We start from the raw sequence: 185,288 nt of genomic DNA on the forward strand, positions 1-185,288 counted from the left end.
GGCATTGCCAAGGCCTTAATATTCTTTGAAAGCTCTTGTTGTAATTCGCCAGATTTAAAAATATGTGAAAACTGCATTTCAAAATCGATCTCTAAACTTTTTTCAGTAATCATTACAGCAGCATTTTCCTTTACCAAAGCCGCTGCATTTTTTGTCTGATGATCTTCCGCAACCACTGGCGATGGAATAAAAATCGTAGGTTTACCAACAATACAAAGTTCTGAAACTGCTCCAGCACCGGAGCGCGATACAATAAAATCTGCTGCTGCATATGCCTTTTCCATATCATTTAAAAAAGCAAATACTTTTACAGTGTCTGAATTATACTGTTTATAGTTATCTATATACCCCTTTCCACATTGCCATATTATCTGTACATCCAAATCTTTAAAGAAAGTCAACTTGTTATGCACCAATACATTGATTCTTTGAGCCCCAAGACTACCACCCAAAACCAGCAAGGTCCTTTTATTCCTATCTAAACCAAAAAAATCCAATGCCTCTTCTCTTGGCACTTCTAATTTTATTAAATCTGCCCGTACCGGGTTCCCAGTTTTCACAATTTTATCCTTTGGAAAAAACTTCTCCATACCATCATAGGCAACACATATTTTGGCCACTTTATGCTTTAATAATTTATTGGTGATGCCTGCAAAGGAATTTTGCTCTTGAAGCAGACAAGGGATTCCCCTGCCAGAGGCAACTTTTAATAAAGGACCACTGGCAAACCCACCTGTACCTATAACAGCATTAGGTTTAAAACGTGTTACTATTTTGCTTGCCTTTATCAAACTACTAATCAATTTTAGGGGAAACATTACATTTTTTAGGGTTAGTTTCCTTTGTATCCCTGTTATCCACAAACCTTCAATCTCATATCCTGCTTGTGGCACCTTTTCCATTTCCATACGGTCCTTTGCCCCTACAAACAAAAACTTAGCACCCGGAAATCTTCGTTTCAACTCATTTGCTATTGCAATAGCCGGATATATATGTCCGCCTGTTCCACCTCCAGAAATAATAAACCTATAACTGCCCACTTAACACTTCTAAAGGATTATTTTCATCTATACCAGACAAACTCTTTTTATCTACAACAATATGTTTATTGCTCGCGCTCAATATAATTCCAATTGCCAAACAAGTCATCCAGCTAGAGGTTCCCCCACTACTTATAAGTGGTAAGTTTTGACCAGTTACCGGAAACAATTCTACAGCTACCGCCATATTTATCATCGCTTGAAAAACTATTGGCAAGCCAACACCCAAAACCAATAATTTAGAAAATATGGTAGAGCATCCGTTTGCTACTACCACTATCCTAAATAACAAAAACAGATAGAAAAACATAAGTGCAAAACCACCTACCAAGCCATACTCCTCAACGATAATGGCATAAATAAAATCTGAGGAACTCTGCGGCAAAAAGTTCTTCTGAACACTCTTACCAGCCCCTTTGCCAACAATACCACCAGTGGCAATCGCAATTTTAGCCTTTTCAATTTGGTATGAACCTTCGGTATCCTCCGGATTGGAAAAGCTATCAATACGGCTCATCCAAGTATCTACCCTATTGGGAAAAAGGTCAGGGGCGGCCTTTGCGGTTAGAATGAATAAAGTGAGACATAAAATTCCTGTCCCAACAATTCCCAACAAATATTTTATTGGATAACCACCCAGAAAACAGAGGACCAATACCATAGTGAATATAATACCGGCAGTTGAAAAGTTTGCGGGAAGAATTAAGACAAGTACTAAAAAAACAGGTAGCCATAGCGGCAGAACGCTCTCCTTAAAACTTACTTGTACATCTTTTACTTTAGACAGATATCTAGCCACATAAATCATTAAAACAACAGCCGCTAGATTAGAGGGTTGAAAACCAAACCCTACGAACGGAATATGAATCCATCTACTGGCATTTGTACCTCCAACAGAGGAGCCTTGTGCCAATACAAATATCAATAGGACCAATACAATGGGCATCGCAATCAAGGATAATCCCTTAAAGAAATGTGTTGGTATTTTATGTACTCCATATATAATTCCAAAACCCATGAACAACAACAAGGCATGTTTTACCAAATGTCCGACTGTTGTACCATTACCCACCACATACACTAGATTACTACTGGCACTATAGACAGGTAAAAATGAAAATAAGGCTAAAAGTGCAGCAATTGCCCAGATAGCTTTATCCCCATTGATATTTTGAAAAAATTTAAGCACCTATAAATGTTTTACACAGTTTTTAAATTGATCACCGCGATCTTCATAATTTTTGAACAAATCAAAACTTGCACAGGCAGGGGAAAGCAAAACGGTGTCGCCCCTCTCGGCAATTTTATAGGCTACCTTTACAGCTTCCTCCATAGCATAGGTCTCCACAATTAGGTCTACTACATTGCCAAAAGTTTCCTTGATTTTTTCATTGTCTAAGCCAAGACAAATTATTGCCTTAACCTTTTCCCGTACCAATGGCATTAACTCCTTGTACTCATTTCCTTTATCAACCCCTCCTACAATCCATACCGTTGGTGTCTTCATGCTATCCAAAGCATAGTATGCTGCATTTACATTGGTTGCTTTGGAATCATTTATGTATTGCACATGGTGAATTTTTAACACATTTTCTAAACGATGTGGTGCTCCTTGGAAATTAGACACACATTGCCTAATGGTCTCCTTTCGAATACCTACCAACTTTGCCACTGTAGATGCAGCCATTGTATTCTTTAAATTGTGCTTCCCTTCCAACGCTAATGAGTCTGTCATAATCTTTATCCTATCTTCTTGTGTTCTAATAATAATTTCATTGTTCTCTACAAATGCACCCTCTTCCAGTTCCTTTTGTAATGAAAAGGGAAATAATTTGGATTTGACTGGGTGTTCCTTAAGCCAATTCACCAATACCTCATCATCTGCATCATAAATGAGATAATCTTCCGCTGTTTGGTTCATTGCAATCCGAAACTTTGATGCTATATAATTCTCAAACTTATATTCATATCTATCTAAATGATCTGGTGTGATGTTCGTTATAACAGCAATGTGAGGCTTAAAATCCTTTATTCCATCTAACTGAAATGAACTAATCTCCAAAACATAATATTCTAAATCTTGTTCTGCCACCATCTTCGCATAACTATCACCAATATTCCCGGCCATACCAACCTTTAATCCCGCAGAAGCAAGGATATGGTTGGTGAGCATGGTTGTGGTAGTCTTTCCGTTACTTCCAGTGATTCCTATAATCTTTGCATCGGTATATTTTGATGCAAACTCAATCTCAGAAATTACCGGTATGTTAATGTCCCGTAGCTTTTTCACCAAGGGTGCTTTATCCGGTATTCCTGGGCTTTTCATCACCACATCTGCTTGCAAGATTTTAGCCTCTGTATGCTTTTCTTCCTCCCAATCAATTCCAAAATGCTCAAGAACGTCTTTATACTCTTTTTTTATTTTACCCTTGTCGGACACAAAAACCTTATATCCTTTTTTAAGGCCCAAAATGGCAGTGCCAACTCCGCTTTCCCCTCCTCCGAGAACTACCAAAAAACTCATTTACCTCACTTTTAATGTAACAATGGTAGCAACTGCCAACATTATTCCTACAATCCAAAACCGGGTTACTATTTTACTCTCGTGATACCCTTTTTTCTGATAATGGTGGTGCAATGGAGACATTAAAAAAATACGTTTGCCTTCGCCCAATTTATTCTTGGTGTATTTGAAATAGCCTACCTGTAGCATTACCGATAAAGATTCTGCGAAAAAAATTCCGCACAACACAGGTATCAATAATTCCTTCCTCACAATAATGGCTATTACCGCTATTACCCCACCAATAGTTAAACTTCCCGTATCCCCCATAAAAACTTGTGCCGGAAAAGCATTGTACCATAAAAACCCGACAAGTGCACCAACAAAGGCGGTAATAAAAACCAATAGCTCTCCTACCCTTGGGATATACATAATATCCAAATAATCTGAAAAAATAATATTGCCCGAAACTAAGGCAAACACCCCTAGGGTAAATACAATTATTGCCGAAGTACCTGCTGCCAGACCGTCTATACCATCTGTTAAATTAGCCCCATTGGATACAGCGGTTACAATTAAGATTATCATTGGAATAAAAATCAACCAAACATAATCCTTGGCATTTTCTCCTGCCCAATCTATTAAATACCCGTAATCAAACTCGTTGTTCTTAAAAAAGGGTACTGTGGTCATGGTAGATTTAATTTCTGCCCCTTTAACCTCTTCGACCGTATATTGTTCTGTAATTACGCTCCTGTTTTGGTCGCGCATTGTTACCTCTGGATGAAAATATAAAACGGCACCTACGATAAGTCCCAATACCACTTGACCCAATACCTTGAACCTGCCTTTAAGTCCCTCCTTGTTTTTTTTAAAAACCTTAATATAATCATCAGCGAAACCTATAATACCCATCCAAACGGTAGTAAAAATCAAAAGAATGATGTAGATATTATCCAATCGCGCGAACAACAATACTGGTATTAGCGTAGCCAAAATGATAATGACACCACCCATGGTTGGCGTACCTGCTTTTTGCTTTTGGCCCTCTAAACCTAAATCCCTTATAGTCTCACCTACCTGCTGTTTTTGAAGAAAAAGTATAATGCGCTTACCATAAGCCGTAGCTATAATTAGTGAAACTAAAATTGCCATACCCGCACGAAACGTACTAAACTGGAACAGACTTGCTCCAGGCAATTGATATTGTTTTTCCAAATATTCAAATAGGTATGTTAACATAATTTATTTAAGGGCTTAATGAGCCATTACTACTTTTCTAAATCTTGTAATACTTTCTTAATAATTTTAAAATCATCAAAATCTACACGCTCTCCATTTGTCTCCTGATAGGTTTCATGACCTTTACCAGCGACCAAAATAATATCATTGGAGGCCGCCATTTTACATGCTGTTTTTATGGCCTGCTCCCTGTTTTCTATAGACAATATCTTTTTTACGTGTTGAGGTTCTACCCCTGCTTCCATTTCCAAAATAATACTAGAAGGGGATTCCGTTCTGGGGTTGTCAGAAGTGAAAATGGCAATGTTGCTCATTTTCGCTGCGATATTACCCATTACCGGACGCTTTGATCTGTCTCTGTCGCCACCACACCCCACAACGGTGATGACGTTTTCATTTCCAGTTCTCAATGTGTTGATTGTCTCAAGCACATTTTTTAAGGCATCCGGCGTATGGGCATAATCAACTATTGCCGTAATTCTATTTTTTGATATAAAATATTGAAACCTACCATCTACATTTTCCAGTTCGCTCAATAGGCGTAATGTTTCTAATTTTTCCAGTCCCAATAAATCAGCGGTAGCATAAATTGCCAATATATTATAAGCATTGAAATGTCCTATCAATTTAGTCCAAAGTTCATTATCATCAACCTTTAACAACTGGCCATCAAACTGATTTTCTAGAATTTGCGCTCTGTAATCCGCATAGTTTTTTAGCGCATAAGTAAATTTTCTTGCCTTGGTATTCTGCAACATAAAAAGACCATTCTTATCATCTACATTAGTGAGTGCAAATGCTTTTTTAGAAAGGTTATCAAACAATATTTTTTTGGTATCCCTGTACTCCGAAAAGGTGTTGTGATAATCTAGGTGGTCATGGGTAAGATTGGTAAAAATAGCACCTTCAAACACCAAACCCTCTGTACGTTTTTGGTGTATCCCATGGGAACTCACCTCCATAAAACAAAACTCAACTCCGGCTTCGTTCATTAAGCTTAAGAACTTATTTATGGTCAGGGCATCAGGTGTGGTATGACTAGTTTTATACGCCACTTCATCAACCATTATTTTAATAGTTGAAATAAGTCCAACTTTAAATCCCGCCTTTTTAAATAATTGATACAATAGACTGGTTACCGTAGTTTTACCATTAGTTCCTGTAACACCAACCAGTTTTAGGTTTTTTGATGGATTATCATAAAAATTAGACGCTGTGATTGCTAATGCCCTATTTCCATTATCTACCTCAACGTAGGTTATGTTAGTCCTCAAATCTTTAGGCAACTCTTCACATACAATCGCTATAGCACCTAGCTCAATTGCCTTTTCAATATACTTATGGCCATCTGTTAAAGTTCCCTTTATAGCAAAGAAAACATCACCATTCTGCACTTTACGGGAATCAAAACAAATAGCATTGATGCTACAGTTGGTAGTACCACTTACCGCCGTTAGACCAACCCCATATAATATGTCCTTTAATACCTTCATGAAAGTTCTAGAACAATTTTTTTAACGTTCTTAATATCTGTGCCTTTTGTAATAGATTGACGGCGTACCTTACCATTACCTATAACCTCTACCTCTATTCCGAGATTTTCTAATATTGCCACAGCATCCATACCACTTAAACCTTTTAAATTGGGCACTGTGTTATGATCCTTCTGTATGTTGGCATAATATCCTTGGTAAGACTTTTCCAACTCTTCGCCATTCAATTCCTTCATATCCACCTCGTCTATCAAAGGAGAATTCGCATACACCTTTTGTGCTACGGATTTAAAAACTGGTCCAGAAACATCAGCTCCATAATACCCTACACTCTTATCTGGTTCATGAATCACAACTATACAAGAGTATTTAGGGTTGTCTGCAGGGAAGTACCCAGCGAATGTTGATATGTATTTTAATTTATCGGGATCTTTAGCTACATAGTTTTTTTGACAAGTACCCGTTTTACCTGCCATTGAAAAATTTGAGGAGTATAATCCATGCCCAGTGCCATGTTTTTTTTCTACCACATTCTTCAATAACTGCTGTACTTTATTGGCTGTTTCCTTAGAGCATATAGAGGGATTAAGAACCGTTTTATCAAACTTTTTTATAGTCTTGTTCCATTCCTTAACCTCTTTGATGAGTCTTGGCTTAATCAGTTCCCCATCGTTGGCGATAGCATTATAGAATGCCAAGGTTTGTAAAGGAGTCAATGACACTTCATAGCCATAAGCCATTTGGGCCAACGAAAGACCAGACCAGCCCTTATCTCCTGGGTAACGTATCACCGGTGTTCCCTCCCCTTTTACAGGAAGACCCAATTCCTTGTGAATTCCCATACTCATTAGGCGATTCACATATTTCTCTGGATTTTCCTTATAGTTATTATGGATGATTTTGGCAAATGCCGTATTGGATGATACTTCAAATGCTTTTGAAACCGTTATTTCACCGTAGCCTCCGGCTTTAGAATCTTTTACATAATGATTATAAATTTTCCACCTACCCTTTTCTGTATCTACAACGGTACTGGTATCAATTACCTTATCTTCCAAAGCAGCAACCAGGTTCATCAATTTAAATGTTGAACCCGGTTCGTGAGATTCTCCAATAGCATAATTCAAACGCTCATAATATTTACCTTCCGCGGTCTGTCCCAAATTAGATATGGCTTTTACCTCACCCGTTTTAGTCTCCATTACAATTACGGTACCGTGATCAGCCTTATAATATTCCAATTGCTTTAAAAGGGCGTGATGTGCAATATCCTGAATATTGATATCAATGGTTGAATACACATCATAGCCATCTTTAGGTTCAATAATATTATCGGTCCCAATGGGTTTCCATTGATTTTTAGCTATTTTCTGCTTCAAACGCTTCCCCTCTACACCTCTTAAATACTCACTAAAAGCACCTTCCATACCCACCTTTGTCCTATAGCCATTTTCATCCACCCGCTCGTAACCCACACTTCGCTCGGCTATTTTTCCTAGAGGGTGTTCCCTTTTTGTTATTTGCTCAACTATAAGTCCACCTTTGAATGCCCCTTTTTCAAAAAGTGGAAATTGCTTGACAGCCATATAGTCCGAATAATCAAGGTTTCTTGCAATAAGTGCATACCTGTTTTTATTCTGTCTTGCTTTCCTTAAAATTTGTTGGTAATAGGAAGATTCTTTATTAAAAAGTTTAGCTAAGGCATCTGACAAAGGCTTTACACTTTCCTTAAAATCCTTCTCATTTACCGTAACAGCATCAAATCGAATAGTATACTTTGAAACCGAAGTCGCCAATAGACTGCCATCATCTGAATATAGATTGCCACGATTTGGAGCTATTGTAAACATCTTGGTAGTTCTAGTTTCAGCTAAATCCCTATACTTATCACCATCAACTATTTGAATGGACACCAATTTAAATAACACCACACCTGCAAACAGCACAAGACCACCTGCTATGAAATACAACCTAGATAATATTTTTTTATCGGTAACTGGCATTAACTATTTTGATCCTTTTGTTGATTTAACTTTAATTTTTTGAGGGGGATTCTCCGATGGGAAAAGTCCTTTTTCGGCCACCGTACTTGTTATTGTCGACTCCAATTTAAGTTGCTGCAAATCTGAACGACCATCTACGAATTCATTTTTAAGCTCCTTTACCCGCTCGTTCAAAGCAGCTATTTTATGAACCTTTCTATCGGCACTATGTGAGCTGCTTATCATGATTGCCGCCAAAAAAGATGCAAATATGATAAACAGCCAATTTTTGGGAGAATCACCATCTACCAAAAACTTACCTTTTAAAATATCCAACAAGCCTTTTTTAACTTTCACAACGCTTCGTTATAAACATTCTGCTATTCGCAATTTTGCACTACGGGCCCTATTATTAATCCTTATTTCTTCTTTTGACGGGACTATTAATCCGCCTACTTTTCTCAAGGGAACATCCACATTGCCATAAAAATCTTTTTCAGGCTCCCCCTTAAACTGTCCAGCTCTTATAAATCGTTTCACCAATCTGTCTTCCAATGAATGATAACTAATAACACTTAACCTACCGCCTTTTTTCAATAATTCAGGAACCTGTTCCAAAAACTCCTTGATCACTTCTAGCTCCTGATTCACCTCTATACGTATTGCCTGATAAACCTGGGCCAAAATCTTGTGCTTTTTATACTCTGGCAAAAACTGACCAAGAACCTGCTTAAGCTCCTCTGTAGTTTTTATCTCTTTCTCTTCCCTTGATGCTATAATTACACTTGCCATTGCATTGGCGTTACGTAAATCACCATATGCAAAAAGTACATTTCTTAAATCATCGTAGGAATACCTATTTACTACTTCATGGGCAGACAATAGGTTGTTCTTACTCATCCTCATATCCAAATCCGCCTCAAAACGCGTAGAAAATCCACGTTCCGCTTTATCAAACTGATGGGAAGAAACACCAAAATCGGCCAAAATACCGTCTACTTTCCGAATGCCATAGAACTTTAAAAATTGGGTTATGTACCTGAAATTTTCCCCAATCAGTATAAATCTTTCATCATCGATACGGTTAGCTTGCGCATCCTCATCTTGATCAAAGGCAAACAATTTTCCTTTCTCGCCTAGTCTCTTTAATATTTCCCTGGAATGGCCTCCCCCGCCAAAAGTCACGTCTACATAAACCCCATCTTCTTTAATGGCCAAACCATCAACCGATTCCTTCAGCAATACCGGATTGTGATAGACTTCACTCATCGGCATCAAAAATACTTTCTGCCATTTCCTCGTATTCCATATCGGTCATAGAATCAAGTACACTCTCATACTTGTCCTTATCCCAAATTTCAATTTTGTCATGCTGTGCATTCAAGACCACTTCTTTGGAAATCCCCGCATAATCAAAAAGATTTTTAGGTATTTGCAATCTACCGGTATCAGCATCAATGGGAACTTCTTTCAAACCAGCGGTATACTTCATTAGGAATAAATCAAACTTTTTACCCCTACCACCTTTATTCATTATTTTTTGCATCACCTCATCAAACTTAACTTTTGGATGCAGCTCCAAGCAATCTTTAAACACGGCACGTTTTATCACAAACTCGTCGTTCATGAACGGCAAGAGCTTGTTTTTTAAAGCAGTAGGAATGTTAATCCTTCCCTTTGCGTCTGCCTTACATTCGTGTTGTCCTACTATTGTGGTCACTGAAATTGGTGTTATTTGCAAATAATAACTCAAATATATAGATTTTATTTGCAGATAATTCCACTATTTTCCACTTTGTTAATAAATTTTCCACCTCAATTCACCGAAAAATCCACTTTACACCAAAATTCCACACAAGAAACTTCAGCATTTCACAAATAATAAATACCCTTACATAGTGTTAAAAATGAAATTTTATAATAATTTGAATTGCCTATATTTGCGCAAAGAGCAGTACCATTCTACATGGAAGACGAAATAATACAAGACGGAAAATTCAAGTATATTGAAAGCGGGGAAGGAACTCCGATTATTATACTTCACGGTTTAATGGGCGGTCTTAGTAATTTTCACGGCGTAGTGGAACACTTCCCTAAAAAAGGTTACAAGGTTTTAATACCTGAGCTACCCATATATGATATGCCAATGCTCAAGACCAACGTGAAAAACTTTGCCAAATACCTTGAGAAATTCATTGAATACAAAGGTCTAAAAGATGTAATTCTTTTAGGAAACTCGTTAGGAGGCCATATTGGCCTTTTGCACACCAAACTCTATCCGGAAATGGTAAAGGCTTTGGTAATTACGGGTAGCTCTGGGTTATATGAAAGTGCCATGGGCGACGGGTACCCTAAGCGCGGGGACTATGAGTTCATAAAAAAGAAAGCCGAGGATGTCTTTTATGACCCTGCCGTAGCCACGAAAGAGATTGTAGATGAAGTTTTTGCCACGGTGAACGATCGTGTTAAGTTGGTAAAGACATTAGCCATTGCAAAAAGTGCCATACGTCATAATATGAGTACGGACCTTCCAAGCATGAAAACACCTACCTGTATAATTTGGGGTAAAAACGATACGGTTACACCACCAGATGTTGCCGAATTATTTCATGAATTATTACCAGATTCTGAACTTTTTTGGATTCAAGAATGTGGGCATGCACCAATGATGGAACATCCTGAAGAGTTCAACTCTATTTTAGATAACTGGTTGGAAAAACGAAATTTCTAATTCTATTTTTAGATGAAAATAAAGTCGGCCGACTTTGTCATGAGCAACTCAGATGTTGCCAAATGCCCTAATGAACCGCTACCTGAGTATGCCTTTATTGGTAGGTCTAACGTAGGGAAATCTTCCCTGATCAATATGTTGACCAATAGGAAAAGTTTGGCAAAAACATCTGGTAGGCCTGGAAAAACGCAACTCATAAATCACTTTAAGATCAATGAAAATTGGTTTTTGGTAGACTTACCTGGATATGGATACGCCAAAGTATCCAAAAAAGATAAAAACACGTTTCAAAAATATATTACCAACTATTTTCTACAGCGTGAACAGCTGGTTTGTTCCTTTGTTTTGGTTGATATTAGGCATGAACCACAAAAAATAGATTTAGATTTTATGCAGTGGATGGGTGAAAATGGCATTCCTTTCGCCATAATTTTCACCAAGGCAGATAAATTAAAACCACAAGTAATAAACAAACACATACAGCACTACTCAGAAAAGTTATTGGCAAGCGTTTGGGAGGAAGTTCCTCAATATTTTATTACTTCATCGAGCAAAAAAATAGGTCAGGAAGAAGTACTCGGATACATTGATAGTATTAACCAAAACTTTTTTGAAGCCACTAAAAACAGCCCTATTTAAGTAGTGCTATTTTTTCTTTGGTCATATCAATTAAATCTGCCGCTCTGTTTAACTGATTTAATTCTTCAGTACTAATTAAAATTTCCAAACCCTTTTTCACTTCAAATAAAATAATTGGAAAGCTAAATATATTATCAAACTTACTTTCAAATTCATCTTTGTGTAAGAAATCCAATGTAAACCCATCATTTACCAAATTTAACCTAAACTGTTTCCAGATATTCTTCTCTGTAAATGAACCAAAAGTCAACGAACACAAACTACAAGTATAAGTAGATGGACTTATAATCTTATGGGCACCATCAAAGATTCGATTGCGCAGACTAGAACCAGCATTATAAACAAATAACAGTTTTATAACCTTTGTATTTGTCAATTATAACCTTATTTATTCCAGACTTTTTAATTCCATTTTTTCAGCAAAATAATCACAGAAATCTTTCATGGTTGCTGTCATTTTCTCGTCTTGAGTAGCTTTCATAAACGTTTCTGATAGTGACACCAAAGTTTGATGAAAAAAGGTTTTCATCTCATCTACAGGCATATCCTTGGTCCATAGATCTATTTTTAAAGATTCTTGATTTTTACTATCCCAAACAGATAATAACATGGCCTTTGCCTCTTCATTATTAATACCACCGTCCTGTGCGGACCAAGAAAGTTTTTCAGGAACGCGGTTTTCATCCAAACCAACTCTCAGGGTTATTTCCGAAACATGTAAATCTGCCATTTAATTTCTAGGTTTATAATTTGATTTTTTAAATATCTCCTCCTCGGGCATCGTCAACATCTGTTTTAAGGAAATATCAGTATTATCCATAAACGACCTTACAATTTGCCAACCAATAAATCTACCCAATCTTCCAGGGGATTCATTATCCAATTCCAATCCAAATTTTGAAAAAGGCGCAGGATCCAAAAATCGTTGATTTAACTTTATATCGGTATTATAAAGATACTCTTGTTCTATAAAGTTTCGCCACATAGGCTCCTCATTAGATAGGGCCCAATTCATATCCTCTTCAGTATAGCCAATTTTGATGGTATCTTCTGCGTTAGGCATAAGCTTATCCTTTAAATAAAGTTCTTTCCCAAAATAAACCATACGTGATAAAAAGGTACGATCCCTTGGTCTTGGAACCACTTTTTTAGCAAATGCACTCGCTATATCACTCACAAGGTATTTTCTACTTAAGCTTTCCGCAATGTAGCGCTGAAATCCACCATAATACTTATGCTCAGGACCCAAATAATTATCCAATCCTATAAGAAGTAAACTATCTGCAAATATAATTCGGTTGTTATAGTCCACATCATTGGTAACGGTTATTATATTAGGCACAGTTTGTTCTGGGAAGAAATATTTTATATGCTTGAAGAGTGATACCAATCCTTCCTCTTCATCATTAAAAGAGCTAAATGTATTGCCTACCTCCTGGAATAATTCTATTTGAAGAGAATCTTGCATTTTGGCAACCCAAACACTATCTGGCGCTGGGAAAAGATATGGATACTTTTTACGCAACTCAGGTAAACTTTCTGGCTTTGCCGATGCAAATTCTTGATCAAACCTTGAAATCTTTAAGTCCAATGGTATTTTTTCCACTTCAGCCTCAACTTTGTCACTATCATTACATCCAATAAAAATGAGTAAAATTGATAATACTATAAAAATGGGATTTTTCATACCAAGTATTTCCGAATACATTTTATTTTTAAACAAGGACAACTTATTTTTATGGCAAAGTTAATCCATTTAAACAAATATCAATGGCGCTATGCAAACGGAAAAAGTAATTGACCATATTGTTGACTGGCTAAAGGACTATGCAACCAAGGCAAATCAAAAAGGTTTTGTAATCGGTGTTTCCGGAGGTATAGATTCTGCCGTAACATCTACCCTTTGCGCCAAGACAGGACTGGACTTACTTTGTTTAGAAATGCCCATTCACCAAGCATTAAACCAGTCTGACCGTGCATCTAGCCACATAGATTGGCTTCAAGGGAATTTCCCCAATGTTTATAGACAGCAAGTTAACCTAACCCCTGTATTTGATAGTTTGGTAGCCTCATTCCCTATCGTAAAGAATGAGGAAGAACGTTTTATGTCCTTGGCCAATACCAGAGCAAGGTTGCGCATGACCAGCCTTTATTATTTTGCAGCGTTAAAAAGATATCTCGTTGCGGGAACAGGCAATAAAGTTGAAGATTTTGGAATTGGCTTTTACACGAAATATGGAGATGGCGGGGTTGATATAAGCCCTATTGCGGATTTGTATAAGACCGAGGTTTATGAAATCGCCAAAAAGATGGGCATTAACGAGGAAATTATTAAAGCCGCACCAACTGATGGACTTTGGGGTGATGACAGAACGGATGAGGATCAAATAGGAGCATCATATCCTGAACTGGAATGGGCCATGAAAATGAAAGATCAGGGTAAAAATTTGGATGATTTTACAGGCCGTGACCAAGAGGTTTTCTCTATTTACATCAGATACAATTCAATGAACCAACATAAAATGAATCCCATACCAATTTGTTACATTCCTGAAACGCTGAAATAACCACTCAACTAATAATCAAGTGAATAAAACGAATATTTACCGTCTTTTTTAGTACTTTATGAAAATTAATACATCTTTGTCTTCTAATTTAGATTAATTAGTCCTACATTGCGTGTACGTGATTTTCGACGATTTAGGGTACGAATAATCTATAAAAATTCAACATAATGATAAAAGTTTTAATCGCAGACAATCATCCTATTATAAGAATGGGTGTAAAAAACGTTCTTGAGTCTGCAGCTGGTTTTGAAGTGGTAGACGATGCTTCTACTACTGAAGAACTATTTGAAAAACTGAAAAAAGTTACCCCCGATGTTGTAATGTTAGAAATGGATATACCAGAAATTAACGGTATAGCTGCTCTACGAAAAATTAAAAAAGAATACCCTGATGTTAAGGTACTTATGTACAGCGGACAATCTGAAGATGTTTACGCTTTAAGTGCTATAAGGGCAGGTGCATTTGGTTATTTATCCAAATCCTCAGGTGTAGATTACATTGTCTCGGCGGTTACCAAAGTAAGTGAAGGTAGTATGTTTATTACCAATGAGTTAGCTCAAAGACTTGCCTTTGATGAAGGCACAAAAAAACCAAGAAGATTCTTTAGAAAACTATCCACGCGAGAGATTGAGGTTTTAAAACTTCTTGCTAGTGGCAAAAGAAACAAAGAAGTTGCACAAGGTTTAAACCTGAATGAAAAAACGGTTAGTACTTATAAAGCCCGTTTGATGAAAAAGTTAAACGTAGATAACATGGTAGACCTTTTACAACAAGCAAAGGCATTAGAATTATATTAACTACTTTCTTATAATTAAAAACAAAAACCCGCTAGTAGCGGGTTTTTGTTTTTAGCTTATTTTAAACCCTAAGACAATACCCTATTTAATTTTTGATTAAGTAATTTATTCAATTGAAGATAATTCATAATCTCTTCTAGAATTTCTCTATTATCGTTTGTTTCATTCTCAGTTTCATTTTGCAACGATTGCATTCTCTTCTTTATCAAAAAACACCTTAAGGTTAAAATAGTCTCACTCACCAACTGTGCTATTGTGGTTTCTTTAGATTTAGGAAATATGTCCTTACTTTCCCAATTATCAAGGCTATATCGCTCCTCTTCCATTAAAATAGAAGAAATATCATTTGCCATTTCTTGATCCAAATCTGCAATAAACGTACTTACCTCAAAGTTGTCATTTTGGTTGAGCACCTCCATAATCTTGTAATATACATTTCTAAAATTCTCATTGGCGAGTTCTATTTCATCCTCTTGAAGATCAAGGTAAATTTTCTCATAAACTTTTATTTCCATTGATTCTGGTTCCAATACCAAATCTCCAGAATCATTTTCCTTTAGCACCAAATCCTCAAACTGCTCCTCCTTACTGCCATACAACAAAAGACTTTCTATAATCTTACGTTCCAACAAATATTGTACGTCAACCTTTTCTTCTATTGGCTCATTTCTAACTACATCAAAAGCCTTGCTTTCCTGTTTTTCAATCTTTTGGGCATCTACTGTATTTTTCTTTCCAATTTGCGCCAAAGTACTAAACAGGACATTCTCGGAAATATTCATAATACTAGCGCATTCCTGAATATATATCTCTCTTTTTATACGGTCTGGAATCTTAGAGATACTATTTACGATATCCCTTACCGTATCTGCCCGTTTTATAGGATCATTGGAAGCTTCTATCATTAACAAAGAAGCCTTAAACTGTATAAAATCCTTGGCATTTTCCTGTAGATACAGCACTACATTTTCCAGCTCATTGTTTTTGGCAAAACTATCTGGGTCTTCACCTTCTGGAAACGTACAGATCTTAACATTCATCCCTTGCTCTAGAATCAAATCGATACCACGAATAGAAGCCCTTAAACCGGCCGCATCACCATCAAAAAGAACCGTAATATTTTTAGTAAGCCTGTTTATGAGACGTATTTGTTCTGGAGTTAAGGCGGTACCGCTTGATGACACCACATTATGTATACCCCTTTGATAAAGTTGGATAACATCTGTATAGCCCTCTACCAAATAACAATTATCCTCTTTTGCAATAGCTTGTTTTGCATAATAAATACCATATAACACTTTACTTTTATGATATATATCACTCTCTGGGGAGTTTAGGTATTTAGCAGCTTTTTTATCATTGGTAAGTATGCGCCCCCCAAACCCTAAAACCCTACCACTTAAAGAATGGATTGGAAACATCACCCTTGCCTTAAACCGGTCAAATTTTCGGGGGTTATTTGGGTTATTGACATCCTCTTTTACAATACTAAGACCTGTTTTTTCCAAATACTCCAGCTTATACCCTTTATCTAGGGCGGCATTGGTGAAACCGTCCCACTGGTCCAAGCAGTAGCCTAGTTCAAACTTTTTTATTATTTCGTCGGTAAAACCACGCTCTTTAAAATAACTAAGGCCTATGGCCTTTCCTAACTCAGTTTCCCAAAGCATTTCCTTAAAATGTTTCTGGGCAAAATCAGAAACTAAATACATGCTCTCCTTTTCATTGGCCTGTTCAATCTGTTCATCAGATTGTTCAGTTTCCTCTATCTCTATATTGTATTTTTTTGCCAAATATTTAATAGCTTCCGGATACGTGAAGTGTTCGTGCTCCATTAAGAAGGCAACCACATTACCGCCTTTACCACTACTAAAGTCCTTCCATATTTGTTTTACAGGAGAAACCATAAAACTTGGTGTACGTTCATCACTAAACGGACTTAAGCCCTTAAAATTGGAACCAGATTTTTTTAATTGCACAAAATCACCGATAACCTCCTCCAAACGAGCAGATTCATATACTTGGTCTATAGTGGTTTTAGAAATCATCTGTAGAAATGCTCAATTCTATTAAAAGCAATTAGCCTCTAAAATTATTACTTTTGAAGTAATAATAAGTCAATATAAATGATTCTTTTCTTTGGGACCAGGCCTGGAAAAAAACACAGTAAACAAATACAAGACGTTAATTGCCCATTTTGCAAACAGGCTAGCACTTTAACTTTGGTTACCCAAAGCACCTACTTTCATTTATTTTGGATTAAGTTATTTAAAATATCAACTGTATCTTATGTTGAATGCCACCACTGTAAAAAAGTTTATATAGAAGAAGAGTTCAATAACGAAATGCGTAATGCCCTGGAAAACATAAAACTGGATAAATAGTATCCTATTCATCCAGTTCAATTATTTTTGACCCATACAATTCTATAAGTCAAACCTTAGGCCCAATGAAATATTTCTTTGTTCTATTTCAGCATCTTTAAAAATAGGATTTAAATCGTATTTCAAGTACAACAATACGCCATCAAAACCTGCGTATGTACTTAAGCCATAAACAAAATTAGAAGTATTATACCCCCTTTTAAGTTTATCCTTAACATTTTCACCATTTCTGTCATACTTAAGTTTTTGACGTGTTCCCAGATTAAATCCTCCATAACCACCAAGCCCAACACGAAATTGATTTCTTAGTGAGTAACGGACCTTATTTTCTGATTCCTTAAATTTAGATGGTCCAAACTCAAAATGCACTGGAAATACCAGATTGTCCATTCGTAATTTTGATTTTTTAAGGTCAAATTCAAACTCTTCTAGAGTTACACCTCCATTTTCGTCACTTACAAAGTATAGGTTATCTGTTGGCTTTAGGCCATTAAATTGAAAGGAAAAACCATAGTTAAATCGTACCAAATTGGAATTCTGAAAAATTCGAGTACGCCATTGCCACCCCATTTCAAAAAATCTACTACCCCCAATTTTATACGGTGAATCCTCTAATGATTGTCCTTCTATTAGAGCGTTGTTCAACCCAACTGCCAACACAAAATCTGAATAGGTACGCCGATCATATTTTAAATCACGTTTCCAACTTTTAGAATTAAAAATAATGCTCTCCGCAGGCATACCACCAATATCTATTCCAATTCGTATCTGCCCATCAGGAATTGAATCAACTTCAATACCTGTTAATAAAACTCCCTCATTACGCTCTAAAAGCGCAATTTGGTTATCAATAATCATTAACCTATTCTCAATGTTCAAGGCTCTTTTTTGAGCTGCAGCCTCTTTTAAGGTTTTTGCTTCCTCCGCAGAAATCATCCCATCATCAAAACGCTTATTAATGTCAGTGACTTCATACGTTAAGGCCTCCTTTTCTTGTTTAGTAATTTTTTCTTTTTGCTCCTTTAATATTTCTATCTTCTTTTGATAATCTTCTTGCGCCGCCATGGTTTGCACCATAAAAAGTATTGCAACACTTAAAATGTAAATTGTAATTGTTCTCATTTTGACTGATTTTTTGATGAATAAACTCCGTGTCCATCTTAAATGACGGGTTAAGATTTGTTTAATAAAGTATGATTAATTATTACGGTCCGCGACAGCGGTCCTTACTTTAAGAAAACCTGTTTTTAGCTTATTAAAAATTTGTTCACGGAAGGATTGATCAAGTTCTTCCTCAACTTCAGTCAATAAAGCCATGGCGTTGACCGTTTGGTATGATGCAAACAATGGTTCCCTTAAAATATCTTGTTGTGCTTTTAACAATAATGAATCTACCTCAGCATCTGTTATTTCTGCACTTTGTTCCATTCTATTGACTTCAACCAATACCTCGGCTATTTTTACATCTAGCAAAGAATCAGTCAATACCTTATTTTCTTTTTCACTATTAAGAACTATTCTGGTTTTATGCACATCAATAATTTCCTTTTCGAACTTAGGCTCCTCTACTTCTTGAGTCGCTAAACTGATATTAGATTTCTTTTTAAGAGGTGCATTTTCCTTAACCGGCTTATCCAATATTTCTTCAGTTGCCACAACAAAATTATTTTTCTTCACACTAATTTTGTCCTGTTCATTTTTAATAACTTCCTTATTGTCTGAGGTTTTTACAACTTGAATAGGTTCAATATCCTTATCTGAAGTAGCCTCGTAGTTCATAAAAAACATGCCTAATACTACAACCACTGATGCCGCTACACCAATCCATACATAAAATGGTGTTCTTTTCTTCTCCTCAACTTGCAATTGACGTTGAATTTTATCCCATGCCATTGTGGAAGGAGCTATCTCCCTATCCTTTAGTTTATCTTTTATATGTTTTTCAAATTTATTTAATTCCATAACCAATAATGTTTTGTTGCTTTAAATGTTCTTGTAATATTTTACGGGCTTTAAACAATTGACTTTTAGAAGTACCTTCTGAAATAGATAACATCTCTGCAATTTCAACATGTTTATAGCCTTCGACAGTGTATAGTACAAATACCATTTTGTATCCTTGGGGCAAGGCATCTATTAAATATTGGATATGTTCGGCGTCCAAATCTGTAGATTGGTTTATTTCATCATTTTGGTTTTTCTCAAATACCTCATTATCATAAACTACAAATTGTTGTTTTCTTATAAATGAAATACTTTCCCTAATCATGATTTTTCGTAACCAACCTTCAAAACTACCTTGAAAATGAAACGTGTGCAGATTTTCAAACATCTTTAAAAACCCTTTTACCATAACATCTTCAGCAAAATGAACGTCTTTTACATACTGCCTGCATACACTAAGCATTTTTGGTGCATGCCCTGAATAGAGCCTCTGTTGCGCCTCTTTGCTCCCATTAATCGCTTTCTTAATGAGTTGTTTTTCGTTCTTGTAAATGGGTATAATTTTCAAACCTTTAAACTTACTTCTATACTTATAGACGCATCTTTTTTGAAAAGGGTTGCCTTGACTCAAAAAAATATTCTGATTTATTTTTGTAATCGACCTTTGTTTTGACAATTACAGCCTAATGAAAAGTATATTATTTATTTTTTACGTTCAACAACGTAATTTACCATAAGCTCTAAAGCATCACGATATTCTGAAGCAGGATATGTTTTTAGTAGGTTGAGCGCTTCATCCTTGAAAGATAACATTTTGGTCACAGCATAATCCAAACCGCCCAATTCCTTTACCATGGCAATAACTTCCTTTACTCGCTTTTTGTCCTTATTATGGTTTTTAACAGAATTGATAATCCAGTTTTTTTCTTTTTTAGAACAATGGTTTAAAGCATATATCAAAGGAAGTGTCATTTTTTGTTCTTTGATATCTATACCTGTTGGTTTTCCAATTTTTTCAGCACCATAATCAAAAAGATCATCCTTAATTTGAAATGCCATGCCACACAGTTCCCCAAACTTCCTGAATTTTTCTACATCATCACTATCAGGTTTTACAGAACAAGCCCCAAGACCACAACAAGCGGCGATTAAAGTTGCTGTTTTTTGACGGATAATATCGTAATATACATCCTCAGTAATATCAAGTCTTCTTGCTTTTTCTATTTGAAGCAATTCGCCCTCGCTCATTTCCCTTACGGCAACGGAAATAATTCTAAGTAGATCAAAATCACCATTATCAATAGACAATAACAGCCCTTTGGACAATAAGTAATCGCCCACTAAAACGGCAATTTTGTTTTTCCACAGGGCATTAATTGAAAAGAACCCTCTACGCTTATTACTTTCATCAACTACATCATCATGTACCAGTGTAGCCGTGTGTATTAATTCTATAACAGAAGCCCCTCTATAAGTACGCTCGTTAACCTCCCCATTATTCAATAGTTTAGCCGTTAGAAATACGAACATTGGTCGCATTTGCTTGCCTTTTCTATTAACAATGTAATGTGTAATCCTATTAAGTAACGCAACTTTAGATGACATTGAGTCCCTAAATTTCGTCTCAAAGAGTTCCATTTCCTGGCTAACTGGTTCCTTTATTTGCGATACTATTTTCAATAGGCCTTATTTGTACCTTGTTTTTATTTTTATTGATAACTAAAATTAAGGAAAAGGTGTCATTTAGATGTTATAAACTCTTGGTAATACCGTTGAAACCGATAATTATGATTTATTTGCCAATTGACCACAGGCTGCATCAATATCCTTTCCTCGTGAGCGTCTTAGAGTAACTACTATTCCATTTCTTTCTAAGGTTTCTACATAGGTATCAACAGCCTTGTTAGATGCCTGTTGAAACATACCATCGTCTATTGGATTGTATTCTATCAAATTCACCTTAGAAGGTGCGAACCTGCAAAAATCTACCAAGGCATCAATATCTTTCTTAGTATCATTAATACCCTCCCAAACCACATATTCATACGTAATTCTACTCTTTGTTTTTTGATACCAGTATTCCAAGGCTTCCCTTAAATCAGCCAAAGTAAATTTAGCGTTAAAAGGCATAATGGAGGTTCTGGTCTGATCTATTGCAGAATGTAATGAAACAGCCAGTTTAAACTTTACCTCCTCATCTGCCATTCTCTTAATTAACTTAGGCACACCAGATGTTGATACCGTAATTCGTTTTGGGGACATACCCAAACCTTCAGGTGATGTAATTTTATCTATTGCCTTTAAAACGTTATTATAGTTCATGAGAGGCTCACCCATACCCATAAAAACAATATTACTCAATGGCCTATTAAAATATAACCTACTTTCATTATCAATAGCTACCACCTGATCATAAATTTCATCAGGGTTCAAATTTCGCATCCTTTTTAAACGGGCCGTTGCGCAAAATTTACAATCCAAACTACAACCAACTTGACTGGAAACACAGGCTGTTGTTCTGGATTTAGTGGGGATAAGGACAGACTCAACAACCAAATCATCATGTAATCTTACAGCATTTTTAATGGTCCCATCTGAACTCCGCTGCATTTGATCTACCTTTATGTGGTTGATTACAAAATTGGCTTCTAGCATGTCCCTGGTCTCCTTAGAAATATTGGTCATGACGTCAAAAGAATGGGCAGATTTTTGCCATAACCACTCATACACTTGATTACCACGGAAAGCCTTATCTCCCTGGCTTTCAAAAAAGTCACGGAGCTGTTCCCTGGTAAGTGCACGTATGTCTTTCTTTTTAACCTCTTCCATTTTTCTAAAGCTAATTATTATAAAAATCCCGCAAACCATATCATGGACAAGCGGGATTTTTATGACACCCTAATTTTAGGGTTATTTATTTAATCAAATAATAAGCATGGCGTCACCATAAGAATAGAACTTATAGCTTTCCAAAATTGCCTCTTTATATGATTTTTTCATTAAATCGTGTCCCATGAAAGCTGAAACCATCATCAACAAAGTTGATTTTGGCAAATGAAAATTAGTAATCATGGCATTCGCAATGCTAAAATCGTATGGAGGAAAAATAAACTTATTTGTCCATCCTTCATAGGTATTCAACATATGGTTAGAAGACACAGCACTTTCCAATCCCCTCATAACCGTAGTTCCAACCGCACAAACCCTTCTCTTTTTATTTTTAGCGTTGTTAACTATTTCGGTCGCCTTTTCATCTATATAAAGCTCCTCACTATCCATTTTATGCTTAGAAAGATCCTCTACCTCCACTGGGTTAAAAGTACCTAGCCCAACATGTAATGTTAATTCCGCAAAATCTACTCCTTTAATCTCTAAACGTTTTAAAAGATGTTTAGAAAAGTGGAGTCCAGCTGTTGGTGCTGCTACTGCACCCTCGTGTTTCGCATAAATTGTCTGGTAACGACTTTCATCTTCTGGTTCAACTTCCCTTTTAATATATTTAGGAAGCGGCGTTTCTCCTAGCTCCCTTAATTTTCTTCTAAAATCAATATATGCCCCATCATATAAAAAGCGAAGTGTTCTTCCTCTTGATGTTGTATTATCAATAACCTCGGCAACTAAAGTTTCGTCATCCCCGAAATACAATTTGTTACCAATTCTTATTTTTCGGGCAGGATCTACCAATACATCCCAAAGACGTTGTTCCTCATTTAACTCACGTAAAAGAAAAACCTCAATACGTGCCCCTGTTTTTTCCTTATTACCATATAATCTAGCAGGGAATACCTTGGTATTGTTCAGTACCATCACATCACCTTCATCAAAATAATCAATCATATCCTTGAACATTTTATGTTCAATTTTACCGGTTTCCCTGTGGATGACCATTAATTTGGCCTCATCTCTGTTCTCAGATGGGTATTCTGCCAATAATTCTTTTGGAAGCTCAAAATTAAAATGGGATAATTTCATATGTCTTGTATATCTTTTAAGCGCTGCTAAGCAAACTTAATGCATAGCAAATTGCGGCTGCAAATATACAATCCTCAATAGGGGGTTGTCAAGTAATTATGGAATTATAATTCCTTGACCTGAAATTCAAGGGATTTTATATCGTTCCAAAAATCTGGATAGGATTTTGAAACTACTTCGGCATCATTTATATACAACTGGGTTTTCATGGCTAGAGGAGCAAAAGCCATTGCCATTCTATGATCATTATAAGTATCTATGGCTACATCCCTATTTATGTTCGAAGTAGGTTTTATGGTTAAGGTTTTATCGGTAACACTGATAGCACATCCTAACTTGGACAATTCTGTATACAGTGCCTCTAACCTATCGGTTTCCTTAATTTTAAGGGTATGTAAGCCTATTAAATTACAGCCAACACCTAATCCAAAACAGGTAACCGCAATAGTTTGTGCAATATCTGGAGCATTAGCCAAATCACATTCTATGACCGTCTTTTTTACGTCGGACACTTTATTTAGGATAATTTCATTTTTACCAAAAATTGTTTCAACACCAAAATCCCGATAAATTTCAGAAAGCACACTATCCCCTTGCAGACTGTCTTTTTTATAGGCCGATAAGCAAATACTGCTTCCAAGATCTGCAAGTGCTACCAAACTATAAAAATAAGAGGCGGAACTCCAATCTGATTCTACTACCAATATCTTAGGCTCAACCGTTTTTTTGGCCGCTACTTTTATGATATTACCTTCAAAAGAAGTTTCAATTCCTATCTCATTCAATAAACCTAAGGTCATATTTATATACGGCACTGAGGTTATCTTACCTACAAGCTCCAACACTAAACCGTTTTCCAAACTAGGTGCAATTAAAAGTAAGGATGAAATATACTGACTACTGATATTAGCGGGTAAGCTTACCTTGTTCTTGGAAATTCGTTTTCCTTTAATTTTTAATGGTGGATACCCTTCATCCTTTACATAAGAAATATCCGCCCCCATGGTATTGAGTGCATCGACCAAGATTTTAATTGGTCTTTCCGTCATCCTTTTAGATCCTGTTAAAATCACATCACCACCTTCAATTGTAGCAAAATAACCCGTTAGAAAACGCATTGCTGTACCCGCATGATGTATATCCACGGTACCAGTGGTTTTTTGCAATCCCTGTTCCATTACCTGGGCATCATCGGAATTGGAAAGATTCTCTATCTGTATTCCATTATATAATGCCGACAATAACAAAGAACGGTTAGATTCGCTCTTTGAGCCAGTTATTTTAATAGATTTCTTTAATAAATTATTTGATGGTCCTGCTAAGTAAAGTCTCAAGATATGATGAATTAAAAACGAGCGGCTAAGATACTATTATTTCAACTTTTTATTATTGTGATGTCGATCATGATCACGTTTGGTTTTTAAATCCAACTTCTTATCAAAAGAATGTTGTAAATCTACACCAGTCTGGTTGGCCAAGCACAAAACTACAAACAGGACGTCTGCCAATTCCTCTCCCAAATCTTTAGATTTATCAGATTCCTTTTCACTTTGCTCTCCATATCTTCTTGCTATAATACGCGCCACTTCCCCTACCTCTTCGGTTAGCTGTGCCATGTTGGTAAGCTCGTTAAAATATCGAACCCCGTGCTCCTTTATCCAATTATCTACCTTTTTCTGAGCTTTCTGTAGTTCCATCACTTTCAATTTTTGATAAAACTACTTTTTCTGTTTGTTTTTCAATAGCAATTTTAAAAAATTCTTTAAGTTCAGAATAATATGATGCAGCTAAAAGTGAATTATTAATATTAATTGAGAACACTATTTGAAGCCCTTTATCTATTTGAACAATCTGGTATTTAAAACTACCAAGATCATCTCTTAAGGCCATTGCTAAGTTTTTAGGCAATGATTCAACTTTATAACCTTCTGGCAGAACCACACTTATCACATATTTTTCTTGCCATGGGTAGGTAAAGTCAATAGGATATTTCCTTTCTTCCAATTTAAATGGGTTTTCTTCCATTGCCATAAAAAACAATGGCGAAAAATATATTTTATCCCCAACAACACTTGCTTGATTCTCTAAGTCAAATGAAAAGCTTTCAATTACTGGTTTTCCTAATGTCTTCTTATTTTTGACTTCATAAGAGGAGATTTCCATACCGCCATATGTATTTTCAAGCTGCTCTAAATATGTTTCTTTAGCAATTGAAGAATTCTCATTTCTAAATAAATAAGCTTTATAATCAAAATGGTATTTTCTGTATTTACCAGAAATATTACCACTCTCTGTTAGATTTACAGTTAGATTAATGTTTTCCAAATTCACTTTTTGTGATGTTAAATCCAAAATCACAGAAGTCCCGTCCTTTTTAATTAACCTACCATACCAGTTTAATGCTCTTGTAGGAACTAAATTTGGTTCTGCAAACTTATTTGAGGCATCAAGTAAAATTGTTTCACCATTCAATTCAACTGCTGCAATAATGTAGTTAAAACCCTCCATTGTAGGAAACAAGGGTACACCGTGATCCCTAGTACTCACCAATACGGGATTTGCATCTAAACCAGCTTTCTGAAGCATTGAGGTCAATAATAAGTTAATATCGGCAATATTACCTGACTTTTCTTGATAAGCTTCTTTAACTCCTTTATAAACTGTATATCCATTAAAATTATTCCAAGACATACGTTCCTGGACAAAAGAATATATCGCAAACATTAATTCAGCTTCAGTACCATTGGCTGCCACTAGGGCTTCTAAATCCTCTTCATAATATCTTGAAGGCTTTAACTGGTCTCCAAATCCATCACTTTCATATATCTTCGTTATCACCTGCTCCCAAGTTGTTGTATAGCTCTCTCTACTTGATTGTGGTAATTGCACATACTGAAGCTCATAGTTCACTGCACTTCTGTAATTATCCATATGGTTAACAAAAGGTTCTTCTTTTAATGCTGGCACATCACTCATTACATAATCAGTTGTATTGATCGTATAACTCAGGGTATTTGTACTATAACTGGTTGGGCCACTAAATCCTTCGCTACGCCTTTTGTTGGTAAAGTTTATATTGCCCAATTTAGTACCATACTTAGGCTTAATAGCAAGATATCCCTTCATAATAGGTTTAAAAACAAAATATTCCGGTGCTGCTATTGCTATTTCTTGTTTTTTAATAGGAATGTTATATTGCAAATCAATTTCATCAATTGAATAATAAAACGGAGAAGTGATTTGATACTCATATTCAATTACACTTCCTTCCTTAACGTTGGGAAGGGTGAATTTCTCTTCATCACGATATTTGTTCAATGAATTAGAGAATATGCCCGATTTGTCCATTTTTTGTTTTACCACTTTTCCACCCTCTAAATTAAAAGTAAAAGCTTTAACCCCAGAAATTGATTCTTTACTGCTACCATTTTTATATAAGGTTTCTGAAACCATTGCGTATTTAAATCCGTCCTTATTGTAGATTTTTATACGTTCATGAATATTTGTAATTACATGAAAACCAATATCTTGAGTATACTTGAAATACAAGCTCTGATTCCTATATAGAACTACTGCAGAGGCAGAGGAATCTTTAGCATATTGCGTTTCGTTTATTTCTTCTTTTGAAACTTGTCCAAATTTATAATCCTGTGCAGAAACATTACAATAGGCTATAAAAAAGCAGACTAGCCCAACAAACTTAAAATTATTCATTAGATATGATTTAATGGATATTTATACTATTTCTTGACAAGCACTATTTGTGCATTATCGGTTTTTGCAATTTCTTTTCTGAAATCGCGATAATCAGCATATTTCTCCTTAGGATATTGCCCTTTTTTCAGTAAAAAGCTTCTTTTGTACAACACTGTATTATCCACACCTTTTGCCATAAAAGATACTTTATAGGTACCGAAAACAGAATCAACAATTTTCTCATTTGGCATTGCTTCAATATCATAACCCGCGGGTAAGTTTATTATAATCTCATCTTCATCAAAATAGCCGCGTTGAATCTCAAAAGGAAGCTTTCTATTGCGGTATCTATCGGGAATGTATCCACTATTATTGAATGCATTTACAGTAAAAAGAATTCTATCCCCACTTAAAGAGGCAAAGTTTGAGGCCTCCAAATCAACTTTTTCCGTAAACACTACCTCATCCTTATCATTTTGAAAGGAATACTGGTTTATTTTCAGATTATTAACGTTGCTCCAATAGCTTTTAAAATATTTAAACACCTCATCCTCAGTGTCCAATTCTAATTTAAAGTGATTATCATATTGAGTGCCCTTGGTGAGTATAGATAGGTTTGCTGAAATACTGCCCGAAGGATCCAAAGTGTATTGCCCCTTTGTTAGCTGATAATTATCCTCGTTATTATATGCTACTGTTCTAACAATTTCACCTCCTTCCGGTTTAATAATTAATGCGTTTCTATCATCGGTAAAATCTCCAATGAAACCGAATGGGTGGACTTGTGAGGTGCAATCGATCCAATAATATTTATCGTTATAGGGTATGGCCAATATGGCATGATTACCCTCTAAAGCGGCAAAATCCGAATCAAAATCTACTTTGTTGTTGCCTGCATGGATAACTGTATAATATGATTGAACCCCAACTGCCTGCAATAATGCGTAGGTATAATTTGATAAACCCTTGCAATCACCATATTTTACGCGATCTACATCTATAGCACTTATTGGCTTCCAACCTCCTATACCTATTTGAACACTTATATAACGTGTGTTGTCCTGCACGTATCGATATATAATTTTGGCTTTCTCCAAATCATCAGTTATACCTGCCACCAAGTTGTTTACAACCGCAACTGTAGATTCGTTCAAAACCGCCCTATCTTTAAGCAAAGCTTTGTTCATCCAGAGACCCATATCTTTCCAAGTATCAACATGGGCTTCTTCACCTTTTAAATTGAAATTTTTAAGTCTAACTTTTAAACGGGGAACAACCGCCCTAAATGATGGGCCAAGACTCTCCGATTTTATTGCTGGAATATTTGATGCCTCATAAACTATTTCACCTTGGGCATTCCTTTTAGAGACTTCAATAGAACCTAGGTTAATCTCCTTTACCTCTGGTTTAAGTTGTTCACCGGTATAGGTAATGCTGTAATAGCTTTTTTCTACACTTACCTTATAGTTTGAAAGAAAATACCAAGGTGGAAAAAATGCAGTATCTGAAGTTTCAACAGAATAGTTAAAAGCAATAGTGTATGGGTAACTTGTTGGCGTATAGGTGTTGATTAATAGCCGATCATCGGTGTATAAAGAAAATCCGTCTGCTGCACTGACGTCTTTAAAATCTTTTTTCTTGATATGTTCTATTTCTTGCCCTAGCTCGTCATAAACATAAACATCAATGTCTTTAATTTTACGTTCATTATCATAACCTACCCTATTGGTTGCAAAGCTATCCCCATCCTTATTTAGCACTGTTATTACTTGGTTAACAACATAAGACATTTTATTGGTCGCAGTTAAATCAATTTTCATCTCATCTAAGCGCACAACGGCATTGGCATTCTTTATAAGGTCGGCATCCAATACTATAGCTTGATACGAATTTTGGGCGTTGGAAGTAAAAAATACAACTAGAAGACTAACAAAAAATAATATGCGCATTGGTTAGGTTTGGTGGTTTAAACTAAACGACCAATAAAGGCATTTCTTACATAATTTACAAAATAAAAAGACAAAACACAGCTATTCGCGATTTTTTGTATCTATCCATATGGTTACAGGACCGTCATTTAACAATGCTACTTTCATATCAGCCCCAAATATTCCTGTACCCACTTTTTTTCCGAGCTCCTCTTCTAATGTTGTAATAAAGTTTTCATATATACGAATCGCAATGTCCGGTTTGGCAGCTTTAATATAAGAGGGTCTATTTCCTTTTTTTGTAGACGCCTGCAATGTAAATTGACTCACCACAATGATATCACCGTTTGTGTCTAAGAGCGAATTATTCATTACCCCCTCTTCGTCATTGAAAATACGAAGGTTCAAAACTTTCCGAACCAACCACTGAATATCATCAATACCATCATCATTTATGATTCCCAGTAAAATGAGCAAACCGCTTTCAATAGCTGAAATTTGTTCACCGTTTACTGTAACACTTGCCTCGGAAACTCTCTGAATTACTGCCCTCATTTTTTTTCCCCGTAAAGATCCGTTCGGTAATTTTCATCTTCCCCTGTAATCAATTGCAAATAACTTCTGTACCTACTCCACGCGACTTTACCTTCATCCAAAGCTGTTTTAACGGCACATTTAGGTTCATCCAAATGTATGCAGTTATTGAACTTACATTTTTGCTTCAACTTAAAAAATTCAGGAAAATAATCCCCTATTTCCTCTTTTTCCATATCCACAATACCAAAACCCTTAATACCTGGGGTGTCTATAATTCTTGCATTAAAACTAAGATCAAACATTTCTGCAAAAGTAGTTGTGTGCTGGCCTTGAAGATGTTGCTCCGAAATCACTGCAGTCTTAATTTCCAAACCAGGCTCTAAAGCATTGATCAAGGTAGATTTACCAACCCCTGAATGACCCGAAAACATGGAGGTTTTACCTAACATCAAATTCTTTATTTTATCTACATTTTTTCCAGTAATGGCAGATATACCAATACAGGTATAACCAATATCCCTGTACACAGCAGCTAGATATTTAATTTCTGTTAGCTCTTCCTCGTTATAGGTATCTATTTTATTAAACACAATAACCACAGGAATGTCATAGGCCTCCGCTGTAACTAAAAACCGGTCTATAAAAATGGTGTAGGTGGTTGGGTTGTTCAATGTAACCAACAGGAAAACCTGATCCAGGTTCGCAGCTATTATGTGCGTTTGCTTGGATAGATTTACGGATTTACGGATAATGTAATTCTTACGTTCACGTATTTCGTCTATTATCCCAATAGTATCATCCCCTTTGGTCTCCACTTTAAAGTGGACACTATCCCCTACGGCAACAGGGTTTGTACTTTTTATGCCCTTAATCCTAAACTTTCCTTTGATCCTACAGTCGTAAAACCTATTATCTTCCGCTTTTACCGTATACCAGCTTCCTGTAGATTTATAAACTGTTCCTAACATTTCCTAAGCCTCCTTACCTCCATATACACAAAATAACAACTTTTTGATTGATTCTTGCTTTGTTTAAGCACAAGCAATTTCATAAACCGATTAATAATAAATCTAGAATTACTGAAATTGACCAGAAATTATTGTATTACTTATATTTAATACTAAAAAACTAAATAATCCATACTACTATTATTTTAAACACAAACAACCTTTTAAATTAGAGGTTGTCTTTTTAATAACATCAAAAATCAATATTATGAAAAAAATCATTTTCGCAGTTTTTGTCTTAGCCGTCATTACAGATATTAGCGCACAACAATACAAAGTAATTACAAGTGTAGAATCTATTGTTCCAAGTGGTTTGGGTCGATCAAGAATTATTGACAGTCAAGAAGAAAAAGATTTTGAGGAGTATACTTCTGAACAAACTGAAGAGGACAATACTAGAAACAAATCTAAACGTGGCGATATTAGGGTAAAAAACTTTGAAGAAACAAAGTTGTTGAACTTTTATAATATTGCTGGTATCCGTTTTCAAAATATAGCAGCAAATGATGCTGTGATAAGTTCAAAACTTAATGCCATGGCTGCCGAAGGTTGGGAGCTCATACATGTTGTGAGTGGTGTAGAAAGTGATGCCGGCGAAAAAGATGGTCAAGGTATTTTTATAACCCGGTATGTCTTTAAAAAGTAATAAATTTTATCTATAAAATAAAGAACCCTGGCTTAGCCAGGGTTCTTTATTCATTATCCGTTAACTATTTTCTCTTGGTGATTTATAGATTCTTGGTGAATTGCCTTGAACATACGAAGTACAAACTCTTCGCTTAGCCCTTTGCTCTCACCTTCTAAAATCATAGCCCCTAAAATCTGGTTCCACCTATTGGATTGTAAAACAGCTACGTTTTTTTGTTTTTTGAGCTCACCAATACTGTCTGAAATTTTCATTCGCTTGCCTAATGTATCAATCAATTGATTATCAATAACATCTATCTGCGCTCTTAGGTTACTTAATTTAGAATTGTATTCTGCCTCTGGATCTGACTCCTTTCTAATTTTCAAATCCTTCATGATCTGAATTAATTTTTGTGGTGTCACCTGTTGTGCAGCATCACTCCATGCATTATCGGGATCATGATGTGTTTCTATCATCAATCCATCAAAATTTAAGTCAAGAGCAGTTTGGGACACATCAAAAATCATATCCCGTCTACCGGTTATATGCGATGGGTCATTGATTAATGGCAAGTCTGGGAATTTGTTCTGAAATTCAATAGCCATTTGCCATTCTGGAATGTTTCTATATTTGGATTTTTCATAGGTTGAAAACCCTCTGTGAATAGCACCCAATTTCTTGATCCCTGCAGTATGCAATCTTTCAATACCACCCAACCACAATGCCAAATCTGGGTTTACTGGGTTTTTAACCAATACTATTTTGTCTGTTCCTTCCAAAGCATCTGCCAATTCCTGCATGATAAATGGACTTACCGTAGATCTTGCACCTATCCATAACAAATCTACATCGTACTCCAAAGCCAACTCTACATGGGCCCTATTAGCCACTTCAGTCGCTGTTTTAAGTCCAGTTTCCTGTTTAACTTTTTGCAACCATTTTAGACCAAGCGCACCAACACCTTCAAAATTTCCAGGACGCGTTCTTGGCTTCCAAATACCGGCCCTGTAATAATTTACATCGGTATCTTTTAATTCGTGGGCAATTCGCAAAACTTGCTCTTCTGTTTCAGCACTACATGGCCCTGCTATTACTAGTGGATGGTCTAAACCCATATCATCCAACCATGTCCTCATTTCTTTACTATTTTCCATTACTTTTTGTTTAGTGGTATTCCCTTTAATATTGATTTTATTTTATTGGTGTTATTCATTTCATTATAAATACCTTCAAAGTCGTCCTTTAAAAGCAACTCTTTAAAATCGGTCAGATTTTGAATGTACTCATCCAAAGTTTCCACGACATTCTCTTTGTTCTGTTCAAAAATTGGTGTCCACATAGCGGGCGAGCTTTTAGCCAACCTTACCGTGCTTTCAAATCCACTGCCTGCCATGTCAAAAATATCACGTTCATTTTTTTCTTTTTCTATAACGGTCTTTCCTAACATAAAAGAACTGATGTGTGACAAATGAGATACATACGCTATATGTTTGTCATGAGCCTTTGGATTCATGTATCTGATCCTCATTCCCAGTAATTGAAAAATGGCCAAGGCCTTTTCCTGCAATTTAAAAGCTGTCTGTTCCACCTCACAAATGATATTGGTCTTACCATCAAACAAACCATTGATTGCGGCAGACGGACCAGAAAATTCTGTCCCTGCAATTGGGTGGCATGCCAAAAAGTTTCGCCTTTTGGGATGGTTCTCCAATGCGCTACAAATTATTTCCTTAGTTGAACCGGCATCACAAACAACACAATTTTCATTTACGCTATCCAATATTTTTGGAAGTTCAATGAGCATTGCATTCACAGGTATACTTACCATTACAAAATCTGCCAAATGTAAATCTGTGTAACTAGATTTTGCATCAATAAGATTTAAGGCAAGCGCTTCATCTAAATGTGATGCATTGGCATCTATTCCATAAATGGTGGTTTCTGGCATTTTTGCCTTCACATCCTTTACAAAGGAACCCCCAATTAAACCTATACCAACTACGAAAATGTTCATTTTAATCTATATTCTATCAATTGCCTCCCTAATCTTATCTTCGGTCACACAAAGTGAAAAACGTATGTAACCTTCACCATTACTTCCAAAAATGGTACCTGGTGTTATAAAAATATCCTTCTCATAAAGGATGTTATCTATAAAATTTTCCGCCGATTCAATTCCCGTCGGCAGTTTTGCCCAAACAAACATTCCAACTGAATTTATGTCAATGGTGCAACCTAATTTATTCGCTAGTTTAAACATCAAATCCCTTCTCTTGCTATACAGGATATTTAACTTTTCAAACCATTCATCAGCACTTTCCAAAGCCGCTATGGCACCCTTTTGAATACCATAAAACATGCCAGAGTCCATATTGCTCTTTACTTTTAATACCGCATTTATATTTTCGGAATTTCCAAGAACATAACCTACGCGCCAACCGGCCATATTAAATGTTTTACTTAAAGAATTTAACTCTAAACATACTTCTTTTGCCCCATCAATTTCCAATATACTTGTTGGTGCATCGTTCAACACAAAGCTATATGGGTTATCATTAACCAAAAGAATACTATTGCGTTTGGCAAAAGCCACTAGTTTAGCAAATTGTTCCCTAGTTGCAGTTGCTCCTGTTGGCATATGCGGATAACAAACCCACATTATTTTCACCTTACTTAAATCTTCCTTTTCTAATGTATCTATATCAGGAAACCACCCATTATCCAAGGTTAAATCATAATATTTTGGAGTCGCTTCAACCAATTTAGTTACCGATGTATATGTTGGATAACCAGGATTAGGGATTAAAACCTCATCACCCGAATTTAAAAAAGCCATACTTATGTGCATGATCCCTTCTTTAGAACCCATAAGAGGTAAGGTTTCGGTATTGTAGTCTACAGTTACATTAAATCTATTTTCATAGAACGATGCAATTGCCTTACGCAATTCTGGTAAACCTTGGTAACTTTGATATTGATGGGCTCCTTCTTCCAGAACCGCATCTTGCATAGCTTTGATAACCAAAGGTGATGGAGCCAAGTCCGGACTGCCAATGCCCATATTTATAATTGGCTTGCCTTGGGCCATTAACCCATGTACTTCTCTCAATTTTTTGGAGAAATAGTATTCCTGTACACTATTTAGCCTATCTGCAGTCTGTATCATTTCATGGCATTTTTATATTCCCCTAAAACTTTTATATCCTCCAACATGATATTCAACAGTGATTTTGCTTTTTCAAAATTCTCATATACCCCAAAAGTAACATCAACAAAAAAGGCATATTTCCATGGCGTCTCTATTACAGGTAATGATTGAATTTTAGTTAAATTCAAGTTGCAATCACTCATTACATTAAGTACTGTGGCCAAGCTACCTCGCTTATGGTCTGTTATAAATCTTAGCGAAGCTTTGTTTATTTCCTCTTTTGGAAGCTCTTTATTTTTTGTTTTTACAATAATAAAGCGAGTGGCGTTATTGGCTATCGTTTGAATATTATCAGCTACGATGTCCAAACCATATAATTGTGCAGCAACTTTAGGGGCAATGGCCGCAACATCCTTTAAATTTTGCTCTTGAATACGCTTCGCCGTTTCGGCAGTATCCACATCTTCTACCAATCTAATATGTGGATATGCCTTAAAAAACTCCTTACATTGCAGTAAGGCCATAGGGTGAGAACTCACTTCCTTTATATCCTCAAACTTTTGCCCTTTTAGAACCATTAAGTTGTGATGAATATTAAGATAATGCTCTCCAATGATATGTAAATTATTATTGTTTACTAGAGCATAATTAGGAATGATAGAGCCCGCGATTGAGTTCTCAATTGCCATTATTCCCTTATCTGCTTCCCCATTTAGCAGTTGGTCTACCAATGCATCAAAAGAGAGACACTCCACTAATTTTACGTCATCACCAAAGTAATCCATAGCTACTTGATGATGGTTGGACCCCTTAATTCCCTGTATGGCTATTTTTAATGTCACCTTTGTTTATTTTCAAAAAAAAAGTCCCGTTTTACACGGGACTTTACTTGTTTATATTTTTAATATATACTACAACAGTCCCATACCTCTCTTAAAAAAGAAGTAAAAATAAAAACCGTTCCAGAAATATTGCTTTGTCATAATTTTTAAAAACTTTGGCTAAAGTAATAATTAAATTTAAAAACCACAGTTCTTTACTAATTTTTTTGATTATTTATTAAAATCAAGAAAAGCTATGAGAATAGTATTTCAAATAAAGTGATAAGCTAATAATACCCTAAAAACTAAGAGCGAGTCCCAGACCACTATTGGAAGGGACCAACCTATATGAGGTTTTCCCAAGACTGTCATTAAACTCTAAAATAGCATTTTTCTTATTTTTGTTGGCCAAACAGTAAAATATTGACCCAACCACGGCTGTACTTGCAAAACCAACAATAGATGCAGTAGTATTATCATCATTATTTTCACTTATCAAATACCAAATTCCAAATCCTAAATTGGCCGTGGCAGCAGCAAAAGTAACGCTATACTGCTTTTTAGATTTAGCCCAGTACTCTTCAGATAACGTATTGGAGTCCATTGCCAATCCAAACTCTTTCCAAGTCATCTTTTGTTTGTCTTGATAAAATTCGTCGCCCCACATACCTTGAAATACTGTGATCTCCTGTGCACTAAGGGTTGATGTGCTAAAAGTCAATATAATAAGTACCGTAAACGTTGTTTTGAGTTTCATGTTTTTTGTTTAAAAATAATTAATATTTATTGAACAAAAATTATCTTAACCAAAATCTAACATTTTAAGTTTACCCTAACCTCTTTTAATATGACTTCTAAGATTTTTTATCAATTTGATGTATTAAACTTTTGGGGAGAGATTACCAAGTGATTCCTCAATAAACAAATTGACCACTTCGTCCAATTCAGGCTGAATTTTAGGATCTGTACAGTTTATCAAAATAGTAAAAACCATTTTCTCATCTGGATAAATAAAAAAATTAGAATAGCCCCCTACAGCATTACCTATATGGCCATAAAAATTCCTTCCCTTACTATCCAAACTTACCTGCCATCCTAAACCATAATAGGTTGGTTTGCCAGCTACAGTTTCCATTTTTAAAAACTGATTTTTATAAATCTCCTGGCTTAATAACTTATTTAAATAAGTAGTGCCGAGTTTTGTAATATCTTCTGCCGTAGAAAGAAATCCTCCACCGGCTAGTTTGTAATAATTATTGACTGGGATTGCTTTTCTAAATCCCAATTTACCCTTAGAATAAAATGCAGTTACTTTTTCGTTATGTAACACCCCACTGACTGGAGGCGCAATGGTGCTCTTCATTGACAATGGTATAAGTACCTTCTCCTGTACATAATCTTTAAAGGAAATACCACTTACTTCTTGCATTGCCAAGGATATTAAAACCCAATCAAAACTAGTGTACATATATCCTGTGCCAGGTTTAAACAATAAGTCATCATCTTTAAAAAGCGCTATACTTTCTTTTATAGTGTATGTTTTGTTTAGGCCGTACTCTATGCCCCTATACCCTCTAATACCGGCCGTATGTCCAGCCAATTGCCTTATGGTAAAATCCCATTTTTTTTTAGGATAATACGGAACATAATCATAAAACGAAGCATCTAAATCAATTAAACCATCAATAACCATATGCGCTAATGCTGTGGCTGCAATAGGTTTAGATATACTTGCAATTCTAAATATTGTTTTTTTTGGAAGTACTGGCTCTTCTGTTTCTAAATTCGCGTACCCATATCCTTTTTGAAATATGGTATCCCCATCTTTCCAAACAGAAATAGCTAATCCAGGCACCTTTTTCTCCTCTATTAAATTTTTAAGAAGAAGATTTATATTATTCGGAACTGTATGCAATTTACTCTCTTTTTAATACTTTATTGGATTTGAAAAATCCATATAACTACTTAATAAAAGATCCCATTACTGAAATATTAGTCTACCTGTAAAGAGTTCTTCCACATTTATTGTCCCTGGCCTATTCAGGGAGATTACATCTCCTGTACCCCTAATAACACCAGTAATAGAAGTTTGTGGGTTGACCAAAATATCATTTGTCCCCCTATGGTTTAGATTGATGTTTTCAGCTATTAGATTTTGGGCCTCAATCCTTGAATCCCCTGCTGCAATATTTATATTTAGATTTTCTACCGCTCCTTTTAATTTAAAATAAGCAATTCCATTTACAGTTATACTAATATTGGAAGCATTAACCTCCAGATCGAACTCCCCATCCGTTGTTTCTGACTCTGGCACCGTGAAACTCTCTGAATATAAACTGAGTTGCGGATACGATAATACGCTTTCACTTTTAATTGGAAAACCAGTACTACTGCGTATTTCATTAATATTTGGCGAAGTAATATACACCGTGGTTACACCATAATCCCTAAATAAATTACATCCGTTTTCATTTCGTAGTATTAACCTATCACCTTCAACTTCTGCACTTACCTCATTAATTAAAAATTCACCAGTTTCTATTTCTACTTTCTGACTGTCCCCTTGCTTCAATACCAAAACAACCTTTTCAAAAACCGTTATTTTGGTGAACGTTGGAAGGGATATCTCTTCTCTGACCAATACCCCAGAATTCTGAAAACAATCAGAGGCATTTTCTGAATTACATCCTAAAAGAAAAAAAGCACAAAATGCAAACCATTGTATACCCATTCGACCACTTGACCCCTTTTTTAGTATTCCTTTTATCATAATCTAATACCTATTCCAAATTCAACGGCCTCTGCTGCGGCACCATGGGACTTTAGGGTAATTGCCCCAAATACCTTATTTCCAAAATAGCGTTTTAACCCAATACGATTATAGACCTTACCCTCAAAATCAAACGGATAATAAACATAATAGCCCAATTGGGTAATTATACTCATTTGGTTAATAAACAGTTCATGACCTAAAAAAACGCCAACCCGTTTATAGTCATCATTAACATCTACATCCATTTCAGGAAAAGAAGTTGCCTGAAACCTTATAAGCTCTTTTAAAAAGTTAGAGAAAAAAACATCGGTTCCTAATTGTAGTGCACTTTTTCTACCCAAACGTTTATCAACATAACCAGATAAAATATAAAACCCATATTGCCCAGTACCAATAACATCACTTTCATTTATCCCACCTCTAAACACCAAATTATATCTCATGGGTTCCAATATCTTTTCAGTAGCTCCTTTTGGGATGTAGTTCATCTCCTTGCCGCCATCCAAATCATATATCAACCCTGCATTTAGCGCAAATGTATTTGTGGAGGTATTGGGCGCCTTAAAATTGGCATTGGAATAATGAACAAGGGATATACCTGTTTTAAAGCCCAAGCCCTTAAAAATATTTTCTTTGTGATAATTAAGCATTAAATAGGTAGAGCTTAAAAAATCTGAGCCATAGGCATTGTTCCGGAAATTATCTTCTTTATCATATGCATTGGTAGTATAGGCTATACCCTGACCAACCCTAAACTGTATATTTCGCTTTACGAAATAGAAATTGTAATGGGCATACAGTCCTATGTTTTTTCCCAATGTAGCATTGTTCATATCCTGATAGATAAAAGATGCCCCATAATCCGGATAATTAAACAAGGCTTCCCATTCCTTAGAGCCATATGTTTTTCTATTATAACTTAAAATTACACCCGCAGGGTGATTGGTTATCAAATGGGAAATATCTGGATTATGCAGTAGTACGGAACCATAAAATTGATTGGCATCCAGCGTATATTTCTTTAACTCTTCCCCATTTTGTGAAAAGCAAAAAGTGAAGGGGAAAATAAAATAAAAGAGTATTCTCAATTTCATGCGCGGCAAAAATAAGCATTAAAAATCTTGGATATTAATCAAGGTAATACCCTACAATATTCCAATAACAAAAAGACTAGTTACAGCTGTAATATTAAAACAACTCTTTTGCAATAGCCTTAATATTATCAGATTTGCCCATGGAATAATAATGTAAAACAGGAACACCAGCCGCTTTCAGTTCTTTTGATTGTTGAATGGCCCACTCTACACCTATATCCCTCACTTCTTTATTGTTTTTACATGCATCTACCGCTTCAATCAAAGCTTGCGGTAAATCTATCCTAAAAACCTGTGGCAATAATTGTAAATGCCTCTTAACTGCGATAGGCTTGATTCCGGGAATAATGGGAACTTCTATGCCAATAGCCCGGGCAGCATCAACAAATTCAAAATACTTTTGATTATCAAAAAACATTTGGGTAACTACATAATCGGCTCCTGCGTCTACTTTTTCTTTTAATCTTTTTAAATCGGATTGCAAGGAGGGCGCTTCCAGATGTTTTTCTGGATAACCGGCCACGCCTATACAGAAATCAGCACAATCATCTGTTTCTATAGTTTCATGTAGGTATTTACCTGTACTTAAATTTCTGATCTGACGAACAAGTCCGGTTGCAAATTCATGACCACCTTTGGTCGGATTAAAATACTTCTCCTCTTTCATGGCATCACCACGTAGTGCCATTACATTATCAATCCCCAAATAATGGCAATCCACCAAAACATATTCTGTTTCTTCTTTGGTAAACCCACCACATAGTAAATGTGGCACGGTATCTACTTGGTACTTGTGTTGTATAGAAGAACAAATACCAACGGTACCGGGACGCATTCGTGTAATCTTTTTATCTAAAAGACCCTCCCTGTCAATATAAACATACTCCTCGCGCGAGGTAGTCACATCAATGAATGGAGGTTTAAACTCCATCAATGGATCAATATTATTATAAAGTTCCTGTATGCTTTTTCCCTTTACCGGTGGGATAATTTCAAAGGAGAACAATGTTTCCCCTTTCGCTTGTTTAATATGCTCTGTTACTTTCATTTATTTTTCCAACAATTGTTCTTCAATCTACTTGCATGATTCTTCATAATCCCAATATATCTATCTATCATCTAGCTAATACAGTAAAGTATATTTCTCTTGTAATGCTTTGACTCGATGTACCGATACTAGGTTTCTTGAGAAGCTATTAACTATAATTTTCTTTTCTATTTTCTGGTTTTGGATATTAGAGTCATTACTTTCTATATGACCACCCAAAAAATCCCTACTTATTTTTTATATTAGTCATCAGCTATATTGGGCGCAAGCCATTTTTTAGCCTCATCCAATGAAATTCCTTTCCTAATGGCATAGTCTTGCACCTGATCTTCTTTTATTTTACCCAATCCAAAATATCGTGCTTCTGGATTTCCAAAATAATAACCTGATACCGAAGCTGCAGGCCACATGGCCAAACTTTCGGTCAATTTTACCCCTATTTTTTCCTCTACCCCCAAAAGTTCCCAAATGGTCAATTTTTCTAAATGGTCGGGGCAGGCTGGATATCCTGGTGCAGGCCTGATACCTTTGTATGATTCCTTAATCAAATCTTCATTACTTAAAGCTTCATCTTTGGCATAGCCCCAATGTTTTGTCCTTACAGCTCTATGCAGATATTCTGCAAAGGCCTCAGCAAAACGATCTGCCAATGCTTTTATCATAATTGAACTATAGTCATCAAGATTCTTTTCATAGGCAGCTGCCAATTCTGCCGTTCCAAACCCTGTGGACACACAGAACGTACCAATATAATCTTGTTTACCACTTTCTTTTGGGGCAATGAAATCTGCCAAGGCATAATCTGGCACACCTTCTTTTCTTTGTAATTGCTGTCGTAAGGTCCTAAATATAAAATGCCTACCATCTACATTTACCTCAATATCATCTTGATTGATACTATTGGCTGGGAACAAACCAAAAATTCCTTTTGCCTTTAGTTGTTTTTCCTCAATAACCTTTCGCAAAATAGACTGTGCATCTGCAAACAATTCCGATGCTTGTTCACCCACAACATCATCAGATAAAATATCCGGATACTTACCATGTAATTCCCAACTTCTAAAGAAAGGCGTCCAATCTATATACGTAACCAATTCCTCCAAATCTATATCCTCTATAACTTGGATCCCTAATTGATTTGGTTGTATGATTTCACTTTTGTCCCAAGCTATCTTGAACCTGTTTTCACGTGCTTTTTCAATCGTCTTATATTCCTTAACTACAGATCTTTTCAAGAATTTTTCACGAAACACGTCATAATCCTCCTTAATTGATTTTTTATAGCTATCAGAAGTATCCTTTTGTAATAAATCCCCAACAACGGTCACCGCCCGTGAAGCATCGTTAACATGAACTACAGCTTGGCTGTATTGTGGGTCTATTTTAACTGCGGTATGTGCCTTACTTGTAGTTGCGCCACCAATCAACAATGGAACCTTAAAATTTTTACGCTCCATTTCCTTTGCCAAATGCACCATTTCATCCAAAGATGGCGTTATAAGTCCGCTAAGGCCAATTATATCTACATTATGTGCTATGGCCTCAGCAAGAATTTTTTCTGGTGGTACCATTACCCCCAAATCCACTATCTCATAGTTGTTGCATGCCAATACTACACTTACGATATTCTTTCCAATATCGTGCACATCTCCCTTCACCGTTGCCATTAATATTTTACCGGCACCCTCAGTATCAGATTCCTGTGGATTTAATAATTTTTCCTCTTCTATATAAGGCAATAGATAGGCAACGGCCTTTTTCATTACACGAGCAGATTTAACTACTTGTGGAAGGAACATTTTACCACTGCCAAACAAATCTCCAACTACGTTCATTCCGGTCATTAAATGACCTTCTATAACTTCAATAGGTTTTTTGGATGCCTCACGTGCCTCTTCTACATCTTCCACTATATATTGATCAATACCCTTTACCAATGCCCTAGTGATCCTGTCCTGTAAAGGTTCTTCACGCCAAGAAAGGTCTACCTTACTCTCTTTGGCCGTACCTACGACCGATTCTGCAAACTCCAACAATCTTTCTGTAGCATCATCCCTGCGGTTTAACATGACATCCTCTACATGCTCGAGCAAATCTTTAGGAATATCATCATATACCTCTAACATAGTGGGGTTAACTATCCCCATATTCATTCCCGCTTTTATGGCATGATATAAAAATACGGAGTGCATGGCCTCACGAACAGGATTATTTCCACGAAAAGAAAAGGAAACATTACTTACACCTCCACTAACACTACAATACGGTAAATTCTCCTTTACCCATTTTGTGGCATTGATAAAATCGAGCGCATTTAATTTGTGTTCGTCCATCCCTGTGGCAACAGGAAATATATTTAGGTCAAAAATGATATCCTCAGGAGGAAAGTGGACCATGTCCACTAATATTTTATAGGAACGTTGGGCAATTTCTATTCGTCGCTCATAATTATCTGCTTGTCCAACCTCATCAAAAGCCATAACAATAACAGCCGCCCCATAACGCTTTATTAATTTTGCATGATGGATAAACTGTTCTTCACCTTCTTTTAAACTGATGGAGTTTACCACACATTTTCCTTGTACTACCTGTAGACCAGCTTCTATAATTTCCCATTTGGAGCTGTCTATCATAATGGGGACACGTGCAATATCTGGTTCGGCAATAACCAAATTCAAATATTTGACCATTGCTTCCTTCCCATCAATAAGTCCGTCGTCCATATTGATATCAATAATCTGGGCACCACCTTCCACTTGGTCACGGGCAACATCTAAGGCTTCTTCAAACTTATCCTCTTTTATAAGCCTTAAAAATTTTCTGGAGCCGGCTACATTGGTACGCTCACCAACATTAACGAAATTGCTTTCGGGAGTAACAATGAGTGGCTCTAGACCGCATATTCTTAAGTATCTGGTTGGCGGTTGATGGTTGTAAGTTGATGGTTCTTTTGTAATTATTCCAGACATTATTTTGTCTTTTTATAATAGTTAATAAACCCATTGATGAGCTTTTTACACTTCAAAATTTGACCAAAAATATGATCAAAATTTCCCTTAACTAAGTAGTTTTGGTCTAATGCTATGAACATTTGGGTTTCCAATTCATATAAAGAACCTCTAGCGATGTGTAAAAAGTGAATTGTATCAGCAGATGTTCTTCTTCCACATCCCTCCGCAATATTGGAAGGAATAGAAACTGAACAACGGCGAATTTGGCTCGTTAATCCATATATCTCCTCTTTAGGAAACAGTTTAGAAACTTGGTAAATTAAATTTACCAAAACTCTAGACTCTTTCCATAATTCTAATTCTGTATATTCCATCAAAAAAAAAATTACTGACAACCATCAACCGAAAACTCTCAACTTTCTTGGTTCGTATTGTTCAACCAGCTTAGCAATCGCTGTAATATGTTCTGGAGTTGTACCGCAACAACCACCAACAATATTAACTAAACCTTTTTCAACATATTCCTTGATCTGTGCCGCCATCTGCTTTGGCGATTCATCGTACTCACCAAAAGCATTGGGCAACCCCGCATTTGGGTGGGCAGATATAGCGTAAACGGTCTTATTTGCAATTGCTTCTAAGTGGGGAACTAACTGACTTGCACCTAAGGCACAATTAAAACCTACCGATAAAATTGGGATATGTGATACAGAAATAAGGAATGCCTCTGCGGTTTGCCCGGATAAGGTTCTCCCAGAAGCATCTGTTATCGTACCGCTTACCATAATTGGAACGGCTAAATTACGTTCTTCCTTAACTTCTTCTATAGCGAAAAGAGCCGCCTTTGCATTTAACGTATCAAAAATAGTCTCAACTAGCAACAAATCCGCCCCGCCATCCAATAAGGCCTCTACCTGTTGCTTATATGCTATGCGAAGTTCATCAAAGGAAATGGCCCTATAACCAGGGTCGTTTACATCTGGTGACATGCTCGCCGTTTTATTGGTTGGCCCTATACTTCCTGCCACAAATCTTGGCTTATTTGGTTCTTTGGCGGTAAATTCATCTGCCACCTGTTTTGCAATACGGGCAGATTCATAATTAAGCTCATAGACCAGTTCCTCCATATGGTAATCCGCCATGGCAATGGTAGTGCCAGAAAAAGTGTTGGTCTCCACAATATCAGCTCCTGCAGCAAAATATTTACGATGAACTGCTGCTATGGCCTCTGGTTGGGTTAAGGACAATAAATCGTTATTTCCTTGCAAAGGCGACGGCCAGTCTTTAAAACGGTGTCCCCTGAAATCCTCCTCCGTAAATTTATAACGCTGTAGCATGGTGCCCATGGCGCCATCCAGTACTAGAATTCGTTCTTGTAATATGTCTTTAATATTCGTCATTTTTTCTTTCTTACTTGCGTTAGGTACTTCGACTTCGCTATGGGTAAAATAACGGTGTTACCTTTTTAGCCATTTGGATAAAAAGTACAATGTAAAGCCCAACCATTTTTTTAAAACGGTAACGCGCAAAAATTTATATCAAGAAAAGGGTAAATTGTTCCTATGCATTTTGGTTATCTGCCAAGATACTTAATCCTAAATGGGACAGCACAGGTAGAATGTAGCACCTTCTTAGGTCCCGAACAATGTTAGGAAATCCAAGGGTTGCTAAGGCTTCACCGGGTCTAGTCCCTCTGCCTTTCTTGATAACGATTTCAATGTTTGTATGAACTAGGGGCAAAGAAACAGCACTGCCCGATGAAAACCAAATTCTAGCTTCCTTTTTTAATTGTGATGCTAGAATAAAAAACCCCACAATCTAAATGACTGAAGGGTTTTTTTTGACTAATTCAAATGTAAAATTTTATGAGATACTCTGCACCACTTCTTTTTTAGCTTCTTTTTTGGTGCCATCAAAACCTTCTACACCACCAACAGTAGTATATTTCATTACGTACCGTTTCCCGGGATTAATGATTTGATAGGCATACTGACACATAACTGCAGCTTCATGAAAACCGGAAAGTATCAACTTTAATTTACCTTCATAGGTATTAACATCCCCAATAGCAAAAACACCGGGAATATTGGTTTGGTAATCTTTAGCATTGTTCACCTTGATGGCATTCTTTTCTATCTCAAGTCCCCAATTACCTATTGGTCCTAATTTTGGGGAAAGTCCAAATAAGGGTATAAAATTATCGACCTCTAAATAGGTTTCCCCCTTGTCTGCATCATTATGTTTTATAACAACTGCCTCTAATTTATCATCGCCGTACAATTTTTTTACCTCAGCTTCCGTATACAATTTTATCTTGCCCAATTTAGCAAGCTCTGAGGCTTTTTCCACAGAATCCAAAGCACCCCTAAACTCATTTCTTCTATGCACCAAACTAACCTCTGAGGCAACACCTGCCAGAAATATGGCCCAGTCCAATGCAGAATCACCACCACCTGATATCACCACTTTCTTATTGCGATAAACTTCAGGGTCCTTTACCATGTAGGCAACACCTTTATCCTCAAAATCTACAATATTCTCAATAGGTGGTTTTCTGGGTTCAAAAGAACCCAATCCACCAGCGATAACGACTACAGGGGCCTGATGCTGTGTGCCTTTATTAGTGGTTACTATATAAGAACCATCTTCTTGCTTGTCCAATGTTTCAGCACGTTCACCCATAGTAAAACCTGCTTCAAACGGCTTTATTTGCTCCATAAGGTTATCTACCAAGGTGCCAGCTAAAATTTCTGGAAATGCCGGAATATCATAAATAGGTTTTTTAGGATATATCTCTGAACACTGCCCACCAGGTTGTGCCAAAGCATCTATTAAATGACATTTTAACTTTAAAAGCCCAGCTTCAAAAACCGTAAATAAACCTGTAGGTCCCGCTCCAATTATAATTATATCTGTTTTAATCATACGTCTTGACTTAATTCCAGTTGATTTTCTACTATTTCTAACATATTTGCCCTATGATTTACTACTTCTCCAATGATAATAATAGCGGGATTGGACAACCCCTTTTCCTTAACCTCTTTTTCTATGGATGAAATGGTGCCCAAACCAATCTTTTCATCTGCCCGTGTTCCATTTTGAATTATGGCAATTGGTGTTTTTGACTTACCGGCATTTGTAAAATGAGAAACTATTTGTGGTAACTTGGACATACCCATTAAAATAACAACGGTTGCATTGCTCTGTGCGGCCAAACGAACATCATTTGAAAGCTTATGTTCTTTAGTTGTGCCAGTAATTACCCAAAAGCTTTCTGCCGACCCTCTTTTGGTTACAGGAATATTCTGGGATGCAGGCACGGACAAACATGAAGAAACCCCTGGCACCATTGCCACTTCCAATCCATGTTGGGCGGCATATTCCATTTCTTCGGTTCCACGACCAAAAACAAATGGATCTCCTCCTTTTAACCTTACTACATGGCCATGCAATTTTGCCCTACTTACAATAAGTTCATTAATTTGTTCTTGCTGATACGAATAGCACCCTTTGCGCTTACCAACAAAAATATGTTCTGCCTGTGGCGCATACGCCAATAATTCTGAATCTACCAAAGCATCATACAATACCACATTGGCTTCTTGTAAAGCCCTTATGGCCTTTAGTGTAATCAATTCTAAATCACCAGGGCCAGCACCTACCACGGTTAGTCGTCCGTGTCTTCCAATACGCCCTGCTATTGGTGAAAAAGGCACATTATTTTGTTTTATTGTGCTCATTTATCTTATGCTTCTACCAGTTCTTGATTTCTAAAATCCCCAATGGTATTCAAAAATCCCTTTGCATCCTCTAGGTATGTTTTGGCAAATGCCTCAGTAGGCTCGTTCTTATTTAATTGCAATACCAATTCCTCAAAACTTCTACCCAATTCCAATTTATTGGATGCTACAAAAAATGTATCAAAATCCTTGATGATACTATTATGTGTATTGACCTTTGTCTTTTCAGCCGTTAGAAGTGCTTTGGCAGAATTTACCATGGATGAATAGGAATGATAAATACTCGCCGCCCATTTCCCTGCATTTAAATTTTCCTCTGCATTTTGTATTTTCTCTTCACTTTCAAAAAGTAAGGTTGCAATTAAATCGATAACAACACCTGCACATTCGCCAACACCAATCGCTTTTTCATATCGCTCTGTATTTCCCCAATCTACAAAATCTTCTGCAGTAAGGTTGGTGATATCTGAAAGCGGCGTCAAGAAATCATAAAAATACATTTGACCTTTCTCTGCATAATAATCCGCATAAGACAACCCGTTGCCATTGGCGTCATAATCATCCAAAATTAAACGCAATGCCTCTGGCCCCCTTTTACTGGGCACTTTTACCACTTTATCCGCAAACCTACCGTTACCATTACCATCATTACCACCACCCAACAGTACCTGTAATGCGGGTGCCACCAATTTATCCTTAGTACGGACGCTCATTCCTTGAAACCCTATATTGGCCATATTGTGCTGACCACAAGCGTTCATACAGCCACTAATTTTAATCACCACATCTGAGTTGGATATATATTGTGGATATTCACTTTTTATTACTCTTTCTAGTTCCTCCGCAATACCCGTACTACTGGAAATACCTAAATTACAAGTATCCGTACCTGGACATGCTGTAATATCCAATGCCTTATTGTATCCTGCTTCTACAAATCCTAGTTTCTCCAATTCTGCATAGAAAAATGGAACTGCTTCTTCTTTTACATAAGGGATCAATATATTTTGGCGAAGGGACAAACGCAGTTCAGAAGCTGCATATTTATCCACTAAATCTGCCAATAATCTCGCTTTATCGGTATAAAAATCACCCAATAAGACCTTTATTCCAATAGCTACAAAGCCATCTTGTTTTTGAGGAATTATGTTGGTCGACTTCCATTTTTCAAATGCTTCTAAATTCGCAATCGCTGTAGCAGGAGCCTTGATTTCCGAGATCTTTATTTTAGGGTATGCCAAGGCATCAATTGGATATGAAGTATATGGTACTGCCTTTTGCTCTTCGGCCAATAACTTCTTAAACCCTTCTAAACCAACATCCTTTAATAAGAATTTTAATCTGGCCTTTGCCCTACTCTTACGTTCGCCATAACGGTCAAAAACACGAACTACACCATCCATTAAGGGAATAATCTTATCCGATTCAAGGAAGTCAAAAAGCACATCGGCGTGCCTAGGCTGTGACCCCAAACCTCCTCCTAGCATTACTTTAAATCCCTTTTCCCCATTTTCAATTTTGGCGATGAAACCAAGATCATGCATATATGACAATCCTGTATCTGAGTCACTGGAAGAAAAGGAAACCTTAAATTTCCTTCCCATTTCCTGACTAATGGGATTACGTAAAAAATATTCAAAAAGTGCTTGCGCGTACGGTGAAACATCAAAAGGCTCATTTTTATCAATACCTGCAGTTTCACTGGCAGTGACGTTACGTACGGTATTACCACAGGCTTCACGCAGGGTAACCTCATCCTTTTCCAATTCTGCCCAAAGTTCTGGAGTACGGTCTAGATCTACATAATGTATCTGGATATCTTGACGCGTAGTAATATGCAATCTTCCTCTAGAATATTCATCGGAAACATCACAAATTCTATGTAACTGTTTAGATGAAATTTTACCATAAGGAAGTTTAATACGAATCATCTGAACACCCTGTTGACGTTGGCCATAAACACCACGTGCCAAACGAAGACTTCTGAACTTTTCCTCATCTACCTTGCCTTCCTTAAATTCATGGATCTTACGTTCCAATTCAAGAATATCTTTTTCAACAATCGGATTTTCTATTTCTGTTCTAAAACTTTGCATATCTATACTTTACTATGGACAACGGTATTACTTACCGATATTAATTTTAACTCTATATTTTCTATAGTTTAAATAGGTTTATTTTGTGGGTGACCTATACTATTATACAATAGAATTTTAAACCTAACTTATAAAACCCGCCCCTACCGTATTATTAGATTGTGTATCTATTAATATGAAAGAACCATTGGTTCTATGTTCTTTAAACTTATCGTAAAAAATAGGCTTGTTTAGTTTAAAGGTCACTTGGGCAATATCATTCATACCCAAACTTTGTACGTTAGCCTCAATACCAGAATAATCTGGATTGATTTTGTGATGAATCCTATCTACTTTCGCCAATACTTTATTTACGCCATGTTGAACCACGTACTTTTTACCCGCAACCAAATTATCTGCATCCATCCATGAAACAGTTGCAGTGAACTCCTTCTCAATGGTAGGCAAATCACCTGCTTTCACCAACATATCACCCCTACTGATATTTATTTCATCTTCTAAGGTTATGGTGACCGATGAACGCCTTGAGGCCGTTTGGTATTTTTTATCGTAAAAATAAATTTCCTTGATTTTAGACCGGGTCTGTGATGGCAAGGCTACTACCTCATCACCAACACTTAACTCACCTCCATATACCTTGCCGGCAAACCCACGAAAATCATGGTGCTCGTCAGTTTTTGGACGAATTACGTATTGTACTGGAAACCGTGGTGTACCCACGTTGGAAACAGCCGCTAAATCCAAACCTTCCAAATGTTCCAACAAGGTTTCCCCGTTGTACCACGGCGTATTCTCGGATGCATTTACAACGTTGTCCCCTTTTAAGGCACTAACCGGTATAAAGGTAATCTTCTGATCCTCATAGTCACGCTTACCCATTAATTCAGTAAAATCTGCCTTGATCTCGTTATAGCGCTCTTCAGAAAAATCAACCAAATCCATCTTATTAACTGCAACAATAACTTCCTTGACACGCAATAAATTATTGATAAAAAAATGCCTGTTGGTTTGCTCTATAACTCCCTTTCTTGCATCTATTAAAATAATTGCGGCCTGGGAGGTAGATGCTCCGGTAACCATATTTCTTGTATATTCCACATGACCGGGAGTATCTGCAATAATGTAACTTTTCTTGTTTGTAGAAAAATAGATATGGGCCACATCTATAGTAATTCCCTGCTCACGTTCTGCCACTAGACCATCGGTTGCCAAGGAGAAATCCAAATAGTCATACCCATTTTTTTTGCTGGTTTTTTCTATGGCCTCCAATTTATCTGTTGTCAAGGATTTGGTATCATATAAAAGCCTACCTATCAAGGTGCTTTTACCATCGTCTACACTTCCTGCTGTTGCTATTTTTAGTACTTCCATTTTTATGCTATTAGCCGTTAGCTTTTCGCAATTGGCTTTTATTATTAGATTTGCTAAAGGCTGACTGCCGATAGCTAAGAGCAAAATTTTCTAAAGAAAATTTTAAAAATATCCTTGTTGTTTTCTTTTTTCCATTGCCGCTTCAGAACGTTTATCGTCTATCCTCGCCCCTCTTTCAGAAATTGTGGAATCCCTAATTTCCCGTACAACCGATTCAATATCAGTAGCCTCAGAGAAAACAGCCGCGGTACAGCTCATATCGCCAACCGTTCTAAAGCGAACCATTCTTTCCAACACCTCTTCATCATCCTCTTGAAAAACATAATCGGAATGTGACCAAATTAGACCATCCCTTAAAAACACCTTACGCTTATGTGCAAAATAGATAGAGGGTATTTCTATTTCTTCTTTTTGAATGTAAGACCAAACATCTAGCTCTGTCCAGTTAGATATTGGAAAAACACGAACGTTTTGTCCCAATTCAATTTGACCGTTCAACATATCGAACAATTCCGGCCTTTGGTTTCTTTCGTCCCATTGCCCAAAATCATCACGAACAGAAAAAATCCGTTCTTTGGCACGTGCCTTTTCCTCATCCCTTCTTGCCCCACCAATACAAGCATCAAACTTAAATTCTTCAATGGCATCCAATAGTGTGGTAGTCTGTAAAGAATTTCGGCTAGAATACTTGCCTGATTCTTCCTTTACCTTTCCCTGATCAATAGAATCCTGCACATTACGTACAATAAGTTCCAATCCTAATTCCGCTACCAACCTGTCTCTAAATTCTATGGTTTCAGGAAAATTATGACCTGTATCTATATGCATTAAGGGAAAAGGTATTTTAGCAGGCCAAAAGGCTTTCTGTGCCAACCTCACCAAGGTAATGGAATCTTTTCCACCAGAGAAAAGAAGTACCGGCCTTTCAAACTGGGCAGCTACCTCCCTAAATATATATATTGACTCGTTCTCAAGTGCGTTTATATGTACTGTACTATTGTTCATTTTTTATCTTTTAGGTGTGCAACCCACATTCACGGTTTGCCAATACTTTTGTTGGGTCAAAATATTTATGCTCATTAGGCAAATTATACTTCCTTAAATAGGTATCTAATTGAGTGTCGCTCCAATGATAAAATGGACTCACTTTTAAAACACCATCCTTACTTAAACTCAAAATATCCAAACTATCACGAAGAGCGGTCTGACCTTTACGAAGGTTGGTAAACCAAACATCTGGTCTATACGCTGCCATTGCCCTAGAAAAAGGTTCTAGTTTCACTTGTTTAGTAAACTCAGCATGTCTTGGATCATCAATTTGTGGAATACCCATTACGGCATCCCTATGTGCAGTTGTTTGTAATGGCACAAAAAGCTTAACGTTCAATTGCAAACGCTCAATAAGTTCCTCTGCATGTTTATAAGTATTTGGGGTGTTATAACCGGTATCGCACCAAATAACAGGTATATCCTTGCCAACTTGTGACACCGCATGTAGAATTGCAACTTCATAGGGTCTAAAATTAGTGGTAACCACAGGTGTTACACCATGTTTTACGGCCCAAGAGATAATCTCCTCTGGCGGAATACCCTTAAACTGGATATTCAATTGCTTTATGTCAGCTTCTGTAAATGCCATTTTAATTTCTTTTTAATCGATAATCCGATATTTAAAATGTTTCGGGTTTTACGCTATATTTTTATATTGCTTTTCTATTTCTGCACTATGGATTTGTACCAAGAATTATTTACTTGCCCCATTTAATAAGGTTCCAAAATCTTTCATGAAAGAAATAAAGAATCATTTTTGTTACAAAGTCTATTGATGCAATGGATGCCGCAACAGAAATCTTACCAGTTAGGATATAAGATACAATCAAGGTATCCAAAGTCCCTATCACCCTCCAACTAAATGCCTTTGCTATGCTACGAATAGGTTTTTCAGATGTACTATCTTCCTTGTAGCTTGTTTTAGCACTCTTTTTATTTAAAATAAGTTGATCTGCAATCATCTTTATTATATATTTTTATTACCCTACTAATTTAATAGAGTTTTCAAAACTAATACATAATTTCTAAATACTACTACAAAAACAAATAAAAATTATAATTACCCTATAGATTTAGTAGATTATTAAATCTAAAGCCATATTTCTGAGGATTTTATAAACAGAAAGTGTCACAACGTATTATTTTGGAAGTATATCCGCAAGGGTATTACTCTTGTATACCGCTAAATTTGCATCCCTAACCATTAGCATTAACTTATGAACCGCACAGGTAGCTTCATCAGGACAATCTTCACATTTTTCATAGAAATTTAGGCTAACACAGGGGACCATGGATATTGGTCCTTCCAGAACACGCATTACATCGGTCATTAAAATTTCTGAAGGATCTTTAATTAAATAATACCCCCCTCCTTTTCCCTTCTTGGAACCTAGAAACCCCGTTTTACGAAGTGACAGCAAAATACTTTCCAAAAATTTTTGGGAGATATTCTCCTGTTCGGCTATCTCTGCAATCTGTACGGGTTTTTTATCTTTTTGCAACCCTAGGTAAGCTAGTGCTTTTAGTCCGTATTTTGTTTTTTTTGAGAGCATTATGCTAAGATAACAAAAAACCTAGGCTATTTACGTAAATCAACATTCTGAAGCATAAACAAAACTGCAGATAATACCATACCAATTACAATTGCCATACCCTATCTTAAAATCAAATTATATACATTGTATTCCTGAAAATAAAACTTTACATTACGTTAAATTTAGCAACATGTCCAGACCGAAATATACCATAACCACAAAACCTTTTTTAATTACCCTAGTTTGTCTATTTCTGTATACAATAAGCTGTAAACAGAGCAAAGAACCCATAAACAATGAAATAGACATTGATAAAAAATGGTGGAAAGAGGCTATTTTATATCAACTATATCCACAAAGTTTTAAAGATAGTGATGGAGATGGTTTTGGAGATTTTAAAGGTATTATTGAAGAACTTGATTATTTAGAAAGTCTTGGTATCACCATGGTATGGATGAACCCATTTTTTGAGTCACCCTTGGTAGATAACGGTTACGATGTAAGTGACTACAGGGCAATTCTTTCCAGATATGGCACCATGGAGGATTTTGATGTGATGTTAAAGGGAATGCATGATAGGGGAATAAAATTCGTATTGGACGTAGTGGTAAACCACAGTAGCAATGAACACCATTGGTTTAAGGAATCGCGTAGCTCACGTGATAATCCCTATCGCGACTATTACCATTGGTGGCCGGCAGAAAAAGGGGAGCCACCCTATCGCCACAGCCTTTTTGATCCAGAGGGGGCTTGGGAATACGATGAACAGACCAATAGTTATTACCTACATACTTTTGCTGAGGCACAACCCGACCTTAATTGGGAAAATCCAAAAGTACGCCAAGAGGTTTATGATATTATGCATTTTTGGGCCAAGAAAGGTGTAGATGGCTTCCGTATGGATGCTTTCCAATTTGCAAGCAAGGACACCACTTTTCCAAAATGGCCAGAGGGCCACGAAAAGGATTTTATTAAATGGTATGGTTTACGTCCACAACTTCATGGGTACCTAAATGAAATGTATAACGAAGTTATAACCAAATACGATGTTTTTGCGGTTGCTGAAGGTGCGGGAAGTACTTTTGAGGATGCCCATATGTTAGTTGATGCTGACCGAAATGAACTACAAATGGCTTATCATTTTGAAACGGTAGACTTATCTAGAACACCTGCTGGTTATACCTTAAAAGAATTCAAGGATGTTTTCACAAAATGGGACCAGGCATTTTCTGAAAAAGGCTGGATTTCCATTTTTCTTTCCAATCATGACAATGCCAGAATGGTTTCTCGTTTCGGAAACGACAGTGAGGAATTTAGGACGGTATCTACACAAATGCTGAATACTTTTTTAATGAGTATGCGCGGTACTCCTTATTTATATTATGGGGATGAATTAGGGATGACCAATATTGACATGCCCAACATAGATGATTATGTAGATATTGATGCCAAAGGAAAATACCAAGCTGCCTTAAAAACAGGTCAGGATTTGGATGAATTTATGCAGCTATTAAACTATAGTTCCCGTGAGAATGGCAGAACTCCAATGCAATGGGATACTACTAGTAATGCTGGCTTCACAACGGGCACACCATGGAAAAGAGTGAACCCAAATTACAAGGAAATAAATGTTAAAGCACAAGAGAAAAATCCAAATTCGGTGCTATCCCATTTTAAAAAGATGACCGAAGTACGTAAAAAAAACCCCGTATTGGTCTATGGGGACTATGACCTATTATTTCCAGAGGATGAGCAAGTCTATGCCTTTAAAAGAACATTAGGTTCAGATAAAGTAATGGTCATTCTAAATTTTTCGGACAAACAGGCTTTAGTTAATTTGGAGGACAAATTAAATGCAGACCAAATTATTATCAATAATTACGAAGATTTTAATCTCAATGGCAGTTCCTTGGAGCTAAACCCGTACCAAGCAATCGTAATAGCCTTGGACTAGAATAGTACACAGGCCAGAATTGCATCTTTTACAAAATTAGCGGTATTTGTAGCGTCCACCCAGCGCGTATTCTGAATACAAATGTAGCTAAAGGATATCTTATGGATCCTTCTAAAAACAGTTTGGTCGCAATTAAATTACCTTGCCCATTACTTCACATTAAGCTTAAGTCGTTTCACTTGCCATTTTGGCCGTTTCACTTAAAATCCAATCATTTTAGCTTGGGTTCCCAACTACATTTGTTCAAGAAATAATTGTAAAACGAATCATAATCTAAAAAAATAAAAAACATGAAAAAAGCAAGTGTATTATTAGGTATCGGAATACTGTCCCTTTTGTTACTTTCCTTTGCGGGTAAACCCGAATGCGAAAAATCAAAGGAAAACCAACAAGAATTGAACACTATAGCGGATTTACAAAATAACTTTGTAAATGAAATGTATTTGACACTGAACACCGAACCGGTGAACATTGATGAAATTACATTTATTGAAATCGAGGAAGAAATCGATTTAGGTTTCAATACTGCTGATTATCTACCCATTGGGTTTAACGCATACCAAGGTATGGATTTTACTATTGACGACATCGATTTTACCGATGATGAAGAAATTGACCTTGGTTTTGACACTTCGGTTTACCTTCCAAAAGGTTTCAACGCCTATGTAGGTATGGAAATTGAGCTTGAAGAAGTAATTGCTGACTTAGATATAGACGACTTATTATACTTGTTAGAGGAAGAAGAAATTGATTTAGGTTTTGACACTGCTAAATACCTTCCAGAAGGTTTTGATGCCTATGCCAAATAAGCCATCATAATTCAAAAACAATCTGCCTTTAGTACAAACTAAAGGCTTTTCTTGTTAGAATACCCCACCGTTGATTCTAAATAACATAAAAACGAGTACCACAATACAAGTGCAAAACAGTATATTTAGACTATAAAATAATGAAGACAAATCCCATTTCACAGGTAAAGCAAACTCAGCTTACAAAGATCTCACTATTGGTAGCCATTTTGGTATCCTTGCCAAAAACCTTGTTTATCTATAATATGATATCCAGAGGAAGAATGGATTTTTCAGATGTATCCATGTCAGATTTTCTGCTTCAATTCCTATTTTTCTTTTTATTTTCTTGGATTGTTCTACAAATCAGTGCGAATTGGGTGTACCTTTTTATAAAAAACCCCGCTATAAGAATAATAGCAAACATAGGCTTGGGTATCGTTGTTTTGGGTTTGTTCCTACAAGTACTTTTATTTATTTATCCTTTTTTAAATGGTCATAATTTGTCTAGGGAAGAGCGTGGATTTTTATTCTTCAACTATATCACACTTTTTCTAATTTTATTTTTTGTTGCTAGGGTACTAAGACTACAGGTTATACAGAAAGAAAACCTGATAGAGAATGAACAGTTGAAACAGCAGAGCCTACAAAATGAACTTACTGCCTTAAAGAACCAGATAGACCCGCATTTTCTGTTTAATTCCCTAAACTCTTTAAACTCATTAATTCGCGACAATACAAAAGCCACGGCCTTTGTTACCAAACTTTCGTTTATGTACCGCTATATTTTACAAAGCAGCGATAGGGATTTAGTTCTTGTAAAAGAGGAACTTAAGTTTTTAGAGAGTTACATTTATTTAATTGAGACCCGATACCGTGATCGCTTTTCTATCTCCATAGCTATTGATGAAGGTGATTTGGAGAAAGAAGTCCCGCCTTTGGCACTTCAAGTGCTGGTAGAAAATGCCGTAAAACATAACGAAATATCCCAATCCAATCCATTACTTGTCAAAATTTACTCAAAAGACGGTATGATTTGTATAGAAAATAAGATACAACCAAGAACAACCCTATCCGAAGGCACGGGCAATGGGTTATCGAACCTTGAAAAACGTTATTATTTGTTAGGGAAACAAACACTGGCCATCACCAACAACAACCACACTTTTTGTGTTAAAGTACCACTCCTATAAAAATCATGAAGGTTATTATAATAGAAGATGAAATTGCGGCAAGCGAAAACCTTGCCTATCTACTCGGAAAAATAGACAACACTATAAGGGTGGTCGATGTCCTTGATTCCGTTAAGGCATCTGTCGAATACTTTAGCCAGCCAAGAGACATAGACCTTGTTTTTTTGGATATCCATTTGGCAGATGGACTTTCATTTGAAATCTTTGACACCGTCAAAATTGATGCCCCCATTATCTTTACCACAGCATATGACCAATACGCACTAAAAGCTTTCAAGGTTAACAGTATCGACTATTTGTTAAAGCCTATTGATGAAGAGGAACTCTCTTCAAGCTTAGTACAGTACAGATCACAAACTAAGGGAAAATCTCTTGCAAACGAACAAGTTACAAGTTTATTGAATTTAATAAAAGACCAACACAAGCCCTTTAAAATCACATTTTTGGTAAGCCATAGAGATGAACTGATCCCTTTGCGCATAGAACAGTTGGCCTATTGCTATATTGATACCGGCATTGTAAAAGCCAAGACCCAAGATAACCGTAGCTATACCATAGATAAAAAATTGGAAGACCTCGAAAATGAGTTGGACCCCACAGTTTTTTGTCGTGTTAACCGCCAATTCATCCTATGCAAGAACGCAGTTACCAATATCAAACAATATTTCGGTGGCAAGCTGATCGTAAATGTAAGCCCTCCTTTTGAAGAACGCATAATCATAAGCAAGGCAAAAGCACCTGATTTTAAAAAGTGGATGGATTCTTAAATAAATATTTCAGAAAAGTAAACCCGGGAATACCCAAAAGGAAAATTAGACAGACTTAATTATAATATGGACGATAAAAAAATGGATATTTTTGAACCATCAAAAAGAAGGTCTGGATTGGGATGCTTCCACTATCCTTCCTAGGGTAGCCATTGGCAAAAATTCAGTAAATACCGCGGGAGATTAGGTAATCAATGATATACCAAAAAACACGATGCTGGCAGGTGGTCCCGCAAAAGTTATTAAGGAACTCTAAAGTTGATTTTTTATCCAAAACAAAACTAATATTGTTAGCTGAGCCACTCATAGCGCACTTTGAAACCTACCTCCCCTTTGAAAAGGAAGAGGTGGACTTGATAGAAAGCCGGATTTCCTATAGAAACCTAAAACGTAGGGAACATATCATGGTTTCTGGGGAGGTTTGTCGCCACTATACTTTTGTGCTTAAGGGAATATTACGTTTATATGTCTTGGACGATGAGGGTAAAGAGCATAACATCCTCTTTGCCGGGGAGAACGAGTGGATTTCCGATATCACCAGTTTTCATGCTACACGTCCAGGGCTATCCAATATACAGGCGATAGAGGGCTCTGAAATAATTCAAATCAACCAAGAAGATCTTTATCATCTATATCTCAATATCCCTAAACTAGACCGCATATTTAAAGTTATTACCGAAGAAAAATATGTAGAATTACAGAACAGGGTCTTTCACACTATAAGTTCCACCGCACAGCAACGTTATCTCGCTTTTTTGGAACAATATCCACATTTAGCCAACCGTCTTCCAAATACGCAGGTGGCTTCCTATTTAGGCATCACACCAGAATTTTTAAGCATCATACGTAAGGAATTGGTTCAAGGCAAATCCACCAAATAAGGTATTGGTCCTATTTCTTAAACTAGTTTAAGGGTACATCTTTTTTGTTGTCCCCACCTTTGTGCTCTTAAAAATAAAACAGCTCAGACATGAAAAAATACCTTATTTTAAGTTTCTTGTTTTTCTGTACGTCTATAACGTATGCACAAAAGCTCAAATTAAAAAAACAGATCTTTGAACTGCACAACGTAACAGGTTCCATCATCAAGTTTCAAGGAAAGAAAGTTCTGAAAATTGAACGTGATTTGGAGGCCCTTCCTTTTGATGAAAATAATATAGAAGCCACTGTAGATGAGCCCCATTATGCTCGGCTCGTTGGTCTGGAAGACTTTAAAAACGGCACTATAGAAGTTAAAATGTACAGCCAGTTACAGGACCCCGCACCCTACCCTGGAATTGCAGGATTCATCGGTGTTTACTTCAGGATAAAACCAGACGACTCAGCATTTGAAGAAATTTATGTTAGACCCAAAGTGGGCAGGGTAAATAACCAACAATATAGAAATCATGCCGTACAATATATTTCATATCCCCATGCCAAATTTGATATGTTACGAAAATCGGATCCTGGCAAATATGAAGGTTCAGCTCCCGTAGCCTTAAATGAATGGATAAAAATGCGCATTGAAATCAATGGAGATTTTGCTGAAATGTTCATCAACGATTTGAAATACTCCACCTTTGTAGTTGATAATATGTTGGGTGCAAACAAAATTGGAGGCCTTGGCCTTTATGTGGATATAGGTACCATTGGTTTCTTTAAGGATTTAAAAGTGACCAAAAGGGCATATGACCCAAATAAAAATAATACCACTAAGGTGGATGATATTTAATCGTTAAACCATTTAAAATTTAAAACTATGAATACTATTAAAAAACTAGGCCTATTATCCGTACTTTTCTTAAGTATGACACAAGCAAATGCACAATCTGTTACAGAAATAATTACAGAATGGGAAAGGGCCAAAGCCTATACATTAGAATATTTGGAGGTCATGCCAGCAGACAAATATGATTTTAAGGCAACACCAGAAATACGCTCTTTTGCACAACAAATGCTACACCTTACTGATGCCAATTATGGCTTTACCGCCGCAGCTACGGGTATTGAAAGCCCTGTTGGAATGGGAGAATCTGAAAAAAGCACGGATACTTCCAAAGAAAATGTCACCAAGTTGGTAACCGCAGGGTATGATTTTGTCCTTGCCGAACTTAAAGGTTTACAGGATGGGGATCTGTCCCAACCCGTAAAGCTTTTTGGCAGGTTTGAAATGACCAAAGGACAGGCCTTGAACAAGCTTTTTGAACATCAAACCCATCACCGAGGACAAACCACGATATATATTAGACTTGCGGGCGTTACCCCTCCCAATGAAAAATTGTTCTAAAGCTATTTAAATTGACAACAAGGCACAACGCTATACATTGCATTTCCAAAGAGATTGTAAAAGATGCCCCGACCATAGTATTTCTGCACGACTCACTGGGTTGTGTAGAACTTTGGCGGGATTTTCCAAAAAGATTAGGTAATCAAACCCAATGTAACGTACTAGTGTATGACCGTTTGGGTTATGGACAATCCAACCCTTTTTTGAAAAAAGCACGTACCAAAGACTATCTTTTGAAGGAAGCCATGTTCTTGAAAACACTTTTGAAAAAATGGCATATTGATAAGCCAATTTTATTTGGTCATAGCGATGGAGGGTCAATTGCCCTACTTTTTGCTGCCCTTTATCCGAATGAGGTATCCGGCATCATTACGGAGGGCTCTCACGTTTTTGTGGAAGAAATTACCTTGGAAGGGATTAGGGATGCGGTGAAGTTATATACGGAAACCAATCTAAAGGAAAAATTGAGGCGTTACCATGGAGATAAGACGGAAGCCCTATTTTGGGCATGGGCCAATACCTGGTTAGCGGATGACTTTAGAAGTTGGAATATGGTTGATCAATTAAATAATATAACTTGTGATGCATTAATAATACAAGGTCTGGATGATGAATATGGCACCTTAAACCAGGTAAATACTATCCTAAAACATTCCTCAGGAGAGCCAAAAAGCTTTCTCCCTCCCCATGTGGGACACACACCACATAAGGAAATTCCAGAGGAAGTTTTACAAAAGTCCGCGGATTTTATCTTGTCCCTAAAAAGGAAATAAAAATTTACAACACAACAAATGCCTCTAAAAAATTAATAATGAAATGAGCCATAAAAAATCTTAATACCCACCGAGATGATTATTGACGAATTACATCTGACCAGAAAAACAATAAAATTAAACAGATGAAAAAATTACATCGAATCATAATTCTCTTTTGTCTTAGTATCAGCATTCAGCAGATTCAATCCCAAAAAATAAATTACGGGGACAATTCCGCTGCCGGACACTATGTACAGACCGAAGATGCCAAATTGTATTATGAAATATATGGGGAAGGAGAACCCATTATTTTGCTTCATGGGGGTATTTTGGGCTATATGGATGAAATGGCAGGTTTCATTGAAAAGTTAAAACCGAATTATCAGGTCATTGCTATGGCAACGAGGGGACACGGAAAATCTGAAATAGGTTCTAAAACCATCACATACGAACTTAAAGCAAATGATGTCATTGATGTGATCAATGCCGTTACCCAGGACAGCGTTACCGTTTTAGGGTTTAGCGATGGTGCTTACACGGCCTATAAGGTGGCAAGCTTGTTTCCCAATAGGGTAAAGAAATTAATTGCTATTGGTGCGGGTGAACAAATACCAGGATTGCGCACCGTGAATTTTAACGGTCCAATTTTCGACCCCAATAATGAGATCTGGACAAAGAAGAAAAAATTAATGCCAGAACCTGAACGTTTGGAGCAATTTTGGAAAGATATGCAGCATTTTTACAATAACATGGTGGCTAGTAAGAAACTTTTCAATAGCATAAAATGCCCAACATTGGTTCTGTCAGGGGAATTGGACCGTAATGCCCCCTTGGCCACGGTAATTGCAACCTATCAAATGATCCCGGATAGCCAATTGGCCATAATTCCTAACACAGGCCATGTAACCTTTATGGAGAATTTTGATGCGGTTTGGGCTAGTGTAAAACCGTTTTTAAACGAAAAGTAGTTTAGACTTTAAACCGATACATATAAGGGGCCCTATTTTGGGCCCCTGTGAATTTCTTGCCTAAACGTTCCAACACATCCAATTCCAGTATTTTTTTCTGAAAATTGTTCATAGGAAACGTCTTGTTATACACCGTTTCGTATAGTTGTTTAACCTCTTTCATGGTAAAGGTTTCCGGCAACAGCTTAAACCCGATTAACTTTTCATCCAAATTTTGACGTAAAGCCTTTAAAGCATATGACACTATTTCATTATGGTCGTGGGTCATTTGGGGCAAATCTTCCAAACTTTTCCAAACCAATTCCGATTCAAATTCACCCGGTTTGGGATTTACCTTATCAATATCCACCAAAGCATAATAACCAATACACACAAAACGACTGGTCATCCAATCTAAAGTAGCATCATCAACCGGTCCGTTTTTGTAGGTCGTTAAAGCTTGACGTATTTCATTTTTATGGGCACTGGCTACAATACGGTTCTCATTACCAAAAACCCTAAACTGCTCCAAATAAACATCGCTTAGTTTCGTATGCAGTTGTAAGACCCGAGCCGCCGCATGGTCCGTACTCTCGGTTTTTTCTACATATCCCCCAGGCAAGGCCCAAAGGTCATTTCCGTAATTCAAATGGGCTACCAAGACATGTAACGCTTTGTTTTTGTAACCAAAAACAACACAGTCAATAGATAAGTTGGGCAAATAACGTTCTGGGCTTAATTCATTCATTTTACAAATACCAATACAGTTTTTTATAGTTGCAATATCACGTTATTAATCGCTTCACACAAAATATTTCAAACAAATCTCAGATAAAAACAATTTTATTTTCTTTTTTTTAGAAAATAAAAACTATATTCGTTTTCAATAAAAGACAACAATACTTAAACTTAATAAAATGAAAAGACTATATCATTTGTTTATTAGGATTCGGTCGCTATTATTGTACCGTCCTATAAAATGTATCGGGATTTTACTTATACTGCTTCCCCTAAAGTTCAACGCACAAAGCTCTAATGACTCTTTAGCAGTGATACAACTACTACAAAAAGAAGGACTTACCTGGCGTTTGGGTGACCGGGAAGGTCATGCAGCGTGTTGGCAAGAACGCCCATACAGTAAAATTTTGATCGCCACGAAAGACGGCAATATGTTAGACATACCTGTATCGGCAATTATAAATCCGTCCGACGATATGATCGGAGGTGGTGGTTTTGCCGTACACACCAATCATAAAATGGCACTTTATGACACTAATGGCTGGGTAAGCCATGATGAAGTGTCCATTGATAAGTTTGGCAAGGAAACCCATTCCTATGAAATGCGAATGCTTGAAAAAATAAGTGGTAATTGGAAACTTGTGGGCCAAACAGGTTTGTTCTTCGATGCAAAAAAGGAAGGGGCCAAAATAGACACCACTAGTTATGTGCATACCGTAGATATAAATACAGGTTTAATTGAGACTCCCCTTGTGACAAAAGAACATTTTGAGGCTCCTAACTGGCATCCAGATGGTTATCTAATTCTTAACAGTAAGGGCAAATTACACACCTTGGACCTGACAACAAAGGAACTAAAAATACTAAATACCGGGTTTGCCGACAGAAATAACAATGACCATGTGATTTCTCCCGATTTAAAATGGCTGGGCATTAGCCATGTTGATGATGCCGACCCTTCGCCAAAAGCCTATAAATCAAAAGTGTATTACCTCCCCATAGAAGGTGGGGAACCTATTCAAGTGACCACCGAGGTCATGTCCTTTTTACACGGATGGACTCCGGATAGTAAGACCGTTGCCTACACTGGCGAACGGAACGGGAATTTTGATATTTATACCATGGATATACGTGGAGGCAAGGAAAAGAGGCTAACAAGAACCAAAGGCCTTGATGATGGCCCCGATTACTCACCCGACGGAAAATATATTTATTTGAACAGTTATAGAACCGGGCATATGCAAATTTGGCGCATGCGTGCCAACGGTTCTAAACCGGAACAACTTACCTTCGACGAAAATTCTAACTGGTTTCCCCATCCTTCACCGGACGGAAAATGGATAGTATACATAGCCTATATGTCAGACCAAAAAGAGGCGCACCTTTTCGGTAAACAAGTAAAGTTGCGTCTCATGAATCTGGAAACCAAGGAAATCACGGATCTTACTCCCGAGTTTTTTGGCGGACAGGGAACCATAAACGTGCCTTCATGGAGCCCAGACAGTAAAAAGGTCGCTTTTGTTAGTTATTCTTTAAATTAAACAAACCACATAACAATGAAAAATAATGATCAAAAAGCAAGGAGGCGATTCCTTCAACAAATAGGTGCTACCGCATTAGCATCCACCGCATTTCCACTATCCTCCTTGGCCCATAAGGAACAGGCCGAGGTACGATTGATGCGTTACAGCAAAAAAATCGGTTCCAATGACACTATTAGGATTGGGGTTATCGGTTATGGTGTTCAGGGTCATTTTGACCTCAACACCGCATTAAGGGTTCCCGGGGTGGAGCTTGTCGGTATTTGTGATTTATACTCCGGTAGGTTAGCAAACGCGAAGGAGCAGTTTGGAAAAGAACTGTTTACCACCAAAAATTACAAGGATATCCTAGACAGAGAGGATATAGATGCCGTTCTTATTTGCACCATCGATATCTGGCACGCCCGAATAGCTTTGGACGCTCTGGCAAAAGGTAAACATGTGTATTTGGAAAAGCCCATGGTATATAAAATAGATGAGGGTTACGATGTGATGAAAGCCGCTGCAAAAACGGACAAAGTCCTACAAATAGGAAGTCAGCGGGTAAGTAGTGTGGGCTATGCCAAAGCAAAAGAGCTTTTGGCAGATGGCGCCATAGGAAATCTAAACATGGTCAACGCTTCTTGGGATAGGCAAAGTTCCATAGGAGCTTGGGAATATACCATTCCTGCTGATGCCAGCCCGGAAACAACCAATTGGGAACAGTTTATAGAAATTACGGAAAAAACAGAGTTCGATGCCAAGAAGTTCTTTTGGTGGCGAGCGTTTAGGGAGTTTGGAACCGGTGTTGCGGGCGACCTTTACATTCATCTATTAAGCGGTACACACTTCATCACCAATTCCCAAGGCCCTAACAGCATATACAGTACAGGGCAATTCAGTTACTGGAAGGATGGCAGAAATATGCCCGATGTGATGTCCGGGGTAATGCAGTACCCGGACAGTGATGAGCATCCCTCATTTCAACTAAACCTGCATGTGAACTTTATAAGTGGTACTGGGGGAAGTGAAATCATTCAATTAGTAGGTTCAGAGGGCGTCATCGAAGTCCATGGAAGCGATATAACCCTAAAACATAGTAAAATGTCAGAGGCTCCGGGATTTGGAGGATATGATTCGGTATTCACATTTTCAAAGGATATGCAAGATAAGCTTCAAAAAGAATATGATGCCAAGTGGACAGACGAGCAAAAGAGACGTAATCCTAAAGGTGACATCATCTATAAAGCTCCCGAGGGTTACAGCGACCACTTAGATCATTTCACCAATTTCTTTGATGCCATAAGAACTGGCAAAAAAGTAGTGGAAGATGCAGAATTCGGATTTAGGGCCGCAGCACCCGCCCTAGCCTGTAACGAGAGTTATTTCAATAAAAAAATAATGCATTGGAATCCAAAAGAAATGAAACTAATTTAAAATTACATTGTAGACCCTGTTCAATTCAACATCCTAAATTCTTTGGGTGAATGTCCCACTTGTTGTTTAAACAATCTACTAAAATGCTGCGGGTATTTAAAACCCAGTTCATAGGCAATTTCACTGACTGATTTATTGGGATCGAAAACCTTTTGTTTGGCGATCTCAATAAGTTTGGTCTGAATGTATTCTTGAGCGGAATGCCCCGTTTCTTTTTTAACCAGATCACCAAAGTAATTAGGCGATAAATACAACTCTTCAGCAAAATACCCTACCGTAGGCAACCCCTGTTTTTGAGGTTTGTCCGAAGAAAAATAGTCATTCAGCAACCGATCAAAACGTTCCAGGGAACCTTGGTGCGGAATTTCCCTTGTCAAAAATTGACGGTCGTAAAACCTTAGGCAGTAATCTAGTAAGAGTTCAATGTTGCTTACAATGAGCTTTTTGCTGTGTTTATCTAAATTCTGTTCCAATTCATATTGAATTTTATCCAATACACTCAATATAAGTTCACGTTCCCTGTCAGACAGGTGAAGGGCTTCCTTTACCGAATACGAAAAAAAATTGTAATGATCCATTTTTCTACCCAACTCGCTACCCAACAATAAATCTGGGTGAAAAATCAACGCATAGCCTTTTGGCTCATAATCCGGATCATAACTCAGACCAACTTGCTGTCCCGGACCCATAAAAACCATAGAACCTTCATCAAAGTCGTATTCCCCTCCACCATATCGTAACTTGCAGTTTTTAGCATCCTTTAAGAAAACAGCATAACAGTCAAACTGTAATTCATCATAGGAATAGTCAGGATATGAATCGCTACGTGCATAGTCCAACATACTTACTAATGGATGTGACGCTTTAGCGCCACGCCACTTAAAATAATCTGCCACCGTTTTTATATGGTATCTATTTTTCATACTGTTTGAATTTCATTTTAAAGATAAGGCATTGAATACCAGACCGTAAAATAAATAATTTCAAATCAGTAATAATGGTATATAAATCTGTAATCTTGGTACTACTTTTCACTATAAACCCAATACTTTTGTAAAAAAATTACAACCTTTTAAATGAGACTAAACCATACCCTATTCTTGGGATATTTCCTATTGGTGTATGGGTAAATTTTACTTCTAGATTTCGATCAATCAATTTAAAAATTACCTACTGGTTAAATATATAATTTCATGATAAATTCCACCAACCAACCTTTTATGTTTAGATCACGTATTCTTTTTTTAGTTTTTGCACTACCGTTTTATTTGCAAAGTCAGGAAAAAGAACCTTTTTTAGATGATTTTCGTGGAACAGCCAGTGTAACCCACAATGGTATTTCTCTAGTGCCCTCATTTTCACTAGGGGAACCAGCGGCTATTTTTGACCTAAAGATGACCAAAGGAAGGTTTAGCTTTGAGCCTGAAATGCGTTTTGCGCTAGAGGGCAAGCCATGGTCCTTTTTATTTTGGTTTCGTTACAAGGCTGTTCAAAAAAAGCGATTTACATTGCGTTTAGGTGCACACCCCGCTATGAATTTTAGGACCGTAAATATTTTGCGAGATGGGCAAGCAGAAGAACTGATCGAGACTCGTCGTTATATAGCGGCAGAAATTGTGCCCAATTATAAGGTGTCGGACAAGGTAAGTGTAGGCATGTATTATTTACGTGGCCAAGGTTTTGATGAAGGGATAAAACAGTCTAATTTTTTAGTGTTGAACGCTTCTTTTACGAATCTTTTTATTTCAGAGAAGCTCTATTTAAATGTTTCCCCTCAAGTTTATTATCTTACCCTTGACGATGACCAAGGGTATTATGCAGTAGCTTTTATCACGTTGGCAAAGAAAGATTTTCCCATATCAATTTCTTCCATATTGAATAAGGCGATAGATACCCAAATTGCCCCTGAAGATGATTTCATTTGGAATGTATCCTTGAACTACAGTTTTGGTGGTTCACAAAAAAGAATAAATAAAAATTCAAAACCATGAAGACAAGAATATTAGGACAAGGATTGGAGGTTTCTAGCATTGGTTTAGGATGTATGGGCATGAGTTTTGGCTATGGACCGGCAAAAGATAAAACCGAGATGATAAAGCTCCTTCACCGAGCAGTTGATTTAGGGGTAACATTTTTCGATACTGCTGAAGTTTATGGACCCTATACTAATGAACTTTTAGTGGGAAAAGCATTAGAACCTTACAAAGGAGAGGTGAAAATTGCAACCAAATTCGGTTTTGATTTTGAGGACGGAAAAATGGCCGGACTAAATAGTCGACCAGAGAACATTCGCAAAGTGGCAGAGGAATCAATGAGGCGATTGCGGGTAGATGCTATAGATTTATTTTACCAACACAGGGTAGATCCCAATATCCCAATCGAAGATGTTGCAGGCACGGTAAAAGATTTGATAAAAGAAGGTAAGGTAAAACATTTTGGACTTTCTGAAGCGGGTGCCGAAACCATACGAAAGGCCCATGCCGTTCAACCAATAACAGCTCTGCAGAGTGAATATTCGATGTGGACGCGCAAACATGAAAAAGAGATTCTGCCAACGATAGAAGCATTGGGCATTGGATTAGTGGCCTACAGTCCGTTGGGTAAAGGGTACCTTTCTGGTAAAATTGACGTGGACACCACGTTTGCGGAAGGGGACATCAGAAATATGCTTCCTAGATATACGGAAGAAGCACGTAAGGCCAACCAAAGTGTATTAGAACTGTTGCATAATTTTGCCGAACGTAAAAATGCCACGCCTGCACAAATTGCATTGGCTTGGGTCCTGGCGCAAAAGCCTTGGATCGTGCCCATCCCCGGAACCACGAAAACACATAGATTAGAAGAAAACCTTGGCGCTATCTCCGTTGAACTCACCGCACAGGAACTACAGGAAATTGAGTACGCCTCAAATCAAATACAAATAATGGGTGAACGTTATACAGAACAAATGGAAAAGGCAACGGGGCTTTAAGAAGTTTTAATTCAATATCCGAAACTCATTAGGTGTTTTCCCGACTTTTTTCTTAAATAATCGCATAAAATGTTGGGGGTATTTAAACCCAAGTTCGTAGGCTATTTCACTAACCGTTTTGTCGGAGTGAAAAGTCTTGTTCTTAGCGATTTCTATAATTTTATCCTGAATGAAATCCTTGGCCGATTTTCCGGTTTCGCTTTTTATAAGGTCACCAAAGTAGTTCGGTGATAAATGCAGCACTTCGGCAAAATAGGCCACAGTGGGCAACCCTATTTTTTGGGGCTTTTCAGATTCAAAATAGCCGTTGAGCAAGGTCTCGAACTTTTCTAACGCTCCCTTGTTCTCATTATCCCTTGTTATAAACTGGCGGTCGTAGAATCGATCACAGTAATTTAGGAAAAGCTCAATATTGGAAGCTATTAGTTTTTTGCTATGCTTATCTACCCCTTTTTTGAGTTCGTAGTTAATTTTAGAAAAACAATCCAGCACCAATTGTCGCTCTTCCTCAGAAACATGTAAGGCCTCACTGGTTTGGTAACCAAAAAAATTAAAGGTCCCAATACTATGGGCGAGTGAAGTTCCCATTAACAAATCGGGATGAAAAATAAGGGCATGACCCAAAGGTTGATAAATCTTTCCATCGGTTTCCACATCCATCACCTGACCAGGGGATACAAAGACCAAAGTACCCTCTTGATAGTCGTAATAATTACGACCATATTTTAAATCGCCACATTTGACCTGCTTTAAAAAAGCACCATAAAAACCAAAGTGTAAACGTATTTTTTTTTGCCCATTCCAATCCCTTGGATTTGCTTTGGAAAAGTCTATTATACTTACCAACGGGTGTAAGGTTTGGTGGTTGTTTACTACATTGTAGTCGTTTACGGTATCAAATCGATAGATATTTTCCATGCCCAAGTTTTATACCTACGAATTTAAACATTTTATAACCCCGATACTTCTTATGGCTTGTATATCAGTAAAATTGGTAGTCATATCCGTAATCCATATACAGAGATCCCGTGCAAAAGGTGTGATATTTGGGTGATGAAAAATGTAACATTGAACAATGGCGTTGAAATGCCTATTTTAGGATATGGCGTATTTCAGATACCCGATTATGACGAATGTAAGAAAAGCGTTTTGGAAGCGCTCAAGGCCGGATACCGAAGTATTGATACCGCACAGGCCTACCAAAACGAAAAAGCGGTAGGCGATGCGATTAAGGAAAGTGGCATCCCGCGGGAAGAAATCTTCGTTACCACCAAACTCTGGATTTCTGATTATGGGTATGAGGCCGCTAAAAAAGCCTGCCTTTCCTCAATGGAAAAGCTACAACTGGACTATTTGGATTTATACCTGTTGCACCAACCCTTTAACGATGTATTTGGCGCATGGCGTGCTTTGGAAGACTTGTACAAGGTAGGAAAAATCAGGGCCATCGGGGTCAGCAATTTTTTTCCGGATCGGTTGGTCGATCTTATCAAATTCAATGAAATTACACCTGCCTTGAACCAAATTGAGACCCATGTGTTCTATCAGCGGGAAGAAGACCATAAAATGATGGAGAAATACGGGGTACAGCACGAATCCTGGGCACCCTTTGCCGAAGGGCAGGGCGATCTCTTTCAAAATGAAGTGCTTTTAAGGATTGGAAAGAAATACGGGAAGTCCGTAGCACAGGTAAGCTTGCGATGGATGATCCAGCGAAACATCGTTGTAATCCCAAAATCGGTAACACCATCACGTATCAAGGAAAATATAGCGGTCTTCGATTTTGAACTTACCAATGAGGATATGATGGCCATTGCAAAACTCGATACCCACAAAAGCCACTTCTTTGACCATCGGGATCCAGAACGGGTGGAATGGATTTCTACATTGGTGCGATAATGATCAAAGACCAGTAAGAAAAATAAAATTATTCAGTAGTAACTTTTAAACACACAAAAAAATGAAAAATGTAGTAGTAGCCCTCTTTTTAGTAATAAGTAGCGCATCTCTATTCTCGCAAAGTACAGACATTGAAACCGAAATCAAGGAACTTTCCCAACAAAAATGGCAATGGATGGCGGATAAAGATGTAGACAAATTGGCTTCGTTGTTCCATGACAAATCAAAATTTGTACATATGAGCGGATCTTGGAAAAAAGATAGGGAGCTAGAAATCATTAAAACAGGAAGCATATGGTACAAAAATGCAGATGTTCATGATGTGGCCGTAGAAGTTTTTGGGGATGACACCGCCGTACTTTGGAACCGCATCACACTTACCGCCCATGTAAGGGGAAATGACGTGACCACCGAATTTACGGTTACGGAATTTTATAAGAAAGAAGGTGGCGATTGGAAGTTATTAGATTTGACTTTTAGCAGTGTTCGCGACACCCATGAAATTGAACATTAAAACTTAGAATATAAAAAATGAAAAGTAAGATATTTGGTTTGTTAATCTGTCTTATAGGCACACATTTGGGAGTTGCACAAAGCACTGATATTGAGCAGGAAATAAAAGAACTCTCCACCCAAAAATGGCAATGGATGGCGGATAAAAATGCGGACAAGCTTGCCGAACTTTTTCATGACAAGGCCAAGTTCGTACACATGGGCGGCACTTGGGGCAAGGAAAGGGAAGTAGATATAATTAGACAAGGCTTCATTCACTATAAAAATGCTGATGTACAAGAGGTCATGGTGGAAGTCCTAAACGAATCTACGGCAATCCTATGGAATCAAATCACACTTTTGGCTGTGGTCGGCAGCAATGAAGTGACCAATCCCTTTATGGTCACAGAAGTCTATGTAAAAGAAAACGACAACTGGAAATTGGCCGATTTGACCTTTAGTAAACTCATGACCAGGGATTAGGGCTACACAACCTTCACGCATTCAAAAGAATATTTAAAATAAGGCAAAAATGAACAAACTGATTTTACTACTGGCTTTCTTGGGAAGCCTCTTTGTAACGGCACAACAGGGCAACACGCCCAAAGTAAAAATTGAACTGGGCAGCATTCGTGGTATCCATGAAGACGGCGTGGATATTTTTAAGGGAATACCTTATGCCGCACCTCCGGTAGGAGCGTTTCGTTGGCGTGCACCACAACCTATAACACCCTGGGAAGGAGAACTGGATGCGAGTGAATATGGCCCTAATTGTGCCCAGTCCGGTTGGGGCGGTGCTCCAGGAACCATTGTTGAAGGTTCCTCTGAAGACTGCCTATACCTTAACTTGTGGAAACCTGCATCTGCCAATGCAGGATCAAAATTACCGGTTATGGTTTGGATACATGGTGGAGGTTTTGTAGGCGGCAGTGGTTCTGGACCCGGCATTGCAGGAAATAAATTTGCAAAAAAAGAGGTGATATTGATCACTATCAATTACCGTTTGGGTCGTTTGGGCCATTTTGCATTTCCAGCTTTAAGTGTCGAGAATCCTGAGGAACCCAAGGGTAGCTATGCTTATATGGACCAAATTGCCGCGCTGAAATGGGTACAGAAAAATGTTGATGCGTTCGGTGGTGATCCAGATAATGTAACCATTTTTGGTTTTTCTGCCGGCGGTGTATCGGTACATTCACTCATGACCATACCTGATGCAAAAGGCCTTTTTCACAAGGGAATTAGTCAATCGGGAGGTGGCCGTGACGGTGTTCTTACCGGAAGGCCCATACGTGAAGAAAATGCCGACCCTTTCTATACGGCTTCAGCAGAAACCATTGGCATCAACTTTGCCAAAAAACATGGTATTGAAGGAACAGATGCTGCTGCGCTTGCCAAACTACGTGCGCTGAGTGTTGAGGAGATCGTGGACGGAGGCCAAGAAACAAATGGTGAGGGTGGTCCTCGCATTTATTCCGGACCCATTCTAGATGGAACATTGGTCGTGGAAACTGCCGAGAGCGCCTATAACGCTGGTCGATAAGTAAAAATTCCCCTTATGATTGGATCAAACAGCGCAGAAATCGGTGGAGGGATGGTAAATTCTATCAGTTCAAAGGAAGAACTTTTTTCATTGTTCGGAAATCTAAATAACGAAACCAGAAAGGCGTATGATCCCAATGGCACCAAAGTATTTGACGAGGTCAATTCAAATTTCAATACCGATTGGGTATGGGCCGAGCCGGCGCGTTTTGTCGCACGTTCCTTTGTTGCTGTAGGACAGCCGGCGTTCGTGTACCAGTTTGGTTTTGTTCCAGACCCATTGAAGGAAAGAATGCCCTATGGTGCAGGACATGGTTCAGAAGTTAGTTTTGTTTTTAATAATCTTCATGCACGTTGGGGTAACCCCGAAACGACACCAGAAGACAAAAAGGTGGCTGAAATGATGAATGCCTATTGGGTGAATTTTGCAAAAACGGGCAACCCTAATGGTGAGGGGTTACCTGAATGGCCGGTTTTCACTGCCGAAGAAAATGAGATTCTTGATATAGAACGAGACGGTTCTACAATTGGCAAACCTGATCCAAGGAAAGGAAGGTTGGATGTGATTGAAAAATCCCTAAATTCAAGACACAAAATACAGGCAAGGGGCATTTAATCCGTATCAAGAAGAAATTTGGAAATCTAAAATCACATAAAGACAAGGGTATGAGAGCGCAAAACAAGAGATTATCATTTTTAATGGTCCTTTTTTTGGCCCTTTTTCAGGGATATTCACAAACGAACCGGGTATTGGATATTTTTCCAGAGGGAACGGAACTTCATGGTAATATCAACTATAATAACGATACCCTTCAAAAACACCTGCTTGATATTTACTTACCTTCAAAAGTAACAGGCAAAATACCTTTGGTCATTTTTGTTCATGGTGGCGGATGGCTGGTAAATGACAAGTATGCCGATATAGGCTATATGAAAAAAACAGTGGCAGAAATTTTGGACAAAGGATTCGCTTTGGCATCCATAGATTATCGGTTTGCTACCCAAGCTATTTTTCCTGCACAAATACAAGATTGCAATCGTGCCGTTTCCTTTTTGGTGGATAATGCGGATACGTATGGTTTTGACACGGACCGAATGGCCGTCATGGGATTTTCGGCAGGAGGGCATTTAGCCTCCATGATGGGATTGTCAAAGAATAATACTATACCTGACTTTTTTATGCCCGACACCAATACCTCTTTTCAATTTCAGGCGGTAGTCGATTTTTACGGTCCGGCAGAACTCTTATTATTTCCGGGAGCCAATGACCCAAAATCACCTGAGGGACTGTTGATCGGTGCAGCTCCCCTTAATCGACCTGATTTGGCCAAGGCCGCTAGTCCCGCTAGCTATGTAGATGGGAACGACCCTCCTTTTTTGATTATTCATGGTGAAAAGGACGAGTTGGTTTCCCCAAGGCAATCCCAACTCTTAAGTGCGTGGTTGACTATAAAAGACGTAGAAAACGAATTGATTATGGTGAAGGATGCCCCTCATTTTGGGAAAATGTTTGATGTGGATGCGATACGCACCAAGGTTATTGCTTTTTTACAAAAGCACTTAGAATAAAAATTAAAAAGAAAGTAACATGAAAAAGAAGCATACTATTTCAGAGCAACCTAAAGAAACGAGCAAACAAATCAACAGAAGGGGATTCATATCAAAATCGGCGCTTTTAGGCGCAGGTATGGCAGTGACTCCATTGGCCTTTTCCAGTGAAAACCATGCTTCAACCAAAAAACCAATGAAGAACCCAGCTGTAAGAGACGGTAAACGTATGTTGGGAACCCTAGAGGTTTCCCCCATAGGTCTGGGGTGTATGAGTATGAAGAGTGGTAGTTACAATCCACCCCGTGATAAGAAAGATATGATACCTGTAATTCGTGGTGCATTTGATCTTGGGGTAACCTTTTTTGATACGGCAGAGGTCTATGGCCCATTTACCGACGAGGAATTGGTAGGTGAAGCTCTGCAACCCATCAGGGACAAAGTGGTCATTGCTAGCAAGTTTGGGTTTGAGTTATCGACTGGAAGCCGTGGAGGAAGAAATAGCAGACCTGAAAATATAAGAAACGCTGTGGAAGGCATGCTAAAAAGACTACGCACAGATCGTATTGATTTGTTGTACCTACATCGTCTGGATCCAAATGTTCCCATTGAGGAAGTAGCAGGTACGGTTAAGGATTTGATCAAAGAAGGTAAAGCACTTCATTTTGGGTTGTCGGAAGTATCACCTGCAACTATCAGAAAGGCCCATGCGGAACAAAAAGTTTCGGCATTACAAAGTGAATATTCGATAATCCAGCGTGCCCTTGAAAACGAGGTCATCGATACGTGTGGGGAACTTGGTATCGGTTTTGTGCCCTGGGGACCTGTTTGTAGAGGATTTTTGGGCGACAAGTTCAATGAATACAGTCGTTTTTCCGAAGACTCCCGTTTTGCTGCGGTCCCTTATTTTACCCCAGAGGCTATTAAGGCACATATGGAAGTATTGAATCTCGTTCGTGAATGGGGCATAAAAAAAGATGCGACCCCTGCACAAATTTCATTGGCATGGGTAATGGCACAAAAGCCATACATTGTACCTATTCCGGGTACTACCAAATTACATCATGTGAAAGAGAATCAAGGCGCATTGGACATTTCTTTTACAGATACCGAACTGAAGGGGTTTAGGAAATCCTTGGAGAAAATTTCGTTAGTAGGGGTACGAAGTCCGGAAACAGCTTTGATAGATCAATAGCAATTGAAATTAATTGTAATGAATAAGATTTTGATAGTGTTTGTCTTTCTTTCCTCGTGTTTATATTTGGAGCCTGGAAAAACGCAACAAAAATCAAACAACACCCTTATTGTCTATCTATCACGAACCAACAACACTAAGGCCATAGCGGAAATCATTCACGAAAAGATTGGAGGTGATTTGTTGGCTTTGGAATTGGTACATCCCTATCCTGAAAATTATAAGGCCATTGTGGAACAGGTCGCAGCAGAAAATAAAAGCGGATTTTTACCACCTTTAAAAACAAAGGTAGATGTTCGTAAGTACGACACCATCTTCATAGGTTTTCCTACTTGGGGCATGCAGTTGCCACCACCGATAAAAAGTTTTTTAAATGCATACGACCTGAGTGGAAAAATCGTAATTCCGTTCAATACCAATGCAGGCTATGGGATAGGCAGTAGTTTTAAAAAGGTACAAGAATTGTGTAAAGGCTGCGAAATTCTCGATGGATTTTCCACAAAAGGAGGAATAGAACGGGATTCTATTTTTTTGGTCATACAAGGTGACAAAAAAAAGCAGACTGAAAAAGAGGTGACTACTTGGTTAGAATCACTTAAAATTTTAAAACCTTGATATTGCAATTATAATAATCCAAAATTTGAGTTCGCTCAAATCACATTTAAATATCAATTAAATAATTTCGGAGCGAACTCAGCAAGATAAATGCGCCAGTTTCTCCAGATATGGCCACCATCCGTTTCTACATATTCATAGGCCATATCTATGTCATCCAACTTCTTCTTGAATTCTTGATTGGCACCATAAAGAAAATCGGTTTTGCCAATAGCCATCCAGTATAGCTTTAGGCCATTTTCCTTTTGGGTTTTTAGGGTTGCATCAATTGAGTTATACACTTTATCCGTTGCATCCTCACGTGGCATGAGTGCCGATGACATAAGACCTACATAGTCAAAAGTATTCGGATAATACCTACTAATATGCATGGTATGGAAACCTCCCATAGAGAGTCCGGCTATGGCCCTATGTTCTTTATTTGCCTTTACGCGATAGTTTTCTTCTGTAAATTTTACGATATCCATAAAGTTAGCCTCATAGACACCATTCATGGTTTGGGGAAGTATGAATTGAGGTTTGGGAAAACCATTACTACCCTGACCATAACCCCCATCTTGAACAACGTTTCCGTTCGGCATAACCACGATCATAGGTTTTGCTTTCCCCATGGCAATTAAATTATCCATGATCTGTGCGGAACGCCCATGGGTTGACCATGAATCCTCATCACCCCCGGCACCATGTAATAAATAAAGTACTGGAAATTCCTCATCGGTTCCTTCATATCCTGGAGGTGTATAAACGGTTATTCTTCTATCCATTTCAAGACCGGGAGAATCATACCAACGGTGGGTTACAGATCCATGTGGAATATCATTTGTTTTGTACATATCCCCCTGGCCCTGACCAATAATGAAAAAATTAGTCAAAGATGAGGAATTACGAACGGCATAAGGGTTGTTGGGGTCCATACTCCGTATGCCATCAACACTAAAGTTGTAGCTATAGAACTCAGATTCCAGAGGTTCGGTGGTAATACTCCAAAGCCCTAATTCATTTTTTATCAAGGGGGTGGTTCCCGGTCCGTCGACCTCGCCAAAGCGGCCCATAACTTTTACCGCTGGTAAAAAATCGGAAGTAATCTCTACTTTATCGGCAGATGGCGCATAAAAACGGAAGGTAACCGTTTGATCATCATGTATCTCAGGAGAGATAATATTTTCCACTTCATTTGGCACTTCTTGACCAAAAATGTTACTAAAACTAAAAATGGCAATCGACGCCAATAATGCGATTTGTAATTTCATATTAAATACAATTAGGTCTGTTAAATTAAATATTTTATGAAGTTACTGCGCATACTATGACCATTATTTTTTCTTTGAGAAAAGAATATACTTCCATAAAATTCATCTTAACCGTATGAAAAAGATATTATTGATTTTCAATTCTAAATGCGCTAGATTTTCAAGAAGAAAATATTTGAAATTGCCCAGAACCATCAATTGAAAATATACCTAGGAAATTTTAACATAAATAATGTTAAATATTTACTGTTCCCTACTATTTACCCCTTACAAACCTTCCAACCTACAACTTATTTCTTTAACTTGTTAAGGTTATACTTTTAAAACTCTATCATGGCTACATTTACTTTAAATATCAACGGAGAAACAAAAGAATTAGAGGTAGATCCAACCACCCCAATGCTTTGGGTGTTGCGTGATCACTTAAACTTAGTGGGCACTAAATATGGATGCGGTATTGCCCAATGCGGGGCCTGTACCGTGCATTTAGGCGATAACGCCGTACGCTCTTGCCAATTGCCCGTTTCAGCTGTTGGTGAACAAAAAATCACGACCATTGAGGGTCTTTCGGAACATGGAGATCATCCGGTACAAAAAGCATGGTTGGAGATTGATGTGCCCCAATGCGGGTATTGCCAAGCAGGCCAGATTATGTCGGCCTCCGCTTTATTAAAAAGAAATCCCAGTCCTTCGGATGATGAAATTGAAAGTGCCATGAACGGTAATATTTGTCGTTGCGGAACATATACCAGAATCAAAAAAGCGGTGAAAATGGCTGCCGATTCTGAATTATCTTAGAACAACAACCTTAAAAACACAGAAATGAGCACTATAAAAATAAAAATAGGTCGTCGTGCCTTTATACAAAATACAAGTCTTGCAAGTGGCGGTCTGGTTCTCGGGTTTAGTTTTTTAAATTCCTGTAAACCTAAGCAGGTTTCAGAAATGGCTGTTAGGGAAATGCCCAAAGAATGGTTCGAAATCAATGGCTATCTAAAAATAGGCGATAACGGTTTGGTGACCATCATGTCCCCCAACCCTGAAATAGGACAGAATGTTAGAACATCGATGCCTATGATCGTTGCGGACGAATTGGAAATCGATTGGGACCAGGTGATTGTGGAACAGGCCCCGCTAAATACTAATCTTTACAGCTGGCAGGTAGCTGGAGGCAGCCGGTCTATCAGCAGCTCTTGGCAAAGTTTACGCATGGCAGGGGCAACCGCAAGACATATGTTGAAAGAGGCGGCGGCAAAGGCTTGGCAGGTTCCTGTAGGTGAAATTAACGCGGTAGCAGGTAAGCTTACCCATGAGCCAAGCGGTAAAACTGCTGGTTATGGCGAAATGGCTTCGGCAGCATCCCTGATAGAAGTACCAGAAGAAGTAGAATTGAAAGAGCGCTCAGAATTCTCTATTATTGGCACTTCACGCAAAAACGTTGACGGTAAAAAAATCGTTACTGGCCAGCCCTTGTTTGGAATAGATGTGCAAAGAGAAGGTATGCTGATCGCTACCTTGGCACATCCGCCCGCTTTCGGCATGAAACTAAAATCTTTTGATGCAGAGGCAGCCAAACAAATGCCTGGTATTCGTGATGTTTTCTCCATAAAGCTTTACGATGACGACTTTAAACGTGGTGCTTTTCATCATACGGCATTCAACGAAGTAGTAGCCGTATTGGGAGAAACCACTTGGCAGGTAATGCAAGCTAAAAAATCATTGAAGGTTGAGTGGGAAAATACTACAGATGTTACTGTAGGTATGACCATGTTTGGCAACGAAATGAAGGTAAATCACCCGGCAGGTTTAGAAAACACCGCATCCCATAGGTTAAAAATGGAAGAGCTGAACGCCCGCGAAGGAAAAATAGTACGTAAAGACGGTAACCCGGAAGCGGCATTTAAGAACGCTGCGAAAATAATTGAAAGAAGTTACAGTTGTCCGTTCTTGGCCCACAATACTATGGAGCCCATGAATTTTTTCGCCAACGTAACCGATGACCATGCCGAATTACTTGGGCCTACCCAAACTCCGGAGTGGATGGAGCCGGCTGTTGCAGAACGTTTAGGACTTCCAATAGAAAAGGTAGATATCATGATGACACGCCAAGGTGGTGGGTTCGGTCGTAGGCTCTATGGTCATTTTATGGTAGAGGCTGCCGCAATTTCGCAAAAGGCAAAGGCCCCTGTGAAGTTGGTCTATAGCCGAGAAGACGATATGTCTCAAGGCATGTACCGCCCCAGCTATTATGCCACCTACCGTGCTGCCCTAGATGCAGACAATAATTTAACGGCGCTTCATGTAAAAACGGGAGGAATTCCGGAGAGCCCATTATTTGCCAACCGATTTCCGGCAGGGGCGCTAGACAATTATCTAGCTGAGGATTGGACAATTGACACCAATATCACTACAGGTGCATTCAGGGCCCCGAGATCAAATTTCATCGCCGGCGCCGAGCAATCCTTCTTGGACGAAGTGGCTGAAGCTGCAGGTAAAGACCCTATCCAACTTCGATTGGATTTATTAAAAAGGGCACAAGAAAATCCAGTTGGTGAGAACAACGACTATGACGCCAGTAGATACGCAGGGGTCTTGGAATTGGTAAAGGAAAAGGCAAATTGGAGTAATAATCAACAAGGTATGCATCGTGGGGTTTCGGCCTATTTTTGTCATAATAGTTATGTGGCCCAAGTTCTGGATATCGCTGTCGAAAACGATAAACCTATAGTTCAAAAGGTAATAACAGCGATTGATTGCGGTATCGTAGTAAATCCAGATGCAGCAACCAATTTATCTGAAGGTGGGGTTGTTGATGGTATTGGCCATGCCATGTATAGTGCCATTACCTTTAAAGATGGTGTGCCAGAACAGAACAATTTTGATAGGTACCGTTTGATACGTCATAGTGAGGCACCAAAATCTATAGAGACCCATTTTGTGCAAAATGACATTGACCCTACGGGATTAGGGGAACCTCCTTTTCCACCAATTATGGGCGCATTGGCAAATGCATTGTACAAGGCAACCGGTCAACGACATTATCACCAACCCTTTATTTCAGAAAAACAGGTTGTGGGTTAATGAAACAATACCATAATTTTAGATTTTTTATAACAGCAAAACCATAAGATAACATTTACAAAATCTATCAAAATAATTCAGCAAATGGCAAATTTCAATTTAAAAATTAACGGAAAACAGCAACAAATAGAGGTGGATCCCTCTACACCAATGCTTTGGGTACTTAGGGACCATTTTAACTTAGTGGGCACTAAATACGGATGCGGTATTGCTCAATGTGGTGCCTGTACCGTTCATTTAGGCGATAACGCCGTACGCTCCTGCCAACTACCTGTCTCTGCAGTTGGTGAACAAGAAATCACGACCATTGAGGGTCTTTCGGAACATGGAGATCATCCGGTACAAAAAGCTTGGTTGGAGATTGATGTGCCCCAATGCGGGTATTGCCAAGCGGGCCAAATTATGTCGGCCTCTGCATTGTTAAAAAGAAATCCCAGTCCTTCGGATGATGAAATTGAAAGTGCCATGAACGGTAATATTTGTCGTTGCGGAACATATACCAGAATCAAAAAAGCAATCAAGATTGCCGCAAACGGTGAGTTATCCTAAAAACTGAACCCATGACACACGTAAAATCACAACTAGGAAGAAGAGCATTTCTAAAAAATACAGGCCTAGCCAGTGGAGGGTTGATCATTGGTTTTAGTTGGTTGAATTCCTGTAAACCCAAAGCGGTACCTGAAAAGGAGATGGAGCTGGCTTTGGAAATGCCCAAGGAATGGTCAGAGTTTAATAGCTATATCAAAATTGGAGAAAATGGTGTGGTGACTTTGATAGCACCCAATCCAGAATTTGGCTCCAATGTAAAAACATCACTACCCATGATTTTGGCCGAGGAATTGGATGTGGATTGGAAAATGGTCTTGATAGAGCAAGCGAATTTTCATCCGGAAAAATTCGATAGACAATTTACGGGCGGTAGTCAAGGGATTCGAACAGGATGGCCTGGCCTTCGGGTAGCTGGTGCCACGGCCCGTCAAATGTTGCTAATGGCCGCTGCACAGCAATGGAATGTTCCTGTAAATGAATTGACTACCAATAATGGAATTGTTTTTCATGAAATTAGTGGACAGGAAATAGGTTACGGTGAATTGGCATCCTTGGCAAAGGACATCACCATCCCTGAGGAGCAAGAAGTTCCTTTGAAAGCGGTGAGTGACTTTAAAATAGTCGGAGTCTCCCAAAAAAATGTAGATACCAAAAATATTATTACCGGAAAACCACTGTTTACCATGGACTTGCAAGAAGAAGGGATGTTGGTCGCCATGATTGCCCTTCCACCTTTTGGCATGAAGATTAAATCCATAGATGACTCGGTTGCTAAATCTATGCCGGGAATCAAGGATGTATTCACCATACAAACCTTACTGGACGATTATGAGCGTAATTTTTTTGACACCACTACCCATACCGAAATTGCCGTAGTAGTTGGAAATAGTACATGGGAAGTACTACAGGCAAAAAAAGCATTAAAGACAGAATGGGAGGAAATCTCGGATTCAGAATTTGTGATGGCCGGTTTTAGGGGCAAAACCACCGTCAAAGTGCCTGCCGGTCTTGAAAGCACCGAGAAACATTATGCAAAAATGCAGGAGATGTCATTGAAAAAAGCGAATGTCCTAAGAAGGGACGGTAATCCGGAAGCGGCGTTCCAGAATGCGGACAAGATCCTAGAACGAACCTATACGGCACCCTTTTTGGCCCACAATTGTATGGAGCCCGTCAATTGCTTTGCACACGTGACCGAAAATGAGGCTGTGCTTCACGCACCGATTCAGGCGCCTGAGCTAATATCGGGTACCTTGGCCGCCAGATTGGGACTTCCAGAGGAAAATATACAAATTAACCTGACCCGAATGGGGGGCGGTTTTGGCCAAAGGGCTTATGGCCACCATTTAGTGGAAGCCGCTGTAATTTCCCAAAAAATAAAGGCTCCCGTAAAATTGGTCTATACTCGAGAAGATGATATGAGCTATGGAATCTACAGACCTACCTATACTGCAACCTATAGGGCCGCCTTGGACAAGGACAACAACCTCATCGGTTTCCATGTCCGTGGTGGTGGTATACCGGAGCATCCAGTCGCCGCAAATCGCTTTCCCGCAGGGGCCATCGATAATTATTTAGCTGAAGGTTGGGCACTCGAATCTAATATAACCATTGGTGCCTTTAGGGCTCCAAGATCTAATTTTATCGCTGGTGCGGAGCAATCCTTCTTGGATGAGCTAGCAGAGGCCATGGGCAAGGATCCTATTGATTTCAGGTTGGAGCTGCTAGATAGGGCCATGAAAGACCCTGTAGGCGAAAACAATGACTATGAAGCGGAACGCTATGCGGGTGTGCTTGAGTTGGTAAAGGAAAAATCAGGTTGGAACGAAGGTGAAAAACCGGGAATCCATAAAGGAGTTTCGGCGTATTTCTGCCATAATAGTTATGTAGCGCAGGTTTTGGAATTATCCATGGATGGAGAATTACCTAAAATGGAAAAAGTAACGGCGGCAATCGATTGTGGTATCGTCATAAACCCTGATTTTGCAATTAATATGGCGGAAGGCGGCATAGTAGATGGTATAGGAAACGCTATGTTCGGGGAAATGTCCTTCACAAATGGGGTTCCCGACCATGATAATTTTGATACGTATCGCATGATTCGTTTTAAGGAAGCACCTGAGACCATAGATGTACATTTTGTAAAGAACGAAATAGACCCTACCGGATTGGGTGAACCTCCGTTTCCACCGATATTTGGAGCTTTGGCCAATGCACTTTACAAGGCAAGTGGAAGGAGGCATTATCGACAACCATTTGGTGCACAAAAGCCTATCATAGGGTAAATATTATAATTTAACAAGAGAACTAAAATTCTTCTCTATTATAAACAAAAGATCATGACAAAAATAAAAACACAATACAATCGTCGTTCTTTTATTAAGGTATCTACCGCTGCTGGAGGCGGCATGCTTATTGGGTTTAGTTGGTTAAACGCCTGTAAGCCAAATGCTCCTGAACCAGAACCCGGTGTAGCGGTACCCAATGAATGGTTTGAGATCAACGGATACATTAAAATAGGGGACACGGGAATGGTCACCATCTACTCGCCCAATCCGGAAATTGGTCAAAATGTAAAGACATCAATGCCTATGATCGTTGCGGAGGAATTGGATGTACCTTGGGAAAACGTAGTGGTTGAACAAGCACCCCTGAACACAGGTTGGTATCAAAATCAGTTTGCGGGTGGTAGCCTTTCTATACGTTTAAGCTGGAATGCATTACGAATGGCGGGTGCTACCGGTCGGCGAATGCTTTTGGAAGCAGCAGCCAAAGAATGGGGATTAACCCTTGCCGATGTAACGGCAAGTGAGGGAACCATTAAAGAAATTAATGGAGAGCGTACCATTTCCTACGGTGAGATAGCTTCTAAAGCCGTTGGCATTGAAGTTCCAGAAGAAGTGGACCTAAAAGAAGTTAAGGATTTTAAACTAATAGGTACAAGCCAAAAAAATGTAGAAGGAAAGAATATTATAACAGGAGCGCCCTTGTTCGGACTTGATTTCAAAAGGGAGGGTATGCAACTCGCCATGATACAACATCCCCCTGCATTTGGAATGAAGGTAAAGGATTTTAATGAAGATGAAATAAAAAGTATGCCCGGCGTAAAAGATGCCTTTATTGTTGACACCTCTTTTGAAGGTGGTGGCGGCTTTGATGAAAAAGGCTTTTTACAATTAATTGCGGTAGTTGGTGATTCTACATGGGAACTAATGCAAGCCAAAAAAGCTATAAAGGCCAATTGGGAAACCGTAGGTGAACTGGAAAACTCCCAAATGCATATTGATAAATTAGAAAAGGCACTGGTTTCAGGTGAAGTGGAAGATAGCAGAAGAGATGGTAATCCAGAGGCCGCATTTAAAAATGCGGCAAAGGTCATAGAGCGCACCTATAGCGCACCTTTTATTGCCCACAACACCTTGGAACCCATGAATTTCTTTGCCCATGTAACCGATACTGGGGTTGAACTGATTGGGCCAACACAAACACCGGAAGCCCTTGAAGGTTCCGTCTCCAAACTACTTAATGTTCCCATAGAAAATATTACGGTGAATATGACTCGAATTGGGGGTGGATTTGGAAGAAGGCTATATGTTCATTTTGGTGTGGAAGCAGCAGCAATCTCCAAAAAAATTGGGGCGCCCGTTAAACTTATATACAGTAGGGAAGACGACATGACCCAAGGCACGTATAGACCAACTTACCGCTCTATTTACAAAGCGGGTCTGGATGAAAACAACAATCTTATCGCATTTTCGGTAAAAGGTGCAGGATTGCCGGAGGGACCTGTTTTTCCAAATCGTTTTCCTGCAGGAGCCGTGGAAAATTATTCAGCGGAAAAAATAAAAGCGTCCACCAATGTAACTACTGGCGCATGGAGAGCACCTAGGTCAAATTTCACGGCTGGTGCGGAGCAGTCATTTTTAGACGAAGTAGCGGAAATGGCAGGTAAGGACCCAATAGATTTTCGTTTAGAACTATTTGAACGTGCCATTAACAATCCCGTTGGTGCTGAGCACGACTATGAGGCAGAACGTTATGCTGGCGTGCTGAAACTGGTTAAGGAAAAGGCCAATTGGGGTGAAGACAAACCGGGTGTACACCGAGGTGTTGCAGCCTATTTTTGCCATTCTACCTATGTGGCGGAAATCTTTGACATGGTCATGGAAAATGGTGAACCTAAGATTGATAAAGTATGGTGTGCTGCAGATTGTGGCATTGTGGTAAACAAGGATTCTGCCAAAAACATATTGGAAGGTGGCGTCATAGATGGTATAGGCCATGCTATGTATAGCCAATTAACATTTAAAGATGGTAGTCCTGAACAAATGAATTTTGATAGTTACCAGTTGATACGCCATTCACAGGCACCCAAAGAAATAGAGACATTCTTTGTGGAAAATGAAATTGCACCAACAGGATTAGGTGAACCAGGCCTACCCCCTGCAATGGGTGCATTGGCCAATGCTTTGTTCAAGGCTACCGGCCAACGTCATTACCATCAACCTTTTACAATTGAAAAACAGGTTGTTGGGTAATAGATATCCAATTATTATTGCTAGCCTATCACCTTTAGGCACCCTAATAAATAAAACGTGTCAATCGAAATATTCGGTTGACACTTTTTTTAGCCATTAGTTGAATGAATTCCAATCGAAAAAATCATAAAAGGGCTTCATTGCCGGATGTGCTTCATCGCATGATTTTTCCTTTTAAAAATATAACATCGAATATCACCCGAAAACGTTATCCAATAAACCAGGGAATCTAAAAATAAAATAATTTTAATACTTAGAGGTTTAGCCAATTTTTAAACTCGGCCGCTTTATTCTTACCTATTAAAATATCCGCATCAGTTGTAGGATTGACTAAAATTTTGAGTTGATTATTGCCGTATTTTACAATTTTATCTATACTGGATATGGCTATAATGCATTGTCTATTGGCTCGAAAAAAACGGGTTGTATCCAGTTGTGAAAAAAGTTCATCAAGGCTGGAATTCGCTGTAGACCTTTTTCCATCGAAACTTGTGACGTAGGTAATTGTATTTTCAGTATAAATATGCGCTATATTTTCAATGGGAACCGGCAAGAGCTCATTGCTTAGTTGGGTCAATAATCGCTTTTTGGTTCTATTCTGGTTCGTATTTTTACCAACCTTCACCTTATAATCTATTACGGCATCATTCAATTTTGAAAGGTTCAGCACCTGGTCTTCCAAATTTTGTTTTTGCAACTCCAATTTTCTCTCGTATAGACTTCCAATATATCTTGTAGTAATTACAAAGGTTGGGATAATTATTAATCCAATAATCAGAAAAATGGTGTAATATCTAAACTTTATAGATGTAAGCTGCTCGTCCAATAACTTCACATTCATATGGGATACAACGACCCAATCCGAATTTTCTATCGGATACATCAAAATTACTTCGGAATCAGAAGCATCCTTTTCCCTGTATAAAGCGTAAAAATCAGCGGTAGTCAGGTTATCGGCTACAGACGATACAAAGGAGTTTTTATTGTTTACAATACTACCAACATTTTTAATCTCTGGATAGGCCACTATTTTCCCAGACCAATCAATCACACTTAGGAAAACATTTTCTTGGTTGGTGTTTAAAATCGTTTCTTGAATTTGGTCTATTAACGAATTCTTAGGTATCCCGTTAGATAAATTATGTCCTACCAAACTTGAAAATGTTTTGGCCTCTTTTTTCCCTATTCTCAGTTGGGTCCCTATGAGTTCCAATGCCGCACTACGAACAAAAAATGAAACCGCAACCACGGAAACCATTAAATATATAAGGGTTACCGAAAAAAAAGTCAACATATAAAGTCTATCTTTTTTCATAAGGCAGAGGCATTTTTAATGCAATATAATAATAGTTGTCCCTTTAACGAATTTTAAATTATTAAAGAACAAGAGAGTCAAAACCTCCAATCTTGTTATTTCCCTTTTAACATGCAATATTCCCTTTCACAAAGGTTTTATTGGGATTTTACAAATTACTCCCTTGATTTATCCTAAAATAAACGCTGCCAAACATGAAGAACAAAAGACTCCTATTTCCATTGCTTGCAATTTTTATATGTAGCTGCACAAATGATAGTGAGAATGATCTGCTAGCACCAAACAGCCAAGAACAGACCGATGAAAAGAAGTCAATCACATACGTGGCCAATATCAAACCTATTATAGACTCTAATTGTATAAGTTGCCATTCAAATCCACCCGTAAACGGTGCTCCCTTTTCGCTTTCCTCATATGCCCAAGTAAAAAACTTTACGGAAAATGGTTCCTTGGTTCTAGCCATTAGCAAACAGACAGGAGAAACAAGTGCCATGCCTCCAGCAGGTCGTTTGCCTAAGGCCAGTATCGATTTAATCTCTCAATGGATAGAGGATGGCTTATTAGAAGAATAAAAACAGATATCATGGGAAATGAAAAATTTAAAACATACACTGTTCTTATTCTACTGTTTATGGGAATGGTCCACCACCTACACTCCCAAGAAAGATATATAGACAAATCTGGCACAGTGGTGTTTGAGGCCTCTGAAGAACTTTTTGAGCCGGTAAAGGCCAAATGTGAAACTGTCACCGTGATTTATGATGATTCCAATAAAGAGATTGCCGCTCTTGCACTAATAAGGGGATTTCAATTTAAAAATCCATTGATGCAAGAGCACTTTAATGAAAACTATGTTGAATCCGATCTATATCCAAAAGCCCTTTTCAAAGGTAAGGTCACGGGTTTTGATAGCAACAATGAACTTTCCAGCAAACAAAACGCCATTATCTCCGGATTTTTGGAAATCAGGGGTGTTCAAAAACAAATAAGTACCAACGTAACCATCCAAAAGGTTGATAATACTATTTCCATTAACGGCTCATTTTACGTAAAGCCAAGTGATTTTGACATTAAGATTCCAAAAATTGTAGAGAATAAAATAGCAAAAGAAGTCATCGTTAAGCTTGACTTTAAACTAAAAAGACAGTGAAAAGCAAAAAAACATATATCGCCCTAGCATTACTATTCATATGTGGTTTCGTAGGATATTTTTCAAGTCAATTGCTTTTTCCAAAGGCACGTGATATCCCTAAAGAAAAGACGGATTATAAAGTCAATCCGGAAAAACTACTGGAGGAAATGTCCCATCCTACCACCTCTGCAAAATATATAGACAAGGTAATCGAATTAAAGGGACAATTAACAGGTATTGCACAAAATTACGTGATGCTAAACAATACAATCCAAGTAAATCTTCTAGAAACTGGAATGGGCTCTTTGAGCATTGGAAGCGATGTCGTTGTTAAGGGCAGGTGTGTTGGTTACGATGATTTATTAGAAGAAGTAAAAATTGACCAAGCCATCATAATTGAAATTGAATAAACTAAAAAACCTAACATGAGAAATATAGTAACGCTAGTTTTCGTACTAATATCCTTTGTACTTTTCCCTCAGGACGACCTACTTTCAGAAATTGATACGGTAACTGAAGCCAGGTATGAAATAGCCACCTTCAAAGCTCTTAAAATAGTAAATCTCGAAACCACCAAAATGGTTCCAAAAAAGACCTTGTTCTTTGTAGTGGCGCATAGGTTCGGAAGTATTAAAACAGGAATCGGAGATTTCTTTGGCCTTGACCAAGCGGTTACAAGGTTAAATTTCATTTATGGCATCACAGATGGCGTCAACTTAGGGATTTCTAGGAGTTCTTTTAAAAAAACCTATGAGGGAAGTTTAAAAATAAGGCTGCTTCGCCAACAAAAAGGCAGAATCCCAATAACCATGGCATTATTTAATTCCTTGCAACTAAATGGGTCGTTGAGCCAGGATAATTTACCAAGACTTGAAACCAAGCACAGATGGTCCTATGCAAGTCAACTTTTAGTATCGAGTAAAATTAATAAAACGTTTTCAGTAGAACTTGCCCCTACACTTTTTCATGATAACCTAACCAGCATAGATGAACAAGAAAATACGCAATATGCATTGGGTCTAGGTGGACGATATAAAATTTCCAACCGGGTATCCTTAAACTGTGATTACGCTTTTCATTTGAACAGGTTTCAAGATTCGCCTTTTGTAAATCCTTTATCCTTGGGTGTAGATATTGAAACGGGCGGTCATGTTTTTCAATTGCATTTTAGCAATGCCCAGCCCATGAACGTTAACAATTACATTGGCCAAGCTACTGGTGATTGGGGCAAGGCCGATATTTATTTTGGTTTTAACCTAGTACGCGTTTTTTAACAAAATATTCAAGTGCTTTAATTCCTACTTGAAGCCTAATATTCAGCTTCATAAAGAATAATTGGCATACATGGTTGGATATCACTTGATTTGATTCAGTAACCTAAATAAGATAACATGAAAAATTTAGTTCTTTTACTCTTACTCGTAGGCTTTATTACAAATTGTTCTAAAGACAATACCGATCCCCCTCAGGTCAATACTCCCGATACGGATACCAACACCCCACCCAATGACGACCCCCCGACCGATGTAGCTACGTCTGTTACCCTAGTGAGCGATACAGCTTTGGGCACAATATTGGGCGATGAAGATGGCAAGCCGCTTTATTTTTTCTCATTGGATGCCAAAGGGGAATCCAATTGCAATGACGGATGTCTGGATGTGTGGCCTATTTTTTATAAAGAAAACCTCACCGTTGCCGATAATCTAGCTGAATCGGACTTTGGTGTAATCACCAGAAACGATGGCTCCATGCAAAACACTTATAAGGGTTGGCCTTTATATTATTTTGCCAATGATACCGGTGATGGAACTGTTAATGGAGACGGGGTCAACAACATTTGGTATGTAGCCAAACCAGATTATACCATAATGATGGTTTTGTCCCAATTGGTTGGAAGGGACTCCGGTGGCAACGAAACCAATCTTAACAGCAACTATGAGCCAGGGGACGAAACAACTTTTTATATGGTAGATGACAAGGGGAACACACTCTACCGTTTTAAAAATGACAGGTTTCAGGAAAATAATTTCACCAATGAAGACTTTTCGAACAATTCTGTTTGGCCTATTTTTGAAGAGACCCTGAAAACCGTTCCCAGCATCCTTAATGTTGAGGATTTTGGTAGCATTGAAATATTTGGAAGACAACAACTAACCTACAAGGGGTGGCCTTTATACCACTTCGTTCAAGATGAAAAGCGTGGCGATAATTACGGCGTAGGCTTCCCCGCTGCGGGTATTTGGCCTATAGCAAACAATGAAACGGAAGAGGCAACCCAACCAGAAAATGCAACGGTCTCATACGATGTTACGGCTACAAATGCTACGGCATATATTTTCAACGGTAATGGGCTAACAAATAGTTCAAACCCGAATCTTACCTTAAAAAGAGGAAATACCTATGTGTTTAATGTTCAGACTCCCGGTCATCCTTTCCTCATAAAAACCGATCAAAGTATTGGAACTGATAACACCTATGATTCCGGCGTCACTAATAACGGAGCATCTACTGGAAACATCACTATTGTTGTGCCCAATGACGCCCCCAACGTTTTGTACTATGTTTGCGAGTTACACAGTCCTATGACTGGAACTTTCAACATAACCGATTGAAAAAGAGGATTATTTTTTGAAGAAAGACCCCGTACAATGGGTCTTTCTTTTTTTTTGGAATTATCTTTAATAAATGGAATCAACGCTGTATGCTTAATAGGAAAATAGGAATCGGCATTGGAATGGCTCTAATTGTAATGGGCCTGATCGGTTTTAGTTTTTGGCCAAACAAGGAAAGGACCCTTACATTAAATACACCTGTAGACCATGACCTTACCTTTACCAGATTTCAGACCATGCTTTTGTCACCAGAAGAAGGTTCAAAAAGCGATATAAGGTCTAATCAAATTATACAGGTTTCAGGCTATGTTAAAGAAGTTAATTTGTTGAATGAAAGGATTACCCTAATTTTAAAAGGCGAATATGATACTAGCCCGTATATGATCTGTGACTTTCAGGCAAACCAAGAACACATAATAAATGAACTTAAAAAGAATGATTATGTTAGGGTAAAGGGCGTATTCAAGGGAATTTTAAAGGATGCCATATTCTTAAATTGCATAATTACTTATACATCGTCCCATGAATAAATGTTTAATACTTGTAGTCTTGGTCCTTTCTTACTTTGATACTATGTCTGCGCAAAAGGTAATTGCTCGTCAGGGACAAGTAGCTTTTTTTTCCTATACCCAGGTAGAGAACATTAAGGCAGAAAATAATCAGGTTTTGAGTATCATAGACCTTGAAAACAATAATATAGCGGTTAGTATGTTGATGAACGCGTTTATATTTGAAAAGGCGTTAATGCGAGAGCATTTTAACGAAAGCTATGTAGAGTCCGATATTTACCCAAAAGCTACTTTTGAGGGGACCATACAGAGTTATGAACCTTCTGGGGAAGAAACCCAAACACGGATGATCCATGGTACTTTTACCATGCACGGCAAAAGTCGGAACCTCGAAATTAAGACCAAGATTCAAAAGGTGGACAACAACCTTGTATTGACAGGCGATTTTATGATGACCGTTGCTGATTACAGCATAAATATTCCTCCCCTACTTGCCGGTAATATTGCCGACAACGTTACTGTTGATTTTAGATTTCAATTTGAGCCCTATGAAGAATAAACCGTTCCTTCTAATATTTTTATTGGTCCAAGTAAATTACAGCTGTGGACAAGAGCTACTTCAATTGCTGAATGAGGAATTTAAGGACTCGACCACCATTACCCAGGCAACCTTTAAGACTACCCGTATTTCCTTTGGCCAATCGGTAGAAACTAGAAAAAAGGGAATCTTGGAAATATCCATCTTTAACAGGTTTTGGGATACCCCCAATTCCACATCACAAAGTTTCGTGGCCGATAGATTAAGCACCAGGTTCGCTTTGGAATACGCGATTTCCGATAGATGGTCTACAGGTGTAGGTGCCACTACTTGGGATCGCCTTTTTGATGGTTTTGTCAAATATAGATTGGTGTATCAAAAAACAGGCAAAAAAAATATGCCCATAGCCATTACCTTATTTCAAAATGCTTCTTATTATAGTGGTGGTGGCGATTCTAGCGGGCCATATCCAAGTTATGATTCACCAAATAGGCTTGGATTTACCACACAGGCACTAATAGCCTCTAAAATTACCCGAAATTTTTCATTGCAAATAGCACCTTCCTTCATCCACAAGGGTAATGACACTCCCAATTCGACTGAAAATTACTTTGCCATTGGTCTTGGGGGACGTTACAAACTAGGAAACCATGTATCCTTCGTATCCGAATATTATCTGGTTACCAATCCAACGGAATCCTATGACACCTATGGTCCTTTTTCGGTTGGTGTCAATTGGGAGTTGGGGGACGTCATGCTTCAATTTATGTTGACCAATGCCGTAAATATGGTAGAGGACGCCTTCATAACACGAACAAGGAACAACTTTAACTTTCGGAATCCAAACCTAAATTTCGGATTTAACATGTCCTACATTTTACACTTTAAAAAAGGATTAAAAAATACCTCATTTATTCCCAAGAAATAATCCTCACTTTCGTTGAACTGCAATCTTAAAAAATTCAATAAAGGTAAATTACCCTTCTATAGCGCTAAACCCTATTGTACCTTTTATTTCAAAGAATTGAACCAAACCCAAAACCGAAATTTAAACTTTTCACAGCAGGGCATATAGAGTTCTATTATATATGCTTTGCATGTTTGCATCTTAAAATGAACAGTTTATAACCAAGGCCCTTTTGGTTCTTTTTTGTAACTTGTTGAGAACAAATTGCTATCCCATTTTTATGCATACCGGACGAAGAAATTTTATAAAAAAAACCACCCTAGCCGGTGGAGGATTAATGTTGAGCTTCAATTGGCTAACATCGTGTAAAATGACACCAGAAGAAGTCAATAATTTACCCAAAGCATGGTCTCAACTTAATGGCTACCTTAAAATTGCCGATAATGGACAGGTTACCATTTTATCCCCCAACCCAGAGGGCGGTCAAAACGTAAAAACGGCCATGCCCATGATAGTGGCCGATGAACTGGATGTTGATTGGAAGGATGTTATCGTTGAACAAGCCCCTTTAAATACCGAAGTCTTTACCCGACAATTTATTGGGGGGAGCCAAGCCATTAGACATGGCTGGAATGGACTTAGAATGGCAGGTGCCACCGCACGTCATATGCTCATTGAGGCTGCCGCTGCAACCTGGGAAGTTCCCGTTAACGAAATCACTACCCAAGCAGGTATGCTTCATCATACCTCCAGTAACAAATCGGCATCCTATGGGGAAATGGCCTCGGCCGCAGCGCATATGAATGTTCCGGAAGAAGTACCGTTGAAGAATATCAAGGATTTTAAAATTATCGGAACATCTAAAAAGAATGTTGAAGGATTGAACATAGTTACCGGCAAGCCTTTGTTCGGAATAGACACCTATAGCGAAGGAATGCTCACCGCTATGATTGTACACCCACCTGCATTTGGACTAAAATTTAAATCAGTCGAGGATTCTGAAATCCGAAAAATGCCCGGCATCACGGATGTTTTTACCTTAAAAGTACTTAATGATGACTTTGAAAGACAGCATTTTGATACCTGTACGTTTCTTGAAGTTGTTGCTATTGTGGGTACTTCCACTTGGGAAGTCATGAACGCAAAAAAGGCAATCAGCATAGCATGGGAGCCTTTTGAAAGTTATACGGAACAAAAACGATTTTATGGAAGGCAAACCTCTGAGACCATTACCATACCTTCCGGATTGGAAAGTTCTACAGACCATTGGAGCGAAATGGCAAAATCCACTTCTATTAAAAGTACCGTCGTCCGCAAAGATGGCAATCCGGAAACGGCTTTCAAAAATGCAGCCAAGGTTGTAGAACGAACGTATACAGCACCTTTCCTAGCCCATAACTGCATGGAACCCATGAATTTCTTTGCTGATGTAAGAAATGGCAATGCTGCACTAGCGGGGCCCCTTCAAAAGGCAGAATTGACGGAGCATACATTATCACATCGGTTGGGTATACCCCTAGAGAAAATAGATATTCAAATGACGCGGCTCGGAGGTGGGTATGGCAGACGATCATACGCACATTGGGCCATAGAGGCGGCTCTCATTTCCCAAAAAATGAATGCTCCCGTGAAACTAGTATATTCACGTGAGGATGATATGACCGGAGGAATTTATCGTTCGGCATATCAGGTGAGCTACAAGGCAGCATTGGATGCAGACAACAAATTAACTGCCGTTCATGTAAATGCTGGCGGTATTCCAGAAAGTCCTTTATATGCCAATCGATTCCCAGCAGGTGCCGTAAAAAATTACCTGGCGGAAAGTTGGTCTATTGACAGTAATATTACCATTGGATCTTTTAGGGCACCACGATCCAACTTTATGGCAAGTGCCGAGCAGTCTTTCTTGGATGAAGTAGCAGAAGCTGCCGGAAAGGACCCCATAGATTTTAGAATGGAATTGCTATCGCAGGCTAAAAACAATCCCGTTGGGGAAAATAACGATTATGATGCCGAACGCTATGCCGGAGTACTACAATTGGTCAAAGAGAAATCTAATTGGGGAAATGGGGATTCTGGCCTAAAACGCGGCGTATCTGCCTATTTCTGCCATAATTCCTATGCCGCACAAGTGGTAGATATGCGATGGGAACGAGATAAACCGGTAATAGATAAGGTCACTTGCGCTATTGATTGTGGTATTGTAATTAACCCAGATGCGGCATCTAACCTATGCGAAGGCGGTATTGTAGATGGTATTGGAAACGCACTTTATGGGGAATTACCTTTTAAGGACGGTGTACCCCAAAAAAGCAACTTTGACACCTATCGAATGATTCGAATGGGTGAGGCCCCCAAGGAAATAAATATTCATTTTGTTGAAAATTCTATTGACCCAACCGGTTTGGGCGAACCTACCTTCCCTCCTATTTTTGCTGCGGTGGCCAATGCCATGTACAAAGCCACAGGAAAACGCTATTACAAACAACCTTATCTTGGGTAGGACTTAATGATTATTGAGTGGAGTTGAAATGGGCTCATTGAGCGGAGTCGAAATGACAGGGACAGCAAAGCACTTCATGTGGCTTCAACTTACTTCGACTCCGCTCAGTACAGGCCGCTCAGCCACCGAAAACGACTCCGCTCAGCACAAGTTGCTCACTACAGGCCGCTCACAACCAAAAAAAAATCAACCATCGAAATCAACTCCAACCAACCAACAGAAATTTACTTTCTTTAACACTGCTTGCATACTTTTAAACTTGCTAAACAATAGGTTGCCCATAACAGCCAATCTTAGCAAATACAAACTGGAAGCGCATTGTTTTTTTTATTCTTTCCTAACCTTTTATTCTGATTTATGAACTTCCAATTCAATTTCGATCATTAATTCTGGCAGTGCCAATTCTTTAACGCCAAGCCAAGACCCAGTTGGAAATTGCTTGGTGTAAACTGAATTTCTATAAACAGATTTTTCAAGAAACAGGGGCATATTGGTGGTAAACACATTTTCTACAATAACATCATCAAAGGTGCAACCATAATGTTTTAATATTTTTTCTAAATCGGAATAGCAATTTTTCATTTGTTGTTCTAAATCCCCAATAGCTGTAGGGTTTCCTTCATCATCCATACTCACAGCTCCCGAAATTTTAATGTCATTCCCTATTTTCACGGCGTGGGTATATCCGTATGCAGTTTCAACTTCTGGTCTTAATTGAAAATATTCAGGTTTTTCAATGTCATCCACTGCTTCCACTTTTACTTCTTCTGATACTTCCTTTACCTTCTGTTCGCAACTTTGAAGTACAAATGCAAATGAGAAGAGAATTGCCATTACAGATAATCGATTGTTAAGGTTGACTGGTTTTTTCATTAGGTTCTGTATTTAGTGCCTACATAAATCGGATGTCGGCTTTCCCGTTTTTAGCTATTTAAACATAGGATTTTATCTTTCTAACTTATGAACTACAGTCATGTATGTAGCTACTTGCAGGACACTTATCATTATATAAAATTATACCCTATAGTGCTATTGTAAGCTACATCTTTTTATTGACATTTAGATTTTAAGGCTCTTTCAATACTCGGGTTTCCTGCAACATTAAATTATAAAGCTCCACTTGCCTGGTATTTGCACTAACAAATTCCAAGGATTCGTTGAGAAGTCTCGTTCGCATTTCCGAAGACAGGGAATTTTGGCCAAGTAACTGTATGGATTTCTTTATATCTTGGTCCAATCCGGTTTTAAATCTACCGTCCCTTATCGATGCTTGCATAGAGCCATTGGCAAAATAGTCCGTATGGGCAAATAAAATATCTACCGCATGTTTACCATTTATCATAATGATACTCTTTAGCTCTTCTATCTTGTTGAAATATCTATTAAGTGCCCTTATTATAGCCTTATCCCTGATAATATTTAGGTTTGCCCCGGATTTTAAGTCTTCATAAGCTGAATCATTTGATTCAAAACCAGAATAAATCGCTTTTGTAGCAAGAACTATTTGATTCCCAATCTCTATTTGTTGTGCATCATCCTTAAGCAGCAATCGCACTCCTTGATTGGAAGCCGTTAAACGGTCCTCAGCTAAGCGTAAAAGATTTTGGGTTTGCTCCTCATCTAGAACCGCATCCTCCAAAAGCCTACAGTAGTATTCGTTTTCTAATAGTAGTTGCTTTTTATGGTCATTCCAGTCATTCAGTTGCAAGGCTATCAAAATACCAATGACCACAAGAATAATTTCACCAACCGCATAAAGTAGGTATTTGGAGAATTTATTCTCAGAGAGAAGTTTTTGACGTATGTGTCTAAATAATTTTATCATTCAAAGGGCTTTTATTTTCCGTAAGTGGCTATCTCAAACAATGGTCTACCAGACCTATGATTTCACTTATGGCTAAAGTCCCAACTAAGTTAACTTATTTAGATGTATGGTTTTTATGTGATTTTAGCGTTCTTGGTCTTTGGTCAAAAACCGATACAAACAAGCATTGAAAAGCTGTTTCTTTTGTTCATCCCAAAAGAACTATAGGAAACTTAATGCCCATGCGTATTAGACAGTACACCTTATGTTTTAAATCTATTCCTCCTTTTCGTCATGGGATTTAAATAGTAAACCTTAGTGATTATGACCTCCGTCATATATATCCTTTTATACCTAGGTTATATTTATATGACTATTTAATTTATGGTGGAGATGAAAAAATTAAAGCATATTCTAGAAGAAATTACATGGCTCACCAATAACCTAGAGACCAATTATCCAGAGCTTTATAAGTACCTGGATGAAAACCCAATGACCATTCCTTCAAATAGCCATCCACATATAGATAAGGATGCCATGGAGAAATATCTGGAAAGCCTAAAGCAGTTGCTTAAACATCATTTGGAAACACATAAAAGCGCTAATCAGACTCCTTAAAACTAAAGAACATGGGAGAAATTGCTACGTCGGAAAGGCAAATTACATTGTACTATAGCTCTAAATCAATAAGGGCGAAAAAGACATTGGCTTATGCCAAGGCGGAAGGGTTGCCCATACTTGAAATTGACATCCTAAAAGTTCCGTTGACCGGCACCCAAATTGCTGAATTGGCAGACAGACTACAAATAGAAGTGGAAGAATTGGTAAATCAGGATCACCCCTCGTACACCTCCCATTTTGAACATCATGATTTTTCTGCCGATGACTGGATTAAAATGATAAGACATAATCCGGAAATCATGAAACAGCCCATTGCCCTTAGGGGAGACATTACCATTTTAGTAAATACCCCAACCGATATTATTAAAATATAACCGCAGCTAGTAAGCTATAACAGCGTATTATAATTATCAATATCCTACCACGAAATTCTAAAATTTGGTCATTGATCGACTTGTGCTGAGCTTTGTCGAAGCAAGTTAAAATGCGGTCATTGAGCGGAGTCGAAATGACAGGGACAGCATAGCACTTCATGTGGCTTCGACTTACTTCGACTATACTCAGTACAGGCCGCTCAGCACAGGCCGCTCAGCCACCGAAAACGACTCCCCCTCTGCTACACTTCGACTCCGTTCAGTGTACGAATTGAGCCACCGAAAAAAACTCAGTCACTAATTTTCAACACCACATTTCCTTTTTTCCTTTCGGTGTCAACATACCTGTGGGCATCTACCACCTTGTCCATAGGGTAGACTTTATCAATAGTGGCATCATAGGCCCCTTTTTCAAATAACTCTTTGAGCAATTCCAACTGCGGTATGGTTTCGGAGGCAACATCCATACCGCCCACCGTACTATAGACCCCGTCTTTTTTTAATAGTTTTTTACACTGTTTTTTTGATGTTTTACCAACCGCATCAAATACAATATCGAATTTTGAGGTATGTTCCGTAAAATCTTCTTTATCGTACAAAATGACCTTAGAAACACCCAGACTTTTTACCAAATCAGTTCCTTTGGAACTGCAAACTACGGTAATATCCGCTTTGTAATGTTTTGCTATTTGTATAGCGGCCGTACCCACCGAACCCGTAGCGCCAATAATCAATATTTCAGGATTTAATTTTTTAGCTATCCCTGCTTTCTTCAAAAAATAAATGGCGGTTTGGCCACCAAAAGGTATTGCGGCAGCTTCTTCAAAAGAGGCATTTTCTGGCATTAAAATCACCTTACCATTTTGGTTCATCACCAGATATTCTGCATAGGTACCAAACTTCATCCCTGCCATACCAAATACCTCATCGCCCACGTTAAACTTTGAAACCTTATTACCGACCTGAGCCACAACTCCAGAAAATACCGTTCCTAAAATTGGTCTTCTTGGTTTTGTAAACCCAAAGATCAAGCGTATTATAAGTCTCAAAAAGCGATTTCCTTTTAGCCCCCTTATCCGTACATCACCAGAATTTATGGCGGTAGCCCTAATATTGATAAGCAGTTCATCTTCTTTAGGGATTGGTTTTGGCACCTCTTTTATCTGTAATACTTCTGGCGGACCGTAGCCTGTACAAATGACTGCTCTCATGGTTGTGTTGTGATTTTAAGATTAAACTTATTAGACCTTACTTTTCTCTTTTATTAGAACGCATAGCCGTTCCGACACCGATGGCAATTCCCAAACTAATCCATAGCGCTACATTATCGGTAACAATTCCTATCAAACTTCCAATGGCAACGCCTAAGGCTGCCCCCACACCAATTTTTTTATCATTCTTCATAAACCTTCTTTTTAAGCATTGCGATCATTCTGTCACCTATAAGTAGATTGAAATCCAAAAATGTTACGTTGAAGATGGTGTTTAACTATAAGTTTCACCCAATAGGATTGTTTCACTACTTGTGCTGCGCAACCCGAAAAGCTTAGCACAGGCCGCTCAGCCACCGAAAAAATAAGTCACCGAAATTATTTTCTCTTCTTAATGTCGTTTCGACTCCGCTCAACGACCACATTTCGACTTACTTCGACTACGCTCGGTACAGGCCGCTCAGCCACCGAAAACGACTTACTTCGACTTACTTCGACTACGCTCAGTACAGGCCGCTCAGTACAGGCCGCTCAGTCATCCAATAAAATGACGTTCAGCACCAAACAGATTATATAAAATCACTATACGTTTTTAGAAATACATGCACCATCTATCATTCCAAGATTTTATGTTACTTTTTTGTGCCCAGCAAATACAAAATAATGCCTGGTCCCGATTTCACCCGGTTTATTTCCCAATCATAACTTTCCTTTCCGTTTAAGTCAGAAACCAATTCGTTCATTTCCTTCACAGAATAGGTGCGTAAGGATGAAACAAGGCCATCCCACAAAACAAACAAGGGGACTATCGGAATCAAATAGGTACATATAATTCTACCTAGTTTAAAAGGCTGTATAAAAGGTGTTGTCAATACAACGCTTATGGGTGAAAATAACATGGCCAAAATACTGGGAACACTTCTTTCCTGCGCCTCAAATATGGCTATAGCACTGTTGGTGTCAATGGCGTTCTGTAAAATTTGTTTGGCATCATTTGGTCTAAAATGGTGTAATGATAAAAATTGGGTTCTTAGCCCTTTTAATTCTGGTGGTACATTTTTGGCATCTACCGGTGTTTCTATACACTCAAAATTTTGAGCCTTCTTTTTGGCAAGGTTAAACGCTGGAATATTTGGGTAAAAATCAGTGAGCACTATTTTTAGGCCCGGAATTTTTTTGATCAATTGGGAATTTAACCATAGTAGTCCGCCACCGCCACCAGAACCAAGATCTATGATGGTATTGGTATGGCTTTTTTTTAAGCCCTTTTCAAGTATCGGGACTACAGGTTTGTACATCTTGGTTTTGTTGCACAGGAACTGTAAAAAATCGGTTCCGTAGTTCCTCAAAAACGAGGGAAACCATTTTTGGTCTTCAAATTCAAATACATGTACCCTTCCCATTACGTTACCCTATTTATGTGTTTATCAATGACAACGGAATCAACCCCGCTTTTTTACTTTCCTAGTTTTACTATTCTAATGGCCCCTTGGACAACCAAAACAAAAACGATGGTTCCTATTATCAAATCAGGCTTGCTAGAACCTAACCAATTTACCAAAACCCCTGCAGCAATTACTCCCAAATTAATAATCACATCATTAGAGGTAAAGATCATGCTTGCCTTCATATGGGCCTCTTCTTTGCTCTTTGACCTTTGTAAAAGGTATAGACAAATTCCGTTTGCGATCAGTGCAAAGATCGAAACGACAATCATTATAGAAAAATCTGGCAGCTTTTCCGCGCCAAAAAAACGTCTCAACACTTCTACAAAACCAATAATGGCAAGCGTTAATTGAAAATATCCCGCAATTTTGGCAATCCGTTTTTTTCTGATTAGTGTTCCTCCGACCGCAAACAAGCTAATACCATACACAAAACTGTCCGCGAGCATATCTAAACTATCGGCCACCAAGCCCATAGATTTTGAGATCAGTCCCGTTGTCATTTCAATGATGAAGAATACAAAGTTGATAGCGAGTACGGTCCACAGTAGATTTTTCTGATCGGTAGGTGTATCAAATTCGCTCTGGCCTGTTTTTTCCGTGTTCACCTTTTTGCCGCTTAAATTAAGTTCAAGGATGGATTTTTCTATTCGCTCTAGTCCCCCCTTATGAAAAACCGTCAATTTTCGGTTCGCAAGGTCAAAATCCAAATGCACAATACTTGACATACCATCCAATTTCATTCGGATAAGGTTCTCCTCGGAAGGACAATCCATTTTAGGGATTTCAAATGTTGTTTTTTCCATATTGGGTTTAGTTTTATCCAAGTAACCACAAAGACTTGTATATGCCGCTGCTTGGTTATTGGGCAAAGTGGGTTACCCCATGTTTTATTGAAATAAGAAGGTACTAAATTTTTTGCGCGTACATGAAAGAATACCCTTTATAGGGACCTTTTTACTCTTTGATCTCCTCATCTATAAGACGAAGTATCTCAAGGATTCTATTGCGCAAGGCCTCCGATTGAATATTAGCAGATTTATTTAAGGAAGTAGCCGACGCCGTCATAGCCTCCAGCTTATAATTCTCTAAAATTTCATCCAAGGGAGCGCCTAGTCTAGAGTTTCCAATCCCAGTTTTATAAGGATTGGCATGTTGATCCAATAGCCAAAGATGACTGGTATCATTCATAAAATAATTAGAGACATCACGGCCTATTCCCATTTCGGCAGTTATGATATCTAATTGCCCATTTGACTTCTCAGACCAAACCAGTTCAATTTCTTTTAAGGCAACAACATCTGACGACCAATTTGATAGCAAATGATTTAATCTTTCGTTGCCGATCAAGATTAAGTTGTCAGAACTGGTCAAGTCGTTTTTAATGGGATCAAAGGTTGGGTCATTATTAATTATGGCAATATCCTTAATAACACTGTCACGTACAACTCCCATGGGTTGGTCAAAGGCTTTTATTAATTGAACGGCCGAAAAGATTATCTTGTCCCTGGTTGCCATTTTTTCCTCTAATTGCGAAAGATTGGCCAGATAATCATCTTTAAGTTTTTTTAGGACCACCTGTTCCTTGCGTCGGTCTTTTCTTTCCTCGTTCCAGTTATTGATCTGTAATGCTATGAGAATACCGATTACCACCAGCACAATTTCACCAATGGCATATTTTAAATATTTTCCGGTATTCCCTTCTGAAAGTAGTTTTTGGCGGATTTTTCGAAAGAATTTTATCATAACAGGTAGATTCCTCTAAATGTATGATAATTAATTAAGTATGCGGGATTCTAGACCTAAAGACTACTAGTGAGGTGAATGAAAGGCGGTGAAACCGCCACCAAGGTATTATTTCGCCCAAATCAAATCCTTTGATTTATACCTATATTTTTGGAGGGTCACCATACCACAATGAAGTATGTCCCTAGTGAAGGCAAAGGGCTTTATTTTTCATCTATCGTTACAAAAAGTTGGGATTTTATTTTCCATATTCCAGATGCTTTCGTCCACATAGCGGAATACTTACCATGGATCAAAGCCTCCTTCCCTTTTTCTGGATGGTATGCATTCCAAACACCACGTTCCCAAGCCAATCCCCTTTTTGCGTTTAGCACAATCTCTTTAGTATCACGTATCCAATACATTTTACTTTCCCCGTCACTTACAATATAATTTTCCAATTCCTTTTTACCACACAGCAGCGTTCCATTTCCGGTAGTGGTCAATACATCCTCTGTTAAAAATGAAAGCACTTTTTCATGGTCATAGGACTTGAGTGCCGCATTGGACGCATTCCGAATCGCTGCTATTTGCTCCTTATCGGTTTGGGAAGCTAGTTTTGACGTAAAAAATAAAACACATAGCACTGCTAATAGGATAGGTTTGGTTTTCTTCATTTCGTATCTGTGTTTGTCCTTTGCAATGGATTTTGTTATTGGCATACACCCTAACCAACTCCCTTACTTAGGCCTATTGATTTAATGTGGCTTCGACTCTACTTCGGCTTACTTCGACTCCGCTCAGCCACCGAAAACGACTCCTAGGAGTCACTGAAATTATTCTCCCTTATTAATGTGGCTTCGACTCCGCTCAGCCACCACGGTCATTGAGCGTAGTCGAAATGACTTGGTCGTTATGACTTCATCTACACTTCGACTCCGCTCAGTGTCCGAATTTAGTGAATGTTTAGTGTCCGAAATCAATGAACATGTCCAACTACCGAAAAAATAATATACAACTATCTAATCTCTATTCTCCCAGGGGTCCAAGGATGACTGTCCAAATAAAAATCCATTCCGGTTTTTTCCTCGGCTGTTACCAATTTGTTGTGCGTTTCTATGGATCTTAAATACACCTCTTTCCTTAAGCTGTTGGCCACTTCCAAATCTTTTTGTAGTGGTGCATCCAATATGCCATAGGTAGGTAATTCTTCTAAATTTACCACGGCACGATACCATTCTTCTATCATGGCAAAACTAAATGCAGATATTTCCCCTTTTTCCAAAGCCCTTTTTAATTTGGGCTGTATATGCCTGTAAAGGGTGTCATTTCTATTATATGTTGTTGAGATGGAGTTGTGATGACTTAAAATGGTGGACATCCAATATTCTTTGCCCACTAGTTTCTCTCCCGGGTATCCATACGTGTCTAGGATTTCCAAAAACAATTTCATTTGGTCCGCACTGTGAGGGGCAAATTTACGCTCCGCATACCTATCCTGTGCTTTAGAACTGAACCTAAAAAGGGCACCCAATGCCTTCCGTTGGTCTTTTGAATACATTTTCTTCACCTTGTTTTTAAGGTCGTGGTTTATTGACGCGTTGTACTTGACATTTAAAGTGCGGTATTGATTTTTAATGGTTTTCCAATCCTCACTTGCCCTAAACGTATCCAAATAGTTATTTTTTCTGATTGATTTTATGGTCCAGCCAGACTTAATTCCTTCTATCAACAGTTTTTTGGCTTTTTGCCTATCCCCTAAGTAAAGTGCCAGTTGGGTGGCTATTTGATACTCCCTTAAAAAAACAAAGTCATAGGAATCAAATAAATCCTCATATACTTTTAGGGCCTCTTTATACTTCTCATCGGCAATGAATGTTTCCGCGTTTACAACGCCTTGGTGATAATCCGTGTAGTCCAATGTTTGCTTTGCCAAGCTTATGGTTACCCAACAAAGTGAAAGTACTATTGAAATTATTTTTTTCATTCGCCTATGTTTAACACGTATTAATGAATATCGAAATGACTTAATCGCTGTGGTTTCATCTACACTCAGCTACTGCAGTCATTGAGCTTAGTCGAAATGACATAATCGTTATGGATTCATCTACACTCAGCTACTGTGGTCATTTCGACTCCGCTCAATGACCGGAACTGTATAACACTTCATGTGGCTTCGACTTACTTCGACTTACTTCGACTACGCTCAGCACAGGCCGCTCAGCCACCGATAACGACTCCGAGGAGTCACTGAAATTATTCTCCCTTATTAATGTGGCTTCGACTCCGCTCAGCCACCGAAAACGACTCCGCTCAGCCACCGAAAACGACTTGCTTCGGCTTACTTCGACTACGCTCAGTACAGGCCGCTCAGCACAGGCTCTGTCGAAATAAGTTGAAATACGGTCATTTCGACTCCGCTCAATGACCAAAACCGCATTATATTTTAAAATATACCTCTTCAAACGGGACCCTGAACCTTGGCCCATAGATACCTTTTTCATCCCGTATGCCACAACCGATAACCATATTGATTTCAGCTCCCGAGGGAAGTCCCAAAATCTTTTTTATCCTCAAGGTATCACTACCTTCCATGGGGCAGGTATCCAAGCCCATGGCCGCCATACTCACCATAAAGTTTTCCGCCGCCAAACCGGCACTTTTATGGGCCACGATACGCATATCACTCAGGCGGGTCTGTCTGTAAATGGGTTTGAACAAGCCTACGACCTGAAAGATCACATATTTGATCCAACCTAGTATGCCCAAAAAATCGGTATAAAGCGTTGGGATCAATTTGCCATAATAGTTGAACACCATTTTTTTTCTTTTTATATCGCGTTCGCTTAGGTCCTCTTTGTCATATACCTTGCTCAAATAGTCCAAATTGGCCTTTGCCCGTTTACGCCATAGGTCTTTACGTGCAACTACCACTACTATTTGTTGGGCTGTTTTTGCTGCACTTTGGTTAAAACATGCCACAGCCATTTTGCCCAAGGCTTCTTTGTCCGTTATGTGATAAAACTCCCAAAGCTGAAGATTACTGCTTGTAGGTGCCAATGCCGCATTCATCAGACATTGTTTTACTTTTTCAGGATCTATGGGCTGGTCTGTATATACCCTTGTTGATCGCCTATATGCAATAGCTTCTGAAACCGTTTTTTCCATAATTGTACTAAGGTAGCATTATAATAAATACTTTTTTAATTCATCCAATTTGATATTTCTTACCCTGTATTGGGAGCAAAATTCAAAAGATTTGGAACACTTGGTAAATGCGCACCAAACTGAAAATCCGCGAGGATTTTCGTAAGCAGGCCCGAATACCCCTTACAGGTCACCCTGGTTGGCAGCCGTATTTTTTTAGATGTAGCAACCTTATTGTTTCATTTCCACTCTTATAAGTCGGATTAATTTGGTGTCGCTTAGGTTTTCTACGGAATGTGGCGCTTCAGGTTCTTTATACATTGTTAATGGAAAAACAAGTGGCTCTGGTATCTTCCGGGAATCCATAATCACATTTCCTTCTGCATCGCGGTCAATGAAATCTCCTGCTTCCATAAAATAAAGTACACTAGGCCACTGATGATGATGAACAGGTTCTAACTCATTTGGGGCAAGGGTTACCTCAAGTACTCTCACTTTGTCGTTTTCCAACAAAATTTTATGATTTTCTGGTGCAGACACTACGGCATCTTGGTCTTTAGGCCAATCTGCCGGATTTCCCGTTTTGTATAAAACCTTTTGTTCTTCCTGTAGTTGTCCGAAACCAAAACTAGTTGAAAATACCGCGAAGCAAATCACAGCAATTAGAAATTTGTTAGTTGATCTCATATTTGGTCAGTTTTAGTAAACATGCCTACTCTAATCGGTTTTCAGCTTCTCCGTATTTCTTGGTTAAAGTGATGCGTCATATGACCATCAGCGCTATAAACAATACGGAAGCAAACCAGTGTGTAGGTTCCGCCACGCGTATAGCAATATCATTGGGTTTTCTTTTTCATTGGCCCGCTAAAAAGCACCTTCACAAAGATTTGGCGGACTTCGAAAGTAAACCCAAGCCTTTAAATATAGTGTTTTAAGCCCTATTTGGCATGGTATTGTTGTAGTGGTAGTGTTTTATTCTCCGTTTGGTATATTTTTTTCTTTACAATATTTTTCAATTTCTGTATCGCTTTCAAAATAGTTATCACAAAATTCATCGAGTTCCTTTTCAGTTGATTTGTAATAACGTTCTTGAGCGGTCATTAATCTGTCGGTTTGCTCAATAAATTGTTCAAACTCCTTATTGATTTTGCATAGTTTGTCGATAGTCTTGAAATCGAGGTCTCTGTAAATAGCAGGAAAAAGAATTTTACTTTGATATGGATTTGCATTTAGTTCAATTATACCAATTCCGAATGATTGATTTAATCTTTCCATTTCGTCCGATAAGCTGTCGCTAAACTCAAATGCCACTAAATAACCATAATTAGCCCAACTTGAATTTGAAACCGCTTGAAAATATGCTTTTTTCAATTCCGAGTCCGAGTTGATTTCCTATTTAATTTCATACGAACTCAATTTAAAAGTGTCAACTCTATTAATTGACTTTAAAAAATTCTGACTAACTTTTGTTTGTAAATTCAAAAATTTAACGCCGACCATATCCGGATGTGTCCAAATTTGATTACTGTCCTTTCCATATTTAGACTGTTCGTGAAATATGGTTTTTGAATAGATTTTGGTGTTTTTTAAATAACTGCTCAAAAGTTTGTGTAAATCTCTTTCATTGTATGATTTAGCTTTTACTTTTGGAAGTTTTACAGAAGCGGTTTCTGTTGAGCCTGTCAAAATTTCTATTCCGATATCTTGCTCGTTTTTTGTCAAATAATATGAATATGAGCCACCTTCTTGTTTTATTCTTTTTACACGAGAATCTCCAGTCCGTATAAAATCTCCCAATAATGCGGAAATTGTTGCTGGTGGTGTTTTGGCGGGACCAAAGTCATATTAACCATTTTTTATAATGTGGTCATGAACTTCCATATAGTTTGTAAGTCCGTTTATGTCGTCAAGACTTTTTAAAATGGCTTCTTTTATAGTCATATTTTAAATTTCGATTTCGGCTTTTATTGCGCTAGCTAACGGCCTTGGAATACGTATTTGAAAAGCAGCGGATAATTAAGCACTAACTTTTCGGATTATAAATGACCTTTAGTTTGTTCATTATCTTTTGATTAAGCAGTCAAACCGCTATTTTTTATATATGTTGTTGGCGAAAGTAATTATTCCTCGGTCATTCAACGATCTCAAAGGTTTTCAAAAGGTTCTTTTCTGAAGCCATTGGCACTTCGGAAATAAGGGCATACTTACCCGGTTTTAGAGTTGCTTTAAAATAACCCGTATTGCCTCTTGGCATATCATTTACGCCACCTAAAAATGTTAAACCTTCCGGTGCTGGCTCTTTCATGCCTTGCATAAAATCCACCCATTTTTCCAATGCCACCAGATCGTCTTCGTTACGATATTTGACAAGGTGCACATCAAGCCCTACAATGGAAGTTTCCAATGAATACTCGATCTGGTCGATAAATTTTACCAAAAATGTGTAGGTGCCGGTTGATGTGGGTGGTTCCCAGACCATACCCTTTTCGGTAGAAATGTCAATTGTATAGTCTGCTTTTGGTTCATCGAGGTCCGAAGTTTCTCCCATTACTACAAATTCCTTTATCATCCCCATAATATGGTGTATCATTCCATTTTCCATTCGTATATAGCATTCGGCGTAATATTTTCCCGGATTCAAATACATAGTCGTCTCAGCGGTGAGACCGGGGGAAATCAAACCAATGCCGCCAGGAAATTTAACTTGGTTAAGCCATACGGGCAATTTGCCGAATTCTGCTTGCCCTTCTTTTACTTTTCCTTGGTCAAAGAATAACATGCCATCGTTTATAGGCTTCAATATTTTTTGTCGGATGGTATCTATGTTGTTTTTGCCCTCTGGCCAATCATCTATGAGAATAAAATGAGTCTGGTTTGATTTGTTGTTGTACCGCCAGGTAGTCCAACCTGATGGTATGGTATCCGGCATTTGGAATTCCATGGTTTCGGTAATGACTTCAACGATATTTCCATCTGCTACCGCGCTGATCTCCACTTCTTTTTTATCCTTTGGCTTTTTATCATCCTTGCAGGATTGTAGCAAGGAAATCGTTACTATAGCCATTAAAAAATGTAGAACGGATACGTTGCTTAACGTGATTTTTTGGACTTTCATAATATTGTGGTTTTAGTTAATCGTTATTTTCGCCAACGGTTTTGTGTATGGCTCGTTGCAGAAAATCAACTTTGATTTTCTGTAATTATCTTGTCAATTTCTGTCACAGCTAATCTTAACTGTTTTAAATACCATTCTAATTGTTTGAAATGATGGTACACGTCATCAAGGAATTCGGTCAATTGTTCAGACGTCATTTCACGAAATTTACCAGTTCTTCTTTCATAACTATATTTTTTACTTAAAAAGGCCCATCTCTCGTCCAAAATCTGTCCGTTATCAATTAATCTGTCATAAGTTGAATTATATAATTTGACTACTTTTTGTAATAATACCTTATCTTTAAAAACAGTTATTTGATTGCCTGACACAGCTGATTCGTATGAGCCAGATATAGGGTAAAAAGTCCGTTGACTTCTAAAATAAATCTTGAATATAGAATCTAAAGATTTTCTATCATTATTGTATAGATTGTGTAAATCGCTATTCAAGATTTTATATGCCTCTATTCTCGGTTCGTTAAGTTCTATTACGCTTTCAATAAAAATCCTATCCTGTTTTAGGTCATTTTTTAGACTTGTAATAAACTCCTTTTCAGCTGTTGATTGTTTTCTTGATTCATTCCAATTATTAATCTGTAGAGCAATCAATATTCCAATTACCACAAGCACAATTTCTCCAATAGCATAAATCAGATACTTGCTGAATTTATTTTCAGATAGCAATTTTTGCCTAATTTTCCTAAAAAATTTTATCATTTGTTAGCGGTTGGTCATAATGAAGCACAATGTTTAGGCGATGATTTCGTTGTGGAATTTCACACAGTGAACATTCCTCCCGAAATCTAACCTTGGCTTGAAGTTAAGGATTTCCGTTTAGGAAATCCAACTACAATGAATTATAACCCGTGTTAGGTGTTGTTTTTTATTTCATTCAGTTTAATCAAGTATCTTGTGAGCGAAACCCCAACGTAGAAAATAAATTCACCATCGGCATTTTGCAAGTTAGATTCCTCACACGAGCCGTGTCGAACTGCAGGTGCTGCATTGGCAAAAGCATAAAATTTTTCTACAATAGGTATTAGCATTTTAGGAAGTCGCTCTTCTTTTTTTAATTCCTTTATCACATCTCCCAGAGTAGATGCTTTTGGATAAGTCGTTCTTCCTACACTTTCTACAGCACTGACTATTTCTTTTATTCCATTTTCTGTATCTGTTGGAAGGTTGAATAAATAGCGAAATGATTTTTTATAATGTGCTCTGGCGGCTTCAAGTCCGTCCGTCAATTTGGTATCCATTTCGCCCAGAGCTTTATCAAGTATTTCAGGGATACTTTTCTGTAATTCCGAGTTTTCATTAAGTCTCCAAAGAACATTATCGTTAATGAACAACTCATTTACATTTCCAAGGTATGATTTGAATCCAAATTGCTTGACCTTTTCGTCCTCGAAGAGATAGTTTCCTTCGTGATTTTTTAGTTTTTTCCCTACTAACTCAATTAAGTCATAGAAGTAATACCATTGGGTAGCTTTTATATGTTCTTTTAGTCTCTCAATGCAATACCAAGAATCATAATCTTGGTCTTCCATTTGTACTCTGCACATTAAGGAGAAGTCTTTATGGAGTTCTTTAGTTCCAATCGGCCTGTCTTCATCGTTGTCGTACCTTGTATCTCCGTCTATGAATATTAATTTATCAAGTATACCTTCAATAAATGCAAGTCGAGTCCATTCTGGTGCATCTTCAACGATTTCTGCACTAGTTTTTTCATCGTAACGATATTTCTTTGAAAATTTGCTCATGTTGAGTTCAAAATAACACCTAACGGTCTCGTATAACCGTCAGTTACGGGTTTATATGCGTTAATTTTCGGTTTAGCACCGACTTTAGCAATTCCAAGTGGATTCGGACGTAGTCGAATCCGCCGTAATTGCGGTTATACATTGTTGGGCATAGTTTTTTTAATTCGATGTATAAGAGTTTATCAACTTACCTTTCTCGTCAAAAGTGTAAAGTCCTTTATTCACTCGATAAGTTGTCCTTTTGTAATTGTCTTGGTCGTTAAACTCATTAGACAATTCGTATCTGCCTTTATTTATGAGTTTAAATTCGTCTATGTCCATTGTCTGATTGTAATGAGCTACCAACAGCATTTTATAATTAACAATTCCGTTATCGTTAGTGTGAAATTTTATGTATTCATTCATAACACCATCTGGCGTATTGGCAAATGCGGCAGCTTGAGCGTTCAATTCCTTTAAAATGTCCGTTTCATTTGTTTGGTATCGAGATGCTTCATTATAATATTTTCTATAGCGTTCCGGCATTTCATTTTTCCAACTTTTTGCCCATTTATTTAGTCCGTCAGATGGATTGTAAGAAGTAAGGACACCATTTTTAAAATGCAATTCGTAACCAATTTCTACTGCAACGAACGAATCATTATCTGATATTGGGTTATTAAATACTTCGCTTAAAAATTCTTTTGAAAGTGATTTGTTTTTCACTCCGTCCTCAAGAGTGCTTTCAACGTCATATGAATCAAAATCATCTTTTAGATTGAAGTTTACAAGATAATTGTCAACATCTTTTTGTTCAATTGACTCAACGGTATCTTCCGTTAAGACACAAATAATTTTATCTGAAAATGATTTGAAAATCACTATGAAAATTTTACTGTTTTTTAAATCAAAATCATTGTAAGTGTAAAATTCTTCTGAATTGTAGCCAAGAAACTTACAGATGTTATTTATTGATTTTTTCTCAACTTTTATTGCGACAGGAACGTATCCATCTTCTTTCGGAACAAATGTTTTAAATCCAGATGCGTAGGATTTAATTCCGCAAAATAGCAATATCGCTATCAGTAATTTTAAATTCATTTCGTTTGTGTTTAAATTATGCCCAACTTGTTTATATAGATGTAAAACACATCCTTATACACCTAAAAAGAGGGTATATACCTAGTGCTAGTGCTATTTACTTTTATACTATCAAATGGGGGAATCCTTAAATATAGGATTTTTCTTATAGGTGTGTTACGGTTTTATGTAAACATCCCCAACAAGTTCTTAACACCCTCCCTAGCGGCACCGCTATTTTTATTTTCAGCCACAAAAAAGCCCCGTTAAAAACGGGGCCTGTATACATCTTTAAAATTTAAGTGCCTATCCCAAGGCCTGTTCAATATCGGCTATAATATCATCTATATGCTCCAAACCTACGGAGATACGTACCATGCCCTCCGTTATACCCGAGGCAGCACGTTCCTCAACAGACAGCTTGCTGTGTGTGGTGGAGGCAGGGTGGGTACGAAACATTGAGTTTTTTTGCATACTGATTCCGTAACCAGTCCATTTGCGCGACGATTGCGCAAGAGTCAAAAACATTTATGCAAACAAGCAAAAAGTCTATTTGTTTAATGTTCTTTCTTGGTGTAGTTATGCCAAACCAAAGTAAAAACTCAAAATACCTAGTGTGTTGAAAATGCCATGTATCATAATCACAAACCACAAATCGTATTTGCGCATGTAGAATATTATTGATAGTAGTGCTCCGATAATTACCACAACAAGTTGCCCCGTGATTCCTTGCTGCATGTGCATATATCCGAAAAAACCGCAAATTATTAGAATATTAATGGCAAGACTGATTTTACTGTCTCCAAAGAACTTGACGAACTGTTGCATAAGATAACCTCGAAAAATGATTTCTTCTCCAAATCCCGCAGTAGCCCAAACTATTAATAACCAGACTATGGTGGTCTCAAGGTTTCCTTCCAATTGACTCATGCTTGAATAATCAATAGGAACTCGTGTTAACATCTCGATTCCAGGTACCACAACAAAGACATAAAAAATAAAGAGTCCAAGAGCGACTAGCGGAGCATGTACAAGCAGATTTTTCGCATTGAATTTTGATCGCTTAAACCCAAGGGCTGAAAATGGCTTCCCCTTGAATTCTATATAATTAGCTATAATGATAATAGTAGAGATAATTATATTTTCAAAAGGTGTTCTTGTGATTGGCCCAAAATATATGAAACAAATAATGGCAAGGGTCACTAATGGAATTATTACTTGCCGTAAGGTCATTTTTTTCATCTTTTTTGATTTTAAATTCTAAGACGAAGTAATGAACTGGATTCCCAAAAACCTCTTTAAATATTAATGTTTTTACTGAATGGTAGTAAATTGATAACTGGATGGTCGATAGCTTTTAATTTATTGAAACCAATTCATAAATTCTTTTCGCTTATATCGACTGATGTTGATTTCGGTAATCGCATCATTTTCAATAGAAGTTTTTAACGTAATCCGCAACTTGCCATTTTCAATCTTTTCAATTTGGTCTACCGCATCTTTATGAATGATAATTTGTCGATTGACTCTAAAGAACAATTGGTCGTTTATCTTTTCTTCGAGTTCATTCAATGTAAAATCTGTGGTAATTGAGGTGCCATTATTTTGAACAGTATAGACAATTTTGTTTTCGCTATAGAAACATGCAATATTTTCGTAAGTAAGCTTAGTTATTTTCGCACCGCTTTCAATAGTAATTTCATTATCTTTTATAGATAACTTATATAAATTATAGATATCTAGGGAATATGCTAACCCTATGAGAATGAAACTTAACAACAAGGTAACAAGCAGTCCAATTAATAAGTAATAGAATTCAGTTTCTCCACCCGCAATTTTATTTAAGACAATTCCTAACGGAATATACATGATGGTAATATACCCAAGAGTAGAGACCATATACCATGAGATAGAAGTGATTTCTACTTTTTTAGAGAAATACTTTTTCTTGTAATATTTAAAATTAAGTTCCGCTATGATTCCAATAAGAATACTCAAAGCAATAGTGGATAGAAAACCTTCTACCGGGAATCTATACGATTTACCATTTGGGAAACTCTCCGGAGTTGATAAATGATTTACGACTAAAGAGAAAATTATCAAGACAACTAATTTCTGAAACCAACTCCATAGAGAACTATGGTTAAATTTAAGCGATATTGTTTCTAATGCATTCTTGGTTGGTTGTGAAGCACTCATTAATTAGAAGTTCTTTTTTAGTTAATTGTAGGTCGATTATTTTTTTACCATTGCAGCTAACAATTTGGCTATGTGGCGGTAGCGACGAATGGAGCTACTGATCGTCATAGCCTTTGTTATAGCACGTTCTCATTTGAATGTTTCATACAACTTTCTAATTATAAAAAAAGAGTTGTCTTCGTTCGCATTTTGAAAAACAATTACCGAAATTTTATCTTCTTTATTAACGTACATTCTCGTACTTACACCTGGGTCAGAACCACCATGATACCAGGTTGGAAAAAGACTTGGACTCTGAAACCAACATAATCCTTGGTCTTTGTCTGCGTTGATTTTTTCATTCAATTGGGGAGACATCATGAAATCAATTGTCTCTTTTTTCAAAATTTGTTTTTCCTTAAACGTGCCGTCATTCATATATGCTATCGCAAATTTTGCCAAGTCTTGTACTGAGGTTCTAACCAATCCATCTGGGTAATTCCAAAAACTATAATGACAATAAGGATTAAAATACGGTAGGATTTTTTTGTCGAAATGGTTTAAATTTCGTTGCAATGGACCTAAATATAAATAAGCTGTCGCTAATTCATCTTCTTCTACTTCATTCAGAAAATAGCCTGAGTTATTCATTTTAAGTGGCTCAAATATATTCAGTCTCACATACTCATGAAACGGCATTCCAGACACCTCTTGCACAATCAAACCTAATAGACCAAACCCCACATTTGAATATTCGCGTAGTGAATCGGGGGCCTTTTGATGAAAATTTTCATCTGGATAATAATATTTGCCGTCTGTTGCCAAATAAGCTCTCAACCAATCCTTCAGTTCTACAGTAGGGTCTCCGCACTCAAATCCAATTTTTAGCGAACTTCCATCAGCAATAGATGAGGTGTGAGTCAAAAGCTGTTTAATGGTTATTGGAGTTTTGGGATGTTGGGGGTTTCTTACGTCAAAATCCAGATAAGTATTTATGTCTGCATTTAAATCCAATTTTTTTTCCTCCCAAAGCTGCATAACTGCAGTTGCTGTGATGGTTTTGGATATCGAAGCAATATTTATCACACTTTCAGTGGACATTGGTTTTTCCGTTTCGATATCTGCATATCCATAAGCTTTTGACCATACTATTTCATCTCCTTTTATTACGCAAGCTGCAATTCCTGGTATGTGAAACTTCTCTGCCTGCTCAGATATAAACAGATTTATTGAATCAATTTGTAATGATTGACTATAAACACTTGATACTTTTAGTGCCAAGAATATTAGTATTAATCCTTTCATATTTACACTCAAGTTTACTTGCTTTTAATGTCTTGTCCTGAAATATGGCTACAGGTTAAAAATAGATTTACGCTGTTAATTTATATACCATATTCGTTGTTTTATATTCTAAAGATAAATGTAACCTAATTTCATTGTATAAGATTAGTTGCGTGGTTTGGCAACGAATTTCGCAAATACAAACCAAATAGAAAATCCGCGAGGATTTTCGTAGGTAGGCTCGTATCAAGCAATTAATTTTATACGTTGTTGTAGCACGTTTATTGTTCCACTTTTATCGAAAAATCATCTACAAATAGTTCGATATTTTCCGCTGTAGGATTTGCTGTTGCTCCAATTTGTACTCGTTCATAAAATGTAGGTTCTTGTAGAGTAAAATCAATACCTTGATTTAGAAAAACATCTTTAAAAACCTTTGCATTTGGCATATTCATTCCAGTTTGGTTGATGACTTCTGTTTCATTTATAATTAATCGATTAAGTCCAGTCTCACTATCTGACATAGTCATTTCCCATTGAACGGTAACCCATTGATTTCTTGGAAATGCAAAATCTGTTTGTTGCATTGTAGTTCCCGATATTTTTCCTCTTTCAATTGAGAGATAATCATTCCCACCAGACATCATTAATCTTACTCCTGGACACTGGTTTTCAGAACCATAATTATCGCCAACAGTTGGGTCCCAACAAGAACAACATTCTAAATCAAGCAGTAATAAATTTTCGATAGGTTCCGTACCAACTATATAAAAGTCAGCTTTTATTGTAACCTTATTTCCTGAAACTATGTTTAGTCCATTTTTCTCAATATCTACTTTTGATAAGTCAGAATCTGATTGATAAGCAAGAACTCGAAGTGAGTTTTGTCCCTCGTTAAATTCAGTATTGGAAATTGAAATTTCGTTCGTTGCGTTTGTTGGGCTGTCTGTTGAATAGTTGACCATCGATTGCCATTAGAAGGAAACAATTCGTCTAACAAATCATTCTGTGTTTCAAATCCATCTTCAAAAAAGAAACTTTCCTCTATAGGCTTTTCTGGATTATTTTCGTCTTTGTCACAACCCAAAGAAATTAATGCTATGATTGCAAAAAATATAAAATGATGTCTTTTCATAGACTTTAAACGTTCAAATAATTGTCTTGTTGTTGTGGTTTTCGCAAATGTGCTACAACTTGTTTATATATGTGTAAAACACATCGTTATACACCCAAACAGAGGGTACATACCCAACGCTAGTGCTATTTACTTTTATACTATCAAATGGGGGAATCCTTAAATATAAGATTTTTCTTATGGGTGCGTTACGGTTTTACGTAAACATCCCCAACAAGATCTTAACACCCTCCCTACCGGCACCTCTATTTTTATTTTCAGCCATAAAAAAAGCCCCGTTAAAAACGAGGCCTGTTTGCATCTTTAAAATTTAAGTGCCTATCCCAAGGCTTGTTCAATATCGGCAATAATATCATCTATATGCTCCAAACCTACAGAGATACGTACCATGCCCTCCGTTATACCCGAGGCAGCACGTTCCTCAACAGATAGCTTACTGTGTGTGGTGGAGGCAGGGTGGGTAACGATACTTCTAGAATCGCCCAAATTGGCGGAAAGGGACAATAGTTTTATGCCATCAAAGAATTTTCTACCGGCTTCCAAGCCTCCCTTTACCTCAAAAGCCACTACACAACCGCCCGCTTTCATCTGCTTTTTGGCCACCTCATACATTGGGTGCGATTTTAAGAAGGGGTATTTTACCCAATTCACCTTATCATGGCCTTCCAAGAAGGTTGCCAGTTTTAAGGCGTTTTCACAATGGCGGTCTACCCTAATGGCCAAGGTCTCCAAACTCTTACTCAATACCCAGGCGTTAAACGGGGAAAGTGCAGGCCCTGTAATGCGTGAAAAACGGTATACCTTATCCATTAATTCCTTGCTCCCTACGGTTATTCCTGCCAAGACCCTTCCCTGACCGTCCATCAACTTGGTCCCGGAATGGATGACCAGATCCGCACCAAATTGTATAGGCTGCTGTAAGTATGGCGAAGCAAAGCAGTTATCTATCACCAAAAGCAACTTGTGCTTTTTGGCAATTTTTCCCAAGGCTTCCAAATCCAAAATATCCACGCCGGGGTTGGTGGGCGACTCGGCATAGATCAATTTGGTGTTTGGTTGTATGAGTCCCTCAATGGTATCCAAATCATTGATATCAAAATAACTATGGGAGATATTCCATTTGGGAAAAAAATTATTGAACAAGGAATGTGTGGAGCCAAAGATACTTTGTGCGGAAACCACGTGGTCACCACTATCCAGCAAGGCTGCCAAAGTAGAGAAAACCGCAGCCATACCCGATGCAAAGGCAAAACCTGCCTCGGCACCTTCCATCTGGCATACCTTTTCTACAAATTCGTTGGTATTGGGGTTAGAATATCGGGAATAGATGTTACGCTCCTTTTCTTCCGCAAAAGAAGCCCGCATATCCTCGGCATCCTCAAAAACAAAACTTGAGGTTAAATAGATAGGCACGGAATGCTCTAAATTTTCGGTACGTTTTAATTGCGTACGTATGGCGTTGGTTTCAAATTTTTTGCTCATTTTAAATTTTTCTATTAAATGTCATTTCGACTCCGCTCAATGACCGTAAAAACGACTTGCTTCGGCTATGTGGCTTCGACTGCACTTCGACTCCGCTCAGCACAGGCCGCTCAGCCACCGAATAACGAAGCCTGAGCGCGGACACTGAGCGGAGTCGAAGTGCAGTCGAAGGCACAAGGAATTGGTATCAAAGTAAGTGGAAGGCACAAACGTATCAACTTTTCTCTGCTATTCTTAATATATCTCCAAAGACACCTCTTGCCGTAACAGCGGCACCTGCTCCAGCCCCCTGTATGACCAAGGGATGTTCCCCATAGGATTCTGTATAGATCTCTATGATAGAATCGGAGCCTTTCACCTGCCCCAAGGCACTTTCCTTTGGTACGGAGATCAATTTCACATCCAAAATACCTTTTTCCTTTTGTAAATCGCCATGTAAATCGCCCACATAGCGCAATACATGGTTGGGTTTTTGATTTTTCTTTATTTCATTAAACCTATCATCCAAGACTTCCAAATTATCCATAAAGAAATTTACATCTCCACCTTCCAAGGCAGATGGAATAAGATTCTCAATATTGATATCTGAAAATTCATTGTGCAAATCCAACTCCCGCGCTAAAATTAATAATTTGCGCCCTACGTCATTTCCGGAAAGGTCCTCACGCGGGTCGGGCTCCGTAAAACCTTGCCGTTTGACATCCTTTAAAATAGAGGAGAAAGAAGTATCTACCTCGGAAAAGGTATTGAAGATATAGCTCAATGAACCAGAGAACACCCCTTTGATCCTGGTAATATTCTCCCCGGACAAGTGCAATAGTTTTATGGTATCTATAAGCGGCAATCCAGCACCGACATTGGTCTCATACAAATATTGTTTTTGGTTCTTAACCAGTTCCTCACGCAATAATTGGTAATAATCATACCCTAAGGTATTGGCTATCTTATTGGAGGAGACCACATCAAAACCATTCTCGACAAAGTCAAAATAATGGGCCACAAAATCCTGACTCGCCGTATTATCCACTACAATTAAATTTTCCAAATGATTGTTTTTGGCAAATTCAATAATATCCAAGATCTTATATGGCACTCCTTTGCTTTTGATATCGGTCTTCCATCTGCCGGTGACCCCTTTGGCATTTAACAATACCTGCCGAGAATTGGCAATGGCGAACACCCTTAAATCAACACCTTTTCTATCCTCAATATTTTTGGAAGATTTTAGGATCTGGTCTATCAATGTACCCCCTACATTACCATGGCCGAACACTGCCAAATTCACCTTTTTACTAATGCCAAATATTTGGCCATGCATTACATTGACCGCTTTGGTAAGATCAGACTTTTTCACCACCAGACTCACATTCTTGCCAGAAACGGTATTGTTGAAAAGCAAGGGTACGATCTGATTTTTTATCAATGCATTAAATGGCTTATGAAAGGTGCTTAAGTCTTGCCCTACCACAGAAATAACAGACACATCGGACACCACCTTGATCATATTGATATCCTGTGCTTGAAAATCGCTGGAAAACTCATTTTCCAAAGCACGTTTTGCCTTTTCTGCCTTGTCACGTTTTACCACCAGTCCAATACCCCTTTCGGAAGATCCCTGTGAAATGATACTTACACTAATATTGATGGCCTCCAAGGTCTTGAATATACGCGCATCTATCCCCACTTTTCCCAAAAGCCCACGACCTTCAAGGTTGATAAGCGCAACATCCTCAATGACGGAGATAGACCGGATGCCTTCCTTGCTTGACTTGGCACTGATCAATGTTCCTTCATTGTCATCATTGTACGTATTTAAGATACGTAGGGGAATATTCTTTTCTATAAGTGGGATTATGGTCTTGGCATGTAATATGGTTGCCCCAAAATTGGCCATCTCATTGGCCTCCGCATAACTTAAGTTGGATATGCGCTTGGCTTCTGCCACATAATCTGGGTTTGCCGTAAAAATGCCATCTACATGGGTATAGTTCTGCAATTCCTCGGCATCTAAAAAATTGGCCAAAAGTGCAGCGGAATAATTACTACCGTTCCTTCCCAAAGTGGTGGTCTCCCCTTCTTCTGTAGATGCAATAAACCCGGTAATGATAGGCACGGTATCCTGTGGCAATTCCGCAAAGGTGCGCAGCACGTTTTCCTTGGACAAATGCTCCAAGACCTTAGCATCGCCAAAAGTAGCATCGGTCTTTATCAATTTCCGGGAATCGAGCAATTTTGCACTTATACCCTTACCAATTAATAATTTGGTTACCAGCTTGGCTGAAATTAGCTCGCCATGCGCCAATACCTCATCCTTAATTTTAGCGCTATAATCCCCTAACAGGGATACGCCCTCAAATAGTTTTGCCAATGTTTGGAACTCCGCGGAAAGGTTTACATTGCCATAGGTGTGCTGTTGGTATTGCTCCAAGGCCTCAAAATCCTCGTTATAAGAGAAACCATTAGCGGCTTTGTCCAAAATAGCCTCTAGTTGGTCCGTAGCTTTTTCCCTTGCCGAAAGCACGACCGCTATATTTTCCCCAGCATTTACCTTAGACGTGATAACCTCCAAAACACGTTCCAGACCCTCGCCATTGCTCAAGGATTTACCCCCAAATTTGAGTACTTTCAACTTGCTGGATTTACCAGTGGTGTTGAAAATGGTGTTTAAGAGCTTTTCCATTTGCTCAAACTCTATCAAGAAAGCATCATGGCCATGTAGGGACTGTATTTCACCATAGGTGACGTTACTATTGGCTTGCGCCAACTGCTTAAAAGTATCTTTGTTTTCAGCTGCGGTAAAGAACAGATCAGAGTCGACCCCGATGATATGGATATTGGTATCGCTATTCTGCAGCCTGGTGAAATTATCTGGACCATTTCGGGTTACATCAATGGTTTTCAACAATTGGTTCATTAATTTGTACGCCGATAACTGAAAACGTTCCTGTAATTTCTCCCCATGGTGCATTAACCAACTCTCCACGTTAAAAACCTGTAGCTCTTCATTGGTACTACGTTTAAAGCGGTCTTTAAAAGATTCTGGCGTCCTATAGCATAGCATGGCATGCATACGGGCATCATGTACCGGTTGTTTTGAGTTGATAAGAAACTGCTCCTGGATTTGACAGTTTGCAATTAACCAATCCGTAGATTTCCAATCGGATGCCACCGGAATCAGATGTTCCGTTATTTTTGGATTATTTGCTGCCATTTCCCAAGCTATTCCCCCTCCCAAAGAACCTCCAATAATGGCAAAGAGTCTTGTAATGGCTAATTTTTCCAGACCTAATAGGAATATGTTTGCCATATCACCAGCAACAAAATCCTTGTAATTCTCAATCACAAATTTGTCATGACCATTACCGGGAATATTGAACGACAACACCGTATATTTTTGTGTATCGATACATTTTCCCTCGCCGATCAAGGCAGACCACCATCCGTCTTCTCCAGTTACATTGGAATTTCCCGTTAACGCGTGATTTACCAATACAATGGGGGCAGTATGTAATTTTGCCCCAAAAAGCTGATATGAAAGTTCTATATCTTGGGTAACACCACTAATGGTAGTATATTCTTTTATTAGTAATTGATGCAGCATATCCTTCTAAATGAAAACTGTATTATATCTAAGCGGAACCCGTTGTATACGTAACGAATTCCGCTATTTTATTTCTTTAAATACGACTTATTATATCGCGGCGAAGGCATTTTCCAAGTCCGCCTTTAAATCTTCGATATCCTCAAGACCAACAGACAACCTTATTAAATCTGCCCCAACACCGGCACTGGCCTGTTGCTCTTCTGTTAGCTGTTGATGTGTAGTACTTGCTGGGTGTATGATCAAGGACTTGGTATCCCCAATATTGGCCAACAAAGAAAATATCTTGGTAGCATCGGTCAATTTTTTGGCCGCTTCAAAACCACCTTTAACACCAAAAGTCACCAATCCACTTTGTCCGTTTGGCAAATATTCCTGTGCCAACCCATAATACGCATTGCCTTTAAGGCCTGGATAGTTTACCCATGCCACCTCATCCCTACCTTCTAACCAAGTAGCCAATTCCAAAGCATTGGCGCTATGTTGTTTTATACGTACCGGTAATGTTTCCAGACCTTGAATAATCTGAAAGGCATTGAACGGACTCAAGGCCCCGCCGAAGTCACGCAATCCTTCCAAGATCAATTTAAAGGTATATGCTGCCGCTCCCAATGCCTCACTATACACCAAACCGTGGTATCCGGCAGAGGGTTCCGTAAATTCTGGAAATTTTCCGTTGGTCCAATCAAAAGTTCCAGCATCAATGATAGCTCCACCCAAAGAAGTACCTTGTCCGCCAATATATTTGGTAAGGGAATGAATTACAATATTTGCACCGTGCTCAATGGGGTTCAACAATGCTGGCGTAGCCACTGTATTATCTACTATAAAAGGTACTTGTGCCGCTTTAGCCTCCTTGGATATTCCTTTTATATCCAATACGTCCAATTTTGGGTTCCCTAAGGATTCCACAAAAAAGGCCCTTGTATTGTCTTGTACGGCATCTTTAAAATTAGCTGGGTCCGATGCATCAACAAAAGTGGTTGTAATGCCCAATCTAGGTAGGGTAACATTTAAAAGATTGAAGGTTCCACCGTACAAACTACTGGAAGCCACAATATGGTCCCCTGCTTTTAATAAAGTTAGCAGTCCGGTTGAGATAGCCGACGTACCCGATGCAAAAACCACCGCTCCTATACCACCCTCAACGGCAGCCAAACGGTCTTGTAAAATTTGGTTGGTAGGATTATTTAATCGGGTATAGATAAACCCTAACTCCCCAAGTGAAAATAAATTGGCGGCATGGTCCGTGTCATTAAAGACATATGAAGACGTTTGATAAATGGGCACTGCCCTTGTTCCTGATGTCTGCGTGGTGTCATGACCCGCATGTAATGCATTTGTTGCTAATTTTTGATTACTCATGATTTTGTTTTTGTGCATTCATTTTTCTTTTAAGAATGCTGGTTTTTAAATGATTACTATCCGTTCATTTCGACTTACTTCGACTTCACTTCGACTGCGCTCAGTGACCATTGTCAGTACAAGACGTTCAATGAAAAACGGAAATTGAAAAAATACTATTTAAAAGCCAAACCCAAGCCAGCTGACCATGAGGCAAGGTAAAATCAAAAAGCTATAAGAAAGAGATCGAAAAATATCGATGACTGTTATCCTTCCCTTACGGGTAGAATGTAGCACCTTCTTTGTATAGAACAAAGGGTTGCTAAGGTTTCAAAGGGTCTAATCCCTCCACCTTTCTTGATAACTATTCAATACGTGTTTGAACTTATGGGTACAAATATAAGGTCTGAATAAATTAAAAACCTAACCTTTTATGTAAAATATATCCTAATTTAATAATATCCTTTGTATTTTTTGTACCCAACAGTTAAACTGCCCTATAACTTACCGCTTTTTTCATATAGCTCAATATATTTTTGATCCTGTTCAGGAGTGTCTTTATAATACTTTCGCAGTTCTATTAATTCCTTTTTTAATTTATTGACAGTGGCAGCATAATTTGGATCATGGTACACATTGTTCATTTCATTGGGGTCTTTTAACCTGTCATACAATTCCCATTCATCTACATCATAATAGAAATGCACTAATTTAAATTCTTTATTTACAAGACCGTAATGGCGTTTCACCATATGAACTGATGGGTATTCGTAATACTGATAATAGACCGCATCCCGTGTCCAATCCTTTTTATTGCCTGTTAATAACGGTAGTAAACTTTCACCCTGCATATCATTGGGAGGCTGTATACCCGCAGCTTCTAACATGGTCTGTGCAAAATCTAAATTTTGAACCATTTCATTTTCTACCGAACCTGGCTGCACCACTTCTGGCCATCGGACCAATAAAGGTGTTTTAAAAGACTCATCATAGATAAACCGTTTATCAAACCACCCATGCTCACCTAAGTAAAAACCTTGGTCTGAGGTATATATTACGATAGTATTTTCCGCTAATCCGCTTTCGTCCAAATAATCCAATAATCGACCCACATTATCATCAACGGAGGAAATGCTCCCAAGGTAATCTTGCATGTACCGTTGATACTTCCACTTCATTTTTTCGGTATCGGTCATTTTAGGCCAATTCTCATAGAAGAAATCATTGATGGAATCCAAAATAGGCTCGTATGCCGCCTTTTGTTCTGCTGTTGCGCGGTTATACGGACCATAAAATCCATTGGGGAATTCCTCAACTTCTGGAAAAACCTTACCTGCCATTTTAGCCAAAGTCTCTGGCCGTATCTTGCTATCATGGCTATACATCATATGTTGCAGCAAATTCATTTCGGCTGTTTTGGCCGCTGTACCCCTGTTCTTATAATCATCAAAAAGCGTAGCTGGCTCAGGGAATGTTTTCTTGGTAAATTCCTTGAACTTATCCGCACGGGGCCACCATGGCCTATGGGGCGCCTTATGCAAATACATCATCATAAAAGGTTCATCGGATGATCCTTCTTTCTTTAACCAATCCAAGGAAACGTCGGTAATTATATCGGTAACATATCCTTGCTTTCTTATGGTATCGCCATTGGTTATAATAAAATCAGGATTAATATAATTACCCTGTCCGGGTAGAATCATAAATTCATCGACCCCTTTTGGGTTATTTCCAAAATGAAGTTTCCCGAACATGGCCGTTTTATAACCATTCTCCTTAAAAATCTGTGGAAAGGTGACCTGTGTGGTGTCAAAAGGAAAATGGTTGTCTATTTTTCCATTGATATGTGTATGCTTCCCCGTTAAAATAGTAGCCCTAGAGGGTGCACATATAGAATTGGTAACGCTGGCGTTGGTAAATAACATGCCCTCTTTTGCCAAACGATCTATATTAGGGGTTTCAATTAGTGTATTGTTATATGCACTTATCGCTTGGTATGCATGATCATCTGACATTATAAAAATAATGTTAGGCCGTTTGGTTTTGTCTTTTTGCGCTTCGCCATTCAACGGAAAGAGAAGTAAAAATCCCGCTATTACTACAATTATTCTCATTAATACGTGGTATTTGGTGTGTTGCTATTCGTAAACAATTTATGCTATTTTTATAATCCTCACTAGATCATCGAGATATATAATATTTGGACACAGGAACCCAAATGAGTTATTTGCTTCTTTTGAATGCCTCCTGGTCTTACCCCGAGGATTAGTTATTCCAAAACTGAAAACTCGATACTAGAATCTGTAAAAACCGTATGCTCTTGGGTCTTAAAATCGGTCTCATCCGCATTGAAAATATTCTCCACATAGGTTTGTGGGTTTAAATCTATCAAAGGAAACCAAGTACTCTGTACCTGAATCTGTAATTTATGACCCTTTTTAATGGTATGGAAAACATCTTGTAACTTAATATGCACATCTGTTTTTTGATTGGGCACAAAGGGTTCCGGATTGGAAAAACTATTTCTAAACCTACCCCGTAGCACCTCGCTGCGCACCATTAAATGATAGTTGCTCATCTTTAAATGATCCTGCATTTCTTCGTTGGTCTCACCATCTGCAGGGTGTACATCTATAATTTTTACGATCCAATCTGCAGCCGTACCCGTTGTGGCTACCTTAAGATTGGCCATGATATCGCCTGCCAGGGTTAAATCCCCATCTAAAACATCGGTTTCAAAAACGAGCACATCTGATCGTCTAGCCGCAAATCGTTGGTCATCTGTCATGTACTTTCTAGGTGTGAATACCGATTTAATATCCTCAGAATACGGTACCGGTTTTTTTACATCACTTATAAAATTAACAGGTTCCACAGCTTTTTTATCTGCTGTTAATTCTTGGTCTGGCGACAGGAATAGTTCTTTTTTAACCGTGCCTTTAGGTGGCCAAGCATCGTATTGTTTCCATTCTTTTTTGCCCGAATCAAAAACATAGGCTTCTGGTAGACCACTATCATTACCACCTTCACCCTTTAAAAAGTGATTGAAGAATTTTGTCTCGATCTTTTCTTGAAAAAACTCGGAAATGGAATCCCCAAAGTAGTAATTGCCCACTAAGCTTCTACCGTTTCTTCTTGCCCAACGGCCATGATCCCATGGCCCAAAAACCATGGTGTTATAACCTGTAGTATGCTTTTCAATGTTTTTATAGGTTTCCAAGGGTCCATAGAGGTCTTCGGCATCAAACCAACCACCAACGATCATGGTGGCCACATGGGATTTAGATTTATCCAAATGCTGGATCAGCCCTCTACTTTGCCATAATTCATCATAATTTGGGTGTTCTTTTAATTCGTTCCAGAAAAAATCATCGGTCTTACCATCTACCGCCATTCTTGGCGAATCATCTGTTTCATATTCAAAGAAATAATCCAAGTTTTTCAAGGGTCCGGCATCCAAAAAGAACTGGTATTGATCCTCTGTTTTTAGATCTGGTAAAGTATACCATGCCGTATCTATGGGTTGATCACCATTGGGTCTAGGTGTACCAAATAAGGACGTTGCCCTAAAATAACTTAACAAATAGGCTCCGTTGTGATGAAAGTCATCAAAAAAGAAATCGCCTATGCAAGCTTGTGGTGACGATGCTTTTAAAGCTGGGTGGGCATCCAAAGTGGCATACGTAGCATAATAGCCTGGATAGGAAATCCCCCAGATACCCACATTGCCATTGTTATGTGCCACATTGTTCACCAACCAATCTATAGTATCATAGGTGTCAGTACTTTCATCTATATCCTTGTCCGACGTTTTATTAGGAATATAGGCCCTCATATTTTCATAATGCCCCTCACTAAGCCACCTCCCCCTTACATCTTGGTAAACCACAATATTGCCCTCTTTCATCAAATGAATATTTGGGCCAATAGTTTCCTTAAAATTTCCCTCCCCATAAGGCCTAGAACTGTAGGGTGTACGTTGCATTAGGATAGGGTATTTTTTAGAAGTGTCCTTTGGGGTGTAAATGGTGGTATGTAGTTGTATACCATCTCGCATTTCAATATCCACTTCCTGCTTGGTATAATTATCGGCTACATAGGTTTTGGAGATCTCTTCCTTTGCAACGTTTGTTGTTTTTCTACATGAAAATGTAAACAACACAAGTGCTGTTAAGACCACTGACACTCTAAAACTGATTTTTGGCATATCTTTAATTTATATGCTAAAGCTAAGAAAGTTCAGTTAGTCCTAAAAATAAAAAGAGGCCGTCTAAAAAACCCAAAATTTGCATTACGGTCATATCGAGCGCAGTCGAGATATATTAAAAATCTAAGACTTATAGTTCTCGACTGCGCTCGAACAGACAACGAAATAGGTTTTTTATACGGCCTCTGTTTATTATATCTATCTCTTCATTAAAGGTCAAAAGCGGCTTTTACTTCTTTGACCATATCCAATTTTTCCCAGGTAAACAGTTCTACCTCTTTTTCTATTCTTCCGCTATAGGGCGATTCAAAAACTTTAGTAACGGTTCTTGACTCCCGGCCCATGTGACCGTAAGCGGCTGTTTCCAAGTAAATTGGATTTCTAAGTTGCAGACGTTTTTCTATTGCAAAGGGCCTCATATCAAACAATTCACTTACAATTTGTGCAATCTGACCATCGTTCAAAGCTACTTTAGATGTACCATACGTATCTACAAAAATGGAGGTTGGCTCCACTACACCAATGGCGTAGCTCACCTGTACCAGAATTTCATCTGCTACACCAGCTGCAACCAAGTTTTTAGCGATGTGCCTTGCCGCATAAGCCGCGCTCCTATCTACCTTACTTGGGTCTTTGCCACTAAAGGCACCACCACCATGGGCACCTTTGCCCCCATAGGTATCCACAATAATCTTTCTACCGGTCAAACCACTATCCCCATGTGGGCCACCAATCACAAATTTCCCTGTAGGATTTATATGGTACTTGATCTGATCGTTAAAAAGTTTTTGGATCTTTTCTGGTAATTGGACTTTTACACGCGGAATCAAAATTGAAATGATATCCTCTTTTATTTTCTTCAACATTACCTCATCATCCGCATCAAAGGGATCATGCTGTGTAGAAACTACGATGGTATCTATGCGTTGTGGGATATTATCATCAGAATATTCAATAGTCACCTGCGCCTTGGCATCTGGCCTTAAATAAACAATGTCCTTGCATTCCCTTCTAATTTCAGCCAAAGTGTGTAATATTCTATGGGAAATATCCAATGCCAAAGGCATATAGTTTTCCGTCTCTTTTGTGGCATACCCAAACATCATACCCTGGTCTCCTGCACCTTGCAGTTCTTTGGCACCCCGATCAACTCCTTGGTTAATATCTTGTGATTGCTCGTGTATTAATGAAATAACACCACAGGAATCCCCACTAAACTGATATTCTCCTTTGGTATACCCAATTTTATTAATTACGTCCCTAGCTATATTTTGAACGTCTAAATAAGTATCACTTTTAACTTCTCCCGCTAAGACCACTTGACCAGTAGTTACCAATGTTTCACAAGCAACTTTACTCTCTGGATCAAAAGCCAAAAAATAATCCAATAATGCATCACTTATTTGATCTGCAACTTTATCTGGGTGTCCTTCACTAACGGATTCTGATGTAAATAAATACGCCATTACAATTTTTTTATTTTATTGAAGGATTCCTGAAAACTGAAAGGAGTTGCGTAATTCACTCGGAGAGCATTCGAACCTTAGCCCGACACAAACTGCTTTAGCATTTTTAACGAGGTTGCAATCAGTCAAATCCTTCCTCTACATTATCTGTACAAAAGTATAAAAATAGTTTGTTTTAAAAGCGATTACCCCGGTTTTTAACTAGAATGGCATCTTTATAATTCATCGATGAAATAATAACCTTATTTCATCTACTATTTTTCATAGAACTTAATATACTTTGTATATTGTGCATTACATTTTTTCAATTGCCTAACGATTAAATTATTACAAAAATGCACATTGCGGTAGCAGGAAATATTGGTGCTGGAAAAACAACACTGACAAAATTATTAGCTAAACATTATAATTGGGAAGCACATTTTGAAGACGTTGTAGACAATCCGTATTTGGACGATTTTTACAATCAGATGGAGCGTTGGAGCTTTAACTTACAGATTTACTTTTTAAATAGCAGATATCGCCAAATACTGAACATTAGGGAGAGTGGCAAAAATGTAATCCAAGACAGGACCATTTATGAGGATGCCCATATTTTCGCACCTAACCTACATGCCATGGGCTTGATGACCAACCGGGATTTTAAAAACTATTCTAGCTTATTCGATTTAATGGAAAGCCTGATAGAACCACCAGAAGTGCTAATTTACCTGAGAAGTTCTATACCCAATTTGGTTAAACAAATACACAAACGTGGCCGTGACTATGAAAATACAATTTCTATTGACTATTTGAGTAGACTTAACGAACGATATGAAGCTTGGGTTCACGGTTATGAAAAAGGAAATCTACTGGTCATTGATGTTGATGAATTAGATTTTGTTGATAACCCAGAGGATTTAGGTCGCATTATAAATAAAATTGACGCGGAAATCCACGGTCTTTTCTAAACCTTTATTTAAATAAATCCGTGCGTCTTTGCATGCGTAATGGCTTCAGCCGTTTTTCCTACAATTAAATAAGGAATATCATTAAAATCAGTAAAAAGGTCGGCAACCCTTTTCATGCGTTTTCTATCTGCAACACTTCTAAGATAAATGGCCTTAACACGGTTTGGAAACATTTTGGTTATCTCCAAATAAATATCAGCATCTTTCTCACCACTATCACCAATTAGAATAAATGAAAGGTGGGGATAAGTTTTTAGAATATTTGTGATTTCCTTTTGTTTTTGTGGCTGGTCATCTACATTTTTTCTGAGACGAAAACTTGACATACTCCGCAAAAGTATGGGACCTTTGGGAAACGCGTTCGTTTTAAGAAAAAGTTCCAAATATCGATACAGATTCCATGGACTATGGCTTACGTAGAATACCGGATTTGCCTCTGTACCTGTTTTACCTCGATGTAATTGATGATAAAAATCAGCAGTCCCTTCCAATGCCTTTCTACTAATGGCCCTTCTAAAAATAGTATTGATGACCACTTTCCATTTTAATGAAGAAACCACGCCCGTATGCAAAATGGTATCGTCTATATCACTGATAACACCAAATTTAGCAGAGTTCTTGGGAATGAGCATTTCACCAGGAAAAATATTTTTATTTAAAATTTCCCTTTTTAAGTCAGTAGTTGTAAAAGAAATCTCAAACTTTACCCAACCTTCCTCATTTGCAAATTGGTATACGTTTTCGAAATCTTCCTTGATAAGGTAATACCCCTCATGGTCTGTTGTACCATGAACAACCTTATTATCCCCAAAATTTATTTTAATAGGCGTATTCTTGACTTCATCGGTTTCAAAACGCTTCCACGTATTTAGTAAGAGGTTAAAAATACCTTTTTGTTCTAAATCTATATTTTCATCTTCCAAGGCCCTTCCCCTAGCATAAAATCTTACTCGGGTTCCGTAACTCTGAAATCCAATGATCTGTATTTTATCCATTGTAATTATCCCCATTAACTCAAAATTACAATCAAATTCATTCAAAATCTAATCCATAAAAAAATCAGGTCCTTTTTACTCACCCAAAGGCTTACTTGGCTCATTACCTCTTTCATACATAGAACTGTACACTTAGTTTTAATAAAGATTCGAAGAAATGTTTAACCTAGGCACACTCATGGTGAAGCCAATAAATTAAAAAAAGATGGAACTAAAAAAGAATCCCAAAAAAGACCTCAACAAAAGAAGTGGTGTTTATTTTGTATTTGGCTTACTACTGGTATTACTATTGGCATTTGTAGCCTTGGAGTGGAAGACCTTTGATCCTGAAACAATTTATGAGACTTCAATGAATATTTTAGAAAGTGATATTGAAGAAGATCCTGTAGAAAAATTCAAAATTGAACAACCGAAAATAAAACAGGTATTACCACAAGAAATAAAAATAGAAGAAGATGATGTTGAAATTAAAGAAACAGAAATTCTCTCTACGGAAAGTGATCCTGAAACAGAGATTATAGAAATTGATGATGTTGAAGTTGATGAATTTATTGAAGAACCCGTTGTCAACTTTATGGTGATCGAGGATGTCCCAGTGTTTCCGGGCTGTGAAAATGAAAAGGATAAAAGAGCATGTTTTGGCAAAATGATGCAAAAGCATATCAGTAAAGTCTTCAGATATCCGGAACTGGAACAGGAAATGGGTATTCAGGGTAGGGTAAACGTAATGTTCGTGATACAAAAAGACGGCAGTATTGGAGATATTAGAATGCGGGGACCTAATGCCAATCTAGAAAAAGAGGCGAAAAGGATTATCTCCAAACTTCCAAAAATGACCCCAGGAAAGCAAAGGGGTACTGCTGTTAAAGTTCCATTTGCCATACCCATTACCTTTCAACTCCAATAAAAAAAAGCCCTTCATGCTATCATGAAGGGCATTACTATTTTAAATAGTACGGATTAATTCACCTCTTCTTTCTCTATTTCCTGTACTACTTTTCTAATCTCCACATTTACATCATTAGCAGATCCATTGAAAGACTCAATCTTTGCTTTTACTTCTGCTTCTGTACCTTCAAATACTTGTTCAGAAATAGATTCTTTACCGTTTTCGGTAACCGTAGTCGTTACAATCGCTTTAACCGACCCATCATCATTTTTGTCCATTTTAACCTCAACACGCTTTTCAATTTGCTTGGCAACAACTTCAGTGGCCACCTTTTGATTGTTATAAGCAGTCATCGCATCAGCATTTAAAGCAATACTAGGTGCAATTACCAAAGCTACAACTGACATTAATTTTAAAAGGATATTCAAAGAAGGACCAGAAGTATCCTTGAATGGATCACCAACCGTATCACCAACTACTGCCGCTTTGTGGGCATCTGTACCTTTACGCCCATCACTTTCAATTGTCTTTTTGGCATTATCCCAAGCACCACCAGCGTTTGACTGGAATATGGCCATTAAAACCCCACAGGTAGTAACACCTGCTAAAAGGCCCCCTAACATTTCGGCACCACCAATGAAACCAACGGCAACTGGAACAGCAATAGCCAATAATCCCGGCAATACCATTTCCTTGATGGAAGCCTGTGTAGAAATTGCCACACATTTATCATATTCCGCAACACCATCAGCAGCGTCAAAAATAGCACGTTGCTCAGGAGTAGCTTTACTCATATCAGAATCTACAGCTCTCATTACTTCCAAAGCGGCCTTTAAAGCAGGAATGTCCCTAAACTGACGACGAACCTCCTCTATCATTGCCATTGCAGCACGACCAACGGCGTTCATTGATAAAGCCGAGAATACAAAAGGTAGCATGCCTCCTACCAACAAACCAGCCATGACGGTTGGTTTAGACACGTCTATTGCCGTCACATTGGCTGTTTGCATGAAAGCTGCAAACAAAGCTAATGCCGTTAATGCAGCAGAGGCGATTGCAAATCCTTTACCTATGGCCGCAGTAGTGTTACCTACCGCATCCAATTTATCTGTACGCTCCCTAACTTCACTTGGCAATTCTGCCATTTCTGCAATACCTCCTGCGTTATCCGAAATAGGACCATAAGCATCTACAGCTAATTGGATTCCCGTATTTGCCAACATACCTACAGCAGCAATTGCAATACCATAAAGTCCAGCAAAGTGATGGGAAACCAAAATAGCGGCGGCAATTAAAAGAATTGGAAACATGGTAGACATCATTCCTACACCTAAACCAGCAATGATATTTGTAGCTGCACCGGTCTCCGATTGACGTACAATTGAGGTTACTGGCTTTGTACCAGTACCTGTATAATATTCTGTTACCTTACCTACTGCCAAACCAGCAACAAGACCAGCCAATACGGCAATAAAAACGCCTAGTGAACCGTACTCAACACCACCAAAAGTCCAGCTTTCAGGTAACATATTAGTAATAATAAAATAACATGCCACAAGCATTAACCCTGCAGAACCAAATTCACCGATATTCAACGCTGTTTGTGGGTTACCACCATCTTTAACCTTTACAAAGAAGGTACCTATAATAGACATGATGATACCTACCGCAGCCAATACCAAGGGAAGATATACAGCACCAAGACCATCAAATGAATCTTGAAAAGCAGGTATCTGCGTATATGCGGCACCCAATACCATAGTACCTATTATAGAACCAACGTAAGACTCAAAAAGGTCGGCACCCATACCTGCAACATCACCCACGTTATCACCTACGTTATCAGCAATAGTAGCTGGGTTTAATGGATGGTCTTCTGGAATACCAGCCTCCACCTTTCCTACCAAGTCAGCACCTACATCTGCAGCCTTGGTGTAGATACCACCACCAACTCTAGCGAAAAGCGCTATAGAAGAAGCACCCAAAGAAAAACCAGAAAGCACGTTTAGCACTTCCCCAAGAGCCCATCCTTGACCACTATAAATCATAAAAAGTCCACTTAACCCTAGAACACCAAGACCAACAACACCAAGACCCATTACAGCACCACCAGCAAAGGCTACTTCTAAAGCCTTACCTAATGAAGTCCTAGCAGCTTGCGTGGTTCTAACGTTTGCCTTTGTAGCCACCTTCATACCAATGAAACCAGCCAAAGCGGAACAAATGGCACCAACTATAAAAGATACGGCAACCATACCATTTGAACCTACCTCATTACTACCTTTTAAAAATAGCAATACTGCTACAGCAGCAACAAAAATGGCCAATATTTTATACTCGGCCTTTAAAAATGACATTGCCCCATCGGCAATATTCTTAGCAATTCTAGACATTTTAGCATCTCCTTCATCTTGCTTGCCCACCCATGCATTTTTTACAAATACAAAGATTAACGCCAAGACACCAAATGCCGGTAAATAATTTACGATTAATTCCATTTGTTAGTTATTTATTAATTTAAGCGCGACTAATGTAGTGAAATAGAATAGAATAAAAAAAGCCACCTTAATGGATTTAAAGGTGGCTTTCATTTAAAATTTTATTTTTTTAAATCATAAAAGTCCGTCTGTCTTTATGATCACTTTCTTCGTATCTTTTTACGCACTCATGATAAATTTGAATGGCTTCTTGAGAATTGCCCCAACCGCCTGTATCAACCTTCTTTTCTTCCAAATCTTTATAAACCTGAAAAAAATGTTCTATTTCCTTAAGTCTGTGAGGGTTAAGATCCGAAATATCATTCCTCTTGCTCCAAATTGGATCGGAAACAGGCACACAGATTATTTTTTCATCCGGGCCTTTTTCATCGGTCATATGAAAAACACCAATAGGTTTTACCTCCATTACCACCATGGGATAAGTAGGTTCTGTTCCCAAAACTAGTACATCTAATGGATCTTTATCCAAGGCCAAAGTTTCTGGCACAAAACCATAATCACCTGGATACATCATTGAAGAAAACAAAGTTCTATCAAACCTAATCTTGTTTAATGTAAAATCATATTCATATTTATTTCTACTTCCCTTGGGAATTTCAATCAAAACGTCAAATGTTACTCTTTTTTTACTTGCCATATTGTAATTTAATGGTTTTAAGAATTTACCAAACGGTATTATATGTTATTAAATTGCTCTCGTTTCCTATTGTTTTAGAAATTAAACCCAAATGTTCCTGTTACACCAAACGGTCTGGCATCAGGATTATCCAGGTAATTACCCCTAAAGTTAAAATCTATTCTAAAAATCTTAAATATATTCCCTACGCCAAATGAATATTCATAATAGATTTTTTCCGATGGCGCCCTTAAAGGCGTATTAACAGTTGCTGGTGCACTTAATGCGATATTGGCATCGGACAAATCTCCCCAAACACCACGTAAGCCAACGATTTCCCTTAAATTCAGTTTTCTTAAAAAAGGAATTCTGGAAAATAACCTGCCGTTAAAATTATGTTCCAAATGTACAGATGCATAGGTGTCTGTTACAAATTCATAGAAATCCAAATTGGGAAATGATCCATAATTAGAGAAAAATGTCTGGTTTCCTGGTACCACGCTCAACAATCCCAATGGCACTTCACCAAAAGTCTTCCCTAATTCAACGGTGCTCATTAATCTACCAAAACCACCTAATTGCCATGGCTGACTGTATGATAATTGTAATTTGCTGTATTTAAAATCACTATCTAATAATCCGTCTAACCCTTTTGTGTAGTTCAACAATAAAGTACTGTAAGTGTCATTTACATCCCTAAGCTCTACCCCATAACCAATAGTTTTCTTACCTGGCGTATATATTAACAGGGTATTAAAATCAAACTGCCTAATTTCCGATGAAATGCCAGTTTGCGATTCTACATCTATATAATCTAAACTAAAATCATTGGGCAATGCAGAACTCAAAGTTCTAAATGTACCCCCAAGTGATATCCTAAAATTGGTTATAGGTTCCATTTCAAAACGTAAGGCGCTAAGATTTATATTCGTCAACCTATTATTTGCACCAACGGTCAACAAAGAGGAAGAAGCTACACTCCTACCCAATACATCATTAGTTGCTGTTAGACTTACACCAAGTTGTTCAATATCCCTACGATTTCCTCCCGAAACAATTAATCTAGTCTTACGGTCCAATAGAAATTTACCGCTAATACCATGTTTAAATTTCCTATCTGTAAAACCGTATGCCGTATAACCCTCTATACGCCAAGGATCATTCTGTCCAAAATAAGTTCTGGCACCAATACGTGCCCTCGGTCCTTCAGCATCATTATACCCAAAAAAATCATAGATTGTACCTACGTCCAAATTCCACTTATCTATCTCAATATAACCTGAACCTAAAATACTTGCCAGGTTATAATATGATTTAAACTTAGGGACAGTTTTTAATGTGTCTAACAATTTATAGATGCCAGCCTCATCCTTGTTTAAAGATTCCAATCTATTTTTCTCCCAAAAATCATCGTCTTTTACTATCAGGTTTATATCTAATGGATTTAAATCTTTCCTATAAAAATCCTTTGGCTTTAGCTGATCAAATTTGTAATTATCATAAACTGTGGTTCTTTTACCATATACACCCCTAGATTCCTCTTTTTTCTGAAAACTGAAATCACTTAGCATATAATCCCTTTTCAAAAGAAATAAGGAATCATTTACCACATCAAAATCTTGCTCTATATATATTTCCTTTACCCAATTAATATTGGCGCTTTTTGTAACCTCTAGATTAATGTTCTTTATGGCCCAGGTAGAATCGTTGACCCAAAAATCACCTTTAAACGTTAATTCGTTTTTACGACGCGGATAGTAAACTATATTGTAACACCACTTGTTCTCTATAAAGGCGCTGTCTCTTAAGGCATAATTATAGGTGTCTATACCTGTACGAGACAAAGGACTGGTAAAACTCTTATCAAAAAATTTTAGATAGTTGTCATATATATCGTAGCTCTGGTATAAATCCTGTACAAAGGCAATTATCGCCTGATTGCTTTCAAAGCCAGAATTTTTATTCCCCAGGACCTCTTCCTTTTCCTCATTAAGTACATTATCCCCATATACTTTAGAAAAAGTTTCATTTAAGAAGATGGGCAGATAGGTTTTTCCTGTAATTCTGGAAGTATCCAAATCTTGAAAAACAAACTCAAGTCCCTTGAAAATCTTTCGTTTCATTAAGGCACTATCAATGGTGTTCAAATCGAACTCTACCTTTTCATACTTATCAAAAGCATATTGCTTAAACTTCCTAACACCGTTAACCCTTTTCTTGGCCCATATTTTTCGAAGAATATCTACCGCTGGATTATTTTTCTTGGATTGTTTACCAGAAACAAGCACCACTTCGTTTAATTGTTCGGCGGCTTCAACAAGGGTTATATCCATGTCATAATTAACCCTTGACCCCAAAGCTATTTCCAAATTTTCATACCCAATAAATGAAATGACCAAAAGCTCATGGTTATTGTCCGATTCTAAATAGAACCTACCATTATCATTGGTAATAGTCCCTTCGGTAGAATTTTTAAATAAAACATTGGCAAAAGCTACAGGCTCCCCACTTTCATCCAAGACAACACCACTAACTTTGGTCTGGGCGTTCACAAAAACTGTGAGGAAAAACAAAAAGAGAGGTAAAATTTGTTTCATGAAAGATTTTGTTCTCAAGAAGCTACAGTACAAATAACGTACCAATAAAAAAAGCTTCCACGACCTTGATCGAAGAAGCTAAGATAGTTCTATAAGAGTTAATTATAATTTATACAAAACTTTTTTAACCGCCCTTACAACATCATTATAATTAGGCAACCATTCCTCCAATAATACTGGGGAATATGGCGCCGGGGTATCGGCAGTATTTATTTTGGCAATTGGGGCATCTAAATAATCAAAGGCATGGGCCTGCACATGATAGGTTATCTCGGTAGCTACATTACCAAAAGGCCATGCTTCCTCCAATATCACCAAACGATTTGTTTTTTTTACTGAATTTAAAATAGCCTCATAATCCAGTGGCTTTACCGTACGCAAATCAATTATCTCACAGCTAATACCTTCCTTTTCCAATTCGTCGGCAGCTTTGTCTGCTTCTTTAATGATTTTTCCAAAAGACACAATGGTAACATCCTTACCTTCCCTTCTAATATCTGCAACGCCTAATGGAATGGTATACTCACCTTCTGGAACTTCACCTTTATCACCATACATCTGCTCAGACTCCATAAAAATTACAGGGTCATTATCACGTATTGCCGCTTTCAACAAACCTTTTGCATCTGCAGGATTTGATGGCACCACAACCTTTAACCCAGGGCAGTTGGCATACCAACTTTCAAAAGCCTGTGAGTGTGTAGCTGCCAACTGACCAGCAGAAGCTGTTGGTCCCCTAAAAACTATGGGACATGGAAACTGACCTCCGGACATTTGTCTAATTTTCGCCGCATTGTTGATAATTTGGTCTATTCCTACCAAGGCAAAATTAAAAGTCATAAACTCAACTATAGGCCTGTTACCCGTCATGGTTGAACCTACAGCTATACCAGCGAAACCTAATTCGGATATTGGGGTATCTATAACACGCTTTGCGCCAAATTCATCCAACATACCTTTAGAAGCTTTATATGCACCATTATATTCCGCTACTTCCTCTCCCATTAAGTAAATGGACTCGTCCCTTCTCATTTCTTCGGACATTGCTTCCGCAATAGCTTCTCTAAACTGTATTGTTTTCATTTGTATGGATAAATTTGTCTGTACGCTTCAATTGAAAGCAAGCAAAAATAGGAAATTATATCTCAAAATAAGGTTCGGTTGAATCAAAAAAAGTTATAAAATTTACTATGCATGCATAGTAAATTTAGAAATTAATGGTTATCTTCGTTCCGATTATTTTAAAAGCATTTCATAAATGAAAATACTAGTTTGTATAAGTAATGTTCCAGACACTACTTCTAAAATAAATTTTACGGAAGGTGATACAAAATTTGACACCAATGGTGTACAGTTCGTTATTAACCCAAATGATGAATTTGGATTAACCAGGGCCATGTGGTTCAAAGAAAAACAAGGTGCTGATGTGCATGTCGCAACAGTTGGTGGACCAACAGTGGAACCTACTATGAGAAAAGCGTTGGCAATTGGCGCAGATGAGGCCATACGGGTAAATGCAGAACCTACTGATGGTTTTTTTGTTGCGCAGCAATTGGCGGAAATAGTTAAAAATGGAGGTTATGATTTGGTTATAGGCGGAAGGGAATCAATTGATTATAATGGTGGCATGGTGCCAGGTATTCTCTCCTCTTTGCTCGATATGAATTTTGTGAACAATTGTATAAGTCTAGAAATTGATGGTAACAGTGCCACTGCCATTAGAGAAATTGATGGTGGTAAGGAAACCTTAAGCACCACCTTACCGTTAGTAATTGGCGGACAAAAAGGGTTGGTTGAGGAAAGCGACCTTAGAATACCAAACATGCGTGGTATTATGATGGCAAGAAAAAAGGCATTGAATGTGCTTGAACCAATTGATGCATTGAATGCCACTGCAGATATAAAATTCAGTAAGCCTGCACCAAAAGGCACTATTAAACTAGCAGAAAATGTTGATGAATTAGTAAATCTACTTCATAATGACGCTAAAGTTATTTGAGAAATTGCCATTAAGGTTTAAAAATTAAAATAAAAAAAATGTCAGTAATAGTATATACAGAGTCTGAAAACGGTACGTTTAAAAAGAATGCTTTCGAAGTAGCATCTTTTGCAGCCAAAGTAGCAGAAAATTTAGGAACAACTGCTATAGCAGTGTCCATAAACACTACTGAAAATAACACATTAGGTAATTACGGCATTACCAAAATATTGGACGTACAAGATGAAAAGCTAAAAACCTTTAACGCTAAGGCCTATGCCGCCGTTTTAGCGCAAGCCGCAAAAAGTAATGACGCCAAGGTTATAGTAGTAAGTTCTAGTGCAGACACCAAATATATGGCCCCTTTATTGGCTGCCGAATTAAAAGCAGGCTATGTGCCAAATGTGGTTGCCGCTCCAGAAAGTACAAATCCGTTTGTTGTTAAAAGAACAGCGTTTAGTAATAAAGGTTTTGCCCATACCGAAATTAATACCGATTTGAAAGTAATTGGTGTATCCAACAATGCTTATGGTATTCATGAGAACAAAAAAGACGTTGCCGTAGCGCAATTCGCTGCTGAAATAAGTGATGGCTTATTTGGAACACAATCAAAAGATATAGACAAAGTAGTCGGCAAAGCTACTATTGCAGATGCAGATATTGTAGTATCTGCCGGAAGAGGACTTAAAGGTCCAGAAAATTGGGGAATGATTGAAGAATTGGCCGAAGTTTTAGGTGCCGCAACGGCCTGTTCCAAGCCAGTTTCAGATTTAGGTTGGAGACCTCATGGAGAGCATGTTGGCCAAACCGGGAAACCCGTAGCGAGCAACTTATATATAGCTATTGGAATCTCAGGTGCCATTCAGCATTTAGCAGGTGTAAGTGCTTCGAAAACAAAAGTGGTCATAAACAATGACCCTGAAGCCCCATTTTTTAAGGCTGCTGATTATGGTATCGTGGGCGATGCTTTTGAAGTTGTGCCGGAATTGATAGAAAAATTAAAGGTTTTTAAAGCCCAAAACGGCTAAATTTTCGTTAATTTGTGCCCCTAAAGGGCTGTTCAGATATGTGGATCCCCAATACTTGAACAGCCTTTTTTTAGTTAATTAATGTTATGAGTCTAGTACGATTGAAAATAAAAGGGATTTCCTATAGCCAAACACAAAATGGCGCATACGCCCTAATATTGAACGAAGTAGAGGGAGACCGCAAACTACCTATTGTAATTGGGGCATTTGAGGCCCAGTCCATTGCCATTGCCTTAGAAAAAGAGATTAAACCCCCGAGACCCTTAACTCACGACCTTTTTAAGAATTTTTCTGACCGATTTGATATCGTTATAAAACAGGTCATCATCCATAAATTGGTAGATGGTGTATTTTATTCCAGTATTATTTGTGAAAGGGACGGTATTGAAGAAATTATAGATGCCAGAACAAGTGATGCCATTGCCTTGGCACTTAGGTTTAACGCACCAATTTTCACTTATAAGACTATTTTGGACAAAGCAGGGATCTTCCTCAAATTCTCCTCAAAAGAAACAGATAAAAAGGATGATGACAAGAGCATTATGGTGGATGAAATTTTACAAGAGGGTGAAACCGTTGAAATAGATTCCGGTGCTACAGATGGTTATACAGAATTAAGTATAGAGGAGCTTGAAAATGAACTAAAAAAAGCGGTTGCAGATGAAGATTATGAAAAGGCTGCTAAATTAAGGGATGAAATTTCCAAAAGAAATTAAAGGAAACCAACCCATACCCTATGAAAAAAAACATTTGGTTATTTTCACTGCTATTTTTTATAACTGCATTATTATTTCCCCAATCACCAGATTCTACCCAAGTTATTATTTCTACAGTTGATACTAGCATATTAAACGATATTGGCGAAGTTGCTGTAAATAGTGTTGTCCCAAATAATGGATTTTCTTTAGACAGTCTGTGGCGCGGTGTATTGGGAATGCTCGTATTACTACTAATTGCATTCTTGTTCAGTTCAAATAGGAAAGCAATTAATTGGAAAACCGTGGGCATTGGATTATCACTTCAGTTGATTATTGCTATAGGTGTTTTAAAAGTACCTTTTGTTCAATTGCTATTCGAAAAAATAGGAAAAATATTCGTGAGCATATTAGAATTTACTAAGGCCGGAAGTAAATTTCTTTTCGAGGGCTTGGTGGTAGATACAACTACTTTTGGCTATATTTTTGCTTTTCAAGTACTTCCAACTATTATATTTTTCTCCGCACTTACCTCTTTATTATTTTACCTTGGCGTAATCCAGAAAGTGGTAAAGGGATTAGCTTGGCTTTTGTCTAAAAGCTTGGGTATTTCTGGTGCCGAAAGTCTATCGGTTGCTGGCAATATTTTTTTAGGTCAAACCGAGGCCCCTCTGCTAATCAAGGCTTATTTGGAAAAAATGAATAAGTCCGAAATCCTTTTGGTCATGATTGGTGGAATGGCAACTGTAGCTGGAGCTGTCTTGGCCGCTTACATTGGTTTTCTAGGCGGGGAAGATGAAATGCTACAACTCCTTTTTGCAAAGCATCTCTTAGCTGCATCCGTAATGGCCGCACCAGGTGCCATTGTCATTTCAAAAATATTATACCCACAGACGGAAGCCGTGAACACCGATGTTCATGTTTCAACGGAAAAAATAGGTTCTAACATTTTAGACGCCATTGCCAATGGAACCACAGAGGGCCTAAAATTAGCGGTTAATGTTGGCGCAATGCTTTTGGTTTTTGTTGCCATAATTGCCATGGTCAACGGTATACTGGAATGGACAGGCGATATCACCAACCTAAATACTTGGATTGCTGATAACACCTCTTACCAAAAATTTTCATTAGAAGCTATCTTGGGAACCGTTTTTGCTCCTTTAATGTGGCTGATTGGCGTTGCCAAAGAAGATATTATGCTAATGGGCCAACTATTAGGAATTAAATTGGTGGCAAGTGAATTTGTAGGTTATATACAATTAGCAGAGTTAAAGGAATTTGCCTCACTACCCCATTTAAAATTTAACAAATCTATTATCATGGCCACCTATATGTTGTGTGGTTTCGCAAATTTCGCATCTATTGGTATCCAAATTGGCGGCATTGGCTCATTGGCCCCAGGCCAAAGGAAAACTCTTTCCGAGTTTGGAATGAAAGCGGTCCTTGGCGGTTCTTTAGCTTCGTTGCTATCAGCAACCATTGCCGGGATGATTTTAGGCTAATAGATTACTAGCTATCACAAGAGTTAAGGATTGCTCATAGAGCGATTAAAACCACTTTTCACCTTAGTTATTTTTCAGGGCAGTTGTTTATTTTTACTTTCACCTACTTCCCCATATCATATTTAAAGTTTAAATACCATGTGCAATCAGATTATTGATTGTCATAATTTACAATAGTATGAAGCTAAAATTTCTAATTCTGTTTTTCTTCTCTGTATTTGCCCATGCGCAAAATATTGGTGATTTTACTTCCGTAACACCTATTGGTCAAAACACTGATTTTATTTTTCCATCCAGTCATATATTTCAAAAAATTATTTATCGTGACGACCCACTTACACAAGGCGGAACATTACCCAGAACTACCGATTTCACTGGATATGTTCCCATAAACGGCAGCAATGAAAATGGGTATTTAAGTATCAATGCAGAAATTGTTCCTGGTGCCGTATCTATTTTGGACATCAACTTTAATCCAACCACAAAATTATGGTCAACAACACTTTCTGCCAGCGTAGATTTTAGTGGGGTAGCTGGAACCATAGCAAATTGCTCAGGTACCGTAACACCATGGAATACTATAATTAGTTGTGAAGAGTATACCTCTAAAGAAATAGCCAGCCAATATCCATTTCCAATTGATAGCAATGGTGATGGCTATGATGATTATGGTTGGGCCGTAGAAATAGACCCTGCTACTAAAACGGTTATCGATAAAAGATGGGCGCTTGGTAATTTCAAGCATGAAAACCTGGTAATCCATTCCAATCAAAGAACGGCATATCAAGGCGCAGATGCTACAGTAGGCTATTTATTTAAATTTGTTGCTAATAACCCACAAGATCTTAGTAGTGGGAACCTTTATGTATATCGAGGGGCGAAAAATGGATCTGGCGAATGGGTACTTTTAGACAATACTACTCCAGCAGAGCGAAATTCTACAAATACCCAAAGTGCAGCTATAGGAGCCACCGTATTTAATGGAATCGAAGATGTAGAAATTGGACCCGATGGTTTGATTTATTTTGCGGTTAAAAGTGAAGATCAAGTCTATCGATTTCAAGATTCAGACCCTATAAACGGCACCACGGTAATCAATATGGAAACCTATGTTGGTAATAGGTCATATACGATTACACATGAGTCAGGGACATCAGATGTAAATTGGGGTTATGGAAATGATAATTTAGCATTTGATGGTGATGGAAATCTATGGGTCATGAATGATGGTGAGAATAATTATATCTGGGTAGTAAAAAACGGTCATACACAGAATAACCCAAAAGTTGAAGTATTTGGAATTGCCCCTGCAGGCTCCGAACCCACCGGGATCACTTTTAGTCCAGATTTTCGATTTCTATTTATGTCAATTCAGCACCCGAGTTCAAGCAATTCGGCTACCACACAAACTGATGCAGCAGGAAACGAAGTGGCTTTTGACAAAGACACGGCTTTGGTAATAGCCTTAAAAGAAAATTTAGGGACCACGACTGAACCTGAATACGATTGGTACTTAGATGCAGATGGAGATGGTTATGCTGTATTACCCATAATTACAAATCCTACCAGTCCGGGAATAGGGTATACCCAAAACGTATTGCCCACAACAGACTGTGACGATACCGACCCGAACGTATTTGAAGTCACTACTTGGTACCTGGACGCCGACGGTGACGGATACGCGGTTGCACCAACAATAGATAGCTGCAGTTTACCTGGCACGGGATATACCCAAGAAGTATTACCGACAACAGACTGTGACGACAACGATTCTCTAATTAACCCAACAACCGTTTGGTATTTAGATGTAAATGAAGATGGTGTTGTAGATTCAGAAGAAACGATTATTAATTGTGAAAAACCAGGCGAAGGCTATACCTCTATTGAACCAATAACGTTATCAACAGATAAAAATATTATAGTATATCCAAACCCATCAATGGAAACTTTTGAAATTGATTTAGGCCAAATTCATTCAAAGGTAAACTTAACAATTATCAATTCTAATAAACAGTTAGTATTTGAAAAACAGTTTGAAAACAAAAGAATTATTGAAGTTGAACTACTTCAAATTTCATCTGGGATATATTTTATACACCTAAGCAACCAAGAGGGTTTAATTGGCACCAAGAAAATAATCAAGCTTTAGCAAAAGTCAATATTGATTTTAGTTAATAATTTTTCATAACCTAAGCACCACTTAAACATCAAAAATTAGACTTAAATGTTATTTTTGCTGTCACTCATTAATCTCTTACAGAAATGAGTGTGTTAGTATAAAGAAATGAAACAATACCACGACTTATTAAAGCATGTTCTAGAAAATGGAAATCAAAAAGGTGACCGAACTGGAACAGGAACCAAAAGTGTATTTGGCTATCAAATGCGCTTTGACCTTAGCGAAGGTTTTCCAATGGTCACCACTAAAAAATTACATCTTAAATCCATCATTTACGAACTATTATGGTTCCTAAAAGGTGACACGAATATTGAGTACCTCAAAGAAAATGGTGTTCGAATTTGGAACGAATGGGCTGATGAAAATGGAGATTTAGGCCCAGTTTACGGCCATCAGTGGCGGAATTGGAACAACGATGAAATAGACCAAATTAAAGAAGTAATAAGTGCGCTGAAATCAAATCCAAATAGCAGAAGGATGTTGGTTTCCGCTTGGAATCCAAGCGTTTTACCGGATACTTCAAAATCATTCTCGGAAAATGTTGCAAATGGTAAAGCCGCACTGCCTCCATGCCATGCGTTTTTTCAATTTTATGTAGCAGATGGCAAATTAAGCTGTCAACTTTATCAACGAAGTGCTGATATTTTTTTAGGAGTACCATTTAATATTGCTTCCTATGCCTTATTTACTATGATGATGGCTCAAGTATGTGGCTACGAAGCTGGTGATTTTATACACACCTTTGGAGATGCCCATATTTATAATAACCATATGGAACAAGTGGAATTGCAACTTAGCAGGGAACCCAGAGCATTACCCAAAATGGTTATCAACCCAGCTGTAAAAGATATTTTTAATTTTAAATTTGAGGATTTTACCCTAGTGGATTACAACCCACATTCACACATCAAAGGTGTTGTGGCCATTTAAAAATCTTTTATTGCAAAGAGGAATCGAACAAAAAAAGGCACGGAAAAATCCGTGCCTTTTTACTATAATAATAGTATTAGATTATAATTCCAATACAGCATTTTCTGAACCCGCATAATCGTTCCACTGATAACCATCAGCTTCTGCTTCGTTCACAAAAGCACCATCTACAATGTACTTAAATTCAAAAGTACTTTCCTTAGGAAGGTCAAAAGTACCCTTAAACGTTCCATTTTTTAATTTTTTCAAAGTGCTCCCTTTTGGACTCCAATTGTTGAAATCGCCAACTACCGCTACTTTTTTTGCATCTTCAGCAGGTACGGTAAAAGTAACCTTACATACTGGTTTTGTTTTTAAATATTGTTTTGCAATTGCCATGATCTTAGTTTTTATATTCATTGCAAAACTAATATATTAACATTCTCATTTCCAATGCTTAATGTCATTTTTATGAAATATTTAAAAAAAAGTTGACATTTAACAGCAGTTAGGAAATTAAAGGTGGGAAAAATCCGAAGTAGACAATTCTTACTTGGCTGTTTTTAAGAATCTTATAATATTATCTATATCCTCCATGGTATTATAAAAATGAAAACTTAATCTAATACCTTCCCCTCTTTGAGCACAATAAACATTATTATCCACTAAATGATGGAATAAATTTTCATTTGCTTTAATATTGAATATGGTGCTATGGGTATCTCTATCCATTATATTCTTATCCAATAATGATAGACTACCAAATTCTTCTTTTGCCTTTTGCGATAGTTTTTGATTTTGTTGAGCGATGTTTATCTTTCCTATTTTTTGCATAAACTCAATGGAATACTTTAAACTTCCAAAGTTTAAGCAAGACAAGTGCCCAGGTTCAAACTTCTTTGCAAAAATGATAGAATCCTTTTTATTAAAATCCCCATTGGCAGCATTAAAGCCTATGGTATCAAGTGTAAATTCTTCTTTAACTTGATCAGAAAACAACATAAATCCGCTTCCATATCCTGATAACATCCATTTATAGGCACTAGCCCCTAAAACATCTATACCCGAAGTATCAAAATCAAATACCTCAGAGCCACAAAACTGTGTCCCATCAGCTATTATTATGAGATTGGGGTTCGAATATTTTAATTCCTGAAGAAACTTCAAGTTTATCTTAAAACCATCTAACCATTGCACCAAACTTAGTGCCAACACATCTATATTCTCTTTTTTTATCTTATCAAGAATATCATTTTCCACGTCTTTGGTCATCCCGATTTTATGAATATGAAAATCCCTGTTTTCAAAAGACCAGTTTAATGAAGGATAATCATTTTCTAAAAGCAGAATTTTTTTCTTTGGATGCAAACCTTCCAATAAAAAGTTTAGCCCTGTGGAAAAATTATTCACTAAGGCCACATTTTCCCGTTTACAATTAAAAAAAGTACTTACAGCAGTTTTTGTATCGGACAATAATTTCAATGATCTTTCTCTCATTTCACTGCCATAGAGCAAAAAATCCAAATCATGCTCTTGGCGCCAGTCCAACAAAGAATCATACATAGGCCCATATACAGCTGTATTTGCATAAACGCCTTTGCGTAGTACCGGGAATTCCTTTCTAACCTTATCCATATAAGTGCCGTAAAAACATTACTAATTTCTAATTGATGTATCTTTAACTTCCGATAAATATAGCAACAATGCGTACGATTACAATGATAGCAGCTAGTGCTGAAAATAATGCCCTGGGAAAAGACAATGATTTACTATGGCACCTACCAGATGATTTTAAACGCTTTAAACGCTTAACTTCTGGGCACAAAATTATTATGGGAAGAAAGACCTTTGAAAGCTTCCCTAAACCTTTACCAAACAGGACACATATCATCATTACACGAGACAAAGGGTACCAAACCATATTTGAGGAATGTATTATTGTCCATTCTTTAGACGAAGCCTTGGGACTAATACATGATGAACATGCTTATATAATTGGAGGAGGTGAGATTTACAGACAAGGTGAAAGCCACTCAGACCGTATTGAATTGACACGGGTACATGCTTCTTTTGAAGCGGACACCTTTTTCCCTGAAATCAACAAAAAATATTGGACTTTGATTTCTGAAGAATATCATCCTAAAGACGAAAAACATAAAATTGATTTTACCTATTTAACCTACCATCGAAAAAATTAAGGAATTAATTATCTCTAAAAATCGAGATAAGAGATAGTTATATCAGCATCATCATGACCTACAAAATGCTGTAACATTGCTACATTGGTATTTATATAGAATTGATGTTTGCCCTTTTTCCCACTTAAGTTTTGAATCCCATTACCCAACAAAATTGCTTTTGTTTGCCTGGCAACAGCTTGCCCAGAATCTATTATCGTAATTTCATTTGGCAATAGCTCTTTGAGTAAGGGAACTAAATAAGGGTAATGCGTACATCCCAGCACCAAGTAATCTATACCTTTAGCTAACATGGGCTGCAATAATTTAGTCAGTAACAAGCGCGTCTCTGTACTCCCCTCTGCCCCCTTTTCAATCAATTCTACCAAACCCTTCCCCTGTTGTTCTATTATTTCTATACCCTCGGCGTGGTTTAGGGCGGTATTATAAAACAGACTACTGGTCAATGTTCCTTTAGTAGCCAATATGCCAACTTTCTTTGATTTTGAGTTTAGGGCCGCAGGTTTTATTGCTGGTTCTATGCCAATAAATGGAATGTTATAATTACTTCTTAAATAACCAATGGCATTAGTGGTGGCCGTATTACAAGCCACTACGATAAGCTTACAATTCTGGGCAATTAAGAATTCTGTATTCTTAATACTTAATTTTAGAATATCATCTGGGGATTTTTCCCCATAAGGTGCATTCTTACTATCTGACAAATAAATACAATCTTCATTGGGTAATAATTCTCGAATTTCCTTCCATATGGAAGTTCCCCCAATTCCAGAATCAAAAATACCAATAGGAAAATGACTCATATTTAAAATTTATCGTAGTACCTCAGCGATTGGTTTTCCAGAGGTACCACTCGGAAATGCGATTCCTAACAACGCAGCAATGGTAGGTGCTATATCTGGAATTTCGGTTCGTTCAACCGTACTCCCTTGCGGTATACCTTTACCATAAAACAACAATGGTGAATGTGTATCATAGATTTGTGGCGAACCATGTGTAGAACCTGTTTCGCCATAACTTATAGTACCAGGCTTTAAAACCAATAAAACATCACCTGAACGCTTTTGATTATATCCGTTCTGCAGCACATAGGGAATACCATTCGTATAGTTATTATTCCACATTTGAAAACCGGTATAAACCCTATCTACAAAATCGAAGTTCAAAAACTCCTTGGCTATGGTTTCCTGTACATCTTTTAATTCCAAATCTAAATTTTCTACTATTTTATGATCTAGAAATAGTTGCAAATTGGAAAAGTTTTTTACTATATCCTCAGTTCCATAAGTGTACTTTAAGAATTCACTTAACTTTGTATGGAAACTTTCAAAGTCTGCATACCCTGCCGGTATTTTTGAATCTTTCAAATAAGAAGGCACGTCAATTGCACCATGATCCGCGGTTAAAAAAACTGTGTATTCCCCTTCTCCCACCTCCTTGTCCAAGGCTTTAAACAATCTGGCCAATTCTATATCCAATCTTATATAGGTGTCTTCAATTTCTTTGGAATTAACACCATATTTATGTCCAACATAATCTGTACTTGAAAAACTTACAGCTAAAAAATCAGTGTCATCATCTTTGCCCAAGCGCTCCTCTTTTAAAGCCTCAATAGCAAAATCAGCGGTAAGACTATTCCCAAAGGGGGTGCTTTTAATAATATCAAATGATTTATTCTTTTCTAATAAACTAGGTGGACTGTGGGGAAAAGTTGGCTTAACCTCTCCATTGAATACTCCTTCATATGCATTATCATCAACACCACTCTCTATATAGCTGTTAATATCCCTTAAAGTAGTCCAAGGTTTTTTATAAGATTGTACTATCCCAGAACTGTTAAAATCCTTAACCCATTTTGGAAGATTATTCATATAATATGAACTAGTAATCCATTTACCCTCATCTTCCCCATGAAACCAATAGGCAGCATTTGCTGTATGACCTCCAGGCAATACCGCGCCCCTATCCTTTAAGGCTATGGCGATGGTTTTTCCCCTCATCTGTGTATGAAGCCTTAATTCATCCGTAATTGTAGTAACATTCATACGGTGTGGTGACATTTTACCAGCTGAGGAAGTCGTTCCAACGGAAACGTAATTTTCATCTGAAGCACAATATACCTCAGAATCACTATCCTTATCATACCAATTATTACCTATAACACCATGTGTGGCAGGAGTTGTACCGGCATATACAGAAGTATGCCCTGGACCTGTACTAGTAGGCGCATAGTTAAAATGATTGTTCTTACAATTAAAGCCTTGGCTAATCATTCGTTTAAAACCCTCCTCACCAAATTGGTCAAAGAACCTGGTCAAATAATCGTAGCGCATTTGATCAACAACAATTCCTACAACAAGTTTTGGTGATGTCCTTAAAAGGTTATCATTTTCAGATTTAGATTTTTTTTGTGCCACACCAAATGTGAAAAAAAATACCGCCAAAAAAAGAACTGAAAAAATTCTAAGTTTACTCCTGCACATGCCTATAAAATTAAGATGTAAAAGTAAATAAATTACATCTTATAACTTTAAAGAGAAGTTAAATCAATTCCTTTATTGTTATTTTTACGACAAGAAATCTATTTTTAAAGAATGAACTACTTAGCGTCAATTGGCAGCTATTGCATTATGATCCGTGAGGTTTTTAAGAAACCTACAAAATGGCGAATAATGAAATCACTGATTTTAAAAGAAATAGACGAATTAGTTTATGGTTCATTAGGGATTATTGTATTTATATCTTTTTTCATTGGGGCGGTGGTGGCCATACAAACCGCACTAAACCTTACCAACCCTATTATTCCAAGGAGTCTTATCGGTTTTGCCACAAGACAATCAGTAATTTTAGAGTTTGCCCCAACTTTTGTTTCCATCATCATGGCAGGGAAAGTTGGTTCCTATATCACTTCCAGTATTGGCACCATGCGTGTTACCGAACAGATTGATGCCTTAGAGGTTATGGGTGTCAATGCACTTAATTACTTGGTGTTCCCTAAAATAATCGCTATGCTTTTTTATCCTTTTGCGATTGCAATATCTATGTATGTAGGAATTTTTGGAGGTTGGTTAGCTGGGGTTTTTGGTGGGTTTTTAACCAGCGCGGATTTTGTTACGGGCTTACAAACAGATTTTGTTCCATTTCATATCGCCTATGCATTTATAAAAACATTGATTTTTGCATTTGTAATTGCCACTATACCCTCCTTTCATGGATTTTATATGAAAGGCGGTGCTTTAGAAGTGGGTAAGGCCAGTACAACTTCCTTTGTGTGGACCAGTGTGGTCATCATAATTCTAAACTATTTACTCACCCAAATGTTATTAGGCTAATGATTGAAGTTAACGACATACACAAATCATTTGGCGATTCACTTATTTTAAAAGGGATAACGACCACATTTGAAACTGGAAAAACAAATTTAATTATCGGTCAGAGTGGCTCTGGCAAAACTGTTTTTCTAAAATGTCTATTAGGTTTGTTTTCACCGGAAAAAGGCACCATAGTTTACGATGGTAAGATTTATTCTAATTTATCCGATGATGAAAAACGTAATTTAAGACAAGAAATGGGTATGGTTTTTCAAGGAAGTGCCCTTTTTGATAGCATGACAGTTGAAGGAAATGTTAGGTTTCCACTTGAAATGTTCACCAAACAATCCAAATCTGAAATGGATGATCGTGTAAACACAGTTTTAAAGCGCGTGAATTTAATTGATGCCCACCATAAATATCCTGCTGAGATTTCTGGGGGTATGCAAAAAAGGGTTGCTATTGCCCGTGCTATTGTAATGAATCCAAAATACTTATTCTGTGACGAACCAAATTCCGGTCTCGATCCCAAAACTGCTATTCTGATCGATGACCTAATTAAGGAAATCACAGAAGAGTATGATATTACAACAGTAATTAACACCCATGACATGAACTCTGTAATGCAAATTGGGGAGAAAATTCTTTTCCTTAAGGACGGACTTAAAGAATGGGAAGGTACTAAAAATGAAATTTTTAAAACAGATAATAAGGCTGTTACCAACTTTGTTTACTCATCGGACCTATTTAAAAAGGTACGCCAGATGTACATAGAGGAAAAAAATTAATCACCTATCACTTCTTTTATCTGAATAGCACTATTGTTTAGGCGTAACTTTAACCATTCTTGTAGTTTTTTTGCATCTTTCTCCGTTTGAAAACGCTTAGCTTCCTTTTTCCATGTAATTTCAAAAACTGGAATGGTATCCGTTTTTTCAAAATTCGTAGAAATTAAATAGGAATATCCTAGTCGGGACAAGTTTTCATAGTTTGTTTTCGCCTCTAAACTAATTTCTTTAAACGGTATTTGTCCGGCAGCATTTTTATTTAATCTTTCTAGCTCCGATTCGAGGAAACTTATTTTTTCTTCCTTACTTGATAATTGATTTTTTTGAGACTCGTACAACTCGTTAACATATTTCAGCTGATCTAGCTCATCATTCTTAGAACCTTGAATAATTTGAAGTTCACAATCCTTTAATCGTGGATTATCCAACATTTTAGACTTCCAAGTTGCTATTATATTATCAGGTATGGTTTCATTTCCCATAAAGACTACTTCTATTAAGGAATTCTCTCCCTGATTATATTCTAAATCCGTTAAATCCTCTAAAAATCTTCCTTGTCCAGAAAATTGATAAGGAGCAATATTTTCCGCTATAAATACATTTGCCTGTTTTCTAAAAAGTGATTCTTGTAGCGCATTCCAGAATGTAACACCTGCCGGAATCATAACTGCAATGGCGACAAGGGAAGCGAGACGTGCTATAAGCCTGCGTCTTTTAGAATTGACATAGCGAACCATTGGAAACCGAAGCAGCTTGATAACCAAAAATGTAGCCAATGCTATAAAAATCGTGTTTATGGCAAATAAGTACATGGCCCCACTTGCGTATTCCCAATTACCAATAGCCAAACCAAAACCTACGGTACAAAGCGGTGGCATTAAGGCAGTAGCAATAGCTACCCCAAAGATTACACTTGCTATGGTGCCTTTTTTTGCCCTGGCAATAACCAATGCCAAGCCACCAAAAAAGGCTATTAAAACATCTCTAATATCCGGCGCAGTCCGTGCTAAAAGCTCTGAGGATTCATCGCGTAAAGGAAAAAACTTGAAGAACAAAAAAGCGGTCAATACACTAAGTACCACCATCACTCCAAAATTCTTCAAAGACCTTTTTAAAGTGTCAATATCATTAATACCTACAGATAAGCCAATTCCTAAAATTGGTCCCATTAACGGAGATATTAACATAGCTCCGATAACTACAGCGGTTGAGTTCGCATTAAGACCTATGGATGCAATAAAAATAGAACAAATTAAAATCCAAGAGGTATGCCCTTTAAATGGAATATCTGCAATGATAGCTTCCTTAGTAGCATCCTGATCTGTATTGGTCCGAATATCCAAAAGTTCCGAAAGAAACTTTTTCATACTTCCCAATAAGCCTTGAAAATCTTTTTTTACCTCTTCCCCACTATCTTCGGAATGATCTACAGGGGCAATGTTCTCTTTATTAAATTTTTCTTGCATAATTAGGCGTACTTATCACCAAACTTATCCTTTACCTGATTTAAAACTTTTTTAATGTCTTGCTCTTTGGATTTTGGATATATCAAAAGTACATCTTCTTTATCAACAATGATATAATCCTTTAATCCATCTACAACAACTATTTTATCCTTTGGCGATCTTATCATATTTCCTGAAGCCTCATCTGATAACACCTTTGCATTTACCACAGCGTTACCCATATCATCTTTGTCTAACTTGTCAAATAAAGAACCCCAAGTTCCTAAATCGTTCCAATCGAAAGTTGCTGCATGAACGTAAATGGTCTTTGAATTTTCCAAAATGGCATAATCAATGGAGATATTTTCAGCTTTTGGATAGTTCTCAGCAATAAATTCTCTTTCATCCTCTGTATTATATAATGAAAACCCATCTTGAAACAATTGATATTGTTGTGGTTGATAATTTTTAAAGGCATTAACAATTGTTCTTACGCTCCACATAAAAATGCCTGCATTCCACAAAAAATTACCTTGGGCCAAAAATTCCTTAGCGGTAGCGTAATCTGGTTTTTCCCTGAACTGATCAACTTTTTTTATTTGGTTGGCATCAGACTTATCGAACTCAATATAGCCAAAACCCGTATTTGGAAATGTAGGTTTAATACCTAATGTACATAGTACTTCTTCCTTTTCGCATTTCTCAAAACAAGCCGTAACATCTTTTGCAAAAGCCGTTTCATCTTCAATCCAGTGGTCACTTGGAGCTACAATCATCACTCCATCAGGATTCATTTTCTGTATTTTAAGGGCAGCATACAGTATACAAGGTGCTGTATTTCGCATAGCTGGCTCCAATACTACTTGATCTTGTTTGACCATTGGCAATTGCTCCAATACCAAATCATTATACCGTTCATTGGTGAGAATAAGTATGTTTTCAGTAGGCACAAACTTGTTCAACCTTTGAAATGTCTTCTGAATCAAGGTGGTACCCGTGCCCAACATATCATGAAATTGCTTAGGATACTCTGTTGTACTTATAGGCCAAAATCTAGAACCTACGCCACCTGCCATTAAAACGGCATAATAATTTTTGTTCATATTAACTATTTATTAATTCGACCTCTGCGTTGGGTTGGAAAAGATACATTCTTCCCGTTTTTATTTCAACACATGCAAATCTCTTTATTCTCTTATTACCTTTTTTAAAGAGTTTTCCGTTATATATTCGGAATACACTTCCTATCGGTATTTCAAAAACGTAAGATTTTTCCGATTGTTGTTCGTCAAACATTTTTAAAGCTACAGACAATTGTGCATCAGTACTACTACTGGCTTTTGGGTTTCTAAAATGTTTCGCCAGAAGGGGCAAAAGTTTCGATGGGAAAACTTCTGGTCGAATGAATGGCAACATCAAATGTTGAAATGTTTTTTTCCATTCCAAGCCATGGGGCTTAATATGTTTACCATATTTTTCAAAAGCGACCAAATGTGCAATTTCATGAACTAAGGTAATAAGAAATCGATACCTATTTAATGTGGCGTTTACCGTTATTTGGTGCTGTCCATTAAAGAGTCTCCTATAATCACCATGCCTAGTAACCCGTTCATTAACTATTTTTAAATGAACACTATTCTCCATAATCAGTTCTAGACACATAACAACTGCCCTCTCTGGTACATATTTAACTAGAACCTTTTCCATTCACACAAAAATACCGGAAAAACTACAGAAAAAACAGATCTTACCCAATAACGATAGCTACATAACCTAGAAATATAACATTGGTGTTAGCCCTACTTATAAGTTCAAGGAGTTGAATTGGATACCTGTAACATTTTTCCGTTGTAAAACTGATTTCCGTTAAGTGAAAAATCCTTTATGTATGCTGCCATTTCCAATGCGGTAATAGGAGCATGATACCCTGGAAAAGCCTCTTCCAACATTTCGGTCTGTACAGCGCCAAGGGCCAGTACATTAAAAGAAGGGCCGGTTTCCTTAAACTCTTCTGCCCAAAGTTCTGTTAGTGTAATTACAGCACCTTTACTAGAACTATAAGCAGAAAGTCCTGGGAACTTCATGCTTCCTTGAACACCACCCATAGAGCTTATAGTCACCACATGGCCAGTTTTCTTCATAAATGGCAATACACACTTAGTAACTGCGGCGACTCCAAATACATTAACTTCGTAGACCGCCTTAAACTCTTCCATTGAGGTATCAAGAAAGGGTTTGTTCAATAATTTACCCGCATTATTTATCAAAATATCCACTGTATTCCTTTTCTCACCTAGGTAATTCACCAATTTATCCAAATCCGAAGCTTTTGACAAATCAAAAGGAAAAGCATGTATGTTCTTATGATTTAGACTCTTTATTGGAGCGTCATTTCTAGATAGTGCCAATACTTTGTGACCATCGTCTGCAAATAATTTGGCCAATTCAAAACCTATACCCCTACTAGCCCCGGTAATAATGATATTTGCCATTAATTATATTTTAACTCTTTTACCGATGCATTTGATACACCCTCTAAAACAGGTATCATTTTATTCACCACTTTGGCCATGTGCTTATAGTCCATTAGACCATTTTCGTCACCCACTTTATGGTAATGGTCGAAATTTGTAAAATCGAATGTACTATAAGTCTGCGAAGGCACATTGAACATCTCATGAAAAGGCAGGTTGTCCGACCTTTTAAATAAATTGAATTCTTTCGCCTTGGGTAAAAAACCTACTAATTTCTCATTCGCGTATTTATTGCTGATAGCGGCAAGATTGGACAATTCATAACCTGTTAAATACACCAGATGATCTTTACCCACCATTGGCACCCCAACCATTTCAAAATTCAACATAGCATATAAGTTCAGTCCGTTCGATTTAAGTTTTTGAGCCAAATGCCTTGAACCCAACAATCCCTTCTCTTCTGCACTAAAAAGGGCGAAAATAACACTGCGCTTGTTAGATTTATTGGCGCCAAAATATCTTGCCATTTCAAGAACGGTTGTCGTACCCGAAGCATTATCATTAGCTCCATTTGCAATTTCATCACCCTGCTCTGGGTTTAATATTCCAATATGGTCGTAATGGGCACCCAGAATTATAAATTCGTTTTTAAGAACTGGGTCATTCCCTTCCAAAAACCCGACTACATTATAAGCAACAGCATCAAAATTAGATAGGGTATCCTTAAACGTCCCAAAAAAGGGCGAAATACTATTTTTTGCAAAAACCCCTTCAATATAGTTAGCCGCTTCAGCTATGCCCTTACTACCTGAATCCCTCCCTTGTAGTTCATCGGAAGCTAAAAAATCCATAATTTTCTTGATATCCGCTGCTGATGAAAATCCATCATGTTCTGAATTAGAACTTTCTGTTTTAGAACTCTTATTTGAAGCCGGTTCCCCATTTGTCTCCAACACCTTTCCTTTTAGTCCATCTGGACCGCCAACAGGGTTTAAAACCGTTTCACTGGCTACCTTACCCGGACCACATGAAATAAGGAAAAACAAACAAAGTAAACCAAGAGTAATTTTCATTATGCCATTTTATTTTATTTCTAAAGATAAAAAAAGCATCCCTGAAAAGAGATGCTTCTTTATTCTAATTTGTTATCGTTGTTAAGCTAACATAGTAACTGGGTTCTCCACGTAATATCTCAGTGTTTGTAAGAACTGAGCCCCTACTGCCCCATCTACTGTCCTATGGTCACATGCCAAAGTAAGTTTCATTGTATTACCAACCACTATCTCACCATTTTTAACTACTGGTTTCTCTACAATAGCACCAACAGATAAAATTGCAGAATTAGGTTGATTGATTATAGAAGTAAACTCTAATATACCAAACATTCCTAGATTAGAAACCGTAAAGGTGCTGCCTTCCATTTCCGCGGGAGTAATCTTCTTATTTCTAGCTTTACCGGCCAGGTCCTTAACAGCACTACCAATTTGTGTTAGGCCCAAAAGATCAGCATGTTTAATAACCGGAACTACCAAACCTTCATCAACAGCTACGGCCACACCCATATGTATATGTTTGTGCTGTTTAGTAGTATCACCATTCCAAGAAGTATTTACTTGTGGATGCTTTCTCAATGCCATGGCACATGCTTTTAATACCATGTCATTGAAAGATACTTTGGTATCCGGCAAACTGTTTATTTGTTCACGCGAAGCTTTTGCATTATCCATATCTACCTCTATAGTCAAATAGAAGTGGGGAGCGTTAAATTTAGAATTACCCAATGCTTTAGCTATTGCCTTACGCATATTAGAATTCTTAATTTCTTCCGTACTTTCCTCTCCAGAAGGAATTGCCATAGAAACAACGGGAATATCCGTACTGGATTTTGCAACTTGTGCAGGAGCAACTTTAACTTCCGCACTTGGAGTGTAATTCTCAATGTCTTTCTTTATGATTCTACCATGGTCACCAGAACCTGATACCTTGGAAAGATCAATTCCCTTATCCTCGGCAATTTTCTTAGCTAAAGGAGAAACAAAAATACGTTGACCATCTGCAACAGCTTTTGCTGGTTCCTGCTTTTCAGATTTTGCTTGGGTAACTTTTTCCTCTTTTTTGTTATCAGCTTCTGTACTTTTAGGGGCACTACTTGGCTTACTACCCAAAACCGCATCTACATCTGTCCCTTCTGGCCCAATAACCGCTAAAACAGCATCAACGGGCGAAGACTCACCTTCTTGAATACCTATATATAAAAGTTTACCAGAATAGAAAGACTCAAACTCCATCGTGGCCTTATCAGTCTCTATTTCTGCCAAGATATCGCCTTCTTCCACATCATCACCCACATGCTTTAACCAAGCAGCTACCGTACCTTCCTCCATGGTGTCGCTTAGTCTTGGCATTTTCACGATTTCCACACCTTCAGGAATTTCCGCACTTACTTCTTCCTTGTTTTCCTCTTTAGAAGCCTGTGGTGCCTCCCCCTTATCCTGGTTAGATTCAACGATTGTTGCCGAACTTCCATTTATCAAACCTGAAATATCCTCACCTTCTTCCCCTATAATCGCCAAAAGCGTATCTACGGGCGCTCCATCACCTTCTTCGATTCCTATATGCAATAGTGTCCCTTCATGAAACGATTCAAACTCCATCGTTGCCTTATCCGTTTCAATCTCTGCTAAAATATCACCTTCCTCAACCTTATCCCCAACTTTTTTTAACCATTTGGCAACGGTACCCTCTTCCATGGTATCGCTTAATCTGGGCATGTTTATTACTTCAGCCATTTATTTAAATTTTATGTTCGACAAATGGAAAATCCTCTTGCTCGTAAACCATATCGTACAATTGGTTTATTGGTGGATAATCTGATTTCTCTGCAAATTCCTCACACTCCTTAACAAGGTCTTTTACCCTTTTATCAATTTTCTTGATTTCCTCATCAGTAGCATATTTCTTTTCCTTGATCACATCTAAAACTTGGGTTATAGGATCAATCTTTTTATATTCCTCAACTTCTTCCTTAGTTCTATAATGTTGTGCATCTGACATGGAGTGACCCCTATACCTGTATGTTTTCATCTCAAGAAAAGTTGGTCCCCCACCAGTTCTAGCCCTTTCAATGGCTTTGCTCATTTCTTGTGCTACGGTTACCGGGTTCATACCGTCAACAGGTCCACATGGCATTTCATATCCAAGACCCAATTTCCAAATATCTGTAGAATACGATGTCCTAGCAACAGAAGTTCCCATTGCGTAACCATTATTTTCACAAACAAAAACAACGGGTAACTGCCATAACATTGCCAAGTTAAATGTCTCATGCAACGATCCTTGTCTCACCGCACCATCTCCCATATAACATAAGGTTACCGCATTACTGCCGTGGTATTTATCACCAAAGGCCATACCAGCTCCTAACGGAATTTGACCTCCTACAATACCATGACCGCCATGAAACCTATGCTCCTTGGAAAAAATATGCATGGAACCACCCATACCCTTTGAGGTACCGGTTACTTTTCCATAAAGCTCAGCCATAACTTTTCTGGGATCGACTCCCATACCGATTGGCTGTACATGATTACGGTAAGCGGTTATCATCCTATCCTTTGTCAAATCCATTGCATGTAAAGCACCTGCCAAAACAGCTTCTTGACCATTATATAAATGAAGAAATCCTCTTACTTTTTGTTGAATATACACTGCAGCGAGTTTATCTTCAAACTTTCTCCAAAAAAGCATGTCCTCATACCATTTCAAATAAGTCTCTTTGGTGATTTTTTCCATTGGAATTATGAATTTATTACAAATTTATAGGATTATATAGTATGCCCTTAGCATATCACAAGGGAACAAAAATACACATATAAATCAATCGATAAAAAAAATAAAAGTAAAAGCGCGCAGAAATTACGGGGTTAACAAAAATGTGTTGCCCCGTGTTTTTATTACGCTTCTGATTTTCAGAACTATTTTAGGAAGGTATTGTTGAAGCCGAGAGGTAAAATATCCTCCAATGAATTGCATTGAACCACATTGCCTGACTCTCCCATAAGCAATATCCTTATTGGCAATCCCTGCTTGAACTCATATTCAAATATTGCCTGACGACAATTGCCACAGGGGGCCGCAGGAGTAGTTACTTCATATTTTTTTGATGTAGCAGTAATGGCAATCACACTAATGGTTACGTCTGGATATTTAGCCCCTGCATGAAAAATAGCAACTCTTTCTGCACACAGACCTGATGGATAGGAAGCATTTTCTTGGTTGCTTCCAATAACCACTTCACCATTTTCCAAAAGGACGGCAGCACCAACTTGAAATTTTGAATATGGGGCATATGCTTTTTGTCGTGCCTTTATAGCTATTTGCATTAACATTTGGTCAGCTTGACTCAATTCCTCAAAAGAATCGTATACTGTTATGTCAAAACTTATGTTTACCTGTTTGGCCATATTGCAATTTAAAATTTTAAGGCTCTCAACCCCAACTAAAACTTAGCTTTCCTATAAAACAACAAAAACCCACTAGAAGTAGGTTTTTGTTTATGTTTTCTATGTGTAATTAATCATTGTAAAATTCCTCACCTAAGCTAAAGGTAAGGGAAAAACGCAAGGTGTTTTCCAATGGGTTCCTAACTTGTGATGTTGAGAATAAATAAGAAAGATCTATTTGAGCAGCCTTAAATTTAAAACCTGCACCCAAAGTAAAAAACTTCCTAGAACCCTTTTCCTCACTTTCATTAAAATAACCTGTTCTTACCATAAAGGCATCCTGATAACTATATTCAGCGCCCAATGCCCATGTAAATTCTTTTAACTCCTCTCCAAATCCATCTGGAGCATCACCAAAAGAACCAAAAATACCACTAAAACCACTCTCGTTTTGGTAAATATCATTATCTGCAGAATCTATGTCGCCATCACCATCAAAATCCTGTGGTGTAGGGACCAACAATTTATTAAATTCCGATGTTATCCCAATTACATTATCTTGATCTAAGATAAAATCAAACCCCACCCCAAAACCCAAATTGCTAGGTAGGAAGTTTTCTTGACCACCTGCATCATATTGTATTTTACCGCCAATATTTGAGAGGTTGAAACCAGCCCTCCAACGACCATCAAAACTATTATAAGCTATTTCACGAGACCTATAATAACCAGCAACATCCACCGCAAATGAACTTGCAGCTTGAGAGTCTTCCGTTCCATTTTGCGGTAATTTTAAATTAGATCTGATAAACCTGCCGGCAACGGCCATTGAATAGGTTGGACTTAATTTTAATGAATATGATCCATCTAAAGCCAATTCATTTGGCTTGGCCAATGTTCCTGGATCATTGGCAAATTGTCTTAGTTCTATTTCGCCAAGTGTAAAATATCTTAAACTTACAGCAAAGGCACTTTGCTCGTTTAATTTATTAAAATAGCTAGCGTTCAATAAAGAAATATCAGTAATAATACTTTCTAAATAAGGCGTATAACTTACACCTATACCCATTTTACGCTCCGCAAAAGCAAATTTTGCAGGGTTCCATTGTTGTGAAAATGCATCTGTGGATGAGGCAACGCCTATATCACCCATACCAGCTGACCTAGCATCCGCTGCTATAGTCAAAAATGGTACCGCTGTTGTTATTACCCTTTGATCATCCTGTGCATTTAATTTCACAAGTACTAGCAAAAACAACAATATCGATATTTTTCTCATTTAATATTATTTGAAATTCTTAATCTAAATATAGTGTTACCAATTTGTTAAAGTGGCATTTTACATCAAAACGCTAATTTTTGAATTATCTTATATAGGTATACTACTATTTTTTTTGACTTCTGTTAAAATGGATAAAGAACGCGGCAAAATTCACATCCTACAATATTAACCAGTTAAAATGCAAAAAAAAGAGCTTAGTTACCTATACGATATTGACCTTTGCTACGTTAAGACTAGTGATAGGATACTTTATAATTTTGAATCCATACAAATGTTGAAAATTATTTTGATTGATAAAATATAATATAGAAAACATCGTTCTAATCAGCGAAAGCGACATAACAATAAATCAAAATCCAAATTAAATAAACCGTATTAGTAGTTTATTAAGATTGAACTCAAGTCCAAATTATGAAAAAACATTTTATAAAAGTTGTACTCTCATGCACCGTAATAGCGGGAGGTTTAACAGTTTCAAGCTGTTCAAAATCTTCATCTGGCTCTAAAAATACGTCAAGAGCAACGGGTTGGAAGATAAATGCAAAGGAAGGTGGTTTTCAATATAACACCGATTTTAAGGAACAAGAAACAGCTCCAGGCCTTGTATTTGTTGAAGGCGGCACGTTTACCAAGGGTAAAGTTCAAGATGATGTAATGCATGATTGGAACAACACACCAACCAGTCAGCATGTTCAGTCGTTTTATATGGACGAAACTGAGGTTACCAACGTAATGTATCTTGAATATTTAGATTACCTTAAAAGCGTTTACCCTCCAGAAAATCCTAAATATGCAAATATTTACAAAGGCGCATTGCCAGATACTTTAGTATGGAGAAACAGACTAGGGTTTAATGAAACCATGACAAACAACTATTTAAGGCACCCGGCGTATGCTGAATATCCTGTTGTTGGTGTGAATTGGATTCAGGCTACCCAATTTGCGGAATGGAGAACAGACCGTGTAAACGAGGTAATGTTAGAGCGTGAAGGTTATCTATCCAAAGATGCCAAGTACCAAGCCGCTACTGGAGAGGTTCAAGGCACCTTTAGTACAGAGGCTTATTTGAATAGACCCGAATCTGTCTATAATGGTCAAATTGACTCCCTTCAGGGAAAAATGAAAAAGGACAGTGTCTCTACTTTTGCCAAGCGAAGCAGTGGTGTGATTATGCCTGAATATAGACTTCCAACGGAAACGGAATGGGAATATGCCGCACAAGCACAAGTAGGCTCAAGAGAATATAATAATTACAGAGGTAGAAAAAAATATCCATGGGAAGGTGATTATACCAGAAATGGCCAGCGCGTTGGACGTGGAGATCAATTAGCAAACTTTAAGCAAGGAAAAGGCGATTATGGTGGTATTGCTGGTTGGTCTGATGATGGCGCCGATATTACCGCAGAAGTTATGTCTTATAAACCAAATGATTTAGGGCTATATGATATGGCAGGTAATGTTGCAGAATGGGTTGCAGATGTTTATAGACCAATTGTTGATGATGAAGTAAGTGACTTTAACTACTACAGGGGAAACATTTATATGAAAACAGCAATTGGTGAAGATGGCAAAGTGAATATCCTAAGAGATTCTATAGTTTATGACACATTACCTAATGGAAAAATGGTTGCGGTAAACTTGCCTGGCGAGATTAAAATGGTGCCAGTTGATGAAGAAGAAACGTATTTAAGAACCAACTTCTCTTCTAGTGACAATAGAGGATATAGAGATGGTGACCCAGGTTCATCAAGATTCTTCAACAGATTTAGTGACGAAGAAGATGCCGCTAACTCACCAAAAATGTATGATTCGCCCAAGCATAAGGTTGAAAGGGATTCTGCAGGAAATGTGGTAAGACAATATGACGAGTCCAATACCAGAACATCATTGATAAATGATGAAGTAAGGGTTTACAAAGGTGGCTCATGGAGAGATAGAGCTTATTGGTTAGACCCTGCGCAACGCAGATATTTACCACAATATATGGCCACTGATTATATTGGCTTTAGATGTGCAATGTCTAGAGTAGGTTCTAAATCAAAAACAAAGAACAAGACTGTTAGAGGAAAAAAAGCTAAATAATTTTCCATACGAAATAGATTAAAAAGCCCTTTTCATTAAGGGCTTTTTTTTATCTTCGATTTTATGACAATAGAAGAACTTCATGGTATTTTTCTCAAAAATCCCTACATCTGTACAGACACCAGAAAAATAAATAAAGGTGATATTTTTTTCGCCTTAAAAGGTGATCATTTCAATGGAAATGAATATGCACAAACAGCACTTTCAAAAGGAGCTTCATATGTAATAATAGATGATGAAAAATATGTTATCAATGAAAGAACCATTGTCGTCGACAATGCTTTAGAAACATTACAAAAGCTCTCTAACTATCATCGAAGGCATAGTAAGGTAAAAGTAATTGCCTTAACAGGCAGTAATGGCAAAACCACAACCAAAGAACTAATCAATGCTGTGCTTGCCAAAAAATATAATACCATTGCGACCATTGGTAATTTAAACAACCATATTGGTGTTCCATTAACCCTTCTATCTATAAAGGACGATACTGATATTGCCGTTGTGGAGATGGGCGCCAACCATCAAAAAGAAATTGAATTCCTAAGCAATCTAGCTGAGCCAGATTTTGGATACATTACGAATTTTGGCAAAGCTCACCTAGAAGGTTTTGGCGGCATAGAAGGTGTTATTAAAGGAAAGAGTGAATTGTACGATTATTTAATTGCGCATAACAAATTCATATTCTTAAATGCAGATGACCCGATACAAAAAGAAAAATTAGCAACATATATTAAAAAAATTGGATTTAGCGAACAAGACCATAATCATTTCAACATTAAATTTCTAGGCACAAACCCAACAATAGCACTAGAATTTGAGAAAAGTATTGTCCAAACGAACTTGATAGGCAAATACAATTTCACCAATTGCTGTGCGGCTATTGTAATGGGAAAATACTTTAATGTTGATAAAAATCAAATTATCATGGCAATTGAAGCGTATGTACCAGATAACAATAGGTCACAAATTATTGAAAAAAATGGTCACAAAATCATATTAGATGCTTACAACGCTAATCCTACGAGCACTAGAGAGGCCCTACTTAGTTTTAACCAACTAAAAGCCCATAACAAACTAGTTTTTTTGGGTGATATGTTTGAATTAGGGGAACACGCACAAAAAGAACACCAAGAAATAGCCAACCTAGTCCTTGAACTTGGCCTTACTACCTTTTTAGTTGGTGAAAATTACAGCAAAATAAATTGCCAATTAGAGACATTTAAATCCTTTAATGAATTAAAAGAATTTCTTTCGGATATAGAATTCCCCAATAGTACTATTTTGATAAAGGGTTCTAGAGGAATGGCAATGGAAAGACTACTTGATTGTTTGTAAGAAATAACTACTCTATTTTTTTGGTTACCGAGCCACATGTCATCATCTGGCTACCAAAATAGGGATTTCTAATATTTTCCTCTAAACTTAACCAATCCCCTCCTTTGTTATTATCAGCCATAGGGCAATGCTGGACATAAATGGGTTGATCTAACTTTTCCAATTTATTTACCAATGGAATTATAGTGTTGGAAAGACCTTTAAAATAAAACCTTTGCTCTTTAATATCATTGCTTGAAATTATTTCATTTATAGACTTCCTAAGAGCACTAAGCTTTAATTGTAATTCAGCATCAAAAAATTCTAATTTCATTTGCCCCAGAATTTCTTTAATTTTTTGCGCTTCTGATTTCGAATTTTCATAGTGGGTTGCCACCAATTGGTCCTTTAATTCCAAATAACCATAAATCAATTCCTGTATTTCCTGAGTAATACTTTCATCAAAGCTAATTTCACCACCATCCTTAATAGGAACTATATTTTGATTCCCATCGTTATACATCATAGATTTTTTTCCTTGTAATTGGGCCGCGGCATCAACCGTAAATGTTCCGTTCATCACTACCTCATCACCAGGATTTAAACCTTCCAATATCAAATAAAAATCGCCTAACCTATCCCCTAACCGCACATCTACCATCTCAAAAACTGGAGTATCTACATCTGGTTTTCTATAAACCACAGAACGTTCCCCAGTCCATAAAACTGCACTTTTAGGTATAACCAACCTATTTTTTTCCATGCTTACCTTTACCAAGCCCTGAACAAACATGCCAGGTTTCAAATTCCCTTTTTTATTAGTTAAAGTTACCCTCACAGAAACCGTTCTTTTATTGGCATCTAATATGGGCTCAATAAATGAAATCTTGGTATTAATATTTTCTTCTTTTAAAGCCTGAGAACTAATTTCAATTTCCTGTCCAACACGTAAGAATGGTAGTTGATTTTCATAGGCATCAAACACAGCCCAAACTGAGTATAAGTCACTTACCTTATACAAAGGATCACCCTGTTTATAGTAATTTCCTTCAGTTGCAATTATTTCTGTGACAGTACCTGAAACATCAGCATACAAAGGAAAATTCATCATTGGTTTTCCAGATGCAAGCACTTCTTCAATTTGTCTATCGGTCATCTTCCAAAGTCCCAATGTATTTCTTGCGGCAGCATATAATTTCTGGTGCGTATCCTTATAACTTGCAGAAGTAAGCAACTTATCCTGGGCTAAATAAAGTTCAGGCGAATATATAAGACCTATTTGGTCACCTTTCTTTACGTATTCTCCAATAGATTTTACTTCCAATTCATCTATTCTACCATCAAAAAGAGTAGTTTGTATAGCATTGGTCTTATCATTTGAAGTTATTTTTCCAGAAAGGGTTAAATTTTCACCAATAGTATCCGAATAACCTATGGTAAATGTTTCGATATTAGCTAAAGCAATAGCATTGGCACTCATTGAAAATTGATTGGCCTTAAGCTCCTTATTGTCTTTTTGAACTGCCACTAAATCCATTCCACATAATGGACAAGTTCCCATCCCATCATTCACGATTTGTGGATGCATGGAACAAGTGTACTGTAGCGAATATTGCTCTACTGTCGTATGATTATTAATGTCGTTATTTTTATCAGTCCCAAAAAAAATAAAACCCAGGAGGAAGCCAATTACTAAAACAACAACATAACCTCGATACTTCACCACTTTACTTAAAATCATTTTTATGTTACTCACTCTATTTTAATTTTAATTCTTGTTTTAAACTATATAGAACAGGAACTATAAACAATGACACCAATGCTACTAACATTCCTCCAAAACTCGGAATAGCCATGGGAATCATAATATCTTTTCCACGGCCTGTAGCTGTTAATATTGGCAGTAATGCCAATAAGGTAGTTGCTGTTGTCATTAAGCAAGGACGTAATCTTTTTTTCCCTGCCTCAAGTACAGAAGCCCTAATAGCTTGTATACTAGTTGGGGAATTACGTTCAAATGATTGCTTAAGATAAGTAGCCATAACCACTCCATCATCTGTTGCAATACCAAAAAGTGCAATGAAACCGACCCAGACTGCCACGCTGAGATTAATATTTTGCATATTGAATAGCTCCCTAATGTTTATATCGCCAATATTTATATTGAAAAACCAATCTTGTCCATAGCACCAAATTAATATAAAGCCACCAGCAAAAGCAACTGCAACCCCCGAGAAAACCATTAATGTCACTGCTGCCGATCTAAACTGAAGATATAAAACAAAAAAGATGGCCAATAATACCAACGGAATAATAAATGATAAGGTTTTTTCTGCATGTAGCTGGTTCTCATAATTACCAGAAAACCGATAACTAACCCCATTAGGAACTATCAATTGTTCATTGGCAATAAGATTTTTTAACATTTCACTTGTGTTTTCTATAACATTTACTTCTGCAAACCCCTCCTTTTTATCGAACAAAACATAACCTGTAAGAAAACTATCCTCACTTTTAATTACTTGAGGCCCTGTTTCATATTTTACATCAACCACATCTGTTAATGGTATTGAACTACCAGTGTCCAAAGGCACATATATGTTTGCCAGGTTGGGTGGGTCTGCCCGTAACTCTCTTGGATATCTAACACTAACCCCAAAGCGCTCCCTTCCTTCAATAGTCTCTGTCAACACCTTACCGGCTAAGGCTACTTCCAAAACTTCTTGTATAACCTCTACAGACAGACCGTAACGAGATGCTTTTATCCTATCGATATCTAAAATTAAGTAAGGTTTACTTATTATTCTATCGGCAAAAACCGAACTTGGTTCTATACCCTCTATATTTTTTAGTTCCTTTTCTACCTGAATACCAAACCGCTCAATAGTTTTTAAATCGGGCCCGAAAATTTTAATTCCCATAGGCGCCCTCATTCCGGTTTGCAGCATTACCAATCGCGTCTCTATAGGCTGTAATTTTGGTGCGGTAGTAACTCCTGGAAGTTTAGTTGCTTTTATAATTTCCTGCCATATGTCATTTTGATTTTTAATTTCTGGTCTCCAATTCCGATAAAATTCACCATTTTTATCTTTGATCAATTCTCCCACTTTGGCTCCTGACCCCGATTCAACCTTTTTCCCACTTTTGGTTTCAAACCTACCATCGAAAGCCTTAAACCTAATTGGTCTATTGTTTTCATCTAGAATATACTCAGGTTTATATAAAATAACATTTTCATACATGGATAATGGTGCGGGATCTAAAGCAGAGTTCACCCTACCAGCTTTACCTACCACCGTCTCTATCTCTGGAATAGTAACAACTGCCATATCCAACTGTTGTAAGACTTTTTTATTTTCGGCTATACCTGCATGTGGCATCGAGGTGGGCATTAATAGGTATGATCCCTCATCTAGGTTTGGCATAAATTCTTTACCTATATTTCTAAAGACCAAAAATCCTAATAGTAATAATACTATCGGGAGACCTAAAAACAACATTTTATTGGCTAATGCCCATTTTAGAATAGGCTCATAATACGTCTTAAACCATATTAACATTCCAAGAATAATGCAACTGCTAACCCCTATAAACACCAAGCTCGCCAAATAAGAATTACCAAACCCCAAGGGTCTCCAATAATAGGTTAAAACAATTAGAATAGAGGTAATAATCCAGTACAAATTATAGTCTTTACCCTTCTCTTGACCAATTTTGTTGTATAAAACCAAAAGTCTAATCACACCTATACCTACAACAATAAACCCAAGCCAGAATCCAAAAACCATTATTACAATTCCAGAAAAAACCAATAAAACAGAAAAAACTTTTAAATAAGAAAATTTAAATGATCTTGCCCTGTACCATTGTGCCAAAATAGGTGGAATTAAAAATAACGCTATAAACATAGCCGCAAACAAGGCTGCCGTTTTAGTAAATGCCAAAGGAGTAAACAATTTACCCTCTGCACCTGTTAAAGAAAAAACAGGAACAAAACTTATTAAAGTTGTAAAACCAGCAGTAATAATAGCACCTGAGACCTCTATAGTGGCTTCATAAACAATACTATCTACCTTTTCTCCATTATGATTATCATTTAAATGTCTTATAATATTTTCCGACAAAATAATACCAAGATCAACCATGGTCCCAATTGCAATCGCGATACCAGACAAAGCAACTATATTGGCTTCAACATTAAACAACTTCATCGCAATAAAAACCATTAACACTGCTAGAGGTAGTAACCCAGAGATGAGCACTGACACCCTCAAGTTAAAAAGCATTATAAGTACTACTAATATGGTAATCAATATTTCAAATGAGAGTGCATTTTTTAATGTACCTAAAGTATCTTGTATAAGTTCACTTCTATCATAAAATGGCACTATGGTAAGTTTAGATACACGGCCATCTCTCAAAGTTTTACTTGGCAATCCAATAGCTATTTCCCCTATTTTCCTTTTAATCGAGTTAATTACCTCCATAGGATTTGCACCATATCTAGACGCAACCACACCACCAACAACCTCAGCACCTTCCTTATCTAAAATTCCACGTCGCTCTTCAGGTCCCAAACCAACTTGGGCAACATCTTTAATTCGAATTGGGGTGAAATCATTGTTAATAACAGTAGTGTTTTCTATATCCGCTATATTCTTTATATATCCTAAACCTCTAACAAAGTATTCGGCATTGTTAATTTCCATTGTCCTAGCACCTACATCTTTGTTGTTTTCTTTTACGGCTTTCACCACATCGGAAATAGATACTCCGAATTGCCTCATTAACTCAGGATTCAAATCTATCTGATATTCCTGGACAAACCCTCCCACAGAGGCAACTTCTGAAACATCCTTTACTGAAGAAAGCGCATTCTTAATATAAAAATCTTGAACTTTTCGTAACTCATGTAAATCCCAACCTCCAACAACATTCCCATTACCATCGCGACCTTCTAGAGTATACCAAAAAATTTGACCCAGAGCAGTAGCATCGGGTCCTAAATTAGGCTTTACCCCAATTGGCAATACCTTATCTGGTAAACTATTAATCTTTTCCAGTATCCTGGTTCTAGACCAATAAAAATCAATATCATCCTCAAAAATGATGTAAATGCTCGAAAAACCGAACATTGAGTTACTTCTTATGGTTTTGACCCCCGGTATACCCAACAAGTTACTTGTTAAAGGATAGGTGATTTGATCCTCAATATCTTGCGGAGATTGACCTTTCCATTCTGTAAAAACAATTTGTTGATTCTCCCCAATATTTGGAATTGCGTCAACAGCAACAGGCTTACTTGGAAAAAAAGGTATACTTTTTAAAAAAGGCGTATGTATAAGTCCCCAAAATAAGAACCCCAACAACAGCACCAAAGCTATTACCTTATTCTCAATTAGGAATTTGATGCTTTTATTTAGCATAACTTTAAAACTTGATGACTTTTACAGTTAAAAAAAGTCCATATATATCAACGTATAAAATAGTTTTAGATTGTGGGGAACCATCAATAAAACCTAGTAAATCCAGTTTAAGAAATACTTTTACAACATTAAAAGTAATGGATTAGAAATGATAAAAACAAGTCATTCAAAGTACTATTGTGGGACATACTGGATTCGAACCAGTGACCTCTGCCCTGTCAAGGCAGCGCTCTAAACCAACTGAGCTAATATCCCGATAGTAATTGCTAAGGTAGAATATAATTTAGTATCTATAAAAAAAACTATTCTACACAAAAAAAGGCTTTCGTTAAACGAAAGCCTTTTTTAAAATCCTGTGGGCCCTACTGGATTCGAACCAGTGACCCCCTGCTTGTAAGGCAGGTGCTCTGAACCAACTGAGCTAAGAGCCCCAAAAGGAGTGCAAATATAGAATAGTTTTGCTTATACCAAAAGAAAAAATAAAAAAAATTAAACAACTTCTGCTACAATAAAATTACTTCCCCCAACAAATATCAAGTCGCGTTTTGTAGCATGTTGTTTTGCAGCTAAATAGGCTTCTGAAACACTTTTGTATGCATCCCCCATTAAATTATATTCTTTAGCATATTGCTTAAGATTTATTTCACTTAGACCTCTTTCAATAGCTGGTTTACAAAAATAATATGTCGCATTTTGCGGGAATAATGGCAATATCCCTTCTAAATTTTTATCCTTAACAAACCCTAATACAATATGTAAATCCTGGTATTTTTCATTTTCTAACTGATGTAAGACCAATTGCAGGCCTTCCGTATTATGGGCGGTATCACAGATAATTTTTGGTTCGACACCTAACTGTTGCCATCTGCCCATTAAACCAGTGTTTTCAACTACTTGCATCAAGCCTTTGGCTATATGGCTTTCAGTGATTATAAAATCATCCAGTTCATTAATTACAGCTAAAACACCATTTATATTTTTCTTTTGGTATTGACCTAGTAAAGAAGTCTTATACCTTGGATATTCGTTTTCACTGGCAACCAATAGTTTAGCATTTTTAGCTTCGGCAACTTCCTCAAATACCGCTATAACATCTTCCTGATATTCACTTATTACAACTGGGGTATGTTCTTTGATTATACCTGCTTTTTCAAAAGCAATTTTTACCAATGTATCACCTAACATATCCGTATGGTCCATCCCAATATTGGTAATCAATGAAACCTCTGGTGCAATAATATTTGTAGAATCCAGTCTTCCTCCCAACCCTACTTCTATCACTGCAATATCTACTTGCTCCTTAGCAAAATATGTAAAGGCCAAACCGACGGTCATTTCAAAAAAAGAAAACCTATTTTCTTCTAAAAATGCCTTATGCTCCCCAATAAAGTTAGTTACAAATTTCTCACTAACAGGTTTACCTTGAATTCGTATGCGTTCACGATAATCTTTAAGGTGTGGGGACGTATATAAACCAACTTTATACCCAGCTTCCTGGAGAATAGAAGCCAACATATGACTACTTGAACCCTTTCCATTAGTCCCTGCAACATGAATACTTTTGAATTTTTGTTGAGGATTTCCCAAACGTTGGGACAATAATTTAATACCGTTTAGTTTAGCATTAAATGCTTTTTTACCTAGTTGTTGATACATTGGAAGTTGGGCAAACATCCAATCCAGCGTTTGTTGATAGGTCACTCCCCTAATTTAAAATTCACAACTACAAAACCAACTTGTTGACTTGGAGCATTGGAATCTAAGTTCCACTTATGCATGAAAGCAGTTTTTCTAGCAGGTTCTAACAAACATGGATTATTGTTGGTTGTTCCTCGAACACCCGGCGTAGCACTAACAACCTTTCCATTGCGGTCTACCACTATTTTAACAACCACTCTACCAGATTCGTTACATTCTTGCGGAACTTTTCCCTTATTTACTAACGATCTGCCGTTAAGTCCATAACCTCCTGTTCCACTTCCTGATCCAGGGCTACCATAATAACTTGTGGCATAAGGATCCCCGTCAGGGCTACCTTTATCTCCAGATTTAGTATCATCACCTTCGCTACCAGAAGCAGTTCCATCAGATTTATTTAACCCCCCCATTAACTCATCTAGCCTCTTCTTTTTAGCCTCCTGCTCTAACCGAGCTTTTTCCTCGGCATCTCTTTTTTGCTGGGCTATACGCTCGGCCTCTGCCTTCGCTTTTTTCTCAGCATTCTCAGCTTGTCTTTTGGCTTCTGCCGCAGCATCTGATTCGCGTTTGGCTTCTTCTTTAGCCTTTTTAATCTTAATAGACTCTTCGTTATCTTGTGTCAGCACTTTTTCTGAAGGGGTATCTTTCGCAACAACTTCATCGGTAACTTCTTGCTTCACCTCTTCTGCCACTTCTTGCCTCGTTGGCTCAACCGGTGGAGTATCTAAAGGTTCAGACCTTATCTTTTCTTTGGGTTGTACCCTGCCACTACCAAAATCTGTCGTTCCAAAATTAACGGAAATCCCATTTTCTATTGGCGGGTCCATATATGTTAAACCAATATAGAATAACACCAACAACAAAACACTTAACAACAAAGTGGTAAGTGTAAATGATTTTTTCTTGTGCCTCGTATCTAAAAATGCCATTTAATTGGGCCGCACCGCCAAAATGACCTTATAATTATTCCTGTTGGCAATATCCATTACGTTTACCGCTTCCTTTATAGCGACATTTTCTTCCGCCCTAAGAATAATTGTTGGTTTGTCTTGACCCTCTAGTGCCTTTTTTAATTCAATTTCAATGTATTCTCCGTTTATTCTTTGGTTGTTCACATAGTACTGTAAGTTTTTATCAATACTAACAGAAACATTTTGTGTATTGGTAGACTTTCCTTTCGCCTTTGGCAGTAATAAATCCAATGCGTTTGGCGAGTTAGCCGTAAGCATGAAGAAAATCAATAACAAGAATACAATATCCGTCATTGATGACATACTAAAGTCTGGACTAACTTTATTCCTTCCTTTTAGTTTCATACTTTAAAATTAAAGAGGTTCGTTCAACAAATCCAAGAACTCTACGGCATTTGCCTCCATCTTATGAACAACTTTATCTGTTCTGTTCACCAAGTGATTATAGCCCATATAAGCGATAATACCCACTATTAAACCTGCCACTGTAGTTGTCATAGCTGTATAGATGCCTGATGCCAATGAACCCATCTCCGCTTGGCCACCACTGCTGGCCATTTCATGAAAAGCCAAAATCATGCCAATTACTGTACCTAAAAATCCAATCATTGGAGCGGCTCCTGCTACGGTCGCCAAAACACTAACATTTTTCTCTAGCTTGTAAACCTCTAGGGTCCCAGCATTTTCAATGGCAGTATTAATATCATCTAAGGGCTTGCCTATTCTAGAAATCCCTTTTTCGGTTAATCGTGCAACCGGTGAATCTGTTTGGGCACAAAGTAATTTTGCGGCCTCGAGTTTACCAGAAGTTACATGATCTCGAATCTGGTTCATGAAATTCTTATCTATTTTAGAAGCGGCATTTACAGCAAGTAATCGCTCAAAATAAATGTACAGTGCCACACCCAGCATTAAAAATAATACGGATATGATGATTACACTTCCAGTGCCCCCATTAAACACCAAGTCCATTACAGATAAGGTTTTCTCTTCTGAAAGAAGCTCATCTGTTACAGGATCTTGTGACAAATCTTGGAATAATAACATAGTGTTCTTAATTATCAAATTTGCCATTATAACGGTGTTTTTGATATAAAATTATCCGTGTAGTACAAAATCTCTTAATAAAATAAAAACAGCAGCACCACTCACAAAACCAATTAATGCCAACCAAGTAATTTTCTTTAAATACCAAAAGAAATCTATCTTTTCCATACCCATGGCAACCACTCCTGCAGCTGAGCCAATAATCAACATACTACCACCAGTACCAGCGGAGAAAGCTATAAAATGCCATAACGGGTTGTCTAATGGCTCACCAAACATACCCATGCTGGCAGCCACTAAAGGCACGTTATCAATAACAGCCGATCCCACCCCAAACAGCATTACAACAATATCTGTGTTTGGTATAGCAGTATTTAAACTTTCAGCATAATGGAACAACATACCCAAAGATTCCAAGGCAGCTACTGCAAGTAAAATACCTAAAAAGAAAAGAATACTGGGTAATTCAATCTTAGATAATGAATGGTGAACCGGACTATGGTGACCCGTATGGTCTGCCTCTTCACCATCAAGACTAGAAATACTGAACTTTTTATTACTATAGATTTCCGCAAAAGTAGCCACAACTGCCAATGACAACATCATACCTACATATGGCGGTAAATGTGTAATCGTCTTAAAGAAAGGCACAAAAACAATAGCGCCAAGGCCTAAATATAACATAATGGACCCGTGTTTCGATTTAGGCGCCTCTTCCTCAAAATCACCTTCGATTACACCTTTAAAGGCTTTATTATTCCCCGCTATTAAAGTTGGCACCACCATACAAACTATGGATGGTATCAAAACATGAATTACCAATTGACCAGCGGAAACCTTATCCGCAATCCACAACATGGTTGTAGTAACATCCCCGATAGGGGACCATGCACCACCAGCGTTTGCTGCAATGATTATCATACCAGCAAACCAAAGACGCGTATTTCGGTCAGCTATCACCTTCTGGAGAATGGTTATCAATACTATCGTTGCTGTAAGGTTATCGATTATAGCAGATAATATGAATGCCAATATTGAAAACAGCCATAAAAGTTTTTTCTTGCTTCGCGTTCGGATATACCCTTTAATGGTAGCAAAACCGTCAAAATAATCTATTATCTCTACAATCGTCATTGCGCCTAGCAAAAACACAAGAATCTCCGCTGTCTTTCCTAAATGATGCAATAATATTTCATCAATATGCGTAGGTTCCAACTCCCTAAGCTCTGCATTCACTTCAAATACCGACATATGGTTCAAAGCTATAATTGCCCATAAAATGGCCATCATAGCCAAAGCTGGAATTAATTTGTCAATTTTAAGGTTATGTTCTAAAGTTATAGCTAGGTATCCTGCTAAAAAAACGATAATAATTATGGTCTCCATTGTTAGTTGGTTTTATATAATCTATAATTGATTGTCAAATATAGATTATGAAATCTTAAAAAGAAATTTCTTAAAGATATTTAAAAATGACATTTCTTTAGGAAGAAGCCAAATATTAAAAGCAAGAATATTGAAAGTCAAACTATTATATTGAAAATTATCTATAATATCGTTTCAACCATTTGTCTATTTTTAACATCTAGGTAACTGGCACATCTTTGATATTCAACTATTAAAATGCCTTTTGCTAGCAATTAACAATCTACAAACACATTTAAAATAGTATACCGTTATATTTGTGTAGTAAAATTTACCTAAGTCATACGATATGGATTTTAATCTTACCGAAGAACAGCTATTAATAAAACAGGCCGCTAAAGACTTTGCCCAAAACGAGTTGTTACCTGGAGTAATAGAAAGGGACGAATTACAAAAATTCCCAAAGAATGAGGTTCAAAAAATGGGTGAACTAGGTTTTCTGGGCATGATGGTAGATCCTAAATATGGAGGAAGTGGCCTAGATACATTATCCTATGTCCTAGTTATGGAAGAGCTTTCCAAGATAGACGCTTCCGCATCTGTTATTGTATCCGTCAACAATTCTTTAGTTTGTTGGGGATTAGAGACCTATGGCAATGAAGAACAAAAAGAAAAATACCTAACCAAATTAGCCTCGGGTCAAATTATTGGCGCCTTTTGTCTTTCGGAGCCTGAAGCAGGTAGCGATGCAACATCCCAAAAGACCACAGCCATAGACCAAGGTGACCATTATCTATTAAATGGCACCAAAAACTGGATAACCAATGGTGGCACCGCCGATGTATATCTAGTAATTGCACAAACCGATAAAGAAAAAAAACATAGGGGAATCAATGTCCTCATCCTAGAAAAGGGCACAGATGGCTTTGAAATAGGTCCAAAAGAAAACAAACTTGGTATTAGAGGCAGTGACACCCACTCCCTTTTGTTCAATGATGTAATTGTTCCAAAAAAAAATAGGATTGGTGAAGACGGATTTGGATTTAAGTTTGCCATGAAGACGCTTGCCGGCGGCAGAATCGGAATCGCAGCGCAAGCATTAGGAATTGCAGCCGGAGCTTATGAACTAGCCCTAAAATATTCCAAGCAGCGTAAAGCTTTCGGCACAGAAATAAGTAACCACCAAGCTATTGCATTTAAACTAGCTGATATGCATACCCAAATAGAAGCAGCTAGATATTTAGTCTACAAAGCAGCTTGTGACAAAGATAAAGGGCATGATTACGATTTATCTGGCGCTATGGCCAAATTATACGCTTCCAAAGTAGCCATGGAAACTACCGTAGAAGCCGTTCAAGTACATGGAGGAAATGGATTTGTAAAGGAATACCATGTAGAAAGACTAATGAGAGATGCCAAAATTACCCAAATCTATGAGGGAACTTCAGAAATTCAAAAGATTGTTATATCAAGGAGCATATTAAAATAAACAACCAATAAAACCTCCCCATCATATTTAGGGGTTATGCTAATTTTTCCTCTTTTATTTTTGTTACACCTACTTATAACCACGGGCTATATTGTTACAATTAGTCATATGGATATATATACCCCTTGCACAAAGAACTCCCTTAATAAATTATATCCTAAATTTATCATTCTGATAAAATCAACTAGGCAATAATTCATTATTGTAGTTTTTTTAACCATTAATTAATTACGTTGAATATTTTATTTAATTGTATTTAATTCGTTGAATATAATTCAGATAAAATGATATTTTTGAACAAATACCATAAAGAATGAAGTTGAAGAAGCAAGGTTTATACCTACCGGAATTTGAACATGATAACTGCGGCGCAGGATTCATTTGCAGCCTTAAAGGAAAAAAATCCAATGATATTATTCACAAAGCATTGGAAATTCTAGAACGCCTAGAACATAGGGGAGCCGTTAGTTCTGACGGAAAAACGGGGGATGGAGCAGGTATCTTGGTAGATATACCCCATGACTTTTTCAAGGACGTATGTAATTTTGAACTACCTGAACAAGGTGAATATGCAGTTGGCAATGTTTTTTTCCCTCAAAAAGAAAATCAACGTAAATTTTGCATATCAGTTTTTGAAGAGAATATAAAAAAACAAGGACTACATCTTTTAGGTTGGCGAAAGGTCCCGGTAAACAAATCGGTTCCCGGGAGAATTGCAGCAGAGACAGAACCTTATGTAAAACAAGTATTTGTTGGCAAGGCTAACAAAGAACAGACTTATTTTGATTTTAACCTTAAACTGTACATAGCCCGTAAAACAACGGAACATGCCATTTTAAAATCTAAATTATCTGAAAGCAAATTCTTTTATCTTCCTAGTCTATCCACCAAAATAATAATATTCAAAGGACTATTGATGCCAATGGATATTAGCCTATACTATTCCGATTTAATGGATTCCCGAGTGGTTACTAGATTGGCACTGGTACACCAACGATTTTCAACCAACACATTCCCAACATGGGATTTGGCGCAGCCTTTTAGATATATGTGCCACAATGGGGAAATAAACACATTACGTGGAAACGTCTCAAGAATGTTCTCCAGGGAAGAATTGTTGAAGAGTGAACTATTTGGTGATGAGATAAAAAATATATTGCCAGTTATATTACCAGGCAAATCTGATTCTGCTACCATGGACATGGTTGTCGAGTTATTATTGATGACAGGACGTTCTTTACCTGAAGTGATGATGATCTTGGTTCCAGAAGCTTGGGAGAAAAATACTGAAATGTCCGAAGCCAAGAAGGCCTTTTACGAGTATCATTCTTGTATGATGGAACCTTGGGACGGACCTGCATCCATACCTTTTACAGACGGTAATTTTATTGGTGCTGTTTTAGATAGAAATGGCCTTAGACCTTCTAGATATTCTGTAACTAAAGATGATTATGTAGTAATGTCCTCAGAAACCGGTGTTGTTGAAATTGCACCTGAAAATGTGGAGTTTCATGGTCGTTTAGAGCCTGGTAAGATGTTCTTGGTTAACATGGAAGAAGGACGTATTATAAATGACGAGGAGATAAAAGAAAACATCGCTAAAAAACACCCTTACAAAAAATGGCTAGACGCCAACTTGGTTCATTTAAAAGACATACCTTATAATGACTGTCCTTTATTTTTAGGCGAAGCGCCGCTAGAAAAAAGAAAATCGGTTTTTGGTTATACTTTAGAGGATATCAATACGATAATACTTCCAATGGGTAAAACCGCCAAAGAACCAATTGGCTCAATGGGATCGGACACACCAATAGCAGTTCTCTCACAAAGGCCACAATTGATCTATAATTATTTTAAGCAGTTATTCGCACAGGTAACCAATCCACCTTTAGATGGTATTCGTGAAGAATTGATTACAGACATTAGCTTAACCTTGGGAAGTGACCATAATATTTTTGAATTTTCAGAACTTCATTGTAGAAAATTAAAAATTCAGAATCCAGTAATTTCAAAAGAGGATTTGGATAAAATCAAGAATTACGATGCTAGTCCAGATTATAAAGTGGTCTCCTTACCTATGTTGTATAAAGTACAAAAAGGAAACAACGGCTTGGAAGATGCTTTGGAATCTATTTTAAAACAGGCTTCTGATGAAGTTGATAATGGTGCTAATATAATTATTCTATCGGATAGAAATGTAGATGAAGAGAATGCACCAATTCCTGCATTATTAGCATGTTCCTACATAAACAATGGCCTGCAGAAATTAGGGAAAAGATCAAAGCTTAGTATTATAATAGAATCTGCGGAACCACGAGAAGTACATCATTTTGCGCTTCTGTTCGGTTTTGGTGCCAGTGCAATAAATCCATATTTGGTAAATGAAATCATTGGTGAGCAAATAGAAGAACACGATATCACAGATTTCACATTTGAAGAAGCAGTTAAAAATTACAACAAGGCCATTGGTAAAGGCATCTTGAAGGTAATGAACAAAATTGGTATCTCTACACTTAACTCCTATAGAGGCTCCCAACTATTTGAATGTATTGGTATCAATACCAAAGTAGTAGACAAATATTTCCCAAATACACCAACACGTATTCAAGGTATTGGATTATACGAAATTGAAAAAGAGGTAGCTAAGCGCCATGAAAAGGCATATAGCACTAAAGAAGTCGAGGCTAATCTTGATTTGGAAATAGGAGGTGAATACAGATGGAGACGAGATGGCGAAAAGCACATGTTTAATCCTTTGACTATTGCCAAACTACAAAAATCGGTTCGTAATAATGAACCTGAGACCTACAAGGAGTATTCTAAAATGGTGAATGAGCAGTCACAAAACTTGATGACTATCAGGGGCCTATTTGAATTTTCTAATTTTGACCCGATTCCTTTGGACGAAGTAGAACCTTGGACAGAAATTGTAAAAAGGTTCAAGACTGGAGCTATGTCTTATGGTTCCATAAGTAAAGAGGCACATGAAAACTTAGCCATTGCCATGAATAGGATTGGTGGTAAAAGCAATTCTGGCGAAGGTGGAGAGGACCAAGATAGATTTTATAAAAATGCCACTGGTGATTGGAGAAACAGCGCCATTAAACAAGTGGCATCAGGCAGATTTGGAGTAACGTCCAATTATCTTACCAATGCCAAGGAAATTCAAATAAAAATGGCCCAAGGAGCTAAACCTGGAGAGGGTGGACAATTGCCAGGGCCAAAAGTGAATCCAGAAATTGCTAAAACAAGAAACTCCACTCCCTACGTAGGGCTTATTTCTCCGCCACCACACCATGATATTTATTCCATTGAAGATTTATCACAACTTATTTATGATTTAAAATCAGCAAATAGAAAAGCACGTATTAATGTAAAATTAGTATCAGAAGTTGGTGTAGGTACAGTTGCTGCAGGTGTTGCCAAAGCAAAAGCTGATGTTGTACTTGTATCTGGATTTGATGGTGGAACTGGTGCATCCCCATTAACCTCTCTAAAACATGCAGGACTACCTTGGGAACTCGGTATTGCAGAGGCACAACAAACATTGGTTTTAAACGATTTAAGAAACCGTATCGTTTTAGAATGTGACGGACAATTAAAAACAGGGCGGGATGTTGCTATTGCCTGTCTCCTTGGAGCAGAGGAATTTGGTTTCGCCACTGCACCATTAGTAGCCTCTGGTTGTATAATGATGCGTGTTTGCCATTTAAATACTTGTCCTGTAGGTATTGCTACCCAAAACCCAGAACTACGTAAAAAGTTTAAGGGAAAACCGGAACATGTAGTAAACTATATGTACTTTGTCGCACAAGAATTGCGTGAAATCATGGCACAACTTGGTTTTAGAACCATAAATGAAATGGTAGGACAGGTTCAAAAACTAGATCGTAATAAAGCTATAAAACATTTTAAAGCTTCTGGCATAGATCTAACCCCAATTCTGCATCAAGTAGATGTTCCAAAAGGAACAAAATTATATAATACGGAAAAACAAAAGCATGATATTGAGCAGTCTATAGAGTTTGATATCATTGAAAAAGCCAATCCTTCCTTATTTAGAAAGGAAAAACTAAGCTTAGATTACCCAATTTGCAATACAGATCGTGCGGTAGGTGCTATAATAAGTAATGAAATATCCAAAACTTACGGTGCTGAAGGTTTACCTATTAACACGTTAAAGTTAAACTTCACCGGTTCCGCAGGACAAAGTTTTGGTGCCTTTGCTACAAGAGGTCTTACCATGATTGTTAATGGGAACACCAATGATTATTTAGGTAAGGGTTTATCAGGGGCCAAACTTGTAATTAAGGTTCCAGATGGCTGTACTATAGTTCCCGAAGAAAATGTTATTACCGGTAACGTAACCTTATATGGCGCCACTGCCGGTAGGGCATATATCAATGGTAAGGCAGGTGAAAGATTCTGTGTGAGGAATTCAGGAGCCAAAGCTGTTGTAGAAGGTATTGGAGATCATGGTTGTGAATATATGACCGGTGGTGTTGCAGTTATTCTTGGTGAAGTTGGAAGAAACTTCGGCGCGGGTATGAGTGGAGGTATCGCTTACGTACTTGATGAAAAGAAAACCTTTAAAAAGCGTTGTAGTGGAGAAGGTTTAAATTTACTGGATGTAACAGAGGACAATGACATTAAACAGCTAAAAGATTTGATAACTAGTCACTATAATTCTACTCATAGTCCATTAGCACAAAGAATTTTAGAAAACTGGGAAACTTATTTACCTCAATTTATTAAGGTTTTACCAGAAGAATATAAACAAGCACTTTTACGCTTGGAAAAAGAAAATTTACAAACTATATAAAATCGAGAGATGGGGAAGACAACAGGATTTTTGGAATTCGATAGAAAAGTAGAATCATATGCTCCTGTAAAGGACCGTGTTAAAAATTATAAAGAGTTCACGGTTCCTATGAAGGAAAAAGAACTTAAAGATCAAGGTGCCCGTTGTATGGACTGCGGCATTCCTTTTTGCCATAGTGGTTGCCCTCTAGGTAATTTAATTCCTGATTTTAATGACGCGGTTTATTTGGGCAAATGGGAAAAGGCAAGCAAAATTTTACACTCAACTAATAATTTTCCAGAATTTACGGGAAGATTGTGTCCTGCTCCTTGTGAGGAAGCATGTGTTTTAGGCATAAATGAAGACCCTGTCTCTATAGAAAATATAGAGAAAAATATCGTTGAGACAGCATTTAAAAAAGGATGGGTCAAAGCCAAACCACCTCTTAACCGTACGGGCAAAAAAGTTGCGGTTATAGGTTCTGGACCCGCAGGTCTTGCGACTGCACAACAACTAAACAGAGCCGGCCATTTAGTGACCGTTTTTGAACGCGATCAAAAACCTGGTGGTTTAATGAGATATGGTATTCCAGATTTTAAAATGGAAAAGAATGTCATAGACCGGAGATTGGACATTTTAAAGGAAGAGGGAATAGTTTTTGAGTGTGGTGTACATGTCGGAAATGATATTAAAGCTGATGAATTAAAAAATGATTTTGATGCTATTGTTCTAACAGGGGGTGCAACGGTTCGAAGAAATTTACCTATTGAGGGAGCCGATTTAAAAGGTGTTGTACAAGCAATGGACTTTCTAGGACAAAACAATAGACGCGTAGATGGTATTAAAGATTTAGGTGAAGAAATTTTAGCCACGAATAAAAATGTTGTTGTTATTGGTGGTGGAGACACTGGGTCAGATTGCATTGGCACATCAATTAGGCATGGCGCAAATTCTGTTTCCAATTTTGAAATTATGCCAATGGGCACATCGGAAAGACCCCAAAACCAACCTTGGCCTTTTTGGCCAATGAGGTTAAGGACTAGCTCATCTCACAAGGAGGGAGCCGAGCGTTTCTTTAGTATTTCAACAAAAAGGTTTATTGGTGATGAAAATGGAAACTTAAAAGGGTTGATTACTTCCGAAGTGGAATGGGTTACTACTCCAGGACAAAGACCACAATTAATGGAAGTTAAAGGAACGGAAAAAGAATGGAAGTGTGATTTAGCATTGTTAGCTTTAGGTTTTACCGGTTCCGAAACAACCATTGCAGAACAACTGGGATTAGAAATGGATGGAAGAACGAACATCAAAGCCACTGATAAGGATTATAAAACAAACATCCCTGGTGTATTTGCAGCTGGTGATCAGCGTAGAGGCCAATCGTTAATCGTATGGGCAATATCTGAAGGAAGACAAGCTGCACACCATGTAGATAAATACCTTATGGGAGAATCCGCGTTGCCATTAAAAGGAGAAGGGGATTTACCAAGGGTTTAGCAAAATTCTTAAACTAAAGAACTCCCCACAGTATATACTTTGGGGAATTTTTATTTCAATTTAGCTGTTATGTTTTGTATAGGTATCAGGTAATGTCAAAGTATCATTATAAGTTTTTTGCAAATCCATTAAATCAGAATACAAAGTTTTAACTTTTCCGTTAAATTCGGGGTAAATAGCCAAATCATGCATTTCATTTGGGTCCTTTTTCATATCAAAAAGTAATACTTTATTTATTTTAGGATAAACCAATAGTTTAAACCCGTCTTTACGAATCATTCGCTGCGCATCTTCATAGGCTCCATATATTCCGTTATAATAACTATTTTCTCGCTTTCCATTAATGATGTCCATAAAACTATGGAACTGCACATAATCTGGTTTTTCTACCTTGGCCAATTCTAAAGTTGTAGCCATAATGTCTTGCAAATAAACATCTTGGCTTAATCTTTTACCCTCAGGTATATCCGGGCCAACGACCATCATTGGAATACGCACACTATGATCGAACATGCTTTGTTTTCCAATTAAACCGTGGTGACCAACAGATAGTCCATGGTCCGCCCCAAAAAATATATACGTATTATCCATTTTTCCGCTTTCTTCCAACGCATCCAAAATCTTCCCTATTTGTTCATCCATATGACTTAAAAGAGCATAATACTCTTGCCGATGTACCTTTACGGCATATGCTGTCCTAGGATAGGGAGCCAAAGCCTCATCCCTTAAACTTGGTGGATTTCCAATACTATCCTTATATGGGTATTCAGGTAAAAAATTCTGAGGCAACTCAATATCCTCCAATGGGTACATATCCAAGAATCGTTGTGGGGCCTGGCGTGGATCATGTGTAGCATTAAAGGCTAAATACATAAAAAATGGATCTCCCTTGTCCTTGGCAGTATCAATAAATGATAGGGCATCATCACGTACCACTTCGCTCCAGTGCTTACCTCCATTCCAGAAACCTCCTTGCAAGGTATCGGTAGGTGACCATTCGGTATCCTCTGGACCAGTTGGGCGACCATAACCCAATGGCATATAATCATTCCAATCTTTCATATTACCAGATTCTTCCTTCCATTTGTTAATCGCAGATGTTAGTTCGCCTCTTTTGTCACTTGGCATCCCGGGACGTTCATGCTTTACATTTTGGAAAACAAAATCGGAAGGAGCCGCTACATGCCATTTGCCAGTCATATAAGTAGTATAGCCATTCCTTTCCAGTAATCTACCCCAAGTTTGATTTAATGCTGTTGAATCCCCTTTTGCCCATAACTTGGTCTTCTTTTGGGCATCCCAAATTGGCATTCCAGAAATAATCATAGCCCTAGAAGCAATACATATTGCACCATTCCATCCACCCATATTATAGGCATTGGTAAATGAGGTTCCAGAATTTACCAACCTGTCCAAATTAGGCGTATGCACCTCATTAAAACCAAGAGCACTAATACTTTCGTAGGTTTGATCGTCCGCGAACAAGAAAACAAAGTTGGGGTTTTCCTTAGGTTTTTGGTTTTCAATTTCCTTGTTCGATGGTTTACAGCCAACAATTAAAACAGCTACTAACAAATAAAATAAAATGTACCTTTTCATAAATAAATATAGAATGATTCATTGACTCAAAAAAAACACTTCGTTATGCAATTAAACTTTAAGCTGTTTAAAATCCAAAATATACTTAAAAAACTGTCGGGACATACTGATGATTGTTAAATTATAGATGTCAAAATAATACCACACTGTTTGGTTTTAATAGTTAAGTCTGATGTAAAACAAAACAGCTTAATCACTAGTAGTTTTACTGCTCCACCAATCATTATTAGGTTTAAAGTTTTTAGATAGTATCTCATTGCGCTGGGCTTCCAGCTCTGGCCATTTCCCAGTAATAATATCCTGATGTCTTTGTAGGGCAAGTACAGCATTGAACTTTTCGTCTTTTGTAGGCAATTGAACGCCAACTTTGTCGAGCCAATCCAACAGATCATTACTTAGTTTTTTTGCTATTAAAGGATTGGACTTTAAAACATTATTTTGTTCCCCGATGTCTTTCACTAGATCATAGAGCTCTTCCGTACCGTCTTCCCAATAATGTATCAACTTCCAGTTTTTTTCCCTTATTATTGACGAAGGATTTCCCCCTTGATTACCATAATGGGGATAGTGCCAATACAACGGTCTATTCACATTCAATACTTTACCCTCCAAAATAGGTTTTAAACTAATTCCATCAACATGTTGTTCCGGTCGGAGACCTAGTCCCGCCAAATCCAATATAGTTGGATAAAAATCGGTCCCTACCACTGGGAAATCACTTGTTGTACCAGCATTTCTTAACCATGGCACCTTGATAAAAAAGGGTTCTCGAATTCCTCCTTCCCATTGATACCCCTTACCACCTCGTAATGGTAAATTAGATGTAGAAAAGTTGTCGCCAGAAGCTACCCCACCATTATCCGATGTGAAAACTACAATAGTATTTTCCTCCAAACCATTATCAATAAGTGTTTTTAACACCTGCCCAACAGCATCGTCCATGGATTCTACCAAACCCGCATAGATAGGATTGTCCTGAACATGTCTTATCGGCAATACACGTTCCATTTTATATCCCGTTTCGTGTAAGCCCTTTTTCCTAATCTTCTCCCTATATTTAGACCATTTTTGCTCTGTTGTTTGTATAGGCCCATGCACAGCATAAAAAGACAGAAAGGCAAAAAACGTACTATCTTTATGTTGTTCAATAAAATTAGAGGTTTCTTTAGCCAACCTCATGGAAAGGTTTTCTCCTTTAATTGTATTTTTAAGTTTTGGATTTTTCCATGGTGAAAAATAACCACCCATAGGACTTCCTTTCTCCCAACCGCCAATATTGATGTCGAAACCATGATCTTCGGGATAAGAACCTAGGTTCCCTAAATGCCACTTACCTGCAAAAAAAGTTTTATACCCACTGCTCTTCATGGCTTCAGCTATACTAATATCTTCATGTGGTAAATTGTGAACGTATGTTGCTGGCAGTAATTTATCATGTCTTTGAAGTTTACGCCACTCCTTACCAGATTTGGCACCTATCCAATCTGTAATACCATGACGAGCAGTAAACTTACCAGTCATTATACTTGCCCTAGAAGGACTGCAAACCCTACTTGCTGCATACCCTTGTGTAAATATCATTCCCTGTTTTGCCAATCTATCAATATTTGGGGTTTCATAGAAACTGCTTCCAGTAACCCCCAAATCAAATAACCCAAGATCATCTACAAGAATAAAGAGTACGTTAGGCTTTTTATCAATAATCTGTTTTTGATCTTTGCAGGCAGTTAGACCAAGAATGTATAAACATGTAATGAATGCACTAAACTTTGTCAGCATACTACTGGTTTTTCCTAAATATACGAAAAAGGGTATTTGAAACTAGCACATAAAAAAAGGCCCCTTACATCACTGTAAGGGGCCTTCGAAAAAGGCGGCTACCTACTCTCCCACTTGGTATAGCAGTACCATCGGCGCAAACGGTCTTAACTTCCCTGTTCGGAATG

Annotated in this window: 164 protein-coding genes, 2 tRNA genes, 1 rRNA gene, 1 pseudogene and 2 riboswitches (1 of these 170 cut by a window edge); of the genes and pseudogenes, 59 read left to right on the top strand and 109 right to left on the bottom strand. The window is 37.7% G+C overall.

Going from position 1 to position 185,288, the window contains the following annotated elements; genetic code table 11:
* The 9 genes in view from murG to ACOCEA_RS11500 are tightly spaced (at most 29 nt apart) and all read right to left on the bottom strand, a layout consistent with a single transcriptional unit that may run on beyond the window.
* On the bottom strand, positions 1-1,040 hold the 5' portion of the coding sequence (gene murG / locus ACOCEA_RS11460; RefSeq protein ID WP_420756382.1) for an undecaprenyldiphospho-muramoylpentapeptide beta-N-acetylglucosaminyltransferase. 49 nt of this gene lie to the left of the window's left edge; only the first 1,040 of its 1,089 coding nucleotides appear in the window; the start codon lies at positions 1,038-1,040; the stop codon falls past the left edge of the window.
* Complete coding sequence (locus ACOCEA_RS11465) at positions 1,027-2,229, bottom strand: FtsW/RodA/SpoVE family cell cycle protein (RefSeq protein WP_420756383.1); 1,203 nt, start codon at positions 2,227-2,229, stop codon at positions 1,027-1,029. Before ACOCEA_RS11465 ends, murG begins: the two co-directional genes overlap by 14 nt.
* A complete protein-coding gene (murD, locus tag ACOCEA_RS11470) occupies positions 2,230-3,564 on the bottom strand; it encodes a UDP-N-acetylmuramoyl-L-alanine--D-glutamate ligase (protein ID WP_420756384.1) in 1,335 nt (444 codons plus the stop codon). It lies immediately after the preceding gene.
* Entirely contained in the window at positions 3,565-4,785 is a 1,221-nt protein-coding gene (mraY, locus tag ACOCEA_RS11475) for a phospho-N-acetylmuramoyl-pentapeptide-transferase (protein WP_420756385.1), read from the bottom strand.
* 29 nt (positions 4,786-4,814) lie between these two features.
* A complete protein-coding gene (locus ACOCEA_RS11480; RefSeq protein ID WP_420756386.1) occupies positions 4,815-6,278 on the bottom strand; it encodes a UDP-N-acetylmuramoyl-L-alanyl-D-glutamate--2,6-diaminopimelate ligase in 1,464 nt (487 codons plus the stop codon).
* Positions 6,275-8,281, bottom strand: a complete 2,007-nt coding sequence (locus ACOCEA_RS11485; RefSeq protein ID WP_420756387.1) for a penicillin-binding protein — start codon at positions 8,279-8,281, stop codon at positions 6,275-6,277. Before ACOCEA_RS11485 ends, ACOCEA_RS11480 begins: the two co-directional genes overlap by 4 nt.
* A 3-nt stretch (positions 8,282-8,284) precedes the next feature.
* On the bottom strand, positions 8,285-8,617 hold the full coding sequence (locus ACOCEA_RS11490; protein WP_420756388.1) for an FtsL-like putative cell division protein: 333 nt from the start codon (positions 8,615-8,617) through the stop codon (positions 8,285-8,287).
* A gap of 9 nt (positions 8,618-8,626) precedes the next feature.
* Positions 8,627-9,529 (bottom strand): 16S rRNA (cytosine(1402)-N(4))-methyltransferase RsmH, encoded by a 903-nt coding sequence (gene rsmH, locus ACOCEA_RS11495; protein ID WP_420756389.1) that lies wholly within the window; start codon positions 9,527-9,529, stop codon positions 8,627-8,629.
* Complete coding sequence (locus ACOCEA_RS11500; RefSeq protein WP_420756390.1) at positions 9,522-9,980, bottom strand: division/cell wall cluster transcriptional repressor MraZ; 459 nt, start codon at positions 9,978-9,980, stop codon at positions 9,522-9,524. The genes rsmH and ACOCEA_RS11500 overlap by 8 nt, the downstream gene beginning before the upstream one ends.
* Before the next feature lie 246 nt (positions 9,981-10,226).
* On the opposite strand from ACOCEA_RS11500, the gene ACOCEA_RS11505 reads away from it, so the two are divergent.
* Both ACOCEA_RS11505 and yihA read left to right on the top strand, forming a co-directional pair.
* Entirely contained in the window at positions 10,227-10,991 is a 765-nt protein-coding gene (locus tag ACOCEA_RS11505) for an alpha/beta fold hydrolase (RefSeq protein WP_420756391.1), read from the top strand.
* 12 nt (positions 10,992-11,003) lie between these two features.
* On the top strand, positions 11,004-11,630 hold the full coding sequence (gene yihA, locus ACOCEA_RS11510) for a ribosome biogenesis GTP-binding protein YihA/YsxC (protein WP_420756392.1): 627 nt from the start codon (positions 11,004-11,006) through the stop codon (positions 11,628-11,630).
* Here yihA and ACOCEA_RS11515 read toward each other — a convergent pair.
* The 3 genes from ACOCEA_RS11515 to gldB are packed head-to-tail and all read right to left on the bottom strand — an operon-like array spanning position 11,623 to position 13,317.
* Positions 11,623-12,006 (bottom strand): GTPase, encoded by a 384-nt coding sequence (locus ACOCEA_RS11515; protein WP_420756393.1) that lies wholly within the window; start codon positions 12,004-12,006, stop codon positions 11,623-11,625. The genes yihA and ACOCEA_RS11515 overlap by 8 nt on opposite strands.
* Before the next feature lie 12 nt (positions 12,007-12,018).
* On the bottom strand, positions 12,019-12,360 hold the full coding sequence (gldC, locus tag ACOCEA_RS11520) for a gliding motility protein GldC (RefSeq protein WP_420756394.1): 342 nt from the start codon (positions 12,358-12,360) through the stop codon (positions 12,019-12,021).
* Positions 12,361-13,317, bottom strand: a complete 957-nt coding sequence (gene gldB, locus ACOCEA_RS11525) for a gliding motility lipoprotein GldB (RefSeq protein ID WP_420756395.1) — start codon at positions 13,315-13,317, stop codon at positions 12,361-12,363. It abuts the gene before it with no gap.
* A gap of 91 nt (positions 13,318-13,408) precedes the next feature.
* On the opposite strand from gldB, the gene nadE reads away from it, so the two are divergent.
* Positions 13,409-14,197 (top strand): NAD(+) synthase, encoded by a 789-nt coding sequence (gene nadE, locus ACOCEA_RS11530; RefSeq protein WP_420756396.1) that lies wholly within the window; start codon positions 13,409-13,411, stop codon positions 14,195-14,197.
* 167 nt (positions 14,198-14,364) lie between these two features.
* The gene (locus ACOCEA_RS11535; RefSeq protein WP_420756397.1) at positions 14,365-14,994 is read left to right on the top strand and encodes a response regulator; all 630 of its coding nucleotides are present in this window, start codon (positions 14,365-14,367) and stop codon (positions 14,992-14,994) included.
* Between the two features lie 68 nt (positions 14,995-15,062).
* On the opposite strand, the gene dnaG is transcribed toward ACOCEA_RS11535, so the two are convergent.
* Positions 15,063-17,042 (bottom strand): DNA primase, encoded by a 1,980-nt coding sequence (dnaG, locus tag ACOCEA_RS11540; RefSeq protein WP_420756398.1) that lies wholly within the window; start codon positions 17,040-17,042, stop codon positions 15,063-15,065.
* A gap of 78 nt (positions 17,043-17,120) precedes the next feature.
* Between dnaG and ACOCEA_RS11545 the strand changes: the two genes are divergently transcribed.
* Entirely contained in the window at positions 17,121-17,378 is a 258-nt protein-coding gene (locus tag ACOCEA_RS11545; RefSeq protein ID WP_420756399.1) for a zinc-ribbon domain-containing protein, read from the top strand.
* A gap of 42 nt (positions 17,379-17,420) precedes the next feature.
* On the opposite strand, the gene ACOCEA_RS11550 is transcribed toward ACOCEA_RS11545, so the two are convergent.
* The 12 genes from ACOCEA_RS11550 to rsgA form a co-directional block, all read right to left on the bottom strand.
* Positions 17,421-18,500 carry a porin family protein gene (locus ACOCEA_RS11550; protein ID WP_420756400.1) on the bottom strand — a complete coding sequence of 360 codons (1,080 nt, stop codon included), beginning with the start codon at positions 18,498-18,500 and terminating at the stop codon, positions 17,421-17,423.
* A gap of 75 nt (positions 18,501-18,575) precedes the next feature.
* A complete protein-coding gene (locus tag ACOCEA_RS11555; RefSeq protein WP_420756401.1) occupies positions 18,576-19,340 on the bottom strand; it encodes a hypothetical protein in 765 nt (254 codons plus the stop codon).
* On the bottom strand, positions 19,327-19,890 hold the full coding sequence (locus ACOCEA_RS11560) for an RNA polymerase sigma factor (RefSeq protein WP_420756402.1): 564 nt from the start codon (positions 19,888-19,890) through the stop codon (positions 19,327-19,329). The genes ACOCEA_RS11555 and ACOCEA_RS11560 overlap by 14 nt, the downstream gene beginning before the upstream one ends.
* Before the next feature lie 134 nt (positions 19,891-20,024).
* Positions 20,025-21,002, bottom strand: coding sequence for a polyprenyl synthetase family protein (locus tag ACOCEA_RS11565; protein ID WP_420756403.1), 978 nt, complete (start codon positions 21,000-21,002; stop codon positions 20,025-20,027).
* A 105-nt stretch (positions 21,003-21,107) separates the two neighbouring features.
* Positions 21,108-22,151, bottom strand: a complete 1,044-nt coding sequence (gene rlmN, locus ACOCEA_RS11570; RefSeq protein WP_420756404.1) for a dual-specificity RNA methyltransferase RlmN — start codon at positions 22,149-22,151, stop codon at positions 21,108-21,110.
* Positions 22,152-22,244: 93 nt separating this feature from the next.
* Positions 22,245-23,294: a tRNA preQ1(34) S-adenosylmethionine ribosyltransferase-isomerase QueA gene (gene queA / locus ACOCEA_RS11575; protein WP_420756405.1), complete on the bottom strand. Its 1,050-nt coding sequence runs from the start codon at positions 23,292-23,294 to the stop codon at positions 22,245-22,247.
* Positions 23,295-23,398: 104 nt separating this feature from the next.
* A complete protein-coding gene (locus ACOCEA_RS11580) occupies positions 23,399-24,628 on the bottom strand; it encodes a 3-phosphoshikimate 1-carboxyvinyltransferase (protein ID WP_420756406.1) in 1,230 nt (409 codons plus the stop codon).
* 36 nt (positions 24,629-24,664) lie between these two features.
* Positions 24,665-24,991: a nucleotide pyrophosphohydrolase gene (locus tag ACOCEA_RS11585; protein WP_420756407.1), complete on the bottom strand. Its 327-nt coding sequence runs from the start codon at positions 24,989-24,991 to the stop codon at positions 24,665-24,667.
* Positions 24,957-27,008 (bottom strand): transglutaminase, encoded by a 2,052-nt coding sequence (locus tag ACOCEA_RS11590; RefSeq protein WP_420756408.1) that lies wholly within the window; start codon positions 27,006-27,008, stop codon positions 24,957-24,959. Before ACOCEA_RS11590 ends, ACOCEA_RS11585 begins: the two co-directional genes overlap by 35 nt.
* Before the next feature lie 26 nt (positions 27,009-27,034).
* On the bottom strand, positions 27,035-28,939 hold the full coding sequence (locus ACOCEA_RS11595) for a DUF3857 domain-containing protein (protein ID WP_420756409.1): 1,905 nt from the start codon (positions 28,937-28,939) through the stop codon (positions 27,035-27,037).
* 81 nt (positions 28,940-29,020) lie between these two features.
* On the bottom strand, positions 29,021-29,473 hold the full coding sequence (dtd, locus tag ACOCEA_RS11600; protein ID WP_420756410.1) for a D-aminoacyl-tRNA deacylase: 453 nt from the start codon (positions 29,471-29,473) through the stop codon (positions 29,021-29,023).
* Positions 29,470-30,423 carry a ribosome small subunit-dependent GTPase A gene (gene rsgA, locus ACOCEA_RS11605; RefSeq protein WP_420756411.1) on the bottom strand — a complete coding sequence of 318 codons (954 nt, stop codon included), beginning with the start codon at positions 30,421-30,423 and terminating at the stop codon, positions 29,470-29,472. The genes dtd and rsgA overlap by 4 nt, the downstream gene beginning before the upstream one ends.
* A gap of 247 nt (positions 30,424-30,670) precedes the next feature.
* Here rsgA and ACOCEA_RS11610 point away from each other — a divergent pair, with 247 nt between their 5' ends.
* The gene (locus ACOCEA_RS11610) at positions 30,671-31,108 is read left to right on the top strand and encodes a hypothetical protein (RefSeq protein ID WP_420756412.1); all 438 of its coding nucleotides are present in this window, start codon (positions 30,671-30,673) and stop codon (positions 31,106-31,108) included.
* 53 nt (positions 31,109-31,161) lie between these two features.
* Here ACOCEA_RS11610 and ACOCEA_RS11615 read toward each other — a convergent pair whose 3' ends face one another.
* The 21 genes from ACOCEA_RS11615 to ACOCEA_RS11710 all read right to left on the bottom strand — a co-directional run bounded on the left by ACOCEA_RS11615 (position 31,162) and on the right by ACOCEA_RS11710 (position 52,735).
* Positions 31,162-32,244, bottom strand: coding sequence for a chorismate mutase (locus ACOCEA_RS11615; RefSeq protein WP_420756413.1), 1,083 nt, complete (start codon positions 32,242-32,244; stop codon positions 31,162-31,164).
* Complete coding sequence (locus tag ACOCEA_RS11620) at positions 32,244-33,104, bottom strand: prephenate dehydrogenase (RefSeq protein ID WP_420756414.1); 861 nt, start codon at positions 33,102-33,104, stop codon at positions 32,244-32,246. The genes ACOCEA_RS11615 and ACOCEA_RS11620 overlap by 1 nt, the downstream gene beginning before the upstream one ends.
* A 6-nt stretch (positions 33,105-33,110) precedes the next feature.
* Positions 33,111-34,256, bottom strand: a complete 1,146-nt coding sequence (locus ACOCEA_RS11625) for a pyridoxal phosphate-dependent aminotransferase (RefSeq protein ID WP_420756415.1) — start codon at positions 34,254-34,256, stop codon at positions 33,111-33,113.
* Positions 34,253-35,080: a prephenate dehydratase gene (locus ACOCEA_RS11630; protein WP_420756416.1), complete on the bottom strand. Its 828-nt coding sequence runs from the start codon at positions 35,078-35,080 to the stop codon at positions 34,253-34,255. The genes ACOCEA_RS11625 and ACOCEA_RS11630 overlap by 4 nt, the downstream gene beginning before the upstream one ends.
* A gap of 277 nt (positions 35,081-35,357) precedes the next feature.
* On the bottom strand, positions 35,358-35,816 hold the full coding sequence (locus ACOCEA_RS11635; protein WP_420756417.1) for a hypothetical protein: 459 nt from the start codon (positions 35,814-35,816) through the stop codon (positions 35,358-35,360).
* A 123-nt stretch (positions 35,817-35,939) separates the two neighbouring features.
* Positions 35,940-36,974: a serine hydrolase domain-containing protein gene (locus ACOCEA_RS11640; protein ID WP_420756418.1), complete on the bottom strand. Its 1,035-nt coding sequence runs from the start codon at positions 36,972-36,974 to the stop codon at positions 35,940-35,942.
* Between the two features lie 66 nt (positions 36,975-37,040).
* Entirely contained in the window at positions 37,041-37,829 is a 789-nt protein-coding gene (locus ACOCEA_RS11645) for a head GIN domain-containing protein (protein WP_420756419.1), read from the bottom strand.
* Positions 37,826-38,842, bottom strand: a complete 1,017-nt coding sequence (locus ACOCEA_RS11650) for an acyloxyacyl hydrolase (RefSeq protein ID WP_476422502.1) — start codon at positions 38,840-38,842, stop codon at positions 37,826-37,828. Before ACOCEA_RS11650 ends, ACOCEA_RS11645 begins: the two co-directional genes overlap by 4 nt.
* A complete protein-coding gene (locus tag ACOCEA_RS18000) occupies positions 38,802-38,945 on the bottom strand; it encodes a DUF2705 family protein (protein WP_476422500.1) in 144 nt (47 codons plus the stop codon). The genes ACOCEA_RS11650 and ACOCEA_RS18000 overlap by 41 nt, the downstream gene beginning before the upstream one ends.
* Before the next feature lie 75 nt (positions 38,946-39,020).
* Positions 39,021-39,974, bottom strand: coding sequence for a methylenetetrahydrofolate reductase [NAD(P)H] (gene metF / locus ACOCEA_RS11655; RefSeq protein ID WP_420756421.1), 954 nt, complete (start codon positions 39,972-39,974; stop codon positions 39,021-39,023).
* 242 nt (positions 39,975-40,216) lie between these two features.
* Positions 40,217-42,943: a methionine synthase gene (gene metH, locus ACOCEA_RS11660; RefSeq protein WP_420756422.1), complete on the bottom strand. Its 2,727-nt coding sequence runs from the start codon at positions 42,941-42,943 to the stop codon at positions 40,217-40,219.
* On the bottom strand, positions 42,943-43,299 hold the full coding sequence (locus tag ACOCEA_RS11665; RefSeq protein ID WP_420756423.1) for a four helix bundle protein: 357 nt from the start codon (positions 43,297-43,299) through the stop codon (positions 42,943-42,945). Before ACOCEA_RS11665 ends, metH begins: the two co-directional genes overlap by 1 nt.
* A gap of 24 nt (positions 43,300-43,323) precedes the next feature.
* Positions 43,324-44,325 (bottom strand): homocysteine S-methyltransferase family protein, encoded by a 1,002-nt coding sequence (locus ACOCEA_RS11670; protein ID WP_420756424.1) that lies wholly within the window; start codon positions 44,323-44,325, stop codon positions 43,324-43,326.
* A gap of 170 nt (positions 44,326-44,495) precedes the next feature.
* Positions 44,496-44,637: riboswitch (SAM riboswitch) on the bottom strand.
* Between the two features lie 151 nt (positions 44,638-44,788).
* Positions 44,789-45,850, bottom strand: a complete 1,062-nt coding sequence (locus ACOCEA_RS11675; protein WP_420756425.1) for an NAD(P)/FAD-dependent oxidoreductase — start codon at positions 45,848-45,850, stop codon at positions 44,789-44,791.
* Positions 45,847-46,665 (bottom strand): uroporphyrinogen-III C-methyltransferase, encoded by an 819-nt coding sequence (gene cobA, locus ACOCEA_RS11680; RefSeq protein ID WP_420756426.1) that lies wholly within the window; start codon positions 46,663-46,665, stop codon positions 45,847-45,849. Before cobA ends, ACOCEA_RS11675 begins: the two co-directional genes overlap by 4 nt.
* 5 nt (positions 46,666-46,670) lie before the next feature.
* On the bottom strand, positions 46,671-48,761 hold the full coding sequence (locus ACOCEA_RS11685) for a HEPN domain-containing protein (RefSeq protein WP_420756427.1): 2,091 nt from the start codon (positions 48,759-48,761) through the stop codon (positions 46,671-46,673).
* 123 nt (positions 48,762-48,884) lie between these two features.
* Positions 48,885-50,132, bottom strand: a complete 1,248-nt coding sequence (locus ACOCEA_RS11690) for a sulfate adenylyltransferase subunit 1 (RefSeq protein ID WP_420756428.1) — start codon at positions 50,130-50,132, stop codon at positions 48,885-48,887.
* A gap of 102 nt (positions 50,133-50,234) precedes the next feature.
* Positions 50,235-51,137 (bottom strand): sulfate adenylyltransferase subunit CysD, encoded by a 903-nt coding sequence (gene cysD / locus ACOCEA_RS11695; RefSeq protein ID WP_420756429.1) that lies wholly within the window; start codon positions 51,135-51,137, stop codon positions 50,235-50,237.
* 10 nt (positions 51,138-51,147) lie between these two features.
* A complete protein-coding gene (locus ACOCEA_RS11700) occupies positions 51,148-51,771 on the bottom strand; it encodes a phosphoadenosine phosphosulfate reductase domain-containing protein (RefSeq protein WP_420756430.1) in 624 nt (207 codons plus the stop codon).
* Positions 51,772-51,880: 109 nt separating this feature from the next.
* Positions 51,881-52,144 carry a DUF2061 domain-containing protein gene (locus tag ACOCEA_RS11705; protein WP_420756431.1) on the bottom strand — a complete coding sequence of 88 codons (264 nt, stop codon included), beginning with the start codon at positions 52,142-52,144 and terminating at the stop codon, positions 51,881-51,883.
* Positions 52,145-52,321: 177 nt separating this feature from the next.
* On the bottom strand, positions 52,322-52,735 hold the full coding sequence (locus ACOCEA_RS11710) for an RrF2 family transcriptional regulator (RefSeq protein ID WP_420756432.1): 414 nt from the start codon (positions 52,733-52,735) through the stop codon (positions 52,322-52,324).
* A gap of 172 nt (positions 52,736-52,907) precedes the next feature.
* Here ACOCEA_RS11710 and ACOCEA_RS11715 point away from each other — a divergent pair, with 172 nt between their 5' ends.
* The 9 genes from ACOCEA_RS11715 (at position 52,908) to ACOCEA_RS11755 (ending at position 61,411) form a co-directional block, all read left to right on the top strand.
* The gene (locus tag ACOCEA_RS11715; RefSeq protein WP_420756433.1) at positions 52,908-54,671 is read left to right on the top strand and encodes a glycoside hydrolase family 13 protein; all 1,764 of its coding nucleotides are present in this window, start codon (positions 52,908-52,910) and stop codon (positions 54,669-54,671) included.
* A 290-nt stretch (positions 54,672-54,961) separates the two neighbouring features.
* A complete protein-coding gene (locus ACOCEA_RS11720) occupies positions 54,962-55,480 on the top strand; it encodes a hypothetical protein (RefSeq protein ID WP_420756434.1) in 519 nt (172 codons plus the stop codon).
* A gap of 140 nt (positions 55,481-55,620) precedes the next feature.
* Complete coding sequence (locus tag ACOCEA_RS11725; RefSeq protein ID WP_420756435.1) at positions 55,621-56,652, top strand: sensor histidine kinase; 1,032 nt, start codon at positions 55,621-55,623, stop codon at positions 56,650-56,652.
* 5 nt (positions 56,653-56,657) lie between these two features.
* Positions 56,658-57,419, top strand: coding sequence for a LytR/AlgR family response regulator transcription factor (locus tag ACOCEA_RS11730; protein WP_420756436.1), 762 nt, complete (start codon positions 56,658-56,660; stop codon positions 57,417-57,419).
* Between the two features lie 287 nt (positions 57,420-57,706).
* Positions 57,707-58,300: a Crp/Fnr family transcriptional regulator gene (locus ACOCEA_RS11735; protein ID WP_420756437.1), complete on the top strand. Its 594-nt coding sequence runs from the start codon at positions 57,707-57,709 to the stop codon at positions 58,298-58,300.
* An 89-nt stretch (positions 58,301-58,389) separates the two neighbouring features.
* The gene (locus tag ACOCEA_RS11740; protein WP_420756438.1) at positions 58,390-59,133 is read left to right on the top strand and encodes a hypothetical protein; all 744 of its coding nucleotides are present in this window, start codon (positions 58,390-58,392) and stop codon (positions 59,131-59,133) included.
* A 27-nt stretch (positions 59,134-59,160) separates the two neighbouring features.
* On the top strand, positions 59,161-59,688 hold the full coding sequence (locus ACOCEA_RS11745) for a DinB family protein (RefSeq protein ID WP_420756439.1): 528 nt from the start codon (positions 59,161-59,163) through the stop codon (positions 59,686-59,688).
* Between the two features lie 11 nt (positions 59,689-59,699).
* Positions 59,700-60,461 carry an alpha/beta fold hydrolase gene (locus tag ACOCEA_RS11750; protein WP_420756440.1) on the top strand — a complete coding sequence of 254 codons (762 nt, stop codon included), beginning with the start codon at positions 59,700-59,702 and terminating at the stop codon, positions 60,459-60,461.
* Positions 60,462-60,586: 125 nt separating this feature from the next.
* Entirely contained in the window at positions 60,587-61,411 is an 825-nt protein-coding gene (locus tag ACOCEA_RS11755; RefSeq protein WP_420756441.1) for an alpha/beta fold hydrolase, read from the top strand.
* A 1-nt stretch (position 61,412) separates the two neighbouring features.
* Here ACOCEA_RS11755 and ACOCEA_RS11760 read toward each other — a convergent pair whose 3' ends face one another.
* On the bottom strand, positions 61,413-62,138 hold the full coding sequence (locus ACOCEA_RS11760; protein ID WP_420756442.1) for an NUDIX hydrolase: 726 nt from the start codon (positions 62,136-62,138) through the stop codon (positions 61,413-61,415).
* Between the two features lie 169 nt (positions 62,139-62,307).
* On the opposite strand from ACOCEA_RS11760, the gene ACOCEA_RS11765 reads away from it, so the two are divergent.
* Both ACOCEA_RS11765 and ACOCEA_RS11770 read left to right on the top strand, forming a co-directional pair.
* Entirely contained in the window at positions 62,308-63,669 is a 1,362-nt protein-coding gene (locus tag ACOCEA_RS11765; protein WP_420756443.1) for a TolB family protein, read from the top strand.
* 15 nt (positions 63,670-63,684) lie between these two features.
* Positions 63,685-65,085 (top strand): Gfo/Idh/MocA family protein, encoded by a 1,401-nt coding sequence (locus tag ACOCEA_RS11770; protein WP_420756444.1) that lies wholly within the window; start codon positions 63,685-63,687, stop codon positions 65,083-65,085.
* Between the two features lie 20 nt (positions 65,086-65,105).
* On the opposite strand, the gene ACOCEA_RS11775 is transcribed toward ACOCEA_RS11770, so the two are convergent.
* Complete coding sequence (locus ACOCEA_RS11775; RefSeq protein WP_420756445.1) at positions 65,106-66,008, bottom strand: helix-turn-helix domain-containing protein; 903 nt, start codon at positions 66,006-66,008, stop codon at positions 65,106-65,108.
* Between the two features lie 270 nt (positions 66,009-66,278).
* Between ACOCEA_RS11775 and ACOCEA_RS11780 the strand changes: the two genes are divergently transcribed.
* Complete coding sequence (locus tag ACOCEA_RS11780; RefSeq protein ID WP_420756446.1) at positions 66,279-67,076, top strand: hypothetical protein; 798 nt, start codon at positions 66,279-66,281, stop codon at positions 67,074-67,076.
* Positions 67,073-68,056, top strand: a complete 984-nt coding sequence (locus ACOCEA_RS11785) for an aldo/keto reductase (RefSeq protein ID WP_420756447.1) — start codon at positions 67,073-67,075, stop codon at positions 68,054-68,056. Before ACOCEA_RS11780 ends, ACOCEA_RS11785 begins: the two co-directional genes overlap by 4 nt.
* 6 nt (positions 68,057-68,062) lie before the next feature.
* Here ACOCEA_RS11785 and ACOCEA_RS11790 read toward each other — a convergent pair whose 3' ends face one another.
* Complete coding sequence (locus ACOCEA_RS11790; RefSeq protein WP_420756448.1) at positions 68,063-68,974, bottom strand: helix-turn-helix domain-containing protein; 912 nt, start codon at positions 68,972-68,974, stop codon at positions 68,063-68,065.
* Between the two features lie 135 nt (positions 68,975-69,109).
* Here ACOCEA_RS11790 and ACOCEA_RS11795 point away from each other — a divergent pair, with 135 nt between their 5' ends.
* The 8 genes from ACOCEA_RS11795 to ACOCEA_RS11830 all read left to right on the top strand — a co-directional run bounded on the left by ACOCEA_RS11795 (position 69,110) and on the right by ACOCEA_RS11830 (position 75,344).
* Positions 69,110-69,955, top strand: a complete 846-nt coding sequence (locus tag ACOCEA_RS11795) for an aldo/keto reductase (protein WP_420756449.1) — start codon at positions 69,110-69,112, stop codon at positions 69,953-69,955.
* Positions 69,956-70,016: 61 nt separating this feature from the next.
* A complete protein-coding gene (locus tag ACOCEA_RS11800; protein WP_420756450.1) occupies positions 70,017-70,469 on the top strand; it encodes a nuclear transport factor 2 family protein in 453 nt (150 codons plus the stop codon).
* 17 nt (positions 70,470-70,486) lie between these two features.
* Positions 70,487-70,930 (top strand): nuclear transport factor 2 family protein, encoded by a 444-nt coding sequence (locus ACOCEA_RS11805; RefSeq protein ID WP_420756451.1) that lies wholly within the window; start codon positions 70,487-70,489, stop codon positions 70,928-70,930.
* 49 nt (positions 70,931-70,979) lie between these two features.
* The gene (locus tag ACOCEA_RS11810; RefSeq protein ID WP_420756452.1) at positions 70,980-71,987 is read left to right on the top strand and encodes a carboxylesterase family protein; all 1,008 of its coding nucleotides are present in this window, start codon (positions 70,980-70,982) and stop codon (positions 71,985-71,987) included.
* Positions 71,988-72,002: 15 nt separating this feature from the next.
* Positions 72,003-72,602 (top strand): carboxylesterase family protein, encoded by a 600-nt coding sequence (locus tag ACOCEA_RS11815; protein ID WP_420756453.1) that lies wholly within the window; start codon positions 72,003-72,005, stop codon positions 72,600-72,602.
* A gap of 50 nt (positions 72,603-72,652) precedes the next feature.
* Positions 72,653-73,555, top strand: coding sequence for an alpha/beta hydrolase fold domain-containing protein (locus ACOCEA_RS11820; protein ID WP_420756454.1), 903 nt, complete (start codon positions 72,653-72,655; stop codon positions 73,553-73,555).
* 19 nt (positions 73,556-73,574) lie between these two features.
* Positions 73,575-74,729 (top strand): aldo/keto reductase, encoded by a 1,155-nt coding sequence (locus ACOCEA_RS11825; RefSeq protein WP_420756455.1) that lies wholly within the window; start codon positions 73,575-73,577, stop codon positions 74,727-74,729.
* 18 nt (positions 74,730-74,747) lie between these two features.
* A complete protein-coding gene (locus ACOCEA_RS11830; RefSeq protein WP_420756456.1) occupies positions 74,748-75,344 on the top strand; it encodes a flavodoxin family protein in 597 nt (198 codons plus the stop codon).
* A 53-nt stretch (positions 75,345-75,397) separates the two neighbouring features.
* Here ACOCEA_RS11830 and ACOCEA_RS11835 read toward each other — a convergent pair whose 3' ends face one another.
* Positions 75,398-76,594 (bottom strand): esterase, encoded by a 1,197-nt coding sequence (locus tag ACOCEA_RS11835; protein WP_420756457.1) that lies wholly within the window; start codon positions 76,592-76,594, stop codon positions 75,398-75,400.
* A 333-nt stretch (positions 76,595-76,927) separates the two neighbouring features.
* Between ACOCEA_RS11835 and ACOCEA_RS11840 the strand changes: the two genes are divergently transcribed.
* The 5 genes from ACOCEA_RS11840 (at position 76,928) to ACOCEA_RS11860 (ending at position 84,762) form a co-directional block, all read left to right on the top strand.
* Positions 76,928-77,392 carry a (2Fe-2S)-binding protein gene (locus ACOCEA_RS11840; protein ID WP_420756458.1) on the top strand — a complete coding sequence of 155 codons (465 nt, stop codon included), beginning with the start codon at positions 76,928-76,930 and terminating at the stop codon, positions 77,390-77,392.
* Positions 77,393-77,416: 24 nt separating this feature from the next.
* Positions 77,417-79,675, top strand: a complete 2,259-nt coding sequence (locus tag ACOCEA_RS11845; RefSeq protein ID WP_420756459.1) for a xanthine dehydrogenase family protein molybdopterin-binding subunit — start codon at positions 77,417-77,419, stop codon at positions 79,673-79,675.
* Between the two features lie 84 nt (positions 79,676-79,759).
* Entirely contained in the window at positions 79,760-80,224 is a 465-nt protein-coding gene (locus tag ACOCEA_RS11850) for a (2Fe-2S)-binding protein (RefSeq protein WP_420756460.1), read from the top strand.
* Positions 80,225-80,235: 11 nt separating this feature from the next.
* Complete coding sequence (locus ACOCEA_RS11855) at positions 80,236-82,509, top strand: xanthine dehydrogenase family protein molybdopterin-binding subunit (protein WP_420756461.1); 2,274 nt, start codon at positions 80,236-80,238, stop codon at positions 82,507-82,509.
* Positions 82,510-82,563: 54 nt separating this feature from the next.
* Positions 82,564-84,762 (top strand): xanthine dehydrogenase family protein molybdopterin-binding subunit, encoded by a 2,199-nt coding sequence (locus tag ACOCEA_RS11860; RefSeq protein ID WP_420756462.1) that lies wholly within the window; start codon positions 82,564-82,566, stop codon positions 84,760-84,762.
* 253 nt (positions 84,763-85,015) lie between these two features.
* Here the strand turns inward: ACOCEA_RS11860 and ACOCEA_RS11865 are convergent, their stop codons facing one another.
* Positions 85,016-86,077: a LytR/AlgR family response regulator transcription factor gene (locus tag ACOCEA_RS11865; protein ID WP_420756463.1), complete on the bottom strand. Its 1,062-nt coding sequence runs from the start codon at positions 86,075-86,077 to the stop codon at positions 85,016-85,018.
* Positions 86,078-86,271: 194 nt separating this feature from the next.
* Between ACOCEA_RS11865 and ACOCEA_RS11870 the strand changes: the two genes are divergently transcribed.
* From ACOCEA_RS11870 to ACOCEA_RS11910, 9 genes are all read left to right on the top strand, one after another.
* Entirely contained in the window at positions 86,272-86,649 is a 378-nt protein-coding gene (locus ACOCEA_RS11870) for a hypothetical protein (RefSeq protein WP_420756464.1), read from the top strand.
* Between the two features lie 11 nt (positions 86,650-86,660).
* Positions 86,661-87,227: a YceI family protein gene (locus ACOCEA_RS11875; protein ID WP_420756465.1), complete on the top strand. Its 567-nt coding sequence runs from the start codon at positions 86,661-86,663 to the stop codon at positions 87,225-87,227.
* Positions 87,224-87,619 carry a hypothetical protein gene (locus ACOCEA_RS11880; protein ID WP_420756466.1) on the top strand — a complete coding sequence of 132 codons (396 nt, stop codon included), beginning with the start codon at positions 87,224-87,226 and terminating at the stop codon, positions 87,617-87,619. Before ACOCEA_RS11875 ends, ACOCEA_RS11880 begins: the two co-directional genes overlap by 4 nt.
* A 15-nt stretch (positions 87,620-87,634) precedes the next feature.
* Positions 87,635-88,483, top strand: a complete 849-nt coding sequence (locus tag ACOCEA_RS11885) for a DUF5777 family beta-barrel protein (RefSeq protein WP_420756467.1) — start codon at positions 87,635-87,637, stop codon at positions 88,481-88,483.
* Between the two features lie 117 nt (positions 88,484-88,600).
* Complete coding sequence (locus tag ACOCEA_RS11890; RefSeq protein ID WP_420756468.1) at positions 88,601-89,821, top strand: hypothetical protein; 1,221 nt, start codon at positions 88,601-88,603, stop codon at positions 89,819-89,821.
* 89 nt (positions 89,822-89,910) lie between these two features.
* Positions 89,911-90,351 (top strand): OB-fold protein, encoded by a 441-nt coding sequence (locus ACOCEA_RS11895; protein WP_420756469.1) that lies wholly within the window; start codon positions 89,911-89,913, stop codon positions 90,349-90,351.
* 43 nt (positions 90,352-90,394) lie between these two features.
* Complete coding sequence (locus ACOCEA_RS11900; protein ID WP_420756470.1) at positions 90,395-90,889, top strand: YceI family protein; 495 nt, start codon at positions 90,395-90,397, stop codon at positions 90,887-90,889.
* The gene (locus tag ACOCEA_RS11905) at positions 90,879-91,796 is read left to right on the top strand and encodes a DUF5777 family beta-barrel protein (RefSeq protein WP_420756471.1); all 918 of its coding nucleotides are present in this window, start codon (positions 90,879-90,881) and stop codon (positions 91,794-91,796) included. The genes ACOCEA_RS11900 and ACOCEA_RS11905 overlap by 11 nt, the downstream gene beginning before the upstream one ends.
* 259 nt (positions 91,797-92,055) lie before the next feature.
* Positions 92,056-94,278, top strand: a complete 2,223-nt coding sequence (locus ACOCEA_RS11910) for a xanthine dehydrogenase family protein molybdopterin-binding subunit (RefSeq protein ID WP_420756472.1) — start codon at positions 92,056-92,058, stop codon at positions 94,276-94,278.
* A gap of 345 nt (positions 94,279-94,623) precedes the next feature.
* Here ACOCEA_RS11910 and ACOCEA_RS11915 read toward each other — a convergent pair whose 3' ends face one another.
* Together ACOCEA_RS11915 and ACOCEA_RS11920 are read right to left on the bottom strand one after the other, a co-directional pair.
* Complete coding sequence (locus tag ACOCEA_RS11915) at positions 94,624-95,151, bottom strand: RidA family protein (protein WP_420756473.1); 528 nt, start codon at positions 95,149-95,151, stop codon at positions 94,624-94,626.
* 193 nt (positions 95,152-95,344) lie between these two features.
* A complete protein-coding gene (locus ACOCEA_RS11920; RefSeq protein ID WP_420756474.1) occupies positions 95,345-96,103 on the bottom strand; it encodes a DUF6090 family protein in 759 nt (252 codons plus the stop codon).
* A gap of 372 nt (positions 96,104-96,475) precedes the next feature.
* Here ACOCEA_RS11920 and ACOCEA_RS11925 point away from each other — a divergent pair, with 372 nt between their 5' ends.
* Positions 96,476-96,700 carry a hypothetical protein gene (locus ACOCEA_RS11925; RefSeq protein WP_420756475.1) on the top strand — a complete coding sequence of 75 codons (225 nt, stop codon included), beginning with the start codon at positions 96,476-96,478 and terminating at the stop codon, positions 96,698-96,700.
* Between the two features lie 11 nt (positions 96,701-96,711).
* Complete coding sequence (locus ACOCEA_RS11930; RefSeq protein WP_420756476.1) at positions 96,712-97,077, top strand: arsenate reductase family protein; 366 nt, start codon at positions 96,712-96,714, stop codon at positions 97,075-97,077.
* 290 nt (positions 97,078-97,367) lie between these two features.
* On the opposite strand, the gene ACOCEA_RS11935 is transcribed toward ACOCEA_RS11930, so the two are convergent.
* From ACOCEA_RS11935 to metK, 26 genes and pseudogenes are all read right to left on the bottom strand, one after another.
* Positions 97,368-98,288, bottom strand: coding sequence for an NAD(P)-dependent alcohol dehydrogenase (locus ACOCEA_RS11935; RefSeq protein WP_420756477.1), 921 nt, complete (start codon positions 98,286-98,288; stop codon positions 97,368-97,370).
* Between the two features lie 37 nt (positions 98,289-98,325).
* Entirely contained in the window at positions 98,326-98,481 is a 156-nt protein-coding gene (locus ACOCEA_RS11940; protein ID WP_420756478.1) for a glycine zipper domain-containing protein, read from the bottom strand.
* A 439-nt stretch (positions 98,482-98,920) separates the two neighbouring features.
* A complete protein-coding gene (locus ACOCEA_RS11945; RefSeq protein WP_420756479.1) occupies positions 98,921-99,691 on the bottom strand; it encodes a hypothetical protein in 771 nt (256 codons plus the stop codon).
* Between the two features lie 53 nt (positions 99,692-99,744).
* Positions 99,745-100,539, bottom strand: coding sequence for a cation efflux transmembrane domain-containing protein (locus ACOCEA_RS11950; protein ID WP_420756480.1), 795 nt, complete (start codon positions 100,537-100,539; stop codon positions 99,745-99,747).
* 151 nt (positions 100,540-100,690) lie between these two features.
* Entirely contained in the window at positions 100,691-101,479 is a 789-nt protein-coding gene (locus ACOCEA_RS11955; protein WP_420756481.1) for a DUF6090 family protein, read from the bottom strand.
* A gap of 203 nt (positions 101,480-101,682) precedes the next feature.
* Positions 101,683-102,135, bottom strand: a complete 453-nt coding sequence (locus tag ACOCEA_RS11960) for a nuclear transport factor 2 family protein (protein WP_420756482.1) — start codon at positions 102,133-102,135, stop codon at positions 101,683-101,685.
* A gap of 341 nt (positions 102,136-102,476) precedes the next feature.
* Entirely contained in the window at positions 102,477-103,445 is a 969-nt protein-coding gene (locus ACOCEA_RS11965) for a hypothetical protein (RefSeq protein WP_420756483.1), read from the bottom strand.
* Positions 103,446-103,897: 452 nt separating this feature from the next.
* A complete protein-coding gene (locus ACOCEA_RS11970; RefSeq protein ID WP_420756484.1) occupies positions 103,898-104,626 on the bottom strand; it encodes a nitroreductase family protein in 729 nt (242 codons plus the stop codon).
* Between the two features lie 210 nt (positions 104,627-104,836).
* The gene (locus ACOCEA_RS11975; protein WP_420756485.1) at positions 104,837-105,292 is read right to left on the bottom strand and encodes a hypothetical protein; all 456 of its coding nucleotides are present in this window, start codon (positions 105,290-105,292) and stop codon (positions 104,837-104,839) included.
* A 285-nt stretch (positions 105,293-105,577) separates the two neighbouring features.
* Entirely contained in the window at positions 105,578-105,976 is a 399-nt protein-coding gene (locus ACOCEA_RS11980) for a hypothetical protein (protein WP_420756486.1), read from the bottom strand.
* Positions 105,977-105,997: 21 nt separating this feature from the next.
* Complete coding sequence (locus ACOCEA_RS11985) at positions 105,998-106,402, bottom strand: hypothetical protein (RefSeq protein WP_420756487.1); 405 nt, start codon at positions 106,400-106,402, stop codon at positions 105,998-106,000.
* A 334-nt stretch (positions 106,403-106,736) separates the two neighbouring features.
* Positions 106,737-107,720 (bottom strand): hypothetical protein, encoded by a 984-nt coding sequence (locus ACOCEA_RS11990; RefSeq protein ID WP_420756488.1) that lies wholly within the window; start codon positions 107,718-107,720, stop codon positions 106,737-106,739.
* 65 nt (positions 107,721-107,785) lie between these two features.
* Positions 107,786-108,478 (bottom strand): DUF6090 family protein, encoded by a 693-nt coding sequence (locus ACOCEA_RS11995; RefSeq protein WP_420756489.1) that lies wholly within the window; start codon positions 108,476-108,478, stop codon positions 107,786-107,788.
* 152 nt (positions 108,479-108,630) lie between these two features.
* Positions 108,631-109,521 carry an AbiJ-NTD4 domain-containing protein gene (locus ACOCEA_RS12000; protein ID WP_420756490.1) on the bottom strand — a complete coding sequence of 297 codons (891 nt, stop codon included), beginning with the start codon at positions 109,519-109,521 and terminating at the stop codon, positions 108,631-108,633.
* Positions 109,522-109,680: 159 nt separating this feature from the next.
* Complete coding sequence (locus ACOCEA_RS12005; protein ID WP_420756491.1) at positions 109,681-110,601, bottom strand: hypothetical protein; 921 nt, start codon at positions 110,599-110,601, stop codon at positions 109,681-109,683.
* A 285-nt stretch (positions 110,602-110,886) separates the two neighbouring features.
* Positions 110,887-111,030: pseudogene (locus tag ACOCEA_RS12010) on the bottom strand (PLP-dependent transferase); the annotation flags it as partial.
* Between the two features lie 129 nt (positions 111,031-111,159).
* Positions 111,160-111,822 carry a CPBP family intramembrane glutamic endopeptidase gene (locus ACOCEA_RS12015; RefSeq protein ID WP_420756492.1) on the bottom strand — a complete coding sequence of 221 codons (663 nt, stop codon included), beginning with the start codon at positions 111,820-111,822 and terminating at the stop codon, positions 111,160-111,162.
* A gap of 120 nt (positions 111,823-111,942) precedes the next feature.
* Entirely contained in the window at positions 111,943-112,779 is an 837-nt protein-coding gene (locus ACOCEA_RS12020; protein ID WP_420756493.1) for a LytR/AlgR family response regulator transcription factor, read from the bottom strand.
* A gap of 129 nt (positions 112,780-112,908) precedes the next feature.
* Positions 112,909-114,039: a serine hydrolase domain-containing protein gene (locus ACOCEA_RS12025; protein WP_420756494.1), complete on the bottom strand. Its 1,131-nt coding sequence runs from the start codon at positions 114,037-114,039 to the stop codon at positions 112,909-112,911.
* 284 nt (positions 114,040-114,323) lie between these two features.
* Complete coding sequence (locus tag ACOCEA_RS12030) at positions 114,324-115,007, bottom strand: hypothetical protein (protein WP_420756495.1); 684 nt, start codon at positions 115,005-115,007, stop codon at positions 114,324-114,326.
* A gap of 488 nt (positions 115,008-115,495) precedes the next feature.
* Positions 115,496-116,659: a trans-sulfuration enzyme family protein gene (locus ACOCEA_RS12035; protein ID WP_420756496.1), complete on the bottom strand. Its 1,164-nt coding sequence runs from the start codon at positions 116,657-116,659 to the stop codon at positions 115,496-115,498.
* A 214-nt stretch (positions 116,660-116,873) separates the two neighbouring features.
* Positions 116,874-120,260, bottom strand: a complete 3,387-nt coding sequence (gene thrA, locus ACOCEA_RS12040; RefSeq protein ID WP_420756497.1) for a bifunctional aspartate kinase/homoserine dehydrogenase I — start codon at positions 120,258-120,260, stop codon at positions 116,874-116,876.
* A gap of 90 nt (positions 120,261-120,350) precedes the next feature.
* A complete protein-coding gene (locus ACOCEA_RS12045; protein WP_420756498.1) occupies positions 120,351-121,625 on the bottom strand; it encodes an O-acetylhomoserine aminocarboxypropyltransferase/cysteine synthase family protein in 1,275 nt (424 codons plus the stop codon).
* Between the two features lie 242 nt (positions 121,626-121,867).
* Positions 121,868-121,971: riboswitch (SAM riboswitch) on the bottom strand.
* Between the two features lie 130 nt (positions 121,972-122,101).
* Positions 122,102-123,718, bottom strand: coding sequence for a sulfatase family protein (locus ACOCEA_RS12050; RefSeq protein WP_420756499.1), 1,617 nt, complete (start codon positions 123,716-123,718; stop codon positions 122,102-122,104).
* A gap of 155 nt (positions 123,719-123,873) precedes the next feature.
* The gene (locus ACOCEA_RS12055; RefSeq protein WP_420756500.1) at positions 123,874-125,811 is read right to left on the bottom strand and encodes a CocE/NonD family hydrolase; all 1,938 of its coding nucleotides are present in this window, start codon (positions 125,809-125,811) and stop codon (positions 123,874-123,876) included.
* 209 nt (positions 125,812-126,020) lie between these two features.
* Positions 126,021-127,277 (bottom strand): methionine adenosyltransferase, encoded by a 1,257-nt coding sequence (gene metK, locus ACOCEA_RS12060; RefSeq protein ID WP_420756501.1) that lies wholly within the window; start codon positions 127,275-127,277, stop codon positions 126,021-126,023.
* Positions 127,278-127,612: 335 nt separating this feature from the next.
* On the opposite strand from metK, the gene ACOCEA_RS12065 reads away from it, so the two are divergent.
* Positions 127,613-128,227, top strand: a complete 615-nt coding sequence (locus ACOCEA_RS12065; protein WP_420756502.1) for a deoxynucleoside kinase — start codon at positions 127,613-127,615, stop codon at positions 128,225-128,227.
* Positions 128,228-128,235: 8 nt separating this feature from the next.
* Here ACOCEA_RS12065 and ACOCEA_RS12070 read toward each other — a convergent pair whose 3' ends face one another.
* Positions 128,236-129,237: an App1 family protein gene (locus tag ACOCEA_RS12070; protein WP_420756503.1), complete on the bottom strand. Its 1,002-nt coding sequence runs from the start codon at positions 129,235-129,237 to the stop codon at positions 128,236-128,238.
* Between the two features lie 190 nt (positions 129,238-129,427).
* Here ACOCEA_RS12070 and ACOCEA_RS12075 point away from each other — a divergent pair, with 190 nt between their 5' ends.
* On the top strand, positions 129,428-130,129 hold the full coding sequence (locus ACOCEA_RS12075) for an energy transducer TonB (protein WP_420756504.1): 702 nt from the start codon (positions 129,428-129,430) through the stop codon (positions 130,127-130,129).
* A gap of 53 nt (positions 130,130-130,182) precedes the next feature.
* On the opposite strand, the gene ACOCEA_RS12080 is transcribed toward ACOCEA_RS12075, so the two are convergent.
* From ACOCEA_RS12080 to ACOCEA_RS12095, 4 genes are all read right to left on the bottom strand, one after another.
* A complete protein-coding gene (locus ACOCEA_RS12080) occupies positions 130,183-132,609 on the bottom strand; it encodes a sodium-translocating pyrophosphatase (RefSeq protein ID WP_420756505.1) in 2,427 nt (808 codons plus the stop codon).
* Between the two features lie 109 nt (positions 132,610-132,718).
* Complete coding sequence (locus ACOCEA_RS12085) at positions 132,719-133,246, bottom strand: inorganic diphosphatase (RefSeq protein ID WP_420756506.1); 528 nt, start codon at positions 133,244-133,246, stop codon at positions 132,719-132,721.
* 74 nt (positions 133,247-133,320) lie between these two features.
* Positions 133,321-135,822: a DUF5686 family protein gene (locus tag ACOCEA_RS12090; protein WP_420756507.1), complete on the bottom strand. Its 2,502-nt coding sequence runs from the start codon at positions 135,820-135,822 to the stop codon at positions 133,321-133,323.
* A 102-nt stretch (positions 135,823-135,924) separates the two neighbouring features.
* A complete protein-coding gene (locus ACOCEA_RS12095; RefSeq protein ID WP_420756508.1) occupies positions 135,925-136,905 on the bottom strand; it encodes a pyruvate dehydrogenase complex E1 component subunit beta in 981 nt (326 codons plus the stop codon).
* A 175-nt stretch (positions 136,906-137,080) separates the two neighbouring features.
* On the opposite strand from ACOCEA_RS12095, the gene ACOCEA_RS12100 reads away from it, so the two are divergent.
* From ACOCEA_RS12100 to ACOCEA_RS12125, 6 genes are all read left to right on the top strand, one after another.
* On the top strand, positions 137,081-137,821 hold the full coding sequence (locus ACOCEA_RS12100; RefSeq protein ID WP_420756509.1) for an electron transfer flavoprotein subunit beta/FixA family protein: 741 nt from the start codon (positions 137,081-137,083) through the stop codon (positions 137,819-137,821).
* Between the two features lie 38 nt (positions 137,822-137,859).
* Entirely contained in the window at positions 137,860-138,828 is a 969-nt protein-coding gene (locus tag ACOCEA_RS12105) for an electron transfer flavoprotein subunit alpha/FixB family protein (RefSeq protein ID WP_420756510.1), read from the top strand.
* Between the two features lie 86 nt (positions 138,829-138,914).
* Entirely contained in the window at positions 138,915-139,544 is a 630-nt protein-coding gene (locus tag ACOCEA_RS12110) for a bifunctional nuclease family protein (RefSeq protein ID WP_420756511.1), read from the top strand.
* A gap of 20 nt (positions 139,545-139,564) precedes the next feature.
* A complete protein-coding gene (locus ACOCEA_RS12115; protein ID WP_420756512.1) occupies positions 139,565-141,025 on the top strand; it encodes a NupC/NupG family nucleoside CNT transporter in 1,461 nt (486 codons plus the stop codon).
* 178 nt (positions 141,026-141,203) lie between these two features.
* Positions 141,204-143,174, top strand: a complete 1,971-nt coding sequence (locus ACOCEA_RS12120) for an alkaline phosphatase PhoX (protein ID WP_420756513.1) — start codon at positions 141,204-141,206, stop codon at positions 143,172-143,174.
* Positions 143,175-143,309: 135 nt separating this feature from the next.
* Positions 143,310-144,134: a thymidylate synthase gene (locus tag ACOCEA_RS12125; protein WP_420756514.1), complete on the top strand. Its 825-nt coding sequence runs from the start codon at positions 143,310-143,312 to the stop codon at positions 144,132-144,134.
* A gap of 81 nt (positions 144,135-144,215) precedes the next feature.
* Here the strand turns inward: ACOCEA_RS12125 and ACOCEA_RS12130 are convergent, their stop codons facing one another.
* Both ACOCEA_RS12130 and ACOCEA_RS12135 read right to left on the bottom strand, forming a co-directional pair.
* A complete protein-coding gene (locus ACOCEA_RS12130) occupies positions 144,216-144,512 on the bottom strand; it encodes an isoamylase early set domain-containing protein (protein ID WP_420756515.1) in 297 nt (98 codons plus the stop codon).
* Positions 144,513-144,662: 150 nt separating this feature from the next.
* Complete coding sequence (locus ACOCEA_RS12135; RefSeq protein ID WP_420756516.1) at positions 144,663-145,748, bottom strand: aminotransferase class V-fold PLP-dependent enzyme; 1,086 nt, start codon at positions 145,746-145,748, stop codon at positions 144,663-144,665.
* Positions 145,749-145,816: 68 nt separating this feature from the next.
* Here ACOCEA_RS12135 and ACOCEA_RS12140 point away from each other — a divergent pair, with 68 nt between their 5' ends.
* Positions 145,817-146,311, top strand: coding sequence for a dihydrofolate reductase (locus ACOCEA_RS12140; RefSeq protein ID WP_420756517.1), 495 nt, complete (start codon positions 145,817-145,819; stop codon positions 146,309-146,311).
* 14 nt (positions 146,312-146,325) lie between these two features.
* On the opposite strand, the gene murI is transcribed toward ACOCEA_RS12140, so the two are convergent.
* Together murI and pafA are read right to left on the bottom strand one after the other, a co-directional pair.
* Positions 146,326-147,114, bottom strand: coding sequence for a glutamate racemase (murI, locus tag ACOCEA_RS12145; protein WP_420756518.1), 789 nt, complete (start codon positions 147,112-147,114; stop codon positions 146,326-146,328).
* A 9-nt stretch (positions 147,115-147,123) separates the two neighbouring features.
* Entirely contained in the window at positions 147,124-148,794 is a 1,671-nt protein-coding gene (gene pafA, locus ACOCEA_RS12150) for an alkaline phosphatase PafA (RefSeq protein ID WP_420756519.1), read from the bottom strand.
* A 111-nt stretch (positions 148,795-148,905) separates the two neighbouring features.
* On the opposite strand from pafA, the gene ACOCEA_RS12155 reads away from it, so the two are divergent.
* Both ACOCEA_RS12155 and ACOCEA_RS12160 read left to right on the top strand, forming a co-directional pair.
* The gene (locus ACOCEA_RS12155) at positions 148,906-149,643 is read left to right on the top strand and encodes an MlaE family ABC transporter permease (RefSeq protein WP_420756520.1); all 738 of its coding nucleotides are present in this window, start codon (positions 148,906-148,908) and stop codon (positions 149,641-149,643) included.
* A complete protein-coding gene (locus ACOCEA_RS12160) occupies positions 149,643-150,410 on the top strand; it encodes an ABC transporter ATP-binding protein (RefSeq protein ID WP_420756521.1) in 768 nt (255 codons plus the stop codon). The genes ACOCEA_RS12155 and ACOCEA_RS12160 overlap by 1 nt, the downstream gene beginning before the upstream one ends.
* On the opposite strand, the gene ACOCEA_RS12165 is transcribed toward ACOCEA_RS12160, so the two are convergent.
* The 9 genes from ACOCEA_RS12165 to porV form a co-directional block, all read right to left on the bottom strand.
* The gene (locus tag ACOCEA_RS12165; RefSeq protein WP_420756522.1) at positions 150,407-151,876 is read right to left on the bottom strand and encodes a DUF389 domain-containing protein; all 1,470 of its coding nucleotides are present in this window, start codon (positions 151,874-151,876) and stop codon (positions 150,407-150,409) included. The genes ACOCEA_RS12160 and ACOCEA_RS12165 overlap by 4 nt on opposite strands.
* Before the next feature lie 2 nt (positions 151,877-151,878).
* Complete coding sequence (locus tag ACOCEA_RS12170; RefSeq protein ID WP_420756523.1) at positions 151,879-152,958, bottom strand: mannose-1-phosphate guanylyltransferase; 1,080 nt, start codon at positions 152,956-152,958, stop codon at positions 151,879-151,881.
* Between the two features lies 1 nt (position 152,959).
* A complete protein-coding gene (locus ACOCEA_RS12175) occupies positions 152,960-153,562 on the bottom strand; it encodes a SprT-like domain-containing protein (protein ID WP_420756524.1) in 603 nt (200 codons plus the stop codon).
* A 104-nt stretch (positions 153,563-153,666) separates the two neighbouring features.
* A complete protein-coding gene (locus ACOCEA_RS12180; RefSeq protein WP_420756525.1) occupies positions 153,667-154,347 on the bottom strand; it encodes an SDR family NAD(P)-dependent oxidoreductase in 681 nt (226 codons plus the stop codon).
* Positions 154,347-155,402, bottom strand: a complete 1,056-nt coding sequence (locus ACOCEA_RS12185) for a M28 family metallopeptidase (RefSeq protein ID WP_420756526.1) — start codon at positions 155,400-155,402, stop codon at positions 154,347-154,349. The genes ACOCEA_RS12180 and ACOCEA_RS12185 overlap by 1 nt, the downstream gene beginning before the upstream one ends.
* An 81-nt stretch (positions 155,403-155,483) precedes the next feature.
* A complete protein-coding gene (locus ACOCEA_RS12190; protein WP_420756527.1) occupies positions 155,484-157,118 on the bottom strand; it encodes a pyruvate dehydrogenase complex dihydrolipoamide acetyltransferase in 1,635 nt (544 codons plus the stop codon).
* Between the two features lie 4 nt (positions 157,119-157,122).
* Entirely contained in the window at positions 157,123-158,121 is a 999-nt protein-coding gene (gene pdhA / locus ACOCEA_RS12195; RefSeq protein ID WP_420756528.1) for a pyruvate dehydrogenase (acetyl-transferring) E1 component subunit alpha, read from the bottom strand.
* A gap of 182 nt (positions 158,122-158,303) precedes the next feature.
* The gene (cdd, locus tag ACOCEA_RS12200) at positions 158,304-158,792 is read right to left on the bottom strand and encodes a cytidine deaminase (protein ID WP_476422501.1); all 489 of its coding nucleotides are present in this window, start codon (positions 158,790-158,792) and stop codon (positions 158,304-158,306) included.
* A gap of 109 nt (positions 158,793-158,901) precedes the next feature.
* Entirely contained in the window at positions 158,902-160,050 is a 1,149-nt protein-coding gene (gene porV, locus ACOCEA_RS12205) for a type IX secretion system outer membrane channel protein PorV (protein ID WP_420756529.1), read from the bottom strand.
* 414 nt (positions 160,051-160,464) lie between these two features.
* Here porV and gldJ point away from each other — a divergent pair, with 414 nt between their 5' ends.
* The gene (gene gldJ / locus ACOCEA_RS12210) at positions 160,465-162,135 is read left to right on the top strand and encodes a gliding motility lipoprotein GldJ (protein WP_420756530.1); all 1,671 of its coding nucleotides are present in this window, start codon (positions 160,465-160,467) and stop codon (positions 162,133-162,135) included.
* A gap of 63 nt (positions 162,136-162,198) precedes the next feature.
* Positions 162,199-163,470 carry a UDP-N-acetylmuramoyl-tripeptide--D-alanyl-D-alanine ligase gene (locus ACOCEA_RS12215; protein WP_420756531.1) on the top strand — a complete coding sequence of 424 codons (1,272 nt, stop codon included), beginning with the start codon at positions 162,199-162,201 and terminating at the stop codon, positions 163,468-163,470.
* A gap of 7 nt (positions 163,471-163,477) precedes the next feature.
* Here ACOCEA_RS12215 and ACOCEA_RS12220 read toward each other — a convergent pair whose 3' ends face one another.
* The 9 genes from ACOCEA_RS12220 to nhaD all read right to left on the bottom strand — a co-directional run bounded on the left by ACOCEA_RS12220 (position 163,478) and on the right by nhaD (position 173,977).
* Positions 163,478-165,205 (bottom strand): efflux RND transporter periplasmic adaptor subunit, encoded by a 1,728-nt coding sequence (locus ACOCEA_RS12220; RefSeq protein WP_420756532.1) that lies wholly within the window; start codon positions 165,203-165,205, stop codon positions 163,478-163,480.
* A gap of 1 nt (position 165,206) precedes the next feature.
* On the bottom strand, positions 165,207-168,875 hold the full coding sequence (locus tag ACOCEA_RS12225) for an efflux RND transporter permease subunit (protein WP_420756533.1): 3,669 nt from the start codon (positions 168,873-168,875) through the stop codon (positions 165,207-165,209).
* Positions 168,876-169,055: 180 nt separating this feature from the next.
* Positions 169,056-169,130: transfer RNA gene (locus tag ACOCEA_RS12230), tRNA-Val, on the bottom strand.
* A gap of 101 nt (positions 169,131-169,231) precedes the next feature.
* A tRNA-Val gene (locus ACOCEA_RS12235) sits at positions 169,232-169,306 on the bottom strand.
* Between the two features lie 58 nt (positions 169,307-169,364).
* On the bottom strand, positions 169,365-170,576 hold the full coding sequence (locus ACOCEA_RS12240) for a bifunctional folylpolyglutamate synthase/dihydrofolate synthase (protein ID WP_420756534.1): 1,212 nt from the start codon (positions 170,574-170,576) through the stop codon (positions 169,365-169,367).
* On the bottom strand, positions 170,573-171,502 hold the full coding sequence (locus ACOCEA_RS12245) for an energy transducer TonB (RefSeq protein ID WP_420756535.1): 930 nt from the start codon (positions 171,500-171,502) through the stop codon (positions 170,573-170,575). Before ACOCEA_RS12245 ends, ACOCEA_RS12240 begins: the two co-directional genes overlap by 4 nt.
* Positions 171,503-171,889, bottom strand: coding sequence for an ExbD/TolR family protein (locus ACOCEA_RS12250; protein WP_420756536.1), 387 nt, complete (start codon positions 171,887-171,889; stop codon positions 171,503-171,505).
* Between the two features lie 9 nt (positions 171,890-171,898).
* Positions 171,899-172,591 carry a MotA/TolQ/ExbB proton channel family protein gene (locus ACOCEA_RS12255; protein WP_420756546.1) on the bottom strand — a complete coding sequence of 231 codons (693 nt, stop codon included), beginning with the start codon at positions 172,589-172,591 and terminating at the stop codon, positions 171,899-171,901.
* Between the two features lie 51 nt (positions 172,592-172,642).
* The gene (gene nhaD / locus ACOCEA_RS12260; protein WP_420756537.1) at positions 172,643-173,977 is read right to left on the bottom strand and encodes a sodium:proton antiporter NhaD; all 1,335 of its coding nucleotides are present in this window, start codon (positions 173,975-173,977) and stop codon (positions 172,643-172,645) included.
* Between the two features lie 328 nt (positions 173,978-174,305).
* Between nhaD and ACOCEA_RS12265 the strand changes: the two genes are divergently transcribed.
* The 3 genes from ACOCEA_RS12265 to ACOCEA_RS12275 all read left to right on the top strand — a co-directional run bounded on the left by ACOCEA_RS12265 (position 174,306) and on the right by ACOCEA_RS12275 (position 181,743).
* Positions 174,306-175,445 (top strand): acyl-CoA dehydrogenase, encoded by a 1,140-nt coding sequence (locus tag ACOCEA_RS12265; RefSeq protein ID WP_420756538.1) that lies wholly within the window; start codon positions 174,306-174,308, stop codon positions 175,443-175,445.
* 313 nt (positions 175,446-175,758) lie between these two features.
* Positions 175,759-180,267, top strand: coding sequence for a glutamate synthase large subunit (gltB, locus tag ACOCEA_RS12270; RefSeq protein WP_420756539.1), 4,509 nt, complete (start codon positions 175,759-175,761; stop codon positions 180,265-180,267).
* A gap of 9 nt (positions 180,268-180,276) precedes the next feature.
* A complete protein-coding gene (locus ACOCEA_RS12275; protein WP_420756540.1) occupies positions 180,277-181,743 on the top strand; it encodes a glutamate synthase subunit beta in 1,467 nt (488 codons plus the stop codon).
* Positions 181,744-181,803: 60 nt separating this feature from the next.
* On the opposite strand, the gene ACOCEA_RS12280 is transcribed toward ACOCEA_RS12275, so the two are convergent.
* The 3 genes from ACOCEA_RS12280 to rrf form a co-directional block, all read right to left on the bottom strand.
* A complete protein-coding gene (locus ACOCEA_RS12280; protein WP_420756541.1) occupies positions 181,804-183,342 on the bottom strand; it encodes a sulfatase family protein in 1,539 nt (512 codons plus the stop codon).
* 189 nt (positions 183,343-183,531) lie between these two features.
* Positions 183,532-185,121, bottom strand: a complete 1,590-nt coding sequence (locus ACOCEA_RS12285) for a sulfatase (RefSeq protein ID WP_420756542.1) — start codon at positions 185,119-185,121, stop codon at positions 183,532-183,534.
* An 89-nt stretch (positions 185,122-185,210) separates the two neighbouring features.
* Positions 185,211-185,288, bottom strand: a 5S ribosomal RNA gene (gene rrf / locus ACOCEA_RS18005); the annotation flags it as partial.

Origin of the sequence: Maribacter luteocoastalis (assembly GCF_048890225.1) — a bacterium.
In the GTDB taxonomy this organism is placed as follows: Bacteria; Bacteroidota; Bacteroidia; order Flavobacteriales; family Flavobacteriaceae; genus Maribacter; species Maribacter luteocoastalis.

Excerpts from the sequence above, each read along its gene's own strand:
- ACOCEA_RS11775 (WP_420756445.1), bottom strand. The coding sequence starts at position 66,008 with ATGAAAAATAGATACCATATAAAAACGGTGGCAGATTATTTTAAGTGG.
- rsgA (WP_420756411.1), bottom strand. The coding sequence starts at position 30,423 with ATGTTAGGAACAGTTTATAAATCTACAGGAAGCTGGTATACGGTAAAA.
- ACOCEA_RS11545 (WP_420756399.1), top strand. The coding sequence starts at position 17,121 with ATGATTCTTTTCTTTGGGACCAGGCCTGGAAAAAAACACAGTAAACAA.
- thrA (WP_420756497.1), bottom strand. The coding sequence starts at position 120,260 with ATGCTGCATCAATTACTAATAAAAGAATATACTACCATTAGTGGTGTT.
- ACOCEA_RS12255 (WP_420756546.1), bottom strand. The coding sequence starts at position 172,591 with ATGTTATTATTCCAAGATTTGTCACAAGATCCTGTAACAGATGAGCTT.
- ACOCEA_RS11995 (WP_420756489.1), bottom strand. The coding sequence starts at position 108,478 with ATGATAAAATTTTTTAGGAAAATTAGGCAAAAATTGCTATCTGAAAAT.
- metK (WP_420756501.1), bottom strand. The coding sequence starts at position 127,277 with ATGGCGTATTTATTTACATCAGAATCCGTTAGTGAAGGACACCCAGAT.
- ACOCEA_RS11760 (WP_420756442.1), bottom strand. The coding sequence starts at position 62,138 with ATGAATGAATTAAGCCCAGAACGTTATTTGCCCAACTTATCTATTGAC.
- ACOCEA_RS11970 (WP_420756484.1), bottom strand. The coding sequence starts at position 104,626 with ATGGAAAAAACGGTTTCAGAAGCTATTGCATATAGGCGATCAACAAGG.
- ACOCEA_RS11920 (WP_420756474.1), bottom strand. The coding sequence starts at position 96,103 with ATGATAAAATTATTTAGACACATACGTCAAAAACTTCTCTCTGAGAAT.
- ACOCEA_RS12085 (WP_420756506.1), bottom strand. The coding sequence starts at position 133,246 with ATGGCAAGTAAAAAAAGAGTAACATTTGACGTTTTGATTGAAATTCCC.
- ACOCEA_RS12170 (WP_420756523.1), bottom strand. The coding sequence starts at position 152,958 with ATGAACAAAAATTATTATGCCGTTTTAATGGCAGGTGGCGTAGGTTCT.
- ACOCEA_RS12035 (WP_420756496.1), bottom strand. The coding sequence starts at position 116,659 with ATGAGCAAAAAATTTGAAACCAACGCCATACGTACGCAATTAAAACGT.
- ACOCEA_RS11875 (WP_420756465.1), top strand. The coding sequence starts at position 86,661 with ATGGGAAATGAAAAATTTAAAACATACACTGTTCTTATTCTACTGTTT.
- ACOCEA_RS12000 (WP_420756490.1), bottom strand. The coding sequence starts at position 109,521 with ATGAGCAAATTTTCAAAGAAATATCGTTACGATGAAAAAACTAGTGCA.
- murI (WP_420756518.1), bottom strand. The coding sequence starts at position 147,114 with ATGAGTCATTTTCCTATTGGTATTTTTGATTCTGGAATTGGGGGAACT.
- ACOCEA_RS11935 (WP_420756477.1), bottom strand. The coding sequence starts at position 98,288 with ATGAGAGCAGTCATTTGTACAGGCTACGGTCCGCCAGAAGTATTACAG.
- ACOCEA_RS12140 (WP_420756517.1), top strand. The coding sequence starts at position 145,817 with ATGCGTACGATTACAATGATAGCAGCTAGTGCTGAAAATAATGCCCTG.
- ACOCEA_RS11905 (WP_420756471.1), top strand. The coding sequence starts at position 90,879 with ATGAAGAATAAACCGTTCCTTCTAATATTTTTATTGGTCCAAGTAAAT.
- ACOCEA_RS12185 (WP_420756526.1), bottom strand. The coding sequence starts at position 155,402 with ATGAAAATTACTCTTGGTTTACTTTGTTTGTTTTTCCTTATTTCATGT.
- ACOCEA_RS11765 (WP_420756443.1), top strand. The coding sequence starts at position 62,308 with ATGAAAAGACTATATCATTTGTTTATTAGGATTCGGTCGCTATTATTG.
- ACOCEA_RS11595 (WP_420756409.1), bottom strand. The coding sequence starts at position 28,939 with ATGCGCATATTATTTTTTGTTAGTCTTCTAGTTGTATTTTTTACTTCC.
- ACOCEA_RS11950 (WP_420756480.1), bottom strand. The coding sequence starts at position 100,539 with ATGGAAAAAACAACATTTGAAATCCCTAAAATGGATTGTCCTTCCGAG.
- ACOCEA_RS11890 (WP_420756468.1), top strand. The coding sequence starts at position 88,601 with ATGAAAAATTTAGTTCTTTTACTCTTACTCGTAGGCTTTATTACAAAT.
- ACOCEA_RS11815 (WP_420756453.1), top strand. The coding sequence starts at position 72,003 with ATGATTGGATCAAACAGCGCAGAAATCGGTGGAGGGATGGTAAATTCT.
- ACOCEA_RS12160 (WP_420756521.1), top strand. The coding sequence starts at position 149,643 with ATGATTGAAGTTAACGACATACACAAATCATTTGGCGATTCACTTATT.
- ACOCEA_RS11910 (WP_420756472.1), top strand. The coding sequence starts at position 92,056 with ATGCATACCGGACGAAGAAATTTTATAAAAAAAACCACCCTAGCCGGT.
- ACOCEA_RS11480 (WP_420756386.1), bottom strand. The coding sequence starts at position 6,278 with ATGAAGGTATTAAAGGACATATTATATGGGGTTGGTCTAACGGCGGTA.
- ACOCEA_RS12100 (WP_420756509.1), top strand. The coding sequence starts at position 137,081 with ATGAAAATACTAGTTTGTATAAGTAATGTTCCAGACACTACTTCTAAA.
- ACOCEA_RS11955 (WP_420756481.1), bottom strand. The coding sequence starts at position 101,479 with ATGATAAAATTCTTTCGAAAAATCCGCCAAAAACTACTTTCAGAAGGG.
- dnaG (WP_420756398.1), bottom strand. The coding sequence starts at position 17,042 with ATGATTTCTAAAACCACTATAGACCAAGTATATGAATCTGCTCGTTTG.
- ACOCEA_RS11810 (WP_420756452.1), top strand. The coding sequence starts at position 70,980 with ATGAACAAACTGATTTTACTACTGGCTTTCTTGGGAAGCCTCTTTGTA.
- ACOCEA_RS11705 (WP_420756431.1), bottom strand. The coding sequence starts at position 52,144 with ATGATTGCAGATCAACTTATTTTAAATAAAAAGAGTGCTAAAACAAGC.
- dtd (WP_420756410.1), bottom strand. The coding sequence starts at position 29,473 with ATGAGGGCAGTAATTCAGAGAGTTTCCGAGGCAAGTGTTACAGTAAAC.
- ACOCEA_RS12030 (WP_420756495.1), bottom strand. The coding sequence starts at position 115,007 with ATGGTCAACTATTCAACAGACAGCCCAACAAACGCAACGAACGAAATT.
- ACOCEA_RS11825 (WP_420756455.1), top strand. The coding sequence starts at position 73,575 with ATGAAAAAGAAGCATACTATTTCAGAGCAACCTAAAGAAACGAGCAAA.
- ACOCEA_RS12115 (WP_420756512.1), top strand. The coding sequence starts at position 139,565 with ATGAAAAAAAACATTTGGTTATTTTCACTGCTATTTTTTATAACTGCA.
- murD (WP_420756384.1), bottom strand. The coding sequence starts at position 3,564 with ATGAGTTTTTTGGTAGTTCTCGGAGGAGGGGAAAGCGGAGTTGGCACT.
- nadE (WP_420756396.1), top strand. The coding sequence starts at position 13,409 with ATGCAAACGGAAAAAGTAATTGACCATATTGTTGACTGGCTAAAGGAC.
- ACOCEA_RS11915 (WP_420756473.1), bottom strand. The coding sequence starts at position 95,151 with ATGAAAAAACCAGTCAACCTTAACAATCGATTATCTGTAATGGCAATT.
- ACOCEA_RS11535 (WP_420756397.1), top strand. The coding sequence starts at position 14,365 with ATGATAAAAGTTTTAATCGCAGACAATCATCCTATTATAAGAATGGGT.
- ACOCEA_RS11755 (WP_420756441.1), top strand. The coding sequence starts at position 60,587 with ATGAAAAAATTACATCGAATCATAATTCTCTTTTGTCTTAGTATCAGC.
- ACOCEA_RS12095 (WP_420756508.1), bottom strand. The coding sequence starts at position 136,905 with ATGAAAACAATACAGTTTAGAGAAGCTATTGCGGAAGCAATGTCCGAA.
- ACOCEA_RS11820 (WP_420756454.1), top strand. The coding sequence starts at position 72,653 with ATGAGAGCGCAAAACAAGAGATTATCATTTTTAATGGTCCTTTTTTTG.
- ACOCEA_RS11865 (WP_420756463.1), bottom strand. The coding sequence starts at position 86,077 with ATGAAAAAAGATAGACTTTATATGTTGACTTTTTTTTCGGTAACCCTT.
- ACOCEA_RS11925 (WP_420756475.1), top strand. The coding sequence starts at position 96,476 with ATGAAAAAATTAAAGCATATTCTAGAAGAAATTACATGGCTCACCAAT.
- ACOCEA_RS12250 (WP_420756536.1), bottom strand. The coding sequence starts at position 171,889 with ATGAAACTAAAAGGAAGGAATAAAGTTAGTCCAGACTTTAGTATGTCA.
- pdhA (WP_420756528.1), bottom strand. The coding sequence starts at position 158,121 with ATGGAAAAAATCACCAAAGAGACTTATTTGAAATGGTATGAGGACATG.
- ACOCEA_RS11870 (WP_420756464.1), top strand. The coding sequence starts at position 86,272 with ATGAAGAACAAAAGACTCCTATTTCCATTGCTTGCAATTTTTATATGT.
- ACOCEA_RS11930 (WP_420756476.1), top strand. The coding sequence starts at position 96,712 with ATGGGAGAAATTGCTACGTCGGAAAGGCAAATTACATTGTACTATAGC.
- rsmH (WP_420756389.1), bottom strand. The coding sequence starts at position 9,529 with ATGAGTGAAGTCTATCACAATCCGGTATTGCTGAAGGAATCGGTTGAT.
- pafA (WP_420756519.1), bottom strand. The coding sequence starts at position 148,794 with ATGTGCAGGAGTAAACTTAGAATTTTTTCAGTTCTTTTTTTGGCGGTA.
- cysD (WP_420756429.1), bottom strand. The coding sequence starts at position 51,137 with ATGAACAATAGTACAGTACATATAAACGCACTTGAGAACGAGTCAATA.
- ACOCEA_RS11555 (WP_420756401.1), bottom strand. The coding sequence starts at position 19,340 with ATGGAATTAAATAAATTTGAAAAACATATAAAAGATAAACTAAAGGAT.
- ACOCEA_RS12105 (WP_420756510.1), top strand. The coding sequence starts at position 137,860 with ATGTCAGTAATAGTATATACAGAGTCTGAAAACGGTACGTTTAAAAAG.
- ACOCEA_RS18000 (WP_476422500.1), bottom strand. The coding sequence starts at position 38,945 with ATGCTTATTTTTGCCGCGCATGAAATTGAGAATACTCTTTTATTTTAT.
- ACOCEA_RS11795 (WP_420756449.1), top strand. The coding sequence starts at position 69,110 with ATGAAAAATGTAACATTGAACAATGGCGTTGAAATGCCTATTTTAGGA.
- ACOCEA_RS11730 (WP_420756436.1), top strand. The coding sequence starts at position 56,658 with ATGAAGGTTATTATAATAGAAGATGAAATTGCGGCAAGCGAAAACCTT.
- ACOCEA_RS11685 (WP_420756427.1), bottom strand. The coding sequence starts at position 48,761 with ATGCAAAGTTTTAGAACAGAAATAGAAAATCCGATTGTTGAAAAAGAT.
- ACOCEA_RS11975 (WP_420756485.1), bottom strand. The coding sequence starts at position 105,292 with ATGAGATCAACTAACAAATTTCTAATTGCTGTGATTTGCTTCGCGGTA.
- ACOCEA_RS11830 (WP_420756456.1), top strand. The coding sequence starts at position 74,748 with ATGAATAAGATTTTGATAGTGTTTGTCTTTCTTTCCTCGTGTTTATAT.
- ACOCEA_RS12130 (WP_420756515.1), bottom strand. The coding sequence starts at position 144,512 with ATGGCAATTGCAAAACAATATTTAAAAACAAAACCAGTATGTAAGGTT.
- cobA (WP_420756426.1), bottom strand. The coding sequence starts at position 46,665 with ATGAGCACAATAAAACAAAATAATGTGCCTTTTTCACCAATAGCAGGG.
- ACOCEA_RS12070 (WP_420756503.1), bottom strand. The coding sequence starts at position 129,237 with ATGGGGATAATTACAATGGATAAAATACAGATCATTGGATTTCAGAGT.
- gldC (WP_420756394.1), bottom strand. The coding sequence starts at position 12,360 with ATGGCAGATTTACATGTTTCGGAAATAACCCTGAGAGTTGGTTTGGAT.
- ACOCEA_RS11645 (WP_420756419.1), bottom strand. The coding sequence starts at position 37,829 with ATGATAAAAGGAATACTAAAAAAGGGGTCAAGTGGTCGAATGGGTATA.
- ACOCEA_RS11665 (WP_420756423.1), bottom strand. The coding sequence starts at position 43,299 with ATGGAATATACAGAATTAGAATTATGGAAAGAGTCTAGAGTTTTGGTA.
- ACOCEA_RS12215 (WP_420756531.1), top strand. The coding sequence starts at position 162,199 with ATGACAATAGAAGAACTTCATGGTATTTTTCTCAAAAATCCCTACATC.
- ACOCEA_RS11940 (WP_420756478.1), bottom strand. The coding sequence starts at position 98,481 with ATGAAGAATGATAAAAAAATTGGTGTGGGGGCAGCCTTAGGCGTTGCC.
- ACOCEA_RS11615 (WP_420756413.1), bottom strand. The coding sequence starts at position 32,244 with ATGGAAAATAGTAAAGAAATGAGGACATGGTTGGATGATATGGGTTTA.
- yihA (WP_420756392.1), top strand. The coding sequence starts at position 11,004 with ATGAAAATAAAGTCGGCCGACTTTGTCATGAGCAACTCAGATGTTGCC.
- ACOCEA_RS11690 (WP_420756428.1), bottom strand. The coding sequence starts at position 50,132 with ATGGAAGTACTAAAAATAGCAACAGCAGGAAGTGTAGACGATGGTAAA.
- ACOCEA_RS12055 (WP_420756500.1), bottom strand. The coding sequence starts at position 125,811 with ATGCCAAAAATCAGTTTTAGAGTGTCAGTGGTCTTAACAGCACTTGTG.
- ACOCEA_RS11895 (WP_420756469.1), top strand. The coding sequence starts at position 89,911 with ATGCTTAATAGGAAAATAGGAATCGGCATTGGAATGGCTCTAATTGTA.
- ACOCEA_RS11485 (WP_420756387.1), bottom strand. The coding sequence starts at position 8,281 with ATGCCAGTTACCGATAAAAAAATATTATCTAGGTTGTATTTCATAGCA.
- ACOCEA_RS12165 (WP_420756522.1), bottom strand. The coding sequence starts at position 151,876 with ATGCAAGAAAAATTTAATAAAGAGAACATTGCCCCTGTAGATCATTCC.
- cdd (WP_476422501.1), bottom strand. The coding sequence starts at position 158,792 with ATGGCCAAACAGGTAAACATAAGTTTTGACATAACAGTATACGATTCT.
- ACOCEA_RS11590 (WP_420756408.1), bottom strand. The coding sequence starts at position 27,008 with ATGAATAATTTTAAGTTTGTTGGGCTAGTCTGCTTTTTTATAGCCTAT.
- ACOCEA_RS11780 (WP_420756446.1), top strand. The coding sequence starts at position 66,279 with ATGATAAATTCCACCAACCAACCTTTTATGTTTAGATCACGTATTCTT.
- ACOCEA_RS11715 (WP_420756433.1), top strand. The coding sequence starts at position 52,908 with ATGTCCAGACCGAAATATACCATAACCACAAAACCTTTTTTAATTACC.
- porV (WP_420756529.1), bottom strand. The coding sequence starts at position 160,050 with ATGAGAAAAATATCGATATTGTTGTTTTTGCTAGTACTTGTGAAATTA.
- ACOCEA_RS12265 (WP_420756538.1), top strand. The coding sequence starts at position 174,306 with ATGGATTTTAATCTTACCGAAGAACAGCTATTAATAAAACAGGCCGCT.
- ACOCEA_RS11790 (WP_420756448.1), bottom strand. The coding sequence starts at position 68,974 with ATGGAAAATATCTATCGATTTGATACCGTAAACGACTACAATGTAGTA.
- ACOCEA_RS11800 (WP_420756450.1), top strand. The coding sequence starts at position 70,017 with ATGAAAAATGTAGTAGTAGCCCTCTTTTTAGTAATAAGTAGCGCATCT.
- gldJ (WP_420756530.1), top strand. The coding sequence starts at position 160,465 with ATGAAAAAACATTTTATAAAAGTTGTACTCTCATGCACCGTAATAGCG.
- ACOCEA_RS12080 (WP_420756505.1), bottom strand. The coding sequence starts at position 132,609 with ATGGAATTAATCGTAAATTATTTACCGGCATTTGGTGTCTTGGCGTTA.
- ACOCEA_RS12155 (WP_420756520.1), top strand. The coding sequence starts at position 148,906 with ATGAACTACTTAGCGTCAATTGGCAGCTATTGCATTATGATCCGTGAG.
- metH (WP_420756422.1), bottom strand. The coding sequence starts at position 42,943 with ATGTCTGGAATAATTACAAAAGAACCATCAACTTACAACCATCAACCG.
- ACOCEA_RS12120 (WP_420756513.1), top strand. The coding sequence starts at position 141,204 with ATGAAGCTAAAATTTCTAATTCTGTTTTTCTTCTCTGTATTTGCCCAT.
- ACOCEA_RS12020 (WP_420756493.1), bottom strand. The coding sequence starts at position 112,779 with ATGAGTGCTTCACAACCAACCAAGAATGCATTAGAAACAATATCGCTT.
- ACOCEA_RS11770 (WP_420756444.1), top strand. The coding sequence starts at position 63,685 with ATGAAAAATAATGATCAAAAAGCAAGGAGGCGATTCCTTCAACAAATA.
- ACOCEA_RS11745 (WP_420756439.1), top strand. The coding sequence starts at position 59,161 with ATGAATACTATTAAAAAACTAGGCCTATTATCCGTACTTTTCTTAAGT.
- ACOCEA_RS11550 (WP_420756400.1), bottom strand. The coding sequence starts at position 18,500 with ATGAGAACAATTACAATTTACATTTTAAGTGTTGCAATACTTTTTATG.
- ACOCEA_RS12045 (WP_420756498.1), bottom strand. The coding sequence starts at position 121,625 with ATGAGTAATCAAAAATTAGCAACAAATGCATTACATGCGGGTCATGAC.
- ACOCEA_RS11885 (WP_420756467.1), top strand. The coding sequence starts at position 87,635 with ATGAGAAATATAGTAACGCTAGTTTTCGTACTAATATCCTTTGTACTT.
- rlmN (WP_420756404.1), bottom strand. The coding sequence starts at position 22,151 with ATGGAAGAGGTTAAAAAGAAAGACATACGTGCACTTACCAGGGAACAG.
- ACOCEA_RS11845 (WP_420756459.1), top strand. The coding sequence starts at position 77,417 with ATGAGCACTATAAAAATAAAAATAGGTCGTCGTGCCTTTATACAAAAT.
- mraY (WP_420756385.1), bottom strand. The coding sequence starts at position 4,785 with ATGTTAACATACCTATTTGAATATTTGGAAAAACAATATCAATTGCCT.
- ACOCEA_RS12125 (WP_420756514.1), top strand. The coding sequence starts at position 143,310 with ATGAAACAATACCACGACTTATTAAAGCATGTTCTAGAAAATGGAAAT.
- ACOCEA_RS12050 (WP_420756499.1), bottom strand. The coding sequence starts at position 123,718 with ATGAGAATAATTGTAGTAATAGCGGGATTTTTACTTCTCTTTCCGTTG.
- ACOCEA_RS12225 (WP_420756533.1), bottom strand. The coding sequence starts at position 168,875 with ATGCTAAATAAAAGCATCAAATTCCTAATTGAGAATAAGGTAATAGCT.
- ACOCEA_RS11960 (WP_420756482.1), bottom strand. The coding sequence starts at position 102,135 with ATGAAGAAAACCAAACCTATCCTATTAGCAGTGCTATGTGTTTTATTT.
- queA (WP_420756405.1), bottom strand. The coding sequence starts at position 23,294 with ATGAAATTATCCCATTTTAATTTTGAGCTTCCAAAAGAATTATTGGCA.
- gldB (WP_420756395.1), bottom strand. The coding sequence starts at position 13,317 with ATGAAAAATCCCATTTTTATAGTATTATCAATTTTACTCATTTTTATT.
- ACOCEA_RS11725 (WP_420756435.1), top strand. The coding sequence starts at position 55,621 with ATGAAGACAAATCCCATTTCACAGGTAAAGCAAACTCAGCTTACAAAG.
- ACOCEA_RS12065 (WP_420756502.1), top strand. The coding sequence starts at position 127,613 with ATGCACATTGCGGTAGCAGGAAATATTGGTGCTGGAAAAACAACACTG.
- ACOCEA_RS12245 (WP_420756535.1), bottom strand. The coding sequence starts at position 171,502 with ATGGCATTTTTAGATACGAGGCACAAGAAAAAATCATTTACACTTACC.
- nhaD (WP_420756537.1), bottom strand. The coding sequence starts at position 173,977 with ATGGAGACCATAATTATTATCGTTTTTTTAGCAGGATACCTAGCTATA.
- ACOCEA_RS12110 (WP_420756511.1), top strand. The coding sequence starts at position 138,915 with ATGAGTCTAGTACGATTGAAAATAAAAGGGATTTCCTATAGCCAAACA.
- ACOCEA_RS11840 (WP_420756458.1), top strand. The coding sequence starts at position 76,928 with ATGGCTACATTTACTTTAAATATCAACGGAGAAACAAAAGAATTAGAG.
- ACOCEA_RS11990 (WP_420756488.1), bottom strand. The coding sequence starts at position 107,720 with ATGAAAGTCCAAAAAATCACGTTAAGCAACGTATCCGTTCTACATTTT.
- ACOCEA_RS11720 (WP_420756434.1), top strand. The coding sequence starts at position 54,962 with ATGAAAAAAGCAAGTGTATTATTAGGTATCGGAATACTGTCCCTTTTG.
- ACOCEA_RS11620 (WP_420756414.1), bottom strand. The coding sequence starts at position 33,104 with ATGAACATTTTCGTAGTTGGTATAGGTTTAATTGGGGGTTCCTTTGTA.
- metF (WP_420756421.1), bottom strand. The coding sequence starts at position 39,974 with ATGAAAGTAACAGAGCATATTAAACAAGCGAAAGGGGAAACATTGTTC.
- ACOCEA_RS11710 (WP_420756432.1), bottom strand. The coding sequence starts at position 52,735 with ATGCTCTCAAAAAAAACAAAATACGGACTAAAAGCACTAGCTTACCTA.
- ACOCEA_RS11670 (WP_420756424.1), bottom strand. The coding sequence starts at position 44,325 with ATGACGAATATTAAAGACATATTACAAGAACGAATTCTAGTACTGGAT.
- ACOCEA_RS11850 (WP_420756460.1), top strand. The coding sequence starts at position 79,760 with ATGGCAAATTTCAATTTAAAAATTAACGGAAAACAGCAACAAATAGAG.
- ACOCEA_RS12280 (WP_420756541.1), bottom strand. The coding sequence starts at position 183,342 with ATGAAAAGGTACATTTTATTTTATTTGTTAGTAGCTGTTTTAATTGTT.
- ACOCEA_RS11835 (WP_420756457.1), bottom strand. The coding sequence starts at position 76,594 with ATGAAATTACAAATCGCATTATTGGCGTCGATTGCCATTTTTAGTTTT.
- ACOCEA_RS12175 (WP_420756524.1), bottom strand. The coding sequence starts at position 153,562 with ATGGAAAAGGTTCTAGTTAAATATGTACCAGAGAGGGCAGTTGTTATG.
- ACOCEA_RS12275 (WP_420756540.1), top strand. The coding sequence starts at position 180,277 with ATGGGGAAGACAACAGGATTTTTGGAATTCGATAGAAAAGTAGAATCA.
- ACOCEA_RS11945 (WP_420756479.1), bottom strand. The coding sequence starts at position 99,691 with ATGGGAAGGGTACATGTATTTGAATTTGAAGACCAAAAATGGTTTCCC.
- ACOCEA_RS11805 (WP_420756451.1), top strand. The coding sequence starts at position 70,487 with ATGAAAAGTAAGATATTTGGTTTGTTAATCTGTCTTATAGGCACACAT.
- gltB (WP_420756539.1), top strand. The coding sequence starts at position 175,759 with ATGAAGTTGAAGAAGCAAGGTTTATACCTACCGGAATTTGAACATGAT.
- ACOCEA_RS11585 (WP_420756407.1), bottom strand. The coding sequence starts at position 24,991 with ATGGAACTACAGAAAGCTCAGAAAAAGGTAGATAATTGGATAAAGGAG.
- ACOCEA_RS12285 (WP_420756542.1), bottom strand. The coding sequence starts at position 185,121 with ATGCTGACAAAGTTTAGTGCATTCATTACATGTTTATACATTCTTGGT.
- ACOCEA_RS11965 (WP_420756483.1), bottom strand. The coding sequence starts at position 103,445 with ATGAAAAAAATAATTTCAATAGTACTTTCACTTTGTTGGGTAACCATA.
- ACOCEA_RS12075 (WP_420756504.1), top strand. The coding sequence starts at position 129,428 with ATGGAACTAAAAAAGAATCCCAAAAAAGACCTCAACAAAAGAAGTGGT.
- ACOCEA_RS12135 (WP_420756516.1), bottom strand. The coding sequence starts at position 145,748 with ATGGATAAGGTTAGAAAGGAATTCCCGGTACTACGCAAAGGCGTTTAT.
- ACOCEA_RS12090 (WP_420756507.1), bottom strand. The coding sequence starts at position 135,822 with ATGAAACAAATTTTACCTCTCTTTTTGTTTTTCCTCACAGTTTTTGTG.
- ACOCEA_RS11505 (WP_420756391.1), top strand. The coding sequence starts at position 10,227 with ATGGAAGACGAAATAATACAAGACGGAAAATTCAAGTATATTGAAAGC.
- ACOCEA_RS12180 (WP_420756525.1), bottom strand. The coding sequence starts at position 154,347 with ATGGCAAATATCATTATTACCGGGGCTAGTAGGGGTATAGGTTTTGAA.
- ACOCEA_RS12190 (WP_420756527.1), bottom strand. The coding sequence starts at position 157,118 with ATGGCTGAAGTAATAAACATGCCCAGATTAAGCGATACCATGGAAGAG.
- ACOCEA_RS11860 (WP_420756462.1), top strand. The coding sequence starts at position 82,564 with ATGACAAAAATAAAAACACAATACAATCGTCGTTCTTTTATTAAGGTA.
- ACOCEA_RS11785 (WP_420756447.1), top strand. The coding sequence starts at position 67,073 with ATGAAGACAAGAATATTAGGACAAGGATTGGAGGTTTCTAGCATTGGT.
- ACOCEA_RS11900 (WP_420756470.1), top strand. The coding sequence starts at position 90,395 with ATGTCTGCGCAAAAGGTAATTGCTCGTCAGGGACAAGTAGCTTTTTTT.
- ACOCEA_RS11675 (WP_420756425.1), bottom strand. The coding sequence starts at position 45,850 with ATGATTAAAACAGATATAATTATAATTGGAGCGGGACCTACAGGTTTA.
- ACOCEA_RS12015 (WP_420756492.1), bottom strand. The coding sequence starts at position 111,822 with ATGAAAAAAATGACCTTACGGCAAGTAATAATTCCATTAGTGACCCTT.
- ACOCEA_RS11610 (WP_420756412.1), top strand. The coding sequence starts at position 30,671 with ATGAAAAAAATCATTTTCGCAGTTTTTGTCTTAGCCGTCATTACAGAT.
- ACOCEA_RS11625 (WP_420756415.1), bottom strand. The coding sequence starts at position 34,256 with ATGATACAGACTGCAGATAGGCTAAATAGTGTACAGGAATACTATTTC.
- ACOCEA_RS12005 (WP_420756491.1), bottom strand. The coding sequence starts at position 110,601 with ATGAATTTAAAATTACTGATAGCGATATTGCTATTTTGCGGAATTAAA.
- ACOCEA_RS11700 (WP_420756430.1), bottom strand. The coding sequence starts at position 51,771 with ATGGCATTTACAGAAGCTGACATAAAGCAATTGAATATCCAGTTTAAG.
- ACOCEA_RS11855 (WP_420756461.1), top strand. The coding sequence starts at position 80,236 with ATGACACACGTAAAATCACAACTAGGAAGAAGAGCATTTCTAAAAAAT.
- ACOCEA_RS11635 (WP_420756417.1), bottom strand. The coding sequence starts at position 35,816 with ATGAAACTCAAAACAACGTTTACGGTACTTATTATATTGACTTTTAGC.
- ACOCEA_RS11740 (WP_420756438.1), top strand. The coding sequence starts at position 58,390 with ATGAAAAAATACCTTATTTTAAGTTTCTTGTTTTTCTGTACGTCTATA.